Origin of the sequence: Alloalcanivorax marinus, from assembly GCF_016785095.1 — a bacterium.
In the GTDB taxonomy this organism is placed as follows: Bacteria; Pseudomonadota; Gammaproteobacteria; order Pseudomonadales; family Alcanivoracaceae; genus Alloalcanivorax; species Alloalcanivorax marinus_A.
Genome location: NZ_JAEKJB010000006.1, coordinates 56,201 through 277,262, shown reverse-complemented (window position 1 = coordinate 277,262; position 221,062 = coordinate 56,201). Strand labels below are relative to the sequence as shown.

The following is a 221,062-nucleotide window of genomic DNA, read 5'->3' as shown; positions in this document are numbered from 1 at the left end:
AACAGCCCGGTGGTCCGATCTACGGCACAGGTTCAAGGACCTCAGGAGCGACTCGGGTTGCCACCGGGCTGACAGGGGATGGTAGCTAATCATCTCCCTGCGGAGAGACACAAGGAGCGGCCGGGCGGGTAAAGAACGTATCGGCGGATTGCATCCCTTTCCCATATGCGGATAATAACGATTCTTATTTTCCTCGGACTTCGGGATTCCATGTCCAGACTTTCTTTACAGCAACTGGCCGCCTCGCCGCGTCTGGGCGTGGCGTCGCGCGCGCTGGCGGCGGTATTCGGTGGCTACGCCCTGGCGGCGGTGAGCACCGCCGCGCTCGCTCTGTGGCTGCCGGTGGCACGGATGGACGCGGTGCTTACCGGCACCCTGCTCTCCTTCCTGATTTACACCGTGGCCGTGCTGTTCGCCTTTTCCACCCGCAGCGCGCTGCGCGCCTGGGTGGGCATCCTCGTGCCAACCCTGGTGGGCGCCGCCCTGGTATGGCTGGGAGGCCCGGCATGAAAGCCAGCCTGCGACAATCCATGGCCTGGCTGCACACCTGGAGCGGCCTGCTGCTGGGCTGGCTGCTGGTGGCCATTTTCATCACCGGTACCAGCGCCTATTTCCGCGATGAAATTTCCTTCTGGATGGCACCGGAGCTGCACCAGTCGGTGGCCTCCGAAGCCGCGCCCCGGCTTGCCTGGGAGCAACTCAACACGACCGCCCCCAACGCCCGCAACTGGCTCATCGGCCTGCCCGACGAGCGCCATCCGGTGGTGGAACTGCGTTGGCAACCCGACACCCCGGAGGCCCAGGAAAACCGGCGCCGGCGCGGCGAACGAGCGGAAATGGACGCCTCCACCGGCGAGATTCTGGAGCCCCGCGCCAGCCGTGGCGGCGACTTCCTGTACCGCTTCCACTTCGAGCTGTACGGCGTGCCGCGTATCTGGTCGCGCTGGCTGGTGTGCGTCGCCACCATGTTCATGCTGGTGGCCATCGTCAGCGGCGTGATCACCCACAAAAAGATCTTCAAGGATTTCTTCACCTTCCGCCCGGGCAAGGGCCAGCGCTCCTGGCTGGACGCCCACAACGCCACCGCCGTGCTGGCCCTGCCCTTCCACTTCATGATCACCTATTCCGGCCTGCTGATTTTCATGATCATGCTGATGCCCTGGGGCATCAACGCCGCCTACGAGGACGGCTGGCGCGGCTTTTTCGCGGAGGTGTTTCCCCGCGAGGAGCAGACCACCGGCGCCGGGGCCCCGGCCGCCATGATCGACGACATCCAGCCCCTGGTGGCGCGCGCCGAAGCCACCTTCGGACAGCCGGTGCGCTACATCGAGGTGGAGTGGCCCAACCGGGACAACGCGCTGATCCGCGTCTCCACCGCCAAGGAAGCAACGATCACCGACCGTCGCCGGGGTGGCGCCCCGTCCCTCAGTTTCGACGGCGTCAGCGGTCGCTTGCTGAAAACGGACCCGGGCACCCACCCCAGCGACGGCGTCGCCGTGCGCATCTACAACCTGTTCGTGAACCTGCACCTGGCACGCTTCGCCGACCCGGCCACGCGCTGGCTGTTCTTCGTGTTCGGCGTGGTGGGCAGTGCCATGGCCTGCACCGGCATGTTGCTGTGGGTGGCCAAACGCACCCAGCAACTGCGCGGCAAGGCGCCAGGCTTCAACCTGCGCCTGGTGAACGGTTTGAACATGGCGTCGATCACCGGCCTGCTGGCCGCCATGGCGGTCTACTTCGCCGCCAACCGGCTGCTGCCGGCGGCCCTGGAAGGCCGCGAGAGCTGGGAAATCCGCGCCTTCCTGCTGGCCTGGCTGGCCACCCTGATCCACGCCCTGTGGCGTCCGCACCGGCGCGGCTGGCTGGAGCAACTGGCCGCCCTGGCGGCGCTCTGGCTGGCGGTGCCGGTGATCGATCTGGCCACCACCGACAGCCACCTGTTCAGCGCCATTGCCTGGCGCCACGGCGCCCTGGCCGCCTTCGACCTGGTCTGCCTGGGCATGGCGGCCGGGGCCGGCTACGCCTTCTGGCGGGTGGCCGGCCACACCCCGGCGCGCAAACCGGCCCGGGCCGCCCGGCCCCGCCGCGCCGCCACCGGAGACACGCCGTGACCCTGCTGCCGCTGACCTGGACCCTGGGCTACGCCGGGCTCACCGCCCTGGCTTTGGCCATGAAGCGCCACCACGAAGCCATGCTCGGCAGCAAGGCCTCCGAGGCCCGGCTACGCGGCTTTCGGGTGTTGGGCTGGGCGCTGCTGGCGACCATGACCGCTGGCTGCCTGATGGTCTGGCCCACCGGCCTGGCGCTGTGGATGGCCTTTGGCATGGTCGCCTTCGCCGGGCTGCCGCTGGTGTTCCTGCTGCCGTACCGGCCACGGCTGGCCGCGCGGCTGGCGCTAGGGTTGCCGGTGATCGCCGCGGTATTCGGATTAATGCCCGGCTAGCCACGCGCGGGTTATAACGTGCCCCCCGCAAACAACGCTTGCGCCGCCTCCGCCGAGCGTCTAGTGTGAATTTGGAACGTCGGAATAACTCATGCGTGAGCACGCCGGCAGCGAGCGTCTACGTATCAGTTATTCCGCAGTTCCTTGGTCGGCTTGCGCGGAGGCGCTTATGGCAAACCGGCGTGACCCTCGCGGCAATAATGTATTGCCGTTTACCCCCCGACGGCGGGCATCGCTTCCGCCGATCCTGCGACTCTCACCGGAGTACGACGGCATGGAGCTCCTCTATGCCAACGATCAACACCCGGACACCTTGTTTTCCATCAAAATCCTCGCCTGGGCACGGCGCGACGACGGCGACACCGTGGCCGTGGTGCCCTGGCTCAAGGAGCTGGTCACCGCCACCGATCTGGCGGACCCGCTCAACGGGCGCTGGGAGGGCTACCGGCTGCCCGACAGCGATTATCTGTTCCGCGACGCACCGCCGCACAAAGTCCGGGAACTGGACGCGGCGGTGGAATTCTTTGGCCGGCCCGGCGGCGGCGGGCCGATTCAGGAGATCCCGGATACCATCGGCACCCACGCCGTGTTCTCCGAGGATCAGTTCGAAACCCTCAGCCTCACCGAGGTGGTGAGCTGGCGGCTGTACGCCGACGGCACCACCAAAGCCATGGTGGCCGACGAGGAGGCGGTCACCCAGACACCGGTATTGCCCGGCGACCACTGCCTGTGCGCGGCACAGGACGAACCGGACTTCCGCTACTTCTTCCAACACGGCATCGCCAACCGGCTGAAGGACCACGACCCGGAAGCCCTGGCCGCCATCGCCATGCTGTCCACGCGCTCCTAGCGGCGCGAGGATCGCGGCTGAAGCCGCTCCTACAACCGGGAACCCTTGTAGGAGCGGCTTCAGCCGCGATAATCACCCGCCCCGCACCCGGGCCACCGTCACCTTCAATCGTGATCCGCCGCCCGGGTTTGCCGCCGCATGCTTCGCGCCAGGCCAATCAACAACAATTGGTCGCGCCGCGACACCGCGCCGAACTGCCGCACCATGCTGCTCAACCGGCGCGACACGCCATCGCCGGGCATCGGCCCCATCTCAATGCCTTCCCACTGCTCCACCTGGCGCAGAAAATCCACCACCCGCACCTCCAGCGCCGAACACAGCCGGCACAAACGCCGGAAACTGATGTCCTGGGCATTGCGCTCCACCCGTGACAAGTTGCCCGCGTCCGTGCCCGCCCGCTCCGCCACCTGCTGCAAGGTGGCGCCCTGCGCCAACCGTTGACGCTTTAACCCCGCACCGATATCCATGATCCGCTCTCCGTTGTCCCATTCCCGTTGTCGCATTCGCATTACGCGCTTTGCACTGGCGCAAAGGTTCGCTCTATCCGGAACGCGGATCAACAGGCGAATGCCAGATCAAGGGTCAGCGAAAATGCGCAAGGTCTCCGGGAAGCTCAAACCGATCAACAGCAGAGTACGGGCCGCGCCCCCCGGCACACCCATGCCCCGCTCCCAGCGGTCCAGGGTCATCGGGTCCACGCCCAGCAACCGCGCCATGCGAAACCGGTCCAGGCCGGTCAGACGCATCACCGCGGTCACATGGGTGCCATCCACGGGCGTCTCCAGCGGCAACCTGGCCAGTTCCGCGCGGCTATGCTCCAGCAAGCGGTCCACCCAGGTATCCATGGGCCTCCGCGGGCTTGGCCAATAAGGGGTAGTGTCCTCCGACATCGGCGTCCTCACTGCCGGGCCGGGCCGGCGTCGACTTGCGTATCACGCATCCATCGTGACCGGCATGCCAACGGCAAAAAATCAGTGATTCACCGCAATCCCTGTAGGAAATCCACCACAAGATATGTAGGCATGACCAGCTACAGCAGGACTTCAAGCCCTTTGCTATCCACCAGGTTGAGCAGCTTCAGCGAAATTCCGTTAGGGTTTTTGTCACCGCGCTCCCATTTCTGCACCGTGGAGAGCGACGTGTTGAGGTAGGCCGCGAACACCGCCTGGCTAACCTTATACCGTCGACGGATACGGCGAATATCAGCGGCGCGGAAAGGCCGGATCTCCGGAAGGCACATTGCATCGAATTCACGCAATGTGACGGCATCCATCACACCAGCTTTGGAAAGATCGTGAGCGGTGTCATGCACCGCACCCAAAATGCCCTTAGCCATCGTTTTCCACCTCGATAATAGCTCCATGTCTGAGCGCCATCCCAATACGCGCCGGGCTATAAGTCAGTAACTCGTGCGCCTCCCCGCTTGCCCCGGCCCGGCCCGGCAAACCGATCCGCTTTTTATAGAGGCCGGCACCAAGACGAGCATCAATCAGGCCCGCTTCCATCTCAGTAACCGCCTGAATCAAGGCGGCACTGGAAATACGCTCACGCGACGCCCAGCGAGCGAACGACCGGTTCATGAATATTCTCACATTTTACCCACCCATACCACTTAGTGCTATATACACGAATACATTCGTTCAACCGAAAGCATGGCCAGAGCGGGCCTGCGGGTCAGTGGGCAATATCGGAGGTCAACGTAGGAATTCCGCACCAAGATGTGTAGGCGGAACAAGGCGGGGATGTCAGGGATTCGTAAGCGGCGCGGAGTCCGGGGCCGGGGCGCCGTCGGCGAGGGCGGCTTGTACCGAGCCGTAGTCCGCCAGGCGCCGCAGTACCGCGGTGGTGGGGGTGGCGAAGCGGCGTCGACCGGAGCGGCGGTCGGCGAGGGCCTGGCGGGGAGTGAGCCAGCAATGGTCGATGGTTTCCTGGCCGTCGTGCAGGGGCACCTGGCCGGGCGGCGCCTCGGCCACGAAGAAGCGGGTGTCAAAGCGACGCGGCGGGCCCGGCGGCGTGACCCAGTGATCCAGATAGGCGATCCGGTCCAGGCACAAATCCAGCCCGTATTCCTGGCATAGCAGCGCCAGGCTCGCTTCTCCCCGGGCCACCACGTGGCGGGCGGCCAGCACCGGGTGGGCGGCATCCACCCAGGCGCCCTGCCCGTCCCGGGCCAGCAGCAGGCCGGCCTCCTCGAAGCACTCACGCACGGCCGCCACCAAATAACCCAGGCCGCCCGCTTCCACACCCAGCATGGCATTGGCGGCGATCTCCGCCAGCCCGGCGCCGTCGCCGGTGACACTCAGGTCATGGTGGTCCACCGCCCCACCGGGGAAAACGTAATATCCAGGCATGAACACGGCCTGGTGGGTGCGCTGCAGCAGCAGAACCTGCGGGCCATGGTCGGAATCGCGGAGCAGGGCCAGGGTGGAGGCGGGGCGTGGTTGCATGGCGTTATTATTCTCGAAACCGGACTTCGCCTTCGACCATAACCCGAGCCGGCGGAATCATCCACTCGAGAACACCGCCATCCTGATTTCGTAGGAGCGCTTTCAGCCGCTCCCACACCATCCGCAACCGGCGGAGCCGGGACCTCCGCCGCTATTGGAACAGATCGTCCAGGGAGGCGGCGTCCAGAACGCGGTCGGCCAGGTCTTCCAGTTCGGCCTGGGAGGCGCTTTGCAGGCGCAGACGATACGCGGCGGGGAGGTCGCCGAAGCGATGTTGCATCAGGCGCAGAACCAGCTTGCGCTCGCCTTCCAGGCGGCCCCGCTCAATGCCTTGCTCAATGCCTTGCGCGACGCCCTGCTCCACGCCGGCCAGGCGCTGGCGTTCTTTCCACTCCTCGAACCGGTTGGTGATCATTTCGTACGCCTCCTGCAGATCGTGCATCTCGGGGAAGGTTTCGCCGGGGAACCAGCGTGGCAGCCGGCGGCGCAGCCATTCCAGGTAAGATCGGCGCAAATCGGCCTGTTCCGGACCCGATAGCCACTTTACCAAAAGTTCAAGAAGACCGGCCACCTCGTCGGAGGAACGGTGGTGTTCCAGCCGGAACAGGGCGGCCACCAGGTTGTTGACCGGCTGTCGGGGGTTGGCGCTGTAGGCGCCTTCGTCAATCAGCAGAAACGCCTGTTCGGGCTGGTAGCGCGCCAGCCCGTCCGGCGGCGCCTGAATCAGGGCGCCGACCTCGGTGGGCGCCCGCCAGCGGCGCTCGCCGTTATAGAGCACCACCGGCAACACCGCCGGTAATTTGCGGTCGGGGCCGAGTTCGCCGCGCCGAACCAGATCCTGATGGAGCAGCCCGGTATAAACCATGATGCGCAGCGCCATGAAGCGATCCACCGAGGACTGAAACTCCAGCAGCAGGTACACGTAGAGCCAGTCCCCGCCCCAGCGCACCCGCCAGACCGCGTCGCCGTGCCGCCCGCGCAGGTTATCGGTGACGTAGCTGCCGTTCATTTTTTCCAGGGAGGCCAGATCCAGCGCGGCGACCCAGGGTTCGGGCAGGAAGCCGACCAACAGTTCCTCGATCATCCGCTGGTGAGAAAAAAGCAGCTTGTAGGTGGTGTCGTGCTCGTCCATGGGCACCTCGTCGATGGCGGCCCCCAGCCTGGCCGCGACGGATGGGGCTGTCTGTCCTCCGGCGCGGACAACGGCTGTAAGCCAAAGCGGAGATCGGCATAGACAGGAACCGACAATCCGTTTCCATTGGGGGCGGACCCTATCGCGGACGGTACCGGGCCGCGCCGGCAAGGCGCCGCCGAGGCATTGATAAACCCGCCCGGATTCAGTCACTAAGACCGGTACTTCCGTGCCACTTGAACGATAAAAGCTTTTCCCCCCACTTCACCCTCGCGAATGGCGGCCGGGCCGGGGACCATGGTAGCCAGGGGTTCACGCGGAGCGCGGGCAAGGAGGCGGCCATGAAAGCAAGGGAACGACTGGTACTGGCGGAGCACGCGCACCACCTTCTGCGCCTGGCGCGTGCTGGCGAGCGGGTATTCCGGGAACATACCGACTATGTGCATGGCGCCCGGCTGCTGCTCGAGCTAGCGGCCGAGCACGGCATCGCCATCCACGCCTGGTGCCTGCTGCCGGACCGGCTCCATGTGCTGGCCACGCCACCGGCGCGGGCACGGGATTTGTCGGTGTTCATGAAGGCGCTGTCGTGCCGCCTGGCGCTGCGCCACCGCGAGCGCTACCGGGCGCCGTCACCGTGGCGCCGCCGTTACCACGCCAGCCCGGTGGAACCGGGCCAGTGGGTGCTGGCGACCATGTGCTTCATCGAGCGCCTGCCCATTGATCACGGCCTGGCCGTGGCCGCCTACCATTACCCGCACTCCAGTTACCGCACCCGCCTTGGCAAGACCGACCACTACACCCTGCACGACCCGCCGGAATACGGGCGCCTGGGCGACACCATCGAGGAGCGCGCGGCGGCCTACCGTCGCTACCTCAAGGAAGGCCAGGACCACCGCGAGGCACGGGCCATCGCCACCGCCGTACGCCGCAACCGGCTAACCGGCTCGCCGCGCTTCGTGAAGGAGGTCTACCTGCGCTATGGCGTGCTGTACATCAACCGGGGCCCGGGCCGGCCCCGCAAGCGACGGCGCCTGACGCCGCGGCATGGGAATCCCGGCTAGGCGCGCACACCTCTTCAGTCGCGACGGAAAGTCGCTCCTACAGCCCGAGCCAGGGGCGCGGGCGGATTCACGGTCCCGGCAAGGACAACCGCCCGGGAATCTCCCACAAAAAAACCGCACAAGAACAAATTTAACGACGCACAAGATGAGCCCCATGGCCCTCCCGCTCCAACCCCCCAGCGAATTCCTGTACGACAGCCCCGGCGAGAACAACAAACCCGCACCGCCTTTTCATTGTGGTACGAACGCACCAGAAACTAGCGTGGGAGTCGCCGGCCCCCGCCGGCCCGTGAGGAAAGTACAAGAAATCACAAGGAGAACGACCATGCATACGCTCAAACGGAACAGCCTGATCACCGGTGCCCTCGGCGGCGCCCTGCTGATGCTCTCTCCCCTGACCCAGGCAAGCTGGGACAGTGGCGCCTGCCCGACCGGGCTCTCGGTGCCCTGCGTGGAGCATGAGTACAACGGCAACGTCTACCACTTCAACGGCGGCCACGCCGACGAGTGGCACGGCGACGCCAACGGCGACGACTTCGAGTTCGCCGGCAGCGGCACCCTCGAATGCCCCAGCCAGACGTTGAACTGCTCGATCTCCCTGGATGCCCAGGTGAAGAAGTTCCAGGATGACCAGGACGACTGGCGCATCGGCATCAAGGTGAACGAGGCCAACCTCTCCGGGGGTTTCCTGTGCATCCTGGCGGACTTGGAGGGCCTGCCCTGGTACCTGGCCGACAGCGGTACCCACGACAACTTCGGCAACGACGATGGCGTGCCGTGGCCGGGCCCCATCACCGGGAACATCGGCACCCTGGATGTGCCGCTGGCGGGCATTTCCGACATCCACGCCCACGGCGTGAGCTACGACAACTACGACACCTTCAACCTGACCGGAGATCTCTACGAGAACGGCACGGATGACCCGCAAGGCTGCAGCCTGAACGGCGCCCTGCAACTGCAAGGCGATGTGGACTACCTGACGGTGTACTGACACCAGGCACGCGTTCCCGGCCCGCCAACCAGGCCGGGAACGCGCCGCCCGCCGGCAATGTTTCAGATAATGTCCAGAGATGGAATTTTGTTTAATAAAACACGGGGCTGTAGTATAAAAAATAATCGCGAAGCAATACGCATCATTTTAAAGGGGACAGATATATATATTTTAACAAATAATGTTACCTTTCCCTCCATAGTCTCGACCCGCTCCCCCTCCAACACCCCCAAAACACAAAAAAGTGCCTGTTATTTTCTGTCCCCAATATACCGTTTATCAGATTTTTGATACCAGTCATCATCAGAATTCCGATTATATAATCTCTGTAAGTTGCTGATTTTATGGAAAAAACAGCCCCGTTCATGTTCAACCTTTCATTTTTTTCAAACTCACTTTTCAGAGAAAAAGTCTCCATACACAAATCGTTTCGGATTAGGGTTGGAGATACAAAAAAAGCAAATCGACTGCGTTGCCAACCCAAGTGGGGGGAAGAAGCAAAGCGGGCCCGGGCGCCGCTCAAAGAGCGGCGCCCGAGTGACCCGCCCCTCCAGCGAGACCTCTCCGGCCCGGCGGAACATCGGGTCAGCCGAGAACAACAAACAGTGATGAAAGGAGATTCATCATGTCTGGTAAGGATCGCTTTCTGCTTGCGGAACACCCGCACTACCTGATGCGCCAAAGCGCGGACAACCAACCGGTTTTTATCGACGAATCGGACTACACCCACTGCCTCGCCGACATGCGCGAGCTCAGCATCGAGCACGGCCTGGCCATCCACGGCTACTGCCTGCTGCCCCACTCCGTGCATGTGCTGGCCTCGCCCGAGGACGACGCGACGGCGGTGTCGCGGTTCATGAAGGCGCTGACGTGCCGTGCCTCGCTACGGCGCAAGAAGGTGCACCGGCGCGATTCCGCGTGGGAAACCCGCTATCGCTCCAGCGTCATCGAACCGGGCCAGCCAGTGATCACCACCATGTGCTACATCGAGCGGCTGCCCATCGTCCACGAGCTGGCGCCATCGGCCTATCACTACCGGTACAGCAGCTATCGAATGCGGCTGGGCAAGACCGAGCGCTACTCGCTCAGCGACCCGGAGATCTACCGGCGCCTGGGGCGCGACATCGAGGAACGCGCGGAAGCCTACCGCACTTACGTGAGCAATGGCCTGAGCGCGGAGGAAGAGAAAGCCATCGCCAACGCGGTGAAGCGCTGCCGGCTGATCGGCTCGGTCCGCTTCATCAAGGAGGTGTACCGCAAGTACGGCCTGTCAGGGGTGGAGAAGGAACTGACCCGGGAACATGACGATGCCTGAGCAACCGGATGCCGTGGCCGGCGAGGGCCGGCCACGGCGGTCAGCCACCCGGGCCGGCACCTTTCAGGTCATCCGGGTAGTGGAAGCTGAATTCCTCGCCCTGTTCATTACGAACCAGCACGCTAGCCTGATGAGAATCCCTGAACGAAAGCCATACCAGGTAATCGCTATGGTACTCGCCGACGGGATAACCATTGATGGCCACGATGGTATCCCCCGGCTTAACGCCGACTTCCTGGGTTCCACTTTTGGGGAAATCCTCTCCAACCCGATACCCTTCCGGCGCGACCTCACTAACCGGCGTCAAATCCAGCTTATTGAGCATATCGACCACCTGCTGGGGAAGTTCCGGACCATCACCCGAAGCGGGCTGATTTTCCTCGGCATCGGAGACCTCGGCTCTGCCCCTACCACCCAGGAGAGCCATGCGCAGCGTGATGCGACGACCGGCGTCCTCGATAACCACCTCGGTGGACCGAATGGCGGCCAGCACGCCGCCCTCCGGCAACTCCGCGCCGACGTGATAGCGGTGCGCCCCATGGCCCTCCACATGGATCACCGCGGACGCCAGCGGGCTGTGCGCCTGAAAGACAGCCAGCAGGGCCAGGGAGCCCACGTCCACCGGTTCCCCCGGCACCTGCTCCTTGGACAACAAGGCGGCGGGCGTTTCAACCGCCGGCGGGGGAGCCACCCTCGCCGCGCGCTCCGCACGGTCCGCCCGGGGGGTAAGAGCCGGCGAAGGGCGTTCCGTTTTTTGGCCGGCATCATCCGTGCCATTCCTTTCGTTCGCGAAAAAGAAAATAAGGGATAAAAAAAACAATGCCGCCAAAAACAGGCACTTAGTAATTATCTTCTGACCTTTCATACGCACCCGCTAATTTTTTATGGTTTACGACATTTTTTACAAGGAACTTAAATAATATATAGCTCTCTTTACTGAAGACAACAAAGAGCAATAAACCAGAAGAACTCACGGAAGCACTAAGTTGATGTCGGAAAGGCATCCATTACAACAATCAGGAGGTATCATGAGAATCCTTATCCTCGGCGCGCTGCCCCTGGCCATCCTCGCGGGGTGCAGCCACAACCCACCAACGACTACCGAGCTGGAAACCAACCAGCAAAAAGCATCTTATGCATCCGGCATGTTTCTGGCCGAGCAACTCGGCGACACCCTCGCCAGAAACGACCTCAATCCAGACCTTTTCCTACAGGCAGTGCGTGACCGGTTAAAAGGCAACGACTTGCGCCTCAGTGAAGAAGAGGCCAGGGCGGCATCCAGCGCCTATCAGGAAGAGGTCAAACAACGGGTAGAAGAAGAAAAACAGCAGGCCATGGCCCGCAACGCGGCGCAAGGCCAGGCGTTTATGGAGCAGAACAAGCAACGCCCCAGCGTGAAAACCCTATCAAATGGCCTGCAGTATGAAGTCCTTAAGGAATCCAGCGGCGGCGCCACACCGGACGCTAACGATGCGGTCCGCGTGCATTACGCTGGCACGCTGATCGACGGTACCTTCGTGGAAAGCAGCCTGGCCCACGGCGAAGCCGTGCGCGTGAACATGGGCGTCGCTCTCAAGGGGTGGCAACAGGCCTTGACGCACATGAAGGAAGGCGAGAAATGGCGCCTGTTCATCCCCCCGGAACTAGCCTATGGCGAAAAGGGCCTACGCGGCAAAGTGCCGCCGCAATCCACGTTGATCTATGAACTGCAGTTGGTCGAAGTGATCGACAGAAGCTGACAACCACCATTGGAAGGGGGTATACCCATGAAACCATATCGTTACACACTCAGCGCTCTGCTTATCGCACTGACACTCCCGAATCTGGCTACGGCGGATCTTCGCGATCGGGTGGAGAAGGCGCTGGCCACCACCAACCCGAACCTGAGCGTGGAGGCCATCAACGACAGTCCGATAGAAGGAATCAAGGAAATCAAGTTGAGCAATGGCGAGTTCCTCTATGCCGAACCGGGCAGCGACCATGTTTTCTCCGGCCGCCTGCTTACGTTCACCGGCGATTCCTGGCAAGACCACACTGAAGAGCGGGAGCGGCAAGATCGGGCACAAGTTCTTAAGAATTTGGACAAGGGCACCACCATTACCTTTGCCGCCAACGGCCAGGAAAAACACGAGATATTTGTGTTCACGGACATAACCTGCCCTTACTGCAAGAAGTTCCACGCCCATATGGACGAGATCAACGACCGGGGCATCACCGTGCACTATTTAGCCCTGCCACGGGCGGGCGTCGACAGCTCCGTGGCCAACAGCATGTCCAGGATATGGTGTTCCGAGAACCCGCAGGCCGCTATCACAGATTCATTCTCCGGGAGACCCTTCTCGCAGGAGGTTCTGCCTTGCCGCCCCCCGGTGGGCGATCAATACACCATGGCCCAGACGCTGGGGGTCAGCGGCACGCCTTCCGTTTTCGCCGACGATGGCAGGAACCTGGGCGGCTACATGACACCGGATGAGCTTACCACCGCCATCGCCAACATCACTGGTCTCAGAAACTGACAGCGCTCAGGCCGGCATGTCACTATGAAATGCCGGCCCTATTTCCACCCTATTAACCCCACACCCCATGGCGAAAAATCTCGGGTATAAAGCATTTCAACCCAAAAACCACCCCCATCAAGGGTCATAAGAAGCGGGTTAAGTGCCTGATTAAAAAGGCCATCCCGCAAACACCCTAATTAAACCCCGCCGAACTGCGGAACCGCCGCTAAAACCTTGCTACGTTGAAATGGCAGTACATTCTGCAGCATACGAACGACAAACAATTACGGAGACTTTGTCATGAAGACGAAACTGTTACTTTCAGCACTTCTCGGTATGGCCGCCTGGTCCTTCTCTGGCGTGGCAACCGCGGATTGGGATACCGGTGCCTGCCCTGGCGGTGGCTCCGCGCCCTGTATCGAAACCGAAATCAACGGCAACACCTACCACTTCAACGGCACCGGCGGCCACGCCGGCATCTGGCACGGTCGCCCCGCTGCCGAAGGTGGCGGTGACTTCGATTTCTCAGGCGACGATGTGGACCTGTCATGCAGTGCGGCAAGCCCTAACTGTAACCTAACGCTGAGCGGGCAAGTTAAGAAGTGCCAGGATTCCAACGGTGCATGGCGCATTGGTGTGAAAGTGACCGGAGCCGACGTGTCACCTGGCGATTTTCTGTGTAACTTCATCACGGTGAGTGGCTTCCCGTGGTACTCAAAAGACGACAGCATTACTCCTCACTGCCCGTTCGAGGACGACTGCGACAGCTTCATTCCGTATGACGCGAATGCGTCCACCTACACCGGTAACTTTGGTAACATCACCGTTGACGCCTCTCTTGTTGGCAACCTGGTCGACGCCGAGCATGTGCATGGTGTGGTGTTCACCCCGGGTGTTGGTGCCAACTTTGCTTTCGCTAGCGATTTCTACACCTGCAGTGAAACCGGGAACTGCTCTATCACCGGCGTCCTGACCGTGGACAACGCCACGTCCCTGGATGTCCAATAAGAGCGGTTAGCCGCATTACGTTCGACGCCGGCTGCCGCACCATCAGGCTGGCGCCGAACGCTTCTTACCCATCCAGCCCCGGCCCTGCCGGGGCTTTTTCATGGACGAGAATGGACAGTAAAGGAGTCAATAATCATGAGAAAGAAAATTCTTCTTCCATCGCTCTTAGGTGTGGCTGCCAGCTTTCTTTCCAGCCTCTCGGCAGCGAACTGGGATACAGGTGCCTGCCCTCAGCCCCATGTGGGCCCCGCCCCCTGTATCGAAACGGAGATTAACGGCAACATCTATCATTTCAACGGCAACGGTGGGCATGTCGATGGTTGGCATGGCCGTCCTGAGGCAGAGGGCGGTGGTGAGTTCGATTTCTTAGGCACCGACTTAGACTTGGAATGCGACGTTGTAACTTATGGCTGCAATCTGACCTTGAGCGGCGAAGTGAAGAAGTGCCAGGACTCCACCGGCGCATGGCGCATCGGCGTGAAAATGAGCAGAGCCGATCTCTCACCTGGCCAGTTTGTGTGTAACTTCATCACTATGAGCGGCTTCCCGTGGTATTCAAAAGATTCCACTATTACCGCGCACTGCCCGTTCGAGGATAACTGTGACAGCTTCATTCCGTATGATCCGAACGCATCCACCTACATCGGCAATTTGGGCGATATTAGCGTTGACGTCTCTCTTGTCGGTAATTTGGTCAACGCTGAGCACCTCCATGGTGTGGTGTTCACACCGGGTATCGGTGCCAACTTTTCTTTCAGCAGCCCGCTCTACAACTGTGATGAAGAGGAACAGGATTGCTCGATCGACGGCGTCCTGACCATCGATAACGCCACATCGTTGGAAATCTACTGACAAGAGCCATCAACATTGCGTTCAGGACTGCGGCCTACCTGGCCAAACGTTGGGCGTCCCCTTGCGCTTTGCCGGCGCTCTCCCCGTGTAAACTCCCCTGGATAGACATAACACCTTACAGTGCTGCTGGTTGGCGGAGAGCGAGTATTGTTGGAGCCGAGGTCGGTATCATGAGAAAAGTAACGAGGTAAGACTGCCTGTATGATGTCGTTGACCAGTCCAGAAAAATAAAATAGAGGACATACGAGAATCAACGAAACCGCCGGCGTTTAAAGCCCGAATTCCTCCACAAAAAAACGCCCGATGCAGTGAATCGGGCGTTCTTAAAAAATTGGAAAACGCTATTAAACGATTAAGTATATTTTGAATAAGGCCGCCAAACAGGCGGCCAAATTTTTTTGAAAATTACTCCATTTTTTTGATGGGTTCGGAAATCATTTGCAGGAAGACGCCATCCACCGGGATACGATAGGGAATGCGACCCGCAGGAGCCCCATTCACCTGTGAATTTCCATCTGGACGGACGAAATACACCTGCATATCAATATCGAGCGGGTTTTCGTTACGTTGCTGAACTATCATTCTGCCGTCATCAAGGAAGGAAACGGGTCCTGTCAGCGACATGGTAACTTCATAGCTATGCAGCGTATGACTCATATTAAATGTGCTGTTGCCGAGATTTGGGCCGAGGATAGGAGCATCAATGTATAAATCCACCTCTGCGGCAAGGATCGGCCCATCACTACCCTCTTTAATCCAAGCGGTGATCGGCTTAGTTCGGGCGCAGGGCGCAGACTGAGCATCATCTTCACAGAGCGGATCATCCTTGGCATACCGCATTCTCATGATTTGCTCTCCCGAAGACACAATTAGCGTTGGTATGCCGATGATTGCATTTCGCGCATAGGTTACAAACGAGGTAGATATCGATTGCGAAGGATATATCTCAACCTTGATCGCCTCCTTCTCCTCATCATATTGGCCCACGCTCGCGTTCAAGCCCATTTTTAGGTAAGTAAACTTTTTCTCAGGGCAGAGTGTGGGCTCGCTTTGTGGATATCGATTCGCCGAAATATTCGCGATTACCGTCATAGGGTCAACGAGGGCCACATCTTGATACCCAGTTTCACCAGTCTCGGGGTCATAAACTTCATTATAGCCACAACCCACGTTGGCACCATCGACAGACGTCAAAGCACTGTATCCATAGAAGCCGAACAGATCTACAGCGGGGTTTGCCCCCTCCGCATACCAGGGTATCTCCGGCGGCTCGGTTCCCCGAGTATTCAAGGAAAGGATTTTAGCGCTGTTAGGAAGACCCTGAACGCCTTCGGGGTCATAAACAGGGTCCGCATTGGGGTCAGGCACGTTCGGTACTGCTTCCTCGAAGGGGTACATTACGGTGGGGTATGTGCCGTCGGGTCTAGTCGTAACGTTGCTGGCGACGCGGCCTTCTGTGTCATAGAAATCAGCAGTACTGGGCACTACCGGACTAAGCTTACCAACCATGTTCTCCGCATCATGAATCAGATTCCCATTGGTGTCGACATCGGGACTCGTGCGTAGCGTCTGCAACACATCGTCACTGGCACTCGCCCCTTTGAAGAAGATGACCATATCCGGGCCACCAGCATTTGGCACATAGTAGCTGTTCATTATCTTAGAATCGGCAACCAGTCTAACCAAGCCGCCGCCGTCATCGACTTCAATCGGTTCTCGCCTGGTTATACCTAGCGGTTGAGTGCGTAGGGGGAGACCGTCCTTACCGCAGATCGATTCGCTACCGTCACAAACCGCCTCCTTGCTACCTATAAATTGATCAATCCGGTTTTGCCCGAAGCCGTCCGCAGGATTATCTGCTCTGTTATTTGAGCCAAGCGTATAGCTGTAGTATTGGCCATCCATCCAGGGTTCATCCGGCACGAAGGTAATACGTTGACCTTCGACTGTTAGAGACCCCGGAACCGTTTCTCCATCAATCGGCTGCCCAGTTTCATCAACACGGACTACGTTGAAGCTACCGCCCAGCGAGACGCTGGCGGGGTCGATCGCCTTCGTAAATTGCAGCACAATCGGCCGATTCGCCGGAAGAGTCATCAGCGGCAAATTGTCGTCCTGCTTTAAGGCATTCACCGGGTATTCCTCGTTCGGCCAGTCGCCGGGACCTCCGGCGCAGCGGCCGACAAACCCATTGGCCAGATCCCGATCCGCAGAGTCCAGGACACAGGGGTAACCCGGGTAAGCGCTGAGAACCATTGGCGAGTTGGTTTGCACGTCCTCCTGCTCGGGATATTCGCCCTGATTATTATGAACGCGTCTAGTTGTCACTTCGCCCGGCAGCTTAAAGGTCAAGGTTTCCGGCACGAAGTTGTTACCAGCCAGATCGGTAATCTGGCTACCGAGCTGAATCTGATATTCCGGATTGTCTTCTTTAGCTGTGTACCGCAGCTCTTCCTCCGGCTGAATCACCACGGCGGCACCATCCACCGTAAAGGTCATCTCCACGGGGGCGCCGTCCCGGGTCATGCTCAAAGCACCCGGCTCACGCAGGCTCTCGGCACTCAGCGGCTCATCAAAGTTCAGTACGATGGGCTCGCTCGGAGCCTGGAACCAGGAAAGCGCATCACCGCTTTCATCCACCGGCATCTCCGGCGAGGTCTGGTCCGCCATCCAGCTTTGCAGCGTCGGCGGCGTGGTGTCGTTCTGCTGCTGACGAACGTCTTCCACCAGTTGCTCGGTCTGGTCGCGGTAGGTCTGCAGCTGGAAGCTCAAGGTGCCGTAGCCGCGCTCCTGGCCCAGGATCATCGGTTCCACCACGCCCACGGCGTTGATGTCGATGACGCCGGCGTCGGTATCGGTGCTGACGGTGCCGACCAGTTCCAGGTGGGTGATGTTCTGGGTGACGCCGCCGTTGGCGATGGCGTCCTCGGTGCTCATGGCCACGTCCATGAACAGGCGCACCATGCGCGGGCCTTCCGGATCGTAGATGTTGGGGATCAGGTAGCCGTTGGCGTCGGAGAGGAAGTGCACGCGCACTTCGCCGCTGTCGAAGCCGGCGTCCACTTCACCGCCGATTTTCACGTCGATGCTGCTGCCGGTGAGCAGGGTGCCCCGGCGGATGCGCAGCGGGGAGACGGTGGGCCAGTCCGGCAGGAACGCCAGGTCGCCGAGCAGGTCGCCTTCCTGCTGGGTGGCGGCCATGTTGGTGGTCTCGGCATCGCCGAGGAGCACGGCGTTCACCGGGATCTTGTTGATTTCCTCGCCGGTGAGCGGCGACAGGCCGTTGCCGGCGCCCTGATCGCCCGGGGTGGTGATGCGCTGCACCAGCGGCAGCGGCCGCTGATCCGGGCTCGTGCCTTCGGCCAGGGAGCTGGCCGGGTTGAAGCGGAAGCGGTTGCCGTTGGGGAAGGCGAAGCTTTCGCCGTAGATGCTCTCGATGGCGCCGTCCTCGAACGCGAGGCGGTAGGACTGCCCGGCGGTGAGGTCTTCCTTGGGATCGATGGTGAGGTAAGGGCCGTCCACCACCATCCAGGCCGGCACCAGGTCGCCGTTGCGGTCAAGCAGGCGCACGGTGCTGTCACCGCCCTGGCCGTAGACCAGGGTCTTCTCTTCCAGCGGCTGGGTGAACTGCAGGCGGATGGTGGAGAAATCCATCATCGGGTCCTGCTCGCCGCCGCTGGGCATGGCGCGCGTCACGTCCATGGTGTCGGCGGTGATGACGTTGGCCTTGATGCCTTCTTCCGCGGCGCGGGTGCTGAAGCGGATGTCCTGCACACCGGTGATGTCGGTGTCGTCGGGGAACTCGACCACATAGTCGGCGTGGTAATCCAGCTTGCCGGTGGGGGTGAGGATGAGCGACCGGCCATCGGCGGTCAGGCGGCTGTCGGTGTCTACGGCCTGGCCACCCTGGCGCAGCACCACGTCGTTTTCAAGCCCCTGGCCCTCGATGCTCTGGGAGAAGCGCAGCACCACCGGCGTGGGGGTGGGCACTTCATGCTGGTCCTGAATCGGGTAGGAATAGGTCAATGCGTTTTGCGCGGCTTCGCCGGCGCTACCGGAAGGACTGCTGGATCCCCCCCCGCAGGCGGCCAGCATGACGGCCGTGGGCAAGGCCAGGGCCACTGGCATTATCTTTCTTATCATGGTCGCTCCTCGACGTTTCATACTTAACCTCATTGTTATCAACGTCTTTTTTATATCGGCTTTTCGGACTGGAAATAGCCATCACCCGCCCTGGTTGCTGGCGAGCGATTCCTTGATTGGCGTTGTTGTTGTTGTTCGATGCACCCCCATGGCGTTTCGCCCATAGTGGAAACACGTTCACATTCACTGTTCGAGAATAGCCAGCGGGCAGGAGGGGTGTATAGGCAGGAGAGACGTTAAATTGGGTTTTCAGGGACAACCTTTAAAAGGGGACGGAGATAATAAAAAGTCTTTCTTATTGAATGGGTTAGCACCCTTCATAACGGTCGTTTTGTGTATTCATCAAAAAACCGTCAAGGCAAATGAACAAAACAGTAAAAGGGGACGGAATAACCGCCAAGCGGCCTATATCTACATTTGTTACCGATAGAAACAAGAGCGCCGGAGCCGCCCTCCTCAGCCCTCGAACACTTGCTCCAACGACCCGGCATCGAGAATCCGGCCCGCCCAGGTATCGATTTCCTCGACCGTGGCCTGCTCCACCCGTTGGCGCACATCATCCGGCAGGGGGCCAAAGCGGTGAGTGAGCTGGAGCAGCAGCAGTTTACTCTGGCCTTGTTGCATGCCTTGCTGCATGCCTTGTTGCATGCCCTCTTCCTTGGCGAGACGCTCAAAGCTTGTCACGTATTGCATGTGCCCTTCTCCTTCGATGACGGTGAGGCGATGCCGCAGGCTTTGTTCCAGGTGTGGTGGCAACGCCATGAGCCAATCGATGATGCGTAATAGTTGAATAATACGGTGTTTTTCCCAACCGTGGCCATAGAGCAGCCGGATCAGGCGGTACTTGGCACGGTAGCGCCGCCCCCAACCAGCGCCACCTCCACCAGTTTGTCCACTACGCGCTGGCCCGTGTTGGACTCCGGCACGTCTTGCGCCACCTGTCACCTCCTTGTGTTGAAACTGCAGGGTGACACCAGGGAGGCCCCGATGACTGTGGGGAATCGAGGAAAAGGCTGTCAGCGATTGGACATTGAATTTGTAAGGGGTGCCGGAGGGAAGTCTTACTCCGGAGTGCAGCGGCCCCGTTCCGATGGCCGGATGTGGTCGCCCACGGCGATCTGGTGGTGGCGGAAGAACCCGGCGTTGACTTCGAGTGCCGCGGCGTAGTCGGTGCCCGGGCGATAAACCCGGCAACGGCGGGGGTCCCGGCTCTCGCAGGGCGTCATGGTGCGCAGCGCCAGAATACGCCCACTCTCGTCCAGGAAGGCGATGTCGAGCGGGATCAGGGTGCGGTACATATAAAAGCCCTGCTCCGCCCGGGCCGGAGGATCGAAGCGGAACAGCATGCCCCTGTCCGAGGCCAGGGACTCGCGCTGCATCAAGCCCCGTTGGCGAGCCTGCGGCGTCGCCGCCACTTCCACCCGCAGAGGTGGTTTAATATGCGCCACGCACAGGGTTTCCGTGGCCGCCGGGGCGGCGAACAGCGGTGCGCAACAAAATACCAGGCCCGCCGCGAGAGTCTTTGATACCGCCTTTTGGATTTCCATTGCTGTCATTTCCGGACGCCGATAAATGTTTTATTCGCAGAGAGCCGGTTAGTAAAGGCTAACCACGGCCTGGACGGCAGCACAACTGCACAGGATACAAGGTTTTGTCTCCGCCTCTACAGCGGGATGCCGTTTATCAGATATTTTATACCGTTCATCATCGGGCATCCCGGCAAAGGGGACGTGTAACTTATTGAATTTGCTAGGCATTCCAGTCCCAAAACCCCCTTGTTTTCTTTATTTGCAAACCAGCTTTTCAAAAAATTGGATTCCCGGTGCTCCGCTTTTCGACTAGGGTTTATCGGTCGCCAGAAAAAAGCGGCATGCGCCCACGGGCATGGAAGAAAAACCCGCCGGGCGTATACAAAAGGAATAAGGAAATCTCATGTCACTCGAAAAAAAGAGAAACGTTCCCGGTAACCGTGGCTAGGTAAAGCCCCGCGGCGGGGTCGCACGGAGCGCACCCCGCCTCCCCTTTTTACCCCCGGTTAAGCCAGACCCGGAACGTCAGGAGGTCTCATGGCCATCCCCAGATCGAATACCCTCTCCGCTTCCCGGCTTCCGGGCGGCACTCCCTTCAAAACGCCACAGCCACCTTGGCGCCGGGCTGCCCTGCTGTACCTCGCCGGCACCCCGCCACGGCGCGGCGGCCGGACGGACACGCCCGGCTAGCCGGTACCCGTACCGGGGCCGGCGGCGGCCCGCCACGATAGAACAATAAGAGGCGATCACGCGCAGTTGGCGATATCTCGCTTTCGTGACCTCACGGATAAAATTTCGTGATGAAGGAGAGTCATCATGTCCAGCACGGAGCGCTTGCTGCTCGAGGACTATCCCCACCATTTGATGCGCAAAAGCCGTCAAGGCGAGCGTGTCTTTCTCAACGAAGCCGACTACCGGCACTGTTACAGCCAGATCCGGCAACTGAAACAACGCTACGACCTGGATCTGATGGCCTGGACCATTCTACCGGACCGGATTCATCTACTGGTACGGCCCAGGCAGAAAGCCAGGCACATCTCCTCCTTTGTGAAGGCGCTTTCCTGCCGTGCCACCCTGCGCCAGCGAAGCCTGCGACGGATCAGTTCGCCCTGGGAGGAAGGTTTCCGTGCCAGCCCGGTGGAGCCCGGCCAGTGGTTGCTCGCCACCATGTGCTATATCGAGCGCCTGCCGGCCATGGAACAACTGGCCAGCTCCGCCTTCCATTACCGGCACAGCAGCTACCGTATGCGCCTGGGCAAGAGCGACCGTTACTGGCTCGACGACCCGCGGGAATACCTTCGCCTGGGCGACACCATCGAAGAGCGCGCCCGCGCCTACCGCGCCTACATCAAGGAAGCCCTGGACACGGACGATCTGGATGCCATTCATCAGGCGATACACCGTAACCTGCTGACCGGCTCGCCGCGCTTCGTACAGGACGCTTACCGGGAATTCAAAACGGCTCACTCATTGACCAATAGGTGAACATCCGTTTCTCTCTCTGACCTTATGATCCTTTGGTTTCCCGCGTTGCCCCTCCCCTCTCCTCCACACGATGACCGGCGTTACCAACGGTAACGCCCGGATCAACCAGACACTTTAAACGTCGATATTTTTCTCTTCCTTTACCGCTTTTATCACTGGTGAGCGATGCGGCAATGGTGCCCCGGTTCACAAAAACCCCTTTTTTAGCGAAACGAATCCCACTCAATTTGTTTACACCTGTACCGGGATGTTTGTTCACAAGTTCCTGATATTCATTGTTTTTTTATTTTCGGTGGAAACGAGCGTCCCCTTTTCGGCGTTTTCTATTTTCCTCTCACTCCACCTCCACTAACTTTGAAGTTGTCGGCTCGGGGGGCAATAACAACAACTCACGGGCCGACGTCACGGCGAGCATGGAAGAAGTAAAGAAACGCCGTGGCAACCATCCTTACAAACGGAAAAAAAGAGGACACTCTCATGTCTATCAAGATGATGAAAAAAGCAATGATTGGTGCCGCCGGTGTCGTGGCTCTGATGGGTGCCGTGAACGCTCACGCGATCGACGTGCAGTATCCGGGGACCTACACCTTCGAGGGTCAGACCACGCTGTCCGCGAGCTTCGTGACCGCCACCTGTAACCTGAGCCTGACCGGCGACGTGGATTCTTCTGGTAACGTCAGCGTCACCACCGGCAGTGTTTCCGGCGCTTCCGCCGTGTGTGGCAACATCGAGCTGCAGGGCTTCCCCTGGACCGGTACCGCGGACCCCAGCAACTACACCCTGCCTCTCAACGGTGTTGAAGTTGAAATCTACGGTGGCCTGGTTACCTGTAGCGGCAACATCACCGCCGGCTTCTCCAACGGTACGCCGACCGATGCCGATCCGTCCTTCTTCGCTCTGAACAACGCCAGCTTCGGCATCTGCTCCGTAACCGGCGACCTGGAAGTACAGGGCACCGACATCAACATCTACCCGTAATCATCGGGTAAACAGCTTCACCCGAACCAAGGCCGGGGCTATTCAGCCCCGGCCTTCTTTTATGGGTCCATTTTCCTACGTTGTCTTCAAAAAAAAGGGCGGGCCTTCATAGGAAGGCCCGCCCCTGGTTATTTGCCCGGATTACTTGATCGGGCTTGATACGTAGCTGATGAAGCTACCACGCTGAGGGATCAAGAGGTCCAGGAAACCAGCCTGGAACCCCACGTTGGCGAAGAACTTCACATCGACCGGTACATCCTCGGTGTTGAATTGCTCAACAACCATGCGGCCGTCGTCGAGGAACTTCACATCCCCGGACAGCGACATGGTAACCGGGTAGCTGTAGATATTGTGGTAAACCGTCAAACCGAACAGGTTGCGTTCGAGGAAGGGCGCATCCAGATAGAGATCCACATTCTCGGCACTCAGAACCGGACCGTCCGCGCCATCCTTGATCCAGGCTTCAATGGGTTGGTTGCGCTGGCCGTTACCATCTTCCTGATAACGCATCCTCATGATCTGCAGGCCAGAGGGTACGGGAACCATGGTGGTGTTGAGGTTCTGATACACCCGGAAGCTGGTGGTCAGGATACGACCCGGCCAGATCAGAACCTTGAGCCCCTGGCCCTCCACGAATTCATCCGTGACTTCCGCGTTCAGGGCGGCGGTCAGATAGGTGAATTTTTCCTTGGGGCACACCAATGGGTCGGCGACGCTGTCCGGGGTTTGATCCGCCGGGGCCGGATAATTGAAACCGCATCCGACCGTGCCACTATTCAGTGTGAAAAATGGCGGTTGAGCCTGGCCGTTGGGCAGACCTCCCGGGGTCCTCACCAGTATCTTCGCGCTGTTCGGCAGCGGGCGCACGCCGTCCGGGTCAATCGCGGGATCGGTGTAGGGGTCCGGTTCGTCACCGGGTACCGGCTCCTGCACGGCGTACTCAAAGGGCGTGAACCCCGTGGCATTGGGCCCGGTTTCCTCGACGGTGTGATTCATTTCATGCTCGAAGTTGGCATTCACGTCCGCGGTCGGCAAGTTCACCAGGGACTGAAGCACGTTGTGCGTCTCGCTGGCCCCCTGGAAGATCTGGGTGAGGTCTTCCCCGCCACCATCGGCCTCCGTCACGGTAGTCGCCGTTACATAGGTAGCACGCGTCATCGGAGAAAAGGCCCGCTCGATCTCTACCTGCGCCAATTGACGGGTTTGCAGCGGCAGCCCGTCCACGCCGCAGATCGCCTCATCCCCGCACTGAGCGTCACTGGAACTCCAGTCGCCGTTGGAGCCGAGGGTATATTGATAGTAGCCACCCTCCTGCCACGGTGACGCCGGCCAGAAGGTGATGTCACGCGCGCCCAGGGTAATATCCCCCTGAACTTCACCGACCACGTTGCCGCTGTCATCGAGTTCCTCCACCACGAAGCTGCTCCCATATACCACGCTGCTCGGGTCGATATCCTTGGAAAAACGCACGATCACCGGCCGGTTGGCGGGCAACTGGCTGATCGGCAGCACATCGTCGGCGGGCTGGATATCCGCGGGCATCAGGGTCAGGTCGGGGTACTGTTCGGCGGTGATACCGGTGAAGCCACCGAGGCACCGCCCCGCCAGGCCGTTGGCGATGTCCCGGGTGCTCTCGTCCAGCACACAGGGGTAACCCGGGTACAGGCTGGTGATCACCGGAGACCACTCGACCATTTCCACCGGCTCTCCAAAGTTGTCCGTCCCGCCGATAAGTTCCTCGACACGGGTGGCCAGCTCAAAGGTCTCGTCCAGCGGTACGGCCAGGGCATTACCCGCGAGGTCCGTCACCCCCGACGCTACCTGGATACGATATTGGATCGGGTTCAGTTCCTCACTCAGACGCAGTGGCTCACGGGGGCGCACCACCACGGAGGCGCCATCCACCATCACGTCAATGGGCTGTTCCGCGACACCGCTATTGTCCGTCTTGTACAACGTGACCTTGCCGGCCACGGAACGCGGCGCCAGCGGCTCGTCGAAATTGAGCACGATGGGATCACCCGGCTTCTGCAGATTCGTCTTGTCGCCTGGCATCCAGCTTTGCAGCGTGGGTCCGACGGTGTCCGCCTGGGCGGTGGGCGCGCTGCCCTGATCCTCATAGGACTGCAGTTGGAAGCTCAGCAGGCCGTAGCCGAATTCCTGGCCGAGAATATCCGGCTCGACCACGCTCACGGCGTCCACGTTCAGCACGCCGGCGTCGGTATCAATGTCGGCCAGGCCAACCAGTTCGATGTGCAGCAGATCCTGGGTGAAGGCACCGTTGGCCCGCGCTTCCTCCGTCGCGATGCCCACGTCCATCATCAGTTGGATCATTCGGGATGCGCTCTCATCGCCGACCGAATAGCGGTTTTCCATCATGTAGCCGGTGGCGTCGGAGAGCAGGGTCATGGTGACATCGCCGGACCCGAAGCCAGCGGCGACTTCGCCACCGATCATGATGGGGCTGATTTCATCGCCTCTGAGCACCGTGCCTTTCGGCAGACGGATGGGCGTGATTTCAGCGAACCGGGTGGCGTCCGCCAGCTCCGCCACCACCGACTCGGCGCGGGCCTGGGTGATGTTGGCGTCCTCGCCGAGCAGAGTGCCGTTCACCGGCACCTGGTTGACGTCACGGCCGGTAAGCCGGGATTGTCCGCCCACGGTCAGCCGTTGCACCAGTCGGGTGGGCTCGCCACGGGGCGAGGTGTCCTGGGGTTTGAAGCGCAAGCGCTGCTCGTCGAAGTTGACCCCATAGATACTCGCCAGATCGGCGCCCAGGGTCAGGGTGTAGGTCTGGGTCGGGTCCAGGTATTCCGGCTCCGGATCGATGGTCAGGTAGCGGCCGTCGACCAGCAGGGTGGCGGGCACTTGCTCATCGTCGGCGCCGTGGGTCAGGGTGACGCTCTCGCCATAGACGGCGGTGTCGCGATCCACGGGCTGCGACATCTGCAGACGGAAGCTGGAGAAATCCATGGCGGCGAAGCCCTGCTGGGCCGCCGGCACGCTCAGGTTGTCGAAGTTGGGGAAGGCGCGGATAACCTCGAAGTTATCCATATCGGTCACCACCAGCTCCTTGGGCCCCTGGTGCAGGGCCCGGGTGCTGAACCGCAGGGTGCGGTCCGCCACCGCGCCGCCGTTGGCGAGCGTGAGCCCGTCAATGACCAGGGTGTATTGCTGGTTGGGTTTGAACGGATCATCGTCCTCGGGGACGATCATCACGTTACCGCTCTCACCCTGCACTTCCTCGAAGTTGGGAGTCATTTCGCGACCGTCGGCATCACCTTCATACAGGCGGATGGCCGCGGCGGCGTCGGCGACACCGACACTCGCGGAAAAACGCAGGATCACCGGTGCCGCGGTGGACACTTCGCTCTGGCCGTCGCCGGGATAGGCGTACACCAGGCCCTGGGATTGCGTGGCAGGGTCGGCGGCACGGCCACCGGCGGAATCTCCGCTTCCTCCACACGCAGAAAGGAGTACCGCGGTGGATAAGGCCACCGCGGCCGAGTTGAGGATTCGAATTGTCATAATGCCCTCTGTTTACGATTTCGAGTGATGGAGCTGGTGAAATTCCGTCCTAGAATTTCAGTGTCACGGAGCCTGAAAAGACGTTGACCTCCCCTTCGGTTTTGACGGAATCCGGAATCGGATCGCCGCTTTGCGTGGTGTTGATGTCGAACCGGCGCTCATCCAGCTTCTGGTATTGGTAGGCGAGGTCCACGGTGAGCGGCCAGGCCAGCAGCGGCGGGTTCTTGAAGGTGGCGGAGAGGCCCATGCCCACCACCAGCTTGTCGGCGTCCAGGTAGTTCACGTCCTGGGAGGTCTGGTCCTCGAGGGGCGATTCCTCCCAAGCCACGCCGGTGGTGAACATGAAGCTGGGAGTGAAGTCGAACTCCAGGCCCACGCGCGGTACGAAGGTGTCCTGGAACTGCAGGTTGCCCTGGTCCTTGACGGTATCCCCGGCGAACTCCTCGGACAGATCCGACCAGGTCTGGTACTCACCGGTAAAGGCCAGACGGGTGCGCCCCATGTCGTAGCGAATGCCGACGCTGTAGATGTCCGGCTGATAGCCCTCGATCACGTCGACCACGCGGATCGGCAGCGCATTGATCAGCCCAGGCACCGTCGGCGTGGCGGCGATGGAGGTAGTGGTCTTGGAGTAGCCGCGGAACGCGAAGGCGGTATCCAGCTTGTCCATCCAGCAGCCGTCCGGGCAGAAGGTTTCACCCCAGTTCACGCTGATACCAACGATCGGCCGGTAGGAGGTCTCGGCGGACACATCCAGGTTTTCCTTGGAGGTCTCACCGCTGAGTTCCATGTAGGAATCCAGATCGGCGTTATTCTCCAGGGTGATGTTCACCGAGGCCCCGAAGTCGATGCCGCGCCAGATCGGCGTGGCGGCGCCCACGTTGAGGAACAGCGGGTTGCGGCCGTAGGTCAGGTACTGGCCGTCGCGGGAAGTCTGCGATTCAAAGGCGAGCATCTCGCGGCCGTATTTCTCGCTGCCGAGCATCAGCGCCAGATAGATCGGATGACCGGTGGTCAGCAGATCGCTGGCGTCGGCCTTGAGGCCGAGGATCAGTTGCTGGGAAGGCTCGTTGTTCAGGCGTTTGCTGCGCGGCCCCGGGCCGGTGGCGTCGGTGTAGCCGACGTCCGGTTCGCCATGCAGGATGGCGCCGGTGAGCTGGCCGCGGGTGTCCTGGGCCAGGGCGGCCGGGTTGTAGAACACCGCGTTGGCCTTGTCACTGAACATGGAGAAAGCCTGAGCCGATGCCACATCCGAGGGGAACATGCCATAGGTGGACGGCGCGTTGCTCATGCCGGCCGCGGCAGTGGAGCTCAGCGCGAGCATGATGCCCGCGGACAGGAGGTTGGTTGGTGTCGAATTGCGGCTCATAGAAGCGGACCTCTTAACCCTGTTCTGCTTATTGTCGTATTGGTAGTTTTTATTTCGCATTGTGGTACCCACCGTATTCGTTTAGCCGGTTAGAACTTCATGGTGATGGAGCCGGCGAATACGTTCACTTCGCCGTCCGTGGTCACCGTTCCGTAGGTCTGGTCCGGCTGGCCCAGCCGCTGCGAGCGGCTCAGTTGGAAATCACGCTCGTCGAGCTGCTGGTACTGATACCCGAAGCTCATGGTGACCGGGTGCGCGATCATGGGTACGTGTTTGAAGTTGGCGCTGATACCCACGCCCACCACCAGGCGGTCGGCGTCGACGTAGTTCACGTCCAGGGAAGAGTTGTTCTTGAGGGGGGATTTTTCCCAGGCGACACCGGAGGTGACCATGAAGACGTCGTTGAGGTCGATTTCCAGGCCCACGCGCGGCACGAAAATGTCCTCGAATTCCAGGCCGGCCTGGTCCTTGATGGTGTCGTCACGCAGCTTGCTGCCCAAGCGGGACCATTCCTGGTACTCCGCGGTGAAGCCCAGACGCCAGGCACCGAAGTCGTACTGGAAGCCCGCGGCGGTAACCGCCGGCTGGAACGAATCGATGACATTGTTGACCTCGATCGGAATACCCGGCGAGCCCACCGCGCCCGGAATAATGGCGTTGGAGGACACCGAGGTCTGCTGATCCGCGGAGGCGCGGTAGCTGATGGCGGTGTGCAGTTTGTCCAGCCAGCAATCCTCGACGTGGCAGAAGGTTTCGCCGACGTTCATGGTGAGGCCAAGCAGGGGCCGGAACTGCGGGCTGGATTGCACGCTCACCCGCTCGTAGGTGGTGGTGCCGCCCAGGTCGTTGGTGATGAACAGCTCCGCGTCGTTGTGCAGGGTCACCTGCACGCCGGCGCCGAACTTGATGCCGCGCCAGACGTTGGTGCCGATACTGGCGGCCAGGAACAGCGGCTGACGGTCGTATTGGAAGTATTGAGCGTTGTCCCCTTCCGCGGAAGAACTGAACGCCAGCATTTCCTTGCCGTAACGATCCACGCCGGCGACGAAGCCCAGGTAGATCGGGTGTTCGGATTTCATCAGGCCGCTGAGGTCCGCCTTGAGCCCCAGCATCAGTTGTTGCGACGGGGTGTCGAGAATGTTGCCGTCGTAGGCGGGGTTCGGGCTTTCGGTGTTCAGCTCGTGCTCGGCGTGGAAGATCGCGCCGGTTACCTCGCTACGACGATCCCGCACCAGGTTGGCGGGGTTGTAGTAAGTGGAGGACGTGTTCGTGCTGAACAGTGAGAGCGCCTGGGCTGAAGCAATATCCGACGGGAACAGACCGTAGGTGGTGCCCGTGTTGCCCATATTGGCGAGCGCGGGCGAGCCGAGAGCCAGCATTCCCGCGGGCAACAGGATTGTTTTGATTATCGATTTTTTCATAGTTAGACAACCTTTCTACCTGATGTTGTTCTTCTTGATGAACGCAGCCGGGTGACCGCAGCTCAACCATTAGCACAGCTTTTACATTTCCGGTAAGGATCATAGCGCCGCGTTAAACGGTCTCCACGGCTAGAGCCGCCGGGAGTAAGGCGTTTAAACGAAGCGGTGTGTTGATATTGGGGGAACGGATGCGCCGTCCTGGCTTGTCGATACAAAGAACATTCGTTCTCGACCTCCTTCTTTTTTGTTGTACTTCACCGCGTTTCAGACACGGCTGATTTCTTGTCCGTTTGTTGTTTTTTTGGCGCCCTGCCCGGACGCCGGAATGACAACGGGGAGACTGACAGAATCCTAGTGGGTCGACGATGAGACCGTAAACACAAAAACAATGAAAAGGAGCCTTTCAAAAAATGAAAAGGCCGCTTTTCCCTTAACCCCGCGAATTACGCCGTCGACGGCGAACCCTGGCCAGCACAAGCACAGATGTAAACACTTATGGCCCGGCAAGTCCAAGGCTGTTTGGGCGGAGAAACCGGCAAAAAAATATACACAAACAATTGTTTTGTATCTTTTTGGGCAAAATCCTTTCCTTAATCCTATAATGTAGGAAACATCGTCATGCTCGATGTTGACCTTGTTTACAGGTGTTACCTAAAGGAACATGACATCGGCCGCTGGCGGGAAAACCGGGCCTGCTGGCGGCAAAACGGAAAGGGGCGGCCTTCGCTCTGGTGCGGGGTCCGGTGTACTCAAAGGATAAAACCGGTGTTTCCTCCGGCTATGGTCGTAGCGGAACGAGTGTGCCATACTCAACAACGTTCATGGATGGACGTACATGCACCCCGCTTCACCGTGCCTCGGCGCGGTTATTAAAAAAACGAAATCAGGTGTAAACAACAAAAAGGGAATGCGCGATGAAACGGCTTGCGGATTTCGCCATTTTCGTGGCGGTTGTCAAAGCAGGGACCATCTCCCAAGCGTCCAAGACGCTGGACCTTTCCATTGCTTCGGTCAGCAAATACATCACCCGTATCGAGCAGCAAATGGGCGTGCGCCTGTTGGTGCGTAATTCTCGCGGGCTCAAGCTTACCGACGAGGGCCGCGATCTTTATGAACACGTCGACCGGCTGCTCGACGAACTGGACGCGGTGGTCACCAAGGTCAGCAAAAGCAGCCTGCAACCGCAGGGTGTGTTGCGCATTACGTCGAGCATCGGCCTGGCGCGGCGCCGGATCGCGCCGCTGGTGTCGGAATTCGCGGCCCAGTACCCGGATCTTTCCGTGCAGCTCAATTTCGGCGACCGCGACCCGGACACCGGCGCCGGCCAGGTGGACGTGGCCATCGTGATCGGCCAGCCGCAGGACTCCTCCCTGGTGGCCAAGCGCATTCTGCGCAACCCCTGCGTGCCGTGCGCCTCGCCGGCCTATCTGCAACGCCACCCGGCGCCGACCACGCCCCAGGAACTGAAGGAACACGCCTGCCTGATTCTGGATTGCCCGGGCTCTTTCAAGGACCTCTGGGTGCTGGAGGATGAATCCGGCAAACGCCATTCAGTGCGGGTAAAAGGCGGCCTGATCACCGACAACAGCGAAACATTGCGTGAGTGGGTGCTGGACGGTCAGGGCATCGCCATGAAGAGCCTGTGGGACATCGAGGACAAGCTGGAAAGCGGCGAACTGGTGCGGTTGCTGCCCGGTTACCGGGCGCCGGATCTGGATTTCTATCTGGTGTACGCCGGCCGTGAGCTGATCCCGGCCAAGACCCGCGCTTTCGTGGCGTTCCTGGAAGACCGCGCCGAACGGCTGCAGGCAAGCGCCGGCTGAACGCGATCTTCACGCCTCAGGCGTTAGTCTCCCCGGGTCACATGGGGAGGGGGCTTCATGAAAACCAGATTTCTGACTCGGGTGCTGCTGCTTCTGGCGGCGTTTTTCTATATGCCCGGGGCCGGTTTCGCCAGCGATCCCTCCGCCGCCGACGGGCCCACCATCGGCGGTGAAAGCTCTTCCTCCGACGCGGACCTGCCCCGCCGCCCCACCGCCGTGCGCGGCTAGGTCCACCTCAGGCCAGCGCCGGGTAATCCAGCGTGTGGTCCAGCCGGCGCACCCAGGCTTCCACCTGCCCACCCAGCTTGTAGTACAGATCCCCGGGATGAATCGACACCCGCAGTGAGCGCCCGCTCAGCAGCGCCGCCGCCAGGTTGGCGCGGTTGAACAGATTAAGGCTCCAGGCGCGCCAGGCGGTATCCGCCTCGAACCCGACCAGCGGCAAACGGATAAAGCGGCGTTCCCGGGCGTCGTATACACCGCCGAGGGTTTCGAAGTAGCGGAACGGCAGCGCCGCCAGGGCGCGTGGCTCGATGCGCCCCAGCGCCCAGGCCGGCGGCACGTACAGTGGCGACGGCGTCAGTCCATGCTCCACGAACCAGCGGTGGCAGTCCTGGATCAAGGCGGCGATGGCGGCGCCGTCCAGGGACAAATGCTCGGCCACGTCGCGGGAAATAAAGCGGCTGTGCAGGCGGTGGTGAAGGGTGCGCGGCGGGTCGCAGCGGTGCCGCCAGCCGTGGCCGGCCAGCGGGTAGCCCCGCGCGCTCAGGTCGCGGAGCCAGTCCAGATCGTCCGCGTGCCAGTCGCGACCGGGCACCACCAGCAGGGTGATCGCCCCGGCCGGGATGTCCACCAGCCGCTCCAGCAGCTCGGACACCCGCTCACGGGTTTCCGGCATTACATCATGGATGGAAACAAGCCCGGAAAGCGCCATGTCAGAGCCCGGGGCGGGCCTGGCTGGTGCTCAGCCGACGCAGCACCGCCAGGGTCGGTGAACGGCGCGGCTTGGGCATGGCGGCGCCCTGTCGCGCGCAGCCGCCGAGCACTTGCAGCCAGCCCTCCACGGCCTCGCGGTTCATGGCCAGGGCGGCCTGGCGGCCGGCGCGAGCCTGCTCGCGGCGCCGCTCCGGCGTCATTGCCCGCAGGCGGGTCAGGGTGTCGGCCAGGCGTTCGCCGGGCTCGGCCACGGTGAGAGCCCGGGCCAGGGCCGGCCACTGATTGATGCCGCAGACCGGCGTGGTGATCACCAGGCGTTCGCGGGCCAGGGCCTCCAGGGCCACGGTGCCGAACGCCTCCACGGCGGAGGGCAGCACCAGCACCTGGTGGGCATCCAGCTCCGCCACCACCCGTTCACGACTGCACCAGCCCAGGAAATTCAGGTTGGGCAGCTCCTTGCGACGCTGTTCCACCAGGCCACGCAGCGGACCATCGCCGGCCACGGTGAAACGGCAGTCCGGGTGCGCCTCGGCGAGGGCCAGGAAATGCTCGATGTTCTTTTCCGCCGCCAGCCGGCCCACATAGAGCACTGAGTCCACGGTGTCGGCCAGTGGCGTCACGGCACTGTTGACGAACTCCGCGCCCAGCGGCGTGCCCACCAGTTGCGGATGGCGGGCGCCGGCGGCGCGGGCATCGGCGATCATGCTTTCACAGATGGTGGCCACCGCGCTGCTGCCCCGGAACATGGTGCGGTTCAGCCAGTTGAGCAGGCCGCCGGCCAGCCGCGCCAGGCGCGGGCCCCAGTACAGCTGCACCAGGCGGTCATAGTCGGTCTGGAAGGTCACGCACACGGGAATGCCAAGCTTGCCGGCGATCCAGTAAGCGCCCAGCGAGAAAATCCCGGGGCCGGGGATGACGATCACATGGGGTTTCATCTCCCACACCAGGGCGCTCAGTTCCCGCATCTTGGGGAAGAACAACCGCTGGGTGGGGTCGCCGGGAATCGGCACGGACAGACCCTGGCACGGGTGGGGCTCTTCCAGGCTGGGACAGACCAGTTCGGCTCGTTCCACCTCCTGGCCCAGGTGCGTCACCAGATCCTGGAAGTAGGCACCGACGCCATTGCGGCCTTTCATGGCGTCCACGACAAAAAGTACTCGCAGGTCTTTTGTTTTCATAGCAGGCAGTATGAGTACCACTTATTTCCGATTTGTGACAAGAAAAATGTCACTCGTGTTCAACCCCGGGCAAGGGGTAACTGAATTTTTCGTACACCCAGCCGAAGGTGGCGCGCAGCCGCTCCGGGGCCACCCCCAGGCTTTCCAGGGAGTAGTGGTGGCCGCTGCGGTAGCGCCGGGCGCGTTCGTCCTCGGCGGCCAGCCGCGCCTGGTAGGCCGGTGACGGGGTCATCCCGAAGCGCCGGTAGAACCCCTCCACGGTGGCGCGCGGCTCGGCGGCCAGGGTTTCCATCACGGACAAGGCCTGGCGCTCCGGTGGCAGCCGCTCCAGTTGCTCCAGCAGATGGCGGTAGTAGTAGTCGAGCATGGCCAGGAAGCCCTCGCGCCAGTAGGCGGCGGTGTCACGGCCATCGAACACCCGGGCGCCGATGACGATGGAGTTGATCTGCGAGGGCACCGCCGCCGTGGGGTTGCGCAGGCAGCCGATGAAGCGGGCATCCGGAAAGGCCGCCGCCAGGGTCGCCATGAACGGCGTGAACGACGGGTTCTTGGACAGGAAGGTCAGGTGATCGCCGTGGAAATACAGGTGGCGCTGCACGAAGCGCCGGTAGGCGGCCATCAGGCGCTGTTTCTCCGCCGCCGGCAGGTCCCGGTCGGCGTAGGTGAGCCGCCACAGGCGCGGGTCCGGCACGGCCAGCACCAGCAGGAAGCAGCCGAGCACCGGCAGCAGCGCCAGGTAATCTTCCTCCGGATCGCGCAGGCCGGTCTCGTGGACGTCGTCCAGGCCGCCCAGCAGGCGTCGCTCCAGCCATTGGAAGGCCCGGCCCAGCGGACGCCCGAACAGGGCATCCAGGCGCCCTGCCCCGCGCCACAGGCAGCGCTGGGTGACCGAGGGGGCGAAGATCAGCTCCCATAGGGCGGTGGTGGTGAAGCGCTTGTCGTCGGCGGCCAGCAGCCGGTGCAGGAAGGTGGTGCCACTGCGCGGCACGCCCACCACGAACAGCGGCTCGCGCACCCGCACGCGGCGGAAATCCGGAAACAGCAGATGGTCGAGCAGCAGCCCCAGGCCGTTGACCGCCTGCACCAGGAGGAACAGGGGCCAGAAGCCGGCCATCACCAGCCAGCGTCGCGGCGAGACGCCGCTTACGGTGCCGTCGTAGTCCGGATTCCAGGAGCGCACGAACAGCACCGCGTATGCCTTGATCAGGGAACCCATCCCGGTCTCCGGCGGTTCGCGGTGGGCCAACCCTAGCAGGCCCAACATGACTCTTCCATGACAACGGGCCTCCGCTCAACGCCGGACGGTCCGCGCCGCGCCCCTAGGCGCGACTGTAGGAGCGACTGTAGGAGCGACTTCAGTCGCGATCAGCCAAGCCGTTATCGCGACTGAAGTCGCTCCTACAGGCTGTTCTACAGGCTGTTCTACGGGGGGTCTACGGGGGCTTCGACGGTTGCTTCCATGGAGACCGTGGCGGGGGCGGTTGCGACAATTGCGTGACAAATGGGCGGAGGCTATTGATGCGGTCGGGGCGCCAAAGCACAATGCCCGGCGAACCGGCGGGCGGTCCGCCCAACGCCTGATGCATAGATGCATAGCTGCATAAGAGACCCATGAACCAAGGCATTCCTACCATCGTCGGCCACCGCGGCGCCCGCGGCGAGGCCCCGGAAAACACCCTGGCCGGTTTCCAGGTCGCCCTGGAGGCCGGTGCCCGCGAAGTGGAGCTGGACGTACGCCTGTCCCGGGACGGGCATCTGATCGTGGTGCACGACCAGCACGTTACCCGTACCACCGGCGAACGGGGCAAGGCGCACCACTACACCCTGGCGCAACTGGGGGTGCTCGACGCGCGCCACGACACTCCCGGCTGGCACAGCCCGGTGTGCATCCCCTCCCTGCGCGAAGTGGTGGAGCTGTGCGGCCCGACGATGCGTTTTCAGTTCGAGGTGAAGGGCACGGAGTCCGCTCTGCTGCACCGGCTTGCCCACCGTCTGGTGGCACTGATCGACGAGCTGGGGCTCCATGAGCGGGTGGTGGTGACCTCGAAGCACACCGGTTTTCTACGCATGCTGGGCAACATGACTCCCCGGGTGGAGCGCGGCTACGTGGTGGAATACCGCTACCAGCAACCCACCCGGCGCGCCGCCGGCCTGGGCTGCGCCTGGCTGATGCCACGCCATTCCCTGGTGACCCCGGCGCTAATGCGCCGCGCTCGGCGCCGGGGGTTGAAAGTGTCCACCTGGACGGTGAACGATCTGGTGGAGGCGGAGCGCCTGGCCGGGCTCGGCGTGGACGGCATCATCACCGATTTCCCGACCAGCTTCATCGCGCATTTCAATAAACGCGGCGCCAACCGCGACTGAAGCGGAGCCCCGCCCGGCCGCTCCTACAGTGGCTATTGGCAAGGTTTTGTAGGAGAGACCGGGCGGCGCTCCGCTTCAGTCGCGATAACGCCCCCTCAATCCCGCAAAAAGGCGCGGATTTCCTCCTCGCGGGCCTTGGCGTCCTGATACCCCAAGGCCATCAAGCGCCCAGTGAAGCCCGGCTCGAACAGCAGATAACTGACCGCCGATGCCCCTGGTGACCGGGTCGCCCCGGAGCCGCGCAGGAAAAAGCGCAGGGTACGCGGCAGCTCCTTGGTGTGCTCGGCGGCGATTTCGTCCAGCGGCTGGGACGGGTAGATTTTCAGTACGTCCACCTTGCGGAGCTGGATCTCATGCTGGCTGCGGGCCCGGTTGCTGAGCGCCTGCACGGTGCGGTTGATCCGTTCCAGACGCTCCACGTCCCCTTCCAGAGTGTCCACGAACACACTGTCCAGTACGTGGCCGAGCACCTGGGCCAGGGACGGGTAACCGCTCAACTGCCGCTGGTGAGCGGCGGAGGAATGGCCGGATACGCCGATCACCAGCAGCCGGTCGGCGCCCAGATGCAGCGCCGGGCTCACCGGCGCCAGCTGGCGCACGGCGCCGTCACCATAGTAACGGCCATCCACCTGCTCGGCGGGGAACAGCAGCGGAATCGCCGCCGAGGCCAGCAGGTGCTGCACGCCGATGGTGGAACGCCGCCCCAGGCGCCGCGCCCGGTTCCACTCCGGCAGGTCCGGCGCGCCCTGGAAGAACGCCACGGATTCGCCGGAGGCGTAGCTGGACGCGGTGATCGACAGGGCCCGCAGATGGCCTTCGTCGATGCTCTGGCCGATGCGTTGAAAATTGATCACCAGCCGCAGGAGCCGTTTCAGAGGCGTGTTGTCGAGCAGCGCGCTGCGCGTGGTGCCACGGCCGGCGGCGGCGGAACTGAACACCCAGCGCAACAGGCTGCGCACGAAGGCGACGATGTCGGTGCGGTAGACCTGGTCGGCGGTCATGTTCGCCCACACCTGCTCCAGGCCGCGTACCGCCAGGCGGTAATCGTGGGCGCCGGCGGCCAGGCCGGCGGCATTGATGGCGCCGGCGGACGTGCCGCAGATGATCGGGAAGGGATTGGTGGCGCTGGGCGGTGACATGTCCGCGATGGCACTGAGCACGCCCACCTGGTAGGCGGCGCGGGCGCCACCGCCGGACAGAATCAGCCCCCGCGTGGGGGCGGACGAAACTGGCATGGTGCGATCTCCTTATGCACGCATTATGGGCGACCGGGCGGGCCCCGTCATCCGTCGGAAAGCGCTGGCGCCGGGCGGCGGCGCGGCGCTATGCTGGCCGCACTTCAATGGATATGCCCATGGCCCATCGTTTCACCTTCCGCCCCGCCCGTGCCGACGATCTCGATGCCCTTACCGCCCTGGAGCGCCGCTGCTTCCAGAGCGACCGGTTGTCACGCCGCAGCTTCCGCCACTGGATACGCCAGGCCCACTCCGGGCTGATTCTGGCGCTCGCCGAGGACGGCGCCCTGGCCGGCTATGCATTGGTGATTCTGCAGCGCGGCACGCGGCTGGCGCGGCTGTATTCCATCGCCACCGACCCGGACCGGCGCGGCCAGGGGCTTGGTGAACGGCTCCTGGACGCCGCCGAGGACTACGCCCACCAGGAAAAACGCCTCTACCTGCGCCTGGAAGTGCGCCGCGATAACGCCGCCGCCATTCGCCTCTACGAACGGCGCGGCTACAAACTGTTCGCGCGCACGCCGGATTACTACGAGGACCACGAGGACGCCCTGCGCTACCAGAAGCGGCTGCACTACACACCCCAGGGCGGCAACCGGCTGGCGCTGCCCTGGGTGCGCCAGGGCACCGAGTTCACCTGCGGGCCGGCGTGTCTGCAGATGGCCCTGGCCGCCCTGCTCCACCGCGTTCCGGACGCCCGCGAGGAGTTGCTGATCTGGCGCGAGGCCACCACCATCTTCATGACCGCCGGCCACGGCGGCTGCCATCCCCTGGGGCTGGCCCTGGCGGCGCGGCGGCGCGGCCTGAACGCCGAGGTGTACTGCAACCAGCGCGGGCCGCTGTTCCTGGATTCAGTGCGCGACGAAAACAAGAAGCGCGTGATCGAGACCGTGCACGACCATTTCGAGGAACAGGCCCGTGCTTCAGGGATTCCCGTGCATTACCAGGAACTCAGCGCGGCGCGGCTGGATCGGGCGCTGGAAAACGGCGACGTGGCCATCGTGCTGATCAGCACCTGGCGGCTGGACGGACGCAAGGCGCCCCATTGGGTGGTGGTCAGCGGCGCCGACGACGAATGCTTCTACATCCACGACCCGGACCCGGCGGAGGATCAGGTACCGCTGGATTGCCAGCATGTACCGATCACCCGGGACCGTTTCGAGCGCATGACCCGTTACGGCCAGGCGCGCCTGCGCACCGCCGTCATCGTCGGGCGCCCGGATCGCGACTGAAGCGGAGCCCCGCCCGGTTGCGCCTACCGTGTGGCTGGATGGTAGCCGGATTGGGCGTGGTTGCGGCGCATGGCCGTTATCGCGACTGAAGTCGCTCCTACAGTGGCTATTGGCAAGGTTTTGTAGGAGCGACTTCAGTCGCGATAGGCGTTCGCCGAATGCTTGTACGCCTCCGCTGACAAAAAAACCTTCCGATCACTCACCCCAACCATGGCACCTGACCGATCCCGCCACCGCCGGCGGGCCGCCATGATTGGGAAAATGAAAACACCACCACGACAACACGCGCTCAGGACCGGACGGATCTCCCTCGCCGACCAGGTTTATCTGATCACCACCGTGACCCGGCGCCGCGCGCCTGTGTTCAGCGATCTGTTCGCGGGGCGAACGCTGGTGCGACAGCTTCAGCACCACCATCGAAGCGGCGACGCGGAGACCCTCGCTTACGTAATCATGCCCGATCACCTTCACTGGATGTTCCGGCTGCGGGCCGCGTCACTGTCACGAACCGTGCAGACGCTGAAAGGCGCCAGCAGCCGGGCGGTACCAGCGTTGACCTGGCAGGCCGGCTTCCATGATCAGGCGCTTCGGGATGAGCGGCAATTGAAAGCCTACGCCCGTTACATTGTCGCCAACCCCCTGCGGGCCGGGTTGGTGGACCGGATTGGCGCTTACCCGTTGTGGGACACGGTTTGGCTGCAGGCGGATACGGAGGCGAATTGGGACTGGGGTGGGTAGGTATGGGGTATGGCGGATAGGAGTGGAATCGCGACTGAAGCGGAGCGCCGCCCGGTTGCGCCTATCGCGTGGCGTCGGCGCGATGGGGCCCGGGTCGGGCGTGGTGGTGGCGGATGGCGCTGATCGCGACTGAAGTCGCTCCTACAGTGGCTATTGGCAAGGTTTTGTAGGAGCGGCTTCAGTCGCGATCAACGCGGCGGACGGCACGAGCCGCCGGCCGCGGTGCCGGTTCAGGTTTTGAGGACGTCGCGGCCAAGTTCGGCGGCGCGTTGGGCGTTGACCTGGCGGGTGTTCTCCTCGCAGGCGTCCTTGTCGCCGCCGCAGATTTCGCAGCCGTCCTTCATGCCGAGGGCGGCGAGGCCGCCGCAGGAGCCTTTGACGGGCTTGTTGGAGAGAATCACGCCGATGGCCATGCCGGCGAACAGCAGGGCCACGATCACAAAGCTGGCGAGTACGGTGGCGAGCATTTCAGTTTCCTCCTTCCTCGGCTTCCAGGAGGGCCCGGAAGGCGGGGGTCATGATTTCCTCGGGGCCGTCCTTGGTTCGGACAATGAACAAGACCGGCAGTTCGCGGGCTTCGGCGAACGCCCGCCCTTTTTCGGGCCCCAGCACGGTGAGCGCGGTGGCCAAACCATCCGCCACCATGCAACTGGAGTGTAACACGGTGACCGAGCCCAGTTGATGGCCCACCGGGTAGCCGGTGCGCGGATCGATGGTGTGGGAATACAGGGTGCCGTCGTCCTCGAAGAAGTTGCGGTAATCACCGCTGGTGGCGATGGCCAGGTTTTCGAGGGCGATCACCTTCTCCATTTCCCGGACGCCGGCGATCGGTCGCTCCACGGCGACGCGCCAGGGCTGACCATAGGGCTTGTGACCGCCGGCGCGGAGTTCGCCGCCGATCTCCACCAGATAGTTCTTGATGCCGGCGCTTTCCAGCACTTCCGCCACTTTGTCCACGGCGAAGCCCTTGGCGATGGACGACAGATCCAGATAGACGCCGCCGGGTTGCGCCAGTTGGTCGCCGTTGAGCTTGAGCTTGTCCCAGCCAACCCGGGCCCGGGCCGCCTCGATGTCCGCCTCCGGCGGCGGCTCGAACCGTTCCGGGTCGGGGCCGAAGCCCCACAGGTTGACCAGCGGCCCGACGGTGACGTCGTAGGCGCCGTCGGTATCCCGGGAGATCGACAGGGCTTCCTTGAGCACCTTGGCGAAATCCTTGGAGACGGTCACCGCCCGACCGGCGTCGGCGCGGTTGAAACGGCTGATGGTGGCGTCTTCACGGTAGGTGCTCATGTCCGCGTTGACCTGCTCCAGGGCCGATTCGATGTCCTTGCGCAGGGCCGGAACGCCACCGCCGGGGGTGCCGGTGAATTTCACCGACCAGGTGGTGCCCATGGTGGGCCCGTTGAGCGCGGAAAGGCGGTCGCTGGTGTCGTCGCAGGCGGCGAGGAGCGCCAGGAGGGCGAGGAGCGGGAACAGGCGGAAGAGAGGGATTCGCATGGGGCTGCCGATTCGCGGGTTGGGGGATGCCGAGGAGCGGCGAGGCCATCGTCGGGGCGCGGGGCGACCCCGGATCGCGACTGAAGCGGTGCGCCGCCCGGTCGCTCCTACGGCACGAGATGGGCGTAGGAGCGACTTCAGTCGCGATACCCGAGGCTTAATCAGCCCCCGAAGTCGTCGAGCATGATGTTTTCCGGCTCGACGCCCAGATCCTCGAGCATCTTGATCACGGAGGCGTTCATCATCGGCGGGCCGCACATGTAGTACTCGCAGTCTTCCGGTGCCGGGTGGTCCTTGAGGTACATTTCGTAGACCACGTTGTGGATGAAGCCGGTGGGGCCTTCCCAGTTGTCCTCCGGTTGCGGATCGGACAGGGCCAGGTGCCACTCGAAGTTGTCGTTCTCTTCGGCGAGCTGATCGTACTCTTCGTTGTAGAAGGTCTCGCGCCAGCTCCGCGCGCCGTACCAGAAGCTGATCTTGCGCTTGGAATTGAGACGCTTGAGCTGGTCGAAGATGTGGCTGCGCATGGGGGCCATGCCGGCGCCACCGCCGATGAACACCATCTCGGCGTCGGTGTCCTTGGCGAAGAACTCACCGAAGGGACCGAACACGGTGATCTTGTCGCCCGGCTTCAGGTTGAACACGAAGGAGCTCATCAGGCCCGGCGGAATGTCCTTGGCGCCCGGGGGCGGCGTGGCGATCCGGATGTTGAACTTGAGGATGCCCTTCTCTTCCGGGTAGTTGGCCATGGAGTAGGCGCGCACCACGGTTTCGTTGTTCTTGGCCTTGAGGTCGAAGAACTTGAAGTGCTCCCAGTCACCGCGGAACTCTTCATCGATATCGAAGTTCGAGAAATCGATGTCGTAGGGCGGCGCTTCGAGCTGCACGTAACCGCCGGCGCGGAAGTCCACTTCCTCGCCTTCCGGCAGCTTCAGGGTCAGTTCTTTGATGAAGGTGGCCACGTTGGGGTTGGAAACGACTTCGCATTCCCATTTCTTCACGCCGAAGAATTCCTCGGGCACCTTGATCTTCATGTCCTGCTTGACGTTGACCTGACAGCTCAGACGCCAGCCGTCGCGGATTTCGCCCTTGGTGAAGTGGCCTTCCTCGGTGGGCAGAATGTCACCGCCACCGTCGAGCACCTGGCATTTGCACTGCGCGCAGGTACCGCCGCCGCCACAGGCGGAGGACAGGAAGATACCCTGATCGGCCAGGGTGCCGAGCAGCTTGCCGCCAGCGGGCGCGTCGATGCTCTTTTCCTGGTCGCCGTTGATGTCGATGTGGACGTCGCCGCTGATCACCAGCCGCGAGCGGGCGGCGAGAATCACCGCCACCAGCGCGAGCACGATGGCGGTGAACATGACCACGCCGAGAATGATTTCAAAACTCATGTTCTGGCTCTCCCCTTACCCTTAGAGTTGCACGCCGGAGAAGGACATGAACCCGAGTGACATCAGCCCCACCGTGATGAAGGTGATGCCCAGCCCCTTGAGGCCGTCGGGTACGTCGCTGTACTTCAGCTTCTCGCGGATACCGGCCAGCAGCGTGATCGCCAGGGCCCAACCGGTACCGGCGCCAATGCCATAAACCAGGGATTCGCCGAAGTTGTAGTCGCGTTCCACCATGAACAGGGACGCGCCAAGAATGGCGCAGTTCACGGTGATCAGCGGCAGGAAGATACCCAGGGCGTTGTACAGGCTGGGCACGTACTTATCCAGGGTCATTTCCAGGATCTGCACGATCGCCGCGATCACGCCGATGTAGCTGAGCAGCCCCAGGAAACGCAGGTCCAGGTTGGCCAGGGCATCGATGCCGGTCCAGGCCAGCGCGCCCTCGTCGAGCAGGTACTTAAGAATCAGGTTGTTCACCGGCACGGTGATGGTAAGCACCACGACCACGGCGATGCCCAGACCGATGGCGGTGGAGATCTTCTTGGAGATGGCGATGAAGGTACACATCCCCAGGAAGAACGCCAGCGCCATGTTCTCCACGAACACGGCGCGGACGAACAGGCTGATATAATGTTCAAACATTGGTTAACTCCCCTGTTCCACGCCGTTAAAACGCGTCGCTGACGCGGGTGTGCGGCTTCATCTTGAACTCGTCCTTCTCCACCTGCTCCGGCTTCCAGGTACGTACCGCCCAGATAAAGCAGCCGATCAGGAAGAAGGCGCTGGGCGGCAGCAGCAGCAGGCCGTTGGTCTGGTACCAGCCGCCGTCGGCGGTGCTCGGCAGCACCTGCATGCCGAACAGGCTGCCGGCGCCGAACAGCTCGCGCACGAAGCCCAGGGTAAGCAGCAGCACGGAGTAGCCCAGGCCGTTGCCGATGCCGTCCATGAAGGACGGAACCGGAGCGTTCTTCATGGCGAAGGCTTCGGCGCGACCCATCACGATGCAGTTGGTGATGATCAGGCCGACGAACACCGAAAGCTGCTTGGAGATGCTGTAGGCGTAGGCCTTCAGGAACTGATCCACCACGATCACCAGGGAGGCGATGATGGTCATCTGTACGATGATGCGGATGCTCGACGGGATCACGTTACGCACCGTGCTCACGAAAAAGTTCGAGAACGCGGTCACCATGGTCAGCGCGATGCACATGGTCACCGTGGTGCTCAGGTTACTGGTGACAGCCAGCGCGGAGCAGATACCCAGGATCTGCAGCGCGATGGGGTTGTTGTCGAAAATGGGACCGAACAACAGGTCCTTGGTCTTCTCCGCCATTACGCCTCTCCTCCAGTGTCGCCGGCGTTGGAGCCGTTATCGGCCTCGCCGTTGCGCATGCGTTCCAGATAGGGGCCAAAGCCTTTTTCACCGACCCAGAACCGCACCAAATGACTCACGCCCTTGCTGGTCAGGGTGGCGCCGGCCAGGCCGTCCACCTTGTTGTCCGCGTTGGGCGTGTTGCTGTCGACGGTGCCCTTGATCACCTGGATGGCCACGTCGCCGTCTTCGTCGTAAATCTTCTTGCCTTCCCAGAGTGCCTTCCACTTGGGATTGTCCACCTCGCCGCCCAGGCCCGGGGTTTCACCGTGCTGGTAGAAGCCCAGGCCGGCGATGGTCTTGGCGTCCGGTTCCAGTGCCATGAAACCGTACAGGGTGGACCACAGGCCGTAGCCGCGCACCGGCAGGATGATGCGGCTGAGATCACCGTTGTCGTCGCGGGCCAGGAATACCTCGGCCACGTCCGCCTGGCGCTTGATGCTGGCGATGTCCTCCTCGCCACTGAGCGCCTCGCTCTGCTGCGGGTCCTTGGAGGCCTTGAGCTGGTCGTAGGAGTCCGGCTTGTCGACGTACTCCCCAGTGTCCAGATCGACGAAGCGACGTTCAATGGTCTTGAAGGCCGCCTCCACGTCCATGCCGGGCTGGTAGAGGCCGGCGGCCTGGAGGATGTTGACGCGGCGGTCCAGGGTCTGGTTCTTCTGCTGCACGGGGCGCAGGGTCACGGCGGCGGTGGACACCACCACCGCGCACACCAGACACACCAGAAACGCGACCGTGAGGGTTTTTGCTACGCTCTCTTTGTTTCCAGCCATTACACCGCTCCACCGGTCCGACGCAGGCGACGACGGATGTTCGCCTGAGTCACGAAGTAGTCAATCAGGGGCGCGCACAGGTTACCGAACAGGATGGCCAGCATGATGCCTTCCGGGAAGGCCGGGTTGACCACCCGGATCAGTACCGTCATGACGCCGATCAGCGCGCCGAAAATCAGCTTGCCGGTATTGGTCATGGCCGCGGACACCGGGTCGGTGGCCATGAACACCAGGCCGAACGCCAGGCCGCCCACGGTCAGGTGCCAGTACCAGGGCATGGCGAACATCGGGTTGGAGTCGCTGCCGATGGCGTTGAACAGGCCGCTCATGGCCACCAGGCCGATCAGCACGCCGAGCATGATGCGCCAGGAGGCGATCTTGGTGAGCAGCAGGAAGGCCGCGCCCAGGCCGATGGCGATCACCGAGGTTTCGCCGATGCAGCCCTGGATGCCGCCCAGGAAGGTATCCATCCAGGCCAGGCTCTGGGTGGCGCCGTTGGCGCCGGCGGCCAGGGCGTTCTCGGACAGGCCGGCGGCGAAGTTCAGATCACCGTTGGCCGCCAGCCCCAGGGGGGTGGCGCCGGAGAAGTTGTCCACGGCGGTCCACACGGCGTCGCCGGACATTTGCGCCGGGTAGGCGAAGTACAGGAAGGCACGACCGACCAGTGCCGGGTTGAGGAAGTTCTTGCCGGTGCCGCCGAACACTTCCTTGCCGATCACGATGCCAAAGGAAACCCCCAGCACCACCTGCCAGAGCGGAATCGACGGCGGCAGGATCAGGGTGAACAGGATACCGGTGACGAAGAAGCCCTCGTTCACTTCATGGCCGCGCTTCCAGGCGAACAGCGCCTCCCAGAAGAAACCGGTCAGGTAGACGGCGATCAGGATCGGCACGTAGTAAACCAGGCCGTGCAACAGATTGGCCCAGAAACTCTGGTAGTCGAAGCCGGTGAGCGCCATCACCAGGTCCGCGCGCCAGCCGGGGATGGCGTCGTAACCGAACTCGGTGATCTGCAGGTTGGCCTGGTAGCCGGTGTTGTACAGACCGAACAGGATCGCCGGGAAAGTGGCGAACCAGACCGTCATCATGATGCGCTTGAGGTCAATGCCGTCGCGCACGTGGGCCGCGGACCGGGTCACCGAATCCGGGCTGTACAGCATGGTGTCGAACATCTCGAAGAAGACGTAGTACTTCTCGAGCTTGCCGCCCTCGTGGAAGTGAGGCGCGATTTTGTCGTCGATGTAGTTTCTCAGGCCCATCTCAGCTCTCCGCCTCGATCGTGGTCAGGTTGTCGCGCAGGATCGGCCCGTATTCGTACTTGCCGGGGCACACATAGGTGCACAGGGCCAGGTCCTCTTCCACCAGCTCCAGGGCGCCCAGCGCCACGGAACTGTCGGTGTCGCCGACGATCAGGGAACGCAGCAACTGGGTGGGCAGGATGTCCAGCGGCATGACCTGCTCGTAGGCACCGATCGGCACCATGGCGCGCTCGCTGCCATTGGTGGTGGTGGTGAGGTTGAAGCGCTTGCCGGGCATCAGCTTGGACAGGTAGATGTTCATCACCGAGAAGCGGTTCATGCCGGGGGAGATATAGCCCAGCAGTTCGCGGTCGCGGCCTTCACGCAGCACCGTCACCTGGTTGCTGACGCGGCTGAGGAACATCATCGGGCCACGGGCATGGTGGCCGTTGAACACGGAACCGCCAATCAAGCGGTTGTCGCCTTCCTTGAGTTCACCTCGGGTGAAGTCTTCCAGGCTGGCGCCGACGCGGGTGCGCAGCAGGCGCGGCGTCTTCACCTGCGGGCCGGTCAGGGCGACCACGCGGTCGGTGGCGAGGCGGCCTTCGGTGAACAGCTTGCCAATGGCGATCACGTCCTGGTAGCCGAGGCTCCAGACGGTTTTTTGCGGGCCTACCGGATCCAGATGATGGATATGGGTGCCGGCGTTGCCCGCCGGATGCTTACCACCGAAGGTTTCCTCACGGACCTGGCCTTCGGCGAAGGACGGCAGGTTGCCGCCGGCCGCCTTGCACACCCATACCGGACCGTCGGTGAGGCGGGTGAGAACGGTGAGACCGTGGCGGAAAGCGTCTTCGTTTTCCTTGATCACCACCGCCGGGTCCTGGGCCAGGGGGTTGGTGTCGATGGCGGTCACGAAGATGGAGTTGGGGGTGCTGCCCGGTGCCGGCACCTTGCCGTAGGGGCGAGTGCGCAGCAGGGTCCACTCGCCGGAGTCGACCAGTTGCGACTGCACGGCTTCCCGATCCAGGGACGCCAGGGACGCGGGGTCGTGGGCGGTGAAGGTGACTTCCTCTTCCTGATCGGCGATTTCGATCACCACGGACTGGAGGACGCGTTTGTGGCCGCGATTCACGGCCGTCACCTTGCCGCCGGCGGGCGCGGTGTATTTCACACCGTCGGTCTTTTTGTCCGTGAAGAGCAGCTGGCCCTTCTTGACCGTGTCGCCTTCGCGGACCTCCATGGTCGGTTTCATCCCCACGTAGTCGCCGCCGAGCACGGCGACAGAACGGACCTGATGACCCTCCTCGATCGTCTGACGCGGCGCGCCAGCGATGGGCAGGTCAAGCCCCTTCTTGATTTTGATCATAGTGTCTCGCCCACGTTGCGTGTTGCTGAAGTCGAGCGGCGCATTCCCCGGGGACCGCTGAGTCGCGGTGGAGGCGGGAAGGCGCGCGAAAACCGGTAGAAAGCGTCAGGAACACCCGTTCGGGAGGTACCGGGCACCCAGCTCCGGAGAAGCCGGCCTGGGCCGGCGCGCGACATTATAATGACCGTGCGGTCCGGATGCCAGGATTGACCTTGTGGGTATTCCCTGAAAATTGTCCACGGCGAGGCCCGGCAAGGGGAACGCCATGGGCGATACTCTCAAGAAAAAGCCCGCTTACGCGGGCTTTTCCGTGACCGGTCAGTCTTTCGGGTAGCGCGGATATTCCACGCCGGACAACAGTTGCAGGAGGCGCACCACCTGGCAGCTGTACCCGAATTCGTTGTCGTACCACACGTACAGCACACAGTGGCGGCCATTGTTGACAATGGTGGCCTCGGCGTCGATGACGGCGGCGTGACGGGAACCGACGAAGTCGGTGGAGACCGCGTCCGGGCTGCTGATGAAGTCAATCTGACGCTGCAACGGCGAGTGCAGGCTCACCCAGCGCAGGTATTCATTCAGCTCTTCGAGCGTGGTTTCCTTGCCCAGGGTCAGATTCAGGATCGCCATGGACACGTCCGGAGTCGGTACCCGGATGGAGTTGCCGGTGAGCTTGCCGGCCAGATCAGGCAGCGCCTTGGCGGCGGCGGTGGCGGCACCGGTCTCGGTCAGAACCATGTTCAACGGCGCGGCGCGGCCACGGCGCGGGCCCTTGTGGAAGTTATCCAGCAGGTTCTGGTCGTTGGTGTAGGAGTGCACGGTTTCCACGTGGCCCACTTCGATGCCGAACTTGTCGTTCAGCGCCTTCAGCGGCGGCACGATGGCGTTGGTGGTGCAGCTGGCCAGCGACAGAATGGTGTCGGAGTCTTCCACCATGTCGTGGTTGACGCCGGGCACGATGTTCTTCAGGTCGCCCTTGCCGGGAGCGGTCAGGATCACGCGCTCCACGCCGGCGCACTGAAGGTGCTGGGAGAGGCCTTCGCGGTCCCGCCATTTGCCGGTGTTGTCCACCAGGATGGCGTTGTCGATGCCGTACTGGGTGTAATCCACCTTGGACGGATCGTTGGCGTAGATCACCTTGATGTAGTTGCCGTTGGCGATGATGGCGTTTTCTTCCTCATCGACGGCGATGGTGCCGGCGAACGGGCCGTGCACGGAGTCGCGGCGCAGCAGGCTGGCGCGCTTCTGCAGGTCTTCCTTGCCGGATTCACGGACCACGATGGCCTTCAGCCGCAGGCCGTCGCCGGAGCCGGTTTTTTCGATCAGCAGGCGGGCCAGCAGGCGGCCGATACGACCGAAGCCGTACAGCACCACGTCTTGCTGACCGGGCAGGTCGACCTTCTGGTTGACCGCTTCAGCCAGCTCGCCGCGCACGAACTCTTCCAGGGACAGACCTTTGTCGTCCTTTTTGTAGGCCACCGCCAGCTTGCCGATGTCGATGCGGCTCGGGCCGATGTCCAGCTTGGACACTTCCTGAAGGATCGGGAAGGAATCGACCACGGACAGGCCGCTTTCGGAGAGGCTCGCCTCGATTTGCTTGACGAACCGGTGATCCTTGAGGATCTGGATCACGGATTTGTTGACCAGGGAGCGACTGTAGACCTGGGTGGTCACATTCTTCTCCCGATACAGCCGGCCAATCATGGGGATCATGGCTTCGGCGATCTCTTCGCGGTTTTTCCAGCGTCCGAAGTGGTCTTCCAGTTTGTTCACGGGGCGCCTCTCAGTCAGGGTCTGCAGGTCGGTTTACCGGTCCTCGGCGGACCGGACCCGGGGCGCGCGCATGATAGCGCCAATACCCGCGTATATCCAGCCGCTGTGGGGACGCCAGACGCCGGACGCTGGACGCCAAACCCGAGGCGGCGCGGCAAGGAGTGTTTGCCCCGGCGCCCTCTCTCCGACTGGCCGGAAACACACCAATCATTCAAGGCCCGGGTTAGCGTCCGGCGTCCGGCGTCCCGCGCCCTAAACCAGCTCCTCGCCGGGACGCAGGCGCATCAGGCCTTCCTGGGCCACGGACGCCACCAGCACGCCATCGCGGCGGTAGATGTTGCCGAAGGTCAGCCCCCGGGCGCCGGCGGCGCCGGGGCTGAGGCAGTCGTAGAGCAGCCAGTCGTCGACCCGGAAGTCCTCGTAGAACCACATGGTGTGGTCCAGGCTGGCGCACTGCACGTTGCTCTGCCAGAAGGTCATGCCGTGGGGCTGCATGGCGGTACCCATGAAGCCGTAGTCGGAGCAATAGGCCAGCAGGGCCCGCTGGGTCATGCGGTCCGCCTGGATTTCGTCGGCCACCTTGAACCAGAAGCGCTTGACCGGCTCCCGGGATTCGGACTCGAACGCATCCCTCGGGGTCACCGGGCGGAATGTCAGCGGGCGCTGGCGCAGGAAATCGTCGCGGAACTGCTTGGGAATGCGCTCGGCCATGCGCAGGCGCGCCTGCTCGTCGGTTTCCAGCTCATCCGGCGCCGGCACCTCGGGCATCGGTGCCTGGTGGCGGGCGCCCTCCTCTTCCACCTGGAAGGACGCCGCCAGGCTGAAAATGGGACGCCCGTGCTGAATGGCGTTCACCCGCCGGGTGGTGAAGCTCTTGCCGTCGCGGATGCGGTCCACGTCGTAGATCACCGGCCGGCGGATATCGCCGGGACGCAGGAAATAGGCGTGCAGGGAGTGCACCGGGCGATCCTCCGGCACGGTCATGGACGCCGCCAGCAGCGACTGGCCGGCCACCAGGCCGCCGAAGATGCTGCGTTGCCCGTTGGCTTCGCTCTGGCCCCGGAACAGATTGTCTTCCAGGGGTTCCAGGCTGAACCGCTGCATTAATTCGCGAACCGCTTCTTTCATTGTCTGCCTCTGCGTATACCGAGCGGCGCGATGCTACCACAATCATCGCGGCTAAAGCCGCTCCTACGGTGAAGCCTCATGAACCCGTCACGCGGCTGCGCTACAATGCGCGCCCTCGATGGAGGCACGATGACCCTGTTACCCGATACTCCCCTGTTTCCCGCCGGCGCCGAGCACTTCAAGGATTGGCGCGGGCTTTCCGACGGCAGCCTGGCGGCGGTGCTGGCGCAGGTGGCGCGCTCCCTGGACGGCCCGCTGCTGGTGGCCGCGCCGGGCAGTGGCCGCGCCCAGCAACTGGCCGACGCTCTCAGCTTCTATCTGGCGAGCAACCCGATGGCCGAGCGGCCCGACCTGCCGGTGATGCTGTTCCCGGACTGGGAGACCCTGCCCTACGACCTGTTCAGCCCGCACCAGGACATCGTCAGCGACCGCATTCGCGTGCTCAACTGGCTGGGCAGCGCCCGCGCCGGCGTGCTGGTGGTGCCGATCAACACCCTGATGCAGCGCCTGGCGCCGCCCTCCCACATCAGCGGCAACAGCTTCATGCTGCGCGTCGGCGAGGCGTTCGACATGGAACGCACCCGCGCGCAACTGGTGGACTGCGGCTACCGGCAGCGCGACAACGTTTACGAGCACGGCGAATTCGCGGTACGCGGCGCCATCATGGACGTGTTCCCGATGGGCTCCAGCCAGCCATTCCGGGTGGAGCTGTTCGACCAGGACATCGAGTCCCTGCGCCTGTTCGACCCGGAGAGTCAGCGCTCCACCGGCCAGGTCAACGAGATCAACCTGCTGCCCGCCGCCGAGTATCCGCTCAGCGCCGAGGGCATTCGCCGGTTCCGTACCGCCTTCCGCGATACCTTCGACGTGGACCCGCGCCATGTGCCGCTCTACCAGGACGTGTCCGAAGGCATCGCGGCGGCGGGGCTGGAGTATTATCTGCCGCTGTTCTTCGACGGCCTGGCCACCCTGTTCGATTACCTGCCCGACAACGCCCGGGCCCTGGAGATGGCCGGCTGCGAGGAAGCGGCCCGGCATTTCTGGGACGAAGTCAGCGCCCGCCATGAACAGCGCCGCCACGACATCCACCGACCGGTGCTGCCGCCGGCGCGGCTGTTCCTGCGCCCGGACGAGCTGGACGCGGCCTGGAAGGGCCTGCCCCGGGCGCGCCAGCGCGACGGCGAGCAGGCGGTATCGTTCCAAGTGCAGGCGGCGCCGCCGGTGGCCGCCGACCCGCGCGCCCGCAACCCGCTGGCGCCGCTGCACACCTTCGCCGACGAGCACCCGGACACGCGCATTCTGGTGGTGGCGGAAACCGCCGGCCGTCGCGAGGCGCTGCTGGAGTTGATGCAGAAGATCGGCATCCAGCCGGCGCTCAAGGAAGGCTGGGCGGATTTCATCGCCGACCCGCAACGCTGGAACCTGACCCGGGGCGAGCTGGACGCCGGCTTTTATGCCCCGGACCACGAGCTGCTGGTGGTCAGCGAGAGCGAACTGTACGGCGAGCGGGTGATGCAGCGCCGCCGCCGGCGCACCAGCGAGGACAGCGGCAACGAGCTGGGCATCCGGTCCCTGGGCGAGCTGAGCATCGGCGCCCCGGTGGTGCACCTGGATCACGGCGTGGGCCGCTACCAGGGGCTGGTGCACATGGAGGTGGACCGCCAGCAGCACGAATTCCTGCTGCTGGAATACGCCGGCGGCGACAAGCTCTACGTGCCGGTGTCCTCGCTGCACCTGATCAGCCGCTACGGTGGCGGCGACAGCCCGCCACTGAACCGCCTGGGTACCGAACAGTGGACCAAGGCGCGGCAGAAAGCCGCCGAGAAAATCAACGACGTGGCCGCCGAGCTGCTCAACACCTACGCTCGCCGCGAGGCCCGTCAGGGCCGCGCCTTCGCCGTGGAGGCGGAGGATTACGAACGCTTCGCCGCCGGCTTCCCGTTCGAGGAAACCCCGGACCAGGAAGCAGCCATCCGCGCGGTGATCAGCGACATGCAACTGGCCAAGCCCATGGACCGGCTGGTGTGCGGCGACGTCGGCTTCGGCAAGACCGAGGTGGCGATGCGCGCCGCCTTCGTGGCGGTGCAGAGTGGCAGCCAGGTGGCGGTGCTGGTGCCCACCACCCTGCTCGCCCAGCAACACTACGAATCGTTCGTCGACCGCTTCGCCGACTGGCCGGTGAACATCGAAGTGCTGTCCCGGTTCCGCAGTGCCAAGGAAAAGAGCGAGGTGCTGGCGCGCCTCAAAGCCGGCAAGGTGGACATCATCGTCGGCACTCACCAGTTGCTGCAGGAGTCGGTGTCGTTCTCCGACCTGGGGCTGATCATCGTCGATGAGGAACACCGCTTCGGCGTGCGCCACAAGGAGCGCCTCAAGGAACTGCGCGCCGAGTGCGATATTCTCACGCTCACCGCCACGCCGATCCCGCGTACCCTGAACATGGCGATGAGCGGCATGCGTGATATTTCCATCATCGCCACGCCGCCGCAGAAGCGCCTGTCGGTGAAAACCTTCGTGCAGCAAAAGAACGACACCGCCCTCAAGGAAGCGATCCTGCGTGAGCTGCTGCGCGGCGGCCAGGTGTACTACCTGCACAACGACATCGACACCATGGCGCGCACCGCCGAGGAGCTGCGCAAGATGGTGCCGGACGCCCGCATCGGCATCGCCCATGGGCAGATGCGCGAGCGCGAACTGGAAGCGGTGATGAGCGATTTCTACCACCGCCGCTTCAACGTGCTGGTGTGCACCACCATCATCGAAACCGGCATCGACGTGCCCAGCGCCAACACCATCATCATCGAACGGGCCGACAAGCTGGGGCTGGCGCAGCTGCACCAGCTGCGCGGCCGGGTCGGACGCAGCCACCACCAGGCCTACGCCTACCTGATCACCCCCAGCCCCCGGGCCATGACCAAGGACGCCCTCAAGCGCCTGGAGGCCATCGAGCAGGCCACCGACCTGGGCGCCGGCTTCGTGCTGGCCAGCCAGGACCTGGAAATCCGCGGCGCCGGCGAACTGCTCGGCGAGGAGCAGCACGGCAACATGGAAGCCATTGGCTTCTCGCTGTACATGGAAATGCTGGAACAGGCCGTGGAAGCGCTCAAGAACGGCGAGCAGCCGGACACCGCCAAGCCACTGTCCGGCGGGCCCGAGGTGAACCTGCGCATTCCGGCGCTGATCCCGGAGGACTACCTGCCCGACGTGTTCACCCGCCTGACGCTGTACAAGCGCATCGCCGGCTGCAAGACCGCCGAGCAGCTGGACGAGTTGCAGGTGGAGATGATCGACCGCTTCGGCCTGCTGCCGGACCCGCTCAAGAACCTGTTCCAGGTCACCGCCCTGCGCCAACGCGCCGAGCGCCTCGGCATCACCCGCCTGGACGCCCATGCGCGCGGCGGCAAGCTGGAATTCGCCGAGCGTACCCCGGTGGACCCGCTCACCATCGTCAAGCTGGTGCAGTCCGGCCCCAACATCTACAAGCTGGAGGGCGCCAGCACCCTGCGCTTCGAGCTGGAATCGGACAACGCCGCCGAGCGCATCGAAGTGGTGGCCGGAGTACTGGCGCGCTTGGCCGGCGGTGAAAGTGGCCGCTAACCAAGCAAGATGTCGGCATCCTCACGGGTAATACCCCGCAGAAAGTCCATGACGGCCCGTATGCGGGGCACCTTCTCAAGGTCCCGATGCACCACCATCCACCAGTCTCTGGTCAGATGAATCTCGTCCCGAAACAACCGGGTCAACCGTGGCTCATTCTCGGCCATGAAGGCGGGCAGCATGGCCATGCCAGCACCCGCGCAGGTAACTTGAAACTGGGCAACCAGACTACTGCAACTCAAGCTCACTCTGGGAGAGTCAATCACGTCGGGTAGCCACTGCACATAGGGCACCTCAATCAAATCCTCCACGTAGGTCACAAAGACGTGATCCTCCAGATCGTCCAAGCTTCGCGGGCTCCCGCTGCGCTCCAGGTAGGAGGGGGCCGCGTAAAGTCCGACTGAAAAGCCAGTCAGCTTCTCAACCAGAAAACGGCCACGCTGTGGCTCCATCATGTTCAGGGAAATATCCGCCTCCCGTTCCGCCAAATTTACGATATGTGGCGCCGTCACCAGTTGAATACTCAGGTTCGGATGAGCGGCAACAAGCATGCCCAGCTTCGGCGCCAGGTAAAAACTGCCAAAGCCCTCCATGGTGGATATGCGCACCACGCCCAATAGATCACGTGATGCGTCGGTAACGCTATTTGCGATCTCCTCGCTCAGCACTTCCATGCGGCTGGCGATTGAGTAAATGCGTTCGCCTTCCGTATTGAGGCTAAGCGACCTGCCTTTTTTTTCAAAAAGGCTCATGCCAATCGTCTCCTCGAGACCCGCCAGTCTCCTACGCACGGTGGTCACATCCACGCCAAGCCTTTCGCTAACCGCGGCCAGCGATGGTCCACGTGCCACTTCCAGAAAAATATTCAAATCAGACCAGGAAGGTTTGGCCATAAAAAACCTCCATAAAAACAAGGCAAAAATGCACGGACATCAGTGGTTTTTTTACCTGTTGTGTAAAAAAAAACTCAAAAATATACTGCGTTTTTTTGTGAATTCCAGCAAGACGGGCCTCTCAGAAACAGATAAAACCCTAGAGGAAAAACCATGAAACTCTGGATATCTGATCTTAACAAACAGGAGCGGCGCACCATGAGTGCCTGCTTCGGTGGCTGGGCGCTGGATGCGTTCGATGTTCAAATATACAGCTTTGTTATACCTACTCTTGTCGCTGTATGGGGGATGACCAGGGCCGAAGCTGGTTATCTAGGCACGGTGGCCTTGGTGTTCTCCGCGGTCGGCGGCGCCGTGGCTGGCAGGCTGAGTGATCGTATCGGTCGGGTCCAGGTCCTTAAACTGACCGTCGCCTGGTTTGCCCTTTTCACCTTCCTGAGCGGGTTTGCACAGAACTTCGAGCAGCTATTGGTTCTGCGCGCTCTTCAAGGCCTTGGTTTTGGCGGCGAGTGGGCCGCTGGCGCTGTTCTGATGTCGGAAATTATTCGCCCACAATATCGTGGTCGAGCGGCTGGTACGGTACACAGTGGCTTCGCGGTAGGTTGGGGTGGCGCGGCACTCGTATATGCTTTGGTGTTTTCACTCGTACCCCAGGAGTACGCATGGCGATGCCTCTTCTGGCTCGGCATCCTGCCCGCCTTTCTCATCGTCGTGATTCGCCGCTACGTCAAGGAATCGGACACCTTTGAGGAAAAAGCAAAACGGATTTCCGCGCACAAAGTTAGTGCGCTAGCAATTTTCAAACCCCCTCTTTTACGAAAAACCCTGGCATCTTCCTTATTTGCCATTGGCATGCAAGGGGGTTACTACGCCGTGGTCACCTGGCTTCCCACCTATTTGAAAACCGAGCGCAACCTTTCGGTGCTTGGGACCGGCTCCTATCTTGCGGTGGTCATTATTGGTGCATTTCTGGGTTTTCTGCTAGGTGCGCATTGCGCGGATGCACTCGGTCGCAAAAAGACACTAATGACTTTTGGCATCCTATCCGCGGCGATGGTTTGCCTGTATATGTTCGCGCCACTCTCGAATTCCGCCATGTTGATCCTGGGCTTCCCGCTGGGACTGTTCGCCAATGCCATGTTCGCTCCAACCGGTGCATTCTACGCTGAGCTGTTTCCCACCGAACTGCGCGGTACCGGCCAGGGCTTCGCGTACAACCTCGGCAGGGGCGTCGGGGCCTTCTTCCCCGCGTTGGTCGGCTTATTGAGCGCCACCATGCCGCTGGGCATGGCCATCGGTATCTACACCGTTGGGGCCTATGGCATTGCCATTATCGCGCTCCTGTTCCTGCCAGAGACACAGGGTGTTGCACTGGACTCCAATCAGAACGAGCCCCTGGTCGGCGATGAGCTGCCGGTCAACACCCCGACGCGCACCACCTCTTAACCAATATTCAGTAGGAGACTGACATGCAAAACCACGTACGCGCAGCGGTCGTACAGACCGGATCGGCGATGTTCGATATCGATGCCACGCTCGATAAAGTTGAGAAGAATGCCGTTTTGGCGGCGCAGCAGGGTGCACAACTGGTGGTGTTCCCCGAGGCCTTCGTATCGGCCTATCCAAAGGGCCTTGATTTCGGCTCAACTATCGGCGGACGCACTCCAGGGGGGCGGGAAGACTACCGGCGCTATTACGACAGCGCCATCGAGGTGCCCTCAGTGCATAGCGAGCGCCTTGCGCAGATCGCAGGCGACCTGAATCTATATATTGTCATCGGCGTCATCGAGCGAAGTGGTGGCACACTTTACTGCACGGCCTTGTTCCTTGGCCCGGAGGGCAGGCTGCTCGGCAAGCACAGGAAGCTGATGCCGACGGCTGGCGAACGATTGGTTTGGGGCTCCGGGGACGGCTCGACCCTACCCATCTTCGACACGCCTTTCGGACGCCTTGGCGCCGTGATTTGTTGGGAAAACTACATGCCACTGATGCGCATGGCCATGTACGCCAAAGGCGTGCAAATTTACTGTGCGCCGACTGCGGATAACCGGCCAACCTGGGTGCCCACCATGCAGCATGTCGCACTGGAAGGCCGCTGCTTCGTGCTCTCCGCTTGCCAGCATCTACGGCGTAAAGACGCACCCGAATGGTATCAGGCCATTCAGGGCAACGATCCGGAAACCGTGTTGATGAGAGGCGGGAGTTGCATCATCAGTCCTCTAGGCGAAATCCTCGCCGGCCCTGTTTTCGATGAGGATGACATTCTTGTTCATGATCTCGACCTCGCCGATCTGGCTCGGGCCAAATACGACTTTGACGTGGCGGGCCACTACGCCCGTTCCGACATCTTTCGCCTTCATGTCAACGAAGCTCCGATGCCCCCCGTTGTATTTGAATAACCCCGGCCCCGACCTTGAAAAGGAGACATATCCGCACATGCGAAGCTTGCCTGAAGAAAACGAAATTGATCTGAACCCCAGCCATCTTTCCACTAGGAAGAACATTGTTAGGGTTTTCTATAAGGACATATGGGACCAACAAAAGGTTGAATTGATCCCCAAGGTCTTCCACCAAAACTTCACTTTCAGAGGCTCTTTGGGCCCTGTACTGATTGGCCACGAACAATTTAAACAATACGTGCTATGGCTAACCGAAGCGTTGGAGGATTATACCTCCGACATCCTGGACCTCATTGAGGAAGGTGATCAGGTTTCGGGCAAACTGCGCTTCCATGGCATCCACCGGGACCTCTTCTTCGGACACCCACCCACCCAGGAGCGTGTCTGGTGGCACGGCGCCCCGATCTTCACCTTCGAGGGCGACAAAATCAGGGATCTTTGGGTATTGGGTGACATCTACGGTCTCGTCAAACGACTGGAAACCTCGGAAAGCGCGGTGGAATTTTCCGTGCGGTGACTCCCCGCCTGACCGTGCGGGCTTCAGCCCGCACGGTCAGGAAAAAAAGGAGAAAGAGCAGTATCATGCGGCTTCCCCCTACCGACAAATCGATCATGAACACCGAACAAATGACGGTGGCCGACGAGATCATCGCCGGCCCTCGAGGTCGTTTGACCGGTCCTTTCCACGCCTGGATACACAGCCCTGATTTCGCAACGCATGCCCAGCGTCTGGGCTCCGTATGCCGCTATCAAAGCGGGTTGCCAACAAGACTCGCCGAATTGGCGGTATTGGTCACGGCGGCACATTGGCGCTCCATGACCGAGTGGCGAATCCATCACCCGATTGCCGTGGAATCCGGATTGTCACCGGCGGCCTTGGAGGCAATCCGTACAGGTGTGGCACCCGATTTCGATGCCCCCGATGAGCAGTTCATATACCGTTTCACCAAGCAATTGCATCATTCCAGTCGAGTCTCCGACCACCTTTTCGAGGAGGCCATTGGTCGCTTTGGTTTGCGCGTAGTGGTCAACCTGGTGGGTTTAATCGGATATTACACCTGCGTGGCGATGACCCTGAATGTGTTCGAGATCCAAGTAGATGACTGACATCCACGCGGGACACCGGCCCCATCATCCCCCGCCGAACAGGCGGCGCCACCAGGGCCGGCGCGGGGCGTCGTCCGACCGCGTCCGAGCCGCCTGTTGTCGTTCATGGAACGGCGTGGTCTCGTCACGCAGGTAACCGGCCAGGCCGCCCTCCTGCGCGTCACTGCTGATCTCGATCAGGTCCACGGCGCGCCCTTGCGGCGCGGTGTCGGCGATCACCGAGCCGGCGGCGAGGCGGGCGCGCTCCAGGTTGCCGCCGCGCAGGCCCACCACCAGACTTTGCTGGGGCGATTCGCCACCCTGTTGCATCAGGCATAGATAGGCGGCTTCGACTTCCGGGTAGCCGGTCAGCAGGCGCTGGAGCGCTTCCACCATGGCGGTGGGGTATTCCGAGGGCTGGCCGAGCAGTACGTCGGTGTCGGCTTCCGTCCGACGGGTTTCCGGGGAATGATTGCTGCCGTTCTCCAGCAGCGAACGAACTTCCTCGGGATGGAATTCCTTGCCGTAATCGGAACGAGGGTTGAGCACCAGTCGGGTGCCAGCGGTCATTTCGAACAGGCTGCGCGCCGGCAGACCCAGGTAGCTCTTTTCCTCATCGATGGCCCGCTGCAATGCTTCCAAATCGGTGAAGAACGGGATCACCGCTTCGCCCTCGGCGTTTTGCCAGTGTTCGATGGAGAGGTGGGCGCCGGCCGGTACCGTGCCCCTCCCTTCGCTGGAACCGTCTCCGTGGCCGATCACGAAGATCTCGGCGGTCAGCAACCGGCGGTAGAATTCGGGGCGCGCGGCGGGGTCATCGGCGGCGCGTTTGAGCGATTCAAACAGAGGGTTGTCCGGCATGTTCACGTCCTACTGTGAGTGGTGGGCCATTTTAACCGGCGGCGACGCGGCGGTGCCCGGTAGTGGTGCGCAATTGGCGGTTGAAGGATGCAGCAGGAGCGACCGGGCGGAAGTCGCGCGCGATACGCCGCGAGTCAGAGCGCCGAGCCGGCGGCGTGAGCGCTGGCCCAGGCCCATTGGAAATTGAAACCGCCCAGTTCCCCGGTCACGTCCAGTACTTCGCCAATGAAATACAGGCCGGGCACCGCCTTGGCCTCGAAAGTCTTGGAGGACACGGCGCCGGTATCGACGCCACCCAGCGTCACCTCGGCGGTGCGGTAGCCCTCGGTACCGGCGGGCTTGAAGCGCCAACCCTTGAGCACGGCGGCGATCTCCGCCAGACGTTCGTTGCCATGATGCTGCAGCGGGCCCTCCCAGCCGAAACGCGCCACCAGAGTGGCGGCCAGGCGTTGTGAGAAGAAACCGCGTAGCCATTTTTCCACGCCGCTGGTGGGCTGCTCGGCGCGGGCCTGGCGCAGCGCCGCCGCCGGGTCCGCCAGCGCCGGCAGCCAGTCCACGCTGACCGCGTCGCCGGGGCGCCAGAAGCTGGAGACCTGCAGCATGGCCGGCCCGGACAATCCCCGGTGGGTGATCAGCAGCGGCTCCTCGAAGCGGCGTCCGCCGGCTTCGGCGGCGACCTCCGCGCTGACCCCGGCCAGCTCCGCCAGCCAGGCCTTGTCCGCCGGCTGCAGGGTGAAAGGCACCAGGCCGGCGCGGGTGGGCAGCACGGCAAGGTTAAAGCGCTCCGCCAGCCGGTAGCCAAAGGGCCCGGCGCCCAGGGTGGGAATGGACAGGCCGCCGGTGGCCACCACCAGGCGGCGGGCGTGGAGCTTGCCGCCCGCCGTGCGCAGCCGGAAGCCGTCCGCGACCCGCTCCGCCAGGTCCGGCTCGGCGCCCTCCCCGTCCACCGGTACGTCATTGAGGTGGGTGACCGACGTGTTCAACCGCACTTGCGCCCCGGCCCACTCACATTCGGTCAGCAGCACCTGGAGAATCTCCTTGCTGGAGCCGGCGCAGAACAACTGGCCGGGGGCTTTCTCCACGTGTTCGACACCGTGGCGTTCCACCAGCTCAAGGAAATGCCAGGGGGAATAGCGGTTCAGGGCGGACTTGCAGAAATGCGGATTGGCGGAGGTAAAGTGCGCCGGGGTGGTGTTCAGGTTGGTGAAATTGCAACGCCCGCCACCGGACATGAGGATCTTCTTGCCGGGCTTGTTGGCGTGGTCCAGCACCAGCACGGAGTGGCCCTGGTAGCCGGCGGTGGCGGCGCACATCAGCCCCGCCGCCCCGGCGCCGAGAACGATGACGTCGTAGTGCTCGGTCATGTTGACCGGTTGTTGGCGGCGAGGGTCGCCAGGGCCTGGCGTACGCCGGCCATGCCATCGTGCAGGACCTTCTCGATTTCGGCCATGGTGATTTCCCGCTCCGCCTTGCCGGCGGCCGGGTTGACCACCAGCGACAGCATGGCATAGGGGATTTGCAGTTCCCGGGCGAGCACCGCCTCCGGCATGCCGGTCATGCCAACGATGCTGTTGCCGTCCTGTTCCAGGCGCCGGATCTCGGCGGCGGTTTCCAGGCGCGGCCCCTGGGTGGCGGCGTAGCAGCCACCGTCCATCAACGGGACACCGGCCGCTTGCACGGCGGCGCTCAGCCGCTCACGCAGGGCGCGGTCGAAGGGCCAGCTGAAGTCCACGTGCACCAGCGGGTCGTCGGGACCGTCGAAGAAGGTGCTGTCGCGGCCCCAGGTGTAGTCGATGATCTGGTCGGGAATCACCAGGGAGCCGGTGGCGACGGTGATACCGCCCACCGCGTTGACGGCGATGATGGCACTGGCGCCGGCTTCCTTGAGCGCCAGCAGGTTGGCGCGGTAGTTGACCTGATGGGGCAGCCGCGTGTGCGGGTCGCCGTGGCGGGCCAGGAACAGCACCGGCGCGCCGTTGAGCTCGCCTTCCACCACCGGCGCCGAGGGTTCGCCGAAGCGGGTGCCGGTGGCGTGCCGCTCGCGGATGGTGAGGCCTTCGATGCGGGTCAGGCCGGTGCCGCCGATGAACGCCAGCATCTCAGGCGTCCTCTTCGTCGAGAGCGAAGATACCGGGGGCGTTGCGCCAGTAGCCCTTGTAATCCATGCCCATGCCGAACAGGTAATGGTCTTCCGCTTCCAGGGCGGTGTAATCGGCCTTGAGGCCGGGCCGGGCCTTGCGGTCGTGGACCTTGTCGATCAACACGCAGGTGGCGACGCTGGTGGCGCCCTGAGCCTTGCAGGCTTCGACGATGGCCAGCAGCGTGTTGCCTTGATCGAGGATGTCGTCAAGGATCACCACGTCGCGGCCGGCCAGGCTGGCGCTGGGGGTGACCAGCCATTGCACGTCGCCGCCGCTGGTCTCGCCCAGGTAGCGGCTGGCGTGCAGATAATCCACTTCGAGCGGAAAATCCAGCCGCGTGAGCAGTTGCCCGGCGAACACGATGCCGCCGTTCATGATGGTGACGAATACCGGGCAACGCTCGGAATAGTCCGTGGTCAGTTGCACCGCCACCCGGCCAATGGCCGCCATCACATCGTCGTGGGAATGCAGTTCGCGGGCCTGCTGGCGCACCCGCATCAGTTCGTCCTTAAGATCACTCGCCGTCGTCATTGCCTGTCTCCTGATCCTGTTCGCCTTTCCAGCCCTGGCGGTGGTCCCGCCGGTTGCGGGGCGCCCGGTGCGAAGCACGCTGGCCGCGCGCGGGCGGCGCTTGGCCGCCGCCCTGGTCGTCCGCCGGGGCCTGGTCGTCGTCGCCGGCGGGCTCGCTGGTGTGCATGTGCAGGGTGCGCGTGGGGAACGCGAATTCCGCGCCGTGCTCGTCCACGATGTGCATGATGCGCATGAGCACGTCCTGCTTGATTTCGTGGTAGCGCACCCAGTCGGTGGTCTTGGTGAAGGTGTAGATAAAGAACTCGATGTAGGAGTCACCGTAGTGATCGAAGTTGACGATCAGGGTGCGGTGATCGGTTTCCATGTCCTCATGGTCGATCAGCATCTGGCGCACGGCGGCGACGATGTCGGGCATCACCCGCCAATCGTCGTAGCGGATGCCGATCTTCTCGTTGATGCGGCGGTTGAGCATCCGTGACGGGTTCTCCAGCACCACCGTGGTGAACAGGGAGTTGGGCACATACAGCGGACGCTGATCAAAGGTGCGGATGCGCGTCAGCCGCCAGCCGATGTGCTCCACAGTGCCCTCGATGGAACGATCCGGGGAACGCACCCACTCCCCCACTTTGAAGGGTTTGTCCAGGTACACCATCATGCCGCCGAAGAAGTTGGCGAGCAGGTCCTTGGCGGCGTAGGCCACCGCGATGCCGCCCACGCCACCGAAGGCGAGCACGCCGGAGATGCTGTAGCCCAGCGCCTGGAGGATGATCAGCAGGGCGGTGATCATCACCGAGATGCGCAGCAGCTTGCCCACCGCGTTGGCGGTGGTCTTGTCCATGGGCTTCTTGACCCGGTTCGGGTTGACCAGGTTGGTCTCGATATTGGTGACCAGGCGGGTCAGGAAGTAGGCAATGATGGCGATGAAGGCCACCCGGCGCACTTCCGAGACGTATTCGAAGATGGCGCTCTCGGATACCGATTGCAGCATCTCCGCGGCCACCGACAGCCCCACCACCCACAGCAACAGGCGCACCGGCACGCGGGCCGCCTCCAGCAGGGCGTCGTCCCAAAGATTTTCGGTTTTGTCGCTGAGGTGATCGAGCAGGTCGATCACCCGCATCAGAATGAAATTGGTGGCCACGGTGCAGAACACCACGGCGAACACCTGGGCCAGCCAGACCACGGTCTGGGTTTCCGGGCCGGGCCAGATCAGCAGTTGGCGCCAGTCAGTGAGGGCTTGCCAGTCCATTACGCGTCCTTAAGCAGTAAATCGGCGACGTCGCCGGCCTGGCGCCGGCGGCTCAGGTCCATGGGCGCGCGGGCGCGACCGCGCAGGCCGGCGGCGGGCACGCGGGTGTCGAAGCAGCGACCTTCCAGCCATTCCAGCACCGCCACGGCGCCGGGCCGATCATTGCACACCAGCACCATGTCGCAGCCGGCGCCGAGGGCCGCCTCGGCGCGGCTCGGGTAATCGCCGGCCACGGCGGCACCGGCCATGGCCAGATCGTCGGAGAAGATCACGCCGCGATAGCCGCATTCGCCACGCAGCACCCGGCCCAGCCAGTGGGCGGAGAATCCCGCCGGCTCCGGCGCCACCGCCGGATAGCGCACATGGGCCGGCATGATGCCTTCCAGGCGCCCGGCCAGGGCTCGGAACGGCGCCAGATCCGCTTCCAGGGCGTCCCGGTCACGGGGGTCCTCGGGCAATTCCAGGTGGGAGTCCGCGGCCACGTGGCCGTGGCCGGGGAAGTGCTTGCCGGTGGCGGCCATGCCGGCGCGGGTCATGCCGTCGATGAAGGCGCCGGCCAACGCCACCACCTGGCGCGGATCGGCGTGGAAACTGCGGTCGCCAATCACGCTGGAGTTGCCGTGGTCCAGGTCCAGCACCGGCGCGAAGCTGATGTCCAGGTCGAAGGCGCGCAGCTCATCGGCCATCAATTCACCCAGCAGATCGGCGGCCTGAAGGGCGCCTTGCGGCTCGCGATCGTGGTAGCGACCCAGGGTGGCCATGGGCGGCAGGCGGGTGAACTCGGTGCGGAAACGCTGCACGCGGCCGCCCTCCTGGTCCACGGCGATGAGCAGTTCCGGGCGTTCGGCGCGCACCGCGCGCACCAGTTGATGAAGCTGTTCCGGCTCCTGGTAGTTGCGGCTGAACAGGATCAGGCCGCCCACCGCCGGGTGGCGCAGCAGCTCCCGTTCCTCCTGGTCCGGGGTAAGGCCGGCCAGGTCCAGCATCAGCAAGGGCTGGGTCTCGATGTCTGTTGGCATGGGCTGTGGTCTTAGTCGACGAGGGTCACCGGCGTGGCCACCGGCACCCGGGCAAAGAGTGCGATCACATCCGTGTTGCGCATGCGGATGCAACCGTGCGACGCCGGCGTGCCCATGGGCTCGCTGTCCGGCGTGCCGTGAATATAAATAAAGCGCCGGAAACTATCCACGTCGCCGCCCAGATTAAGGCCCGGTTCCAGGCCGCCGAGCCACAGAATGCGACTCAGGATCCAATCCCGGTCCGGGTGTTCGGCAGCCCGCGCCGGATCATGAATTTCGCCGTGGAAGCGGCGGCCCTGGAACACGGCGCCCTCCGGCAGGCCGGCGCCAAAGCGCGCGCGCACCAGGTGGCGACCCAGTGGCGTGGCGTTGCTGCCGCACCGGTTGCCGGCGCCGGCGGCGGCGGTGGAAACCGGGAACAGGTGTCTTTCGGCTCCGTCCTGGAGCGTCAGGGTCTGGTCGGAGAGGGATACGGTAATCAGCATGACGAAACGATACAGCAATCCCGGCCATCGCGGGAACGGCAAACCCCCGAACGTCGGGCAGGACCTTGTAGGAGCGGCCGGGCGGCGTACCGCTTCAGCCGCGAATGCCGCCCACTACGAACGGCAGCAATTGCTGGGTGATGCGGGCGGCGGTGATGTCGGTGTTGAAGTCCTTCTTGCTGATGGTCTGCAGCGACTCCATGCCCGACAGGGTGAAGATCACCGCGCCCAGGCAGAAATGCACGCGCAGGAACAACTCCAGGGACGGCACCTCTGGCACGGCGGCGTGCAGCAATGCCAGGAAGCGCCGGAACACGGCGCCGTAGTGCTCGCGCAGGTAGGCGCGCAGATGGTCCTGGGGCTGGCTGTAGGCCTGGCCGGCGAGGCGGAAGAAGATGATCGCCCGGCGTGTTTCATCGCCGTGGGAGCCCAGCGCCAGCCGGGAGGCCAGACCGAACAGCTTTTCCAGATCGACACCGCCGGCCTGCTCCAGCTCCTGCAGCTTGGCGTCCAGGGCGAGGCAGAACGGCGTCAGGTAGCGCTCGAACACCGCCTGGATCAGCGCTTCCTTGGACCCGAAGTGGTAATTGACCGCCGCCAGGTTGACCCGGGCCTTGCTGGTGATGGCGCGCAGGCTGGTCTCGGCGAAGCCTTTCTGGGCGAACAGGATTTCCGCCGCATCCAGGATGCGCTCAACGGTATCGGACTGGGACATGAGGCCTCGCGCTGGTGGACAAGCGTTTTAAACATACGTTTGGCCGATACGGGCGTCAAGCGGGGGTGATCACGGGCCTTGGCATCGCGACTGAAGCGGGCCCTGCTACCACTCTTCCATGTAGGCGGCGCATTGTTCGACCAGCTCCCCTACCCGGGCGGCGGCCCCGTCCAGGCGTTGCCGGTCGCCGCTGGCCAGGGGCGCGTACGGGTCCTCGGCGCGGATCGCCAGGGCGTCCCGTTCCTCCGGCGGCGTGGGACGCCGGGCCAGGCCGGCGGCGCCGACGGCGGCGCGCATTTCCTGATCCAGCCAACACACCGGGTCGGAACGGTTGGCGCGGGCCTGGGCGAGCAGGCTCATTTCCGGCGCCTGGATGCCAGCGTCACGGAACGCCTGCTCCAGGGCCGCCAGGCTGATCAGGTCCTCGTAGCCGGGCACCTGGTAGCTTTTTGCCGCCTGGCGGGCGATGCCCACCAGCACCGAATACAGGTGGAAGACGGCACCGCCGCGCAGCGCCAGGCGCGGGCCGGCGGCGCCGTCCGGGTCGGCATCCAGGGCCTTGAGCAGGCTGCGGGCAAAGAACAGCCGCTCGCGAAGGCCGCTGATTTCGCTTTCTCGGACCATTCGGGACATGGGGTCAGCTCTTCCTGGCGGCGGCTTTTTTCTTCGCCGGGGCCTTTTTCTTCTTGGCCGCGGCTTTTTTCTTGGGCGCGGTTTTCTTCTCTTCCTGTTCCCAGCGACCGTCGCGGTAGAAGGCGTACCAGCCGGTGGGCTTGCCGTCTTCCTCGGTCATCACATACTGCTCCTTGGCCTTGCGGCTGTAGCGCAGTACCGCCTTGCGGCCCTTGGAGTCCTCCGCCGGGGCGTCCGCCAGGTACTTGTGCTTGGGGTCCAGCTTGTCGGCGACGGTCTGGATCTCCTCGATCAGCGGCGCCCGGGTTTCCCGGTTCTTGGGAAACTGGCTGGCGGCCAGGAACAGGCCGGAGGCACCGTCGCGCAGCAGGTAGTGGTCGTCCACCTTCTCGCATTGCAGGTGCGGCATGGGGATCGGGTCGGCGCGGGGCGGCGCCGGCTCGCCGTTCTTGAGCAGCTTGCGGGTGTTGCCACAATCGTCGTTGGTGCACTTGAAGAACTTGCCGAAGCGGCCGGTGCGTAACTGCATCTCGCTGCCGCACTTCTCGCACTCCAGGGTCGGGCCGTCATAGCCCTTGATGCGGAATTCGCCCTGCTCCACCACATAGCCATCGCAGTCCGGGTTGTTGCCGCAGACGTGCAGCTTGCGCTTTTCGTCGATGAGGAAGGATTCCATCGCCGTGCCACACTTGGGGCAGCGCTTTTTGCGGCGCAGCTCGTTGGTTTCCGCCTCTTCGTCGTCGGCGTTGACCGCCTCGGCTTCCTCGCCGGGCAGCAGGTTGAGGGTCGCCGTGCAACGTTCCTTGGGCGGCAGGCTGTAACCGGAACACCCCAGGAAAACGCCGGTGGAACCGGTACGGATCTGCATCGGGCGGCCGCATTTGGGGCACTCGATGTCGGTATCGGTGGGCAGGTTGGCACGCATGCCACCCTTGGCCTGCTTGCCACTGCCCTCGCCCTGGGCGGCCTCCAGCTTGGCCAGGAAATCCCGGTAGAACTCGTCGAGCACGTCGCGCCAGTGGCGCTTGCCCTCGGCGACCTGGTCCAGGGTTTCTTCCATCTGGGCGGTGAAGTTGTAGTCCATCAGGTCCGGGAAGCTCTCCGCCAGCCGGTCGGTGACGATGTCGCCCATTTTCTCGGCATAGAAACGCCGGTTCTCCTGGCGCACGTAGCCCCGGTCCTGGATGGTGGAGATGATCGCCGCGTAGGTGGACGGGCGGCCAATGCCGCGTTTTTCCAGCTCCTTGACCAGGCTCGCCTCGGTGTAGCGGGCCGGCGGCTTGGTGAAGTGCTGGGTGGCGTCGATGTCGTCCACGGCGAGCACGTCGCCCTGCTTGAGATCGGGCAGCTCGGTGTCTTCCTGGCCCTTGCGCGAGGCCTGGGGCTGGATGCGGGTCCAGCCGTCGAATTTCATGATGCGACCGCGAGCCTTCAGCTCGTAGCCATCCGCCTCGGCGGTGATGGTGGTGCTCAGGTACTCCGCCGGCGGCATCTGGCAGGCGATGAACTGGCGACGGATCAGCTCGTAGAGACGCTGGGCATCGCGCTCCATGTCCTTGAGGGCGCTGGCTTCGCGTTTCACGTCCGAGGGGCGGATTGCCTCGTGGGCCTCCTGGGCGCCATCGCGGCTGGAGTAACGGTTCGGCTTCTCGGGCAGGTATTTACCGCCCAGCTTGTCGTCGATCCAGGCGCGGCAGTCGTTGACGGCGTCGGCGCTCAGGTTGGTGGAGTCGGTCCGCATGTAGGTGATGTGACCGGCCTCGTAGAGGCGCTGGGCCATCATCATGGTCTTCTTCACCCCGAAGCCCAGGCGAGTGCTGGCCGCCTGCTGCAGGGTGGAGGTGATGAACGGCGCCGGCGGTTTGGAACGGGTGGGCCGCTCCTCGCGCTGGGTGATGGTGAGCTGGCCGGCGGCCTTCAGGGCGGCGCGGTGCTTCTCGGCGTCGTCGCCGTTGTTGGGGCGGAAGTTCTCGCCGTTATGGCGGGTCACCTGCAGGCGGATCTCGTCGCTGGCTTTCGCCTGGCTGTGGGTGTCCGCGTGCAGCTCCCAGAATTCCTCGGGCACGAAGGCGCGGATTTCCCGCTCGCGCTCCACCACCAGCTCCACGGCCACGGACTGCACCCGGCCGGCGGACAGGCCCCGGGCGATCTTTTCCCACAGCAGCGGCGAGATCATGAAACCCACCACCCGGTCCAGGAAGCGGCGCGCCTGCTGGGCTTCCACCCGGCTCATGTCCAGCTTGCCGGGTTCCTCGAAGGCGGCCTGAATGGCCTTCTTGGTGATTTCGTTGAACACCACCCGGTCGAAGCGCTGGTCGTCGCCGCCGATCACTTCCCGCAGGTGCCAGGCAATGGCCTCCCCTTCGCGGTCCAAGTCAGTGGCGAGGTAGATGCGGTCGGCGTTGGCGGCCAGACGCTTGAGCTCGTCGATGACCTTTTCCTTGCCGGGCAGGATTTCATAGTGGGCGTCCCAGTCGTGGTCCGGGTCCACTCCCATGCGATTGATCAGCTGGGCCTGGGCCTTCTTCTTTTTATAGGCTTCCCGTTCTTCCTTGGGCAGTGACCGGGTATAGGCGGCCTCCTTGGCACGCTCCTTGGGCGTGGTCTTCTTGGCGCCGCCGCTCACCGGCAGGTCGCGCACATGGCCGACACTGGACTTGACCACGAAGTCGTCGCCCAGATAGCGGTTGATGGTCTTGGCCTTGGCCGGCGACTCCACGATTACAAGGGACTTACCCATTCGTTGCTCACCCGATCATGCTACGGATACTCAAAAGAAACCTCCGATGCCTGCCCGCCGCGCCGGGATCGCCGTGCGCCGGGGCGCCGTCGGAGGTTCGCCGGGGACGTTTGCGACCCCCGGCGGGCGCCTATTTAGACAGCGCCGGTATTGTCCGGTCAAGCGCCGACGCGGCGCGGCGCCGGCGGCGACACCCCACCACGGCCCGGGCCGGCGGTGGCCAAAGCCCCGTGCGACAAGGCTTTGCGCGCTTCGACGAGGTGGGCTGGCGGGGCGCCGCGAGGCGGTTATACTGAGGCCCTTACAACGAGCCGCTGGAGGAAATACCGTGACCGCACCCTACCGCAAGGTCCTGGTGGCCATAGATTGCAGCGATGAATCCGCCGAGGTGCTGGCCCGCGCCGCCGGCGTCATCGAGGGCACCGAGGGGGAACTGCATCTGATCCATGTGATCGAGCCGCTGGCCCTGGCCTACGGCGCCGATGTGCCCATGGACGTCACCGATCTGCAGAGCGGCCTGGTGAAACAGGCCCAGGAAACCGCCTGCAAGTACGCGCGCCAGTACCAGGTGCCCAAGGAACGGGTGCACGTGGAGCTGGGCTCCATCGAGAAGACCATCGTCGACAAGGCGGACACCCTGGGCGCCGACCTGATCGTGGTGGGCAGCCACACCCGCAGCGGCCTGGCACTGCTGCTGGGCTCCACCGCCCGGGGGCTGGTGCCCGGCGCCCATTGCGACGTGCTGGCGGTGAAGATGGATCGCAAGAAGAAGGAATAGACCGGCGGCCCGCTCCGCACGGCCCGGGGTGATCGCGGCTGAAGCCGCTCCTACGGGAGCCCCGCCCCACCGTAGGAGCGAATCGCGATCACCGTCAGGTGAGCTGGGCGTTGCCAGTGGTGCCCGGCGGGCAGTGATTCCACCGGTAGAGCAGATCGGCCAGCGCCCGGGCCTGCTCGCGCAACGACACCAGCTCCGCCTCGCTGTCCCGCTGGCCGCTGAACACCGGCACCTTGCGCAGGCCCGCCGCCAGGGCCTGGTCCGGGCTCTGCATGCGCCGCACCTCCACCGCCCAGCGGATCTGATGCACCAGCATGTGGAAAAACGCCAACCGCGTGGCCAGACTGTACGGCGTGTCGCGATCGTCGTCGAAATCCTTGAAATCAAGCCTGGCCAGCACCGCCTCACGGGCGGCGTCCGCCACCCGGATGGTGGCGCCCCGGGTCCGGCCCAGCAGCATGGACAGGGTCCCGAACACCTCCCCCGGGGACACGTAGTAGAGCACCGTCGGCGAGTCCTCGTCGCCCAGCACCACCAATTGACCGCGCAGCAGAAAATACAGGGAAGACGGCACCTCCCCGGCGCGGATCACGGTATCGCCAGGGCCCGCCTCGATGATCTCGGTGCGCGCCAGCAGCCGCGCGCGCTGGTCGGCATCGTCGCGGGCCACCTCGTTGAAAAACGGCACCCCGGCGAGCAGCGCCTCCACCCGGTGGTGATCCGAATCCTGCCAGGATGCATGCTTCATGGTTGCTTCCGATCCCCTTGAAAGACCCAATGCTAGGCGCGGCGACCGACAAAAGCGATGCCCGAACGCGTGAAGGGGCTTTTAAAAGTACTGGACATATAATACTGTTCATATTATCAGTATGGGTCATGACGGGCATGGCCCCAAGGAGGACGTTATGAGCAGCACCCTTACCGCACGCCAGCAGCAGGTACTGGACTGCATCCGTGAATCACGCCAGGAAACCGGCATGGCGCCGACCCGCGCCGAAATCGCCGAACGCATGGGGTTCCAGTCCAAGAACGCCGCCTCCGACCATCTGCGTGCCCTGGAGCGTAAAGGCTATATTCGCCTGCACGGCGACCGCTCGCGGGGCATCCAGCTGCTCGAGGCCGCCCTGGAGGCCGAGGACGAGCTGCCGGTGGTCGGCAAGGTGGCCGCCGGTACGCCCATCGAGGCCATCGAGAATGTGGAGCGCACCGTGCCGGTGCCCCAGGGCCTGTTCCGCCAGCGCCCCACCTACCTGCTCAAGGTACAGGGCGACAGCATGGTCGAGGCCGGCATTTTCGACGGCGACCTGATCGCCGTGCGCAAGAGCCAGACCGCCCGTTCCGGGGAGATCGTGGTGGCGCGCATTGACGACGAGGTCACGGTGAAGACGCTAAGACTGAACAAGTCCAGCGCCACCCTGCTGCCGGCCAACGATGCCTATGAGCCGATCCGGGTGCCCGCCGACGAGCTGATGATCGAAGGTATTTTCGTGGGGCTGATTCGTGACCCGAACCGCCATTAACCGTCTCGCCACGGCGTTCGCGCTGAGCCTCGCCCTGGTCGCCTCCGGCTGCCAGAGCGATCCGGCGCCCGCCTCCGGGACGGCCGATAAGAGCCACGCCATGACGGACACTCGTTTGCTTGCTCCCTGTCCATCGTCGCCCAATTGCGTATCCAGCCTGGCCGACGATGACCGCCACCGGGTGGCGCCGCTACCCGGCGCCGGCCACCGTGATGCCAGCCTGGCGCTGCTCAAGGACACCCTGAGCGAGCTGCCCCGCGTGCAGTTCGAAGCGGTGGGGCCGGCGCGAATCCAGGCTCGCTTCACCTCGCGCCTGATGCGTTTCGTGGACGACGTGACCTTCTACGTACACGAGGACGGGGTGATCGAGGTGCGCTCCGCCTCACGGCTGGGTTACTGGGACCTGGGCGCTAACCGGCGCCGGGTGGAGGACCTGCGCGAGCGGCTGAACCGCCGCCTGACACCGGGGGCCGCCCAGGAGCAGGCGTCATGACCGCGCCGCGATGGGCCGACATCGGCGTCAACCTGGGCGACAAACAATTCCGCGATGACACCGACGCGGTGCTTGAGCGCGCCCGCGAGGCCGGTGTCACGCGGTTGCTGCTCACCGGCACCAGCGTGGCGGAATCCCGCCAGGCCCTGAGCCTGTGCCGGGACTACCCGGATCGGGGGCTGCGCGCCACCGCCGGCATTCACCCCCATAACGCCCGCTTTTTCGACGACGATGCCCTGGCGGAGCTGGGTGCCCTGCTGGACGAACCGGAGGTCACCGCCGCCGGCGAAATGGGCCTGGACTTCAACCGCGATTTTTCGCCGCGCCCGGCCCAGGAGAAGGCCTTCGAGGCCCAGTTGGCCCAGGCCGCGGCCCGGGGGCTACCGGTGTTTCTGCATCAGCGGGACGCCCATGACCGTTTTCTGCCGATGCTCAAGGCCTGGCGCGACCGGCTGCCCGCCGCCGTGGTGCATTGCTTCACCGACAACCGCCGGGCGCTGTACGACTACCTGGACCTGGACTGCCACATCGGCATCACCGGCTGGGTGTGCGACGAACGCCGTGGCCGGGAGCTGGCCGGGCTGGTCCCCGACATCCCCGCCTCCCGGCTGCTGGTGGAAACCGACGCCCCCTACCTGCTGCCCCGGGACCTGCCGGAGCCGCCGCCGGTGAAACGCCGCAATGAACCCTGCCTGCTGCCCTGGATCGGCCGGCGGCTGGCCGCCCTGCGCGGCGAGACCCCGGAGGCCCTGGCCGCCCTCACCTTCGCCAACAGCCGGGTATTGTTCGGCGACCAGGGCGACTAAGCCGCCGAGGGGCCTTCCACGATAATGCCCTGGGCGGCGCAGAAGGCTCGCAGCGCCGGCTCGGTGGCATCCGCCACCGTGAGCCGGGCGGTGACCGCCTGCCCGTAGTCCACCGCCTCCAGGCGAGCGCCGTTCTGATCACACCAGTGGCGCAGGGGTTGCTCGTCGGCGAAGCCCAGGGTCAGGGTAAAGGCGCTTTCCGGCACCTGTTCCACCACCTCCATGGCGGACAACACCGCCTCGGCGGCGCCGGCGTAGGCACGCACCAGCCCGCCGGCGCCCAGCTTGACGCCGCCGAAGTAGCGGATCACCACCACCATGACATCGCCCACGCCCTTGTGCTGAATCACGTTGAAGATCGGTTTGCCGGCGGTGCCGGAGGGTTCGCCGTCGTCGTTCATGGCGCCGTGGCCGGAGTTGGGCGCGCCGATCAGCCAGGCGTGGCAGTGGTGGGTAGCGTCCGGGTAGCGGGCGCGGGCCTCGTCGAGCACGCCCTGCCCTTCCTCCCGGCTGCGCACCGGGCGCAACCAGGCGATAAAGCGGCTTTTATTGATCTCGATCTCGCGGTCCACCGGACCGCCTGGCACCGGATAGGTCACGATACCGTGAGCACCACGGCGCCGTGGGTTTTGCGCGCTTCCATGTCCTGGTGGGCGCGGCCCACGTCCTTGAGGTCGTAGAGCGCCGGGGCGGCGGGGGCCAGGGTGCCGTCCTGGAGGGCGGCGAAGAACTCGGCGGCGACCTGATCGCGGCGCGCCAGGTCACCAATGTAATGGCCAAGCATGGGGCGGGTGACAGTGAGGGAGGCGGCGGCCAGGCGCGGCATGGCCAGCGGCTCCACCGGCCCGGAGGACTGGCCGAAGTTGACCAGATGACCGCGCGGGGCCAGGCAATCCAGGGAGCCATAGAAGGTGTCCTTGCCCACCGAATCATAGGCCACGTCGACTCCCTTGCCGCCGGTGATTTCCTTCACCGCGCCAGCCACGTCCTGCTGGCGGTACAGGATCACATGGTCGCAGCCGCCGGCGCGGGCCTGCTCGGCCTTGGCGTCGCTGCCCACGGTGCCGATGACGGTGGCGCCGAGGCGGTGGGCCCACTGGCACAGCAACTGGCCGACGCCACCGGCGGCGGCCTGGATCAACAGGGTGTGTTCCGGGCGCAAGGCGAACACGTCGGTCATCAACACCCGGGCGGTGAGCCCGCGCACCATCATTCCCGCCACCAGGGTATCGTCCAGCCCGTCCGGCAGAGGCACCGCGTTGTCGGCCTTGATCAACCGTTCTTCCGCGTAGGCGCCGTAGCCGTGGGCAATGTAGGCGACCCGGTCACCGACCCGGAAGCGATCCACGCCCTCGCCCACCGCCAGCACCTCGCCGGCCCCTTCCAGGCCGGGCACGCCGGGTAGCGGCAGGGTCTGGTAAAGGCCGGAGCGCACATAGATGTCGTGGAAGTTGACGCCCACGGCGGTTTGTTTGAGATGCAGCTCGCCGGGGCCGGGCTCGCCTACCTGGATGGATTCGGGTTTCAGAACCTCGGGGCCGCCGGGTTCATGCATGACCATGGCGATCGGCATGGGAACTCCTTGAATCGATTTGATGGGGCGAATTGTAGCATCGGCGCGTGCGGGGTGTTCGACGGCCATCGCGGCTAAAGCCGCTCCTACGGCGACGGCGTGTCTGATTGCGGTAGGAGCGGCTTCAGCCGCGATACCCACCCCGCTAGCGCATGAAGCCTTCCTCGCGCAGCTTGTGAATCCTGTCGCGCACGGCGGCGGCCTGCTCGAACTCCAGGTTCTTGGCGTGCTCCATCATCTCCGCCTCCAGCTTTTCGATGTCCTTGGCCACCTCCGCCGGAGAACGCGCCACGTACTTTTCCTTGTCCTCGGCGACCTTGCGGGTGCGCTTGCGCTCCGGCTGGCCGGCGCCGGTGGTGTAGGCGTCGTCCATGATGTCTCGCACCTGCTTCTTGAGCGCCTGGGGGGTAATGCCCCGTTCCTTGTTATGGGCGATCTGCTTGTCGCGGCGGCGCTCGGTTTCGTCCATGGCGCGGCGCATGGAACCGGTGATCTGGTCGGCGTAAAGAATGGCGCGACCGTTGATGTTGCGCGCCGCCCGGCCAATGGTCTGGATCAACGAGCGCTCTGCGCGCAGGAAACCTTCCTTGTCGGCGTCGAGGATCGCCACCAGGGCCACCTCCGGCATGTCCAGCCCCTCGCGCAGCAGGTTAATGCCCACCAACACGTCGAACTTGCCCAGGCGCAGGTCGCGAATGATCTCCACTCGCTCCACGGTGTCGATGTCGGAGTGCAGGTAGCGCACCTTGACGCCGTGCTCGTTGAGGTACTCGGTGAGGTCCTCGGCCATGCGCTTGGTCAGCGTGGTAACCAGCACCCGCTCGCCTTTCTCCACGGATTCGCGCACCTCGCCGAGCAGGTCGTCCACCTGGCTGCCCGCCGGGCGCACCTCGATGGCCGGGTCCACCAGGCCGGTGGGGCGCACCACCTGTTCCACCACCTGGCCGGCGTACTTCTCTTCATAGGGGCCGGGCGTGGCGGAAACGAACACCATCTGCGGCGCCAGCCGCTCCCATTCCTCGAATTTGAGCGGCCGGTTGTCCAGGGCCGAGGGCAGCCGGAAGCCGAACTCCACCAGGGTTTCCTTGCGCGAACGGTCGCCTTTGTACATGCCGCCAAGCTGGGGAATGGTGACGTGGGATTCGTCGACGATCAGCAGGGCGTCGTCGGGCAGGTAGTCAAACAGGGTGGGCGGCGCCTCGCCGGGCTGGCGACCGGAGAACAGGCGTGAGTAGTTTTCCACGCCATTGCAGTAGCCCAGCTCCTGGAGCATTTCGATGTCGAAGCGGGTGCGCTGCTCCAGCCGCTGGGCTTCCACCAGCTTGTTGTTGTCCTTGAGGATCTTGAGCCGGTCGGCCAGTTCCTCCTTGATCATTTCCACCGCCTTGAGCACGGTTTCCCGGGGCGTGACGTAATGGCTCTTCGGATAGATGGTGATGCGCCCCACTCGCTTGATCACCTCGCCGGTGAGCGGATCGAAGATGCTGATGTCCTCGATCTCGTCGTCGAACAGTTCGATGCGCACCGCCTCTTTCTCTTCCTCCGCCGGGAAGATGTCGATGACATCGCCACGCACCCGGTAGGTGGCGCGGCGGAAATCCATCTCGTTGCGGGTGTACTGCAGCTCCGCCAGGCGGCGCAGCAGATCGCGCTGATCAATATGGTCGCCGCGCACCAGGTGCAGCACCATGGCATGGTAGCTGGCCGGGTCGCCCAGGCCGTAAATGGCGGACACGGTGGCGACGATGATGGTGTCGCGCCGTTCCAGGATCGCCTTGGTGGCGGACAGCCGCATCTGCTCGATGTGCTCGTTCACCGAAGCGTCCTTCTCGATAAAGGTGTCCGAGCTGGGGACGTAAGCCTCCGGCTGGTAGTAATCGTAGTAGGAGACGAAGTACTCCACCGCGTTCTCCGGGAAGAACGCCTTGAACTCCCCGTAGAGCTGGGCGGCCAGGGTCTTGTTGGGTGCCAGGATGATGGTGGGCCGCTGCACCTCCTGGATCACGTTGGCCATGGTGAAGGTCTTGCCGGAGCCGGTCACGCCGAGCAGGGTCTGATGGCCCAGACCGTCGTGAATGCCTTCCACCAGGCCGGCGATGGCGGTGGGCTGGTCGCCGGCGGGCTGGTACTCCGAATGCAGGTTGAACGCGGTGTCTGCCATCGTCGTCTCTGTAAAATTAGGAAAACTGTTGGCGCCGAATCCGGCGGCGGCGGGCGCGCCCCGGGGCCACGCCGAACCAGGGCTGGCGGTAGTCGTCTGACCACCTGATGGCGGTGATCGGGATCGCCCGTGGCCTAGGAGGTGGCGGCGGAATACGGTAATATCAATGACCCACTCCGCGCCACCAGCGCGGCCAGTACTCATTAGAGAAATGAGGAGTGCATGTCCGATATCAACCTTTCCGACCGCGTGCAACGCATCAAGCCTTCCCCGACACTGGCGATCACTTCCAAGGCAGCGGAACTGCGAGCCGAGGGCAAGGATATCATCGGCCTGGGCGCGGGCGAGCCGGATTTCGATACCCCGGATCATATCAAACAGGCCGCGATCGACGCGATTAACGCCGGCAAGACCAAGTACACCCCCGTGGACGGCACTCCCGGCCTGAAAAAGGCCATTATCAACAAGTTCAAGAACGAGAACGGCCTCGACTACGAGCCCGCTCAGATTCTGGTGTCCAGCGGCGGCAAGCAGAGCTTCTTCAACATGGCCCTGGCGCTGCTCAACGACGGCGACGAGGCGATCATCCCGGCGCCTTACTGGGTCAGCTACCCGGACATGGTGAAAGTGGCCGGCGGCGTGCCCGTGGTACTGGAAACCGACGTGGACAGCCGCTTCAAGATCACCCCGGAGCAGTTGGAAGCGGCGATCACGCCGAAAACCCGTCTGTTCGTGATCAACAGCCCGTCCAACCCGTCCGGTATGGCCTACTCCAAGGAAGAGCTGGCCGCCCTGGGCGCGGTGCTGGAGAAGCACCCGGACATCGTGGTCGCCACCGACGACATGTACGAGCACATCCTGTGGACCGGCAAGCCGTTCGTGAACATCGTCAACGCCTGCCCGGCGCTGTATGACCGCACCGTGGTGATGAACGGCGTCTCCAAGGCCTACTCCATGACCGGCTGGCGGATCGGCTACGCCGGCGGCCCGCAAAAACTGATCGCGGCCATGAAGAAGGTGCAGAGCCAGTCCACCTCCAACCCGGCCTCCATCAGCCAGGCCGCCGCCGAGGCCGCCCTGGCCGGTGACCAGCAGTGCGTGAAGGACATGGTCAAGGCCTTCAAGGAGCGCCACGACTATGTAGTGGACGCGCTCAACAAGCTGCCGGGCGTCACCTGCGCCGCCGGCGACGGCACCTTCTATGCCTTCCCGGACTTCTCCGGCGCCATCGCCACCATGGACGGGGTGGAAAGCTGCACCGACCTGGCCGCCAAGCTCCTGGAGACCGCGGAAGTGGCCCTGGTACCCGGCTCCGCCTTCGGTGCCCCGGGCTGCCTGCGGCTGTCCTTCGCCACCGGCATGGACACCCTGAAAGAGGCGATTCGTCGCATCGAGCAAGCGCTGTCTAAATAAGCAGCAAACGGTCCCCCGGGTGTTGACGCCCCCGGGGGCCGCCACTACTATACGCGCCTCAAGTTATTCCGCCTTAGCTCAGTTGGTAGAGCAGCTGACTGTTAATCAGCGGGTCGCTGGTTCGAGCCCAGCAGGCGGAGCCAAATAGAAGGGCCTACCCATCGGGTAGGCCCTTTTTTTATGCCCGCTGCCTGGGTGGGCCGGTTTGGCAGCGGGGCTACCATGACCGGGCGTTACGCCGTGAGGCCGATCCGTTGCCGACGGCCCGTTATGTGGTGGCCAACCCGGTTCGAGCCGTGCTGGTCACCGCCTCGTCATACTTCCTCCCTATGGTGCTTTTTTCCTAATCGGGCGCTCGCCCCTTTTTACCTGGAGAAGTACCCATGAACGTTCGCGCTGATTCCCCCTTTTCCCGTCGCGCGCGCTGGTCGCTGCTGGCCTGCGCCGTGGCCCTGAGTGCCTGCGGCGGCGACAGCGACAATGACCCGGTCGGCGACGCCGACCCCGAGCCGACCCCGCCGGTAGCCCGCGCCGGCGGCTGGACCCACGGCGACCTGCACGTTCACACCTACCAATCCGATGATGCCCAGGTATCGCTGCAAAGCGTGCTCGACGATGGCTTCGACCACTACGGCCTGGATTGGATGGCACTGTCCAACCACCTGCGACTGTCCGGCCGGGACCATACCGGCAGCGCCCTGCAGGGCGGCGCGATTCCCTTCTCCCGGGGGCTGGTGGAATATGAAAAGCCCTATGTGGAACAGGCCCAGGCCGAGGGCCGCTACGAGGGCAAGACCATCTTCTCCACGGTGGAATGGGACATGCCCACCCATGACCACGTGAACATCGGCATCGGCATGGAAGCGCCCTACGCCGAGGACAATCTGCGCGCCGTGGCGGAGTTTGAGTACCTGTTCACCAACCGCGACCCGGCCCTGTTCGACGCCGGACTGGTGGATTCCCTGAGCGACCAGACCCGCGCCTACTCCACCCATGAAGACTCACTCAAAGCCATCGAATGGTTGCGCGACCACCACCCCGACAGCTACATGCTGCTTAATCATCCGAACCGCTACATGAATAAGTACACGGTGGCCCAGCTCCGCGAAATGAACGACCTGGCACCGGAGATTTTCTTCAGTATCGAGGGCATGGTCGGCAACCAGATGGAGCCGGACCGGGGCGGCTATGTGGAAGCCTACACCGATGCCAACCTGGCCTCCCGCACCTATGGCGGCACCGACTACATCGTCGCCACGCTGGGCGGGCCCTGGGATGCGCTGCTTGGCGAGGGGCGCCGGATCTGGACCGTGGCCAACTCCGACTACCACTTCACCACCGCCCAGGGTCGCTACAGCAGTGGCTATGCGCCGGGGGAGTATGCCAAGACCTACGTCTGGCTGGACGACGACGCCCGCACCCCGGCGGACCTGCTGGAAGCCCTGCGCGGCGGCCGCCTGTTCGGTGTGTTCGGCGATCTGATCGATGCCCTCTCCTTCCAGGCGCAAGCCGGTGACGACGCCGCCATGATGGGAGACGCACTGGCGGTGGACCGGGGCGAGCAGGTCACGGTGACGATCCGCTTCCGTAGCCCGGAGCGCAACAACTACGAGTACCCGCTGGAGAGCGGCCACCTGGTGCAGGCCCGTCCTGTGGTCGATCACGTGGACCTGATCGTCGGTGATGTCAGCGCCCCGGCGACGCCGGGCAGCGCCGCCTACCAAAGCGCCGAAAACCCCAGCACCCGGGTACTGGCGCGCTTCAATGCCAACGACTGGAGCGTGGACGAGGACGGCTTCGCCACCATCACCCATACCCTCACGGTAACCGGCGATCAGTACCTGCGTCTGCGCGGCACCAACCTGGCGCCGGACGTGGACGGCGAGACCCAGGACGGCGAGCCCCTGCCTGATCGGAAGGTCGATCTGGCCAGTGACGCCGCCCGCTTCGACGCCATCAACGCGCGCAACTACAACGACCTCTGGTTCTACTCCAATCCGATCTTCCTGACCCTCGGGGATTGACCCGCCCGCCGCCGCCGGCTGACCCGGCGGCGGCCATTTACGCTTCGTGACGGGGTCTTCATTGAGCCTGATACGGGCCGTGTTAAACTTGCGCGATCCTCCGGCTGTTCCAGGGACCGCATGCAGCAGCAACATTCCGTCCATGCCGCGCCGTCGCGCCACGACCGCTGGTATGAAAAACTGTTTCTCAGCCCGGTTCTGGGGCACGCGGCCGGCCTGGGTATTCTGATCGCCGGGGCCCAGTTCCTGAGCTATCAGGGTGCCCCCCGCGACGAGAATCAGGCCACCACGCTGATGCTGCTGGCCAGCATTTACCTGATCAGCATTTACCTGAGCCAGCACATCGGTCGCTTCGCCGGCGGGCGCGCCCTGGCCTGGACGCTGGGCACCACCCTGCTTTCCGCCGGGCTGGTGATCACCGTGGTGCTGCTATGCCGCATCGGCTACGCGCGCACCTCCCTGGTGGTCGGCATGGGGCTGCTGCTGGGACTTCAGACCTTGTCGATTCTGATCAACCGCCGTTTCCGGCATCTGAAGCTGGCGGTGGTGCCCTCCGCCCTGGTCGGCGAGATGCCACGCACCCGCAATGTTCAATGGCGTTATCTGGCCCAACCGGAACTGGGTGACTGCCGCTATGACGGCCTGGTGGTGGACATGGGCGCCCGGCTGGATGACGACTGGATTCGCTTTATCAGCCATTGCAGCATCGCCGGGCTGCCGGTGCTGGACAGCGGCAAGGTGCTGGAGGCGATTCAGGGCAAGGTCGATCTGACCCGCCTGAAGAGCAAGGACCTGGGCACCCTGCAACCATCACCGGTGTACCTGTCCGCCAAGCGCGCCCTGGATCTGGTGCTGTCGTTGCTGATGCTGCCGTTGATCATCCCGGTGTGCCTGGTGGTGGCGCTGTTGATCCGGCTGGATTCGCCGGGGCCGGCGCTGTTCGTGCAGGAGCGCGTGGGCCGGGGCAACCGGGTGTTCCGCATGTACAAGTTCCGCTCCATGCGCCCGGATGATGGCCGCGAGCCCCAGTTCGCCGACGAGGACGCCCACCGCATCACCCGGCTGGGGGCGTTCATCCGCAAGTTTCGCATCGACGAGTTGCCGCAGATTTTCAACGTGCTGCGCGGCGACATGAGCCTGATCGGCCCGCGCCCGGAGCAGCCCGGCTTCGTCGAGCGCTTCGAGCAGGAAGTGCCCTTCTACAGCTACCGCCATATCATCCGCCCGGGCATTACCGGCTGGGCCCAGGTGGCCCATGGCTACGCCACGGATACCGAATCCACCCGCCAGAAAGTGGAGCACGACTTCTACTACATCAAGAACCTTTCCCTGGGCCTGGATCTGCTGATCCTGATGCGCACCGTGAGAACCGTGTTCACCGGCTTCGGAGCCCTCTGAGCGATGCCGGATACCCACGGCACCGGGATTCCGATCTCGGTCATCATCCCCATGTACCAGCACTGGGAGCTGGCACCCACTCTGATCGCGGCGCTGGACGCCCAGACCCTGCCCAAGGACCGCTGGGAATGCTTCATCGTCGACAACGGTTCCGACCAGGTGCCGGACCCGGCCACCCTGCCCGACTTCGTGACCCTGCTGGAGTGCCCCCGACCGGGTTCCTACGCAGCCCGCAACACCGCCCTGGAACGAGCCAGCGGTGAGCTATTGGTGTTCACCGACGCCGATTGCCGACCACGGCCGGATTGGCTCGAACGGCACTGGGCGCGGCACCGGGAGAACCCGGGGGGCCGACTGATCGCCGGCGGCGTACGGGTCTGCAAGTTCGACGCGGCGCCGCCCAACGCGGTGGAGACCTACGACACCGCCATGGGAATTCCCCAGGCGCGCTACGCGCGACGCGGCTACGCGGCCACCGCCAACCTGGCGGTGCCACGCACCGCCTTCGAGCGCCTGGGTCCATTCGACGCGGCACGCTTTTCCGGTGGTGACGCGGAATTCTGCCTGCGCGCCGGTGCCGCCGGCATCCCTCTGTTCTACGACGCGGAGGCGGCGGTGGATCACCCGGCGCGCCGGGACTGGCCGGAGCTGACCACCAAACTGAAACGGGTCAAGGGCGGCCAGATACGCTCCGGCCCATGGAAAAGGCGGCTGAAGTTTCTGATCAAGACCTTCGTGCCGCCGGTGTGGGCGTTCTGGTACGCGCTCCGTAGCGACAAGGTTACGCCCCGGCAAAAGCTCACCGTGCTGCGGGTACAAACCGCCCTGTGGTTCGTGGAGATGGCCGAAACCCTGCGCCTGCTGTGCAACGGACGCATGGAGCGTCGCTAATGAGCCCCAGCGTTTCCATCATCACCCCCTGCTATAACGCCGCCGACACCCTGCCGGAAACCGTGGGCTCGATCCTGGCTCAGGATTTTGGTGACTGGGAGTTGCTGCTGGTGGACGATTGCTCCACCGACGCTACCGAGGCGGTGGCCCGTGGCTTCGCCGAGCGGGACGCCCGGGTTCGCTACGTGCGCATGGTGGAAAACGGCGGCGCGGCGCGGGCCCGCAACCGCGGCATCGAGCTGGCGCGCGGACGCTATATCGCTTTTCTGGACGCCGACGACGCATGGGTGCCGGAGAAGCTGTCCGGCCAGTTGGCGCTAATGCGCGAACGGGGCTGGCCGCTCACCTTCACCGCCTATCACAAGGTGGATGGCGCGGAACGCCAGCTTGGCCGGGTGGGTGTGCCGGAACGGGTCGACTATCGGCAACTGCTGAAGACCAACTACATCGGCTGCTCCACCGCCATTTACGACAGCGAAACCCTGGGCAAGGTCGCCATGCCGGACATTCGCCGGCGCCAGGACTTCGGCCTGTGGCTGCGCCTGCTCAAGCGCACGCCCTATGCCTATGGCATCGACCGCGCCTGGACCCGCTACCGAATTCGCGAGCAGTCATTGTCCGCCAACAAGACCCGTAGCGCCGGCTACAACTGGCGGTTATATCGGGAAGTGGAGGGTCTTTCCGTGCCGGTAAGCCTCTATTATTTCAGCCACTATGCCCTGCGTGGCCTGCTGCGAAGCCGGCTGCCGCGCCTGGCGCGCCGGCTGGGCTGGTTGTCCTAGGCGGCATCCAGGGAGCGCCGGCCGCCCTGGCACATCCGCACCACGCTCTCATGGGGCCGGTCATAGCGGCGCAGCATGGCATCCCCCAATGCCATGCCCAGCACTTTCAGATACGTCCCCGGCGCCTGATAGAAACGAGCCTTGAGCACCCATTGCAGGATTTTCAGCGGCGCGATGCCCCAGAACAGCCAGCCGGCGGCCGCATGGTAGACGCGCAGGCCGTTACGATAGGTGTAGTAGGCTTTCCATAATGGCCGGTACACCGGTTCGTCGTTATCGAAGGTGCTGCAATCGTGGGTGAAGCGTACCCAGGGCAGGAAACGGATACGGCCACCGGCACGGCGAATGTTCAGCGAATAGAGCACGTCGTCGCCGTAGATGAACAACTCCCCCGCCGGCAACCCCACCTCCTGCAGTAATTCGCCACGCAGGAAGAAGCCCACGAAGGAGGTGGCGTCCACGGATACCGGTCGCGCGGCGCGGTAATCCCGGTCGTCGATATGAAAGCCGTCGCGCCCGCCCAGCAGCGTGCGACAGAACAGCCGCCAGTGCCAGAACGGGTTGCGGCTGGGCCGGTTCATCTCGCAGATGCGGCCATCCGGGTAATAGACCGCCGCCGCCGCCGCGTCGACACCTTCCAGATCGGACTCCAGAAACGCCCGGAAAGCGCCGGGCTGAGGGTGGGCATCGTCATCGAAGCAGACGATCCACTCCGGCCGATAGCGGGCCTGGGCATGCCAGAACCCCACTTCGAAGCCACCGGCACCGCCCAGATTGCGCGGCGTATGCAGCACATCCAGGCGTTCGTGGCGCTCGGCCTGCTCGCGCAGCCATTCGCGGGTGCCATCGGTGGAGCCGTTGTCCACCACCAGCACCGCGTCGCAGTCTTCCTGCAGCAGCGCAGCCACGCAAGTACGCAGATGGTCAAGGCGGTTGAAGGTGACCACCACGGCGGCCAGTCGGTTGTTCATGCGTGCACCTCTCGTTGTGCGGGGGACGAACCTCTCGGGTTCACAGTGGCCGGGTAAAGAAAGCCGGCTGAGGTTCCCCGCGCGCCTGGCGGTCCAGGAAGGCGCGCGCTGTGTCCAGGGCTTCGCGGATGGTCACATCCATGTCCAGGTAGCGGTAGGTACCCAGGCGACCGACGAAGGTCACGCCCTCGGCGTGTTCCGCCTTGTCCACGTAGCGCGACAGCATCGCCTTCTCGTTGACCAGCCGGATCGGATAATAGGGAATGTCGTCCGGCCCGCAGGCGCGACTGTATTCCCGGTAGCAGACACTGGCGCGGTGCTCTTCCCACGGGGAGAAATGCTTGTGCTCGGTGATGCGCGTGTACGGCACCGACTCGTCGCCGTAGTTCATCACCGCGCAGCCCTGATAATCGCCGTCATGGGTAAAGCGCTCGAAATCCAGGGTGCGATACCCCAGGCGTCCCTCGCTGTAACCGAAGTAACCGTCCAGGGGCCCGGAATAGAACACATGGTCGTAATCCCGCGCCATGGCCGGATCAAAGGCGGTGTTCAGATGCACTCGCAGGCGCGGATGATCCAGGATGCCCTCCACCAGTGGCGTATAGCCGTGCTCCGGCATGCCTTGGAAGCGATGGAAGAAATAGTTGTCGTTGTAGTTGAACCGCACCGGCAACCGTTTAAGGATGCTGGCCGGCAGCTCCGACGGATCGCAGCCCCACTGCTTCTTGGTGTAGCCGTGAAAAAACGCCTTGTACAGATCCGGGCCGACGAAACGCATACCCTGTTCCTCGAAGGTCGCCGGTCGCTCAATGTCGGTGGCCGCCTGGGACTCGATGAATTCCCGGGCTTCTTCCGGCCGCAGGCTGGTACCGAAGAACTGATTGATGGTGTGCAGGTTGATCGGCAGCAGATAGACCCGCCCGCCCACCGTGCTCTTGACCCGGTTTACATAGGGCATGAACGTGGAAAAGTGGCGCACGTAATCCCACACTTCCTGATCATCGGTGTGAAAAATATGCGGCCCGTAGACGTGCACCATGACCCCGGTTTCCGGGTCCCGTTCGGTGTGGCAGTTACCCGCGATATGATCGCGCTGCTCCACCAGGGTCACGGAATGGCCCGCCTTGGCCAGTTCCCGACCGATTACCGCGCAGGAAAAGCCCGCGCCCACCATCAAGATATTCATACTGCCTCCCTTTGTGCGGTCGACACCGTCTCACGCCCGGCGTACAGGGCTCGTAATTGATCCAGGTGCTCATCCATGGTCACCGGCGCTGATGCATGACCCCAGAAATCCACGAGACGGCCCGGATGCTCGACGAAACGAGTCACCCGGTTAATGAATGCATCGGCATCGCCGGCGCGAAAAACGAAATCGGGATTCTTGCCACCCAGCTCCTGGGCCCCACCCAGGTTGCTTGCCAACACCGGAACCTGATGGCAGAGCGCCTCGATCGCCACTTGTGGAAGGTTGTCTTCCCACAGCACCGGTACCACCGCCAGGTCGATCCTTTCGTACAAATCGTCAAGGGTGTCATGGTTGTAACCGTCGGCGTAGTCGATTGACTTGAACTTCTCGGCGAGCAAATTGAGCCTCTGCCAGGCAGCCGGGTCCGCGAACCGGGCGGCGATCACCAGTTTTACCCGGGCGGCCAGTTCCGCGGGAAACGCCTCAAGCGCTTCAAGCAGAAAATAGAAACCTTTGTCGCGACGCATATAGCCCAGGTAGCCCAGGCTGATGTGATCACGTCCCGCCAGCCGGCGGGCAAGCGCCTCCGTATCCGGTGCCTGATATTCCTCGGCCACGCGGGTGCCGATGTAGGACGTGGTGATCAACCTTTCGTCAATGCCGAAGCGGGCCGCTACTTCCTTTACCCGTTCCGATACCGCCAGTACCTGGTCACAGTACTCATTGATGTACTGGCAGAACCGCTCCCGTCGGTGAGCAAAATAGGCACTGCGTGGCGGCGATTCCGGTACCAGCCGGATCAGGCCACTACCGTTATCCGCGCTGGTGTCCGCGTCCCGCTCTCCCTTGATCCTGGCCAGAAGCCGCTTGCCGAGACGGTATACGCCTGGCGCGTAACGAAACGCCAGATTAAACAGGCGTGTCCCTGGCATGATACCCAAGCGTTTCAGCATCGAGGCCAGAGCATTGGCCTTACGAGCACCGCCACTGTTTGGTTCAAACATCAGGCAAGTGGCGCATTTACGTCCGCCATCGTAGTCGGTGCAGTTCTCGCGCTCCTGGAACCAAAGATTCACCTGTGGGCACACCGCGAAATAGTTATGCAGCGAATAAATAAAGCGAGTGTTCGGATAATGACGTTTTAGCGCCAGAACCTCGGCGGGCAACCCCTCCAGGTTATTGAAGTGAATCACGTCGAAGGGACCTTCCCGATCCAGGAAATCACGGAAAGCGGCGGTGGTGGCCGGCGCCTGCACCGACGCTTCGCTATGGAAGCTCAGGTGGCCTGGCGAAAGCACCTCGGAATTGACCAGCTCGAACCTACGCACCGGACCATCGGCCTTGATCTCGCGAACATGAGGCGCCTTGTGGCTAAGGTCATAGGCAATTCCGGAAGCGATAAAACTAACGTCCTGTCCATCGCCTCCGGCCAGGGAGTGAATCAGATTCTTCTGATACACACTGACGCCACCGCCGCGTTTTTCGGGGTCCAGGTAATCAACCCAGTTGTAGTAAAGAATTCGCATGGCTTTCCTTCAGGGACCGACCCGTTCGGAAACTTGGCTCTCCAAAGCTTCCAGACGGTTCATGGTGTCGTTGAGGGTGTTGACCAGGTAATAGAGGGCGTCCTCAGAAAAAGGGGCTCGCCCGTCGTCCTCACCGCGGTAATGCAGCGCGGGATAGAGATCCAGGTGGTAACGTGCCCGTAACCGGTTCATCTTTCGGTTGTGATCCTCCACTTCCGCCTGAGACAAAGCGGCCGCCCGGTACTTACTCCCGGGCATGGACATCAACAGCCCAACAAGATGTTCGTTGCGCCCCGTCTTTCCCACCGGCGCGATCCGATTAAGGCAATAGAAACATTCCACCGCCTCAGCAGAGATGGATTCGTTGAACCGCATTTCCTCCATACCGAGTGCGGCCAGTCCTGGTAGACCGGCTAGCGCCAACAGAGTATCGGTCAGGCCGGTTTGTAGAGCGTCTTCGAAACGCACCAGGCTGACGCGGCGCTTACCGAAAGCCTCCAGCCATGCCACGGGAAAATCGAACAGACGTTGAATCGCCACCGTATACGGTGTGGGTCGCGCACGAATGCCCACCTTTGCGCATTGCTGGGAATCGGAAGCGATCCAGGATTCAATCTGGCGTACGAAGTACACCACCTGGACTTCGCCAAGGGGCGCCAGCCAATCACGAAGCGCCTCGATAGCGTGGGACGGCAGCATTGAAAGATGCTCCGCCGAGATCATTACCCACGGGCATGGGGTGTTCTCGATCTCCGCGCGCACCACGTCCAGGGTGTGGCGATTGCGGGCATCCACCTGAGCTCGATCAAGGCCCCGGCGACGGTTCTCGAACCACTCCCATGGTTCATCCATGAACGCCGAATACAGATCCCAATGGTTGGCGCCAATGGACAGGTAATGCAGGCCCGCCTCCGTCAATCGGTGACGTTGCCGGAAGAGGGTTTCCTGAATCGTGGAACTGCCGGTCTTGTGGGTGCCGACGTGCAAAATAATACGTTTCATGAGGACCTCATAGTCGGTCGAAATCGAAGACGCGGTCACACAAACGCTGGACCTGTTGTTCGGAATGAGAAACGAACACGATGGTCTGGTCGGAATGCATCTTTTTGAGCATTTCCCGTTCCGCTTTCTTTCTGAAGTGCTTATCACCCACGGCGAGCACCTCATCGAGCAGCAGTACGTCCGGAGTCAAATGCATGGCCACGGAAAAACCGAGCCGGGCACGCATGCCAGAGGAATAGGTCTTGACCGGTTCATGCATGAACTCGCCAAGCTCGGCGAATTCCGCGATGCCGGGTAAGCGCTCGCGAGCCTGACGGCGGGTATAGCCAAGCAACATGGCACTGAGCACGGCATTGTCGGTACCCGGAAGCTCTCCATCGAACCCCGCTTGCAGAGCCAACAGGGACACCGTTACACCGTGATTGATGACGGTACCGCTATCCGGCTGAATGATTCCCGCCAGCGCCCGCAACAGCGTCGACTTGCCGGCCCCGTTATGACCGACTATTCCCAGGGTCTCACCACGGTAGAGTTCGAAGCTGATGCCCTCGAATACCTGATAGTAGCGAGCAGGCCGGAACAGACTACCCGAACGCTTATAGCGAACACCCAGGTCTCGTACCGAGATCACCGGCGAAGCATCCGCGATGCTGCTCATTCCACCACCACCCGGGGAAACACCCCTTCAAGGCGCCGATAGGCGAGCAGCACCAACGCCAGACCGAACAGCGAGGCCAGCGCCAGCCAGCCGAGCTGGCCCCAGTCCGGCCACTGGTGTTCGAGCAGAATGCGCCGGTACTGATGCAGCAGGTTGGCCATGGGGTTGGCGAGGAACAGGTCCCGCCAGCGTTCGGGAATGGTGTCCAGGGTGTAGAACACGCCACTGCAGAACAGCAGGAACTGCAGGCCGGTGGGCACCAGGTTGAGCAGGTCGCGCACGAAGGGAATCAGCATCGCCAGGGCGCAGCCCACCACCACCATGAGTAGAAGCTGTAGCGCCACCACCGGCGCCAGTGCCAACCAGTGGGGAGTGGGCGGCAGGCCGTAGAAAATCAGGAACACCGCCAGCATCAGAAACACCAGGCTTTGCTTGCCGGCGTTCTGCGCCACCGCCACCAGAGGGAAGAACAGTGGCGAGACCCGCACCTGGTTCATCAGGCCACGGCCTTCGACGATGGTGTTGGAGGCGTGCTGCACGGTCTTGGCGAACCACTGGAACGGCACCAGGCCGGTGAGCAGATAGGCGACGAAGCCTTCCCCGCCACGGTGCAGGAGCATGCCGAACACCACATAGAACACCGCCATGTAGAGCAGCGGGTCGAGTACCCACCATAGGTAGCGCAGGTGGTTGCGGTTGGCTTCCGACTTCAGATTCAGGCGCGCCTTGGTGAGCACCAGATCCAAGAAGTTACGGCCATTCCGGCGTTGGGGCGGAGCCACCGGTGACGGCGGGTCCTGGTCCGTCTCGGCCAGCCAGTCCGCACCATACTCCTCGGCCAGGCGCAGGCGTCGGGCTTCGCGGGGCCGGCCGAGCCGGTCCTGCGCGTCGGCGGCGCGGCGATAGCCGGCGGGCAGGTCCGGGAAGCGTTCGCGCACCAGGGCCCAGCGGGCCAGAGCTTCCTCCCAGTCGCCGGCTTCCATGGCCAGTTCCGCGTACTGAATCGGGCCGCCAGGATCGTCCGGAAAGGCTTCCCGGACGTGGCGGTTGTACACCAGGGCGGCATCCGGGTCGCCGTCGGCCAGGGCGAGCCCGGCGCTGCGCAGCCATACCGGCGGGTCGTCCGGGAAGCGACAGCGGGCCTCGGCGAGCAGGCGCGCGGCTTCGCCGTGGTCGCCCCGGGCGAGAGCGACGTTGGCGCCCTGCACCCAGCCACCCGGGTGCGACGGGAAACGGCGGCGGGCCTCGGCGAGGAAGCCGGCGGCGGCATCATGGCGGCCCAGTTGCTTATAGGCCACCGCCGCCTGGATCCATACCGGGGGCTGATCGGGGTAAACGGCGCGCAGAGTGGCCCAGCGGCGCGCGGCGGTTTCCCACTGCCGCGCCGCCATGGCATCCCGGGCCCACTGAAAAGCGTCCTGCGGGGCAAGCCGGTCATCCTGCGCGGGCAACGGCTCGAAGGGTTGAATCTGGCGTGGCGCCATACTGCATCCGGTCCAAAACGGGTCGGGCAGAAGGTGCCACACCGAGCGGTACCGGAACCGAGACACAGTCGGTAAAACACCCCCGGATCAGGGGGATTTTTGAATTTTTTACGACTTTTTCACGCCATGATGGCGTCCGTACGGGTAAAGGGCGTTAGCGGTACCCGTCCGGATTTCGCTCCTGCCAGCGCCAGTGATCGGCGCACATTTCGTCGATGCCACGGCGGGCCCGCCAGCCCAGAACCTTCTCCGCGTGGGTCGGGTCGGCGTAGCACACCGCCACGTCGCCGGGGCGGCGCTCGACGATGCGGTAAGGCACCTCACGCCCGCTGGCGCGGGCGAACGCCTGGACCATTTCCAGCACGCTGTAGCCCCGACCGGTGCCCAGGTTGGTGGTGATCAGCCCGCCCCGTTCGAACAGAGCATCCATGGCCGCCAGGTGGCCCTGGGCCAGGTCCATGACGTGGATGTAATCGCGCACGCCGGTGCCATCCGGGGTTGGATAATCGCCGCCGAAGACGCTCAGTTGCTCGCGCTTGCCCACCGCCACCTGGGCCACGTAGGGCATCAGGTTGTTGGGGATGTCGCTGGGGTCCTCGCCGATGCGGCCGCTTTCGTGGGCACCCACCGGGTTGAAGTAGCGCAGCAAGGCAATGCGCCAGGATGGGTCGGCGACGTGCAGGTCGCGCAGCATGTCCTCGATGTGCAGCTTGGTGGCGCCGTAGGGGTTGGTGGCGCTGAGCGGGAAGTCCTCGCGGATCGGCACCGTGGCCGGGTCACCGTAGACCGTGGCCGAGGAACTGAATACCAGGGTGCGCACGCCGGCGCGCTCCATCGCCTCGAACAACCGCAGGGAGCCGCCCACATTGCAGTCGTAGTAGCGCAGCGGCTGGGCCACCGATTCGCCCACCGCCTTGAGGCCCGCGAAGTGAATCACCGCGCCCACGTCGTGCTCGTCGAAGAGGCGGTCCAGCAGCGCCCCGTCGCGAATATCCCCTTCCACGAACACGGCCTGGCGGCCGGTGATCGCTTCCACCCGGCGCACCGCTTCACGGCTGCCGTTGGAAAGATTGTCGAGCACCACCACCGGGTGGCCATCCTCGAGCAGCCGCAGCACCGTGTGCGAGCCGATGTAACCGGCTCCGCCGGTGACCAGAATCGTTTTCATCACTCCTCCTTTGCGCCCCTGGCGAGGCGCGCTTCAGGATGCATCCTGCATCCCGAGTCCATCAGAACGGTCGGCGGCCGCGCAGGGCCTGGGCCAGGGTGGCGCCGTCGACGAATTCCAGGTCTCCGCCCATGGGCACGCCCTGGGCGATGCGCGACACATTGACGCCGGCCTCCCGGGCCAGATCGAGCACGTAGTGGGCGGTGGCCTCGCCTTCCACGGTGGTGCCGGTGGCCAGGATCAGTTCCTGAATCTGCCCTTCGTTGAGGCGCGCTTCAAGCACGTCCAGCCCCAGTTCGCGGGGGCCGATGCCGTCCAGCGGTGAAAGCTGGCCCATGAGCACGAAATAATGGCCCCGGTACTCGCCGGATTGTTCCACCGCCAGCACATCCGCCGGCGACGCGACGATGCACACCAGCCCGGCATCACGGCGCGGGTCCTGGCAGATCGGGCACAGCTCGTCCTCGGCGTAGTTGCGGCAGCGCTTGCACTGGCGCACGCCGTCCATGGCCCCGGAGAGCGCGGCGGCCAGGGCGCGGCCATCGTCGCGGCCCCTTTCCAGCAGGGTATAGGCCATGCGCTGAGCGGATCGGGGCCCCACCCCGGGCAGGCAGGTAAAGGCCTCGATCAGCGTTTCCACCAGGGGCGGATGCTTCACGGCTTGAAGCCCGGCGGGAACGGAAAGCCTTCAGCCATGCCCTTCATGGATTCCTGCTGCTGGCGCTCCACGCGACGCACGGCGTCATTGACCGCGGCGGCGAGCAGATCCTCGAGCATGTCCTTATCCTCGCTCATCAGGCTGTCATCGATGGCCACGCTCTTGACGTCGTGGCGACCGTTCATGACCACCTTGACCAGGCCGGCCCCGGCTTCGCCGGTGACCTCGGCATTGGCGGCGTCTTCCTGGGCCTTTTTCATCTTCTCCTGCATGGCCTGGGCCTGCTGCAGGAGGTTGTTCATGTCGAAATCCATGGCAACCTCGGTTGTCGGTTCAGTCTTCCCGGGGACGGATGCTGGCTTCATCCAGCCGGGCATTGAAGCGTTCCATCAGGGTCTTGACGGTGCCGTCGTCGAGCAGCGCCTGGCGGGCCTCCGCCAGACGTTGCCGCCGCCGCTCCTGGTCCAGGGCCTCCGGGGTGTCGCCGGCGTCCGCCTCGAATTCCAGGCTGAGCCGGATGCGGCGCTGGAAATAATCGCTCAAGGCGCCGGCCAGTTCCTGGGTGCGATCCTGGTTGACCAGCACCTGGTGGCCGGTGGCCAGCTTGAGGGTCCACTGGTCGTCCTGACGCTGGGCCAGCACCGCGTTGCGGGCCAGGTTGCGTACCGTGCCTTCCAGGGGCAGGCGCTCCACCAGGGCCGCCCACCAGGAGCCCACGTCCCGGTCGGATTCGGGCTCGGCCAGCGGCAGCGGCGGTTCCTGGGCCTTGGCCGGGGCCGGGGCCGGCGCCTGGGCCTCGATCCGGGCCGCGCTCCTGTCAGGCACTGGAGCTCTGTCCGGCGCCGGAGCCCTGTCAGGCGCTGGAGCCCTGTCAGGCGCCGGAGCCTGGGAACTCGCCGGAGCCCGGGGCGGCGTGTCCGCCGGGGGCGCCGGCGGCGCGCCATCCGTCATGGCCGGAGGTGCTTCGTCCCAGGGTGGCGGCTCCTCGTTCCAGGGCGGCGCGTCGTCACCGTTACCGTCACCGGAGGACGGGGCCGGCGCCGGGCTGGCCGGGGCGGGCCGCGCCGGAGGTTCGGCGGCGGCCTGGCGCCGGGGCGCCCGGTCGTCGCCGAGCAGCGCGCGCAGGTCACCGGGGGTGGCGGTGGGCGTGCTGGCCGCCACGTCCCCGGCCGGGGTGTTCATGGTGGAGGGGACGTCGCCGGTGGCACCGGCGGCGGGCGCCGGCTCAGGCTTTTTTGCCGGGGCCCGGGCCTCCCCGCCAGGCAGGACGCCGCGCGGAGAAAACAGCACCATGCGCAACAGGATCATCTCCAGGGCGGCGCGGGCATCCGGCGCCTCCTGGACATCCCGGCGCCCCCGCAGCGCCACGTCGTAATACAGCTGAATCTGTTCCGCCTGGAACACGGCGGCCAGCGCCACCATGTCCGCGTCGGCGCCTTCGCCGCCCAGCGCCTGGATCACCGCCAGTTCGTGCAGTGCCGCCACCACCTCGTCGAGCAGCGCCAGCTCATCCGGCGCGTGCTCGGCGATGCCGGCCAGGGCACGCAGCACGCCGGCCGCCTCGCCGCCGCCCAGGGCCTGCAGCAGGGTACGCACATGGCCACGGTCGACGGTGCCGAGCATGGCCGCCACCGCCTGCTCCGTGAGCTGCTCGCCGCCGAAGGCGATGGCCTGGTCGGTGAGGCTGAGGGCGTCGCGCATGGAACCCTGGGCGGCACGGCCCAGGGCCAACAGCGCCGGCTCCTCGAAACGGATCATCTCCCGTTCCAGCAGCGTCTTGAGATGCCCGGCGATCAGCTCCGCCGGCAGCGCCTTGAGGCTGAACTGCAGGCAGCGCGACAGGATCGTCACCGGCATCTTCTGCGGATCGGTGGTGGCGAGCAGGAATTTCACATGGGGCGGCGGCTCCTCCAGCGTCTTCAGCAAGGCGTTGAAGGAATGGGCCGAGAGCATGTGCACCTCGTCGATCAGGTACACCTTGTAGCGGCCCCGGGTGGGCGCGTACTGCACGTTCTCCAGCAGCTCGCGAGTGTCCTCCACCTTGGTGCGGCTGGCGGCGTCCACCTCGATCAGGTCCACGAAGCGGCCTTCGTTGATTTCCTGGCAGGTGGGGCACACGCCGCAGGGCTGGCTGCTGACGCCCTCCTCGCAATTGAGGCAGCGCGACAGAATCCTCGCGATGGTGGTCTTGCCCACGCCTCGGGTACCGGTGAACAGGTAGGCGTGGTGCAGGCGGTCCTGGTCCAGGGCATGGGTCAGCGCCCGGGAGACGTGCTCCTGGCCCACCAGTTCATCGAAGGTGCGCGGGCGGTACTTGCGGGCTAGAACCTGGTAACTCATCGCTCTCCAGCCGGACGGCATTCGGGGCTTCAGGAAAACCCGTATGCTAGCGAATCCGGAGCGTTTTAGACAGCGAATCGGGGAAAGCGGGGGGAAGGAATGGAGGCCTTCCCGCCAGCCGCACCCCGGCACACGAGTCCACTGCTACCGTTGCTCCCTTCCGGGCCTGGCGGGGTTCACAGTCTGTCGTTGCGGGGGGACCGGCGGGTCGGCCATCGCTCGCCTTTCAGCGAGCGCGCATTGTGGCCAAAGGCCCGGGGCTTTGCAAGCACCCGGGCCGGGCCGGCGCGCCGGGCGCCGATTTATTCGGCGGATTGCCCGTCCAGGGTGTCGCCACCGCCGTTGATCGGTACCTGGCGGGGCTTGGCGGACTCGGGCACGACCCGGGTCAGGGCCACCACCAGCAGGCCGTCCTCGAAGCGGGCGCCTTCCACCTGCACATGGTCGGCCAGGCGGAAGCTGCGCTCGAAAGCACGGCGGGCGATGCCGCGGTGCAACCAGGTCCGGTTCGGGTCCTCGCCATCGCGGGGCTTACCGGTGATGCGCAGCAGGTTCTCCTGGACGGTGATGTCCAGCTCATCGCGGGAGAAACCGGCCACCGCCATGATCACGCGGTAGGTGCCGTCTTCCTCGCGGATGATGTCGTAGGGCGGGTAGCCATTGGACTGATCGGAGCGCAGCACGCTTTCCAGCCAGTCGTCGAAGCGGTCAAACCCCACGGAATGTCGGAACAGGGGGGCCAAGGTGTTCATCACGTTACCTCCAATCCATCTCGAACGGTCCCCGAAGGCGACCGAAAGGACAAAGTCAGTGTCGTGACGGGTTAGCCGGCTAAAGCTGTCACGCTTTCTTATTTAGGGGTCGGGGAACGGATTTCAAGGGCTTTTTGACGCGGCCCGCGATCAGCGGGCCGGGTCGGCGGCCAGGGTGGTGCTGTTGTTGCAGCGGAACCAGCCGGCGATGCTGAGCCGCTGGCGGCTTGCTTCCATCACCTCGTGGGGAATGTGCTCGCTGAGAAAGCACACCAGGGTACCGGCCCGGGGCGTCACCTCCATGGCCGGCGTCACCGCATCCGGCCGCGCCCACAGGCGCAGGCGGCCACCGTCGTCGTCGCGCCACTGGTCATTCAGATACAGCACCGCCGAGAGCACACGGCCATTGTTGCCGTTGAAGGCGTCCAGGTGCCGGCGGTAGAAGGCGCCGGGGTCATAGACGGCGAAGTGGGCTTCCAGGTCGAACAGCCCCAGGAACAGGGCCCGGTTCACGGACAGCCGCAGCTGCTCCATTTCATCGAGCAGGTGACACTGGGCCAGGGTGGAGCCATCCAGCCAGCGGGTGCGGTCCCGGCGTACGCGGGTATTGCGGTGCTGCTCCTGGCCACGACCGATGCCGGCTTCCTGGAATTCGCCACGGCGGTGGCGCAGCAATGCCTCGCGGCGCAGGGCGCGCACCAGATGGGCGGGGAAATAGTCCGGCGCCACCGCGTAGTGGCGCGCCACCAGATCATCGATCAGCCGCTGGCAACGATCGCCGCCGGGGCCGCCGATCCAATCGGCAGGATTGTTCAGGGTCGTGTCCTCAGTGCAGGGCGCCGGGCTCCGCGGGGCCGTCTTCCTCGTCCGGGTCCGGCCAGATCAGCCAGTCCGCCTGCTGGCAATCTTCCAGCAACTGCACGGTGGCGTCCAGCGTCGCCTGCACGAAGTAGATGAACTGGTCGAAGGTGACGCCCTGGCGACCGAACAGCAGGTCGCAGGCCACCATGCGCGGCATGGCATCGTCGTTGACGTCCAGGAACACTTTCAGGGAGGGGTAATCCACGTTGAGCCGGGACAGATCAGCCTGCGCCACGAAGATCGCCGCGGGCCGCAGCTCCAGTTCCGTGGACAGCAACACGCCGTCTTCCTCCACGAACAGGCGGGCGTCCACCACCCCTTCCCGGCCTTGCAGCTCGGACAGGTGCAGACCATGGCACTGATCGCAGATGTAGTATTGAATGTTGGCCTGTTCCAGCCAGCGCGTGACTTGTTCCGCGTCCGGCGTGACCACCGTCAGCATCGGCTCACTCCTTTATCCGGGGGCGCATGATCCGGCATTCCCGCCACAAAGGAAAGGCCCGCATCGGAAAAAAGCGGCGCTTGCGCCCGCCGCCACGACGGTGGTTATCATTGCCCGCGATACAAGCTGTTTACCTTTCAGGGATTTTCCGTTCATGACAACAAAAACCTATATCGCCTTCCGCAGCAGCGCCCGCCTCCACCAACTCACCGACGGCTTCATCGAACGCATGCGCCATGGGGCTCGCGCGCCGGAACCGAAGGTGGTGGAAGACATCATGACCACCTTCATTCAGGAATCGTTGGACGCCTTCTTCCTGACCCCGGCGTCCTACTCCGGCCTGAGCACCACCCAGCAACGCCTGGTACGGCTGGCGGCGGACACCATCTCCAAGGCGACCCGCCTGGTGATCGGTCGCAGCGCGCGCAAAATGGATCTGAACCAGAATCGCGCCGCCGCGGACTACATGGACAGCATCCGTTTCCCCGGGCCACGGCACGCCTTCTGGTACGTGGCCTTCCCGGTCGAGCCGGGCCTGGCCGAGCGCGGGCGGCGGCTGGCGCAACGCACCGAGGAAGGCCATTTCGAGGGGGCCCGCGAGGACATGGTCCATTACCTGCGCGGCATTACCGACCAGGCTCTGCACTGGTATTTCAATAAACCCATCGACCTGCTCGGCTTCGGCCCGATCCTGCGCCGGGTGGCTTCGGTGGGCGTGGACACCACCCGCAAGGCCAGCTACGGCGTTATCAACAAGGTGATTCCCAATCTTAGTGACGAACAGTTGACCCAATCAGCGCTTTACTACCTGGGTATGCAGGTGCGTCACTGACGATCGCCGGCGGTGACCACCGCCTTTTCGGTCACTCAAGAAAACACCCTGATAACAAATACTTACGCTCGTACCGGGAACGGAACGAACGTCACTAAGTTTTTACAAAAGTGCTTATACAACGGATTGCGCAGCGCTTCGGCGGCTCTCTACTATCAAAACAGAATGACGATAACGAACGAACGAGGAGCCCGCCGTGTCATTGCGCCATGCCATTCTTGTCCTACTGCAAGACCAGGAAGCGAGCGGCTATGACCTCGCAAGGGAATTCGCCAACAGCATTGGCCTGGTCTGGAACGCCACCCATCAACAGATTTATCTGGAGTTGGGAAAACTCAATGAACAGAACATGGTCAGCTACCGCCATGTTCCCCAGGAAGGGAAACCGGACAAAAAGCTTTACCAACTCACCGACGAGGGCCGCGAGGAACTGATCCGATGGCTAAAGAAGCCGGCGGGCCCGGCACGCATCCGCGATGCCTTCATGGTGAAGGTGGCCGGCGGGCAACTGGCGGATACCCAGAGCCTGCTCTCTGAACTGGAGCAACTGGCCAAACAGAGACGGGAACGGCTCGCCACCTTCGAGGCACTGGCCAAGCGTCTCGACGACGAGGGCCTGGAGGACAACCTCTTCAACTATCTCACCGTGCGGCGCGGCATCCTCGACCAACGGGCCTGGTTGCAATGGGCGGAAGAAGTACGCCGCACCCTGGAAGACCTGTCCGTGAGCAGCGCCACCCCGTGACCCCGGCCCCGGCGTGCGCGCCGGGGCGTCCTTGTCCGACATGATCCTTGCCCCGCTTGCTCCTCCGGGGGGCCCTGGCTATGTTGGCGTTTGAACAATCACCGGGGATCGGGACCCACCGCATGCACTTCGATGATCAACCCTCTCAACTGATCGCTCCGGATGGCCAGGTCCGCCTGGGCCTGTTTCCGGATACCGTGGCCCGCGTCAACGGCCGCGATCACGATTACCGGCGCCCCATGGGATCGCCGGCGTCGCGACGGGCGCGTCGTTTCCATTACAAGCAGTTCCAGTATTTCGGGCTGGTCAGCGACGAGATGCTGATTGGCTGCGCCCTGGCGGACACCGCTTACCTGGGGCTGGCGTTTTTCTATGTGTTCGAGCCGGCCAGTGGCCGGTTGCGCGAGCATACCTGGCGCTCGCCGCTGGGGCGGGCACTGACCATGAGCGATTCGCCCCTGCAGGGCGAGAGCCGTTTCCAGCAAAGCGGCGTGTCGATCCGGCTGGGTTACGAACAGAATGACGACGGTGAACGGCGCAAGAGCCTGACGGTGTCCTTGAACGACCTGGAACTGAGCACGGCGCTAACCGAGCCGGTGGGTTACCGGCCCATGTCGCTGTGCACGCGCACTGGAGTGAACGGCTGGACCTACGCCAACAAAGTGGCCGGGGTGGACGTGACCGGCACCCTGCGCGACCAGGATGGCGAGCGGGACCTGGGCGCCCTGCCCGGCGCCGGTGGCCACCATGATTTTTCCGCGGGTTACATGCGCAGGGAAACGTTCTGGAACTGGGCCTGCCTGTCCGGCCGGCTGGAGGGCCACCGGGTGGGCCTGAATCTGTCCTGCGGGGTCAACGAGACCAGTGTCAGCGAAAACTGTTTGTGGCTGGACGGCGAATTGATCAAGGTGGAGGGCACCCGGTTCGATTACCGGCGCGATGATCTCCAGGCCCCGTGGCGGGTGGTGAGCCGCTGCGGTCGGGTGGATCTGACCTTCACGCCCCTGGGGCGTCATCGCGAACGGCTCAACCTGGGACTGTTCGCCAGCAACTTTCATCAACTGTTCGGGCGTTTCGATGGCGAGTTGCGGCCCGCCGACGGGGCGCCGCTGGCCGTGCGCGGCCTGCACGGTTTCGTCGAGGAGCAATACGCGAAATGGTAGACGAGCAAAAACAGCCGGACGGTGATCCGGATACGCCGCCGGCGTCGGAGCCGGTCAACGAGCGGCTGCGGCGCGGCCTGTTCTGGGCCCTGGAATACTGGCGCGAGCTGTTCAACTTCCGCTTCGATAAGTACATGATCATCCAGGTCATCCCGGGGGTGTACGGGGTGGCGCTCACCGCCATCGGCCTGGGCTTGCTGTACCTGTGTTTCGAAGCGTTCGTGGCCTCCACCTGGCGGGGTCTGTTCTTCCTGTTCATCGGCGGGCCGCTGCTGTTTCTGTTTTCCGCCACCCTGCTGCGTGCGCTGCTGGAGTTCTACATGGTGGTGTTCAAAATCTCCGAGCATGTGGACCAGTTGGTGGGGCTGCGCGACACCGTGGACCGGCTGTCCGGCATTGGTGATTCCGTGGATGAGATGGTGTCGGTGACCCGCCGCATTCCATTCTGGCGGGTGCTGGCCGGCACCCGCCGGCGTGGCGGGCGCGCGGCTCCAGAGGACGACTCGCACACATCCTGACCGCCTCCGGCGGGTGTATGCTGAAGGCCTCTCCCCGCATGGAGTCGCCATCATGGATGTGCTCAAACCCCATACCCGCGATATCGGTTTCCCGGTGCGCCGGCTTTTGCCCGCCGCCGGGCGGCAGCGCGTGGGCCCGTTTATTTTCTTCGATCACATGGGTCCCCATGTGTTTCCCGCCGCCAGCCGCGAGGGCGATGTACGACCGCACCCGCACATCGGCCTGGCCACGGTGACCTATCTGTTCTCCGGCTCGATGATGCACCGCGACAGCCTCGGTACGGAGCAGCGCATCGAGCCCGGCGCCATCAATCTGATGACGGCGGGCCGGGGCATCGCCCATTCGGAGCGGATTCCCGAGGACACCCGCGCCAATGGCGCGGCGGTGGAGGGCATCCAGACCTGGCTGGCGCTGCCGGTGGACCAGGAGGAGGACGCGCCCTGCTTCAGCCACCATCCGGCCAAGGCGCTGCCCGTATACCAGGACCGGGGCGTGACCGCCCGGGTGCTGCTGGGCCGGGCCTTCGGCCTGGAATCACCGGTGCCAGTGCCCTCGCCCACCCTGTACGTGGATATTCTGCTGGAGGAAGGCGCGTCCCTGCCGCTACCGGCCAGCGACCATGAACGGGCCCTGTACGTGGCGGAGGGCACGCCCCGGGCCGGCGATCTGCCGCTGCCCACCCACCACGTGGCCACCCTGGACAGCGACCGCAGCTGGCTTCTGGAAACCTTCGACGGCCCGGCCCGGCTGATGCTGTTCGGCGGCGCGCCGCTGCCCCACCCTCGCCATATTTACTGGAATTTCGTGTCGTCCAGAGCGGAGCGCATCGAGCAGGCCAAGGAGGATTGGCGGGCGCGCCGGTTCGACGATATCCCCGGCGAGACCGAGTGGATTCCGTTGCCAGGGGAGTGACCGCCGATCGCGGCTAAAACCCGGCCGCTCCTAGCGCATTCTAAAGCCGCCGCAGGAGCGGCTTCAGCCGCGATTGGCGTCCAGCGCGGTCAGCAGCAACCGCTGGTAAAGGCGTTCGCGCAAGCCATCCGGCTCGTGCAACCCCATGCGCTTGAGTTCGTCGGCGTGGGCGTCGGCGTCGTGCTCGTGCAGCAACGCTTCCCGGGCGAGCTTCAGATAGTCCTTCTGGCTCACCGTTTCCTTCAGCCAGGTGAGCCCCTTCAGCAGCCGCTGTTCGGTGGTGTCGAAATCCGTGCCGAGGGGAAAATCCGGAAAGGCATCGGCGCCGGCGTCGGCCTTGAGGCGGCGCAGAAATTCCGGGTTATTGTGTCGAAAGCGCTCCGGGATGCGGTAGTCGCGACGCAGCTTGCCGGCTTGCCAGGCCTGTTCCATGAGTTCCACCTGAAAGCGGCTGTCGGCCACGTTGAGCATGGCCATGACCACCTCTTCATCGGTCTTGCCGCGCAGGTCGGCGATGCCGTACTCGGTGATGACGATGTCGCGCAGGTGCCGGGGAATGGTGTTGTGGGCGTAGGAAAACAAGACGTTGGAGGCGGCCTCGCCGCCACGCTGACGCCAGGCCCGGGTCATCAGAATGGAGCGCGCGCCGGGCAGCTCGTGGGCCTGGCTGACGAAGTTGTACTGGCCACCCACGCCGCTGAGCACGCGCCCGTCGTCAAGTTGATCGGACACCGCCGCCCCCAGCAGGGTGACGGTGAAGGCGGTGTTGACGAAGCGGGCGTCGCGGCGCTGCAGGATGCGCAGTTCCTCGCCACCGTAGAGGTCGTTGATCTGGTTCACCCGGGTCATGTTGATCTTGCCCCGGGTGTCCGCGTCCAGCTCGCGCAGACGCTGGTAAAACGCCGCCGGCCCCAGGAAGAAACCGCCGTGCATGATGATCCCGCCGTTGAGGCTGTCGCCGCGCCAGGTTTCCAGGGCTTCGCGGGTGTCCGGATGATCCAGATCGTTGGGCACGCTGTCATCGTTGGGCAGTCGCAGGCGATTGCCTTCCACGGTGAGGCCGTAACGCAGCACGCCGAAATCGGTGAGCCGCTTGAGGTGTTCCGGCGGCAATGGGGAGAGAATGCCGCGCCGGCGGCGCAGGCCGTCGATGAGCTCCAGGCCGGGCACGCAGTTGGCGTGCTTGAGGCACTCCGCCTGCAGCGCTTTCCAGTCGTACACCGGGCGGCGGATGATGCCGTCGTCGATCAGCCGCAGCAGACCGTGGGTCATCATCTCGCTGCAGCCGTAGAGCCCCAGTTCGAAGGGCCGCTCGCCGCCTTCGCGGCCGATCAGCTCGCGGTGCGTCTCGGGCAGCGCCAGGGCATCCAGCAGCCGGCGGTAGTCCTGGTTGTAGCGCTCCCGGCGGCGGAGGTGATGCACCAGCGCATCACCCAGGGCGCCAATGCCGATCTGCAGCGTGCCACCATCGCGCACCAGGGCGCTGGCGTGCAGGCCGACAAAGTGATCCTGCAGGTTCACCGGCATGTTGGGGGTGCTGAACAGCCGGGTCTGGGCCTTGGCGTCGTCAATGACGATGTCCATTTCGTCGTACCAGGGACCCAGTTCGGCGTCGTTGCCCATGAACGGCAGGTCGTGGTGCACCTGGCCCACGGCGACAATGGTCTCGCCGGCGTCACGGCGGGCCTTGAGCATGGGCAGCAGCTCCAGGGTCACCTCCGGGTTGCAGGCGTAACTGTAGCGGCGCGTCTTGCCTTCCCCCTCCACCGCCAGCATCTGCGCCACCACATTGACGCCACGGGCGTTGATGTCACGGGCGGCGTGAGTGTAGTTGACACTGATATAGCGGCGCTGGGCGCTCTCGCTGTTCAGCAGGCTGCCGGGCTGGAAAAAAAATTCAAATACGCGCACGTTGTCCGGCAGGTCATCCTTGCGCAGCGCGTGCAGGTAATCCAGTTCCTCGTAGTCACCGAACACCCGGTCGGCGAAGGGCTCCAGGAAACGGCGCTCCAGATCGCTGCCGGCGGCGGGCCGGCCCAGGGACAGCGCGGTGTAGATATCCAGCCGGATCGAGGCGTCGGCCTGGGCGCGCTGGTAGAGGGCGTTGACCAGACGGTTGGGCTTGCCCAGCCCCAACGGCAAGCCGAGGCGGATATCGCCACCGGTGAGTTCGATCACGCGGTCAGCGGCCTTGAAAGCATCGTCCAGTTGCTCGGGCACGTCGGGCTCCTTGTTGTATTGGTCCTGGGCGTCAGTGCCCCCCGGTACCGGAGACGGCGCTGACCAGAATCACGCCGATCACGATGAGGAGCATACCCAACACCGCCGGCGCGTCGGGTATTTGTTTGAAAAATAAAACCCCCACCAGGGCGATCAGCACGATACCGCTGCCGGCCCACACGGCGTAGGCAATCCCCATGGGCACGGTACGCAAAGTCAGCGACAAAAAATAGAAGGCCAGGCAATAGCCGACCACGGTCACCGCCGAGGGCCAGAGACGAGTGAAGCCGTGGGAAGCATTGAGCGCGGAGGTGCCCACCACCTCGCTGAGGATGGCCACCGCCAGATACCAATACCCCATATCAGTCCTCCAAGACCGGAATGCGGGTGTCCGGTGCTTTCAGGGTCCAGGCCCGTTCACCGGACGGGGTCAGCAGCAGAATGTCCAGGGGCACGCCGTTGATGAACTCCAGCAGCGGCACGTCCAGAGCCAACAGCGCGTCCGGCTGCTGGCAGCGCCAGGCGTAACGGCCGGTGAACCGCGCCGGTGGCGTGGAAACCGGCGGCGACAGGCTGGAACCCGCGTTCTGGCGCGTCACCGAACAGAGCGCCTCCGGGGCCGGCTCAAGCACGTTGCGGGCTTCGCTAAGGCGACCCAGAGCGTCGCGCACCGCCATCCTTTCCTCATCGGTGCCGGGGGCATGCTCGAAGCCCACCACCTGCCCGGCGGGCAGAGACAGCCGCGCCACCAGGGCATGGCCCTTGAGCGCGATCTCCAGGCTGCCGGCGACCGGTTCGACGCCGGCCCCGTCAGCGGCGCCCGCGGCGCTCGCCAGTACCAGCAGAGCGGCCAGTAGGGATTTCACCATGCTCGTTACCCTCCATCCTCGTCCATAACAGGGGAATCCGTGGCGCTCTCCATATCCAAGCTGCCCATATCCAAGCTGCCCATATCCAGACGGCGGCCCCAGTCCGCCAGCAGCTTTCGCGGCACCGCCGGGTCGTCGCCGGCGGTGATCACCACCAGCCGGCTGTCCTCATCGCCACCGGGCCACGCCGGCAGCGGCGTCATTTCCAGAGGCTGCGCCCCGACCGCCTGGATCAGCAAGGGGCCATCCAGTTTTTCGATCGCCACCAGCCCCTTGAGCCGCACCAGATCATCGCCGGCGGCGGCGCGCAGGGCCGCCAGCGCCGCCTGCAATTGCTCATAGGCGATGCGCCCGCGCCAGCGCAGCCCGGCGGGCTGCAGGGCGTGCCCGCGACCGGCCGGGGTGGTGGAAGGCGCCATCGGCGAAATGGACGCCGACATCACCCCGGACAGCGGCGCCAGCACGCCGGTGATGCGACAGCGACGGGGAAAATCCCGGTCCAGCACGGTGGCGTCAACGGCGGCGGCATCGACCACATCGGCGTCCGGATTGAGGCGCGCCAGAGCCTCGGCCAGCGCCTGGCGGGCGGCGCCGTCCACCCGGTCGACCTTGGTGAGCAGCAAGCGGTCGGCGGCGGTGACCTGCTCCAGGGCTTCCGGATACCGTGCCAGGGCCGCCTCGCCGGCCACCGCGTCCACGGTAGTGAGGATGGAGCGCAGCGAGAAACGCTTGCGCAGCCAGGGGTCCTGCTCCAGCACCGACACCACGCCAAACGGATCGGCGGCCCCGGTGGTTTCCAGCAGCACCAGCGAGAAGGCCGGCAGATCACCGGCGGCCCGGGCCATGTAAAGGTTGCGCAGGGTGGTGCGCAGAGTGCCCTGCACCGCGCAGCACACGCAGCCACCGGCCAGCAGACTCACCGGCGCGCCCACCTTGCGGGCGAGATCCTGATCAATGCCGATGTCGCCCAGCTCGTTGATGATCACCGCCAGGTCACCGCGCTCGCCGAGCCAGCGATTGAGCAGCGTGGTTTTGCCACTGCCCAGGAAACCGGTCAGCACCACCAGGGGCGTGGGCGCACTCATTCCGCCTGCCGCCGTCATCAAGCCTCCCGCATGGCCCAGGGCAACGCCTGGCCGGCCATGAACGGCACCATCGCCTCGCCGCCGGCGGTGACCGTGTCCGGCACGGACCAGTCGCGGCGCTCCAGGGTCACGGTGTCGGTGTTGCGCGGCAGCCGATAGAAGTCGGCGCCAAAGTGGCTGGCGAATCCTTCCAGCTTGTCCAGAGCGCCGTAACGGTCCAGGAAACTGGCGTACAACGGCAGCGCCGCCCGCGCCGAGTAGCAGCCCGCGCAGCCGCAGGCGGCTTCCTTTTTGTCGCGGGCATGGGGCGCGGAATCGGTGCCCAGGAAAAAGCGTGGGTGGCCGTCCAACACGGCACGCTGGATACGCTCCTGATGGGTACGTCGTTTCAGCACCGGCAGGCAGTAGTTGTGCGGTCGCACCCCGCCGACCAGCAGATCGTTGCGGTTCATCAGCAAATGTTGCGGAGTGACGGTGGCGGCGCTGAACTCGCCGGACTCGCGCACGAAATCCACCGCCTCACCGGTGGTGACGTGCTCGAACACGATGCGCAGCGTTGGAAAGCGCTCGCGGATATCGGCCAGATACCGGTCGATGAACACCCGCTCGCGATCAAAGATATCGATTTCCGGCTCGGTCACCTCGCCGTGCACCAGCAAGGGCACGTCGTGCTTTTCCATGGCTTCGTAGAGGTGGCCGATGCGGCCCGGATCGGTGACGCCGCTGTCGGAGTTGGTGGTGGCGCCGGCGGGGTACAGTTTGAAGGCGTGCACGAAATCACTTTGCGCGGCGCGCGCCACCTCTTCCACCGGCGTGGCATCGGTAAGGTACAACACCATCAGCGGCTCGAAGCCGCTGCCGGCCGGAATACGCGCCAGGATACGCTCCCGGTAGGCCTCGGCCTGGGCCACGCTGGTTACCGGCGGCGTCAAATTCGGCATGACGATGGCACGGCGGAAAACCCGGGCGGTGGCGGGCACCGTTTCCGCCAGCATCTCGCCGTCCCGGAAATGCAGGTGCCAGTCGTCGGGTCGGGTGATGGTCAGGGTATCGGTCATGGCGGATGTCCTGTGGGCCGGAGGGGATGCTCATGATACGCAAAATTCCCGGCGCTCCACAGTTGCCGTGCGACCGGGCGCACCCTTTCGGCGGTTGCTTTTGAAGTCGGTGGCGGCGGCGCCTACGCTTTCCGCCGGCTTTTCCAGCCCCGGGTTCCGATCGAGGGAAACGCGATCAAACCGTGAGCCGGCGATGAGTAAGCCTCGGAAATTCCTATGATAATCTGAACCAGTCGATGGCATTACACGGCTTGGCATGTTTGAGGCCGTGTGCAAGGGGGAGCAATGGGGCGCACCGCGGAACAACCTTCCACGCCGGGACACCTGGTCTGGCAGCTGGATCACTTCGAGAATCACCGGCGCGCGATCCGCTTCGTGCGGCAGTTCCAGGATACCCTGTGCGTGTTCAGCGGTCCGGTGGGCCAGCTGTACACCAACTATGAGATCGCCGTGCCGGAAGGCCAGGACCGGTCATTGATCATTCTGCCCAATCCCTACGCCTACCACGACACCTTCAACGGGCTGCCGGAGGACGGCGCGCGCCCCACCGGTATCACCATCATCCCCGGCGAACTGGCCGGCGGCAGCGGCCTGCATATGCTGATTCCGCTGCGCGGCAAGACCGGTCGTACCATGCGGCGGGTGCCGCTGGCCACCGGCCTGCGCGCCCTGCTGCGTCAGGAAACCGGGGAACGGCCGTTCCTGCCGGTGATCACCAAGGGCGATCTGCGCGCCTTCGACAAGGACAACCCCAGCCTGCATCTGCACCGGCTGCTACCGGAGCGACTGAGCGACATCTCGGCCATGGAGATCAACGGCATCCGCCGGGCGATCCGCGACCGCCTGGCGGTTTACGTAAACGGCTAGCGTTCCACCGCCAAGGCCACGCCCTGACCGCCACCAATGCACAGGGTGGCCAGGCCCTTTTTCACATCCCGGCGCTGCATTTCGTGCAGCAGGGTCACCAGCACCCGACAGCCGGAGGCACCGATCGGGTGACCCAGGGCGATGGCACCGCCGTTGACGTTGACCTTGGCCGGGTCCCACTCCAGTTCCTTGCCCACCGCCAGGGATTGCGCGGCGAAGGCTTCGTTGGCTTCGATCAGATCCACCTGGTCCAGGCTCCAGCCAGCGCGCTCCAGGCAGCGGCGGGTGGCGGACACCGGGCCAATACCCATGATCGCCGGGTCGACACCGGCACTGGCCTGGCCAGCCAGCCGCGCCAGGATCGGCAGACCCAGTTGCTTGGCGCGGGCTTCGCTCATCAGCATCACCACGGCGGCGCCATCGTTGAGCGCGGAGGCGTTGCCGGCGGTCACCGAACCGTCCTTCTTGAAGGCCGGACGCAGGCCGCCCAGGGACTCGGCGGTGGTGTCGGCGCGGGGCTGTTCGTCGGTGTCGACGATTTTCGGCTCGCCCTTGCGCTGGGGCACTTCCACCGGGGTGATTTCATCCTTGAAGCGGCCGGACTCGATGGCCGCGGCGGCCTTGCGATGGGAGGCGGCGGAGAATTCGTCCTGCTGCTCCCGGGTGAGGCCATATTTCTCCACCAGGTTCTCGGCGGTGATGCCCATGTGGTAGTCGTTGAAGGCGTCCCACAGACCGTCCTGGATCATGGAATCCACCAGGCTGGCGTGGCCCATGCGCAGGCCGGTGCGCGCCTTGGGCAGCACATAGGGCGCCAGGCTCATGCTCTCCTGGCCGCCGGCGATCACCACCTCGGCTTCGCCGCAGCGGATCGCCTGGCTGCCCAGGTGCACCGCCTTGAGGCCGGAACCGCACACCTTGTTGATGGTCAGGGCCGGTACTTCCTGGGGCAGACCGGCCTGAATGCTGGTCTGGCGCGCGGGGTTCTGGCCGGCGCCGGCGGTGAGCACCTGGCCCAGGATCACCTCGCTGACCGCGGACGGCTCCAGGCCGGTGTCCGCCAGCAGCCGGCGCACCACGATTTCACCCAGCCGGGTGGCGGGCTGATCCGCCAGACCACCCTGAAAGCGGCCGATGGCGGTACGGGTAGCGGCGACAATGACCACGTCTTGCATGCGATTCTCCCTCGTTCAAACGACAACAGGATTCAGCGAAAGGCGGCCATTTTAGGCGCTAACCGCCGTTCAGGCGACCACCACGGCACGGATAGGTCCACGCCATGGCGTCGCGGGCCTTACAGCGCCCGGGCGCGGTCACGCAGCACGTACTTCTGAATCTTGCCGGTGGAGGTTTTCGGCAGCTCACCAAACACCACCGTCTTGGGCACCTTGAAGCCGGCCAGGTGATCCCGGCAGAAGCCGATCACGTCCTGTTCGGAGACGCCTTCGCGACCCGCCTTGAGGGTGACGAAGGCACAGGGAGTCTCGCCCCATTTTTCGTCCGGGCGCGCCACCACCGCCGCCTCCATGACGTCACCGTGACGGTAGAGCACGTTCTCCACCTCGATGGTGGAAATGTTCTCGCCACCGGAAATGATGATGTCCTTGAGACGATCCTTGATCTCCACGTAGCCATCCGGATGCCAGACCGCCAGATCACCGGTGTGGAACCAGCCGCCCTGGAATGATTCCCGGGTGGCGGCCTCGTTTTTGAGATAGCCCTTCATCACGGTGTTGCCGCGCATGAAGATCTCGCCGATGGTCTCGCCGTCCCGGGGCACCGGTTCCAGGGTCTCCGGGTCGGCCACCATCACCCCTTCCAGGGTCGGATAGCGCACCCCCTGGCGGGACTTGATGGCGGCGCGCTCCTCCAGCGGCAGCTCATCCCAATGGCCGTGCCAGGCGCACACCGTCACCGGGCCGTACACTTCGGTGAGGCCGTACACATGGGTGACGCGCAGCCCCATTTCCTCCACCGCGCCGATCACCTTTGCCGGCGGCGCGGCGCCGGCGGTCATGGCGTCCACGGGATGCTCGATGGCCGCCTTGGCCTCCTCGGGCATGTTGATCAGGGCGTTGAGCACCACCGGCGCGCCACACAGATGGGAAACCCGGTGCTGCCGGATCAGAGTCAGGATGCGCTGCGGGTCCACACGCCGCAGGCACACATGCACGCCGGCCTGGGCGGTGACGGTCCAGGGGTAGCACCAGCCGTTGCAGTGGAACATGGGCAGCGTCCACAGATACACCGGGTGCAGCCCCATGGACCAGGTGGCCTGGTTGCCCAGGGAATTCAGATAGGCGCCACGATGATGGTAGACCACGCCTTTGGGATCACCGGTGGTGCCGGAGGTGTAGTTGAGGGAGATGGCGTTCCACTCATTGTCCGGCCAGTGCCAGTGGTACTCCGGATCGCCCTCGGCAAGGAAGGCTTCATAGTCCAGGTCGCTGACCGGTTCGCCTTCGTCGTATTCCGGATCGTCCACGTCGATCACCAGGGGCGGCGTGTCCAACCGCGCCAGGGCGTCGGCGATCACGGCGTGGAATTCCCGGTCGACGATCAGCGCCTTGGCCTCGCCGTGCTCCAGCATGTAGGCGATGGCATCCGCGTCCAGGCGCACATTCAGGGTGTTCAGCACGGCGCCGATCATCGGCACGCCGAAGTGGGCTTCCAGCATCGCCGGGATGTTCGGCAGCATCACCGCCACGGTGTCACCCTTGCCGATGCCACGCCCGGCCAGGGCCGAAGCCAGACTCCGGCAGCGCTGATAAGTCTCGCGCCAGGTGCGACGGATGTCACCGTGAATCACCGCCGGATAATCCGGGTACACCGAGGCGGTGCGCTCGATGAAGCTGAGGGGGGTCAGGGGAACGTGGTTGACCTCGGTGGGCGCCAGGCCCTGCTCGTAAATGGACATAACGATGGTCCCGTGGTTGTTCGCGGTATTATTCGGGTAGAGTTACGGCATTGACCCGTAACGCCGGGGCAACTTTATAGACGAAAAAGAACAGATATGGAAATAAAACCAGAGTCTTATAGTATATCTACTAGATGCCGTTTTGGGTGACCCGGGATGGCCACGGACCCCGCCCCCGCCCTGCTCGACCAGGACCCGCAACCGGCGCTGGTACTGGACGCCGCCGGCCAGCCCCTGGACGCCAATCCGGCCCTGCACGCCCTGCTGCGCGATCAAGGCGCCGACACCGGCGCTGCCCTGCCCGCCAATTACCCGGCGCTGGCCGCCGCCTGCCTGTGCCAACGGCGGGCCATCGCCGAGGTGGAAGCACGGCTGGGCGAGCGGCTGCTGCTGTGGACCTTCATTCCCCTGCCCGGCAACCGGGTGCTGGCCCGGGGCCGCGACGCCACCGAACAGCTCGGCAACGAAAAGGCCGCCTACCGGGCCCGCCGTCTGTACCGGCTGATCACCGAGAACACCACCGACCTGATTTCCCGCCACCGGCCGGACGGCGTGTTCCTGGACGCTTCGCCGGCGTCCTGGGGGCTGCTGGGCTACTGGCCGGAACAGCTGCGCGGACACGCCGTCCTGGACCTGTTCCACGAACAGGACCGGGAGCGCCGCCGCCGGGAGGCCGCCGAGGCCCTGGAGGAAAAGGGCTACCACACCATGACCTACCGCATCCGCCACCGGGACGGCCACTACCTGTGGTTCGAGACCGCCAGCCACGCCATCCGCGAAACCTACACCGGCGCCGTGGTGGAGGTGGTCAGCGTGAGCCGGGACATCACCGCCCGGGTGCGCGCGGAGCAAAACCGGCGGCGCCTGGCCGAGGTAATGGAAGCGCAGCAGCGCCGCCACCAGGACGAACTGGCGCGCAGCAGCCGGTTGATCGCCATGGGCGAGCTGGCCTCGGGCATTGCCCACGAGATCAACCAGCCGCTGGCGGCGATCAGCAATTACGCCGCCGCCGGCCAGCGCCACCTGAGCGCGTTCCGCGCCGGGGACGGCGACCAGGCCGATCTGGACAAAGTGGCGCGGAGCCTGGAGCGGGTCGGTGAACATGCCCACCATGCCTCCGAGGTGATCCGCCGCCTGCGGGCCTTCCTGCGCAAGGGCCAACGCCGCCTGGAGCCGTTGGACATCAATACCGTGGCGCGCCAGGCGATCCGGCTGTGCACCTGGGAAGCCCGGGCTCAGCGTATTACCCTGCGCGAGCATTTGATGCCGGACCCGCCGCCGTTGCAGGCGGACCGCATTCTGCTGGAGCAGGTGCTGGTGAACCTGCTACGCAACGCCCTGGACGCCAACCGGGAGCGCCACAGCGACGCCGGCTCCGAGGTGACCGTGGAAACCGCCCACCAGGACCGGGCCCTGGTGATCCGGGTCATCGACCAGGGGCCCGGCGCCGACCCGGACACCCTGGAGCGCCTGTTCAGCCCGTTCTACACCAGCAAGCCCGACGGCCTTGGCCTGGGCCTGCCGATCAGCCGCTCGGTGGTGGAAAGCCTGGGCGGCGAACTGAACGCCCGCTGCCTTGAGCAGGGGCTGGAAATGTATTGCCGGCTGCCGCTGGCCCGCCACGAGGAGAATCAATGAGCGCCGCCGAACAGATCGTTTATGTGGTCGACGACGACGCCGGCATGCTGGAATCCACGGTCTGGCTGCTGGAATCCGTGGGGTTGACGGCACGGCCGTTCACCAATGGCGCCGACTTCCTGGCCGCCTGCACGCCGGACCAGCATGCCTGCGTGCTGCTGGATGTGCGCATGCCCGCCATGGGCGGCCTGCAGGTGCAAAAAACCATGAAGGAACAGGGCCTGGGCCACCCGGTCATCTTCGTCAGCGGTCACGCCGACGTGCCCATCGTGGTACGCGCCTTCAAGGCCGGCGCCGTGGATTTCATCGAGAAGCCCTACAACGAGCAACTGCTGCTGGACAGCGTGCAGCAAGCGCTGGACCGGGAACGCCGGGCCCAAGGCCGCGATGCCGGGCGCCGGAGCGTGGACGAACGGCTGGCCCGGCTCACCCCCCGGGAACGGGATGTGCTGCTGCCCCTGGTGAAGGGCTACACCAACCGGGAAATCGCCGCGCAACTGAATGTCAGCGTGAAAACCGTGGATCTGTACCGCTCCCGGGTAATGAAGCGCATGGGCGCCGAGCGCCTGCCGGATCTGGTGGGGATGGCGATCGCCGCCGGGCTGGTGCCGCCGTTGCGGCTGCGGGAAGGGGATCAGGCGCCGCAAGCCGGCGCCTGATCGGAGGGACGGGCCGGAGGGTCAGTCCTCCTGGCCTTGCTGTTTGGCCTGCTCGGCCTGCTCGGTCACTTCGTTCAGCTCAAACCACATGGCGTTGAGAATGGCGAAGGTACAGGCCAGACCGACACCCAGAATCCAGGCGAAATACCACATTGTCGGTTCTCCTCAGTACATGTCCTTGTTGACGTCGCTTTCGCGGACCTTGCCCCACAGCACCTTGTACACCCAGGCGGTGTAGAGCAGCACGATGGGCAGCAGGATCACGGTGGCGATCAGCATGATGCCCAGGGTGTAGTGGCTGGAGGATGCATCCCACACCATCAGGCTGTGGCCGGGATCGGAGCTGCTGGGCAGGATCACCGGGAACATGGACACGCCCACCGTGGTGATGATGCCCGCCACCGACAGCTTGGAGCCCAGGAAGCTGAGCGCCCCGATACGGGTGAACAAGCCGAGCATGGCCAGGGCGGCCCCGCCAAAACCCACCAGCGGCACCAGCCACAGCAGCGGCTGGGCACCGTAGTTGGCCAGCCACACACCGGCCTCGGTGACCACTTCCTTACGCAGCGGATTGCTGGGGCCCATCGGGTCCATGGCACCCACCACGCGGTAGCCTTCCATATTGCTGACCCAGAAACCGCCGATCGCGAACAGCACGATCACCACGGCGGCGGCGATCAGACCAATGCGCCGGGCCCGTTCCGCGGGCTCGCCATCCGCCTTGATCTGCAGCCAGGTGGCGCCGTGCAGTACCAGCATGGCCAGCGACACCAGCCCGCACAGCAGCGCGAACGGGTTCAGCAAGGCAAAGAAGGAACCGGTGTAGAACGGTCTCAGGTCGCTGTCGAAGTGGAACGGCACGCCCTGCAGCACATTGCCCACGGCGACGCCGAAGATCAGCGCCGGCACCACGCCACTGAAGCACAGCGCCGCGTCCCAGCGGGCGCGCCAGCCGGCATCGTCACGCTTGGAGCGGAACTTGAACGCCACCGGGCGGATGATCAGCGCCACCAGGATCAGGAACATGGCCAGGTAAAAGCCGGAAAAGCTGACCGCGTAAAGCGCCGGCCAGGCAGCGAAGATGGCGCCGCCGCCCAGCACGAACCATACCTGGTTGCCTTCCCAAACCGGGCCCACCGTATTGATCACCTGACGGCGCTGGCCATCACCGCGGGCCACCGCCGGCAGCAGCGCGGCCACGCCCATGTCGAACCCGTCGGTCACCGCGAACGCCACCAGCAACACGCCGAGCAGAGCCCACCAGATCAACCGCAACACTTCATAGTCGAACAGCATGGCGTTGTCTCCTTATTCCTGAGGCCGGTTGAAGGCCGGTGAAAAGCGCTCGTCGAGCCGGGCCAGGTTGTCCGCGCTCTCCTCTTCCTCGGGGCCCTTGCGGATGTACTTGAGCATCAGCTTGACCTCGATCACCGCCAGGGTGGTGTAAATCACCAGGAAGCCGGCCACCGTGATCAGCAGATCGGTGACGGTCAGGCTGCTGACGCCCAGGAAGGTGGGCAGCACCCCTTCGATTACCCACGGCTGACGACCGTACTCCGCCACCAGCCAGCCCAGCTCCGCGGCCACCCAGGGCAACGGCAGGGTGTAGAACGCCACGCGCAGGAACCAGCGCGGCACCCGGCGGCGCAGGGAGACCATATAAAACGCCAGGCCGAACAAGGCGATCATGTAGAAGCCGATCACCACCATGAAACGGAACGACCAGAACAGCGCGAACACATTGGGCAGCGCGTCGCGGGTCGCCATGGCGATCTGCTCATCGCTGGCGTCGCGGGGGTCCTCCACGTATTTCTTGAGCATCAAGGCGTAGCCCAGGTATTCCTGGTTCTCCAGGAAGGTCTGGCGGGCCTCCGCGTTGCTCTCATCCACCTTGAGGGTTTCCAGGGCGTCATAGGCGAGCAACCCGTCGCGGATGTGCAACTCCGAGAGCGCCATCAACTCGCGGATGCCGGGAATTTCCTGATCGATGCTACGGGTGGCGATCAGCCCCATGACCCAGGGAATTTTCAACTCATAGTGAGTCTCCTGGGCCTCGCGGTCGGGGATACCGAACAGGGCGAACGGCGCCGGCGCCTCCTCGGTGTGCCACATGCCCTCGATCATCGCCAGCTTCATTTTCTGGTTGTCGGTGATGGTGTAACCGGATTCGTCACCCAGCACCACCACGGACAGGGCCGCCGCCAGACCGAAGGACGCGGCCACCGTGAAGGAGCGCTTGGCCAGCGCTTCGTGACGGTGACGAAGCAGATAGTAGGCGCTGATCGCCAGCACGAACACGGCCCCGGTAACGTAACCGGCGGCCACGGTGTGCACGAACTTGGCCTGGGCCACCGGGTTGAAGATCACCGCGGCGAAATCCACCACTTCCATGCGCATGGTGTCCGGGTTGAACACCGACCCCACCGGGTTCTGCATCCAGCCGTTGGCCACCAGAATCCACAGCGCCGACAGGTTGGAGCCCAGCGCCACCAGCCAGGTCACCGCCAGATGCTGCACCTTGCCAAGCTTGTCCCAGCCGAAGAAGAACAACCCCACCAGGGTGGCTTCCAGGAAGAAGGCCATCAGGCCCTCGATGGCCAGGGGCGCGCCGAAGATGTCGCCCACGTAGTGACTGTAGAACGCCCAGTTGGTACCAAACTGGAACTCCATGACGATGCCGGTGGCGACGCCCATGGCGAAATTAATGCCGAACAACAGCCCCCAGAACTTGGTCATGTCCCGCCAGATGGTGCGTCCGGTCATTACATAGACGCTCTCCATGATGGCGAGCATGAAGGACAGGCCCAGTGTCAAAGGAACGAAGAGGAAGTGGTACATGGCCGTCATGGCGAACTGCAGCCGCGACAACTCGACCAGCGTGGCGTCGATCATTGATGTTCTCCCCTGACTACAAACCGGCGAGCCACCGACCGGCCCGCCTGTGCACGGAAGGTCCTCCATGGCCTTCCAGTTCGAGGTACAGCATGCGTGACATTACACGCAACCGAATGACGGTGCCTTGAGCGAGATCAGGATGACGCGGGTGAAAGCCCGCCGGATCACGTCTACCATTGAGCGCCGTCCCGGTTAGCGCTCCTGGCACCATGGTCAGGATAGCATCGCGCCCGAGCCGCTTCACGTCACATTGAGCAAAGTGGAACCAACCAACGCCATGCCCATTGATCCACATCAAGCCGACCCGGCCGCCTGGCTGGCGGACCAACGGCGCCACGCGCCACGGATGCTGAGACGGTTGTTGCTGACCGCCCTGGCGGACGCGCCCCTGGCGCTCCTGCAGGCGACCATGCTGGCCTGGCTGGCCGCCAACCTGGTGGCCGGCGCGGGCCGTCTCTGGACCCCGGCCCTGCTGTTGCTGCTGACCCTGGCGCTGCGCGCCCTGGCCGGCGCGGCCCGGGCGCGCTTCAGCGCCGGTGCCGCCGCCGACATCGGCCTGGCGATTCGCGAGCGGGTGGCCGACGCCCTGTTGCGTGGCGCCGGCGGTGCCATGCCCCCCGGCGAGGCCAGCACCGCCCTGCTGGAACAGACCGAGGCGGTGGGCCGCTACCACGCCGGTTTCGCCGTGCAAAGGCGGGTGGCGAGCCTGGCCACCATGCTGTTCCTGGTCGCGGCCTTCGCGGTGGACTGGGTGGTGGGGCTGATATTTCTGTGCACCGCACCGCTGATTCCGGTGTTCATGATGCTGGTGGGCACCGGCGCCCAACGGGCCGCCGACCGGCAGTTGGAGAGCCTGCGCTTTCTGGGGGGTTACTTCCTGGACCGGCTGCGCGGCGTGCTGACGCTGCGCGCCTTTGCCCGCGAGCAGGCGGAACGGGACGCGGTGGACATCGCCAACGGCGAATACCGGCGCCGCACCATGAAGGTCCTGCGCATCGCCTTCCTCACCTCCGCGGTGCTGGAGCTGTTCGCCGCCCTGTCGGTGGCGCTGGTGGCGCTCTATGTGGGCCTGCACCTGCTCGATCTAGTGGCTTTCGGCCCCGGCCCGGGGCTGGATTTCGGCACCGGCCTGTGGCTGTTACTGCTGGCGCCGGAGTTCTACCAGCCGCTGCGCCAGCTCGCCGCCGGCTACCATGACCGGGCCGCCGCCCAGGCCGCCGCCGACACCCTGGCGCCGTTGCTGGCCGACCCGGTTGTCGAGGATTCCTCTCATGCAGGAGCGGTCGGGAATCCCCAGGGTGCTCTGACCCTGGAGGGGCTGAGCTTCCGCTACGCGGACGACGACGGCGAACCGCTGTTCGAGAACCTGAATGCCAGCGTGGCCGCCGGCCAGTGCCTGGTGCTGCGTGGTGACAGCGGCACCGGCAAGAGCACCCTGCTCAAGGTAATCGCCGGTCTGCTGCCCGCCGATGGTGGCCGCGTGCTGCATGACGGCCAGCCGGCGCCGCGACTGGACCGGGCCAATGGCCGGCTGGCATGGGCCGGCCAGCACCCCTGGTTCGTGCACGGCACGGTGGCGGAAAACCTGCGCCTGGTGGCCCCGGACGCGGACGACGCCGACCTGCGGCAGGTGCTCGCCGACTGTGGTCTGGCGGATCTGCCCGCCGGCCTGGCCACGCCCCTGGACGAGAACGGCGGCGGCCTGTCCGGCGGCCAGGGCCGGCGGCTGGCGCTGGCCCGGGCCCTGCTCAGCCCGGCGCCGCTGTTGCTGCTGGATGAACCCAGCGCGGAACTGGACCAGGCGCTGGAGGCCCGCATCGTCGCCACCCTGGCCGCCCGTAAGGGCGACCGCACCCTGGTGATCGCCACCCATTCCCCGGCCCTGGCGGCCCTGGGCGACCAGAGTGTTTGGTTGGGGGCGTCGGGGGCCTCAACGGCCTCGACCATCGCCGCTGAAGCGGGGGACCGCCCAACCGCTCCTTCGGAGACGTGGCCGCGAACTGGAAGGAATGGCTCATGAATGACCGTCCCGTTTCTCCCCGCCACTGGCTGCGCCAGCAGTTCAAGGGCGAGGGCCGACGCCTGCGCAACGCCTGGCTGCTGGCACTGATCACCGCCCTGTCGGCGATGGCGCTGCTCGGCCTGTCCGGCTGGTTCATCAGCGCCGCCGCCCTGGCCGGCCTGGCCGCCGGCGGCATCGGCGCCATCTCCTTCAACCTGCTGGCACCCAGCGCCGGCATCCGCGCCCTGGCGGTGGGGCGCACCGTGTCCCGTTATTTCGAGCGGCTGGTGAGCCACGACGCCACCTTCCATGTGATGCAGCGCCTGCGCACCCGGCTGTTCGGCGCCATCCTGCCGCGCGTGCCCGGGCCGCTGTCGCACCTGAGCACCGGCCATCTGTTGGAACGGCTGCTGGGCGACGTGGAACGGCTGGAAAACGCCTGGCTGGGCCAGGGCCAGCCGACACTAGTGGCCGCCGCCACCGCCCTGGTACTGCTCGGGGCCGGCTATGCCCTGGCCGGTCCGGTGGCGGCCCTGGCGCTGCTGATCGGTTTCGTGCTGATGGCGGCGCTGCTGATCCGGCTGGCGCGGGTGTCGGACGCGCCACTGCGGCAACGGGCCACGGAGCGCGAACGGCTGCGCGGCGATCTGGTGCAGGCCCTGAACGGCCTGCCCGACGTGCTCGCCTACGGCCTGCGCCCCACCCTGCTGACGCAATGGCGCCAGCGGTTGTCCGGCCTGGCGGACCTGGAACACCGGCTGGCCTGGCGGCAGGCTCTTACCCAGACCCTGATTCAGAGCCTGATGCAGTGGCTGGCCGTGGCCATGCTGCTGGTGCTGATCGGCCCGGTGCGCAACGGCACCGTGGACGCCCCCATGGCCCTGGCGCTGATGCTGCTGGTGCTGGCCGCCGCCGAGGTCACCTTGCCGCTGGCGGCGGCCTGGCAGGGTTGGTCGGATACCCGCTCCACGGTGTCGCGGCTGGCCGGCCTCACCGAAGCGCCGCTGCCCCACGCCGCCGCCGAGGGCGACCAGACACCGACGCCCGACGGCCTGCTCACCACCCGGGGGCTGAGCTTCTCCTGGCCGGGCCAGCCCCCCCTGTTCGAACACCTGGACCTGGAAGTGCGCGCCGGCGCGCCGCTGGCCATCGTCGGCCCCAGCGGCGCCGGCAAGAGCACGTTATTACACTGCCTGATGGGCCTGCAGCGGCCCACCGGTGGCGAGATCCGCTTCGGCGGCGTGGCCCAGGCGGAGGCCGACGGCGAGGCCTGGCGCCGCTGCTTCAGCCTGCTGCTGCAGCGCCAGCAACTGTTCACCGGCACCCTGCGCGACAATCTGCGCCTGGCCCGGCCGGACGCCGACGACGACACCCTGTGGCGGGCCCTGGAACAGGCCCGGCTGGCGGACCTGGTGCACCAGCGCGGCGGTCTGGATCTGTGGATCGGCACCGAGGGCCTGCGCCTGTCCGGCGGCCAGGGCCGGCGCCTGTCCCTGGCCCGGGTGCTGCTGCGCGATAGCCCGGTGGTGCTGCTCGACGAGCCGTTCACCGGCCTGGAGCCGGCCACCGCCGACGCCCTGTTCGAGACCCTGCAAAGCGAACTGGCGGACCGGCTGCTGATCATGGTCACCCACGACCGCCGCCAGGCGGATCGCCTGCCGGAGAAGCTGACCCTGGCGCCTAACGCTTGACGCCTGACGCCTGACGCGCTGACGTCCTGACATCTATGTAGGAGCGGCTTTAGCCGCGATGAAGGCCTGGCGGGATAGCCGCCATTCGGGGTTATCGCGGCTGAAGCCGCTCCTACGGGGGGTTAGCTCAGCCAGGAGGCCGGGTGGTGGCGCACCGCCACACCTACCAAGTAGGCGAATACCGTCATCGCCAGCAGGGCGAAAACCCCGCGGGTGGTGGCGGTGCGGCCGCGTTTGATGGCCACCGTGCCCAGGCCGATGTAGACCAGCAGCGCCACCAGCTTGGCCGCCAGCCAGGGGGTCTGCTGGGGCCAGGCGCGCAGCATTACCATCAGGGTCACGCCGCAGGCCAGCAGCCCGGTGTCGATCACATGGGGCAGCACCCGCACCCAGCGCCGTTGCAAGCTCGGGGCATCGCGCACCGACCACCAGGCGCGAAGGGTGAACAGGGTGATGCTGGCGGCCGCCAGACTGACGTGCAGGTGTTTGATCAGGGTGTACACGGAGGCGTTTCCTTAGTAAGCTCGGCCATTATCAGGAGAATTCAATGCACGGTATCACGTCACAACGCCTGCTTCCCGGCACCCGGCCTTCGGCCCGGGGCATGTTGGCGTGCGCCGTCGTCTTCTTCTTCGGGTATTGGTTTAGCCGCTCGCGCGCCTGACCGTACCCGGACAGGCGCGCCCGTTGGGGCCGCCTGCCGAAGACCCAGAAACCCCCGGTTGGCGACCCACCGGGGGTTTTTCATTTTCAGAGGTTTTCAGAGGAAGGAAGGATCATATGAACGCCAGTCTTGCCGCCGTCCGCGAGGACGCGGACGTTTCGCCCGCCCCACGGCGAGCTCACCCCCTGCCAGGCCCCGCCGCCCTGCGCGAAGCCCTGCCGCTGACACCGGCGCAAGCCAGCCAGGTGCGCGCCCACCGCGATCAGGTACGCGCCATCCTGCGCGGCGAGGACCCGCGCCTGCTGGTGATCACCGGGCCCTGCTCGCTGCATGACCGGGACGCCGCCCTGGACTATGGCCGCCGCCTGAAGGCGCTCAACGACCGCCTCGGCGACCGCCTGCTGCTGGTGATGCGTGCCTACGTGGAGAAGCCGCGCACTACCGTGGGCTGGAAAGGCATGCTCTACGATCCGCACCTGGACGGCCGGGGCGACCTGGCGGAGGGCCTGCGCCGCTCCCGGGCGCTGCTGCTGGATCTGGTGGATTTGGGCCTGCCGGTGGCCACCGAGCTGCTCAGCCCGCTGGCGGCGGATTACCTGGCCGATACCCTGAGCTGGGCGGCGATTGGCGCGCGCACCACGGAATCCCAGATTCACCGGGAAATGGTCAGCGGCCTGGATCTGCCGGTGGGCTTCAAGAACGGTACCGACGGCGAACTGGGCGCGGCCCGGGACGCCATGGGTGCCGCCGCTCATCCCCATGCCCACCTGGGCATCGATGATCACGGCCACCCGGCGCTGATCCAGACCGCCGGCAACCCGGACACCCATCTGGTGCTGCGCGGTGGCCGCCGTGGTCCCAACTATGACGCCGCCAGCGTGGCGGCGGCCCGTGATGCCCTGGAGAGCGCCGGCCTCAATCCGCGCGTGGTGGTGGACTGCAGCCACGCCAACAGCGGCAAGGACCCGGCGCGCCAGCCGGCGGTGCTGGACGAGCTGCTCGCCCAACGCCGGGCCGGCGACCGCACCGTGGCCGGCGTGATGCTGGAAAGCCACCTGCACGGCGGCCAGCAGGCCCTGGGTCCGGACCTGCGCTATGGCGTGTCGATCACCGATGCCTGCCTGGGCTGGGACGACACCGAAGCGGCCCTCAACGACCTGGCCAAAAACCTCTAGCTAGGCGGGCACCGGGGCCGGCGCCCCTTCCTCCGCCGGCTCCGCCGCCTCGCCCTCGGCGGTGAGATTGAACACCGCCATTTCCCGACGCAGCGTGCGCGCCTGGGCCTCCAGCCGCCCGGCGGCTTTGGCGGCGTCCGCCACCAACGCCACGTTGTCCTGGGTAACCCGGTCCATCTCCACCACCGCGCGCCCCACCTGTTCAATGCCCTGGGTCTGCTCCCCGGAGGCGACCCGGATCGCCGCCATGATCTCGGTGACCCGGTCCACGGAGGCAAGCATTTCCGACATGGTTTCGCCGGCCTGGTTGACCCTCTCGGCGCCCTGCCCCACCCGTTCCACCGTGTCCTCGATCAGGCCGCGGATTTCCTTGGCCAGGCCGGCGGTGTTCTGCGCCAGTTGGCGCACCTCGGAAGCCACCACCGCGAAGCCCCGTCCATGGTCGCCCGCGCGCGCCGCCTCCACCGAAGCGTTAATCGCCAGGATGTTGGTCTGGAAAGCGATGCCCTCGATGCGCCCGGTGATCTCCTGAATGCGTTCGGAGCCATCGCGAATACCACTCATGGTGGCCGCCACCTCGCGCACCGCCTCACCACCCCGGTGAGCCACCCGGCTGGCGCCCTGGGTGAGATCATCCGCCTGGCGGGCGTGCTCGTCATTGTTCTGCACCGTGGCGGTGAGCTCCTCCATGCTCGCCGAGGTTTCTTCCAGGGAGGCGGCCAGTTGCTCGAACCGGGCGGACAGGTCGGTGTTGCCGGCGGCGATTTCCCGGGAGCCGGCGTGGATGGTGTCGCTGCTGGCACGCACCTGGCCGACGATGGCGGCCAGGTTATCGCGCATGCGGCCCAGGCCATTGTAGAGCTGGCCGATTTCGTTGTTGCCACGGCGCCCCACCGGCTCGGACAGATCCCCGGCGGCCATGCGCTCGCAGTGGGCGGCCACCCGGCGCAGCGGCTGGATCACGTTCACGGTGATGCCCCACAACACCACCGCCACCAGCCCCAGGGACAGCACCAGCACCCCGGCCAATACCGCGTCGAGCCGGCCAGCCATGGCGTGGAACTCGTCCACCCGGGCACGCACTTTGTCGCCGGAATCCGCCAGCAGGGCGTCGGCTTCCGCCGCCGCCGCTTCCGCGTTCAAACCGCGCTCCCCGCGCAGCAACTCGATGTAGGCGCCACGCAGGGTCTCGGTGCGTTTGGCGTGCAACTGGTTGAGCGCCTCGAAGGCCTCCCCGTTATGGTGGTTGGCGTATCCGCTCACCCCACCGATCAGCAGCACCATCAGGGTGAAAGCGGCCAGCACCAGGCTCCAGCTGCTTTTCACGGTCAGGTCGTCGAGCCACTTCATCTTTGTCTCCCACCAGCTTGGCAATGATCCGCAGCCTACTTCCGAAACACGGCGATTGCGCGATGAACCACCGTTTTCCTAACGCACATCAAGGAATCAGGCTTTTCCCGGAAACGCCCTCACGGCGCCCGGACTACAGCCATGTCATCGGCAAAAAACCCATTAACTTGAATAAAAAAAGCGGCCCGAAGGCCGCCCGAGGAGGAGGAGCAAGGAAAGCGCGAAATGCTTAATTGGTGCAGCCGCCGGCATTGGTGTAATCGCCATCCACCACGGTGTCGATCCACTGATTCATCAGCGCCGAAGCTTCGTCGTGGGCCACACTGCGGGCGATCGGCGGCATCATCCGCTGAGGATCATTCTCGGCGGCCAGCCGGCAGGCGACGATGGAATCCGCGCTGCTGCCTGGCACCAGCACGTGCTGCCGCCCGCAGGACCCGCCACCGGTGGCGGTGGGTTTCTTGCAGACGCCATAGCCGGCATCCACGTCCCGGTAATGATCCAGGTAATAGCCGGTGTTGGAGGCGGCGCCCTTGTCGTTATGGCAGTGCTGGCAGTTCACCTCCAGATAGGCGCGTACCCGCTGCTCCACATCCGCCGCCGAATGCGCCGCCGCGCCGCCGTCGCCGGGCACGTTCCAACGCGGCAGGCGTTCGATATTGGTGGCCACGCCCTGGCCATCCAGTTCCAGATCCGGGGTGCCGGCCAGCAGACCCTGGTCGATCCAGTACTGGAGCTGGTTGACGCGCGGGAAACCGGCCTGGCCGGAGGTGCCCATGAAGGTGCTTTCCGGCTGGTAGGCACGATTCAGGTTGCGGGGCTTGGGCCCGATCGGCGCGCTGCCCGCCGGCCGGTCGTCGTTGCCGTGACAGGTGATGCACTGGTTGGCATTGGGCACCGAATAGCCGGCGGTCTCGCCGCTCACCACCTGGCCGGTGTTGGCGTCCCGGTAATGCCAGTGCACCGCGCGGCTGCCGCCACCGGGGGCAAAGCGCGCCACCATCTCGCCGTCCTGCTGTTCCCAGATGTAGGGCAACCCGGCCCAGAACGCCTTGCCGCTCTGGCTGGTGCGTTTGATCAGAAGGCGGGTTTCCACCAGCTCCTCGCTGCCGTTGGCTTCATCGGTGAAGGCGAAGGTCTTGGCGATCACCGTGCCCACCGGGAAGTCGATGGCGCCGTTCAGGTTGTTGCCGTCCTGGCCGTCCCGGTACACCGCCTGCTCGCCCGGCGGGATGAACGCCACCCGGTACTTGGTGGCGTAATCGGAGAACAGCTTGGTATTGAGCACGAACGGCACGCCACCTTCATGGGGCAGGCTACGCGGGTCCTCGGCGTCGGCGAACAGGTTGTATTGCGACAGCAGCGGGCAGTCCACTTCCAGGGCGGCGCGGTTGACCTCACCCTCTTCCACCTCCTGCTCGCAGAGATGGGCAATGTATTCCTCGGTGGTGGCCGGGTCGTAGTCGCCGCTGGGCTCGAACGGCGGGATCTCCACCCGGGGCAGCGGCTCCAGCCCCCGGCCAAAGCGCGCCTGGCAATCATGGTCCTCGAGCCGGGTATCGGAGGGGAAGTTCAACAGGCCGCCGATGATGTCCACCAGGCCGCCCGGGGTAAGGATCGACAGATCCTGATCAAGCAGGCCCATGACCAGTTCCAGGCCATCGGTGCCATGGAAGTTCAGGTAGGGCGCGCTGTCGTCGGACAGCTCGTTATCGTGGATGCAGGAGCCCCAGGTAGGCTGCTTGCGTTCGCCCTGATCGTCGAACTTGTAGGCGTTGTAGTGGCAGGATGGGTTGGGGTGCTCGTTGGTGTGCAGCGGCTTGCCGTTCTCGTCCTGGGGCACCGGGTTGCCCTGGGCGTCCAGCGGATAGGGACAGTCCTCGTCCAGGTCATCGAGCAGGCCGTCCCAGATGATGTGCGCGCCCTTACCCAGGTTGGCCAGGTTTTGCAGGCTGGACAGCAACTCGGTCGGGTTATTGAGCGTGGGCAGGTTCTTCAGCCCGATCAGGGTGGGCAGCACGCTTTCGATGTCGCCGGCCAGGGTTTTCTGCAAATCCGGCGGAGGCAGGTCATAGCCGGAGTTCGTCATCACGTTATCGTGGATGTGCAGCCCCTCGGTGTAGGGGTCCAGTTTTTTGTCGGCGGTGTTGCCGGGGCCGTCGATCAGCTCATAGCTGATGTACAGCACCGCCGCGGTGCTGTGGTCCTCGAACACATTGTCGAACACCTCGATGTTGTCGTAGCCCAGGGTGATGAACCCCACGCCCCGGGGCACCACGGACACCAGGCCGCTGTGGGCGAAGTTGTAGGTGTTGTTGTTGCGCGCCAGGTTGTTGACCATCACCGAGGTGTCGCCGTACTGGGTGATGTTCTCCAGATCGTAGATCAGGAAGCCGCCGGTGTTGCACTCGGCCACGTTGTTGTCGTACTCGCCGCCCTGCACGTTCTCGATCTCGAAGCCCATGACGTTATAGGCGGCGCGGCTGTCGCGGATGATGGCGGTGTTGGTCTGGCCCACGTAGATGCCGGCGTCGGAGGCGCCGATGGATTCCGAGTTCTCCACCAGGATATTTTCCGACTCCACCGGATAGATGCCATAGCGGCCACTGTCGGAACTGGGCACGTAGTCCGGCGCCGGGTCGCCTTCGTTGAACGGCGGCGCGGTACAGGCCACGTTGATGCGCTGGGCATAGTTATCCTTGGTGATCACCCCGCCGCCGCCGGACCACAGGGCGCGCACGTCGCTCAGGGTGCCCCATTTCACGCCCTTGAGCTTGAAGGCATCGCCGGGGGAATCGAGGATGGTGATCCCTTCCACCACCAGGCCGCTCACGTTGAGCGCTTCCAGCCCGGTGACATTGACGCTGTCGCGGAACGACAACACCGTTTTGTCCTTGCCGCAGCCTTTCACCCGCACGTTCTCCGTGGCCTGGATCAGCAGGCCCTCGTCCAGGTCGAAATAGCCGCAGCCGAATTCCAGGGTGTCGCGGGGCTTGAGGCGGATCATGGCGTCCACCATGTCGGCGGTGGCGTCCGGGCCCGGTTCCACCCGGAAGGTACGGCCTTCGGTGAAACGGTCCGGCACCTCTTCCTCGGGCTGATTGGGCGTGGGATCGGCGCCACCGTCGTTACCTCCCCCGCCGGAGCCCCCGCCGCCGCCGCAGGCGGTCAACGTCAGAATGGCGGCCAGTACCCAGGCCACCGCTGAATATCTCTGAGTCTCGCTTGTCATCATCCTGCCCTCTTGCTTTTGTGTTGTCGGGTGCAGCGATTGGTACGTTTGTACGACGTTTCGGCGTGAAGTGGTGTATGGATATTGTGAAGGCTTGGTGAATGGCGGCGTGGGTGGGAGGATCGGAAGCGTGGGTATTGCTCCTAACGCTTCGGCTGGGCGCGATGTTTGTAGGAGCGGCCGGGCGGCGTTCCGGCTTCAGTCGCGATTCGGCGTGTGGGGTAGCTTCGGGCGCTTGGGCGCGCTGCGCGCGCCGAGAGGGAGGGATTGGCTCGCTTCGCTCGGGGCTGCGCCCCGTCGCCGCTGGGCGGCGACGCCCCTCACGGCGCTTTGCGCCGTTCGGTCGAACGGAGGGTTCGAATGAAGTGCTCCCTCTCCGCCAGATACTAAAAAGCCCGGCTCAGGCCGGGCTTTTTAGTATCTGGCGGAGAGGGAGGGATTCGAACCCTCGATACGAGTAATACGTATGGTTCCTTAGCAGGGAACTGGTTTCAGCCACTCACCCACCTCTCCGGAACTTTATTGGCGCGCATCATACCAGCTTAGCTGGAAAATACAGCCCAAAAATTACACATTCTCGCTGCCGTCGCCGGTTTTTTCGTGCTGAATGCGTTGGTAGATCTCTTCCCGGTGCACGGCGACTTCCTTGGGCGCGTTAACGCCAATGCGGACCTGATTGCCCTTGACGCCGAGCACGGTGACGGTGACGTCATCGCCAACCATCAGCGTCTCGCCAACGCGGCGCGTAAGTATCAGCATGGAAAATCCCTCCTGGGTCCATCAGATTATTCAGTGAGCGCGTTATCGCACCTCGGTCGTTATCATGCGAATCCCTCACTCGCACCGGGGTACGAAGGCCGCATTATGCAGCAACGAACCGGCAAAGTCTTCCCGCCTCCGGGAATCCGGCGCCGACCGCCCTGGCGGCCGGCGCGACGGGGCCATCAGGCCGCCGGCTGGTCCAGTTCGAAGGCCTGGTGCAGCGCGCGCACGGCCAGTTCCAGATACTTCTCGGCGACCACCACGGAGACTTTAATCTCGGACGTGGAAATCATGGTGATGTTGACGCCCTCGGCGGCCAGGGTCTCGAACATCTTGCTGGCCACGCCGGCGTGGGAGCGCATGCCCACACCCACCAGGGAAATCTTGGCGATCTTGTCGTCACCGATGATTTCCGGGTTACCCAGTTCCTCGGCGGCCTTCTTGAGGGCCTCCTTGGCCTTGGCGAAATCGTTGCGGTGCACGGTGAAGGTGAAGTCCGTGGCGCCGTCGGCACCCACGTTCTGCACAATCATGTCCACCTCGATGTTGGCGTCGCTCACCGGGCCGAGAATCTTGAAGGCGATGCCCGGGGTGTCCGGGGCACCGCGCACGGTGATCTTTGCTTCATCACGGGTAAAAGCAATGCCAGAGATAACCGGCTTTTCCATATCCACCTCGTCGTCGACGGTAATGAGGGTGCCCGGGCCCTCCTGAAAACTGGACAGTACGCGCAGCGGCACATTGTATTTGCCGGCGAATTCCACCGAACGGATCTGCAACACCTTGGAACCGAGGCTGGCCATTTCCAGCATTTCCTCGAAGGTGATCTTGTCCAGACGGCGGGCGTTGTCGACCACCCGGGGATCAGTGGTGTAGACGCCGTCCACGTCGGTGTAGATCTGGCATTCATCGGCCTTCAGCGCGGCGGCCAGGGCCACGGCGGTAGTGTCGGAGCCACCCCGTCCCAGGGTGGTGATGTTGCCGTCGTCGTCGATGCCCTGGAAACCGGCGACCACCACCACGCGACCGGCATTCAGGTCGCCGCGCATCTTGTTCTCGTCGATGTCCTCGATGCGGGCCTTGGAGTGGCTGTGATCGGTGCGGATCGGCACCTGCCAGCCAGTGTAGGAACGGGCGTCGACGCCGCGCTGGTGCAGCGCCATGGACAACAGAGCAATGGTGACCTGCTCGCCGGTGGACACCAGCACGTCCATTTCCCGGGTGCTGGGATTGTCGGAAACACCATTGGCCAGCTCGATCAGGCGGTTGGTTTCGCCGCTCATGGCGGAGACCACCACGACCACCTGATCCCCCCGTTCCTGGAAGCGCGCCACCCGTTCGGCGACGGCCTGGATGCGTTCGACGGTACCAACCGAGGTGCCGCCGTATTTCTGAACGATGAGTGCCATAAATGACTTTTTCTGCAAAAAGGGGCGCGAAAGAATAGCATTTTCGCGCCGGGGTTTCATGTGAAGGGGCGGAGGATCGCGGTGGAACCACCGCTCCTACCGGGTTAAAGGCACCGTAGGAGCGGTGGTCCGACCGCGATTCCGCGCGCCGCGATGGGTTTTCAGAGCCGCTCTTCCACCCAGCCGTACACACCTTCCAAAGCCGCGGGCAGAGCCGCCGCGTCGGTGCCGCCGCCCTGGGCCATGTCCGGGCGACCGCCGCCCTTGCCGCCCACCTGTTCGGCTACGTGCTTCATCAGGTCGCCGGCCTTGACCCGGTCGGTAAGGTCCTTGGTGACGCCGGCCACCAGGGCCACCTTATCGCCGTCGGCGGCGGCCAGCAGGATCACCGCCGATCCCAGCTTGTCCTTCACCTTGTCCATGGTCACGCGCAGGGTCTTGGCGTCGGCGCCATCCACCTTGATGGCGAGCACCTTGACGCCGTTCACCTCGCGGGCCTCGGCGGTGAGATCGCCACCGGCGCCGGAGGCCAGTTTCTGCTTCAGGCGGTCCACTTCCTTTTCCAGCTCGCGCAGGCGGCGGACCTGGGCGGCCACCCGCTCGGCGGCCAGCTCCGGGCTGCTCTTCACGGTGGCGGCGATTTCACCCAGGGCCCGCTCCTGGTCGCGCACGGCCGCCAGGGCGTACTCGCCGGTGACCGCCTCGATGCGGCGCACGCCGGCGGCGGCGGAGGTTTCCAGGGTGATCTTGAACAGGCCGATATCACCGGTGCGTTGTACGTGGGTACCGCCGCACAGTTCCTTGGAGAAGCCGTCGGTGCCCATGGTCAGCACCCGCACCTCGTCCGCGTACTTCTCGCCGAACAGGGCCATGGCGCCGGCTTTGCGGGCGGCGTCCATGTCCATCAGCTCGGTGGTAACGGCGGCGTTGGCCAGAATCTGTCGGTTCACCAGGGTCTCGATCTCGTCGCGCTGCTCGGCGCTGAGCGCCTCGCCGTGGGAGAAGTCGAAGCGCAGGTAGTCCGGCGCCACCAGGGAGCCTTTCTGCTGCACATGCTCGCCGAGCACCTGGCGCAGGGCGGCGTGCAACAGGTGGGTGGCGGAGTGATGGCGCATGATGGCGCGGCGCCGCTCCAGGTCCACGTAGGCGTCCACCTTGTCGCCCACCTTGAGGCTGCCCTCGCGCACCGTGCCGATGTGGATGTGCGCCTGGCCACGCTTGCGGGTATCTTCCACGTCGAAGCGACCGTCGGCGCCGGCCAGCACGCCACGGTCGCCCACCTGGCCGCCGGATTCGGCGTAGAACGGCGTGCGCTTGAGCACCACCATGCCGGTGTCGCCGGCTTCCAGGCGGTCCACGGCGGCACCGTCCCGATACAGGCCTTCCACTTCCGCCTGATCCTCATGCTTCTCGTAGCCGGAGAAATCAGTGACTGAATCGATGCTGAGGCGGTCGCCGTAGTCGTTGCCGAAGGCACCGGCGCCCCGGGCCCGTTCGCGCTGGGCTTCCATTTCCTTCTCGAAGCCGTCCATGTCCACGCCCAGGCCGCGCTCGCGGGCCACGTCGGCGGTCAGATCCGGCGGGAAGCCGTGGGTGTCGTAGAGTTGAAACACCACCTGCCCCGGCAGGGTGTCGCCGTCCAGTCCGGCCATGGCGCCTTCCAGCACCTTCATCCCGGCGGCCAGGGTGCGACCGAACTGCTCTTCCTCGGCGAGCAGCGCCTTCTCCACCCGGGCCTGCTCCCGGGCCAGTTCGGGATAGGCGTCGCCCATCTCGTCCACCAGGGCCCGGACCAGGGTGTGGAAGAATGGCTTGTCCTGGCCCAGCTTGTGGCCATGGCGCAGGGCGCGACGGATGATGCGGCGCAGTACATAGCCACGACCCTCGTTGGAGGGCACCACGCCGTCGGTGATCAGGAAACCGGCGGAACGGATGTGGTCGGCGATCACACGCAGGGATTTCTCTTCCAGATCGTCGCAACCGGTGGCCCCGGCCGCCGCCTTGAGCAGGTTCTGGAACAGATCGATCTCGTAGTTGGAGTGCACCCCCTGCTTCACCGCGGCGATGCGCTCCAGGCCCATGCCGGTATCCACGCTGGGCTTGGGCAGCGGCAGCAGCTCGCCGTCGTCCTGGCGGTCGTATTGCATGAACACCAGGTTCCAGATTTCGATGTAGCGATCCAGATCGCCATCCTCGGAGCCGGGCGGGCCGCCGGGCACGTCCGGGCCGTGGTCATAGAAGATCTCGGAGCTGGGGCCACAGGGGCCGGTGTCGCCCATCTGCCAGAAGTTGTCCTCGTCCAGGCGCGAGAAGCGCTCGGCGCTGACACCCATCTCCTTGAGCCAGATATCGGCGGCCTCGTCGTCGGACACATGCACGGTAACCCACAGACGCTCCGCCGGCAGACCCAGCTCCCCGGTGAGGAATTCCCAGGCGAAGCGGATCGCGTCGCGCTTGAAGTAATCGCCGAAGCTGAAGTTGCCCAGCATCTCGAAGAAGGTGTGGTGGCGGGCGGTGTAGCCCACGTTTTCCAGGTCGTTGTGCTTACCGCCGGCGCGCACGCAGCGCTGGGCGCTGGTGGCGCGGGTGTAGTCCCGCTTCTCACGGCCCAGGAACACATCCTTGAACTGGTTCATCCCCGCGTTGGTGAACAACAGGGTCGGGTCGTTCTCCGGCACCAGGGAGGACGACGGCACCTTGGCGTGGCCCTGGCGGGCGAAGTAATCGAGAAAGGCCTGGCGAATCTCAGCGCTCTTCATACGGAACAAACACTTACCGGAAATTGGGGAACGGCAGTATAGCGTTGTCCCGGGATCGTTGCGATGGGCGATGGGGCTGGCCACGGATAAGCCAAAGTCATGGCACGGCGACGGAATAATCGTTTGTCGGCGCTGGCCCGGACTGTCTGAATTCCAGCATGTCATTCACACCCGGAGGCCCCATGCCAGCATGCTCACCCCTGATTTCCGACACCGAGGTAGCGCGTTACCAGGAAGACGGAGCCGTGCACCTGCCCGGCCTGTTCAGCGACTGGGTGGAACCGCTGCGCGATGCGGTGCGGCGCAACCTGGAGCAGCCGGGCCCGCTCGGTACCCGCTATGGGAAAAGCAGCCATGCGGGAACCTTCCATGGGGACCGCTATATGTGGACCTTCGACGCTGGATTCCACGACTATGTCCTGAGCGGCCCGGGCGGCGCGATCGCGGCGCGGCTGATGGGGGCCACCCGAACGCGACTGTTCTATGATCATTTACTGGTCAAGGAGCCCGGTTCCGAGGCGCCCACGCCCTGGCATCAGGACCTGCCTTACTGGTGTGTACGCGGTGACCAGCTGTGCTCGCTGTGGGTGGCGCTGGACCCGGTGGACCTGGATGGCGGCATGCTGCGCTTCGTGCGCGGCTCACACCGCTGGCCGACGCATTTTCGGGCGCCGGATTTCCAGTTCAAGACCGATTACGCCTCCGAGCTTGCCCCGTTACCGGACATTGACGCCGACCCGGAGCGCTACCCGGTGCTGACCTGGGAGCATGTGGAGCCCGGCGACTGCATCGCCTTTCACGCCATGGCCGTGCATGGCGCCAGCGGCAACCGCCATGGCAAGCGCCGGCGCCGGGTAATTTCCACTCGCTGGATGGGGGATGACGTGACGTACCGGGAGCACCCGAACGTGACCCGGCCAATCCGCGATCCGGGTCTGCGCGATGGCGACCCGATGGACTCGGACCTGTTTCCCGTGGTGTGGCCGGCGGCGGACTGACGTCCGACCGCCGTGACGGAGCCGCTCAACGGGCGAAAAGCTGGTCAATATCCTTGAAGCACTTGAACTCCAGCGCGTTACCACAGGGATCGTAAAGGAACATGGTGCCCTGCTCGCCGACCTGCCCGGCAAAGCGGATACAGGGCTCGATCTCGAAACGTACGCCCTGTTCGCGCAACCGGGCCGCCAGTGTCTCCCAGCCCTCCCAGCTCAACACCACGCCGAAATGCGGCACCGGCACGTCATGATCGCCCACGCCGCTGGTGGCCGCCGGATGGGCGGGCGCCGGCGCCTGGTAATGGATCACCAGTTGGTGGCCGAAAAAATCGAAATCCACCCAATGATCGCTGCTGCGACCCTCCGAGCACCCGAAGACGGTGCCATAGAAATGGCGCGCGAGGGCCAGGTCGTGCACCGGGATCGCCAAATGAAAAGGTTGCAGTGCCATAACGTTTCCTTTTTTGGTGGTTCTTAAGGGTCGGCTCAGAAGGTGCTCACATAGGGGAAGCGGCGACGCTGCCACACGTCCGGGTCCACCAAGGCGGAAGGGCGGCGCCCACTCAGGGCATTGAGCACATGGTCGGCGCATTGCAACGCGGTTTTCAGCAGGGCCTCCTGACTGGACCCGGCCATGTGCGGGGTAAACACCACGTTATCCAGCCCCGCCAGCGGCGAATCCGGCGCCATCGGTTCCTGATCGAGCACATCCAGCCCCGCCGCGAACAGGCGTTTGTCGCGAAGTGCTTGTGCCAGGGCCTGCTCGTCGATCAGCCCGCCCCGGGAGGTGTTGATCACCACCGCCGAGGGCGGCAGCAGCGCCAGATTCTCGCGATTCAGGGTGTGCCGGGTGTCGTCGCGCAGGGGGCGGTGCAGGGTCACCACATCGACGCCGTCCAGTGCACTGGCCAGGGTCGAGTGGTATTCCACGCCATAGGCTCGGACTTCATCCGGGTCGGCGCTGGGCGAGAACACCCGCACCCGCATGCCAAACTCACGGGCCATGGCGATCACCAGCTTGCCGACATGACCGAAGCCGATCACCGCCAGGGTCTTCTCATACACCGAGTGGATCGGCTGGTCATAGCGGAAACGGGTGTCGGCGGCGCGCGTGGCCTCATCGGCGGGCACCACCCGACGCAGAGCGGCGAGCATCAGCATGATGGTGTGCTCGGCCACCGAGCGGACATTGCTGGTCGGCGTATAGGCCACCGGAATACCGAGCCGGTGGGCATGGGCCACATCCACCGCATTGGTGCCGGTACCATGGTTGGCGATGATCGCCAGGCGTGGCGCCAAATCCATGGCCGCGGCCGGCAGCGCGTCACGGACGATGATCGCATCCACGTCGGTCAGTTCGTTGGCGATGGTCTCCAGGCGAGGGCTGGAGGCGGCGCGCACGGTAACGCCGCCCTGCTCCAGTTTCTCGGTGGCCACCGGGTGGATCGGTTCAGCGATCAGGCAAACGGGCATCACCGGCTCCTAGGCGCTGAACGCGGCGGAAGTGCCGGTGGGCAGATGCCCGGCGGCACGCATATCAGTATCCGACCAGGACATGCCATGGGCCAGTTCCCGGGATGCGGCCAGCTCCGCCGCCCGGCCCTGGGTATGGTCGGTAAGCGGCCGTTCGCGCCGTTGCCACAAGGCCAGCCCCTCCTCCACGGTATCGCTTTCCTCCATCGCCACCGCCAGGCCCAGCGCGTTCATCATCGCGCAGCCGGCGCCCTGCGCCAGGGTCGGGGGCATGGCATGGGCGGAATCGCCCACCACGGCCACCTTGCCGATAGCCCATTCCTTCAAAACGGTTTTTTCGTAGAGATCGTAACGCCCCCGGTCACCCAGACTCTCGAGAGCCGGACGCAGGCCCGGGAAAGCCTCCACCCAGGGGGTGGGGTTAACCGGAATGGCCGCCGCTTCGTGGTCGTCAAGCCCCGCCATCATCGCCATGTACAAGGTGTCCTCGCTACACGGCGTATAGAGAATGCGCAGGGTTCGCCCATCCTCGCCCTTGTGCCAGAAATCGATCACGTTGTCCCAATCAACCCCCTTGAGCGGTCCGCGCGGCGCCAGCACCCGGGTCAGGCCGTCGTGATAGCGCTGCCGCTCCAAGGGGATATCCAGGGAGTCGCGCACCTTTGATTTGACGCCGTCGGCGCCGATCACCAGATCAGCTTCGAACCAGCGACCGCCGGCCACCTTCAAGCGCCCTTCCGGGTCCGCCGCCACCACCTCCGAACGGGTAACGATCTCGATGTCGTGGCGCCGGGCCGAGTCCAGCATGGCCTCATAAAGATGTTGCCGGGTCATGGTCAGCAAACGGCGATAGCCCGGCTGGTTGATACGCTGGTAGGAAAGCCGCTCTCCGTTGGTGCGCGTTTCGTACGCCGGTGCCGCGAAGGCACCATCGAGCACCTGTTGGTAGGCGCCCAGGGAATCGAGCACGTGCAGACCATTGTCCCAAATATAGATGCCGGCACCGAACGCACGCAGTTCCGGGCTGCTTTCGTGCACCCGTACCGACCAGCCGCGCTGTTTCAGGGCGATGGCGCTGGCCAGGCCGGCGAAGCCCGCGCCGGCGATTTCCGCGTGTCTTGTTTCACTCATGATCGTTTTCTCCTTGGGTCTTCGGGGGTGAGCGATGTTTTCAGGTGCCTACCCGCATCGGGGCGGTCATCTGTCGCAATACGGCAAGCACGCTCTGTGCCGTGATCCGCCCGGTCTTCGGATTACTGGTGGGGATGTTCTCGATGGTCATGGAGAACAAAGCGCTGTCTGAAACCACCGTAATGGTATGGGTGTTGCGTTGAATGGTCGGGTCCGCCCAGATCTCCAGTTGGGTCTGGTCAACGCCGATGCCCGCCAGCGACAGGGAAATCGCCACGTTCAGATTGGCGGGAAAGCCGGTGGCCGCCTCGCGGGCCTTGCCGGAAAACAGGCGTTTGGGAACGTCTATCCCTTCTATATCGATGCCATTGGCGACCAGGAATGGCGCCCCGCGAAATCCCTCCACGGGCTTGCGCGACACCATTTTCACCGACTCTATGCGGCCCTCGGCCGCGGCTTTGACCGCATCCAGCCCCAACAAGGCACCGGTGGGTACGATAATCCGCGCACCGTGCCGATCGGCCAGTTCGATCAGATCCATATTGTCGAGCATGGCCCCGGAACTGAGTACCACCAGCTTCTTACCGGCACGCAGTACCGGCTCGGCCAGGCGCCGCATCAACGCGGATGGCGCGCACTCGATGACCACGTCACAGTGGGGTTCCAACTGATCGATGCCCACCACCGGCACGTCCAGCCCCGCTTCCCGCAGCCAGTCTCGGGCCGCTTCCACGTTACGCGCCGACACCGCGCTCAGCGCCACGCCAGGGACCCTTCCATTCAGGGCGGTCGCCACGTCCCGTCCCACGGTTCCCAACCCGGCGATTCCCACTCTGATCACACCGGCGTGGTTGTTCAATGTCATATCGGCTCTCCGCCCTGAATGATTCATGGAGCGGATGGTGACGAAACAGGGCGGCTTCGAACAAACGACTTTTTTCCCCGCCATGCATTCATTCAAGTCATCCGTCATGCCTGATTAAGACTCATGCATCAGGGCCCGATTAATCATTTGCCGCCCATGATTCTGTGCCCATATCTTGCATAAAAATCATCCAGGCCCTGTGGCCGTTCCCTGCAACGGAGTGAACCAGCATGTCCAGTAAAGAAGGTCTTAAACTCGATCGTCGTACTTTTTTGAAAGGCGCGGCCGCGGCCGGCGCCGTGGCGATGGCACCCGCGGTGCTCGCCAAAAAAACACGAAACATCAAGTTTACTCTCCCCTGGCTACCGCAGGGCGCCACCGCCTATGCCTATGTGGCACAGGATCAGGGCATGTTCAAAAAACGGGGAATCGAAGCGGAAGTAACACGCGGGCATGGCTCGCTGGCGGCCGCGCAGTCGATCGCCAACAAGCAGTTCGACTTTGGTTTGGTTTCCGCTAGCTCAACCATCCTTTCCGCCGCCACCGGCCTGCCGTTGGTGGCCCTGGGCACCACCAACTATGAAGCCTATCTGGGCGCGCTGGTAAGAGCCGACTCACCCATCAAGACCGCCAAGGACCTGGTCGGCAAACGCATGGGCGGCGTGCCCTCATCCGTGGAGTTTCCGCTTTGGAAGGCCTTCGCGCTGAAGGCCGGGATTAAACCGGAGGATGTGGAAATCGTTCAGGCCGATCCGCGCATCCTTGAGCGGCTGCTGGTGGAGCGTAAAGTGGACGCTTCTTACTGTGTCACCAGCAGCTCCTACGCGGTGGCGAAGGGCCTCGGTGTGGAGACCCGCGCCATGCTGTTGAGCGATTACGGCATGTCGTTCTACTCCAACAACATCGTGACCCGCCCGGAAGTTCTGGAAAGCGACCCACAATTGTGCGAAGACGTTTGCGACGCCCTGCTGGAGGCCCTTGCCTTCACCGCCCGGGACCCGCAAAAAGCCGCCGACATTCTGCTCGAAAAACAACCTCAACTGGCGCTGAGCGAAGCGGGCAAGGAAAACGTACGCCTGAGCATGGGCTTCATGTTGGCATCACTGCCCTATCCTGAAGCCATGGACCACGCCCTGGGCTATAGCGATCTGGACCGCGTCGCCGAGATGACCGATCTGATCATGCAATACGCGGCACCGGAATCCGCCAAACGTCCTGATCCCGAGGTGCTGTTCACCAACCGTTTCATCGGCTCCACCACCCTCAGTGCCGGGGAGTGGAAGCAGGTCAAGGATTACAGTGCCGCCTTCCCGGCGATGCTGTCCGGAGGCGCGGCATGACAGCCAAAGCCAAGCACCTGGATCTCTGGCAGGTCAGCAAGACCTACCAAAGTGCCCAAGGGCCAGTGGAGGCGGTCAGTGACGTCACCTTGTCCATCGAGGAGGGAGATTTTGTCTCCATCCTCGGCCCTAGTGGCTGTGGAAAATCCACCTTGATGATGATGCTTGCCGGTCTGGAAAGTATCACCGACGGCGTCGTGGTCGAACGCGGCAGACAGGTGACCGGCCCACGGGAAGACGTGGGCCTGATCTTCCAGGACGCCACCCTGCTCCCCTGGCTGTCGGTATTGGACAATGTCCTGTTCCCGGTGAAAATACTGAAAAAACCAAGAAACGAATATCTACGACGCGCGCATGACCTGCTCGCCATGGTAGGCCTTTCGAAGTTCGAGAATCACCGCCCCTCGCAGCTATCCGGTGGTATGCGCCAGCGGGTGTCAATCTGCCGCGCCCTGATTCTTGATCCCCCGCTGTTGATGATGGATGAACCGTTCAGCGCCCTGGATGCCATCACCCGTGACGAAATGAATCTTGCCCTGCTCGATATCTGGCAGAAGAACCCGAAGACCGGCGTATTCATCACCCACAGCATTCGTGAGGCGGTTCTGCTCTCCGATCGGGTGTTGGTGATGGGCGGCCGCCCTTCCAAAGTGGTGTGTGATATCAAAATTCCGTTCGGTCGACCACGGCCTGACGATATCGCGGAAAGCCCGGAATTCAACAAGCTGTGTGGCGAACTCAAACAATACATTCAAAGCGGGCATAAGCGCACGGAGGATGTCTCCACATGAGAATCGGAAAAACCAACGGCTACCATTCCACCGTGCCCTGCACGCCCCGAGGCAGTGCGCGCGCGACTGTTCCGCCGGCGCATGCCCGAGCGCAACGACCATCAAGGCCCACATTGACCCCCGCGGAAGTACAACTTCTTCAACGCGTACTCATGCCGCTGATGGTGGTCACGGTGTTCCTGGGCGGCTGGGAGTTCACGGTCCATCATATGGACATTCCACGCAGTTTGCTGCCCGCGCCCAGTTATGTGTACGAACGCATGCGCACCACCTTCTCGCCTTTGATGACCAATGCCTGGCCAACCACCCTGGAAACCATGGTCAGCTTTCTCATCGCCACCGTCGGAGGCGTGGTACTGGCACTGGCATTGACATCATCGACGTTGATGAACGCCTCCTTTTACCCGATCGTCGTGTTCTTCCAACTGATCCCCAAAATCGCGCTGGCTCCTCTGTTCGTCGTCTGGATGGGGATCGGAAGCACTACTCGTATCGAGTTCGCCGCCTTCATGGCGTTTTTTCCCGTGGTGATTTCGACGATGGCCGGTTTACGCGCCACGCCAGGCGACGCCCTGCGCCTTTGTCAGGGACTGACCGCGACGCCATGGCAGGTTTTTTTCCTGGTACGCCTTCCCTATGCCGTGCCGTATATTTTCAGCGGCATGAAAATCGCTATTACCCTGGCCATGATTGGCGTCATCGTCGCTGAATTCATCAGCGCCGAACGAGGGCTGGGCTATCTGATCGTATTCGCGTCGTCACAAGCCGATACCGCGCTGATTCTGGCCGCGATTCTGATTCTCTGTGCTATTGGTCTGGTGTTGTACGGCCTGGTCGCGTTAGGCGAGTGGCTAGCCATGCGTCGTTACTGTTGAACGTCTTCCAGATCATCCGGGGCCACCGCCAGATCACGCGTTTTTTCGTTATCGGCCTCGGCCAGAAGCCAGTTGCAAAAAGTGCGCACCGCGTATTCGTTGCGATTTTCTTCCCGGGTCAGCAAATAGTAGGAACCCGCGCTTTCCACATCGCCCTTCAAAGGCTGCACAAGATCCATGCCTTCCAGGCAGTTGTTGAGGATCACGGAAGGGATCAGGGCCACGCCCTTGCAGTTCAGGGCGGCACGAATGGTCATGAAGAAATGGCCATAGGTAATGGCATCGGTTTTCTCGGTCAGGGTGACATCGTGCGCGGCCAGCCAGTCCGGCCAGGCAAATTCGCGGCTGGCATTATGAATCAGCCGATACTTAAGCAGGTCCCGCGCTTCATTGATGGCCGCGCCCTGGGACAACAGCTTGCTCGACAGTACCGGCACCAGAAGATCGGGAAACAGGTACTCAGCCGTCACGCCTTTCCAATTGGTGACCATGTCCATTTCCACGCGTGGCAAATGTTTGTCACGCAGCACGCCGGGAGGCGACCCCACGCGAATCGCCACATCGATTTCCCGAGCGTCGAAGTTAACCGGCTCAATGGAAGAAATCATGCGCACTTCGATGTCCGGGTAGGTTTCGCTGAAGCTGCCAAGGCGAGGCATCAGCCAATTGGCACCCAGCGTCGGCATGACGCTGAGGGTAAGCGAGGCTTTTCGGTCCGGCTGCATGACATCCCGCGTGGCCTTCTCGATCTCGGCCAAAGCATGATGCACGGCACGGAAATATTCCTCTCCCGCCGGTGTCAGCTCCACGCGGCGAGTCAGGCGGTCGAACATTCGCTGGCCCAGATAATCTTCCAGGGAGCGGACATGACGGCTCACCGCGCTCTGCGTCAAGCACAACTCGTCAGCCGCGTGGGTAAAGGAAAGGTGCCGTGCGGCCGCTTCAAAAGCGCGCAACGAAAGCAAAGGTGGGTAACGGACCGGCATGATCGACTCCTGGCTGATCGCCGTTCGAGACATACATGAACATAACTCATGGGTGTAGCCGCGACAAATCGTTTGTCCACCCCAACCACGTTTTCTATAACCGTAGTTGGCAAATTGACTCGGAGCCTTCTCTCTCCGGTATCGTGAGGAAAAAACTATGGCAAAGGTGATTCTCGGCGTGGGCTCTTCCCACAGCCCCACTCTCTTGATGGAACCGCCCGCCTGGTTGGCGCGCGCGGGGCAGGACGATGTACACATTCATGCCCTGCATGACTTCGAAGGTGCCCGGGTCAGCTATGAGGAGCTGCTCGCCAAGGCCAGCCCGGCGATTCTCAAGGAAATCGAGATGGATGTTCTTTGGAAGCGCCATGAAGCAAACCAGAAAGCCGTGGCGGAGATAAGGACCATCCTTGGCGAAGCTAAGCCGGATGTGATTCTGGTCATCGGAGATGATCATAAGGAAGTATTCCAGGACGACAATATGCCGGCGCTGTCCGTGTACTGGGGCGAAACATTGCCCTACAAGCCGCAGGGCATGATGAAATGGAAGTATGACCAGGATCTTCGTGCCACGGACTGGTATCCGCAGGAAGAGCGGGAATACCCGGTTGCCTCGAAGCTGGCCCGTTCGTTGATCGAATCGCTTATGCAACGCGATTTCGACGTGGCCCATTCACGCCACTATCAACCTGAACAGGGCATGAGTCACTCATTCGGGTATGTGTACTACAAGATGATCGAAGGCGATCCGATTCCCATCGTTCCGGTAAGCATCAACACCTATTATCCGCCCAACCAGATCACCCCGGCTCGCGCCTATAATCTGGGTGGCGCGATTCGCGAGATTATCGAGGGCTGGCCCGCGGATCTGCGCGTGGCGGTGATCGCGACAGGCGGCTTGAGCCATTTCGTGGTCGACGAGGATTTTGATCGCCGCTTCCTGGATATCATGGCCACCGGCACCCTGGAAGACCATGCCTCCTTACCGAGAGAGAAACTCCAATCAGGTAACTCCGAGTTCCGTTGCTGGTCGGCTCTGGCCGGCACCGTCCAGGGTATGAAGATGGATCTGATCGATTATGTGCCCTGCTATCGCAGCCCCGCCGGCACCGGCTGTGCCATGGCTTTCGCGGTGTGGCACTAATGTGGGTGGAGGCCGACCAGGCGCATCTCTACTACGAGTATCATGACGAGGCACCAAGCCGGGACACCCTGGTATTTCTGCACGGCGTGGGCGGCAATCACGCCAGCTGGTTCCACCAGGTCGCCCACTGGCGCTCGCGTTACCGGCTGCTAATCGCCGACGCGCGAGGCTTCGGCCGTTCCACCGACCCCGGCCGGTTGGGGCGGGACCGTTTCGTCGAGGACCTGGAGACGATTCTCGACCATGCCGGGGTGGAACGCGCCGTGCTGGTGGCGCAATCCATGGGGGGAGGGACCGCCGTGACCTTTACCTGCCGGTACCCGGAACGGGTCCGTGGTCTGGTACTGGTGGATACTCTGTTCGGCTTCGAACTGCCCGCGGCTCAGGCACAACGGATGCAAGCGCTCAGCGACCGCAACGCGCAACGGTCACAAATCGAGCGAGTACTGGGCCGTACCTTTATCGAAAAACATCCCGACCAGGTCGCGCTGTACAGCGCCATCGCATCCTTCAACATCACCAATGTGCGCACCCTGAGCGGTCACCAGCAACAGCATTCACCCGCCGCCCTCGCCGCCACCGGCGTTCCCATCCTGCTGGTAGCGGGCGATGAGGATGTGCTGTTCCCCGCCCGGGAAATCGCCTTACTTCATGAGCAAATAGCCGGTTCCGGTTTTCATTGTTTCTCCGGCGTCGGGCATTCACCCTATTTTGAAGCGCCGGACCGGTTCAACCGGCTACTGGATGACTGGTGGCGTAATGAAGGGGTCCTGTCATGACTGACCCGCTGCGCATTGCTCTGATTGGTGAGGGGGCCATGGGCGCCACCCATGCGGACACCCTGGCCCGTCTCGATGGCGCACGCATCACCCTGTTGGTGGCCAAGGAGCCGCGACGGGGTAGCGAGCTGGCCCGGCGGCACGGGATCGATGAGGTCACCACCCACTATGAGACCATCCTGACCCGCCGCGACCTGGACGCGGTAATTCTCGCCTCACCATCCACCCTTCATGCCAAGCAGGCATTGCAGGCAATAAATGCCGGCCTGCCCTGCCTGGTGGAAATTCCGGCGGCGCTCAATTTTGAAGACTGCAAGGCTCTGGCGGCCGCACAGCGTCGCGCCGGCGTGCCACTGATGGTCGCGCATAGCCGCCGTTTTTCGCCAGCACACAGGATATTGCGCGAACACCTGCAAAATGGCCGCTTTCATCTTCAGCACCTGGTGTCGGAGACCTATTTCTTCCGCCGCGAAAACCTCAACATGTTCGGTGAACCCCGGGACTGGACCGATAACCTCCTATGGCACCATGCCTGTCACAGCATCGATCTTTTCACATGGCTGCTGGAGGGCCATGAATTCGATGTGTGGGGACAATGCGGACCACCGCATTCGCAACTTGGGATTCCCATGGACATGACCGTGGGAATGCGCTCGCTCACGGGCGGGCAACTGGCATCCATGGCGCTGTCATTCAACAATCGCGGTCCCTTCGGTGGTTTCTACCGCTACATCGGAGAGGAACAAACCTACCGGGTATTTCGCAATACGTTGACCGATAGCGAAGACAGAACCCTGACCGGCAATGGCGATGCTTTCCTGGAGCAGGACCGGGCTTTCCTGAAGGCGGTTCGTGACGGTGACACTCCCGAAAGCAGCATTCACTCGGTGCTGCCGGCCATGAGCTTGCTACAACGTTTGCAGACCATCATGAGTGGCCAACGCTGATTCGATCAACGAATGAAAGCGGCGGCGCAAACCAGCACGACCATCACCAGAAGAATCCACTTGAGCACTTTCTGCGAGACCTGGTGGGCGAAGCCCACGCCCAGCCGCACGCCCAGCAGCATCCCCGCCCCCACCAGCAATCCCGGTAGCCAGGCCACCTGCCCGCGCCAGGCGAAAACACTCAGGGCGAGCACGGTAAAGCCACCGGTGATGGCCAGCTTGAGGCCGTTGGTGCGCACCAGATCATAGCGGAGCTGGCCCGCCAGCACGGCGATCAGCAGAAAACCCACCCCGGCCTGGGCGAAGCCGCCGTAGGCGCCGGTGAGGAACAGGCCCACCCAGGCCGCCGGCGTGGAGGCCAGCGCCCGGGGCGCTTCATCGGGGCCGGCCACCAGGGTGGCCGGTTTGAGCACCATGACCACCGCCATCAGCACCAGAGTGCCGAGCAGCACCGGTTCCAGAATATCGCTGGGCAGAAAGGAAGCGGCCAGACTACCCAGCAAGGCGCCGGCCAGGGTCGGCACCAGGATGCCAGGCAAGGTGCCGAATGGCATGGAGCCGTGGCGGTGAAACTGGCGCACGCCCTCCAGGCACTGGATCAGCACGCCCACGCGCATGGTGCCGTTGGCGAGAGCCGGGCCCATGCCGGTGAGCATCAGCAACGGTAGAATCAGCAAGCCACCACCGCCGGCCAGGGTGTTGATAAAGCCGGCGATCACGCCGGAGCCCAGCAGTGCGGCGACCAGCCAGGGGTCGGCGAGGTATTCCATTGGGAAGCGCCTTAATCCTCGAAAGCATCCAGAGCCGCGAAGCACTGCTCCGCGTCAAACCCCCGGGCCTGCAGAAAGCGTAACTGTTTGCCTTTTTCCTTACGATCCGCCGGCGGATGCCGGAAGCGGCGGCCGTGGACTTCGCGGGCCAGGGCAAACCAGTCGCAGTCCGCTTCATCCAGGGCAGCACCGATCAGTTCGTCGCCCAGCCCTTTCTCCCGCAGTTCGGCGCGGATACGCAGGGGCCCCTGGCCACGCTCGATGCGCGAGCGCACGAAAAAACCGGCGAAACGCCGGTCATTGAGAAAGTCGTGCTCCTGGCACCATTCCAGCACCGGGTCCAGCGCCGCCGCGTCACCGAACTTGCGCCGCATCTTGCCGCGCAGTTCGTGGTGGCCGTGGTCCCGCCGCGCCAGCAGCTTGATGGCGTACTGGCGCAGGGTGGCCTCATCCACGGGGCCGTCGCCGGCCCCGTCATGCCGTTCACTCATCCGTGGCTTCGGACTTCTCGTCGGCCTCGGCGGGTGCGTCGCCGGGCACCGCCAGCAGACGGGAGCGGATTTCCTTCTCGATGGCCTGGGCCACGTCCGGATGCTCGGCCAGATAATCACAGGCGTTCTGCTTGCCCTGGCCGATCTTGTCGCCCTGGTAGGCGTACCAGGCGCCGGACTTGTCCACCAGCCCCTGCTGCACGCCCAGGTCCAGCACTTCGCCGAGCTGATTGATGCCCTGGCCATAGAGAATCTGGAATTCGGCCTGCTTGAACGGCGGCGCCACCTTGTTCTTGACCACCTTGACGCGGGTCTCGTTGCCGATTACTTCATCACCCTGCTTGACCGCGCCGATGCGGCGGATGTCCAGGCGCACGGAGGAGTAGAACTTGAGGGCGTTACCACCGGTGGTGGTTTCCGGATTGCCGAACATGACGCCGATCTTCATGCGGATCTGGTTGATGAACACCACCAGACAGTTGGCGTTCTTCACGTTGCCGGTGATCTTGCGCAGCGCCTGGCTCATCAGGCGGGCCTGCAGGCCCACGTGGGCATCACCCATTTCGCCTTCGATCTCGGCCTTCGGTACCAGAGCGGCCACCGAGTCCACGATCACCACGTCCACGGCGCCGGAGCGCACCAGCATGTCGGTGATTTCCAGCGCCTGCTCGCCGGTGTCCGGCTGCGACACGATCAGGTCGTCCACGTTGACGCCCAGCTTCTCGGCGTAGTCCGGGTCCAGGGCGTGTTCGGCGTCGACGAAGGCGCAGGTGGCGCCTTTCTTCTGCGCCTGGGCGATCACGCTCAGGGTCAGGGTCGTCTTACCGGAGGATTCCGGACCGTAGATTTCCACGATGCGGCCCTTGGGCAGACCACCGATGCCCAGGGCGATATCCAGCCCCAGGGAACCGGTGGAGATGGCGGGAATACGCTCGCGTTTCTGGTCGCCCATGCGCATCACCGACCCTTTGCCGAATTGACGCTCGATCTGGGACAGCGCTGCGGACAGTGCCTTGCTCTTGTCGCTCATTGGTGAACCCCTCTTCGATTCCGTGTGCCGCCATCGTGATAACAGTCATCCAATCCTGACCCGATGACCAGCACTGTCTATTTGGACAGCATTATGAGCAGTGTTTGGCCGGGCTGCAACCCCCGGCGCTCAAAGCGCCGCCAGACGGGCCCGGAGCCCTTCCAGAGCGGCGACGATGGTGGCCCGGCGCACCGCGGAGCGGTCACCGGGAAAGTGGAACCGCTCGGCACGGGACCAGCCTGGCGTCTGCGCCCAGCCGATCCAGACCGTGCCCACCGGCTTGTCGTCAGTGCCGCCGCCGGGGCCGGCCACGCCGCTCACCGCCACGCTGAGATCCGCCCGCGAGCGGGCCAGGGCGCCGCGCGCCATTTCCAGCACCGTGGCCTCGCTGACCGCGCCGTGGCGCTCCAGGGTCGCGGCAGCCACGCCCAGCATCTCCATCTTGGCATCATTGGAATAGGTGACGAAGCCGCGCTCGAACCAGTCCGAGGAACCGGCCACCTCGGTGAGCGCCTGGGCAATGCCGCCGCCGGTGCAGGATTCCGCGGTGGCCACCTTCAGGCCCCGCTCAAGCAGGTCACGGGCCAAGGCCCGCACCGTCTGGTCGATGTCCGTCACGAAGGCTCCTCGCGTCGCCGGCCAATGAAGCCGCCATCATAACGCCGTGCTTGACCCAGGTCATGGGGCGCCGCGCCCGGCGCGTTACCCTGGGCGCCGCTTATCACTTTCCTGTCGAGGAGTTCATCGATGCGCGTTTCCCGCTCCGCCCTGGCCGTCCTGGTTTCCGGCCTGATCGCCACCGCTCCGGCGCTGGCCACCGATCACGAAGTCCATATGAAGAACCAGGGTGCCGACGGCACCATGGTGTTCGAACCCGGTTACCTGAAAGTGGCCCCCGGCGACACCGTCACCTTCGTGCCCGAGGACGCGGCCCATAACAGCCACGCCGTGTTCACCCCGGCCGGCGCCGACGCCTGGCAGGGCCAGCTCAATGAGAAAGTCACGGTGACCCTGTCCAAGGAAGGGGTATACCTGTATCAGTGCGACCCGCACATGCCGCTGGGCATGGTGGGCGTGATCCAGGTTGGCGCCGCCGGCAATCTGGACGCCGCCAAGGAGAAAGCCGGGACGCTCAGCGCCGGCATGGCCATGAACAAGGGGCGCTTCGCCGACTACCTCGGCAAGGTGAACTGATCCGGCGCCATGGCTTAACCACCGTACACCGGCATCGCCAGGGTTGCCTGCAGAATCCGGCCCACGGGACCGCGCTCGTCATGGAGCGTGGTCTCCACCAGGCCATTGCCATTGGTGTGCATGCGCGCCCGCGCGTCCAGACCCAGCCACTCCCCCTCCGGCGCGCGGTGCAGATAAAGACTGATGTCAGCGTTGATGCTGCCGGTGTTTTCGTTGACCTGGAGCTGGCCGACGCCGTTGCCGAAATCCGACAGGGTGGCGGCCTGCACCGACGGCGAGCACACCTGCCCCGCCACCACCGGCACCGGCAGACGCATCCAGACACGGCCGCGTCCGTGCCCTTCCACCCCGTCCACCAGCGTCACCGCCACGGTGTGGTGCAGGCCCGGCAACGGCAGGGCTTCCCGCTCGCCGCGCGCCGCCAGATCCGCCAGGCTGGCCTCCCCGCCCGGCTCCCGGGGCGGCAGATTTCCGGGTTCGAAGCGCGCCGCTTCCGGCACGTCCAGCGGCACCTGTTCCAGATACAGCGCCGTGGCCCGGCATACCAGCACCTCGCCGGCGAACAGATCACCCTGCAGCAGACGCAGGCGGCGACCATCACGCACGGTCTCCACGCGCACCGACAACGGCGCGGCGGGCACCGGCCGCAGCAGGTCCAGGGTGAAGCGGGCCAGCCGCAGGCCGCCTTCCGTGCCCACCGGCTCCAGCACCGAGGCCAGCAGCCCCGCCGGGGAACCGCCATGCAGGTAATCCGGGCTCCACGGGCCCTGGGCATTCTCGGAGGGGTGATACAGGTCGCCGTCGCGGCGGAACAGGGCCGTACTCATGATGCGCGATCCTCGTTATTATGCGGCGCTTGCAAAGAGCAACCGATCATAAGAACCGTTCCCGCCATGAGCAAGGGAGGCTTGAGGCTCAAGGCGGAAACCCTGGCTACGGGAAACCCATCATGAGCGAACACCCCCTTGCCCTGCAGGACCGGGGCCATCCGGACGGCGTCTGTTACGGCTGCGGCAGCGCCCACCCCAGCGGCCTGCGTCTGAAGAGCCATTGGGACGAAGAAGGCCGGCACGTGATCGCCACCCACACCCCGGCACCGGAGTTCACCGGCTGGCCCGGGCTGGTGTACGGCGGCCTGCTGGCGATGCTGATCGACTGCCACTCCAACTGGACCGCCATGGCCTGGCACTACCGGGCCGAAAACCGGGAACCCGGCAGCGAGCCGATCATCAATTGCGTCACTGGCCGGCTCGACATCCGCTACCTGAAACCCACGCCCATGGGCGTGCCGCTGCGCCTGAAAGCCTGGGTGGAAGGCGACGTGGGCCGCAAAAGCCGGGTGATCTGCGAAGTGTGGGCCGGCGACGTGCTCACCGCCACCGCCGACTCCGTGTTCGTGCGCGTGGACACGGACCAGTTGGCGAAGGCGGCAAGCGGTGGCTGATCGCCCCCCGTAGGAGCGGCTTTAGCCGCGATTCGGCGCCGGAGATCGCGACTGAAGTCGCTCCTACGAGGCTCTACGGGGCGCTACGGAGCGCGATCCGCCCCGGAGCGACGCACCCGGATCACCAGCTTGCGCCCCACGATCTCGAAGCCGTGGCGCTCGGCGATGGCCCGTTGCCGGGCCTCGATCAGCGGGTCCTGGAATTCCAGGATACGGCCGGTTTCCACGCACACCATGTGGTCATGCTCGGCGCCATCGGCCAGCTCGAACAGGCTGCGCCCCATGGCATGCCGGTCGAAGTGATGGCGATGCACCAGGCCGGCTTCCTCGAGATCGGTGAGCACCCGGTAGATGGAGGATATGCCCATGCGCTCCCCGGCCTGACGCAGCCGCGCGTAGATATCGTCGGCGCTCAGGTGGTGGCGCTCCGGCATGGCCGACTCCAGCAATTGAAAGATCCGTTCCCGGGCCGCCGTGGCCTTCAGCCCCGCCCGCGCCAGGACCTGACGTTCTCGACTCATTACCGCTACCTCCTTGTCTCTCTCTCCCTATAGACGAATGAAACGCCCCGGGTTCACATCTCCTACCGTGAACGGCGTCACATCGCCATGCATTATTGTAATGATACCCATTCTCAACCGTGATTGGGCAGAATCCAAGCCTCGGAGGTATGGGAAAAGAGGGAAGTATGGAAAAAGGAGTATCGCGGCTGAAGCGGAACGCCGCCCCAGCCGCGACGGGCGGACACGTCAGACCGTCAGGCCGGTGGTCTCGTCCAGGCCCAGATGCACATTCATGTTCTGCACGGCGGCGCCGGCGGCGCCCTTGCCCAGGTTGTCGAGCCGGGCGACCACGCACTGGCGCTCGCCGTTGCCGAACAGGAACAGCTCCACCCGATTGGTGTCGTTGCTGCCCTGCACGTCGAAGAAGCCACCGTCCAGCGCATCCGGGTCACCGGGGGCGTGCACGCGCACGAACGGCTCGCCGGCGTAACGTTCCTTGAAGGTCTGGTAGAGCGCGTCCGCGTCGGTGCCGGCCTTCAGGTGCGACAGGTGCAGCGGCACGGTCACCGCCAGGCCCTTCAGAAAGGGCCCCACCGTGGGCACGAATACCGGCGCCGACCCCAGGCCGGCGTAGCGCTGCATTTCCGGCAGGTGCTTGTGCTCCAGGCCCAGCGCGTAGGAGCGGGGCGCGCTCAAGCGGCCTTCGCTGTCGGCGTCGTAGTCGGCGATCATCTTCTTGCCGCCGCCGCTGTAGCCGGTGATGGAGGTGGCGGTGAGCGGGTAGTCCGCCGGCAGCAGGCCGGCGTCCACCAGCGGCCGCACCGCCAGGATGAAGGCGCTGGCGTGGCAGCCCACATTGGCGATCCGCTTGCTGCCGCGGATCGCCTCACGCTGGCCCGGGGCCAACTCCGGCAGGCCGTACACCCAATCGTCCGCTACCCGAAAGGCGGTGCTGGCGTCGATCAGGCAGGTGTCCGGGTTATCGACCATGGCGGCCGCCTCCCGGGAGGCGGCGTCGGGCAGGCACAGAAAGGCCACGTCGGCGGCGTTCAGCAGACGGGCGCGCTCGACCGGGTCCTTGCGCAGGGCGCTGTCGATGCGCAGCAGCTCGACGTCGTCGCGGGTTTCCAGATAGTCGAACAGGCGCAGCCCGGTGGTGCCTTCCTGACCGTCTACATAAACCTTGAATGCCATTGTCGCCATCTCTCTCGGTGTGCCGGACCGGAAAGCCTAGGCACAAGGCCGGTTGGATGCAACGATCAAAGCCGCTTCAGGGCCGGAACGAGGCCGGCACGGTGAGCTCGTAGGTGCGCCCCAGGGGCAGAATGCCGGTGACCCCGGACGGCGCCCGCTGGGAGCTGAAGTAAAGCCGCCCGCCATCCGGCGTGAACGCCGGACCGGTCAGTTCGCTGCCACCGCCGGGCACCTGCAGCAGAATTTTCGCCGGCTGGTTGGGCACCATTACCATCAGACGCATGGCGTCGCCGTCCTCGGCCACTACCACGTCCCCCATGGGACTCACCACCAGGTTGTCCACGTCGTCGAACTTGTCCTCACCAGCGGTGATCAACTGCTCGTTGTCGAACACCACCTCGATCAGATCGTTGTCCACGTCCAGGGCATGCACCCGGTTATCGCCCTTGCAGGCGAAGAACACCACCGCCCGCAGCGGATGCTCGAAACCGGACACTTGGGGCTGCTCACCCTCCGGCCAGTACTGAATCCAGATGCCCTCACCGCCTTTGAAGCGAGTGCCCGGCGCGCCCTGGCCGGTGCCATCCTCGATGCTGGAGCGCACCCTGCTTTGCGGCTGGTCCGGGGACTGAACGTCCACCCATTTGACCCGACGAATCTGGCGGGCGCTTTCCAACTCTTCCATGTAGGCGCCGTTCTCGAATTCTTCCACCTCCAGAACCTGCAGCACGCCATTGTCCAGATCCAGGCCCTGGTTACCGTTGATGGCGCTGACCCGGCCGGCGGAGCGGAAGCGGTACAGACGGCCATCGCCCTCGTCCTCGGTCATGAACACCGAGCCGGTGGCCATGTCCACGGCGGCGGCCTCGTGCTTGAAGCGCCCCATGGCCGGGTGGGACCGGGCTTGGCGAGGCGTGCCCCGGGGGTCGCATTCATGGACCAGACCATCCTCCACTTCCTCGCAGGACAACCAGGTTCCCCAGGGCGTGGCGCCACCGGCGCAGTTGATGCGGGTGTTCTTGAGAATCGGGTAAGCGTCCAGCAGTTCACCGTCGGCGCCGAAACGCAGCGCCCCCACCCCGCCAGGCAGGAATTCGCTGTTGGAGACGTACACCCAGCCACCATCGGCCATCGGAAAGACGGCGCCGCCGTCCGGCAATGGGTGCCACAGGAACAGCGGCACCCCGGGCACCGGCTGCCGGCCGGCGGTGGCCACCAAGCGCAGGGAGAACCCCTCGGGGATCAACACACCGTCGACGCCGGAATCCACCAGCGGGCCAATGCCGGACAACGGCCCGGCCCGCAGGGGCAGCTCCCGGGCCGGAGGCTGTGGCTCCGGGATCGGCTCCGACGTGCCGCCGCCATCGTCCGGGTCGCGGGGTGTTCCATTGTCGCCGTCGGACGACGAGCCGGAGGAAGAACCGCCACCACAGGCGGCCAGAGCGGCGCCACCGCCACCCAGGAACATCAGTTGCAGAATATCGCGTCGGGAAATCGTCATGGTCCAACCCTTCAGATCCAGATTGAACCCAGGCTAGGCCGGAAACATGACCACCACGCTGAAGCGTGAAACGCCACTGTTCCTTTCTTGTTGGAGAAAGGTAACGGGATCGTCAGGGCACCACCATGGCGACCACCACCATCACGCCGAGCACCAGGCCGACCACCATCAACGCGTAGATCAGCAGGTAGTCACCGCCCCGGCCACTCTTGAAATCCCGCTCACGGTTTTTCTGGCTCTGCACGCCGAACAGTCCCGCCAGCACGCCCTGGCACACATCCAGAAGGCTGGCTTTTTTCTGATCCGGCGACGGAGAACGGGGGTCGTCGTTACTGGAATTGCTACCCATGGTCGCTCCTGACTGAAGAATGGCGGCGGAAGCGGGGTTCGGGCTGCGCCACCGAGCGCGCGTAAACGCGCTCGAAATCCGCCAGCCCCTTGAGGGCGTCGGTCACGCTCTTGTCCTCGCGCACGGCGAACGACGAGAAGCCACAGTGGCGCATCAGCGCCAACTGGTCCCGCAGCACATCGCCCACCGCGCGCAGATCGCCCAGGAAGCCATATCGGATTCGCAGCAGGCTCGCCTGGCTGTAGGCGCGGCCATCGCGAAAGCTGGGAAAACGCAGAGCGATCAGAGGAAGGCGGGTGATCTCCGCTCGTAATACTTCCGGGTCCTGGTCCGGGTCCAGCAGCACGCCAAGGCGGGACGGATCGCCTCCTTCCCTCTCCACCCGCGTTTGCCAGCGGGGCCAGCCCAGCACCGCGTGGGGGGCGCCGGCCCCGGCCTCGTCCAGGTACCAGGGATCATCCTGGAGCGGCGTGGCCACGCCCTCGAGATAACCGATGGTATTGTTCATTGCACCGCTCCCCGGGCCGGGCCGTAAACACTTTCCTTGAACGGCTCCAGCCCCAGGCGTCGCACGGTCTCGGCGAACGGCTCGTCCACCTCGCGGCGGGCCAGATAGGTATCCAGCAACCGGCCGATGGCGTCCGGCACCTCCTCGACCCGGAAGGCACGGCCAATCACCTTGCCCAGGGCGCTGTCCCGCCCTTGCGCGCCGCCAATGGTGATCTGGAAGAATTCCTCGTCGTTCTTGTTCACACCGAGAATGCCGATGTTGCCAATGTGGTGGTGGCCGCAGGCGTTGACGCAGCCGGAAATATTCAGGCTCAGCTCGCCCAGGTCGTGGAGAAAATCCAGATCGTCGAAACGTTCCTGGATGGCCCGCGCCACGGGCAACGAGCGGGTGTTCGCCAGAGAGCAATAGTCCCCGCCCGGGCAGGCGATCACATCGGTAAGCAGACCGATGTTCGGCGTCGCCAGACCGTGCTCGCGAAGTACCGACCACAGCGCGTACAGATCCCGCTCACGCACGTCCGGCAACACCAGATTCTGCTCGTGGGTGACACGGATCTCGGCGAAGCCGTAGCACTCGGCCAGCTCCGCCACCGCGCGCATCTGCGCGGCGGTCACGTCCCCGGGCGGCGCCGCCGCGCCGGGCTTGGTGGACAGCACCACCGAGGCGTAGCCGGCCACCTTGTGCGCCCGGGTGTTGTTGTGCACCCAGGTGGCGAACGCCCGCTCCCCGGCAAGCCGGTCCAGGTGGCCCGGGTCCTGGCCGGCCACCGGCTCATAGCGTGGCGGGTTGAAATCGCCGGCCACCCGCTGGTACTCCGCCTCGGTCAGCTCGGCGGCGCCGTCGCGGATTTGCTCCCACTCCCGCTCCACCTCGGCGGCGAACGCCTCCACGCCCAACGCCTTGACCAGAATCTTGATTCTCGCCTTGTATTTGTTGTCGCGGCGCCCGTACCGGTTGTAGACGCGCAGCACCGCTTCCACGTAGGTCAGCAGGTGCCGCCAGGGCAGCCCCTCGCGAATGGTCTGGTTGAGAATCGGCGTGCGGCCCAGGCCGCCGCCCACCATCACCCGCAGACGCATTTCGCCGCCGTCATCGCGGTACAGGTACAGGCCGATATCATGGGCACGCACGGCGGCCCGGTCCTGGGCCGAGGAGGAAATGGCGATCTTGAACTTGCGCGGCAGGAACAGGAATTCCGGGTTGATGGTGGACCACTGGCGCATGATCTCGGCCAGCGGTCGAGGATCGATGATCTCATCCGCGGCGACGCCGGCGAAGGCCTCGGTGGTGATGTTGCGCACGCAGTTGCCGGAGGTCTGAATGGCGTGCATGTCGCGGTCCGCCAGCACCTGCAGAATGTCCGGCACCTGCTCCAGAGCCACCCAGTTGAACTGGATATTCTGGCGGGTGGTGAAATGCCCGTAGCCCCGGTCGTATTCCTCGGCGATCCGCGCCAGCACCCGCATCTGCTCCGCCGACAGGGTGCCGTAGGGAATCGCCACGCGCAGCATGTAGGCGTGGCGTTGAAGGTAGACACCGTTCTGCAGCCGCAGCGGCAGGAACTCCTCCTCGCTGAGTTCGCCGCCCAGCCGGCGATTGACCTGATCCCTGAACTGAGCCACCCGTGCCTGGACCAGATCACGGTCGAAGCTGTCGTAGTTGTACACTCGGCCTGCCCCTGATGACGGTTAATCCGGGCGCCACTGTAGCGCCCGACCGGCGATAGGTTCAGGCGCAATTTTTTTAAATCGGATAGGGACAGTTATAAAATGCCGGCCTCCTCAGGCAGCACGCAGCAGCCCGGGCAGCCGCTCCAGAGCAGCGAGCCGATCCGGGTGCCAGGGGTGCGCGAAGCCGATCCGCAGGCAATGGCGGAACTGGCCGGAACCGGAGAACAGCGGCCCCGGGGTGATCACCACGCCCTGCTCCAGAGCGCGGCCATAGGCGGCCAGGGTATCGATGCGGGCATCCAGCTCCACCCACACCGCCAGGCCGCCCTGGGGCCGGCTTACCCTCACCTCGCCGGGCCAGCTCCGCAGCCGGTCGATCAGCTGGTCCCGGTTGACGCGCAGGTCGTGCCGCTGGCGACGCAGATGGGCGGCGAACCCGCCATCAGCCATGAAATCGGCCACCCCTTGCTGCAGGAAGCGGCTGCCGGCCAGTTGCGTCACCAGCTTGAGGCGCACCACCCGCTGGTGCCAGCGGGCACCGGACACCCAGCCCAGCCGCAGGTCCCGGGCCAGGCACTTCGAGAAGGAGCCGCACAGGATCACCCGGTCGTGGCTATCCAGGGCCTTGAGCGGGTCCGGCACCGGGCCCAGGGCGGTCTCGGCGTAGATGTCGTCCTCGATCACCGCCAGATCGTGCTGCTCCGCCAGCGCCAGCAGCCGGCGCCGCGCCGCCTCCGGCATCAGCGCGCCGCCCGGGGTGGCGAACGCCGGCGACACCACGCAGGCCTTCACCTTCCAACGCCCCAGCACCGCTTCCAGCGCCTCCATATCCATGCCGGTTTCCGGCGACGCCGGGATTTCCACCACCTGCAACTGGAGCTGTTCGAGCAACTGCAACACGCCATAGAAACCCGGCGATTCCACCGCCACCACATCACCGCGCTCGCAGCAGGCCATCAACGCCAGAAACAGCGCGTGCTGGCAGCCGGAGGTCACGCACAATCGCTCCGGCTCCACCGGCCAGCCGCGCCGGGCGTGGTGCAACGCCAGTTGCTCGCGCAATTCCGGCTCACCGGCCGGCGCGTCATAGTACTGGTAAGCGCCGCCGCGCTGGCGCCGCAGGGCACGGCCGATGGCGCGATTCAGCCCCAGCACCCCCGGCGGCAGGCTGCCCGCCAGCGGGTCCGGCACCAGGTCGAAAGCGGCGCCACGGGCCATGATGTCCAGCAGCAGATCGCTGACGCTGGCGGGACGGGGCGCGGCGATGCGTGCCCGGCTGCGCGGCGCGCGCGGACTCTCGGGACGCAGGCTGAGGAAATAGCCAGCCTTGGGCCGCGCCTCCAGCAAACCGCGCGCCTCCAAACGGCGCAGGGCATGCTGCACCGTGGCCTTGGACAGCCCGTGCTCGCGGCACAGGGTCCGGATCGAAGGCAGTTTCTCGCCCAGCCGCCAACGGCCCTCCTCGATGCCCCGGGAAAGCCAGGCCTCCAACCTCTGATACCGATACGCCGTCAACGCCGTCCCCATCTGTCCCTATTGATGCCTGCTTTTTTACACCTGGCCTGATCGGCGATTCAAGCGCCGCGACGCCCACCCCGCACTTGGAGCCCCCCGGCAACCGGACTAAAATAGGCGGTTTGAGCCGACGGCAAGCCCCATGTTCTTCACGGACGAACGCGAGCAGTTCTTCAAACCGCTGACCGGCAAGTACCGCGAGCAGGTGGTGGAGTGCGTGCGCCTGCTCCACGAGCGGCTATACAGCAGCCAGGCGGACTACGGCGAATCGCTCAAGCGCGACCAGGTGCTGGACGTGTTCGGCGAGGCTCTGGAACGGGCGCCGCTGCTGGAAGGCGACGACGAAGCCGGGCGCTTTCGCAACAACCGGGAACAGGCCGGCTGGATTCTCAACCTGCTGGTGGAGCACGGCTGGCTCAAGCGCGACAAGGACGAAGCCTCGTTCCAGTCCACCTACCCGTTCAGCCGCAGCGGGCGGCTGTTCACCCAGACCCTGGTGGAGGTGGACGGGCGCAGCGTGCGCACCCGACACCGCAATACCCGCAACACCCTCAACGCGCTGAACGCCTTCGCGGAACGGGGCGAGGTGTATGACCTGCTCGACGCCCACGAGCATTCCGAGCGCATCATCGCCGACTTCACCGACATCATCGCCGAGCTGGAGGAGCGCAAACGGGAACTGGTGAAGGAGGTGGAAGCCCGGCAACTGGTGCAGCAGGCCAGTGACCAGTTCTTCGAATTCATGGAGCGGCGCTTCCAGCCGGACGTGGCGATCCGCATGTCCGCCGACAGCGTCGAGAAACACCGCGACCGCGTCCAAAGCGCCGTGGAACGGATCAAGAGAAAGCCGAAGAGCTGGAAAGCCCAGGCGGAACGGGACCTGCGCCACCGGGCCCCGGACCTGATCGTCAGCCAGGATGCCTCGGTGCTGTTCCAACTGCTGGACAGCATCGACATGCGCATGCGCAATGCCTCGGAGATCATGCTGCCGGCCCTGCGCCGCACCCTGCAGAGCTTCACCCGGCGCGCCGACATCATCATCCGCCAGCTCAGCTATCTGCACACCCAGAAGCACAACGACATCGTCGGGCTGTGTCAAAGCCTGTCGGAACTGGACGACGCCACCTACGGGGAGCGGTTGCGCCAGGCCGGCGACGCCATGGCCAGCCTGCACCTGGGGCTGATCGACCCGGCCCAGATACGCCTGCGCGAACAGCGCGCGCAACGGACCGTGCATCATCAAATGGTGGAACTGGACGAGCCGGACCGCGACACCCTGCGCGATCTGGCCACCGAACAACTGCTGGAAAAAGCCTTCAACATCAACGGCGGCGCCCTGCGGGACTACCTGCGCGAGGCCCTGGGCGCCAGCCGCCGCATCGACAACCGCGACCTGCCCGTCAACAACGCCCGTGACCTGCTGGCCCTGAGCCACGTTATCGAACTGGGCAGCGCCGACCACGCCGCCGCCGGCTTCCGGCTGCGCATCGAACCCACCGACGTCGTCCGCGACGAGCACTATTTCGTGCGTCGCGACGGCTTCCTGCTGGAACTGGAACAGGATGACTCCAAGGCAAGCCCTGAATGACGCCCTGGACGCCCGTGGCGTCACCCCGGCGCAGTTCTCGGAACTGATGATCCGCCTGCTCGACCACGGCGTGCTGTGCCGCGACGAAAGCAAGAAGGAGGCGGAGCTGTACGACCGTTACCTGCACATCCCCGAACTGGTGGAGGACTACCTGAGCGTGCTGCGGGTGCGCCTGCACCATGAGCGCCGTTTCGCCTCCCTGCGGCTGTTTCCGCCCGGCGCCGAGATCCCCGGCGAGGCGGACCAGGACGAGGGCTTCAACAGCGGCCTGCGCAACCGGCTCAGCCAGCAGGAAGTGGCGCTGATCCTGGTGCTGCGCGCGGAATACGACAAATCCCTGCGCGATGGCCAGATCGACGAACACGGCCAGGCCACCCTGCCCCTGGAAGCACTCAACCTGGCCAGCAAGAACCTGCTCGGCCGGCCGCTGCCGGACGGGCGCACCGAACGGGAGGCGCTGTTCCGGCGCATGCGCCAGCTGCGGCTGATCCGCGGCGCCGGCGACGGCGGGCTGGAAGACGGCGAAGCCTGGCTGACGATTCGCCCCGACATCACCAGCCTGGTCACCGACGCGGTGCTGGCCACCCTGATCGAGCGCGAGGACGACCAACCATGTACCTGAAACGCTCAATCACCGTGAACTGGGGCAACCTGCCCGCCGGCGAGTTCGAATACGGGCCGGTAAACCTGTTTTCCGGCGGCAACGGTTCCGGCAAGACCACCGCCGCCGACGCCCTGCAAACCCTGATGACCGCCGCCCACGACAACCTGTTCACCTACAACCCGGGCCAGGACGAAACCACCCAGCGCGGGCGCGGTGGCAAGCAGGTGCGCACCCTGGCCTCCTACGTCCTGGGCTGTGACGATGGCGCCTTCGCCCGCCCCTACGACAGCGACGGCTACATCGCCGGCGTGTTCCACCCCACCAAGGGCGAAACCGCCGAGCCGTTCACCGCCGTGATCGGCGTGCGCGCCCATCTGGACCGGGCCGGCAGCAGCGCCCAGGCCCGCCAGGACGAACTGCTACTGATGATCGTGGCCGGCGAAATGCTGAGCCTGTCGGACTTCGTGCACGAGCACGTGGACGGCAAACACACGGTGGCGATCACCGACATCGCCAACCAGCTACGCCGGCGGTTCGGCAAGAAAGCGGTGGAAACCTACGACAAAAAAGGCGCCTACCTGGCGCGGTTGTACGGCGCCCTGCGCGGCAAGCGCGACGCGGTATCGCGCAACGAAGCGCGCAACGCGGCGCGCACCTTCGCCCGCTTCATGGCCTACAAGCCGGTGGAATCGATCAACCAGTTCGTCGCCAGCGAGGTGCTCGAACCCCACGACATGGGCGACACCCTGCGCCGCATCCGCGACCTGATGCGCACCGTCCACGGCATGGCGGAAGAAGCGGAGCAACTGCAGCGCAACGTGGACCTGCTTGGCCAGGCCCGCGACCAGGCCGACGCCTACCTGGAAAACTGGCTGGAACGCACCACCCAGGCCTACGGCGCCGCCGCCCGGCAATTCCAGCGCAACCAAGCGGACTACCTGGAACGCAAGGAAGAGCAGAATCGCCTGCGCCAGCAACAGGAAAGCAACCAGGAAGAAGCGGAGCAGGTGCAACGGCGCCTGGATCAGGCCCACCAGGAGCTGGTGGAACTGCAGGCGCGCATCCTTGGCATCCCCGCCCTGCGCGACAAGCAGCAACTGGAGCAACGCCACCAGCAGCTCAGCCAGCAACTGCGCGACGGTGCCCGGCCGCTGCTCGAACAGGACCAGCAACGCACCACTAACCTGGAAGCCCTGCGCAACATGCTTGGCCTGCTGACCCGCCACAGCATTGAGCTGGAACTGCCGGCCTTCGCCAGCAAGCACTGGCGCCAAACCAGCAAGGCGCTAATCGCCGAGCAGCACAACCCGCTGCCGGACCTGAACCAGATGCTGGCCCGGGACTGGATCGACCTGTCGCCCCTGGAAGAGGGCCTCACCCGGGTACGCGGCGAGCAACAACTGCACAACCAGATCGCCGAACACCTGCATGGCGAGCGCCAGGAACAACCGGGCCAGGACGCCGCCTCCCTGGCCCAGCGCCTGGACCGGCTGGTGGGCAAACGGGGCCAGAACCTGGACGCCCTGGAGCAACGACAAAAAACCATTGAACAGCAGATCCGCAACCTGGAATCAAAGCGGGTGAACTACCCCCAGGACGTGGAGCTAGCCCTGCAGGCGATCCGCCAGGAATGCCCCCAGGCGCAACCCCGAGTGCTGTGTGATCATGTGGAAGTGGCCGACCCGCTCTGGCAGATGGCCATCGAGGGCTACATTGGCGGCGCCCGTTTCGGCATTCTGGTGGAAGCCGAATACGAAGCCGAGGCGATCCGCATCGTGCGCCGGCTGGCCGGCAAGCAACGCAACCGGGCCCGGGTGATTCAGGGCGAGCAGGCACGCCGCGACGCGGAAAAACTGTCCCTGCCCGAGCACTCCCTGTTCCACGCCCTGCGCTTCAGTCACCGCACCGCCGAGCATTACCTGAAAGCCTCCTACGGCAACGTGGTGCGGGTGGACGACGCCGACACCCTGCGCACCACCCGACGGGGCATCACCGCCGACGGCCTGGGCTCCGGCAACTATGCCCTGTTCCGCTGCGACCTGGACGACGGTCAACTGGTGTTCGGCGAAGGCGCCCGGGAACGCAACCTACAGGCCAAACGCAACGAACAGCTGGCCCTGGAGGAACAGTACCAACAGGCCGCCCAGGGCTATCAGGCGGTCAAACAGCTCCACGATCAGGTCAAGGCGTTCCAGCCCCTCAACTGGATCGGCGCCGCCAGCCACCTGCTGGACGCCCAGCACCAGCTCCAGGAAACCGAAAACGCCCTGGCCAACCTGGACCTGGGCGACCATGAAGAACTGGAGGAGAAGCAACGCCAGGCCCGCGCCCTGCACCAGGACCTGGAAGCCCGGCAAAAGACGCTCACCGAAGCCCACGGCAAACTCGACGCGGAACTGGCCGCCTGCGGCGTCACCCTGCGCAAGCTGGCGGACCAGAGCGACCGCTTCCAGCAGGAACAGGACGACGCCGAGGCCAACCTGCACGCCAGCACCCGCTACTGGCCGGAACTGGACGTGGAACCACGCATCGAGGCCATGGACCGGCGCCTGCGCGACGCCCAGGGCGACATCGACTTCGTCGCCGAGGAAAACGCCCTCACCGAACAGCTCACCAAGAACGCCGTGGCCCTGCAGAAAACCCTGGACCACTACAACCAGCAAGCACAGCCCGCCGATCAGGTACTCGCCGACAGCCAGGAGGCCCTGCACGGCGCCCCCTTCTTCGGCCACGTGCACACGCTCAACCAGCAACTGGACAACCTGCACAATCGGCTGCGCAACAATGTGCTACTGGAAAAACAGGAAAAACTGGCGGAGCTGCGCAACACCTTCAACACCACCTTCATCAGTGACCTGTGCAGCCAGATCCACCAGGCCATCAAGGACGGCGAACGGATTCTGAAAAGCCTCAACAGCGAGCTGGAACACCACCAGTTCGGCGCCGACCGGGAACGCTTCTCCTTCGAATGGGACTGGATTCCCGAGTACAAGGAATACTGGAACTTCTTCAAGGAAGTGATCGATATTCCCAACCTGGGCGACGGCGCCAGCCTGTTCGACACCCCGCTCTCGACCAAGGCCGAACAGGTACGCGACCGGCTGCTCGGCCTGCTGCTGGACGGCGACGAACAACAGGCCCTGCGCGAGCTGGAACGGATCAGCGACTACCGCCGCTACCGCCAGTACGACATCCTCAAACACCCGGAAAACAAGGCGCCGATCAGCCTCAGCCAGTACGGCACCGGCTCCGGCGGGCAACTGGAAACGCCGGCCTACATCATCCGCGCCGCCGCCATCACCAGCGCCTTCCGCTTCAACGAAGGCGACAGCCACCTGCGTATGGTGATCGTCGACGAAGCCTTCATGCACATGGACGAAAACCGCTCCAAAAGCGTGATCCGCTACCTCACCGAAACCCTGGGCCTGCAACTGATCTTCATCATGCCCACCAGCAAGGCCGGCCCCTTCCTGGACCTGATCAGCAACCAGTTCGTGTTCAGCAAGGTGCCCAGCCCGATCCCGGTGGGCGAGCTCAACACCCGGGTACTGGTGGACCGCCAGCAACTCAACCAGGAACGCATCCGCGACCTGTGGGAGCAACACCGCCGCGTGATCCGCCAGCAGGGCGCCCTGGATTTCATGGAAGAGGTGTGACGATCAGCCCACTGGCGCCGCCGCCCGGCGGCGCAGCGCCACCAGCAGCGCCAGGGCCGCCAGCGTCAGGGGCAGGAACGACACCCACAGCACCCGCTCCCAGCCGTAGGCGCTGAGCAGGCCGCCGGAGGAGAACGAGCCCAGCGCCATCAGGCCGAAGACGATAAAGTCGTTGAGGGATTGCACCCGGGTTTTCTCTTCCGGGCGGTGGCATTCCAGCACCATGGCGGAGGCGCCCAGGAAGCCGAAGTTCCAGCCCAGGCCCAGCAGCACCAGCATCCACCAGAAGTGCAGCACCTCGACGCCCATCAAACCGACGGCGGCGGACACACCGGTGAGCACCAGGCCCACGGCGGCCACCCGGCCGGCGCCGAAGCGGGTGATCAGATTGCCGGTGAAAAAGCTCGGCCCGTACATGGCGATCACGTGCCACTGCAGCCCCAGGTTGGCGGACGCCTGGGAGTGCCCGCAGAAATGCATGGCCAGCGGCGCCGAGGTCATCAGGAAGTTCATCACCAGGTAGGAAACGGCGCCGCAAATCGCCGCCGCCACGAACAGCGGCTGGCGGGCGATCACCGCCAATGGCCGGCCACCGGCCTGCTCCGCCGCCGAGGGCGGCGGCAGGCGCACGCCAAGCAACAGCAGCGCGGACAACGCCGCCACCACCGCCTGCACCACGAAAGTGGCGGAGAAGGTCACCGGCGGCCACAGATCCATGGTCCAGGTCACCAGTTGGGGCCCGATCACCCCGGCGGCCACGCCGCCGGCCATCACCAGGGACAGGGCCCGCGCCCGCCGCGCCGGCGCCACACCGTCCGCCGCGGCGAACCGGTAGGACACCACCACCGCCGCGTAGGCACCGCCAAAGAAAGTGGACAGGCAGAACAGCCAGAACGACGCCACCAACACCGCCACCGTGGCCACCAGGCCGGCCAGCACACCGGCCCCGGCGCCGAGCAAGAACGCCGTGCGCCGACCATGGCGCCGGGCCACCATCCCCACCGGCATGATCGAAGCCGCCATGCCCACCACGAAGATGGACACCGGCAAGGTGGCCAGCACCGGCGACGGCGCCAGCGCATCGCCGACGATGGCGCCGGTGGCGTACACCACCACCGCGTTGGCGCCGGCCAGCGCCTGGGACACCGACAGCCGCCAGATATTGCCCCGCTGTACGTGTTCGGGAAGCTCGAAACTCCGATCGTTCATCCTGGTTATCCCCGGCCAATGGCAAAGCCAGGCATTGTTCCCTGATTCATCACCACGGACAAACATTCTTGAACCGGCTAAAGAACCCGCCCGCACAACCCGGGCACGGGCCGAGGCCGGCGCTCGGATAATGTGGGCGTCAAACCGCGTTCGCGCGCACTTCCCGCCAGCGGCGCGCGGCGCTGGCCACCGCGCCGGCGCCAGCGAAGGTGGCGCCCACCGCCAGGCACAACGCCGGCCCGCGCTCGCCGCCCAGAGCGAACAACAGCGTCACCAGCGCCGAACCCAGGGTCCAGCCAGCGAACCGGGCCACCGCGTTCATGCCGGAGGCGGCGCCACTGCGCGACGCCGGGCCGGTGGTCATCATGGCGGTGTTGTTGGGGGTCTGGAACAGACCGAAGCCGACCCCGCACAGCGCCATGCGCCAACCGATCTGCCAATAGGCCGGCTCCGTCGGCAGAAACACCATCAGCACCAGGCCCGCCGCCATAATCCCCAAGCCGAGACTACTGAGCACCGCCGCCGGATAACGGACCACCAACCGCCCGGCCAACTGGGCAGCGACGGCGGTGGTCAACGGCCAGGGCGTGATCAGCAGCCCGCTCTGCACCGGCGTCATCTGCAGCACCCGCTCGAACAGAAACGGCAACGACACATAGGCCAGAATCTGCGCCGTATAGGAACAGGACGAGGTCAGCAGCGCCAGGGAAAACACCGGTAGCCGCAGCAGATCAAACGGCAGCATCGGCGACGGATGGCGGCGCTGCTGAACGAACAACAGCACGAAACACAGCAATCCGACCACGATCTCCGCCACCGCCCAGCGCGTATCACCACCACCCAGGGTACCCACGCCCACCACCAGCAAACCAAAAGCCAGTGCGTTCAGCAGCGTACCCAGGGCATCGAACCGATGGGGCGTCCGCGCGCTGCCCGGCATCGTCCGCCAGAACAACCACAGCGCCACCACGCCCAGCGGCACGTTGATCAGAAACACCCAGGGCCAGGACGCCACCGCCAGCACCATGGCCGCGAACGTCGGCCCCAGCGCCGCCGGCACCGCCACCGCCAGAGCCAGCCACGCCATGCCCTTGCCCACCAGATGGCGCGGGTATATCACCCGCACCAGCGCCACCCCGGCCACCGACAGAAAGGCGCCGCCGGCCCCCTGCAACACCCGGGCCGCCACCAGTGTGCCCAACGTCGGCGCCACCGCGCACACCAACGACGCCAGGGTGAACACCGTCAAACCGGTAATGAACAAGCGCCTCAGACCCAGCGCCTCCACCATCGCCGCCACCGGCAGCAAACACACCACCGCCGCCAGCTGATAGCCGTTGACCACCCACACCGTGGCCGCGTCGCTGGCGCCCAGGGACAAGGCCATGTCCGGCAAGGCGATGTTCACCACCGCCGTGCTCAGATTGCTCAGGGCAATACCCAGCAAAACGGCCAATGCCGCCCAACGCCGCTCGCCAGGCGGCAAACCGTCGCCAATCAAGGACGGGGAAGACGACGACGCAGAGGTGGTGTCACGCATTTGGATAAAGGGCTCCCGAGACCGGACCGCCGGCCCGGAGCACCCGGTCGACCATCACAATCGGGCCATGCTAGCATCAGCGCATTCACACTTTACGCCAACGATTATCGATGAAGCGCCAATCCACCTCCGCCCCGCTTTTCCGAACCCGCCAACGGGCACGACAACGTGGCGAAACCATCGGCGCCCACCATCACGACGAAGCCCAACTCATTCTCGCCCTCTCCGGCACCACCCAGATCTACACCGACACCGGCCGCTGGCTGGTGCCGCCGCAGTTGGCGGTATGGATTCCCGCCGGCATCACCCACCGCCTGGACGTGCTCTCCGGCGCGGAAATGCGGCTGCTCCACTGGCACCCCGAAGCGATCCACCGCTGGGCCCCCAACGCCAACCTGGACCGGGAATTCGCCCTGCGCGTCTCGCCGCTGCTGCGCGAACTGATCCACGCCGCCTTCGCCCCCAACACCGACGCCGACAAACAAACCCTCATCGCGCAACTGGTACTCCATGAACTCAGCACCGTGGTGGACGCCCCCACCTACCTGCCCCTGCCCACCAGCAACGTGGGCCGGCGCGTCGCCCACCTGGCGCTCTCCGACACCGGCCTCGCCCTCACCACCCCGGACCTGGCCGCCGGCGCCGCCACCTCCGTGCGCACCCTCAGCCGCCTGTTCCCCGCCGAAACCGGCCTCACCTTCCGCGCCTGGCGGCAACGGGCCCGCATCGTCATGGCCATCGACCATCTCGCGCGCGGCAAGACCATCGCCCAGGCGGCGGGGCTGGCGGGGTTTAGTAGTACCTCGGCGTTTTCCTATGCGTTCCGGCAGGTGACCGGGGAGACGCCTTCCGGGTTCGTGGGGTGAGCAACGCGAAGGCGGCGCCGGTATGTACCTTGGCTAAACAGCGGTGTATCCACCATCCGCCATGACCACGGTCCCGGTCATGTAACTGGCGCGATCACTGGCCGCGAAGGCAATTACCTCGGCGATCTCCGACGGCTCGGCGGCGCGGCCAATGGGAGATCCCTTGCCATGCTCGGCAAGAAAGTCACGCCCGTTCGGCATCACATCATCAAGGATCCCGGTGACGATATCACCGGGAGCGACCACGTTCGCCCGAATACCGTATTGCGCGCCTTCCAGTGACAGAACCCGCGTCAATTGCGCGATGGCGCCTTTTGACGCGGCATAGGCTCCAATCGTCGGGAAGGCGACCTGGCACGCATAAGACCCCACGTTCACGATGCTTCCCCGCCGCGCCGGCATCATGACTTTCATCGCTTCCCGGCAGTGCAGAAAGCTCCCTCTCAAATTAACGTTGAGCACCGAATCCCAGTCCTCGAGGGACATTTCGGCAACGGTCTTATTAATGATGCGCGCCGCGTTATTGATCAGGATGTCGAGACGACCAAAGCGCCGCAGCGCCAACTCCACCGCGCGAGTCGCCGTTGTCTCTTCGGACAGGTCACCGGTCAAGGTAACAATACGGTCCGAATAGTCTTCCAACTCAACCACCCCTGCTTTGACATCCTCCGCCACGACACAGGCGCCACGATCAGCGAATAGCCTGGCCGTCTCGCCACCCACGCCGCCAGCGGCGCCGGTCACTATGACCACCTTTCCTTCAAACTCCCGATTCAGATCACTCATGTCTCACTCCTCACAGTTCGAAATGCCCGCTCGCTGGCGGCACGAGCGGATACAATAACGACCGGGGAGCAAGGAATAATCCCGTTCAAAGTGAATGCATTATTAAGTACCACTAACCAATTCGCGGAGAGGGGCTTCTTTCCTTCATGAAGTCGATAAAGCACCTCAACACGGACGATTTTTGATTCTGCTTGGGAAAACACAAATAGAAGCCCTCGAACGGCGCCGACCAATCCTCGAGCAATGGCACCAGCTCTCCTCGTGCCACATAGGGCTTGATCTGATCCTCGGCCCAAAAGGCCACACCGGCGCCCCTTACAGCCGCCTCAAGCGCCAGACGCTGATCGTTGAAAGACAGAACGCCCTGCAACGTGACCCGCAACCAGCGATCGTTCCTGAAGAACTCCCACTGATAGCAACCCAGGTGGCCGGGCCAGCGCCAAGTGATACACCGATGATCGCGAAGATCGGCCGGACTGGCCGGATGACCGAACCGCTCAAGATAATCGGGCGCCGCCGCGGCGATTTGCCGGATAGGCGGACCAAGGGGCAACGCCACGAAATCCTGATCAAGCATCTCGCCAAGGCGAATCGACACATCGTAGCCATCCGCCACCGTATCGACGGCCGCATCGTCGACGCACACATCCACCTTGATTTCGGGGTATTCATCGAGGAACTCGGGCAAATGCGGCTCCAGATAAAGCCGCGACCCCAAACGCATGGCATGGATACGGATCTTCCCACGTGGCCGGTCCGCGAGCAGCGAGGCATCGGCCAGCGCCGCCGAGAGCTCACCAAGAGCGGGCTCCAGCCTCGCCGCCAGGCGCTCCCCCGCTTCCGTGAGCCGAACGCGACGTGTGGTGCGATGCAGTAGCTGCACGCCAAGGCGCGCCTCCAACGCCTTCATGCTCTGGCTCAGTGCCGATGGCGTTATGTTCAGTGACTCGGCCCCACGCACGAAGCTGCCATGAGTAACGATGGCCATGAACCCCTGTAGCTCAGCAAATTCCGTCCCGCGCACGCCGTACCTCCTTGCTTAAAGGCGGAAGGTGGCCTGGAGCGGCCCCGACCGGCGCAGGACCTCCACGCCGCCGTCCAGCGTGCCCAGCTTCACCAGGCCAGCGGCATGCTTGAAGTCCTTGTGGAACAGGGCCAGGTTGCCCCAGGGCGCGTAATAGGTGAGATCGCCGGCGCGGGGCGTGATGCCCGCCGGCGCTCCCTCCGTGGACAGCCGCCGGGGCAGATCGCTGATCTTCTCGGTGGCGGCGAAATCCTCCAGGGTCAGCTCCAGCGGCAGCAGGGACGCGAAGTCCCGGGCACTGTCGCTATCGTCCAGGGTGGCGGTAAGCGTGATGCCTTCGATGTCCAGATAAAGCCGCATGATCGACTCCCGAGTGTTAAGTCTCTTGAACAGCGGCGGTCGCGCGCCGGCGACGGGCAGCGGCCAGCAACACCACGATACAGCCGAACAGCGCCAGCACCCCGTAGCCGGAAGCCACCTGCAGCAAGCTCAGCCGCCCGGAAAGCTGACCGGCCACCAGGGTCGGCACCGCCGCCCCGGTGTAGGAGGTGGCGTAGATCACCGACAGAATACCGGCGCGCTCCTCCTGTTCGGTACCCGCCACCATCATCTGAATGCCGCCGCTCAGGGTGGTGCCCTGGGCGATACCCGCCAGCACGCTGGTGATCAGGAACGGCACCAGCAGCCCCAGCTTCAACGACAGCAGCACCCCCGCCAGCCCGGCGGTGAACGCCAGCATGCCCAGGCACTGGGCGCTGGAAGGCCGCAACCGGCCGGCGATGGAGGCGCCGATCACGCTCGGCGCCATCAGCGACGCGAACACCAGCGCGGCGGCCAGCGCATTGCTGGAATGCAGCTGCTCGCGGGCCATGATCGGCCCGAACGCCTGGTAAAAACCGCCCAGCGCCCAGGTGCACACAAAGGTGCAGGCGGCCACCGGATAGGCCTTGCGCGCCGACGGCGGCAACCCGAACCGGGGTCGCAACGACGCCCGCCAGCCCGGCTCACCGGCCACCGTCTCCCGACCGCGCAGCAGCAACAGCGCGCACACCACCAGCACGCCGAGAATCACCAGGTAAGGCAAGGTGCGCGGAGACGGCCCGTATTCCACCATCACGCCGGACGCCACCCCGCCCAGGGTCAAGCCGGTCATCGGCCCGCAACTGAGAATCGCCGGCGCCACCCAGGACGGCGACACCGGCGCCGTATCCACCAGCCACGCCGCCAGCGCCGTGGACGCCAACCCGCAGGACAACCCCTGGAACAACCGCCCGATAATCAGCGGCGCCGCCTCATGCACCGTCATCAACGTGACACTCGCCAGCCCGGCCAGTGCCACCGCCAGCAACGACACCGCGCGCCGCCCCAGATGGTTCGACAACCGCCCGAACACCAATAACGCCATCACCGCACCGGCGAAATACACCACCGCGCTCAACGACAGCGCCCCGTAGCTCACCCCGTCCACCGCCTGGTAAATGCCATACAGCGGAATCGGCGTCGCCGACGCCGCGTAGGCCATCACCAGGGACAGGCTGGCGGCGACGAACGTCAGCCCGTCGCCGGATTGTTTCGTGGTCTCCACCATGCCTGATCAGCGCCCCGGGCGGCGCATGCGAGCTGCCGCCTCGTCTTGGCCGTTCTGAGTCATTGCCTTGCCTTACGTTTTCGGATCGATGGGAGAGCGCCGGCGGAACCGTCGGTACTCCTTTTGGCGGGTTGTCCTGCGCCGTTAGCGAGAGGGCATGACCCTGGATGACCATTTAAGTATGGCGCCGGCCTATGAATAAACCGGGCTCAATCGAATGTAGTCATGAATGGGATTCATGAAAGGTGGGATATGGGCCATGGAGCATGAACAATGGCCCCAGGTCACGATACCTCTCTTCGTCTAGCTTTCGTTCACCTCGGGCATCAAACCATCCAATGCCTCGAAAAGATCCTCGACCACCGTATCTCTTCCGGCAAAAAGCGCCTCCGGGCCGCCGCTGTGCAGGGCACTGAACGGCGGCTCATAGAGCGCGGCGGGTGCCATCACGCCCCGTGAGGTGAGCTGCTCGATGATCATTTCCACGAAACGGATCTGAGGCGCGGTGAGGCTGGTGTCGTCCAGGAAACGGGCAAAGGCCTGCTTGGCGGTGGCTTCGTCCGTGCCCACCAGGCTACGGACGAAGTGCGCCAGGGAAGGCGCCTCGGTGCGTTCCAGCAGATTGGACAGCAGCGTTCTGCCGTCGTCCTCACCCAGGCCGGCGAGCATGTTTTCCAGGGCTTCCAGGTCACTGGCGGTGAGCGGCCGGTTGGTTCTCAGACGGTGGATCACGATGTTGTCCAGGTGATTGCGCAGGTACTCCCGGACTTTCTTCTCGTACTGCACGCTGGTCATCCTGGGCAGCGGCAGCACGGTGCCATCGCGCACCCCCATGACCTCGTCCTCGAAATCCGTGTACACCACCTCGCGCCGTTTCTTGTTCAGAAACGGCACCACGCCGCGCAGACGCAGCCGCATTTCTTCCAAGGTGCGCACGTCCATGCCGTCCCAGAAAGCCGGGTCCTGCACCGCCTGCAGGTATTCAAGCTGCCGGGCAACGGCGGGAATGCTGGTTTTCTCTTCCAGCATGGTGGCGATCTCCACCACCCGCTTGCGATAGCGTTCAAAGGCCGCCTGGTCGGCGGTGAGCACGGCAAGCTGCAGACGCAAGGCGGTGAGATCGAACATGCGGGAAGCGACGTCGTCGTACTCCAGCTCGGTGGGCAGGGTCGCCACCTCCGCGTTCAACAGCCGCTGGTCGTCCTCGCTTAGCCGGTCCCAACGCTTGCGATCCTTGAAGTGGTCCACGGCTTGGCGCTTCATGCGAACGATAAAGTTGTCCGGGTTCATGGCGGCCACTTCGCGATAAAGCGCTTCCGTGGTGTTACCGGCCACCTTGGCCTCCGGATCGGCCTCCGGGGACAGTTGCAACAAACCCAACAAATTCACCCGTGCACGAAAGACACGGGTACTGAGCGGCTCGCTACCGCCGGCCTCGATGCCTTCCGGGTTCTCGTTGAAGAAATCGAAGTTGCAGCAGAAATCGAAGATACGAAAGTCCGCCTTGTCTTCCCCCGGGCCAAAGAGGTCCGGGCACAGCCGTGTGCCCCGCCCGATCATCTGCCAGAACTTGATCTTGGAATACACCGGCTTGAAGAACACCAGGTTCACCACCTCCGGGACGTCGATGCCGGTGTCCAGCATGTCCACGGAAATGGCGATATGGGGTGCCTTGTCCTTCTGGGAGAAATCGTCGATCAACGTCTGGACGTATTTGACCTTGTAGGAAATCACCCGGGCAAAGTGCCCGGCGTGTTTCGGGTAATGGTGGTCGAAGCGCTTTGCGATAAAGTCCGCATGGGCCTGGTTGCGGGCGAAGATGATGGTCTTGCCCAGGCGGTCGCCGCCCTCCACCTTATGGCCGTGCTCCATAAGATGCTTGAGGCCCTTGTCCACGGTATCCTCGTTGAACAGCCAATTGTTCAGGGCGGTAGCGTCCACCTGCTCCGGAATCAGGGTGCCTTCGGGCACATTGTCACCCCACTCCAGGGATTCCCACTGGGCCTTTTCGTCCTCGGTCAGGTCGTCGTAACGGATGCCTTTCCGGGGGAAGCGCAGATCCACTTGCTGCACCCTGGGCGGCACCAGGTAGCCATCGCTGACCGCCTTGCCCAGCTCATAGGCGTCCGTGGGCACACCCTGTTCCAGATCGAACAGGTCATAGGTGTTCTTGTCCACCTGCTCCCGGGGCGTGGCGGTAAGGCCGAACAGCATGGCGTCGAAATAGCTGAAAATAGCTCGGTAGCGCTGGTACACCGAGCGGTGGGCTTCGTCGATGATGATCAGATCGAAGTGCCCCACCCCGAAACGGGCCTCGTCGGTATCCGAACCGTTGTTGGCATCGATCAGACCCATCATGGTCGGATAGGTACACACATACACCCGGCCCTCGCTGTCCTTCTCGGTGACCAGGTTCACCGGGCTGGATTCCGGCAAGTGGGCCTTGAAGGCATTCACCGCCTGATTCACCAGAGACACACGATCCGCCAGGAACAGGGCGCGCTTGACCCAGTTGGCCCGTTGCAGCACATCCACCAGGGCAATGGCGGTACGGGTCTTGCCGGTGCCGGTGGCCATCACCAGCAGCGCCTTGCGCTGGGCGTTCTTGAGCTGCTCGAAAATGCTGCCGATGGCGCGCTTCTGGTAATAGCGCTCAACAATGTCGGTATTGATGGCGGCCACATCCAGGGGCTTGCGGCTGTCCCGGCGACGAATCAGGCGGGTAAGTTCGTCCTTCTTGTAGAAGCCCGCCACTTCTCGGGGCGGATAGGCTTGGTCATCCCAAAGCCAAGTATCGTAGCCGTTGGTGAAGAAGATCAGCGGCCGCTGGCCGTGCATTTGCTCCAGGCAGTCCGCGTAGAGCTTGGCCTGCTGTTTGCCAACCGTGGCGTCCACCGTGGTCTTCTTGGCTTCCACCACCGCCAGTGGCTTGCCATCGTCATCCCAGAGCACATAGTCCACATAGCCAATGCCCTTGTTGTTGGGCATGCCGGTGACTTCATATTCCCGGTCCTGCTTTTTATCCAGCGGCCAGCCGGCCCGGTGCAGCTCCAGATCAATCAGGTAACGGCGGGTCTCCGCCTCGGTGTAATCGTGACTGTCCGGGACCTGCTCCCGGGCCTGACGCAGGGCCGCCAGCTCCTGGCGCAGCGCCTGAAGTTCCTGATCCAGGGCGTCGCGCTCTTTCTGCTGCTTGAGCGCCGCTTCATGCTGGGCACCGAGCTTCTCCTCCAGCGCCTCCAGTTCGGCACGCGGCACCACCTTACCGGTATCCAGCGGTTGCGGCACCCGGTCATCCCGCCAGGCGGCGCCTTCGCGGGAGGCACTGGGCGCGTAGGTGCGCACCAGCCAATAGCAGACATGGTGCAATTCCTTCACCACCTGCATGGCCTGCCGGGGCTCGATCGGCTTGGTCTGGTGGACCGCGATATTGCCCACCTTCTGGATCACCCGGGCCTTCTGAAACACCGCCTCCGGCAGCAGGTTCATAAAGGTGGGTTCGTGCAGCAGCGCGCCCAGCTTGTTGTCGTAGGGCATGCGCAGGCTGCCATCATGGCGATAAAGCCAGTGCACCGCCGCCTCCAACGCAAAGCGGGCGTGGAAGCAAGCGGCGCGGGGATCACCAAGAATATGGCCTTCCGCCAGCGTGGCAGCCTGACTCAGTGCCTTGAAGTCGTTGGGCAGGAAGGCGAAGTTGGTCATCTCATGTCCCTTCCACCGCTAGGGCAATTCGCCTACCGGGAATATATATGTCTTCACAAACAAGCTCATCTGCCAAGTAAGGCATATAGCCTGCAAGAATGACGCTCATAGAAACCAGATCGCGCATGTCCAAGTCACGCAGCTTGGATTCCGGAGAACCCGCATGTCGCATCCCTGGATAATTCGAGGCAAAACCATAGAGGCTGGAAAGTGAGTTTTTTACCGCAACGTGGGGCCAACTCTGTATCTGTTTGCAGGCATCTCCCAAGGTTTTCCCTTTCACCTCAGGACGACCACATGCAAGAGCTTCAGCCAAATTAAAAAACTTATGAACAAATACCTTTACATTCGCCTGCGAGCTGTCAGCCTTTATCGCATAGAGCGCCGAATGCATCTCCGTCGTTAGAGATGCAAGGTGCTCGTTTCCACTAGCCACCCTATCAATTCGCGACATCAGCTCTGAAAAAATGCCAGTAACACTCGGATATATTTTCCCCTGATCATCTATCACATAGCGCAAGCTATATTTTTGCGTAAAATATGACATTAGTGCCAAGTATCGGCCAGGCAACACATCATCAAATTCCGCGAGGGTATCTACAACGGCCTCCAGAAACTGAATAATTGCATTTTCAGAAGAAAAGCTTTCCCCCGTAAGTCCTATAAAGAATTCGACTGCAAGCTCAGGATCACCAATCACCTCAGACATGTCAAAGCCGGTTAACGTCTCCTCAGAAAGAGAGCTGTACGCAGCCCGGAAAATCTCAGAATACAAATCGTCGTGGGGATCAAACCCTTCCGGCAGAGGAATCTTCTCCTCAAGCCAACCAAACTCCTGGTCTTCGTCCGCCGAAGCTAACTGGAGCCGTGCCCAAACATCTGGCCACATATACCTCCATGTCGAAACAAATGTAGCCGCCATCAGAGTTCTCCAGAGAAAGCTTTTTCTTGTAGGGAGTGAAACAAAACATCAAGTTCTTCAAGGCAATCATTGACTTTCGACTTTTGCCGAAGAACAGAATCGACAATAGCCGAAAATCTATTCTGAAGATTCAGTGGGGGAACCGGAATGGGAATAGCCTGAAACTCCTTTGCATTAATGTTTGCCATCCCCACAATGCTCTTACACATTGAAACCAAACGGCTCTTTGTTTGTGGAGAATTCATGAAAGCAGCGATATATTCCGGATCGGCCTCTCCCGATGCTCTGGCCCGAACAAGATAACCTGCAAACGCCATTGGCTCATCAAACCTATAAACAGCCGTTTTCCCTACTAATTCCTTGCTGTTTGTGCGATTGAAAAGTATATCTCCCTTTTTTACCAAGTATTTCTCTTCTTCATTGCTTTCAAGATCTATGTACTTAATGGATGACATATCCCAGCCACCCTCATAGGTAATATTGCCCATCCTAAGAATTGGGTACCGCCCAGAGCTCTCATTAGCTTTCTTGCTTGTCCCATAATTAGCAGCTTCAAGCAGATCGCCAACTAAACCCATTTTCCAACCAAATGGGTTAGCTATAGGATCACCGAAGAAATCGAGAAAGGTGGATTGCAGGAGCGCATCGAGTTGGGCGAGGCACTCGCGGCGCTTGGCCCGCAGCGCGTCCGCCGCATCCAGAATTTTCGCAATGCGTTTTTGTTCTTCCAGGGGAGGCAGAGGAATCTTCAGGCCAGAAAAGAATTCAGCAGGAACACGTCTTTGTCCTGCAGCGCCCTTCATCTTCATCTCCCCTGCGCGCCGCACATACGGGTTCCTGAGAAGATTGAAAAGATAGCGTGTGTCGACTTTTTCACTCGCTCGAATAACATGGAATTCGGTTGATCCAAACCCCAGGTCTCTGGGTAGATTATCGGCAAGCGCCATTTTTCCATTCTCGAAGCAAGGAGTAATCTTCGCAATTAGAACATCTCCCCGCTTGAAAGCCGTGTACCCCTTTGCCACCTCTGCGTAAGGCCGATCATTAGCCTCTACGATGGAAACTGTTTTCTCGGAAACAGCCGCCATAGGTACGAAGCTGACAGGATCTCCCGGGGCTGGCCTATCAGCCTTCTCGAACCGGGGATTCACGACAGCTACTTCGCCAATAGAAACGGAAGGAGCATTCATCGAAGCAAGTTCTCCAAATCCTGGCGGCCTAGAGCGATTTGCTCCTCTAACTTAGCCAACCGCTCCAGGATCACCTGCGGCGACTCATATTCCACCGCCTCATACTCCACTTCCTTGTAGCGGTTAATGGACAGGTCATAGTCGTTGCCGGCGATTTCCTCACGGGGTACCAGGAAGCTCTGTTCGGTGCGCTTGCGTTCGCCTTCGTGCTCCCGGTTTTGCCAGCGGGCCAGCAGGTCCGGCAGGTCGCTTTTGTCCGGCTGCGGGGTGCGTTTATCGTCCAGAGAGAAGCCGTCCGCTTCCATCTTGTAGAACCAGACGTTGTCGGTGCCGCCGGAATTCGTTTTGGTGAACAGCAGGATGGCGGTGGAGACCCCAGCGTAGGGTTTGAAGACACCGGAGGGCATGGAGATCACCCCGTCCAGTTTCTGCTCCTCCACCAGCATTTTGCGCAGGCTTTTGTGGGCCTTGGACGAGCCGAACAGCACGCCGTCGGGCACGATCACCGCCGCCCGACCGCCGGTTTGCAGCAGGCGCAGGAACAGGGCCAGGAACAGAAGCTCGGTTTTCTTCGTTTTGACGGTTTGCAGCAGGTCCTTGGCGGTGGATTCATAGTCCAGGCTGCCGGCGAAGGGCGGATTGGCCAGGATCAGGGAGTATTTCTCTTCGTCCAGGTCGTCCGCCTGGGCCAGGGAGTCCTTGTAGCCGATGTCCGGGTTTTCCACGCCGTGGAGCAGCATGTTCATGCTGCCGATGCGCAGCATGGTGTTGTCGAAGTCGTAGCCGTGGAAAGTGCCCTCGTTAAAGCGGCGGCGGGCCTCCTCGTTCTTATAGATGGCCTTGCTGTGGTGCTGCTGGATGTATTCGGAGGCCGCCACCAGGAAACCGGCGGTGCCGCAGGCCGGGTCGCAGATCACATCCTTGGGGGTGGGCGCGGTCATCTCCACCATCAGCTTGATGATATGGCGCGGGGTGCGGAACTGGCCGTTCTGGCCGGCGCTGGCGATCTTGCCGAGCATGTATTCGTACAGGTCGCCCTTGGTGTCCGCATCGCTCATATCGATGCTGTCCAGCTGATCCACCACGTTGGCCAACACCCGCGGGGTGGGCATCATGAAGAGCGCATCCTTCATGTGGTGGGTGTAGGTGCTGCCGCCCTCCCCGTCTTCCTCGCCTTTGTTACCCAGGGTTTTGATAAACGGGAACACCAGGTCCCGCACGGTATTGAACATGTCCTCCGGGGCGAAGTCCTTGAAGCGGGACCAGCGCAGGTGGTCCTGGCCGGAGCCGAACACCGGGTTTTCGATGGGCTTTTTAAAACGCTGAGCCATGTTCTCTGCGCGGGTATGTATCTCATCCAGCCGCTTGATGAACAGCAGGTAGGTGAGCTGCTCGATCACGGACAGCGGGTTGGAGACGCCGCCGGACCACATGGTGTCCCAGATTTTATCGACCTTGGATTTGAGTTCGCCGGTGATCATGGGGTTGCTGTTATTCCTCGTTGAAGTAATCGCTGTCGATGTGTTTGACGTCGTAGGTTTCCTTGGTGGCCACGCCCAGGTTGTACTGGATCATCAGTTTCGCCAGTTCCTGGCCGTCGATCAGAACGATCTTTTTCTCGATCATGCCCACGTATTGGCGGGCGTCGCCGCTGAATTTGGAGGCGGTGATAAAGACGCCCTTGCGGGCCCGCTGCATGTCCAGAGCGCCGGCAAAGGCCTGCACATCCGGGCGGCCCACCACCTTGTCGGTATAGCGCTTGGCTTGCAGATAGATCACATCCAGGCCGAGCGGGTCTTCCTTGATGATGCCGTCGATGCCGCCGTCGCTGGTGTAGCGGGTGGCCTGGCCGGCGTCTTCCCGGGAGCCGCCATAGCCCATGGCCAACATCAGATCGACCACCAGCTTTTCGAAGAAGGCCGGCGTGGCCGCGATGATGGTGTCCAGCAGCTCGTCGGCCAGGGAGTCCATCAGCGAGGTGTGGGCCTGCTGAAGCTGCTCGTCCGGAGTGTCGCTGATGTCGCTGACGTCGCTGTCCGCCGGCTCCGCCTTGGGCTGGGTGGGGGTGTGGGTATGGAACGCCAGGAATTCCGGGTACTTCTTCAGGTAGCGCACGGTGACGCGCTCCGGGCATTCCTCCATGGCCTGGCGGCCCCGGTCGGTAATCCGGATCTGCCCCCGTTGCGGGATGGTCAGCAGGCCCGCCTTCTTCATATAGGTCCGCGCCCAACCCACCCGGTTCTTGATGTAGGTCTGTTTGCCGGAGGGCAGACGCTGCCCACGCTCCTCGTCGGTAAGCTGGAAGTGGTCGCAGACCTCCTCCAGCACCCGGGCCATGGCCTTGGGCTGGCCGTCCTGAATAGAGAGCAGCACGGGCCGCATGACGGATTGGAAGTCGGGTATGGCCATAACGTCCCCTTTTTAATTCTTTAGCAGCACCAGCGGAGATCTAATAACCCGCTTCCTTCTGATGGCGCACCGCCAACACATACACCGCATCTTCGCGAGGCAGGTAGCGGTAAAGCACCACATAACCGGCTTTGCCAAAGGGAATCATCAACTCCCGGAGTTCCGGCATCTCGTCATCGGGGCGGCCCATGTCCGGGGCTGTCTCCAACATACGCAGATGCCGTGCGATGGTCCGACCGGCACGGACGGCCGATTCTCCAGCTTCCACGGCTTCCAGGAAAGCCCGGCACCGTGCCAGCCCGCGCACGGCCCCTTCGGTGATGATTACTCGTGGCACTCGGGCGGCGCCTTATCGTCGCTTCCCCAGGATTCCAGCCACTCGTTGGTTTCCTGGACCGTGAGGTGGCGACCCGTCTCGCGGTAGGACCGCCAGGACTCCAGGGCTTCCTGTTTGAAGCTCTCCTGGGCCTCTTCGCGGGCCACATATTGCCTGATCGCTTCGAGCATGATCCAGTGGGGAGTCCGGCGGCGCTGGCTGGCCAGGGTCTGAACGCGGCTTTTCAGTTCGTCGTCAATCTTGATGGAGGTTGCCATGGCGGCCTCGTATCGAAAGGTAATACCTGGTGATACCCTAGGCGGTTGAGGGGGTTCTGTCCATCCTCCCGGCGCCCTCTAATAGAGCCATGCGCAAGGGTTTGCTATTCTTTCGCGCTTGGCTCCGTTTGGGTGGGATCGCGGCTGAAGCCGCTCCTACAGCCAGTGTTCCCGCGCCCTGCCCTTGAGCCGCTCCACTCTTTTCAGAAAACAGGCGATACCGCGCTTATGGCAATGGACGACCTTTCCGGCCACACCCCGATGATGAAGCAGTATCTCGGCCTGAAGGCCGACCATCCGGATCAGTTGCTGTTCTACCGGATGGGGGATTTCTACGAGCTGTTTTTCGGTGACGCGCAGAAGGCGGCGCGGTTGCTGGACATCACGCTGACCCAGCGCGGGCAGAGCAATGGCAAGCCGATTCCCATGGCCGGGATTCCGTATCACGCGGCGGAGGGCTATCTGGCGCGGTTGGTGAAGCTGGGCGAGTCGGTGGTGATTTGCGAGCAGGTCGGCGATCCGGCGCTGGCGAAGGGGCCGGTGGAGCGCAAGGTGGTGCGCATCGTGACGCCGGGGACGGTGAGCGATGAGGCGTTGCTGGAGGAGCGGCGGGATACGCTGCTGTGCGCGTTGTTCGAGGACGGGCCGGCGGTGGGCGCGGCGAGCCTGGATGTGGCGGCGGGCCGGTTCGTGGTGACCCGGGTGGAGGGCCACGAGCAGTTGCAGGCGTTGCTGGAGCGCTGGCAGCCGGCGGAGTTGCTGGTGTGCGAGGACCATGGTCTGCCGGCGTCGTTGGTGGAGCGGCCGGGGTGCCGCAAGCGTCCGCCGTGGGAGTTTGATGGCGAGGCGGCGGTGCGCCAGTTGTGCCAGCAGTTCGGGGTGCAGGATTTGTCCGGGTTCGGGCAGCCGCCGGCGGTGGCGGTGGCCGCCGCCGGGGCGTTACTGCAGTACGCCCGGGATACCCAGCGCAGTGCCCTGCCCCATGTGACGGGTCTGGCCATGGAGGCGTTCGACGACGGCGTGGCCATGGACGCGGCTACGCGCCGCAATCTGGAGCTGACCGAGACCCTGAACGGCGACGAGGTGCCGACCCTGGCCTGGGTGCTGGACAGCACCGAGACGGCCATGGGGGCGCGCCTTCTGAAGCGCTGGATTCATCGACCATTGCGCGACCGCACGGTGCTGGGCGAACGCCAGCGGCGGGTGGCGGCGTTGCGCGATGGCTGGCGGTTCGAGGCGGTGCGCGAGGTGCTGGACCGGATCGGCGATATGGAGCGGATTCTGGGTCGGGTGGCGTTACGCTCGGCGCGGCCCCGGGACCTGACCCGCCTGCGCGCCAGTCTGGAGGCGTTGCCGGCGTTGCACGCGGCGCTGCCGGACCACGAGGCGTTCCAGGGCCTGCATGAGCGGCTCAATGAATTTCCGGAGCAGGCCGGCTTGCTGGACCAGGCGGTGATCGAGAATCCACCGATGCTGATCCGCGATGGCGGCGTGATCGCCGAGGGCTACAGCGCGGAGCTGGACGAGCTGCGTTCGATCAGCGAAAACGCCGGCCAGGTGCTGGTGGATATCGAGACCCGGGAACGCGAGCGCACCGGCTTCTCTACCCTGCGGGTGAAGTACAATCGGGTGCACGGCTATTACATCGAGCTGTCCCGCCGCGAGGCGGACAACGCGCCGATGGATTACCAGCGTCGCCAGACGCTGAAGAACGCGGAGCGTTTCATCACGCCGGAGCTCAAGGAGTTCGAGGACAAGGCGTTGTCCGCGTCGAGCAAGGCGCTGACCCTGGAGAAGCGGCTCTACGAGCAGTTGATCGAGACCCTGGCGGCGGACCTGGGCCCGCTGCAGGCGAGCGCCGCGGCGGTGGCCGAGGTGGATGTGCTGGCCGCCTTCGCGGAGCGTGCCGAAGCGCTGGGCTGGGTGCGGCCGCAACTGGTGACCGAACCGGTGGTGGAGATCGTCGATGGCCGCCACCCGGTGGTGGAGCAGGTGCTGGACGATGCGTTCGTGCCCAACAGCCTGCATCTGGACGACCAGCGCCGCATGGTGATCATCACCGGCCCGAACATGGGCGGTAAGTCCACCTATATGCGCCAGACCGCGCTGATCGCCCTGCTCGCTCATATTGGCAGCGCGGTGCCGGCGGCCAGCGCCCGGGTGGGCAAGCTGGACCGCATCTTTACCCGCATCGGCTCCTCCGACGATCTGGCCGGCGGCCGCTCCACCTTCATGGTGGAGATGTCGGAGACCGCCAATATTCTCAACAACGCCACCCCGGAAAGTCTGGTGCTGATGGACGAGATCGGTCGGGGCACCAGCACCTTCGATGGCCTGAGCCTGGCGTGGGCGGCGGCGGAGCACCTGGCGCGTAATCTCAGGGCGTTCACTTTGTTCGCCACCCATTACTTCGAACTGACGCAACTGCCGGAGCAATTGCCCGGGGTGTACAACGCCCACCTCACCGCCAGCGAGCACAACAACCGCATCGTGTTTCTGCACCGGGTGCAGGAGGGGCCGGCGAGCCGCAGCTACGGCTTGCAGGTCGCGCAACTGGCCGGGGTGCCGGCGGGCGTGATCCACCGCGCCACGGAGAAGCTGAGCGAGCTGGAACAGGGCGAGCGACCCAAGTCGGCGGCGCCGGCCCCGGCCACCGCGCCGGCCCAGGCGGATCTGTTCGGCGCGCCCGGCGCGGTGGAGAAAGCCCTGGCGGATATCGACCCGGACGAGCTGACGCCTCGGCAGGCGCTGGAGCGGTTGTACGCGTTGAAGGCGTTGGGCAAAGGGTGACGCGTTATATCCATATGCGTACAGGGACGGGTTGCGGCGCTTGCCTGAGGCTGGCAGTCCGGTAGACTAGCGCCGCCCCCAAGTTCATCGGTGTCTGCTAATATGCGGCTCCGGCCCCGGAACGAGACGAGAATACACCTGGCGAGGACAGGCTAATGACGTTCGTAGTAGGTGAAAACTGCATCAACTGCAAACACACGGACTGCGTGGAAGTATGTCCGGTGGATTGCTTCTATGAAGGCCCCAACTTCCTGGTCATTCACCCGGACGAGTGCATTGACTGCGCGCTGTGCGAACCGGAGTGCCCGGTGAACGCCATCTTCTCGGAGGATGAGCTGCCGGACGATCAGCAGGATTTTCTGGAGATCAACGCCGAGCTGGCGGAGAAGTGGCCAAACATCACCGAGATGAAGGACTCCCCGGACGACGCCGACGAATGGGACGGCGTGGCCAACAAGCGCGAGAAACTCGTCAAGGAATGGTGAGTCAGGCGTGAGTGTTTCGGCGGGCGGCGCGCCGGCCGGAACACTGTCCGCGGCGCCAGTGGTCTGAAACCGGCGGCTTGAAACAAGCCCGGTGGGCCGGAAATGAGAAAGGGCGGCATCCTGCCGCCCTTTTTGCGTCGAGTCGTCCTTACCCGATTGCGCTCACCTGGACTTCCGTGTCCGCCATCCTTAGCCAATCCCTGTGCTCTTTATCCCTGAACACGGAAACCACTATAGCAACCCGTTTCGTTACCGAGGGTTAAAGATCTATAAAATTTCCTGCCCGGAAATCAGCCCCACCGGCTCTTTCTCTGATTTATCAATGACTTAGCGATTCGCCCCCTGGAAATTGAGGGCATACTAGGACAGAAGATTGGTAGAAATGCTTACAGTCTTGTAAGATATCTCTTACAAACGATGGCCATTGCCAGGGTCCGGAAAGTGATCCCAGCGCGAATCTTGCAACAGACTCCCGTTACAAGAACGTCAACTTTTTACAATCGCTCACTGCTTTTTACTGCACCCGCGGATTGTGACCTGTAGCATTCAAGGCATCGAAGGTATCCCCCCAAGGCGCTAGAAATAGCGCTCACAACCCCCCCTCTTCCACCCCCTTTGGAAGAGGGGTTTTTTTTGCGTGCCAAACGGCGACCGGCCGTCAACCCGCTACCGCGGTGAGAGCGCGCAGTGAGCGACAGGATTCATTGAAGGCGTCTTCCAGGGGATCGAGGCGCTCGTCCACCGCGGCCAGGTCGCCGGCCCGGGCCAGCTGTTCCAGCTCCAGGCACAGCGCCGCCACCCGCCGGGCGCCGAGATTACCGCTGCTGCCTTTGAAACTGTGTGCCTGCTGGCGCGCCAGATCGGCGTCGCCCTGGGCGACCGCCTGGCGCAGGGCGGCCAGACGCTGGCCGCCGTCGCGGCCATAGGACTCAACCAGGGTCTCGAAGTCGCTGCCCATCACCTCGCGTAGCTCCGCGAGCACGGTCTCATCCAGCACTGGAGGCTGTTGCATGTGTCACTCCCTTGAGTCGAAGATGGCGCCCTCTTCCAACCGCGCCGACACCCGGACGCTGGGCCTCGGGCTCTCCGACCGGAACCACGACCGGAGGCATATCCGCGATTTCGAGTATAGGGGGGGCAACCGTGTAGCTCACGGTTTCCGTCTCATAATATGAGACGATTTCAGGGAAGTACGCCCAGATTCCGGGCTCTGCGCACATCTTCGGGACGATCCACGTCCCACAGGGGCGGCAGGACCTCCACGCCGCTTTCGTCGTTGAGGGCCACCAGGGTGTCCGCCAGGGCGTAACCACCACCGAGTCGCACACCCTCGAAACGGTCCGCCCGCCAGACCTTGGCGTCGCCGCCGCCGATCAGCACGAAGCCGCCGTCTTCACTGGCGCCGAGCACCACCCGACCGTGCCGCAGGCGGTCCTCGGCCAGGGCCAGATAAGCCTGATCCAGCACCGGGCAGTCGCAGCCCACCAGCAACACCCGGGCATGGTCGGCCAGGCCGACGGCCAGGGCGCGGGCCATGCGCTCACCCAGGTCCGCGCCCTGCTGGTATCCCACGGAGAGATTGATCGCGGCGGCACGCCGCGCCAGGGTCTCGTCGGGCTGGTCCAGCATCAGCCGGGCCGGGCCGGCGAAGGCGGCGGCCTCGGTCAGGGTCCGATCCAGCAGCCGTTGGTGCACCGCCAGCGCGCCCTGCTCGCCCAAAGCCGGAATCAGGCGGGTTTTCACCTGGCCCAGGCGGGGAGCCCGGGCGAACACCATCAGCAGGGTCTCGCCGCCCATGCCGGCCTCAGCGTTGATAATAATGGTGGCGGTAGTAGTCCCGGTGCAACCGCGCCGGGTCCTCGCCGCGCCAGTAGCGCCAGCGCAACTGCCACATCAGCAGGGTGGTGCGCAGCACGCCGTTCTCCTCCCAGCGGCGGCTGTCCGCCTCCAGGCGCGGGCGCAGGCACACCGGCTTGGCGCGGCCGCGCAGGCGGGTGCTGAGCGCCACGTCCTCCATCAGCGGTTGCATCGGGAAGCCGCCCAGTTCCAGGAACAGATCCCGGCGCACGAAGATGCCCTGGTCGCCGGTGGCGATGCCGGTCCAGCGCGAGCGCAGGTTCATGGCATGGCCAATCATCGGGAACAGCCGGTGGTCACCGGAGAGGCGCACATCGAAGCGGCCCCAGAGAGCGTCCTCGGGCAGGGCCCGCAGGGCACGCAGATGACCGCGTTTGACCCGACCGCAATCGGCGTGCAGAAACCACAGCCAGTCCCCTTTGGCGCGCTCGGCGCCCAGGTTCATCTGGCGCGCCCGGCCACGATCACAGTGCAACACCACGTCGGCGTATTGGCGGGCGATCAGCGGGCTGCCGTCCTGGCTGCCGCCGTCCACCACAATGATTTCGTCGTTCTCCGTCAGGCGCTCACGCAAGCCGGCCAGGAAAGCCTCCAGGCATTTGGCTTCGTCCAGCACCGGGATCACCACGCTCAGGCTCATTCCAGCGCTCCTCCGCAACTGCTGCCGGCGCCGGCGGTGCAGCCAAAGCAATGATCGGCCACGTAAATGCCTTCGCCGTCCTTGTCCGCCGCCAGCAACTCCTCGAGATGGGGGTGGCGCTCGCCGCCACCCTGGGGCAGATCCAGCATCTGGTTGAAATCGCAATCATAGAGATAGCCACGATAGTCCACGCTCAGGGTATCGCGGCACATCACCGCGTCCAGGTTAGCGTCATTGTGGCTGTCGCGCAGCAGTCGCATGTAATCGTTGAAGCGGTCCTGGGCCAGCAGCACCGCGCCGAAACGGCTGATCGGCATGTTGGTGATGGTCAGCAGGTGGTTGAACCGGATGCCGAAGCGCTCGCCCAGCTCGCGTTTGTAATCCGCTTCCAGGGCCGCCTGGGGAGGGGGAAGATGGGCGCCCACCGGGTTGTAAACCAGGTCCAGCGGCAGCGCCTCGCTGTCACCGTAACCGGCGGCGTTAAGCCGGCGAATCGCCTCGATGCTGCCCTGGTAAACGCCCTTGCCGCGCTGCTGGTTGACGTTGTCTTCCAGATAGCACGGCAGCGACGCCACCACCTGCACGCCCTGCCCGGCCAGGAATTCGGGCAGATCCTGGTAGCCTTCCTCGAGCACGATGGTCAGGTTGCAGCGGTCGATCACGGTGACATCGCGGGCGCGGGCGGCGCGCACCAGATCCCGGAAGTGCGGGTTCATCTCCGGAGCGCCGCCGGTCAGATCCAACACCCGTACCTCGCCCTGATCGAGCACCGCGATCACCTGCTCCACCACCTTCCGGCTCATCAGCTCGGTGCGGGTGGGGCCGGCGTTCACATGGCAGTGCACGCAGCTCAGATTGCACAGGTAGCCCAGATTCACCTGCAGAATGCGGGTGCGCCGCCGGCGCAACGGCGGGAAATCCGTTCGGCTGCGCAGCAACAGGGGCCGGGTGTCCTTCATGGCGTGCTCCTCGGGGTAGGGACCGCGTTCATGCCCCCATGGATGCATGTTGGAAGGAAACGTTACGTCAAAACCCGGCCCGGCGCTAACGGCGCCGCGCGGTGAGCACCTCCCTCAATACCCGGTTCTCGATGCGAAACGGCAGCGACATATGATCCTCACCGTCGATCACCGTCATGCTGGCGCGCAGCCCGTGGCCGGAGAGCGGCTCAAGCCGCCGTTGCAGGGCGCCGGCATCCTGAATTTCCTGGGGCGAATCCCGTTCCGCCAGAATCAGCGCCAGGCTGGCGTGGGTGACGTCGATGTCGCCGGCTTTCACCCGTTCGCTGAAGTGGTGTTCCGGGGCCAGCAGATAGCGGTCGTGCCACCACAGGCTGGGGCTGGCGGCCACCACGTGGTCGAACAGCCCGGGCCGGGTGAAAAACGCGTAGACCGCGAACATGCCGCCGAAGGAATGGCCGTACAGGCTTTGTTGGCCGGGGTCCACCGGGTATTCGGCGGCCACTTTCGGCATCACCGTGTTGGCGAGAAAATCGAGCAGCTTGTCCTGGCCGCCTTGAGGCGGATCGTTGCGCTCCTCGGGCACCGGCGGCGAGAAATCATAGGAACGGCGCCGGAAATTCAGCGGTTCGTCTCCCGGGTAGCCGATGCCCACGATCAACGCCCGCCGCCACGCCTTTTGCGCCCGCTTGGCCTCATGCAGAGAAGCGAAATAGGCGTTGGCGTCGAGCACATAGAGCACCGGGTAGCCGCCGGTGTAGGGCAGCTCGCCCTGAGGCTCGCTGATCATGATGCGATAGGCATCGCCGTCGGCGTTGCGCAGTTGCCATTCGCGCGTACCGCTGAGCGCCACCGGCTCGGCGGCGGCACTGACCGCCAGCGCCACCAGAGCCAGGCTCATCACCGCCCGCCAGGAATCCGTGAGGATCATCATGGCCATTGCCCTCACCAGAAGTAGCTGACGCTGCCGATCACGCTGCGACCGGCACCCCGGTAGCAATAGCCCGCCTCGCAAACCACGTATTCCTTGTCCGTGACGTTCTTGGCGTTGACCCCCACCCGGAACCCGGCCAGCGCGCCGCGCAGGTCGTAGTGGGCGCCCAGGTCCACCAGGGTATAGCTTTCGTTCTTGCGGGTGTTGGCGGCATCGTCGTAACCGCTGCCCACATAGCGCGCGCCACCGGCCACGCCGAGACCGTCCAGCATCCCGCCGAACTGGCGGTATTCCATCCACAGGCTGGCCAGATGACGGGGCCGGTTGGTGGGTCGGTTGCCTTCGTCGCCATCGTTGCTTTCGGTAATTTCCGCGTCGTTGTACGCGTAGGCGGCGGTCAGGCTCAGGGCGTCGGAAAGATCGGAAACGGCTTCCAGTTCCACGCCCCGGGAACGCTCCTCGCCGGTCTCCACGCTGAACGCCACGTTGCGCGGGTCCTGGGTCAGCACGTGGCTGCGGGTCAGTTGGTAGAGCGAAGCGGTAAGCCGGGTGCCGCTGCCCGGCGGCTGGTATTTCAGCCCCAACTCGAACTGCTCCCCCTCGGAGGGATCGAACGCATCGCCTTCCAGGCTGGTGCCGCTTTGCGGCAGGAAGGATTGCGCGTAACTGGCGTAGGGCGCCAGGCCGTTGTCGAACAGGTAAAGCGCGCCAAGCTGACCGGTGGTCTTGTCGTCATGGGTCTTGGTGCGGGCCAGGTTCAAGTGATCTTCCTTGCGGGTTTGCAGCCAGTCCTGACGCAGGCCGGCGGACAACCGCCACTGGCCGATGGCCATCTGGTCCTGCAGATAGAGGCCGCCGCGATGGGAAATACCGGTCTGGTCGGCGAACACCTGATCCGGCCGCGCCACCGGTTGGTCGTAATCCGGGTTGGTGCGATCAATGGAGGGCGCGGCGCCGGAGGCGTATTCCACGTCGTAATTCAACCAGGCGTAATCCACGCCGGTGAGCAGGGTGTGGCGGACCGCTCCGGTATCCAGTTCGGTGACCAGGCGGGTGTCGGTGGTCACCGACTCCATGGTTTCGTAGATGCCGTAGCTGACCCGGTCCAGCAGATCCGCGTTGCCGGCGTTGACGCCGGTGACGCTGAGATACTGGTTGGTGGTGTCCACGTTGCCGTAGCGCAGGTTGTGCTGGACGCTGACCGTATCGCTGAAGGCGTGCTCGAACTCATAGCCCAGCAGCCACTGGCGCTGATCCAGTTTGTCGAAGTCCTCGTCACCGGACCAGAAGCGGGTGAGCGTGTCGCCGTCCTGGTAGGGGCGCGGCGAACCACTGGTCAGCCGGTCGCTGTACTGAGTCAGCAGGGTGAAGCGGGTGTCCTCATCCGGCCGCCAGCTCAAGGAGGGGGCCAGCAGGGTCAGGTCGTTGTCGACCTGCTCAATGTCGGTATTGGCATCCCGCGCCACGCCCACCAGCCGGTACAACACCTCGCCCTGATCGTCGGCGCGACCGCCTACGTCGAACTGGGCCTGGCGATGATCGTGGCTGCCCACCTGCACGCCGACTTCCTGGCGCGCCTGCGCGCTGGGGCGCTTGCTGACCCGGTTGACCAGGCCACCGGGGCTGATCTGGCCGTACAACACCGAGGACGGCCCCTTCAGCACCTCCACCCGTTCCAGGGCATAGGGCTCGCTGGTGAAGTAGGACAGCCAGCCGGTGTTGGGCTGGCGCAGGCCGTCCAGGAAGTCGGCGTCGGTGGTGACCGCGTAACCGCGCACCTTGATCTGGTCGAAGCGCGGGTCCAGGCCGGAATCGCCAATGCTGACGCCGGCGGTGTACGCCACCGCCTCCTCCACGCTGCCGGCTTTGCGGTCGGCAATCTGGTCGGCGGTAACCACGCTGATGCTGCGGGCTGTTTCCAGAATCGGCGTGCCGGTTTTGGTGGCGGTAAGGCTCTGGTCCGCGCGGTACCCGCTTACCGGACCATTGGCCTCCTCGCCCTGCCCGTCCACGGTGACCGCCTCCAACGCATGGGTCCGGCCTTCCAGGGGCACCACCACGTAACCGCCGTCGCCAGCCTCGGCCACCAGGCCGGTACCGGCGAGCAGTTGGTTGAGCCCGTCGCGCACCGAGGCGGGCTGGCGCACGCCGCCGGTGCGGCGGTCGCGGGTCAGATCCGGCGAGAACGACAGCGTGATGCCGGTGCGTTCGGCGAAGCGGCTCAGGGCCGGCGCCAGCGGCCCGGCGGGAATGTCGATGGCGTTCAGCACGGCCGGCGCCGGCTCACCGGGCGGCGTCGCGGCCAGGGCCGGGCCGCCCAGGGTCAGGGCCAAGGCGGCGGCGAGAGCGTGACGGCGCCAGTGCTGGCGGCCATCGAAAGGGCAAGCGGTCAAGAACATGATGGATTCCGTTGTCGATTAAGGACGTGTCCTTTCCTTAACCGAACCAACCGGCGAAACCCGACAGACTTTCCGAACTTTTTTCAGGCCGCCTCCACTTTCACCCACCAGGGCGTGCGCCATGCCACCGCCACCGGCAACAGCCGCGCCAGATCGTCGATCAAGGCATCCGGGTCCCGCAGCTGGAATACCCCGGACAAACGCAGGCCGGCCACCGCCGGGTCGCAGCCGGTGTACCCGTTGCGGTAACGGCCCAGTTCGGCGAGAAAATCCCCCAGGCGCATGTCGTCCACCATCAGGTGTCCCCGGGTCCAGTCGTCGGGATGTTCACGGAGCGCCGTCGGCGTCACCGCGTTGTCGGTGAGGCGCCACCCCGTCCCCTCGCCACAGTGTCGCGCAGCGCCGCCCCGGGGCGTCGCGATTACCTCGCCGCGAGCCACCCAGAGCGTGGCGTGATCGTCGCCCACGTCGCGCAGCAGAAAGTCCGCGTCGAGGGTTTCGCATACCCCGAATTCATGCGCCACCCGCAATGGCCGGGGAACCGGTCGGCCCCCATCGGCGCCACTGCGCACCCAGATCTCGCCATGGTGCAGGGCCAGGCGCCGCTCGCTGGCGTCATAACGCACGTCCAGCGAGGAGCGGGTATTCAGGAACAGGCGCGTGCCATCCTCCAGGGTCAACCGGCGCTGCTCCCCGGCGCCGGTGCGCAGGTCGGCGCTGAGCGGCGAGTGTCGATAGGCGGACCACCCCACCGGCGCCGCCACCATCAGCGCCAGCAGCCCCTTCAAGGCACGGCGCCGGCGCGGGTCGACGGCGGCGTCGCGCAACACGGGCACCGCCATGCCACGCTCCGGCAGGCTGTCGAGCATGGCGCGGAAATCGCCGCGCAGCTCGCACAGCCGCGCCCAGGCCAAAGCATGGGAAGGATGATCCGTGCACCACTCGCGAAGGCGCTCGCGCAGCGATGCCGGGTCCTCCGCTTCATCAAGGCGCAGTTGCCATTGGATCGCCGCCCGCACCACGGATTCCGGCAACGGCGTGTGCCGATCCAGCGCCATCACCCCTCCTCCAGTTGGTAACGCAGCCGGTAGCAGTGCATCAGCGCTTCTGCTACGTACCGCTCCGCGCTGCGGGTGGACACGCCCAGTGCCTCGGCCACCTGGCGGTGGGTCCGTCCGCCCAGTTGATGGAGCAGGAACGCCTGGCGCACACGGGGCTTGAGACCATCCAGCATGGCGGCGGTGCGCTCCAGCATCTGCAACGCCTCGTGACGGGCCTCGGCGGAGGGACAGGTTCGTGGTGGCAGTTGCGCCAGGGCTTCCAGGTAGGCTTTTTCCAGGGCGCTTCGACGCCAGAAATCGATCACCAGCCCCCGCGCGATGGTGCCCAGAAAAGCGCGCGGTGCCGTGCCGGTGACCGGCTCGCCCCGTGCCAGCACCCGCACGAAGGTGTCCTGGGCCAGATCCGCGGCCTGCTCGGTGCATCCCAGCCGGCGGCGCAGCCAGTGGTACAACCAGCCGTGATGATCACGGTACAGGGTGGTGAAACGGGAGGCTTCGGGGTCGGAGGCGGACATGATTCACGGCGGCTCTTGGACGGACCCTGCCAGGCGGCACGGTGTGACGAGCCACACATTAAACGCGAATCAGTCTCATTACAAGAAAGGCGGGCATCACCCGAAAGGAAGTGGCGCCCCGAGCAGGAGTCGAACCTGCGACCTAGCGCTTAGGAGGCGCTCGCTCTATCCAACTGAGCTACCGGGGCTTTCTAAAACGTTGTCCTGCATTCACCTGTCCGAGTGCTCGGAATGGAGCGAGCGCGCTTTTTATGGCGCCGCTCGCCCTCCGGGCTCCGGCCTCGCGGCGGTATCCGCGAGGCGTGAACGCGGCCGGCGCTATGCGCCGGAAGGCCCCGCGTTCACCCAACTGAGCTACCGGGGCTTTCTAAAAACGTTGTCGTGCATTCACCTGTCCGAGTGCTCGGAATGGAGCGAGCGCGCTTTTTATGGCGCCACTCGCCCTCCGGGCTCCGGCCTCGCGGCTGAAGCCGTTCCTGCGACGAAGCCCTGGCCCCTGTAGGAGCGGCTTCAGCCGCGATGCCCGGCGGCGGTACGGGGGCCTATTGTAGTGATCCGGGCCGGGGATGCCAGTGCCGGGCTTTACCGGCTTTTACCTCCACCGGCTTTACCGGAGCGACAAGCCGGGCTAGCGTCGGAAAGACCTTAACGACAATACCTAGGGAGAGGGAATCATGAGTAAGCTGATCGGTTTGGTCATTCTGGTGCTGGATATTCTGGCGATCATCAAAATCATCCAGTCCGGCGCCAGCACCGGCGAGAAGGTGCTGTGGGTGCTGTTGGTGGTGGTGCTACCGCTGCTGGGCCTGATTATCTGGGCGCTGTTGGGCCCGGGTTCACCGGTTAAGAAATAGCGGCCCGCCGGGTTTTCGCGGCTGAAGCCGCTCCTACCGGAACCCGGCGAAAGGGCGGCGGCCCGGTCGCGCGACGCGGTCGGGCCGTCGGTCAGCCGCCGGCGGCCTTGAGCAGGGCCTGATTGTCGCGGCTGATCAGCCAGAACAGCACGCTGGCCAGGGACACCATGAGAAACTGCATGTGCTGCTTGCGGCCACGCAGCCAGGCTTCCGGCCAGTAATCGCGCACCGCCGCCACCTTCTCCACGCCAAACAGCAGCATTACCGCCACCGCCATCAGCGGTGCCCCCAGCCAGGACGGCAGAAACGGCGTGGCGCAGGCCATCACCAGCAGCAGCGAGGCCAGCGGCGCCAGGCTGCTCCCTTCGCGCGCCAGTTCGGCGCCAAAGTAAAGCCCCACCTGAAGCAACACGTAGAGCGCCACCAGCAGGTGCACGATCGGCACCCAGGGCCGGGCGGTGACCGGGTCCGGCAGCCAGATGGCGGAGGCCATGGCCACCACCACGAAGCCGTGGACGAATTGCAGGCGAGACAGGGTCACCAGGGTATCGGGCAGTTCCGGGGCGCGAGGCAGGCGCATCGGGGCTCCTTATCGGGTTTCAGCGACGGTCAGAGATAGGGTTCGAGCAAATGGGCCAGGGCGTTGCGGATGTGGCGCCAGCGGGCCATGGCGCGGAAGTCCGCGTCGCCCATCGGTCGGGCGCACGCCAGGCGCTGGTCGATAAGGGCGTTGGCGGTGTCCGCGAGCGGGTCATCATAGCATTCCAGGTCGAACTCGAAATTAAGGCGCAGGCTGCGGGCATCCCAGTTACCGGAGCCGAACTGCACCCAGTGGCCGTCCACGGTGAGCAGCTTGGTGTGGTCGAACGGCGGCGCCGAGAAATAGACCTCGGCGCCTTCCTTGGCCAGCCATTTGATCACGTGCAGGCTGGCCCACTGCACCAGCCGCAGATTGTTCTTTTCCGGTACCAGGATCACCAGCCGCACGCCGCGCAGGATCGCCAGCTGCAGGGTCGCCAGCAGGGTCTGGTCGGGCACGAAATAGGGAGTGACGATGCGGATCTCCCGCTGGGCGGCGCCGATCGCCGCCATCAGGGTCAGGCGGCGCTTGTCGAAATCCGCATCCGGCCCGGCGTTGATGCCCCGTGCCTGGACGGTGCCGGCGTCCAGCTCGCCGACATAGTTGTCGTCCAGCACCTCGCCACAAGTGAACACCCAGTCGGCCACGAAACTGTGCAGCAAATGAGCCACCGCCGGCCCTTCCAGGCGGGCGTGCAGGTCCTGGATACGCGCCGGGATCTGGATGTAACCGGCGCGGATGTTGGCGCCGCCGGTAAAGCCCAGGGCCCGGTCCACCACCATCAGCTTGCGGTGGTTGCGCAGGTTCATATAGGGCATGCGCCAGGGCGCCACGGAGTGCAGGAAGCGTTGCACCGGCACGCCCCGTCGGCGCAGGTAACCGGTGATCGGCGGCAGTGAATAGAGGGCACCGACACCGTCCACCAGCACCCGCACCTGGACGCCGCGACGATGGGCGCGCACCAGGGCGTCCGCCAGGGGGCGGCCGGCGGCATCGTTACCGAAGATGTAGGTAGCCAGGAAAACGCTTTCACGGGCCTGCTCCACCGCCTCGATCATGGCCGCCAGGGCCGCCGGCGCCTCCATCAACTCCACCCGGTTGCCGCCGGTGAGCGGCAGCCGGGTGAGACGGCCCACCAGGCGCGCCAGCACCTGCAAGCGATCGGTCTGCAGCGGCGTGCCCTGCTCCGCCCCGGCGCGCAGGGCGGCATCGATGCCGCCGCCGGTAAGCTGGCGGGCGCGCCGCTGGATGCGGTTGACCCCCAGCATGAGGTAGAGCAACGCGCCCAGCACCGGTACCAGCCAGACCAGGCCGGTCCAGGCGGCGGCGGCGCGGGCGTCGCGCTTGTGCTGGGCGACATGCAGCGTCACCCACACCGCCAGCACCACGCCGACGGTGGCGGCGATCGCCGGCCAAAAGGTGTTCAGCCAGGCCAGGCCGCGTTCCACGGGCGCGGCGATCCCGGCGACCATGTCCTGCATTTCGATCTCCTGGAAACCGGGCAAACATAACACGGATGGCCGCGCCGGACCCGGCTGCGCGGCGCGCCGGGGGCGCTTTTGCGCTTTGCCGGGCCAGACCGTAGAATAGCGCGCCTTGAGGAGCCGCCGGGCGGCACCTCGACCCTCCGCGTCCCGCACGCGCCCTGCTCCGGTTCAAGCACCACCGGAGACACACGGAACCCCCGGGTTCCCCCGGCTCTTGGATAGAGCCCGAATCGCGCCGGTGTCACCGGCTGTCAGTAGAAATAATTCGATCACACTGGTGAAGGAGCCTTGCACCCTCCTTAAGCGGCCAGTCCACCGGCGCGCGCCCCTCGCACGCCGGCATGATGAGGAGCGAAAACCATGTCAGAAGCCAACACGGTCATCCCTCTGCGCGAGCACCAGGAGCCGGCCCATCAGGAACCGCGCCGTTTCAAAGTGTTCACCGCCCGCCAACTGGACAAGATCGAACCGTTGGCGCGGCTCGACGAGGAGACCCGTTTCGCCATGCGCGTGGTGGCCAATGTGCTACCGTTCCGGGTCAATGAATACGTCATCGAGGAGCTGATCAACTGGGACAAGGTGCCCGACGACCCCATCTACCAGCTCACCTTCCCGCAAAAGGACATGCTCGCGCCGGAGCACTTCGAAAAGGTGGCCGAAGCCATGCGCGGCGGCGACAAGAGCGAGATCGACGCCGCCGTGTCGGAAGTCCGGGAAGCGCTCAACCCGCACCCCGCCGGCCAGATCGAGCACAACATTCCCGAGGTGGACGGCGAAAAAATCGACGGCATCCAGCACAAGTACAACGAGACGGTGCTGTTCTTCCCCAGCCAGGGGCAGGTGTGCCACAGCTACTGCACTTTCTGCTTCCGCTGGGCCCAGTTCATCGGCGACAACGATCTCAAGATCGCCGCCAAGGAAGCCGGCCAGCTTAAGCGCTATGTGCAGGCCCATCCCGAGATCACCGATATCCTGATCACCGGCGGCGACCCGCTGGTGATGAAGACCAAGAACCTGCGCGCCCACATCGAGCCGCTGCTGGAACTGGAGCAGGTGCGCACCATCCGCATCGGTTCCAAGGCGCTCACCTTCTGGCCCCACCGCTTCGTCTCCGACAAGGACGCCGACGACCTGCTGGACCTGTTCCGTGAAGTGCGCGCCGCCGGCAAGCATCTGGCGCTGATGGCCCATTACAACCACTGGCGGGAAATGGAACCGGCCATCGCCCGGGAAGCGATCCGCCGGGTGCGCGAGACCGGTGCCCAGATCCGTGCCCAGGGTCCGCTGCTGGCGCACATCAACGACAATGCCGACGATTGGGCGCGCCTGTGGCAAACCCAGGTGGAGCTGGGCATCGTGCCCTATTACATGTTCGTGGAGCGCGACACCGGCGCGCGGCATTACTTCGAGGTGCCCCTGGCCCGCGCCTGGGAAATCTATCGTGATGCCATGCAGCGGGTATCCGGCCTGGCCCGCACCGCCCGCGGCCCGAGCATGTCCAGCCACCCGGGCAAGGTGGAGATCCAGGGCGTCACCGAGATCCATGGCGAGAAGGTGTTCGTGCTGCGCCTGATCCAGGGCCGCAACGCGGACTGGGTGCAGCGTCCGTTCTTCGCCAAGTACAACCCGGATGCCACCTGGCTCAACCATCTGGAACCGGCGTTCGGCGAGGAGCGGTTTTTCTTCGACGACGAATTGGCCGAGATGGAAGGCTGAGCGGGCCCCGTCACCCGCCGCGCTCACATCGCACACCTTGTAGGAGCGGCTTCAGCCGCGATCAAGGGTTCGGTTGTAATCCCAACCTCTGATCGCGACTAAAGTCGCTCCTACAGCGCTCCTTCCCGGCGCGGGCGGGAGCAGGCGCTACAGCAGCGCCGCCAGCCGCGCCAGGGCCCGCTCCACCCGGTTGTCCCAGCGCACCGCGCAGTTCAGTCGCAGGCAGTGATCGAACTTGCCGGAAGCGGAGAACAACGGCCCCGGCGCGAAACTGACGCCGGCGTCCAGGGCCCGTTCCGCCAGTTCCGTGGTGTTCACCGCGCCGGGCAATTCCAGCCACAGCACGAAGCCGCCGGCGGGCCGGCTGACCCTGGTTTCCGCCGGGAACAGCTCGGTGACCCGGTCCGTCATGCGCGCCACCGCCCGGACATGCTGATCCCGCACCCGCCGCAAATAACGGTCGTAATGACCGTGGTCCAGAAAGTGGGCCAGCGCCAATTGCGACGGCGTGGCCACCGACACGGTGTTGATGAATTGCAGGTACTGGGCCCGTTCGAAATCGTGGCCGGGCACCAGCCAGCCCACCCGCATACCCGCCGACAGCGTCTTCGAGCAGGACGCGCAGTAGAACACCCGGCCGTCCCGGTCCCAGGCCTTGATCGGCAGCGGGCGCGGACCGTTGAGCGGCAGATCGCCGTAGATATCGTCCTCCACCAGAGGCACGTCATGCTCCCCCAGCAGTCTCAGCAGGGCCTGTTTGCGGTCGTCCGGCATGCGGCTGCCCAGCGGGTTGGAGAAGTTGGGCACCACCACGCAGGCCGCCACCGGCCAGCGCTCCAGGGCCAGGGTAAGCGCTTCCAGGGACAGCCCACGAATCGGGTCGGTGGGGATTTCCAGGGCTTTCAGCCCCAGGGACTCGATCACCTGCAGCAGGCCGTAATAGGTAGGCGATTCAATCGCCACGGTGTCGCCGGGACGGGTCAGCATGCGCAGGGCGATGGCCACGGATTCCTGGCAGCTGTTGGTGATCAGCACCTGGTCCGGGGATACCGGGCAGCGCAGCGCCGCCAACCGCCGGGCCAGGCCGGCGCGCAGCTCCGGGGCCCCGGGCGGGAACGCGTAGCCCACGCAGCGGCGGCGCTGTTCGCGCAGCACGGTGCGGAAAGCCCGCTCCATCCGCGCCACCGGCAGGAAGTCCGGGTCGGCCACCGCCGCCCCCAGGTTCACCACGGCCGGGTCGTTGACCGCCTGCACCATGCGCAGCACTCGCTCCTGACCGGTTACCGGGCGCGGACGCCGCCCCGCGCTGGGCAGGCTGGGCGTCGCCCGCCGTGCCGGCGGCGGGCACACGAAAAACCCTGAGCGTGGCCGCGCTTCCAGCACGCCACGCTGCTCCAGCTCCCGGCAGGCGCTCACCGCCGTGGCCACGCTGACGCCGTGCTGCTCACTGAGCTTACGCACCCCGGGCAGACGGCTGCCCACCGGATAGACCTGATCACCGATCAGCGTTTGCAACTGATCCGCCAGTTGTTCATAGCGTTTGTCCGCGTAGGTCATGCCCTCTCCATGGCGGTGCATACAGTTGCCGCCCAAAGCAGCGGTACAGTTTTCCACAATGACAAACTGTACCGGTTCAATTTCGTATTTTTATATCTGTATTAACCCCCGCTGTCCACCTAGGCTGTGCCAATCAACAGACTTACGGAGACGCCCATGCCCGCCGAACAGTTCGTCGCTTTGATCGGCTTCGTCGCCGTGATGACCGGCACCCCGGGCCCCAACAATCTGATGCTGATGGCGAGCGGCGCCAACGCCGGTTTCCGGCGCTCGCTGCCGCACATTCTCGGCATCGCCTTCGGCTGTCAGGTAATGCTGTTGTGCGTGGCCCTGGGCCTTGGCTCGTTGCTGAGCCGCTTTCCAGAGGCGGTGACCGCGCTGCGTATCGGCGGCGCCCTGTATCTGCTCTATCTGGCCTGGCGACTGGCGCGTACCCGCCACCTGAAGCAGGACCATCGGGATGCGCGACCGCTGACTTTCGCCCAGGCGGCGCTGTTCCAGTGGGTCAATCCCAAGGCCTGGATGATGATCCTTACCGGCATGGCCACTTTCACCCAGCCGGCCCACTTCACCGCCAGCGTAACGCTGGTGGCCGGCGCCTTCCTGATCATCGGCCTGCCACTGATCAGCGCCTGGAACCTGTTCGGCGCGGCGTTGAAAAGCCGGCTGCACCAGGGGCACCGCCTGGCGGTGTTCAACCGGGCCATGGCGCTGTTGCTGGTGGCGTCGCTCTACCCCACCTTCGGCATTCAGCCGGGCCACGCCGACGAGCGTGAACAAACGAGCCCCGCGCCAGCGCCGGAGCCGGGACGTCCGCCCTGATGGATGAGCGTAATGTAGGCCGCGCCGGCTCCGTCCCGCTGAAATAATCGCCGGGCGCCGGCGCCGGACCTTCCTCCGCCCCGCCGTCTCCCTTAGGCTTACTCCCTTGAAAAGCCGTCCCAGGGAATATCATGCAAAACGGGCTGATGGTGCTGCACAGCAACCGTCTGGAAGCACTCACCGGCGTGGTCGCCGACTGGCTCAAGCGCCATCCGCTGCCGCCGCTGGCGGAAGAGACCGTGCTGGTGCAGTCCAACGGCATGGCCCAGTGGCTCAAGCTCAACCTGGCCGAGCCGGAGGCCCTGGGCATCGCCGCCGGTTTCAGCTTCCAAATGCCGGCCCGCTTTCTGTGGAGCGCCTACCGCACGGTGCTCGGCGAGGACCAGGTGCCACGCACCTCGCCGTTCGACAAGTCGCGCCTGCTGTGGCGTCTGTACCGGCTGCTGCCCACCCTGCTCCATGAAGATGCCTTCGAGCCCTTGCGTCATTTCCTCGACGACGACGGCGACGGTCGCAAGCGCCACCAGCTGGCGGAACGGCTGGCCGATCTGTTCGACGCCTACCAGGTGTACCGGGCGGACTGGCTGGCGGATTGGGAGGCCGGCGACGATCGCCTGCGCCGGGCACCGGACCGCCGCGACGCCGACGACTTGCCACCGGGCCAGCACTGGCAGCCGGCCCTGTGGCGGGCGCTGCTCGCCGATTTGCCCGAGGGCCAGCGACACCTGAGCCGGGCCGCCATCCACGACGCCTTCATCAAGCGCCTGGACACCGATACGCCGCCGCCGGGGCTGCCACCCCGGGTGCTGGTGTTCGGCATCAGCGCCCTGCCCCAGCAGGCCCTGGACGCGCTGGCGGCGATCAGCCGCCACGCCCAGGTGCTGATGCTGGTGCAGAATCCCTGCAAACATTATTGGGCGGACATCGTCGAGGACCGCCACCTGCTGCGCGCCCAGTTGGACACCCGGCGGCGCCACCTGAGCGTGCCGCCGGACAACCCGGTACACCCGCTGCTGGCCGCCTGGGGCAAACAGGGCCGCGATTTCATCGGCCTGCTGTACGGCCACGACGACCCGGACCACTACCAGGCCGCGTTCCAGAACCAGATCGACCTGTTCCTGGACCAGGACGGCCCGCTCACCCTGCTGCGACAACTCCAGCAGGACGTGCTGGAGCTGGCGCCCAACCCGCCGCCGGCGGAGCGCCCACCGGCGCACGCCGACGGCTCCCTGCGATTCAGCATCGCCCACGGCCCGCAGCGGGAAGTGGAGATCCTTCAGGACGCCCTGCTGGCGCGCTTCGCCGCCGACCCGGAGCTGCGCCCCCGGGACGTGATCGTGATGGTGCCGGACATCGAAACCTACGCGCCGCACATCGACGCCGTGTTCGGCCGCCTGGAACGGGATGACCCGCGCCACCTGCCGTACACGCTCAGCGACCGCAGCGCCGGCGCCGCCTCGCCCCTGGCCAACGCGGTGGAAGCACTGCTGCATCTGCCGCAATGGCGCTTCACCGCCGCCGACATCCTCGACCTGCTGGACGTGCCCGCCCTGCGCCAACGCTTCGGCATCCCGGAAAGCGCCCTGCCGCAACTGAGCCGCTGGATCGAGCAGGCCAACATTCGCTGGGGCCTGCACGAGCGTCAACGCGCCAGCCTGGACCTGCCCGGCTTCGAGCAAAACAGTTGGGCATTCGGTCTGCGCCGCATGCTGGCCGGTTACCTGATCGGCGATGGCCCGGCGTGGCGCGGCATCGAACCTCTGGACGAAGTGGCCGGCCTGGGCGCCGAGCTGGCCGGTCGCCTGGCGCGGCTGCTGGACACCCTGGACCACCATTGGCGGGCGTTCCGTGAACCGGCGCCGCCACCCGCCTGGCGACAGCGCTTCGGCGCCCTGCTGGACGATCTGTTCGAGCCGGAAGAGACCGACGATCAGGCCCTGGACGCCGGCCTGCGCGATGCCCTCAACGACTGGCTGGCGGCCTGCGAGCAGGCGGATTTCCATACCCCGCTGCCGATCACGGTGGCGCGCCGGCCACTGCTCGACGCGCTCAACGCGGAAAGCCTGGCGCAACGCTTCATGGCCGGGCGCATCAATTTCTGCACCCTGATGCCGATGCGCGCCATTCCATTCCGCCATGTCTGCCTGCTGGGCATGAAGGACGGCGACTACCCGCGTCAGCAACAGCCCATGGATTTCGACCTGATGCGCCACTGGGGCCCACCCGGCGACGATGGCCGGCGGCGCAGCCTGTACCGCCCCGGCGATCGTTCGCGCCGGGAAGACGACCGCTACCTGTTCCTGGAAGCCCTGCTGAGCGCCCGCGACAGCCTCTACATAAGCTGGAGCGGTCGCCACGCCCGCGACAATAGCGAGCGCCCGCCCTCGGTGCTGGTGGCGCAATTGCGCGACCACCTGGACCAGCGCTGGGCCAGCGCGGATGGCACGCCGCTCAGCGCACGGCTTACCGAGGAACACCCGTTGCAGCCGTTCAGCGCCCGCTATTTTCACGGGCCCGCCGACGGCGAGCCGGCGCCGCCGCCCACCTACGCCGGCGAATGGGAACCCCTGCACCGACCGGCGCCGGACGCCGCCGACGCCGGCTCGCTGCCGCCCCCCGCCGACAGCGAGCCGCTGGCCGCCGAGGCTCTGGGCCGCTTCCTCAAGCAGCCGGTGGCGCATTTCTTCCGCGAGCGGCTCAAGGCGGGCCTGGAACAGGACCACCAGACCCTGGAAGACACCGAGCCGTTCACCCTGGACGGCCTGGACCGCTGGCAGCTCCAGGACCGCCTGCTGGAAGCGGCGCGCCGTGCCGGCGGTGACGGCTTCGAGGCAGCGCTGGCCGACGCCCTGGACCATCTGGCCGGCGGCGGCGCCCTGCCCCTGGCGCCGTTCACCGAGGCCAGCCGGGAGTCCCTCAGCCTGCCGCTGAACCGGCCCCTGCGCGCCTATTTCCAGAGCCTGGCACAAACCCGGGGCTCCCTGCCGCAGCGGGAAGTGAGCCTGACCCTGGGCACCCTGACCGTGGAAGACTGGCTCACCGATCTGCTGGACGGCGACCAGGGCCCGCGCCGGCTGCTGCTGATCACCGGCGGCCTGCAGGGCCGCTGGCGCAAGCTGTGCACGCCCTGGGCGGTGCACCTGCTGGCCTGCGCCGAGGGCCTGGCGCTGACCACCGAACTGGTGGCCCAGGACGGCGGCGCGGTGCTGCCACCGCTGGGCGCGGATGCGGCCCGGGACCATCTGGCGACGCTGGCGCGGGGCTGGACCGAAGGCTTGTGCCGGCCCCTGCCAGTGGCCTGCGACACCGCCTTCGCCTGGCTGGGCGGCCTGGAAAAGGAACGCGAGGAACTGGACGCCCGCGCCGCCTTCGAGTCCGGCTTCAGCCATGTGGGCGAAGCGGACCGGGACGCCGCCCTGCGCCGGGCCTGGCCGGATTTCGACAGCCTGCTGGCCGCCGAGGAAGACGGCGGCCCGGCCCTGGCGGCCTGGGCGGAACGGCTCTACCGGCCCCTGTTCGACCAGGTGCAATGGCGCCGGCCCGGGGAGGACCAATGAGCGAACGCCCCCTGCCGCTGACCTTCCCGCTGCACGGCACCCGCCTGATCGAGGCCAGCGCCGGCACCGGCAAGACCTTCACCCTGGCCGCCCTGTATCTGCGGCTGGTACTCGGCCACGGCGGCGAGGCGGCGTTCCCGCGCCCGCTGTTGCCACCGGAAATCCTGGTGGTGACCTTTACCGAGGCGGCCACGGAGGAGCTGCGCGAACGCATCCGCGACCGGCTCGCCGAGGCCGCCCGCGCCTTCGCCGACGACCCGGTCGCCACCGACCCGATCCTCGACGAGCTGTTGGCCGACTACCCGGACCCGGAGCAGCGCGCCGCCGCCGCCCGGCGCCTGGACGCCGCCGCCCAATGGATGGACGAAGCCGCCATTTACACCATCCACGGCTTCTGCAACCGCATGCTCAAACAGCATGCCTTCGATTCCGGCAGCCTGTTCAATCTGGAACTCAACGAGGATGCCAGCGAGGAGCAGTTCCGCGCCGCCTGCGATTACTGGCGCACGGTGATCGCCCGCTTCCCGGCAGCCGCGGCGCCGGCGCTGCGCGGCGCCGGCCTGGACGGCCCGGAGGCGCTGCTGGCCGCCGCCCGGCCCCTGTTCGGGCATGCCCGTGGCGAAGCCGGCCTGCCGGACACGGTACGCCACTGGCTGGACACGGTGGCGCCGCAGCGCCGGCTTGAGGACCAGGCCCGCGCCACCCTGGCCGCCGAGTTGCCGGCTCTGCGCGCCTGGGTCGGCGAAGCCCTGGACAACAAGTGGCTCAACGGCAACAGCTACCGGGCCGGCTCCGTACCCGCCATGCTCGACGCCCTGGCCCGTTACGCGGAGGGTTTCCCCGGCACCCACCGGGACGATCTCAAGGCCCTGGAGCGCTTTTCCCTGGACGGCCTGAAAGTGACCAAGGCCGGCCAGGACCAGGTGCCGGAGCTGGCCTGCTTCGAGGCCCTGCAGCGGGTGCTGGAAAGCCGCCAGGACAATGCCCTGCCCCGGGCCGCGCTGCTGGAGCACGCCGCCGCCTGGATCGAGGACCGGGTGGCGACCATGCGCCGCCAGACCGCCACCATGGGCTTCGATGACATGCTCACCCGGCTGCGCGACGCTCTGGCGGACCCGGCCAACGGCCCACGCCTGGCGCGGGTGATCCGCGCCCAGTTTCCGGTGGCCCTGATCGACGAATTCCAGGACACCGACCCGGTGCAGTACGGCATCTTCTCGACCCTGTACGCCGGCCAGGCGGACATCGGCTGGTTCATGATCGGTGATCCCAAACAGGCCATCTACGCGTTCCGGGGCGCCGACGTGCACACCTATCTGGCGGCCCGGGCCGACACCGAGAGCCAGCACACACTGGATCGCAACTACCGCTCCACCAAGGCCATGGTCACGGCGGTGAACAACCTGTTCGAACACGGCGAGCGGCTGTCCGGGGATGTGTTCCTGATGGACGGCCGGATTCCGTTCCAGCCGGTCACCGCCAAGGGCCGCGAGGAGCATCTGGAAATCGATGGCGAGCCCCGGGCCGGCCTCACCCTGTGGGTGGAAGACGACGACAAGGCGGTCAGCAGCGGCGCCTACCGGCACCGCCAGGCGCAACGCGCCGCCGGCGAAATCGCGCGGCTGCTCAACGGCGCCGAGGCCGGCCGCACCGGCTTCCGCCGGGGCGATCGCGAACTCACCGCGCTGCGCTCCCGGGACATCGCCGTGCTGGTGCGCGACCGCAACGAGGCGGCGGCGATCCGCCAGGCTTTGGCCGCGCGCCGGGTGCGCAGCGTCTATATGTCCGATCAGGACTCGGTGTTCGCCACCCCGGAGGCCACCGACCTGCTGCGCCTGCTGAGTGCCTGCGCGGCGCCGGAGGCGGACGCCCGGGTGCGTGGCGCCCTGGCCTGCGCCACCCTGGACCAGCCTTACCCGGTTCTGGATCATCTCAACCGGGACGAACGGGCCTGGGAAGCCATGGTCGATCGTTTCCACGGCTACAAGCACCAGTGGCAACGCCAGGGCGTGCTGCCCATGCTGCGCGGCTTGCTGCTGGATTTTCAGGTGCCGGAGCGGCTCAGCCGGACCCTGGACGGCGAGCGGTCGCTCACCAACCTGCTCCATCTGGCGGAACTGCTGCAGCAGGCCGCCAGCCAGCTGGACGGCGAGCAGGCGCTGATCCGCCACCTGCGCGAGGCGGTGGAAGACGGTGGTCGCGGCGGCGACGACAGCATCCTGCGCCTGGAAAGCGACGACGACCGGGTGCGGGTGATCACCATTCATAAATCCAAGGGCCTGGAGTACCCGCTGGTGTTCCTGCCCTTCATCTGCGGCTTCCGCCCGGCGGAAACCAGCAAGCCGCCGCTGCGCTATCACCAGGACGGCAAGCTGGTGGTCAACCTGGAGCCGGACGAGGCCGCCGGCGCCCTGGCGGACCGGGAACGCCTGGCCGAGGACATGCGGCTGCTCTACGTGGCCCTGACCCGGGCGCGCCACGCCTGCTGGCTGGGGCTGTCGCCCTACGCGCGCGGCAACGGCAAGCGCAACCAACTGGAAGGCAGCGCCATCGGCCGGCTGCTGTTCGGCCCGGACGGCGTCGCCAACAATGGCCTGAGCGCCGCCCTGGCGCCGCTGGCCGACGAGGCCGTGCGCGTCACCGCCCCGCCGCGGGACAACGACACCGTGCACCGCCCCGCCGACCAGGAACGGCCCTGGCGCGGCGCCGCCCGCTTCCCTGGCCGGCGTGCGGAGACCTGGTGGATCGCCAGTTACAGCGCCCTCAAACAGGTGGAGGACGACACCCTGGCACCCTCGGACCCGCGCGGCGACCGGCTGGCGGAACACGATGGCGAGGCGGCGCCGGCGGCGGACGACATCGAGCCCCGGGGCATCCATGCCTTCCCGCGCGGGCCGCTGCCCGGCCTGCTGCTCCACGACCTGCTGGAACAGGCCGGCCGCGACGGCTTCGCCGCCACCCTGGCGGCGCCGGAGGAACTGGACCGGCGCGTGGAGGAAAGTCTGGCGGCGCGCCATTGGCAGGATCACCAGAACATGCTCCAGGACTGGTGGCGGGCGGCATTGCGCACGCCCTTCGAGCTGGGCGGTGACCGGGCGGCGCTCGCGGATCTGCCCACGGCGGTGCCGGAAATGGAGTTCCTGTTCCCGGCCCGCCGGGTCTCGGTGGAAGCCCTGGACCGGCTGATCCGCGAGCACATCGCCCCGGGTGTGCCGCGCCCGCGCCTGGAAGCGGACACCCTGAATGGCATGCTCAAGGGGTTCATCGACCTGGTGTTCGAGCACGATGGCCGCTATTACGTGCTGGATTACAAATCCAACTGGCTGGGCCCGGACGAACGCGCCTATACCCGCGCCACCATGACCACGGCGATCCTGGAGAGCCGCTACGAGGTGCAGTACGCCCTCTACCTGCTGGCCCTGCACCGTTTATTGCGTGGCCGGCTCGGCGACCACTACCATCCGGACCGGCACCTGGGCGGCGCCGTCTATGTGTTCCTGCGCGGTCTCCACGGCCCGGACGCCGGTGCCGTGTTCGAGCGCCCGGCCACCGGGCTGATCACCGCCCTGGACGAACTGTTCGTACCCGGAGGCCATGATGCAGGCTGATCTGTTTACCGCGCCCGCCTGGCGCGACGCCCTGGCGGCGCTCCGTGACCAGGGCCTGCTGCGCGACCTGGACCTGGCGGTGGCGGAATTCCTGCACCGCCAGGCACCGGAGGCGGAACCGGCGGCCCTGCTGCTGGCGGCGCTCACCAGCGGCCAGCTGGCCGCCGGCCATCTGTGCCTGGACCTGCATGAACCGGAACTGGAAGCGCGGCTGTGGCCCCAGGGCCGCCCCCCGGAACTGGCCGGGCTGCTCCCCGACGCGGTAACCGACTGGGCCCTCCCGCTCGACGCCAGCCCGCTGGTCAGCGGCGCCGAACAGGACACGGAGCGTGCCTGCGCGCCGCTGATGTTCGACGGTCGCCGCCTCTACCTGCGCCGCCACTGGGCCCAGGAAAACGCCGTGGCGGAGCGCATCCGCGCGCGCCTGGACGACAACGCGCCGCCGCCAGACCTGTTGGCACCGCGAGTGCGCGCGCTGTTCCCGGAGCCGCCCGCCGATGGCGAACCGGACTGGCAACAAGTGGCCTGCGCTCTGGCGGCCCGCGCCGGCCTGACCCTGATCACCGGCGGCCCCGGCACCGGCAAGACCACCACCGTGGTACGCCTGCTGGGCCTGCTCCAGGGGCTCGCCATGGATCAGGGCAAGCGCCTGCGCATCCGGCTGGCGGCCCCCACCGGCAAGGCCGCCGCCCGGCTCACCGAATCCATCGGGCGCCAGGTACTTGCCCTGGACGTGGACCCGGCGGTGCGCGACGCCATCCCCACCGAAGTCAGTACCCTGCACCGCCTGCTCGGCACCCGTCCGGACAGTCGCCACTTCCGCCATCACCGCCACAACCCGGTGCATGCCGACCTGGTGGTGGTGGATGAGGCCAGCATGATCGACATGGACATGATGGCCAGCTTGCTGGACGCCCTGCCACCGGCCTGCAAGTTGATCCTGCTCGGCGACAAGGATCAGCTCGCCAGCGTCGAGGCCGGCGCCGTGATGGGGGATCTGTGCCGCCACGCCGAACAGGGCCGCTACCGCCCCGAGACGCTGGAATACGCCCGCGCCACCAGCGGCGCCGACCTGTCGCCCTGGGCCGGCGACGGCGGCGCCCTGGCCCAGCAGACCGCCATGCTGCGCCGCAACTGGCGCTTCCAGGACGCCGCCGGCATCGGCGATCTGGCCACCGCCATCAACGCCGGCGACGCGCCGGCGGTAAAGCGGGTGTTCGACCACGGCCACGCCACCCTGGAGCGCCGCCATGGCGACGATCCCGGCGAACTCGCCACCCTTCTGCTGCATGGCGGTGCCCACGGCGAAGGCCTGAGGGCGCTGGTGACCGACGCCGCCGACCCGGTCGCCGACCCGGAAGCGGCCGACCAGCGGGCCCGGGATCTGCTCGCACGGCTCACCGGCCAGCAACTGCTCAGCGGCCTGCGCGGCGGCCCGTTCGGCGTCGACCGGCTCAACCGGCTGATCACCGACCATCTGCGCCGCGACGGCCTGGCCGGCGACCACGACTGGTACCCGGGCCGACCGGTGATGATGACCCGCAACGACTATCAACTGGGCCTGATGAACGGCGACGTGGGTCTGACCCTGCCCCACCCGGACGGTCTGCGGGTAGCCTTCCAACTGCCGGACGGTCGGGTACGCTGGGTGCTGCCCAGCCGTCTGGACGCGGTGGACACGGTCTACGCCATGACGGTGCACAAATCCCAGGGCTCTGAGTTCGACCATGTGCTGCTGGCGCTGCCGGACCGGCCCCACCCGCTGCTCACCCGGGAGCTCATCTACACCGCCGCCACCCGTGCCCGGCGTGCTTTCACCCTGGTGGAATACGGCCCGCCCACGGTGCTCGACCAGGCCGTGCGCCGGCGCACCTGGCGCGCTTCCGGCCTGGCCGGCAAGCTCGACTGAAGCGGCCAGCCGTTATCGCGACTGAAGTCGCTCCTACCGCGTCTTGTAGGAGCGACTTCAGTCGCGAAATGGCCGCCGATGGGGCCGCCACTCCTTCGGCTTTTATAAAAAGCCCTTCTTTTTTTACAAAAAAAAATAATTTTATAAAAAAAAGACAAACCAACATTTTCCCGTTGTTTACGTTTCTTCAACCCAATTGCTCCTGTTTTCCCTTTTAATATAGGGCTATTCCGCATTCGGTTTTTGCAAAGGAGCTTGCCATGAAGAAGTCCATAATGACCGCCGCCGTGCTTTCGCCGTTGTTCATCGCGGTGTCCGCCCAGGCGGGGGAAAACGTCCCCGACCGCTACGGTTACATCGGCGGCCACGTCAGCGAGTATTTCTTCTACGACAATCAGGTGACCGGCGACGTCGACGGCCTGGATGACTCCGCATTCCCTGGCGGCCAGATCGGCTGGCGCTTCAGCCCGAAATGGTCGGTTCAAGCCTGGTACGAAAAAAACGACGACGTTGACCACAAGTACACCGACCGGGAATCCGAGGTCATCGATTACTACGCCAGCCTGCGCCACCACTTCGACGGCACCAGCTTCCTGGGCTTCGAGCCCTACACCGGCATCAACGCCGGCGTGCAGGAAGTCAACGACAACGACGAAACCCTGGCCGGCGTGGAGCTGGGCATTCAACGTGCCCTGTTCAAGCATGTGCTGCTGGACCTGGGCACCCGCCATGCCTACAGCCTCGACCGGGAATTCTGGCAAGGCCAGGTGTACGCCGGCCTGAATCTGATGTTCGCGGTCAGCGGGCGCGAGGGCGAAAACGCACGACGCGAGGCGGATGACCAGCCCGAGGAAGTGATCTCCATGGCGGACAGCGATAACGACGGCGTGCCGGACGATCGCGACGACTGCCCTGGCACCGCGCCCAACGCCCGCGTCGATGCCAACGGCTGCCAGATCTACAAGATGGTGAACGAGCAGACCATCAAGACCATTTACTTCGAGTTCGACCAGTCCGACGTGCGTGGCCAGTTCAGCGATGAAGTCCGCGACGCGGCGCAGCAATCCCGCGAAGGCGCCAAGGGCCAGATTCGCATCGAGGGTCACACCGACAGCATCGGTAGCGAGCAGTACAACCAGGGGCTCTCCGAACGCCGCGCCGACTCGGTGAAGAAACAGTTGATCGAGGAGTACCGCATCGACCCGGATAAAGTGGAAACCCGGGGCTATGGCGAGAGCCGCCCGGTGGCGCCCAATGACACCGCCGAAGGCCGCGAGAAAAACCGTCGCGCCGACATTATCGTCGAGGGCGAAAACAAGGAACCGCAGTTCAAGGAGTGACCTTGCAGAGACGGTAGGAGCGGCTGAAGCCGCTCCTACCACCGCCCTACAACAGTTCGTTTCCAGGCAGGGTTACAGAGTACAGCCGCCGTCCACGGCGATTGCCTGCCCGGTGACGTGCTCCGCGCAAGCCAGATAGACCACCAGCTGCCCCATGTCCTCCGGGGTCTGCGCCACGCCCTGGGGCAACAGCGTCTTCTGATGGCGTTCCCAGGATGCTTCCTCGCTCTCCCCTTCTTCCCGCCAGCGACCGGCCAGGCCGTTGTCGCCGCGCCACATGCCGGTACCGACGATGCCCGGACACAGGGCGTTGACGGTGATGCCTTCCTGAGCCACTTCCTTGGCCACCGCGTTGGTGAAACCGATCACCGCGAACTTGGAGGCGGAATAATGGGACAAATCCGGGAAGCCGGTCTTGCCGGCGATCGAGGCCACATTGATGATGCGCCCCCAGCCATTGGGCCGCATGGCGCGTACCGCCGCCTGGGTGCACAAAAACACCCCCTTGGTGTTCACCGCCAGAATGGCGTCGAAGTCCTCCGCGCTTATCTCCTCGATGGACTGGATCTTGATGATGCCGGCGTTGTTCACCGCGATATCCAGGCGCCCCAGCTTATCCTGCACGCCGGCCACCATGGCGGCCACGGAATCCGGGTCGGTGACGTCCACCCGCAATGCCAGCGAGCGGCGGCCCAGGGCCTCCACCTCGGCGGCGGTTTGCGCGGCGATGTCGGCGTCCAGATCGGCCACCGCCACGTCGGCGCCGGCACGCGCCAGTGCCAGGGCTATGCCCTGCCCGATGCCCCGGCCACCGCCGGTGACCAGAGCGACTCGTCCTTTCAGTTCCATGATGCTCTCCTTTTTGCACATACCGAACCCAGTCTAGGCGGGCCGTCGCGGCCCGCCATTGCACCAGGTCAAGAAGTTGGCGTCGCGCCGTCAGGCCAGGTGGTGTACTTCCTGGCGCCCGTACACCGGCGTTTCCAGGCCTTCCATCCGCGCCTTGAGCTGCAGGGCCAGGAAGTGGGAATAGAACCGGGACTGATGCAGGTTGCCGCCGTGAAACCAGAGCCCCTGCTGGGCGGTGGGCTTCCACATGTTGCGCAGCTCGCCCTCCCAGGGCCCCGGGTCCTTGGTGGTGCCGGAACCCATGCCCCAGCACTTGCCCACCTTGTCGGCCACCTCCTGGGAGATGATGCGGGCCGCCCAGCCGTTCATGGAGCCGAAGCCGGTGGCGTAGACGATCAGGTCGGCGGGCAGCTCGACGCCGTCGGTGAGGGTCACCGAGCGCGGGTTGATTTGCTCGATGCCGACGCCGCTGCGCAGCTTGATATCGCCGCTGGCCACCAGGTCACAGGCGCCCACGTCGATGTAGTAACCGGAGCCCCGGCGCAGATACTTCATGAACAGGCCGGAGCCGTCCTCGCCGAAATCGAGCATGAAGCCGGCGTCGCGCAAGCGCTGGTAAAAATCCGCGTCCCGCTCGGCCACCTGGCGGTACACCGGGATGTGGAACTCGGGCATCACCCGGTAGGGCATGGACGCGAAGGTCAGATCAGCCCGTTCGGTGGTGACGCCACTGGCCACCGCTTCCTCGGAATACAGCGGGCCAAGCACCAGATCCATCAGGGTGGCGGACTTGATCACATGGGTGGAGGAGCGCTGGACCATGGTGACATCGGCGCCATGCTCCCAGAGCGCCGCGCAGATGTCGTGGGCGGAGTTGTTGGCGCCCAGCACCACGCAACGCTTGCCAGCGTAGCCTTCGCCGCCGGGGTGCTGGCTGGAGTGGTGCTGCTCGCCTTCAAAGCTGTCCATGCCCGGGATGTCCGGCACATTGGGCATGCCGGACATCCCGGTAGCCAGCACCAGCTGTTTGGGCCGCAGGGTCACGGTTTCACCGTCGCAGCGCACCTCCACCCGCCATTCGCCGGCCTGTTCGTCATAGTGGGCGCCGGTGCATTCGCTGCTGCCCCAGTAGTTGATCTCCATGATCCGGGTGTACATCTCCAGCCAGTCGCCGATCTTGTCCTTGGGCGAAAACACCGGCCAGTTATCGGGAAACGGCAGATAGGGCAGATGGTCGTACCAGACCGGGTCATGCAGGCACAGGGATTTGTAGCGATTGCGCCAGGAATCCCCCGGGCGCGGGTTCTTCTCCACCACGATGGTGGGCACGTTCAGTTGCCGCAGCCGCGCCGCCAGGCCGATGCCGCCCTGGCCGCCGCCGATGATCACGCAGTAGGGCTGGCGACGGTAGCCCAGCTCCGTCTGCTCCGCCTGGCGCTCCTCCAGCCAGCTGCGGCGTTCCTTGAACACGCCATGGCGGGCGCCCTTGGGCCGGTTGCTGCCCCGTGGTTCCGGGTAATCGCGCAGCTCCTTCAACGTGGTGAGCAGGGTCCAGGCCTTGCCATCGCGCAGGCGCAGATGGCCCTCGCCACGACCGAGCCGGGTTTCAAAGGTGATCCAGGCTTCGACCACGCCGTCAGCCTCGCTGGCCTCGCCGTCCACGGCCCAGTCGGAAGGCACCGTGGAGGCCACCGTGGCGTCGAGCATGGCGCGCAGTTGGTCGACGCCCTCGGCGGTTTTCAGGTTCCAGGTGAAGGCCACCAGGTCTCGCCAGAAGCCGTTGTCCTCGAACAGCCCGGCGGCGTCCGCGGGGTTATCGCCCCGCAGGGCATGGTTCCAGGCGTCGAGCCATTGCCGCGCTTGCGCGGTGGGGGTCGGGGTCATGATGTTCTCCTCGCTGCGTTGTTGTTTTCCGGCCCCATCACGGAACGGGGCTCGTCCGCTGTTGAGCAGAACCCGTGCCAAGGCGCCGCCGGCCGCTCGGCGGGCGCCACAACCGGCTGAAGTGCAAGGAAAAACCGGTTGAGCCACGGCCCGGAAAGACGCCCTGTCCCGGCGGTTTCGGGCGAACACCCGTAACGCCCTGTAACGGGCCGGCGTTACAGGTGTAACTGGTACTCAAGTCGCATGGTGGGCCCGCCCGGGGCGCGCTAGCCTGGATCGTGCCGGATACCAAAAAGAAAGGCGGAGGTGCCATGAGTGCCCTGGAGCAGCAGCAACGCCACCATATCGACCGGGTTCTGCGCTACGCGACCGGCGGCCCGCTGCCGGATAACCCGATCGGCCGTTCCTGGAAGCGCTGCATCGAGGAATACGGCCTCGACCCGGCCAGGCCCCGGCCGGCGCGCATCGTCACCCAGCGGATTCTGCGCGAGCATCAGGAAAGCGCCGATGAGTTCCTCAACGTGGCGCGCGCCGGGGTCGAGCAGCTCTACGGGCAGATCGCCCGGCTCGGCTATGTGCTGCTGCTCACCGACCAGCGCGGCATCACCGTGCAGTTCCTCGGCGACCGTCGGCACGACCAGCGCCTGCGCCAGGCCGGCCTGTACCTGGGCGCGGACTGGAACGAACACCATGCCGGCACCTGCGCGGTGGGCACCTGCATCCTGGAAGGGCGGGCGCTGACCTGCCACCGCCAGGACCACTTCGACGCGACCCACATCGGCCTGACCTGCACCTCGGCGCCGATCACCGACCCCCAGGGACGCCTGCTGGCGGTGCTGGATATTTCCGCGCTGGATTCGGCCCCGGGCCGGGACAGCCAGAACTTCGCGCTGCATTTGATCCGCCTCTACGCGCGCATGATCGAGGACGCCTATTTCCTGCGTCACTACCGCCATCACACCGTGTTCCGCTGCGATGCCTCCCGGGAGTTCGTGCAGGTCAACGGCCAGCATCTGTTCGCGGTGGACGGCGACGGCACGGTGCTGGCCGCCAATGGCGCCGGTCGGGCGCTGCTGCGCCGCACCCTGCCCGATCCGGAACGGGCGACCCTGCCGGAGCTGTTCGATTGCGACCCGGCGGATCTGTGGAGCATTCCCCAGCAGTGCGACGACCAGGTGCGCGCCTTCCGGGTCTCCGCCCTGGGCACCACCCTGTTCGGTACCCTCATCGAACCGCGCCGCCCGCCCCGGCCACCGGCCGCCGCGAACCAGGAGCGGGTGCCGGCCCTGGATCGCCTGGCCGCCGACGACCCGGCCATGCGCCGCACCCTGGGGCTGGCCAAGCGCCTGCGTCACCGCGACGTGAGCCTGCTGATCCTGGGCGACACCGGCACCGGCAAGGAAGTCCTGGCCCGCGCCATCCACGACAGTGGCCGCCGCCATCGGCGACCGTTCGTGGCGGTGAACTGCGCCGCGATCCCGGAATCCCTGATCGAAAGCGAGCTGTTCGGTTACCGGCCCGGCACCTTCACCGGGGCACGGGCCAAAGGCGCCCGGGGCCTGATTCAACTGGCCGATGGCGGCACCCTGTTTCTGGATGAAATCGGCGACATGCCGTTGCCCCTGCAAACCCGCCTGCTAAGAGTACTGGCGGAGGGCGAGGTACTGCCCCTGGGGGCGGAACAGCCGGTGAAGGTGAACTGCCGGGTGATCGCCGCCACCCACCGGGACCCGGCCCGGCTGATCGCCGAGGGCCGCTTCCGCGAGGATCTCTACTATCGCCTCAACGGCGCCACCCTGCGGCTGCCTCCATTGCGCGAACGGGCCGACAAGCAGCATGTGATCGGTGCCACCCTGGCCGAACTGGAAAAACAACTGGGCCGACCGGCGCCGCGTCTGCGCGCCGACGCCATGAGCGCCCTGCTCGCCTGCCCCTGGCCCGGTAATATCCGCCAGCTGGCCAACGCCCTCGGCTTCGCCGAGGCCACCTGCGACGGCCAGGAAATCACCGTCGCCGACCTGCCGGAGGAATGCCTGGAGCGGGTGATCGGGCCCAGCGCGCCGACGGCCAGTGCCGACCAGGACGCCGGCGATCCGCGCCGCGACGCCCTGGAGCGCCTGCTCAAACAACACCACTGGCGCATCAGCCCGGTAGCCCGTGCCCTGGGCATTTCCCGGCCCACCGTGTACCGGCGCATGCGCCGCTACCGGCTAACGCCACCCAACCAGCGGGACGGCTAGCAAACGGCTGTTTTTTGGTTCATCGCGCTTTGGCGGAAAATCGATGCGGGCGGTCTCTATCCGGGACGCGGATCTGCGTGGGTGCCGCCCAGTCGCTGCTACAGGGGCCGGGCGCGGTGAACCTATTTTTCCACCCACTGGCCGGTGGGAGTTTTGATGTACTCACCGCTCGGCGTTTTCTCGATGGCTTTCTGGCCGGCCAGATTGGCCACCTGATCCAGAGTGATGCCATTCTGCTTGGCGATGCGCTCGTAGGCGGCGCGCCGCTTTTCGTTGATGTCGGAGACCAACTCCACCGCCGCCGGCGTGGCCTTCACCACTCCCAGATAACCGTTCGGCTGCTCGCCCACCAAGCCCTCCGCCTTGGCCTGGTTGAGATCCAGAGCGGCGGCGGTCACCGACAGCAGCAGGGCCGCGGCCAGCACCAGGTATCGTATCAATGTCATGGGTCCTCTCCTCAATGCCCTGATCAGAACAGCTCGCTGTCTTCGTCGAAGAGCTGATCGATGTCCTTCTCCACCTTGAGGCGGATTTCATGGTCGATCTTCACGTTCAAATTGATGGTGATCGGCTCCTTGGGCGCCTCCAGCGCCACCCGTGGAGTACAGGCGGCAAGAGGCAGGAACGCAAGCACCAGCCAGAATGGTTTCATCGTTTCGACTCCGTCATGACCTGATCGGTGATGCGGTCACCGATGCGCAGACTGCGCAACAATTCCAGCACATTTTCCCGGTGAGTGTAATTAAAGACCACCGGCAGACCGTTTCGTTGCGGGTTGACGCCCTGGATGCGCACGGCGGCATCCAGCCAACCGTCCGCCGCCATGTCCACGCCGGCCTGGAATTGCTGGATGCGCAGCGGGTTGAGGGCCTCCAGGGCGATCGACACGGCGCGATTGGATTGCGCCATGGCCTGGGCGCCGCTGGACGGCAGGATCGACAGCGACAGCGGCGTCTCGTTGGCGAGCCGGCCCTGGCGCACGGCGATGCTGTCGCGCAGCAGCCGCAGGGGCACGTAACCGCCCACCCGGCCGGACAGGGCCACGGCCGGCTCACCCTGCAGGGCGGCCAGTCGCGACAGCTCGATTTGCGTGACCACCACCGGCTGCCAGGCCGGCGACGGCCAGCTAAGCCCGGGGGTACGGATCTCGCCGCCCAGTACCCGGGCGTGGGCGCGGCGGACCGTCCAGGTGTTCAGGTCGCTGTCCAGATCCAGGCGCAAATCGGTGATCGGCACGCCCACGTCCAGGGACGCCAGGGTCAGCGGCGTTACCGTGGCCAGGGCGGCGGCGCCGTCGTCCCAGCCGAGGGCCAGCTCCGCGTCCAGCCCCCGGGCCTGAACGCTGCCCCAGTCCAGATCCAGGCCGTGGCCGGTGAGCCGGCCATCCAGGTGCGCGCTGCCGGCCCAGCGCCAGTTTCCCTCCAGGTTCAGGTCTCCCCCCTGAAAGGTGAACGGCAACCCCCGGCTCATGGCCGGCGCCAGGGGCGTGACGCCGCTCAGGGTACCGGCGTACCCCCGTGTGCGGGCACGGCCACTCAGGTTGATTTGGGTTTGCCAGGCCGGCACCCGCAGTTCGGCGCCGAAGGTATCGCCATCCAGGTGCGCGTCTCCGGTCACCGGCGGCAGGGTCCAGCGCTCCGCCACCAGGCCTTCCCCGTCGAGTGACAGATGGCCATGGGGCCCATCATCGTCCAACACCAGCGGCGTGGTCAGACGGGCGTTGATCGGTCGGATCAGCAAGCGCTCGCGTACCGCCCGCGACAGCTTCACGGTGGCGCCGGCCAGCAGGCGTGGCCGGTCGGCGTAGTCCCAGCGACCGTCCAGGGTGAGCACCCCGCCGTCCAGCTCCGGGAGCGGCCCGCCCCGCCCGTTCAGCGCGCCGCTCCAGGTGTCGCCGTCCAGGCGGGCGTCGGCCCGGGCGCGGAAGGGAATCGATTGATAACGGCCTTCCAGGGTGGCGGCCAGCGGCCAATGGGGTGGCGTTACCCCGTCCAGCGGCAAGGTGGCTGTGACATCCAGGTCGGCGTCGCTCAGCCGCACCCGGGCGGGCTCACCGTGCACGCCGGTGGGGCCGGCGTCGCCCTGCCATTGGCCCGTGAGCCGATAGCCGCCCCACTGGCCGGTCAGGTTCAAACCGCCCCGCCACTGCACGTCGTTGGGCCGCCAGTAGACCCGGCTGTCGGAGGTGGTCAGCGTCAGGTCCTGATAAACCGCCTCCAGAGGCAGTATCGCCTCGCCCTCCAGGGCCAGGGGCAGCGTCGCCGGCTCACGCAGGCGCAGGGTGACGGCGGGCTCCGGCAGGCTCACCTGAAAGGGGGCCAGCCGCAGCTGGCCATCGCGCCAGTCAACGTCGAGCCGGCCCCGCCAGCCCTCGCTGAGCAGCAACCGACCCTGCCCCTCCCCGAACCGCTCGGCGTCGCTGCTCAACGCCAGAGCGGCCCGACCCCAAGGCCCGTTCACCACCAGCCGGCCATCCGCCTGGCTCAGTGCCAGGCCACGGCCTTCGGCGATCAGATCCCGCCCCGGGCTGACCACCCAGCCACCTCCCAGGGCCAGGGGCTCATCCAGGGCGGCGCGCACGCGCCAATAGTCATTGTGCCAACGCGCCCGCACGGTCAGGTCGCCGCGTGGGCCCTGCCCGGACACGCCCAGATCCCGGCCCAGGGCCACCAGCTTGCCCTGGAAGCGCTGCCCGGGAAGCCACTGGCCATCGCCCTGCAAGCGCACCCCGCCGGTGAGCGGGCCGCTGCCCAGCACGGCGGCGAACGGCGCCGCCTGCAGGTCTCCGGTGAACCGCCAGCGGCCCCGATCGCGGCGGTATTCCGCCTCCAGCTCACTGCCACGGAATTCCGTCCGCCCCCGCCAGCGGCCGCCGGCCTGGCTCAGGTGCGCCATCAGCGGCGGGTAATCCTGGTACTGCAGAGCCCAGACGGTGATATCCACGGGCGGCAGAGACGGCAGCCGGAACGGCGTGCCGTCATCGGGGCAATCGTGAACCCCCACCGTATCCAGGGTCAGGGTGAGCGGCCACAGGCCGCTCAGCCGCGCCCCGTGCACGTCCACCTGGCGGCAGCCATCGCTCTCGTACCAGAGCGCATCCAGGCTCGGCCCCTGGCGCCAGCCGAGGCCCTGCCAGTGCACGCCGAACAGCGGCGCCGCCAGCAGCGCCAGCACCGGCACCAACAGCACGAGCAGGGGGAGCAGCCAGAAAAAGTGTGTTTTGCGGAAGCGTTTCTGCGCCATCAAGCCTGGGACCTTATTCCCTGGTCGGGTGCCCCAAGCATGGCGCTTTCGGCGCCAAGAATACAGTCATGGCAAGGGCGACCGCTTCCGGCGGCGGGAGGCTCCACCCGGCTCCCGGGTCAGGGTCGCCGCCGAGGCCGAGCCATTATCGGTGGGGCAAAAAGTGGGGCAAAAATGCCAGAAACGAAAAAGGCCCGGCAGTTACGCCGGGCCTTTTTCTTTCGATTTGGTCGGGACGGAAGGGTTCGCCAGGTTCCCGGTGCAAGCACCGCTTGCGCCCTGGCGAACGCCCGAGGCATGCAGGCCGAGGGCCGGCAATCCGCCCCACGCCTCGCGGAAACAAAAAAAGGCCCGGCAGTCACGCCGGGCCTTTTTCTTTCGATTTGGTCGGGACGGAAGGATTTGAACCTTCGACCCCTTGCACCCCATGCAAGTGCGCTACCAGGCTGCGCTACGCCCCGAATCGTCTGGCTTCGTCACGGGCACCGTGGCGAAGCGGCGTGAATCATAACGGATCAGGGCGGGGGATGGAACCCGGATCTCGTTTGTTTGATCAGGTGTTGAGCACTTCAAGCACGTCTTCCAGCTCCACGATCATCTGTCGGATCATTTGATGGTAGCGAGTGGCGTGCTCGGCGTTGGCATCACCGGAGAGCTGCTGGCGGGCGCCGCCGATGGTGAAGCCCTGCTCGTAGAGCAGGCTGCGGATCTGGCGGATGGTGAGCACGTCCTGGCGCTGGTAGTAACGGCGGTTGCCGCGCCGCTTCACCGGTTTGAGCTGGGGAAACTCCTGCTCCCAGTAACGCAGCACGTGCGGCTTCACGTCGCACAGCTCACTGACCTCACCAATGGTGAAGTAACGCTTGCCGGGGATCGCCGGCAATTCGTCGTTATGACTGGGTTCGAGCATAGTCTTCCACCCGCTGCTTGAGTTTCTGACCGGGCCGGAAGGTCACCACGCGCCGCGCGGAGATCGGGATTTCCTCGCCGGTCTTGGGGTTGCGACCGGGGCGCTCGCTTTTGTCACGCAGATCGAAATTGCCGAAACCGGAGAGCTTCACCGGCCGGTTCTCGGCCAGTGAATCCCGGATTTCCTCGAAGAAGGCTTCCACCAGTTCCTTGGCTTCACGCTTATTGAGACCGAGCTCCTCATGCAGCCGGTCGGCCATGTCTGCCTTGGTCAGCGCCATGGAAAATGCCTCGAATCAGCCCCCGCAATCAGTCCCTGAGGGTTGCGTTAAACTGTTGTTTTAACTGGGTTACAACCTGATCAACCAGGTCGTTGACCTGGGTGTCTCTAAGAGTGCGCGAAGGATCCTGGAAGGTCAAGGTCAGGGCCAGGCTTTTGCGGCCGGCCTCAATGTGCTCGCCTTGATAGACATCGAAGATGCGCACATCCCGCAGACGCTCGTCGCAGGCGGCGCGCACCGCCGCCACCAGATCGCCGGCGGCCACCTGGTCATCCATGACGAAGGCCAGGTCACGCTGGACCCGGGGCTGATCGGAGACCGGCTCGAAACGGGGCAGCAGGCCGTCACGCAGGGGCGCCAGGGCCAGTTCGAACAGGTAAAGGTCCTTGGGCAGGTCCAGCGCCTTGGCCAGGCGCGGGTGCAGCTTGCCCAGATAGCCCACCACGGCACCGTCGCGAACCAGCTCGGCGCACTGGCCCGGGTGCAGGGCCGGATGCTGGCCGGGCCGGAAATCGAAGGCATCGGCGTCGGACAGGGCCAACAGGGCTTCCACGTCCCCCTTGAGGTCGTAGAAATCCACCTGGCGGGGTTTCGCCTGCCAGTGGGCCGGTTGGGCGCTGCCGTACAGCAGGCCGGCGATCATCGGTTCCTGATTCAGGCCGTCGGCGCCAGGCACGAAGCGCAAGCCGGTCTCGAACAAGCGCAACCGGTCGATCTGACGGTTCAGGTTGCGGCCGGCGGCGTTGAGCAGACCGGCGAACAGATTGGTGCGCATCACGCCCAGGTCGGCGGAGATCGGGTTGAGCAGCGGCAGGGGCGGATGCTCCGGATCGACCTTGGCAAGCAGGTCCGGGGCCACGAAGCTGTAGGTGATGGCTTCCAGATAACCCCGGTCGCGCAGGGTATCCGCCAGCCGGCGCACGGGCAGAACATGCTCGCCTTCGGGCTCACCGGCGGGGGTGCCCGCCGGTACCCGGCTGGGCAGGTTCTCGTAGCCGTGCACCCGGGCCAGTTCCTCGATCAGGTCTTCCTCGATGGCCATGTCGAAGCGCCAGCTCGGCGGGGTCACCGACCAGTGCCCTTCGCCCTCGGCGGCCATGTCCATGCCCAGGCGGGCGAGGATGTCCTCGATGTCGGCGTCCGCCAGGGCGGCGCCGAGCAGCGCGGTTACCCTGGCCGCGCGCAGCGGGATCGGTGCCGCCACCGGCAGCCGGGCCGGATCACCCTGCTCGGTGACCGGGCCGGCTTCACCGCCGGCGATGGCGACGATCAGGGCGCTGGCACGCTCGATGGCGCGCTGCTGCAGGGCCGGGTCCACGCCACGCTCGTAGCGGTGCGAGGAGTCCGTGTGCAGACCATAGCCGCGGGCCTTGCCGACGATGGTCAGCGGGTTGAAGAAAGCGCATTCCAGGAACAGATCCGTGGTGCCTTCGGACACGGCGCTGGGCCGCCCGCCCATGATGCCGGCCAGGGCCACCGGGCCACTGCCGTCGGCGATCACCAGGGTGTCGTCGCGCAGTTCCAGAGTCTGGTCGTCCAGGGTGTGCAGTTGCTCGCCGGCGCGGGCCTTGCGCACCACGATGCCACCGTCCAGTTTATTCAGATCGAAGGCGTGCAGGGGCTGGCCCAGCTCCAGCAGCACATAGTTGGTCACGTCGACGATCGGGTCGATGGAACGCAGCCCGGCGCGGCGCAACCGCTCCACCATCCACAGTGGCGTGGCGGCGGCCGGGTCGATGCCCCGGATCACCCGGCCCAGGTAGCGCGGGCAGCCTTCCACGTCTTCCACGGTGACCGGGAAGGTGGCGTCCACGGCGGCGGCCAGGGTCTCGGCGGCGGGCTCGCTCACCGCGGCCCGGTTGAGCACGCCCACTTCCCGGGCGATGCCGCGCAGGCTCAGGCAATCCGCCCGGTTGGGGGTCAGGTCCACCTCGATGACGGTGTCATCCAGGTTCAGCCAGGCGCGGATGTCGGCGCCCACCGGCGCGTCCGCCGGCAGCTCCAGCAGGCCGTCGATCAGGTCTTCCAGGCCCAGTTCCGAACCGCCGCAGAGCATGCCCTCGGAGGGCTGACCGCGCAGCTTGGCTTTCTTGATCTTGAGGTCGCCGGGCAGTTGCGCGCCGACCTTGGCGAACGGCGCCTTGAGGCCCTCGCGGGCATTGGGCGCGCCGCATACCACCGGAAAGGTGGTTTCGCCATCGCTGACTTGGCACAGACGCAGTTTGTCGGCGTCCGGGTGTGGCTGGCAGCTGACGATCTCGCCCACCACCACGCCGGTGAAGGGGGCGGCCGCCGGTTCCACGGCATCCACTTCCAGGCCGGCCATGGTCAGTTGGTGGACCAGGGTGTCGGTGTCGATGTCGGGATTGACCCATTCCCGCAACCAGGCTTCGTTGAAACGCATTCTTGGTTATCCTCGGATTCCGTGGCGTGGTGGACTCAGGCGAATTGCGACAGGAAACGGGCGTCGTTCTCGAAGAACAGACGCAGGTCGTTGACGCCGTAACGCAGCATGGCCAGCCGTTCGATGCCCATGCCGAAGGCGAAGCCGCTGTAGCGCGTCGGGTCCACGCCGCCATGCTCGAGCACCTTGGGGTGCACCATGCCGCAGCCCATGATCTCGATCCAGCCGCTGTGCGAGCACACCCGGCAGCCCTCGCCTGCACAGCTCACGCAGCCCACGTCCACTTCGGCGCTGGGCTCGGTGAACGGGAAATAGCTGGGCCGGAACCGCACTGGCAGATCATCCACTTCGAAGATGAACTTCAGGAACGCCGCCACCGTGCCCTTGAGATCGGCGAAGGTGATGTTCTCATCCACCAGCAGCCCTTCCACCTGGTGGAACATGGGCGTGTGGGTCAGGTCCGAGTCGCAGCGATAGACGCGGCCCGGGGCGATGATGCGGAACGGCGGCTCGCCTTTCTGCATCACCCGCACCTGCACCGGAGAGGTGTGGGTGCGCAGCAGCCGGCCGTCACCGAAGTAGAAGGTGTCGTGCATGGCCCGGGCCGGGTGGTGGGCCGGGATATTAAGGGCTTCGAAGTTGTGGAAGTCGTCTTCCACTTCCGGGCCCTCGGCGATGTCGAAGCCGAGGCGCTGGAAAAAGTCTTCCATGCGCCGGCGCATGCGGGTCACCGGGTGCAGGGCACCGGGGCGCTCGCCACGACCGGGCAGGGTCACGTCCAGGGATTCCGCGCCCAATTGCTCGTTGAGCGCCGCTTCCTCAAGGGCGGCCCGGCGTTCGTCGATAGCCGTCTGCACGCGCTGCTTGCCTTCGTTGATCAGCGCCCCGGCCTTGGGCCGCTCTTCCGCGCTCAGGCCCCCCAGGCCTTTCAGCAGCGCGCTGATTTCGCCTTTTTTGCCCAGATAACGGACCCGTGCCTCGTCCAGCGCACGGGCGTCCGCCGCCGCGGCCACCTCGGCCAGCGCCGCTTCCACCAGGCTTTCCAGGTTGTCCATCATACGATTTACCCGTTCCCGTGTTATCTGTATTGGGACTTCCCAACGAAAACGGGGGAAGAGCGCGAGCTCTTCCCCCGTTTCATGAGTACTGTCGTCTTGTTACGGACTGACCGACAGTCGGCTCAGGCGGCGAGACTCGCTTTGGCTTTTTCCGCCAAAGCGCCAAAAGCCACCTGATCACGAACCGCCAGGTCCGCCAGTACCTTACGGTCGATCTCGATGGACGCCTTTTTCAGGCCGTCGATCATACGGCTGTAGGACAGGCCGTTGAGACGCGCCGCCGCGTTGATCCGCACGATCCAGAGACGACGGAACTGACGCTTGCGTACCTTGCGGTCCCGGTAGGCGTACTGGCCGGCCTTGATGACCGCCTGAATCGCCACGCGGTAAACGCGACTGCGGGCACCGTAGTAACCCTTGGCTTGCTTGAGAACTTTCTTGTGCCGGCGACGCGCCTGCACACCACGCTTTACTCGAGCCATTATTCAGACCTCCAAAAACCGGTATATCAGGTGTAGGGCATCATGCGCTTGACCAGTGCCACGTCAGCTTCGTGGACCTGGGTGCGCGGACGCAGATGACGAATGGTCTTGGCCGACTTCTTCGTCAGGATGTGGTTTTTGAATGCCTGCTTACGCTTGAAACCGGAGGCGGTTTTCTTGAAACGCTTTGCGGCCCCGCGGTTTGTCTTGATCTTGGGCATGGTACCTATCTCAAGTTCGTGTGTGATTGAAACGGAAACAACCGGCGAGCCGGCTATTTCTTCTTCTTGCTGCCCGGGCTGAGCACCATGATCATCTGGCGCCCTTCCATGTTCGGGCGTTGCTCCACGGAGCCATGCTCCGCGAGATCGGCCTCCACCCGTTCCAGCAGTTCGCGACCCAGCTCCTGGTGAGCCATTTCACGACCGCGGAAACGCACGGTGACCTTGGTCTTGTCGCCGGCTTCCAGAAAGCGCTTGAGGTTACGCAGTTTCACCTCATAGTCGCCGGAATCGGTGCCGGGACGGAATTTGATTTCCTTAAGCTGAGTCTGACGCGTTTTCTTACGCGACTCCCTCGCCTTCTGCTTCTGTTCGAACAGATGCTTGCCGTAATCCATGATCCGGCACACCGGCGGTTCCGCGTCGGGAGAGATTTCCACCAGATCCAGCTGCTTGCCACTGGCCTGCTCGAGGGCTTCCTCGAGGGGCACGATGCCGACTTGTTCGCCGTCAGGGTCGATCAGACGAACCTGGGACGCCTGGATTTGCTGATTGATTCTGGCCCGCTGCTCGCGGCCCTTGCCTCCACGCTTAATGTCGTGAACCTCCGGTTAGTTATTCGAACATGGCCCTTCCGGGCCCGCGCCATCCTTATGGATAGCCGGATATTCTAGGTCACGCCCCGCCAGCCGTAAACCCACCGGGGCACGGAGCAGTGCAAACCTGGAGAATGGCGCGAAAAGAACTGGTAGGCACGAGTGGATTCGAACCACCGACCCCCACCATGTCAAGGTGGTGCTCTAACCAACTGAGCTACGTGCCTGCAGAGGGGCGCAATTCTAGGCAGACAGGGCGCCCCTGGCAAGCCCCGGCGGCGGCTTTATTGACCCCGGCCCGGCGGCGATGACGACCGGACGCCCATGATGGCCGCCCGGCGGTTATAGTGAGCCCTTGTCACCGCCGGCCATACGGGACCCCCATGGACCAATTCGTCAACGATCTGCCCGCCGAGACCACCCTGCTGATTCGGCTCGGGCTGGCGCTCATTCTCGGGCTGCTGGTGGGGATTCAACGCGGCTGGCGGGACCGGGAGCAGACCGCCGGCCAGCGGGTGGCCGGGGTGCGCACCCATGCCCTGGTGGGGCTGCTCGGCGGCGTTTGCGCGGTGCTGGTGCCGTATACCGGAAAGCCCCTGCTGCCGATCGCCTTCGCCACCCTGGCCGCCATCGCCACCCTGGCCTCCGGCCTGCGCGCCTACCGGGTCGATGATTACAGCATCACCGGCCTGATCGGCCTGCTGCTGACCTTCCTGGTGGGTGCCCTGGCGGTACTGGGGAGCCCGACGGTGGCGGCCGCGGTGGCGGTGGTCACCACCATCGTGCTGGACAACAAGAAAGAGGCGCACGATCTGCTGCGCAAGCTGGAAGAGCGGGAACTGGACGCGGCCCTCAAACTGCTGTTGATCTCGGTGGTGGTGCTGCCGCTACTGCCGAACCAGGGCTACGGCCCGGGCGGCATGGTCAACCCCTACGAGATCTGGTGGATGGTGGTGCTGATCGCCTCGATCTCCTTCCTGGGGTATTTCGCGGTGAAGGTGGGCGGCACCCGCCGGGGATTGCTGTTCACCAGCGTGTTCGCCGGGCTCAGTTCCTCCACCGCGCTGACCTTGCATTTCGCCCGCCTGGCGCGGCGCACCCCGGCGCTGTCACCACTGCTGGCCGCCGGCATCCTGCTGGCCTGCGGCACCATGTTCCCTCGCATCCTGGTTTACTGCCTGCTGCTCAACCGCGAGCTGCTGCCGGCGCTGGCCGCGCCGATCCTGGCCATGGCCGCGCTGCTGTATGGCTCGGCGCTGGTCATCACGCTGCGTCATCGCGACGACATCAGCGTTGGCCAGCCGGCGCTCAAACAGAACCCTCTGGAACTGAAATCGGCGTTGTTCTTCGGCCTGCTGCTGCTGGCGATCCTGTCGCTGGGCGCGCTGCTGCGGGATTGGCTGGGCGATGCCGGGGTCTATCTGCTTGCCGCCACCTCCGGGATCACCGACGTGGACGCCATCACCCTGTCGCTGACCCGGCTGTCCCGACAGGGGCTGAGTACCTCAACCGCCGTCACCGCCATCGTGCTGGCGGCGGTGGTCAATAACCTGGTCAAGACCGGCATGGCGCTGTTCATCGGCGGCGGGCGCCTGGGACGCTCGATCCTGCTGCCCATGGGCGCGGCCCTGGGCACCGGGCTGGCACTGGCGTGGCTGCTATAGGGCGGGCGCGGCTGTCGCGGGGAAGCGCCACTAGCGGTTGCGGCGACCGCGCCAGGCGGCCTCGATCTGGCGGGCCCGGGTGATGGATTCCTGCACCAGCTCGGACTGCCGTTCGGCGAATTCACGGATGATTTCCAGGGCCGAGCGCACGTCGCGCCGGAAGATGGTTTCCACCAACGCCTTGAAGAAGGACAGACATTCCTTCATTTCGTCGCCGTCCAGATGCAGGGCCATGAAGTAGGTGCGCTGCAGGGCCGGGTGCAGGTCGGTGAGCACCTCCTCCACGAAGGCATTGCGGGCGAACGGGTAGGCGTGCTCCAGGAACTGGAAGCTGAGGTCGAAGAAGCGCTCCACATCACGGTCGGAGGCGGCCACCTGAAGCTCGTGGATCAGCGCGATAATCGGGTCCAGATCCTCCTCGCGCACGTTCTTGATGGCCTTGCGGATGACCAGGCCGAGCAGCACCTGGATCAGTTCGTAGAGCCCGCGTACATGGGACTCGGACATGTCCTTCACCACCGCGCCCCGGCGCGGCAGGATATCGATCAGGTGGCGGCGTTGAAGAATCAGCAGCGCTTCGCGCACCGAGCCCCGGCTGACCTCCAGCTCACCGGCCACGCGCAGCTCCTGAATCCGGTCTCCGGCCAGCATCTCACCACGGATGATCTGCCCGGCCAGGTGGCCGGCGATCTGTTCGGAGAGGCTTTCCCTGGCTTTGAACGTCATGCTTTGTCCAACAATTTCCACGATTGTCCGACTATAAAACAATCCACCCAGCCCACCAAGGGACCGGCGGGGCACCGCCGGCGGGTACCATGGTGCGAAATTTGCCGACGCGCCCAATGACATCCAAAGCCGGGCGTGGTTAATTGCGGGTAATAAAGGAATGCAGTCGGGCGGCCGGGCCGCCAAGGACAACAATGAGAAGGTTGATCACCGAACTGCCGGAACTGGACGGCCTGTTCGATCAGTACGCGGAGCGTTTCGGTCGCGACCAGACGCCCTACCGCAACCACGTTTACCGGGTGATCAACCTGGTGGCCGCCCAGCGCCCGCTGAGCGGCGACGATCTGCGCAAGGTGGAGCTGGCCGGCTTTTTCCACGACGCCGGCATCTGGCTGGCGGGCACCTTCGACTACCTGGCGCCTTCCGCCCGGCTGGCCTGCCACTACCTCACCGAGCACGGTCTGGAGGCGTGGCGCGACGAAATCCACGCCATGGTGCTTGATCACCACAAGATCACCACCTCCGGCCAGGGCCGGGACAGCCTGGTGGAAGCCTTCCGCCGCGCCGACTGGATCGATGTTTCCCTGGGGCTGGTGCGGTTTGGCGTATCCCGGGAACGGCTGCGCGAGATCCACCGCCGCTTCCCCAACGCCGGCTTCCACGCCCTGCTCGCCTCCCTGACCGCCCGACAGTTGTTTACCCGGCCCTGGCGGCCCCTGCCGATGCTGCGCCTCTGACCCGCGCCCCGGGACATTTCGCCCAAGGACAAACCGCCCAAGGGCGATTTGCCTAATCGCGGCGGCACCGCCGCGCCGCCTAGCATGGTGTTCGCCACCAACCACGCCGGGAGGCAGCCATGCCGGACTCACTGGCCCTTGATCTGGCCCGCGTCCAGTTCGGGTTCACCATCTCCTTCCACATCATTTTTCCCGCCATCACCATTGGCCTGGCGAGCTATCTGGCGGTGCTCGAGGGGCTGTGGCTGTATACCCGCAAGCCCCTGTATCGGGATCTCTACCATTTCTGGGCCCGTATCTTCGCGGTGAATTTCGGCATGGGCGTGGTCTCCGGCCTGGTGATGGCCTACCAGTTCGGCACCAACTGGAGCTTTTTCTCGGAGTTCGCCGGCGGCATTACCGGCCCGTTACTGGCCTACGAGGTGCTCACCGCCTTTTTCCTGGAAGCCGGCTTTCTCGGCGTGATGCTGTTCGGTTGGAACCGGGTGGGCCCGGGGCTGCATTTCCTGTCCACCCTGGCGGTGGCGGTGGGCACCCTGATCTCCGCGTTCTGGATTCTGGCCTCCAACAGCTGGATGCAGACGCCCCAGGGCTTCGAGATCATCGACGGTCGGGTGGTGCCCACCGACTGGCTGGCGGTGATCTTCAATCCCTCCTTCCCCTACCGCCTGTTGCACATGTCGGTGGCGGCGTTCCTGGCCACGGCTCTGTTCGTGGGCGCGTCGGCGGCCTGGCATCTGCTGCGCGGCAATGACGCGCCGGCGGTCCGCAAGATGTTCTCCATGGCCCTGTGGATGGTGCTGGTGGTGGCACCGGTGCAGGCCCTGATCGGCGATCTGCACGGCCTCAACACCCTGAAGCACCAGCCCGCCAAGGTGGCGGCCATGGAGGGCCATTGGGGCGGTGAAAGCGAGCCCGGCGAGGGCTTTCCGCTGCTGCTGTTCGGCTGGCCGGACATGGCGGCGGAGACCACCCGCTTCGCGGTCGGCGTGCCGCGCCTGGGCAGCCTCATCCTGACCCACAGTTGGGATGGCACCATCCCCGGCCTGAAGGACTTTCCCGCCGAGGACCGGCCCAACGCCACCGTGGTGTTCTGGTCGTTCCGGGTGATGGTCGGGCTGGGGCTGCTGATGATCCTGCTCGGCGGGCTCGGTCTGCTGCTGCGCCGGCGGGGCCGGCTCTATCGGTCGCGGGCGTTCCTGCGCTTCGCCCTGGCCATGGGCCCGGCCGGGCTGGTGGCGATCCTGGCCGGCTGGTACACCACCGAGATCGGTCGCCAGCCCTGGGTGGTACAGGGGCTGCTGCGCACCGGTGACGCGGTTTCGCCGCACGCGCCGGCCACTCTGGCGTTGTCACTGGCTCTGTTCGTGGTGGTCTATCTGTTCGTGTTCGGCGCCGGCATCGCCTATGTGCTGCGGCTGGTGCGCAAGGGACCGGTGGCCGAGGAAGGCACCGGCACGACGCCCGGCGGGCCGGGCCAACAACGACATGCCATGCGGCCGCTGTCCGCGGTGGCGGAGGAGCAGTGAACATGGGTATCGATCTGCCGTTGCTTTGGGCCCTGATCATCGGTTTCGGGGTCATGATGTACGTGCTGATGGACGGCTTTGATCTCGGCATCGGCATCCTCTATCCCTGGTTGCCGGACAAACACCATCGTGATGTGGCCATGAACACGGTGGCGCCGGTGTGGGACGGCAACGAAACCTGGCTGGTACTGGGCGGCGCCGGTCTGCTGGCGGCCTTCCCGGTGGTCTACTCGG

The 221,062-nt window shown here is 64.8% G+C and carries 196 protein-coding genes, 5 tRNA genes and 1 other RNA gene (1 of these 202 only partly in view); 71 read left to right on the top strand and 131 right to left on the bottom strand.

Annotated features, from left to right (window positions below; all coding sequences use genetic code 11):
• Positions 1–210: 210 nt before the first annotated feature.
• The 4 genes from JF515_RS06940 (at position 211) to JF515_RS06925 (ending at position 3,293) form a co-directional block, all read left to right on the top strand.
• Entirely contained in the window at positions 211–510 is a 300-nt protein-coding gene (locus JF515_RS06940) for a DUF3649 domain-containing protein (RefSeq protein ID WP_203102418.1), read from the top strand.
• The gene (locus JF515_RS06935; RefSeq protein ID WP_203102417.1) at positions 507–2,111 is read left to right on the top strand and encodes a PepSY-associated TM helix domain-containing protein; all 1,605 of its coding nucleotides are present in this window, start codon (positions 507–509) and stop codon (positions 2,109–2,111) included. Before JF515_RS06940 ends, JF515_RS06935 begins: the two co-directional genes overlap by 4 nt.
• On the top strand, positions 2,108–2,443 hold the full coding sequence (locus tag JF515_RS06930; protein WP_203102416.1) for a DUF3325 family protein: 336 nt from the start codon (positions 2,108–2,110) through the stop codon (positions 2,441–2,443). The genes JF515_RS06935 and JF515_RS06930 overlap by 4 nt, the downstream gene beginning before the upstream one ends.
• 274 nt (positions 2,444–2,717) lie before the next feature.
• Complete coding sequence (locus JF515_RS06925) at positions 2,718–3,293, top strand: hypothetical protein (RefSeq protein ID WP_238400905.1); 576 nt, start codon at positions 2,718–2,720, stop codon at positions 3,291–3,293.
• Positions 3,294–3,397: 104 nt separating this feature from the next.
• Here JF515_RS06925 and JF515_RS06920 read toward each other — a convergent pair whose 3' ends face one another.
• The 6 genes from JF515_RS06920 to JF515_RS06895 all read right to left on the bottom strand — a co-directional run bounded on the left by JF515_RS06920 (position 3,398) and on the right by JF515_RS06895 (position 6,872).
• Positions 3,398–3,760, bottom strand: a complete 363-nt coding sequence (locus JF515_RS06920; protein ID WP_203102413.1) for a helix-turn-helix domain-containing protein — start codon at positions 3,758–3,760, stop codon at positions 3,398–3,400.
• Positions 3,761–3,868: 108 nt separating this feature from the next.
• The gene (locus JF515_RS06915; protein ID WP_203102411.1) at positions 3,869–4,138 is read right to left on the bottom strand and encodes a helix-turn-helix domain-containing protein; all 270 of its coding nucleotides are present in this window, start codon (positions 4,136–4,138) and stop codon (positions 3,869–3,871) included.
• 185 nt (positions 4,139–4,323) lie between these two features.
• Positions 4,324–4,629 carry a helix-turn-helix domain-containing protein gene (locus tag JF515_RS06910; RefSeq protein ID WP_203102409.1) on the bottom strand — a complete coding sequence of 102 codons (306 nt, stop codon included), beginning with the start codon at positions 4,627–4,629 and terminating at the stop codon, positions 4,324–4,326.
• On the bottom strand, positions 4,622–4,873 hold the full coding sequence (locus JF515_RS06905) for a type II toxin-antitoxin system RelE/ParE family toxin (protein WP_203102407.1): 252 nt from the start codon (positions 4,871–4,873) through the stop codon (positions 4,622–4,624). Before JF515_RS06905 ends, JF515_RS06910 begins: the two co-directional genes overlap by 8 nt.
• Before the next feature lie 165 nt (positions 4,874–5,038).
• Positions 5,039–5,740: an NUDIX hydrolase gene (locus JF515_RS06900; protein ID WP_203102405.1), complete on the bottom strand. Its 702-nt coding sequence runs from the start codon at positions 5,738–5,740 to the stop codon at positions 5,039–5,041.
• Between the two features lie 151 nt (positions 5,741–5,891).
• A complete protein-coding gene (locus tag JF515_RS06895) occupies positions 5,892–6,872 on the bottom strand; it encodes an Rpn family recombination-promoting nuclease/putative transposase (RefSeq protein ID WP_203102403.1) in 981 nt (326 codons plus the stop codon).
• A gap of 341 nt (positions 6,873–7,213) precedes the next feature.
• On the opposite strand from JF515_RS06895, the gene JF515_RS06890 reads away from it, so the two are divergent.
• The 3 genes from JF515_RS06890 to JF515_RS06880 all read left to right on the top strand — a co-directional run bounded on the left by JF515_RS06890 (position 7,214) and on the right by JF515_RS06880 (position 10,239).
• A complete protein-coding gene (locus JF515_RS06890) occupies positions 7,214–7,933 on the top strand; it encodes a transposase (protein ID WP_203102401.1) in 720 nt (239 codons plus the stop codon).
• 325 nt (positions 7,934–8,258) lie between these two features.
• Positions 8,259–8,924: a hypothetical protein gene (locus tag JF515_RS06885; protein WP_203102390.1), complete on the top strand. Its 666-nt coding sequence runs from the start codon at positions 8,259–8,261 to the stop codon at positions 8,922–8,924.
• A gap of 625 nt (positions 8,925–9,549) precedes the next feature.
• Complete coding sequence (locus JF515_RS06880; RefSeq protein WP_203102388.1) at positions 9,550–10,239, top strand: transposase; 690 nt, start codon at positions 9,550–9,552, stop codon at positions 10,237–10,239.
• A gap of 40 nt (positions 10,240–10,279) precedes the next feature.
• Here JF515_RS06880 and JF515_RS06875 read toward each other — a convergent pair whose 3' ends face one another.
• Positions 10,280–11,104, bottom strand: a complete 825-nt coding sequence (locus JF515_RS06875; protein ID WP_203102385.1) for a type II secretion system protein N — start codon at positions 11,102–11,104, stop codon at positions 10,280–10,282.
• A gap of 163 nt (positions 11,105–11,267) precedes the next feature.
• On the opposite strand from JF515_RS06875, the gene JF515_RS06870 reads away from it, so the two are divergent.
• The 4 genes from JF515_RS06870 to JF515_RS06855 all read left to right on the top strand — a co-directional run bounded on the left by JF515_RS06870 (position 11,268) and on the right by JF515_RS06855 (position 14,597).
• The gene (locus tag JF515_RS06870) at positions 11,268–11,978 is read left to right on the top strand and encodes an FKBP-type peptidyl-prolyl cis-trans isomerase (protein ID WP_203102383.1); all 711 of its coding nucleotides are present in this window, start codon (positions 11,268–11,270) and stop codon (positions 11,976–11,978) included.
• Between the two features lie 27 nt (positions 11,979–12,005).
• A complete protein-coding gene (locus JF515_RS06865; RefSeq protein ID WP_203102382.1) occupies positions 12,006–12,755 on the top strand; it encodes a DsbC family protein in 750 nt (249 codons plus the stop codon).
• A gap of 282 nt (positions 12,756–13,037) precedes the next feature.
• A complete protein-coding gene (locus tag JF515_RS06860; RefSeq protein ID WP_203102381.1) occupies positions 13,038–13,745 on the top strand; it encodes a hypothetical protein in 708 nt (235 codons plus the stop codon).
• Positions 13,746–13,880: 135 nt separating this feature from the next.
• Positions 13,881–14,597, top strand: a complete 717-nt coding sequence (locus JF515_RS06855; protein WP_203102380.1) for a hypothetical protein — start codon at positions 13,881–13,883, stop codon at positions 14,595–14,597.
• 405 nt (positions 14,598–15,002) lie between these two features.
• Here the strand turns inward: JF515_RS06855 and JF515_RS06850 are convergent, their stop codons facing one another.
• The 3 genes from JF515_RS06850 to JF515_RS06840 form a co-directional block, all read right to left on the bottom strand.
• Positions 15,003–18,740 (bottom strand): Ig-like domain-containing protein, encoded by a 3,738-nt coding sequence (locus JF515_RS06850; protein ID WP_203102379.1) that lies wholly within the window; start codon positions 18,738–18,740, stop codon positions 15,003–15,005.
• A 456-nt stretch (positions 18,741–19,196) separates the two neighbouring features.
• On the bottom strand, positions 19,197–19,433 hold the full coding sequence (locus JF515_RS06845; RefSeq protein ID WP_203102378.1) for a DUF4351 domain-containing protein: 237 nt from the start codon (positions 19,431–19,433) through the stop codon (positions 19,197–19,199).
• Between the two features lie 368 nt (positions 19,434–19,801).
• Complete coding sequence (locus JF515_RS06840) at positions 19,802–20,287, bottom strand: DUF192 domain-containing protein (protein ID WP_203102376.1); 486 nt, start codon at positions 20,285–20,287, stop codon at positions 19,802–19,804.
• A gap of 798 nt (positions 20,288–21,085) precedes the next feature.
• Between JF515_RS06840 and JF515_RS06835 the strand changes: the two genes are divergently transcribed.
• Complete coding sequence (locus JF515_RS06835) at positions 21,086–21,754, top strand: transposase (RefSeq protein ID WP_203102375.1); 669 nt, start codon at positions 21,086–21,088, stop codon at positions 21,752–21,754.
• Between the two features lie 22 nt (positions 21,755–21,776).
• On the opposite strand, the gene JF515_RS06830 is transcribed toward JF515_RS06835, so the two are convergent.
• Positions 21,777–22,013 (bottom strand): hypothetical protein, encoded by a 237-nt coding sequence (locus JF515_RS06830; protein ID WP_203102370.1) that lies wholly within the window; start codon positions 22,011–22,013, stop codon positions 21,777–21,779.
• 218 nt (positions 22,014–22,231) lie between these two features.
• Between JF515_RS06830 and JF515_RS06825 the strand changes: the two genes are divergently transcribed.
• Positions 22,232–22,732 (top strand): hypothetical protein, encoded by a 501-nt coding sequence (locus JF515_RS06825; protein WP_203102368.1) that lies wholly within the window; start codon positions 22,232–22,234, stop codon positions 22,730–22,732.
• Positions 22,733–22,873: 141 nt separating this feature from the next.
• On the opposite strand, the gene JF515_RS06820 is transcribed toward JF515_RS06825, so the two are convergent.
• The 3 genes from JF515_RS06820 to JF515_RS06810 all read right to left on the bottom strand — a co-directional run bounded on the left by JF515_RS06820 (position 22,874) and on the right by JF515_RS06810 (position 29,050).
• A complete protein-coding gene (locus tag JF515_RS06820) occupies positions 22,874–26,131 on the bottom strand; it encodes an Ig-like domain-containing protein (protein WP_203102367.1) in 3,258 nt (1,085 codons plus the stop codon).
• Positions 26,132–26,309: 178 nt separating this feature from the next.
• A complete protein-coding gene (locus JF515_RS06815) occupies positions 26,310–27,629 on the bottom strand; it encodes an OmpP1/FadL family transporter (protein ID WP_203102366.1) in 1,320 nt (439 codons plus the stop codon).
• An 89-nt stretch (positions 27,630–27,718) separates the two neighbouring features.
• Entirely contained in the window at positions 27,719–29,050 is a 1,332-nt protein-coding gene (locus JF515_RS06810; protein WP_238400904.1) for an OmpP1/FadL family transporter, read from the bottom strand.
• A 914-nt stretch (positions 29,051–29,964) separates the two neighbouring features.
• On the opposite strand from JF515_RS06810, the gene JF515_RS06805 reads away from it, so the two are divergent.
• Positions 29,965–30,873, top strand: coding sequence for a LysR family transcriptional regulator (locus JF515_RS06805; RefSeq protein ID WP_203102361.1), 909 nt, complete (start codon positions 29,965–29,967; stop codon positions 30,871–30,873).
• A gap of 57 nt (positions 30,874–30,930) precedes the next feature.
• Positions 30,931–31,101 carry a hypothetical protein gene (locus tag JF515_RS06800; protein WP_203102359.1) on the top strand — a complete coding sequence of 57 codons (171 nt, stop codon included), beginning with the start codon at positions 30,931–30,933 and terminating at the stop codon, positions 31,099–31,101.
• Positions 31,102–31,108: 7 nt separating this feature from the next.
• On the opposite strand, the gene JF515_RS06795 is transcribed toward JF515_RS06800, so the two are convergent.
• The 3 genes from JF515_RS06795 to JF515_RS06785 all read right to left on the bottom strand — a co-directional run bounded on the left by JF515_RS06795 (position 31,109) and on the right by JF515_RS06785 (position 34,203).
• Positions 31,109–31,807, bottom strand: coding sequence for a polysaccharide deacetylase family protein (locus JF515_RS06795; RefSeq protein WP_203102357.1), 699 nt, complete (start codon positions 31,805–31,807; stop codon positions 31,109–31,111).
• A gap of 1 nt (position 31,808) precedes the next feature.
• Entirely contained in the window at positions 31,809–32,945 is a 1,137-nt protein-coding gene (locus JF515_RS06790; protein ID WP_238400902.1) for a glycosyltransferase, read from the bottom strand.
• 91 nt (positions 32,946–33,036) lie between these two features.
• Positions 33,037–34,203 carry a sulfotransferase family protein gene (locus JF515_RS06785; RefSeq protein ID WP_203102353.1) on the bottom strand — a complete coding sequence of 389 codons (1,167 nt, stop codon included), beginning with the start codon at positions 34,201–34,203 and terminating at the stop codon, positions 33,037–33,039.
• Positions 34,204–34,598: 395 nt separating this feature from the next.
• Here JF515_RS06785 and JF515_RS06780 point away from each other — a divergent pair, with 395 nt between their 5' ends.
• On the top strand, positions 34,599–35,351 hold the full coding sequence (locus JF515_RS06780; RefSeq protein ID WP_203102351.1) for a glycerophosphodiester phosphodiesterase: 753 nt from the start codon (positions 34,599–34,601) through the stop codon (positions 35,349–35,351).
• 95 nt (positions 35,352–35,446) lie between these two features.
• On the opposite strand, the gene JF515_RS06775 is transcribed toward JF515_RS06780, so the two are convergent.
• Positions 35,447–36,586, bottom strand: coding sequence for a patatin-like phospholipase family protein (locus JF515_RS06775; RefSeq protein WP_203102349.1), 1,140 nt, complete (start codon positions 36,584–36,586; stop codon positions 35,447–35,449).
• Positions 36,587–36,705: 119 nt separating this feature from the next.
• On the opposite strand from JF515_RS06775, the gene JF515_RS06770 reads away from it, so the two are divergent.
• Positions 36,706–37,818 (top strand): GNAT family N-acetyltransferase/peptidase C39 family protein, encoded by a 1,113-nt coding sequence (locus JF515_RS06770; RefSeq protein WP_203102347.1) that lies wholly within the window; start codon positions 36,706–36,708, stop codon positions 37,816–37,818.
• Between the two features lie 249 nt (positions 37,819–38,067).
• On the top strand, positions 38,068–38,556 hold the full coding sequence (locus JF515_RS06765; protein ID WP_238400901.1) for an REP-associated tyrosine transposase: 489 nt from the start codon (positions 38,068–38,070) through the stop codon (positions 38,554–38,556).
• Positions 38,557–38,786: 230 nt separating this feature from the next.
• Here the strand turns inward: JF515_RS06765 and nqrM are convergent, their stop codons facing one another.
• The 10 genes from nqrM to tesB all read right to left on the bottom strand — a co-directional run bounded on the left by nqrM (position 38,787) and on the right by tesB (position 49,097).
• Positions 38,787–39,023, bottom strand: coding sequence for a (Na+)-NQR maturation NqrM (nqrM, locus tag JF515_RS06760; protein ID WP_203102345.1), 237 nt, complete (start codon positions 39,021–39,023; stop codon positions 38,787–38,789).
• Between the two features lies 1 nt (position 39,024).
• The gene (locus JF515_RS06755) at positions 39,025–40,053 is read right to left on the bottom strand and encodes an FAD:protein FMN transferase (protein ID WP_203102343.1); all 1,029 of its coding nucleotides are present in this window, start codon (positions 40,051–40,053) and stop codon (positions 39,025–39,027) included.
• A gap of 161 nt (positions 40,054–40,214) precedes the next feature.
• On the bottom strand, positions 40,215–41,444 hold the full coding sequence (gene nqrF, locus JF515_RS06750; protein ID WP_203102341.1) for an NADH:ubiquinone reductase (Na(+)-transporting) subunit F: 1,230 nt from the start codon (positions 41,442–41,444) through the stop codon (positions 40,215–40,217).
• Positions 41,445–41,465: 21 nt separating this feature from the next.
• Entirely contained in the window at positions 41,466–42,086 is a 621-nt protein-coding gene (gene nqrE, locus JF515_RS06745; RefSeq protein ID WP_194297618.1) for an NADH:ubiquinone reductase (Na(+)-transporting) subunit E, read from the bottom strand.
• Between the two features lie 25 nt (positions 42,087–42,111).
• Positions 42,112–42,777, bottom strand: a complete 666-nt coding sequence (locus JF515_RS06740) for an NADH:ubiquinone reductase (Na(+)-transporting) subunit D (RefSeq protein ID WP_203102339.1) — start codon at positions 42,775–42,777, stop codon at positions 42,112–42,114.
• On the bottom strand, positions 42,777–43,589 hold the full coding sequence (locus tag JF515_RS06735) for a Na(+)-translocating NADH-quinone reductase subunit C (RefSeq protein ID WP_203102337.1): 813 nt from the start codon (positions 43,587–43,589) through the stop codon (positions 42,777–42,779). The genes JF515_RS06740 and JF515_RS06735 overlap by 1 nt, the downstream gene beginning before the upstream one ends.
• Positions 43,589–44,848 carry an NADH:ubiquinone reductase (Na(+)-transporting) subunit B gene (locus JF515_RS06730; RefSeq protein WP_203102335.1) on the bottom strand — a complete coding sequence of 420 codons (1,260 nt, stop codon included), beginning with the start codon at positions 44,846–44,848 and terminating at the stop codon, positions 43,589–43,591. The genes JF515_RS06735 and JF515_RS06730 overlap by 1 nt, the downstream gene beginning before the upstream one ends.
• A gap of 1 nt (position 44,849) precedes the next feature.
• Positions 44,850–46,196 (bottom strand): Na(+)-translocating NADH-quinone reductase subunit A, encoded by a 1,347-nt coding sequence (locus JF515_RS06725; RefSeq protein ID WP_203102333.1) that lies wholly within the window; start codon positions 46,194–46,196, stop codon positions 44,850–44,852.
• 318 nt (positions 46,197–46,514) lie between these two features.
• On the bottom strand, positions 46,515–47,969 hold the full coding sequence (locus JF515_RS06720; RefSeq protein WP_203102331.1) for a glyceraldehyde-3-phosphate dehydrogenase: 1,455 nt from the start codon (positions 47,967–47,969) through the stop codon (positions 46,515–46,517).
• A gap of 252 nt (positions 47,970–48,221) precedes the next feature.
• The gene (tesB, locus tag JF515_RS06715; protein WP_203102329.1) at positions 48,222–49,097 is read right to left on the bottom strand and encodes an acyl-CoA thioesterase II; all 876 of its coding nucleotides are present in this window, start codon (positions 49,095–49,097) and stop codon (positions 48,222–48,224) included.
• 129 nt (positions 49,098–49,226) lie between these two features.
• Here tesB and mfd point away from each other — a divergent pair, with 129 nt between their 5' ends.
• Positions 49,227–52,694, top strand: coding sequence for a transcription-repair coupling factor (mfd, locus tag JF515_RS06710; RefSeq protein ID WP_203102327.1), 3,468 nt, complete (start codon positions 49,227–49,229; stop codon positions 52,692–52,694).
• Here the strand turns inward: mfd and JF515_RS06705 are convergent.
• Positions 52,691–53,587, bottom strand: coding sequence for a LysR family transcriptional regulator (locus JF515_RS06705; protein WP_203102325.1), 897 nt, complete (start codon positions 53,585–53,587; stop codon positions 52,691–52,693). The two genes, mfd and JF515_RS06705, sit on opposite strands and share 4 nt — an antisense overlap.
• 153 nt (positions 53,588–53,740) lie before the next feature.
• Here JF515_RS06705 and JF515_RS06700 point away from each other — a divergent pair, with 153 nt between their 5' ends.
• The 4 genes from JF515_RS06700 (at position 53,741) to JF515_RS06685 (ending at position 57,093) form a co-directional block, all read left to right on the top strand.
• Complete coding sequence (locus tag JF515_RS06700) at positions 53,741–55,033, top strand: MFS transporter (RefSeq protein ID WP_203102323.1); 1,293 nt, start codon at positions 53,741–53,743, stop codon at positions 55,031–55,033.
• Positions 55,034–55,056: 23 nt separating this feature from the next.
• The gene (locus JF515_RS06695; RefSeq protein WP_203102322.1) at positions 55,057–55,986 is read left to right on the top strand and encodes a nitrilase-related carbon-nitrogen hydrolase; all 930 of its coding nucleotides are present in this window, start codon (positions 55,057–55,059) and stop codon (positions 55,984–55,986) included.
• 37 nt (positions 55,987–56,023) lie between these two features.
• Entirely contained in the window at positions 56,024–56,503 is a 480-nt protein-coding gene (locus JF515_RS06690; protein ID WP_203102321.1) for an ester cyclase, read from the top strand.
• Positions 56,504–56,598: 95 nt separating this feature from the next.
• Positions 56,599–57,093, top strand: a complete 495-nt coding sequence (locus tag JF515_RS06685; protein ID WP_238400900.1) for a carboxymuconolactone decarboxylase family protein — start codon at positions 56,599–56,601, stop codon at positions 57,091–57,093.
• Between the two features lie 24 nt (positions 57,094–57,117).
• On the opposite strand, the gene JF515_RS06680 is transcribed toward JF515_RS06685, so the two are convergent.
• The 10 genes from JF515_RS06680 to topA all read right to left on the bottom strand — a co-directional run bounded on the left by JF515_RS06680 (position 57,118) and on the right by topA (position 67,446).
• Positions 57,118–57,933: an enhanced serine sensitivity protein SseB C-terminal domain-containing protein gene (locus tag JF515_RS06680; protein ID WP_203102315.1), complete on the bottom strand. Its 816-nt coding sequence runs from the start codon at positions 57,931–57,933 to the stop codon at positions 57,118–57,120.
• 134 nt (positions 57,934–58,067) lie between these two features.
• On the bottom strand, positions 58,068–59,297 hold the full coding sequence (locus tag JF515_RS06675) for an NAD(P)/FAD-dependent oxidoreductase (RefSeq protein ID WP_203102309.1): 1,230 nt from the start codon (positions 59,295–59,297) through the stop codon (positions 58,068–58,070).
• Positions 59,294–60,031, bottom strand: a complete 738-nt coding sequence (locus JF515_RS06670; RefSeq protein WP_203102308.1) for an S-methyl-5'-thioinosine phosphorylase — start codon at positions 60,029–60,031, stop codon at positions 59,294–59,296. Before JF515_RS06670 ends, JF515_RS06675 begins: the two co-directional genes overlap by 4 nt.
• 1 nt (position 60,032) lies before the next feature.
• A complete protein-coding gene (locus JF515_RS06665; protein ID WP_203102307.1) occupies positions 60,033–60,605 on the bottom strand; it encodes a hypoxanthine-guanine phosphoribosyltransferase in 573 nt (190 codons plus the stop codon).
• On the bottom strand, positions 60,589–61,854 hold the full coding sequence (locus JF515_RS06660) for a mechanosensitive ion channel family protein (RefSeq protein ID WP_203102306.1): 1,266 nt from the start codon (positions 61,852–61,854) through the stop codon (positions 60,589–60,591). The genes JF515_RS06665 and JF515_RS06660 overlap by 17 nt, the downstream gene beginning before the upstream one ends.
• Positions 61,854–62,873: a beta-N-acetylhexosaminidase gene (gene nagZ / locus JF515_RS06655; RefSeq protein ID WP_238400899.1), complete on the bottom strand. Its 1,020-nt coding sequence runs from the start codon at positions 62,871–62,873 to the stop codon at positions 61,854–61,856. The genes JF515_RS06660 and nagZ overlap by 1 nt, the downstream gene beginning before the upstream one ends.
• Before the next feature lie 11 nt (positions 62,874–62,884).
• Positions 62,885–63,358 (bottom strand): L,D-transpeptidase, encoded by a 474-nt coding sequence (locus JF515_RS06650; RefSeq protein ID WP_203102305.1) that lies wholly within the window; start codon positions 63,356–63,358, stop codon positions 62,885–62,887.
• A gap of 94 nt (positions 63,359–63,452) precedes the next feature.
• Positions 63,453–64,073 carry a TetR/AcrR family transcriptional regulator gene (locus JF515_RS06645; protein ID WP_203102304.1) on the bottom strand — a complete coding sequence of 207 codons (621 nt, stop codon included), beginning with the start codon at positions 64,071–64,073 and terminating at the stop codon, positions 63,453–63,455.
• A gap of 105 nt (positions 64,074–64,178) precedes the next feature.
• Positions 64,179–64,706 (bottom strand): hypothetical protein, encoded by a 528-nt coding sequence (locus JF515_RS06640; RefSeq protein WP_203102303.1) that lies wholly within the window; start codon positions 64,704–64,706, stop codon positions 64,179–64,181.
• Positions 64,707–64,710: 4 nt separating this feature from the next.
• Positions 64,711–67,446: a type I DNA topoisomerase gene (topA, locus tag JF515_RS06635; RefSeq protein ID WP_203102301.1), complete on the bottom strand. Its 2,736-nt coding sequence runs from the start codon at positions 67,444–67,446 to the stop codon at positions 64,711–64,713.
• Between the two features lie 328 nt (positions 67,447–67,774).
• On the opposite strand from topA, the gene JF515_RS06630 reads away from it, so the two are divergent.
• Positions 67,775–68,224, top strand: coding sequence for a universal stress protein (locus tag JF515_RS06630; RefSeq protein WP_203102299.1), 450 nt, complete (start codon positions 67,775–67,777; stop codon positions 68,222–68,224).
• A gap of 94 nt (positions 68,225–68,318) precedes the next feature.
• Here JF515_RS06630 and JF515_RS06625 read toward each other — a convergent pair whose 3' ends face one another.
• On the bottom strand, positions 68,319–68,972 hold the full coding sequence (locus JF515_RS06625; RefSeq protein ID WP_203102297.1) for a cyclic nucleotide-binding domain-containing protein: 654 nt from the start codon (positions 68,970–68,972) through the stop codon (positions 68,319–68,321).
• A gap of 157 nt (positions 68,973–69,129) precedes the next feature.
• On the opposite strand from JF515_RS06625, the gene lexA reads away from it, so the two are divergent.
• The 3 genes from lexA to JF515_RS06610 are packed head-to-tail and all read left to right on the top strand — an operon-like array spanning position 69,130 to position 71,043.
• Positions 69,130–69,744: a transcriptional repressor LexA gene (gene lexA, locus JF515_RS06620; protein ID WP_203102295.1), complete on the top strand. Its 615-nt coding sequence runs from the start codon at positions 69,130–69,132 to the stop codon at positions 69,742–69,744.
• Positions 69,725–70,237, top strand: coding sequence for a DUF1499 domain-containing protein (locus tag JF515_RS06615; protein ID WP_338015180.1), 513 nt, complete (start codon positions 69,725–69,727; stop codon positions 70,235–70,237). Before lexA ends, JF515_RS06615 begins: the two co-directional genes overlap by 20 nt.
• Positions 70,234–71,043, top strand: coding sequence for a TatD family hydrolase (locus JF515_RS06610; RefSeq protein WP_203102293.1), 810 nt, complete (start codon positions 70,234–70,236; stop codon positions 71,041–71,043). Before JF515_RS06615 ends, JF515_RS06610 begins: the two co-directional genes overlap by 4 nt.
• Here JF515_RS06610 and JF515_RS06605 read toward each other — a convergent pair.
• The 3 genes from JF515_RS06605 to uvrB form a co-directional block, all read right to left on the bottom strand.
• Positions 71,040–71,615: a YigZ family protein gene (locus tag JF515_RS06605; RefSeq protein ID WP_338015179.1), complete on the bottom strand. Its 576-nt coding sequence runs from the start codon at positions 71,613–71,615 to the stop codon at positions 71,040–71,042. The genes JF515_RS06610 and JF515_RS06605 overlap by 4 nt on opposite strands.
• A 23-nt stretch (positions 71,616–71,638) precedes the next feature.
• Positions 71,639–72,616, bottom strand: a complete 978-nt coding sequence (locus JF515_RS06600; RefSeq protein ID WP_203102291.1) for a quinone oxidoreductase family protein — start codon at positions 72,614–72,616, stop codon at positions 71,639–71,641.
• A 145-nt stretch (positions 72,617–72,761) separates the two neighbouring features.
• Positions 72,762–74,777, bottom strand: coding sequence for an excinuclease ABC subunit UvrB (uvrB, locus tag JF515_RS06595; RefSeq protein ID WP_203102289.1), 2,016 nt, complete (start codon positions 74,775–74,777; stop codon positions 72,762–72,764).
• 222 nt (positions 74,778–74,999) lie between these two features.
• On the opposite strand from uvrB, the gene JF515_RS06590 reads away from it, so the two are divergent.
• The 6 genes from JF515_RS06590 to JF515_RS06565 all read left to right on the top strand — a co-directional run bounded on the left by JF515_RS06590 (position 75,000) and on the right by JF515_RS06565 (position 81,285).
• Positions 75,000–76,190 carry a pyridoxal phosphate-dependent aminotransferase gene (locus tag JF515_RS06590; RefSeq protein ID WP_203102287.1) on the top strand — a complete coding sequence of 397 codons (1,191 nt, stop codon included), beginning with the start codon at positions 75,000–75,002 and terminating at the stop codon, positions 76,188–76,190.
• 67 nt (positions 76,191–76,257) lie between these two features.
• A tRNA-Asn gene (locus JF515_RS06585) sits at positions 76,258–76,333 on the top strand.
• Between the two features lie 240 nt (positions 76,334–76,573).
• Positions 76,574–78,214: an S-layer protein gene (locus JF515_RS06580; protein ID WP_203102285.1), complete on the top strand. Its 1,641-nt coding sequence runs from the start codon at positions 76,574–76,576 to the stop codon at positions 78,212–78,214.
• A 120-nt stretch (positions 78,215–78,334) separates the two neighbouring features.
• Positions 78,335–79,612 carry an exopolysaccharide biosynthesis polyprenyl glycosylphosphotransferase gene (locus JF515_RS06575; RefSeq protein ID WP_203102283.1) on the top strand — a complete coding sequence of 426 codons (1,278 nt, stop codon included), beginning with the start codon at positions 78,335–78,337 and terminating at the stop codon, positions 79,610–79,612.
• 3 nt (positions 79,613–79,615) lie between these two features.
• The gene (locus tag JF515_RS06570; protein ID WP_203102272.1) at positions 79,616–80,503 is read left to right on the top strand and encodes a glycosyltransferase family 2 protein; all 888 of its coding nucleotides are present in this window, start codon (positions 79,616–79,618) and stop codon (positions 80,501–80,503) included.
• Positions 80,503–81,285 carry a glycosyltransferase family 2 protein gene (locus JF515_RS06565; protein WP_203102270.1) on the top strand — a complete coding sequence of 261 codons (783 nt, stop codon included), beginning with the start codon at positions 80,503–80,505 and terminating at the stop codon, positions 81,283–81,285. The genes JF515_RS06570 and JF515_RS06565 overlap by 1 nt, the downstream gene beginning before the upstream one ends.
• Here the strand turns inward: JF515_RS06565 and JF515_RS06560 are convergent.
• The 14 genes from JF515_RS06560 to JF515_RS06495 all read right to left on the bottom strand — a co-directional run bounded on the left by JF515_RS06560 (position 81,282) and on the right by JF515_RS06495 (position 94,336).
• Positions 81,282–82,256, bottom strand: a complete 975-nt coding sequence (locus tag JF515_RS06560; protein ID WP_203102268.1) for a glycosyltransferase — start codon at positions 82,254–82,256, stop codon at positions 81,282–81,284. The two genes, JF515_RS06565 and JF515_RS06560, sit on opposite strands and share 4 nt — an antisense overlap.
• Before the next feature lie 40 nt (positions 82,257–82,296).
• Positions 82,297–83,442: a UDP-galactopyranose mutase gene (glf, locus tag JF515_RS06555; protein WP_203102266.1), complete on the bottom strand. Its 1,146-nt coding sequence runs from the start codon at positions 83,440–83,442 to the stop codon at positions 82,297–82,299.
• Positions 83,439–84,971: a glycosyltransferase gene (locus JF515_RS06550; RefSeq protein ID WP_203102256.1), complete on the bottom strand. Its 1,533-nt coding sequence runs from the start codon at positions 84,969–84,971 to the stop codon at positions 83,439–83,441. Before JF515_RS06550 ends, glf begins: the two co-directional genes overlap by 4 nt.
• Positions 84,972–84,980: 9 nt before the next feature.
• The gene (locus JF515_RS06545; protein ID WP_203102254.1) at positions 84,981–85,973 is read right to left on the bottom strand and encodes a hypothetical protein; all 993 of its coding nucleotides are present in this window, start codon (positions 85,971–85,973) and stop codon (positions 84,981–84,983) included.
• A gap of 7 nt (positions 85,974–85,980) precedes the next feature.
• Positions 85,981–86,631: an ABC transporter ATP-binding protein gene (locus JF515_RS06540; RefSeq protein ID WP_203102252.1), complete on the bottom strand. Its 651-nt coding sequence runs from the start codon at positions 86,629–86,631 to the stop codon at positions 85,981–85,983.
• Positions 86,628–88,115 (bottom strand): ABC transporter permease, encoded by a 1,488-nt coding sequence (locus JF515_RS06535; protein WP_203102250.1) that lies wholly within the window; start codon positions 88,113–88,115, stop codon positions 86,628–86,630. Before JF515_RS06535 ends, JF515_RS06540 begins: the two co-directional genes overlap by 4 nt.
• 154 nt (positions 88,116–88,269) lie before the next feature.
• Positions 88,270–89,283, bottom strand: a complete 1,014-nt coding sequence (gene galE / locus JF515_RS06530; RefSeq protein ID WP_203102248.1) for a UDP-glucose 4-epimerase GalE — start codon at positions 89,281–89,283, stop codon at positions 88,270–88,272.
• Between the two features lie 61 nt (positions 89,284–89,344).
• Positions 89,345–89,941 carry a recombination mediator RecR gene (gene recR, locus JF515_RS06525; protein WP_203102245.1) on the bottom strand — a complete coding sequence of 199 codons (597 nt, stop codon included), beginning with the start codon at positions 89,939–89,941 and terminating at the stop codon, positions 89,345–89,347.
• Entirely contained in the window at positions 89,938–90,255 is a 318-nt protein-coding gene (locus tag JF515_RS06520; protein WP_203102243.1) for a YbaB/EbfC family nucleoid-associated protein, read from the bottom strand. The genes recR and JF515_RS06520 overlap by 4 nt, the downstream gene beginning before the upstream one ends.
• A gap of 19 nt (positions 90,256–90,274) precedes the next feature.
• Complete coding sequence (gene dnaX / locus JF515_RS06515) at positions 90,275–92,281, bottom strand: DNA polymerase III subunit gamma/tau (protein ID WP_203102241.1); 2,007 nt, start codon at positions 92,279–92,281, stop codon at positions 90,275–90,277.
• 109 nt (positions 92,282–92,390) lie between these two features.
• Positions 92,391–92,487: signal recognition particle sRNA small type (gene ffs, locus JF515_RS06510), an RNA gene on the bottom strand.
• 96 nt (positions 92,488–92,583) lie between these two features.
• Positions 92,584–93,033 carry an Hsp20 family protein gene (locus JF515_RS06505; RefSeq protein WP_203102239.1) on the bottom strand — a complete coding sequence of 150 codons (450 nt, stop codon included), beginning with the start codon at positions 93,031–93,033 and terminating at the stop codon, positions 92,584–92,586.
• A 150-nt stretch (positions 93,034–93,183) separates the two neighbouring features.
• The gene (locus JF515_RS06500) at positions 93,184–93,780 is read right to left on the bottom strand and encodes a 2OG-Fe(II) oxygenase (protein WP_338015178.1); all 597 of its coding nucleotides are present in this window, start codon (positions 93,778–93,780) and stop codon (positions 93,184–93,186) included.
• A gap of 79 nt (positions 93,781–93,859) precedes the next feature.
• Entirely contained in the window at positions 93,860–94,336 is a 477-nt protein-coding gene (locus JF515_RS06495) for a YbjN domain-containing protein (RefSeq protein WP_203102237.1), read from the bottom strand.
• A gap of 154 nt (positions 94,337–94,490) precedes the next feature.
• Between JF515_RS06495 and JF515_RS06490 the strand changes: the two genes are divergently transcribed.
• The 5 genes from JF515_RS06490 (at position 94,491) to JF515_RS06470 (ending at position 98,507) form a co-directional block, all read left to right on the top strand.
• Entirely contained in the window at positions 94,491–95,168 is a 678-nt protein-coding gene (locus JF515_RS06490) for a hypothetical protein (protein ID WP_203102235.1), read from the top strand.
• A 196-nt stretch (positions 95,169–95,364) separates the two neighbouring features.
• Entirely contained in the window at positions 95,365–95,913 is a 549-nt protein-coding gene (locus JF515_RS06485; RefSeq protein ID WP_203102233.1) for a helix-turn-helix transcriptional regulator, read from the top strand.
• Between the two features lie 122 nt (positions 95,914–96,035).
• Positions 96,036–97,076, top strand: a complete 1,041-nt coding sequence (locus JF515_RS06480; RefSeq protein ID WP_203102231.1) for a DUF2804 domain-containing protein — start codon at positions 96,036–96,038, stop codon at positions 97,074–97,076.
• Positions 97,070–97,594, top strand: a complete 525-nt coding sequence (locus tag JF515_RS06475; RefSeq protein ID WP_203102229.1) for a DUF4282 domain-containing protein — start codon at positions 97,070–97,072, stop codon at positions 97,592–97,594. The genes JF515_RS06480 and JF515_RS06475 overlap by 7 nt, the downstream gene beginning before the upstream one ends.
• 52 nt (positions 97,595–97,646) lie before the next feature.
• Complete coding sequence (locus tag JF515_RS06470; RefSeq protein WP_238400898.1) at positions 97,647–98,507, top strand: pirin family protein; 861 nt, start codon at positions 97,647–97,649, stop codon at positions 98,505–98,507.
• Positions 98,508–98,570: 63 nt separating this feature from the next.
• Here the strand turns inward: JF515_RS06470 and JF515_RS06465 are convergent, their stop codons facing one another.
• Genes JF515_RS06465 through pyrC form a run of 5 tightly spaced genes read right to left on the bottom strand, consistent with a single transcriptional unit; the run spans position 98,571 to position 103,739 of the window.
• A complete protein-coding gene (locus JF515_RS06465) occupies positions 98,571–100,727 on the bottom strand; it encodes an acetyl-CoA hydrolase/transferase family protein (RefSeq protein WP_203102227.1) in 2,157 nt (718 codons plus the stop codon).
• A 31-nt stretch (positions 100,728–100,758) separates the two neighbouring features.
• A complete protein-coding gene (locus JF515_RS06460) occupies positions 100,759–101,088 on the bottom strand; it encodes a DMT family transporter (RefSeq protein WP_203102225.1) in 330 nt (109 codons plus the stop codon).
• 1 nt (position 101,089) lies between these two features.
• Positions 101,090–101,596: a ZrgA family zinc uptake protein gene (locus JF515_RS06455; RefSeq protein WP_203102223.1), complete on the bottom strand. Its 507-nt coding sequence runs from the start codon at positions 101,594–101,596 to the stop codon at positions 101,090–101,092.
• A gap of 5 nt (positions 101,597–101,601) precedes the next feature.
• Positions 101,602–102,681: a CobW family GTP-binding protein gene (locus JF515_RS06450; RefSeq protein ID WP_203102221.1), complete on the bottom strand. Its 1,080-nt coding sequence runs from the start codon at positions 102,679–102,681 to the stop codon at positions 101,602–101,604.
• A 17-nt stretch (positions 102,682–102,698) separates the two neighbouring features.
• A complete protein-coding gene (pyrC, locus tag JF515_RS06445; protein ID WP_203102219.1) occupies positions 102,699–103,739 on the bottom strand; it encodes a dihydroorotase in 1,041 nt (346 codons plus the stop codon).
• A 285-nt stretch (positions 103,740–104,024) separates the two neighbouring features.
• Between pyrC and JF515_RS06440 the strand changes: the two genes are divergently transcribed.
• The gene (locus JF515_RS06440; protein WP_203102217.1) at positions 104,025–104,606 is read left to right on the top strand and encodes a hypothetical protein; all 582 of its coding nucleotides are present in this window, start codon (positions 104,025–104,027) and stop codon (positions 104,604–104,606) included.
• Here the strand turns inward: JF515_RS06440 and JF515_RS06435 are convergent.
• Together JF515_RS06435 and JF515_RS06430 are read right to left on the bottom strand one after the other, a co-directional pair.
• A complete protein-coding gene (locus tag JF515_RS06435) occupies positions 104,603–105,781 on the bottom strand; it encodes an acetyl-CoA C-acetyltransferase (RefSeq protein ID WP_203102215.1) in 1,179 nt (392 codons plus the stop codon). The genes JF515_RS06440 and JF515_RS06435 overlap by 4 nt on opposite strands.
• Before the next feature lie 119 nt (positions 105,782–105,900).
• The gene (locus JF515_RS06430) at positions 105,901–107,523 is read right to left on the bottom strand and encodes an acyl-CoA synthetase (RefSeq protein WP_238400897.1); all 1,623 of its coding nucleotides are present in this window, start codon (positions 107,521–107,523) and stop codon (positions 105,901–105,903) included.
• Between the two features lie 156 nt (positions 107,524–107,679).
• On the opposite strand from JF515_RS06430, the gene JF515_RS06425 reads away from it, so the two are divergent.
• Positions 107,680–109,161 (top strand): PAS domain-containing sensor histidine kinase, encoded by a 1,482-nt coding sequence (locus JF515_RS06425; protein ID WP_203102212.1) that lies wholly within the window; start codon positions 107,680–107,682, stop codon positions 109,159–109,161.
• Positions 109,158–109,820 (top strand): response regulator transcription factor, encoded by a 663-nt coding sequence (locus tag JF515_RS06420; RefSeq protein ID WP_203102210.1) that lies wholly within the window; start codon positions 109,158–109,160, stop codon positions 109,818–109,820. The genes JF515_RS06425 and JF515_RS06420 overlap by 4 nt, the downstream gene beginning before the upstream one ends.
• 21 nt (positions 109,821–109,841) lie before the next feature.
• On the opposite strand, the gene cydX is transcribed toward JF515_RS06420, so the two are convergent.
• Genes cydX through JF515_RS06405 form a run of 3 tightly spaced genes read right to left on the bottom strand, consistent with a single transcriptional unit; the run spans position 109,842 to position 112,712 of the window.
• Complete coding sequence (gene cydX, locus JF515_RS06415; protein WP_138771721.1) at positions 109,842–109,973, bottom strand: cytochrome bd-I oxidase subunit CydX; 132 nt, start codon at positions 109,971–109,973, stop codon at positions 109,842–109,844.
• Between the two features lie 12 nt (positions 109,974–109,985).
• On the bottom strand, positions 109,986–111,116 hold the full coding sequence (gene cydB / locus JF515_RS06410) for a cytochrome d ubiquinol oxidase subunit II (RefSeq protein ID WP_338015177.1): 1,131 nt from the start codon (positions 111,114–111,116) through the stop codon (positions 109,986–109,988).
• A gap of 12 nt (positions 111,117–111,128) precedes the next feature.
• On the bottom strand, positions 111,129–112,712 hold the full coding sequence (locus JF515_RS06405) for a cytochrome ubiquinol oxidase subunit I (protein WP_203102208.1): 1,584 nt from the start codon (positions 112,710–112,712) through the stop codon (positions 111,129–111,131).
• Between the two features lie 280 nt (positions 112,713–112,992).
• Here JF515_RS06405 and cydD point away from each other — a divergent pair, with 280 nt between their 5' ends.
• A complete protein-coding gene (cydD, locus tag JF515_RS06400) occupies positions 112,993–114,735 on the top strand; it encodes a thiol reductant ABC exporter subunit CydD (RefSeq protein ID WP_203102200.1) in 1,743 nt (580 codons plus the stop codon).
• Positions 114,732–116,408, top strand: a complete 1,677-nt coding sequence (gene cydC, locus JF515_RS06395; RefSeq protein WP_203102192.1) for a thiol reductant ABC exporter subunit CydC — start codon at positions 114,732–114,734, stop codon at positions 116,406–116,408. Before cydD ends, cydC begins: the two co-directional genes overlap by 4 nt.
• Before the next feature lie 122 nt (positions 116,409–116,530).
• Here the strand turns inward: cydC and JF515_RS06390 are convergent, their stop codons facing one another.
• Positions 116,531–116,911: a SirB2 family protein gene (locus tag JF515_RS06390; protein ID WP_203102181.1), complete on the bottom strand. Its 381-nt coding sequence runs from the start codon at positions 116,909–116,911 to the stop codon at positions 116,531–116,533.
• Positions 116,912–117,188: 277 nt separating this feature from the next.
• On the opposite strand from JF515_RS06390, the gene JF515_RS06385 reads away from it, so the two are divergent.
• Positions 117,189–118,247, top strand: coding sequence for a 3-deoxy-7-phosphoheptulonate synthase (locus JF515_RS06385; RefSeq protein ID WP_203102179.1), 1,059 nt, complete (start codon positions 117,189–117,191; stop codon positions 118,245–118,247).
• Here JF515_RS06385 and JF515_RS06380 read toward each other — a convergent pair whose 3' ends face one another.
• The 6 genes from JF515_RS06380 to alaS form a co-directional block, all read right to left on the bottom strand.
• Positions 118,248–119,597 carry a methyl-accepting chemotaxis protein gene (locus tag JF515_RS06380; RefSeq protein ID WP_203102177.1) on the bottom strand — a complete coding sequence of 450 codons (1,350 nt, stop codon included), beginning with the start codon at positions 119,595–119,597 and terminating at the stop codon, positions 118,248–118,250.
• A 229-nt stretch (positions 119,598–119,826) separates the two neighbouring features.
• Complete coding sequence (locus tag JF515_RS06375) at positions 119,827–122,832, bottom strand: parallel beta-helix domain-containing protein (protein ID WP_238400896.1); 3,006 nt, start codon at positions 122,830–122,832, stop codon at positions 119,827–119,829.
• A 419-nt stretch (positions 122,833–123,251) separates the two neighbouring features.
• Positions 123,252–123,342, bottom strand: a tRNA-Ser gene (locus tag JF515_RS06370).
• A 54-nt stretch (positions 123,343–123,396) separates the two neighbouring features.
• Positions 123,397–123,588, bottom strand: coding sequence for a carbon storage regulator CsrA (gene csrA / locus JF515_RS06365; protein WP_161384976.1), 192 nt, complete (start codon positions 123,586–123,588; stop codon positions 123,397–123,399).
• Between the two features lie 185 nt (positions 123,589–123,773).
• Entirely contained in the window at positions 123,774–125,000 is a 1,227-nt protein-coding gene (locus tag JF515_RS06360; protein WP_203102175.1) for an aspartate kinase, read from the bottom strand.
• Positions 125,001–125,161: 161 nt separating this feature from the next.
• Positions 125,162–127,759, bottom strand: coding sequence for an alanine--tRNA ligase (alaS, locus tag JF515_RS06355; RefSeq protein WP_203102173.1), 2,598 nt, complete (start codon positions 127,757–127,759; stop codon positions 125,162–125,164).
• A 182-nt stretch (positions 127,760–127,941) separates the two neighbouring features.
• On the opposite strand from alaS, the gene JF515_RS06350 reads away from it, so the two are divergent.
• A complete protein-coding gene (locus JF515_RS06350) occupies positions 127,942–128,757 on the top strand; it encodes a phytanoyl-CoA dioxygenase family protein (protein ID WP_203102171.1) in 816 nt (271 codons plus the stop codon).
• Positions 128,758–128,782: 25 nt separating this feature from the next.
• Here the strand turns inward: JF515_RS06350 and JF515_RS06345 are convergent, their stop codons facing one another.
• Genes JF515_RS06345 through JF515_RS06330 form a run of 4 tightly spaced genes read right to left on the bottom strand, consistent with a single transcriptional unit; the run spans position 128,783 to position 132,223 of the window.
• Positions 128,783–129,205: a VOC family protein gene (locus JF515_RS06345; protein WP_203102169.1), complete on the bottom strand. Its 423-nt coding sequence runs from the start codon at positions 129,203–129,205 to the stop codon at positions 128,783–128,785.
• Positions 129,206–129,240: 35 nt separating this feature from the next.
• Positions 129,241–130,227, bottom strand: a complete 987-nt coding sequence (locus JF515_RS06340) for a hydroxyacid dehydrogenase (protein ID WP_203102158.1) — start codon at positions 130,225–130,227, stop codon at positions 129,241–129,243.
• A gap of 9 nt (positions 130,228–130,236) precedes the next feature.
• Complete coding sequence (locus JF515_RS06335; RefSeq protein WP_203102150.1) at positions 130,237–131,358, bottom strand: FAD-dependent oxidoreductase; 1,122 nt, start codon at positions 131,356–131,358, stop codon at positions 130,237–130,239.
• A gap of 40 nt (positions 131,359–131,398) precedes the next feature.
• Positions 131,399–132,223 (bottom strand): aspartate dehydrogenase, encoded by an 825-nt coding sequence (locus tag JF515_RS06330; RefSeq protein ID WP_203102148.1) that lies wholly within the window; start codon positions 132,221–132,223, stop codon positions 131,399–131,401.
• 230 nt (positions 132,224–132,453) lie between these two features.
• Between JF515_RS06330 and JF515_RS06325 the strand changes: the two genes are divergently transcribed.
• The 3 genes from JF515_RS06325 to JF515_RS06315 all read left to right on the top strand — a co-directional run bounded on the left by JF515_RS06325 (position 132,454) and on the right by JF515_RS06315 (position 135,229).
• A complete protein-coding gene (locus JF515_RS06325; RefSeq protein WP_203102434.1) occupies positions 132,454–133,563 on the top strand; it encodes an ABC transporter substrate-binding protein in 1,110 nt (369 codons plus the stop codon).
• Entirely contained in the window at positions 133,560–134,354 is a 795-nt protein-coding gene (locus JF515_RS06320; RefSeq protein WP_203102147.1) for an ABC transporter ATP-binding protein, read from the top strand. Before JF515_RS06325 ends, JF515_RS06320 begins: the two co-directional genes overlap by 4 nt.
• 152 nt (positions 134,355–134,506) lie before the next feature.
• A complete protein-coding gene (locus JF515_RS06315; protein ID WP_203102146.1) occupies positions 134,507–135,229 on the top strand; it encodes an ABC transporter permease in 723 nt (240 codons plus the stop codon).
• On the opposite strand, the gene JF515_RS06310 is transcribed toward JF515_RS06315, so the two are convergent.
• On the bottom strand, positions 135,220–136,215 hold the full coding sequence (locus JF515_RS06310) for a LysR substrate-binding domain-containing protein (RefSeq protein WP_203102145.1): 996 nt from the start codon (positions 136,213–136,215) through the stop codon (positions 135,220–135,222). The two genes, JF515_RS06315 and JF515_RS06310, sit on opposite strands and share 10 nt — an antisense overlap.
• A 157-nt stretch (positions 136,216–136,372) precedes the next feature.
• On the opposite strand from JF515_RS06310, the gene JF515_RS06305 reads away from it, so the two are divergent.
• The 3 genes from JF515_RS06305 to JF515_RS06295 are packed head-to-tail and all read left to right on the top strand — an operon-like array spanning position 136,373 to position 139,085.
• Positions 136,373–137,359 carry a hypothetical protein gene (locus JF515_RS06305; protein WP_203102143.1) on the top strand — a complete coding sequence of 329 codons (987 nt, stop codon included), beginning with the start codon at positions 136,373–136,375 and terminating at the stop codon, positions 137,357–137,359.
• On the top strand, positions 137,359–138,138 hold the full coding sequence (locus tag JF515_RS06300; RefSeq protein WP_203102142.1) for an alpha/beta fold hydrolase: 780 nt from the start codon (positions 137,359–137,361) through the stop codon (positions 138,136–138,138). Before JF515_RS06305 ends, JF515_RS06300 begins: the two co-directional genes overlap by 1 nt.
• Positions 138,135–139,085 carry a Gfo/Idh/MocA family oxidoreductase gene (locus JF515_RS06295; protein ID WP_203102140.1) on the top strand — a complete coding sequence of 317 codons (951 nt, stop codon included), beginning with the start codon at positions 138,135–138,137 and terminating at the stop codon, positions 139,083–139,085. The genes JF515_RS06300 and JF515_RS06295 overlap by 4 nt, the downstream gene beginning before the upstream one ends.
• A 5-nt stretch (positions 139,086–139,090) precedes the next feature.
• Here JF515_RS06295 and JF515_RS06290 read toward each other — a convergent pair whose 3' ends face one another.
• The 4 genes from JF515_RS06290 to JF515_RS06275 form a co-directional block, all read right to left on the bottom strand.
• On the bottom strand, positions 139,091–139,855 hold the full coding sequence (locus JF515_RS06290; RefSeq protein WP_203102138.1) for a sulfite exporter TauE/SafE family protein: 765 nt from the start codon (positions 139,853–139,855) through the stop codon (positions 139,091–139,093).
• 11 nt (positions 139,856–139,866) lie between these two features.
• On the bottom strand, positions 139,867–140,346 hold the full coding sequence (locus JF515_RS06285) for a regulatory protein RecX (RefSeq protein ID WP_203102137.1): 480 nt from the start codon (positions 140,344–140,346) through the stop codon (positions 139,867–139,869).
• Positions 140,339–141,376: a recombinase RecA gene (recA, locus tag JF515_RS06280; RefSeq protein ID WP_203102136.1), complete on the bottom strand. Its 1,038-nt coding sequence runs from the start codon at positions 141,374–141,376 to the stop codon at positions 140,339–140,341. The genes JF515_RS06285 and recA overlap by 8 nt, the downstream gene beginning before the upstream one ends.
• A gap of 129 nt (positions 141,377–141,505) precedes the next feature.
• On the bottom strand, positions 141,506–141,994 hold the full coding sequence (locus JF515_RS06275; RefSeq protein WP_338015176.1) for a CinA family protein: 489 nt from the start codon (positions 141,992–141,994) through the stop codon (positions 141,506–141,508).
• A gap of 129 nt (positions 141,995–142,123) precedes the next feature.
• Between JF515_RS06275 and JF515_RS06270 the strand changes: the two genes are divergently transcribed.
• A complete protein-coding gene (locus tag JF515_RS06270; protein WP_203102135.1) occupies positions 142,124–142,570 on the top strand; it encodes a pseudoazurin in 447 nt (148 codons plus the stop codon).
• Between the two features lie 14 nt (positions 142,571–142,584).
• Here JF515_RS06270 and JF515_RS06265 read toward each other — a convergent pair whose 3' ends face one another.
• A complete protein-coding gene (locus JF515_RS06265; protein ID WP_203102134.1) occupies positions 142,585–143,397 on the bottom strand; it encodes a thioesterase family protein in 813 nt (270 codons plus the stop codon).
• Positions 143,398–143,519: 122 nt separating this feature from the next.
• Here JF515_RS06265 and JF515_RS06260 point away from each other — a divergent pair, with 122 nt between their 5' ends.
• On the top strand, positions 143,520–144,014 hold the full coding sequence (locus tag JF515_RS06260; protein ID WP_203102133.1) for a PaaI family thioesterase: 495 nt from the start codon (positions 143,520–143,522) through the stop codon (positions 144,012–144,014).
• A gap of 83 nt (positions 144,015–144,097) precedes the next feature.
• Here JF515_RS06260 and JF515_RS06255 read toward each other — a convergent pair whose 3' ends face one another.
• The 7 genes from JF515_RS06255 to JF515_RS06225 all read right to left on the bottom strand — a co-directional run bounded on the left by JF515_RS06255 (position 144,098) and on the right by JF515_RS06225 (position 151,257).
• Positions 144,098–144,535: a Fur family transcriptional regulator gene (locus JF515_RS06255; protein ID WP_203102132.1), complete on the bottom strand. Its 438-nt coding sequence runs from the start codon at positions 144,533–144,535 to the stop codon at positions 144,098–144,100.
• 228 nt (positions 144,536–144,763) lie between these two features.
• Positions 144,764–145,711, bottom strand: a complete 948-nt coding sequence (gene argC / locus JF515_RS06250; protein ID WP_203102131.1) for an N-acetyl-gamma-glutamyl-phosphate reductase — start codon at positions 145,709–145,711, stop codon at positions 144,764–144,766.
• Positions 145,712–145,787: 76 nt separating this feature from the next.
• Positions 145,788–147,212, bottom strand: coding sequence for an alkaline phosphatase PhoX (locus JF515_RS06245; RefSeq protein ID WP_203102130.1), 1,425 nt, complete (start codon positions 147,210–147,212; stop codon positions 145,788–145,790).
• Between the two features lie 112 nt (positions 147,213–147,324).
• A complete protein-coding gene (locus JF515_RS06240) occupies positions 147,325–147,561 on the bottom strand; it encodes a DUF2970 domain-containing protein (RefSeq protein ID WP_203102128.1) in 237 nt (78 codons plus the stop codon).
• The gene (locus JF515_RS06235; RefSeq protein ID WP_203102126.1) at positions 147,554–148,069 is read right to left on the bottom strand and encodes a DUF934 domain-containing protein; all 516 of its coding nucleotides are present in this window, start codon (positions 148,067–148,069) and stop codon (positions 147,554–147,556) included. The genes JF515_RS06240 and JF515_RS06235 overlap by 8 nt, the downstream gene beginning before the upstream one ends.
• Positions 148,066–149,739, bottom strand: coding sequence for a nitrite/sulfite reductase (locus JF515_RS06230; RefSeq protein WP_203102124.1), 1,674 nt, complete (start codon positions 149,737–149,739; stop codon positions 148,066–148,068). The genes JF515_RS06235 and JF515_RS06230 overlap by 4 nt, the downstream gene beginning before the upstream one ends.
• A 114-nt stretch (positions 149,740–149,853) precedes the next feature.
• A complete protein-coding gene (locus tag JF515_RS06225; RefSeq protein WP_238400895.1) occupies positions 149,854–151,257 on the bottom strand; it encodes a PLP-dependent aminotransferase family protein in 1,404 nt (467 codons plus the stop codon).
• Between the two features lie 142 nt (positions 151,258–151,399).
• Between JF515_RS06225 and JF515_RS06220 the strand changes: the two genes are divergently transcribed.
• From JF515_RS06220 to JF515_RS06210, 3 genes are read left to right on the top strand one after another with little or no spacing between them, the layout of a single operon-like run.
• Entirely contained in the window at positions 151,400–152,845 is a 1,446-nt protein-coding gene (locus tag JF515_RS06220) for a Wadjet anti-phage system protein JetA family protein (RefSeq protein ID WP_203102121.1), read from the top strand.
• Complete coding sequence (locus JF515_RS06215) at positions 152,820–153,467, top strand: DUF4194 domain-containing protein (RefSeq protein ID WP_203102119.1); 648 nt, start codon at positions 152,820–152,822, stop codon at positions 153,465–153,467. Before JF515_RS06220 ends, JF515_RS06215 begins: the two co-directional genes overlap by 26 nt.
• Positions 153,458–157,105, top strand: coding sequence for an ATP-binding protein (locus JF515_RS06210; protein ID WP_203102117.1), 3,648 nt, complete (start codon positions 153,458–153,460; stop codon positions 157,103–157,105). The genes JF515_RS06215 and JF515_RS06210 overlap by 10 nt, the downstream gene beginning before the upstream one ends.
• A gap of 3 nt (positions 157,106–157,108) precedes the next feature.
• On the opposite strand, the gene JF515_RS06205 is transcribed toward JF515_RS06210, so the two are convergent.
• Together JF515_RS06205 and JF515_RS06200 are read right to left on the bottom strand one after the other, a co-directional pair.
• The gene (locus JF515_RS06205) at positions 157,109–158,314 is read right to left on the bottom strand and encodes an MFS transporter (RefSeq protein WP_203102115.1); all 1,206 of its coding nucleotides are present in this window, start codon (positions 158,312–158,314) and stop codon (positions 157,109–157,111) included.
• 139 nt (positions 158,315–158,453) lie between these two features.
• Positions 158,454–159,854 (bottom strand): MFS transporter, encoded by a 1,401-nt coding sequence (locus tag JF515_RS06200; RefSeq protein WP_203102113.1) that lies wholly within the window; start codon positions 159,852–159,854, stop codon positions 158,454–158,456.
• Positions 159,855–159,964: 110 nt separating this feature from the next.
• On the opposite strand from JF515_RS06200, the gene JF515_RS06195 reads away from it, so the two are divergent.
• The gene (locus JF515_RS06195; protein ID WP_203102111.1) at positions 159,965–160,720 is read left to right on the top strand and encodes an AraC family transcriptional regulator; all 756 of its coding nucleotides are present in this window, start codon (positions 159,965–159,967) and stop codon (positions 160,718–160,720) included.
• A 33-nt stretch (positions 160,721–160,753) separates the two neighbouring features.
• Here the strand turns inward: JF515_RS06195 and JF515_RS06190 are convergent, their stop codons facing one another.
• The 11 genes from JF515_RS06190 to JF515_RS06140 all read right to left on the bottom strand — a co-directional run bounded on the left by JF515_RS06190 (position 160,754) and on the right by JF515_RS06140 (position 172,935).
• The gene (locus JF515_RS06190) at positions 160,754–161,506 is read right to left on the bottom strand and encodes an SDR family NAD(P)-dependent oxidoreductase (protein ID WP_203102109.1); all 753 of its coding nucleotides are present in this window, start codon (positions 161,504–161,506) and stop codon (positions 160,754–160,756) included.
• A 112-nt stretch (positions 161,507–161,618) separates the two neighbouring features.
• Complete coding sequence (locus JF515_RS06185) at positions 161,619–162,530, bottom strand: LysR substrate-binding domain-containing protein (protein ID WP_203102107.1); 912 nt, start codon at positions 162,528–162,530, stop codon at positions 161,619–161,621.
• Between the two features lie 15 nt (positions 162,531–162,545).
• Positions 162,546–162,890 (bottom strand): cyclophilin-like fold protein, encoded by a 345-nt coding sequence (locus JF515_RS06180; protein WP_203102105.1) that lies wholly within the window; start codon positions 162,888–162,890, stop codon positions 162,546–162,548.
• Positions 162,891–162,906: 16 nt separating this feature from the next.
• Entirely contained in the window at positions 162,907–164,118 is a 1,212-nt protein-coding gene (locus JF515_RS06175; RefSeq protein WP_203102103.1) for an MFS transporter, read from the bottom strand.
• A gap of 303 nt (positions 164,119–164,421) precedes the next feature.
• A complete protein-coding gene (locus tag JF515_RS06170; protein ID WP_203102101.1) occupies positions 164,422–167,820 on the bottom strand; it encodes a DEAD/DEAH box helicase family protein in 3,399 nt (1,132 codons plus the stop codon).
• A gap of 1 nt (position 167,821) precedes the next feature.
• A complete protein-coding gene (locus tag JF515_RS06165; protein ID WP_203102099.1) occupies positions 167,822–168,742 on the bottom strand; it encodes a hypothetical protein in 921 nt (306 codons plus the stop codon).
• Positions 168,742–169,932 carry a restriction endonuclease subunit S gene (locus tag JF515_RS06160; protein WP_203102098.1) on the bottom strand — a complete coding sequence of 397 codons (1,191 nt, stop codon included), beginning with the start codon at positions 169,930–169,932 and terminating at the stop codon, positions 168,742–168,744. Before JF515_RS06160 ends, JF515_RS06165 begins: the two co-directional genes overlap by 1 nt.
• Positions 169,929–171,413, bottom strand: coding sequence for a type I restriction-modification system subunit M (locus JF515_RS06155; RefSeq protein ID WP_203102097.1), 1,485 nt, complete (start codon positions 171,411–171,413; stop codon positions 169,929–169,931). Before JF515_RS06155 ends, JF515_RS06160 begins: the two co-directional genes overlap by 4 nt.
• A gap of 10 nt (positions 171,414–171,423) precedes the next feature.
• Entirely contained in the window at positions 171,424–172,341 is a 918-nt protein-coding gene (locus JF515_RS06150) for a restriction endonuclease (protein ID WP_203102096.1), read from the bottom strand.
• 40 nt (positions 172,342–172,381) lie between these two features.
• Positions 172,382–172,609, bottom strand: coding sequence for a type II toxin-antitoxin system RelE/ParE family toxin (locus JF515_RS06145; RefSeq protein ID WP_338015182.1), 228 nt, complete (start codon positions 172,607–172,609; stop codon positions 172,382–172,384).
• Positions 172,610–172,665: 56 nt separating this feature from the next.
• A complete protein-coding gene (locus JF515_RS06140) occupies positions 172,666–172,935 on the bottom strand; it encodes a CopG family ribbon-helix-helix protein (protein WP_161384469.1) in 270 nt (89 codons plus the stop codon).
• Positions 172,936–173,163: 228 nt separating this feature from the next.
• Between JF515_RS06140 and mutS the strand changes: the two genes are divergently transcribed.
• Both mutS and fdxA read left to right on the top strand, forming a co-directional pair.
• Entirely contained in the window at positions 173,164–175,725 is a 2,562-nt protein-coding gene (gene mutS / locus JF515_RS06135) for a DNA mismatch repair protein MutS (protein WP_203102094.1), read from the top strand.
• A 155-nt stretch (positions 175,726–175,880) separates the two neighbouring features.
• Positions 175,881–176,210: a ferredoxin FdxA gene (gene fdxA, locus JF515_RS06130; protein ID WP_161384470.1), complete on the top strand. Its 330-nt coding sequence runs from the start codon at positions 175,881–175,883 to the stop codon at positions 176,208–176,210.
• Positions 176,211–176,868: 658 nt separating this feature from the next.
• Here the strand turns inward: fdxA and JF515_RS06125 are convergent.
• The 9 genes from JF515_RS06125 to JF515_RS06085 all read right to left on the bottom strand — a co-directional run bounded on the left by JF515_RS06125 (position 176,869) and on the right by JF515_RS06085 (position 184,763).
• Positions 176,869–177,222, bottom strand: coding sequence for an Hpt domain-containing protein (locus tag JF515_RS06125; RefSeq protein WP_238400894.1), 354 nt, complete (start codon positions 177,220–177,222; stop codon positions 176,869–176,871).
• A gap of 170 nt (positions 177,223–177,392) precedes the next feature.
• Positions 177,393–178,007 (bottom strand): TIGR04282 family arsenosugar biosynthesis glycosyltransferase, encoded by a 615-nt coding sequence (locus JF515_RS06120; RefSeq protein WP_203102088.1) that lies wholly within the window; start codon positions 178,005–178,007, stop codon positions 177,393–177,395.
• A gap of 7 nt (positions 178,008–178,014) precedes the next feature.
• Entirely contained in the window at positions 178,015–178,707 is a 693-nt protein-coding gene (locus JF515_RS06115) for a TIGR04283 family arsenosugar biosynthesis glycosyltransferase (protein ID WP_203102086.1), read from the bottom strand.
• On the bottom strand, positions 178,704–179,666 hold the full coding sequence (gene arsS / locus JF515_RS06110; RefSeq protein WP_203102080.1) for an arsenosugar biosynthesis radical SAM (seleno)protein ArsS: 963 nt from the start codon (positions 179,664–179,666) through the stop codon (positions 178,704–178,706). Before arsS ends, JF515_RS06115 begins: the two co-directional genes overlap by 4 nt.
• Positions 179,667–179,751: 85 nt before the next feature.
• Positions 179,752–180,606: an alpha/beta hydrolase gene (locus JF515_RS06105; RefSeq protein ID WP_203102072.1), complete on the bottom strand. Its 855-nt coding sequence runs from the start codon at positions 180,604–180,606 to the stop codon at positions 179,752–179,754.
• A 5-nt stretch (positions 180,607–180,611) separates the two neighbouring features.
• Positions 180,612–182,999 carry a TonB-dependent siderophore receptor gene (locus JF515_RS06100; RefSeq protein WP_203102070.1) on the bottom strand — a complete coding sequence of 796 codons (2,388 nt, stop codon included), beginning with the start codon at positions 182,997–182,999 and terminating at the stop codon, positions 180,612–180,614.
• 83 nt (positions 183,000–183,082) lie between these two features.
• Positions 183,083–184,057 (bottom strand): FecR domain-containing protein, encoded by a 975-nt coding sequence (locus JF515_RS06095; protein WP_203102068.1) that lies wholly within the window; start codon positions 184,055–184,057, stop codon positions 183,083–183,085.
• Positions 184,057–184,575 carry a sigma-70 family RNA polymerase sigma factor gene (locus JF515_RS06090; protein WP_203102059.1) on the bottom strand — a complete coding sequence of 173 codons (519 nt, stop codon included), beginning with the start codon at positions 184,573–184,575 and terminating at the stop codon, positions 184,057–184,059. Before JF515_RS06090 ends, JF515_RS06095 begins: the two co-directional genes overlap by 1 nt.
• A gap of 111 nt (positions 184,576–184,686) precedes the next feature.
• A tRNA-Arg gene (locus JF515_RS06085) sits at positions 184,687–184,763 on the bottom strand.
• Between the two features lie 486 nt (positions 184,764–185,249).
• On the opposite strand from JF515_RS06085, the gene JF515_RS06080 reads away from it, so the two are divergent.
• Positions 185,250–185,429 (top strand): PLDc N-terminal domain-containing protein, encoded by a 180-nt coding sequence (locus JF515_RS06080; RefSeq protein ID WP_203102057.1) that lies wholly within the window; start codon positions 185,250–185,252, stop codon positions 185,427–185,429.
• 91 nt (positions 185,430–185,520) lie between these two features.
• On the opposite strand, the gene JF515_RS06075 is transcribed toward JF515_RS06080, so the two are convergent.
• Together JF515_RS06075 and JF515_RS06070 are read right to left on the bottom strand one after the other, a co-directional pair.
• The gene (locus tag JF515_RS06075; RefSeq protein WP_203102053.1) at positions 185,521–186,009 is read right to left on the bottom strand and encodes a hypothetical protein; all 489 of its coding nucleotides are present in this window, start codon (positions 186,007–186,009) and stop codon (positions 185,521–185,523) included.
• A gap of 29 nt (positions 186,010–186,038) precedes the next feature.
• Positions 186,039–187,490 (bottom strand): phospholipase D-like domain-containing protein, encoded by a 1,452-nt coding sequence (locus JF515_RS06070; protein WP_203102051.1) that lies wholly within the window; start codon positions 187,488–187,490, stop codon positions 186,039–186,041.
• A 366-nt stretch (positions 187,491–187,856) separates the two neighbouring features.
• Here JF515_RS06070 and JF515_RS06065 point away from each other — a divergent pair, with 366 nt between their 5' ends.
• Entirely contained in the window at positions 187,857–189,212 is a 1,356-nt protein-coding gene (locus JF515_RS06065; RefSeq protein ID WP_203102049.1) for a KamA family radical SAM protein, read from the top strand.
• 147 nt (positions 189,213–189,359) lie between these two features.
• Here the strand turns inward: JF515_RS06065 and JF515_RS06060 are convergent, their stop codons facing one another.
• Positions 189,360–190,769 carry a PLP-dependent aminotransferase family protein gene (locus JF515_RS06060; RefSeq protein WP_203102047.1) on the bottom strand — a complete coding sequence of 470 codons (1,410 nt, stop codon included), beginning with the start codon at positions 190,767–190,769 and terminating at the stop codon, positions 189,360–189,362.
• A gap of 156 nt (positions 190,770–190,925) precedes the next feature.
• Here JF515_RS06060 and JF515_RS06055 point away from each other — a divergent pair, with 156 nt between their 5' ends.
• From JF515_RS06055 to JF515_RS06035, 5 genes are all read left to right on the top strand, one after another.
• Positions 190,926–191,591, top strand: a complete 666-nt coding sequence (locus JF515_RS06055; RefSeq protein ID WP_203102045.1) for a LysE family translocator — start codon at positions 190,926–190,928, stop codon at positions 191,589–191,591.
• A 131-nt stretch (positions 191,592–191,722) separates the two neighbouring features.
• The gene (gene recC / locus JF515_RS06050) at positions 191,723–195,148 is read left to right on the top strand and encodes an exodeoxyribonuclease V subunit gamma (protein ID WP_203102043.1); all 3,426 of its coding nucleotides are present in this window, start codon (positions 191,723–191,725) and stop codon (positions 195,146–195,148) included.
• The gene (recB, locus tag JF515_RS06045; RefSeq protein WP_203102041.1) at positions 195,145–198,756 is read left to right on the top strand and encodes an exodeoxyribonuclease V subunit beta; all 3,612 of its coding nucleotides are present in this window, start codon (positions 195,145–195,147) and stop codon (positions 198,754–198,756) included. Before recC ends, recB begins: the two co-directional genes overlap by 4 nt.
• Positions 198,743–200,665: an exodeoxyribonuclease V subunit alpha gene (gene recD / locus JF515_RS06040; protein ID WP_338015175.1), complete on the top strand. Its 1,923-nt coding sequence runs from the start codon at positions 198,743–198,745 to the stop codon at positions 200,663–200,665. Before recB ends, recD begins: the two co-directional genes overlap by 14 nt.
• A gap of 260 nt (positions 200,666–200,925) precedes the next feature.
• On the top strand, positions 200,926–202,005 hold the full coding sequence (locus tag JF515_RS06035) for an OmpA family protein (protein WP_203102031.1): 1,080 nt from the start codon (positions 200,926–200,928) through the stop codon (positions 202,003–202,005).
• A gap of 72 nt (positions 202,006–202,077) precedes the next feature.
• Here JF515_RS06035 and JF515_RS06030 read toward each other — a convergent pair whose 3' ends face one another.
• Complete coding sequence (locus JF515_RS06030; RefSeq protein ID WP_203102029.1) at positions 202,078–202,854, bottom strand: SDR family NAD(P)-dependent oxidoreductase; 777 nt, start codon at positions 202,852–202,854, stop codon at positions 202,078–202,080.
• Positions 202,855–202,944: 90 nt separating this feature from the next.
• A complete protein-coding gene (locus JF515_RS06025) occupies positions 202,945–204,738 on the bottom strand; it encodes a flavin-containing monooxygenase (protein ID WP_203102019.1) in 1,794 nt (597 codons plus the stop codon).
• 311 nt (positions 204,739–205,049) lie between these two features.
• On the opposite strand from JF515_RS06025, the gene JF515_RS06020 reads away from it, so the two are divergent.
• Positions 205,050–206,978: a sigma-54-dependent Fis family transcriptional regulator gene (locus JF515_RS06020; protein ID WP_203102017.1), complete on the top strand. Its 1,929-nt coding sequence runs from the start codon at positions 205,050–205,052 to the stop codon at positions 206,976–206,978.
• Between the two features lie 122 nt (positions 206,979–207,100).
• Here the strand turns inward: JF515_RS06020 and JF515_RS06015 are convergent, their stop codons facing one another.
• The 12 genes from JF515_RS06015 to JF515_RS05960 form a co-directional block, all read right to left on the bottom strand.
• On the bottom strand, positions 207,101–207,424 hold the full coding sequence (locus JF515_RS06015; RefSeq protein ID WP_203102015.1) for a YdbL family protein: 324 nt from the start codon (positions 207,422–207,424) through the stop codon (positions 207,101–207,103).
• A 23-nt stretch (positions 207,425–207,447) separates the two neighbouring features.
• Entirely contained in the window at positions 207,448–207,630 is a 183-nt protein-coding gene (locus JF515_RS06010; RefSeq protein ID WP_203102013.1) for a YnbE family lipoprotein, read from the bottom strand.
• On the bottom strand, positions 207,627–210,221 hold the full coding sequence (locus tag JF515_RS06005) for a YdbH domain-containing protein (protein WP_203102009.1): 2,595 nt from the start codon (positions 210,219–210,221) through the stop codon (positions 207,627–207,629). Before JF515_RS06005 ends, JF515_RS06010 begins: the two co-directional genes overlap by 4 nt.
• Positions 210,222–210,605: 384 nt before the next feature.
• Positions 210,606–210,682: transfer RNA gene (locus JF515_RS06000), tRNA-Pro, on the bottom strand.
• A 92-nt stretch (positions 210,683–210,774) separates the two neighbouring features.
• Entirely contained in the window at positions 210,775–211,131 is a 357-nt protein-coding gene (locus JF515_RS05995; protein ID WP_203102007.1) for a MerR family transcriptional regulator, read from the bottom strand.
• Entirely contained in the window at positions 211,112–211,411 is a 300-nt protein-coding gene (gene ihfA / locus JF515_RS05990; protein WP_203102005.1) for an integration host factor subunit alpha, read from the bottom strand. Before ihfA ends, JF515_RS05995 begins: the two co-directional genes overlap by 20 nt.
• Positions 211,412–211,439: 28 nt before the next feature.
• On the bottom strand, positions 211,440–213,815 hold the full coding sequence (pheT, locus tag JF515_RS05985; protein WP_203102003.1) for a phenylalanine--tRNA ligase subunit beta: 2,376 nt from the start codon (positions 213,813–213,815) through the stop codon (positions 211,440–211,442).
• Between the two features lie 35 nt (positions 213,816–213,850).
• Entirely contained in the window at positions 213,851–214,870 is a 1,020-nt protein-coding gene (pheS, locus tag JF515_RS05980) for a phenylalanine--tRNA ligase subunit alpha (protein WP_274380666.1), read from the bottom strand.
• 125 nt (positions 214,871–214,995) lie between these two features.
• Complete coding sequence (rplT, locus tag JF515_RS05975) at positions 214,996–215,355, bottom strand: 50S ribosomal protein L20 (protein WP_203101999.1); 360 nt, start codon at positions 215,353–215,355, stop codon at positions 214,996–214,998.
• 26 nt (positions 215,356–215,381) lie between these two features.
• Positions 215,382–215,576, bottom strand: a complete 195-nt coding sequence (gene rpmI, locus JF515_RS05970; RefSeq protein WP_161384493.1) for a 50S ribosomal protein L35 — start codon at positions 215,574–215,576, stop codon at positions 215,382–215,384.
• A 53-nt stretch (positions 215,577–215,629) separates the two neighbouring features.
• Positions 215,630–216,172, bottom strand: a complete 543-nt coding sequence (gene infC, locus JF515_RS05965) for a translation initiation factor IF-3 (RefSeq protein WP_338015181.1) — start codon at positions 216,170–216,172, stop codon at positions 215,630–215,632.
• Between the two features lie 150 nt (positions 216,173–216,322).
• Positions 216,323–216,399: transfer RNA gene (locus JF515_RS05960), tRNA-Val, on the bottom strand.
• A 156-nt stretch (positions 216,400–216,555) separates the two neighbouring features.
• Here JF515_RS05960 and JF515_RS05955 point away from each other — a divergent pair.
• Positions 216,556–217,836 (top strand): MgtC/SapB family protein, encoded by a 1,281-nt coding sequence (locus JF515_RS05955; protein ID WP_203101997.1) that lies wholly within the window; start codon positions 216,556–216,558, stop codon positions 217,834–217,836.
• Between the two features lie 30 nt (positions 217,837–217,866).
• Here the strand turns inward: JF515_RS05955 and JF515_RS05950 are convergent, their stop codons facing one another.
• Positions 217,867–218,562 carry a GntR family transcriptional regulator gene (locus JF515_RS05950; protein WP_203101995.1) on the bottom strand — a complete coding sequence of 232 codons (696 nt, stop codon included), beginning with the start codon at positions 218,560–218,562 and terminating at the stop codon, positions 217,867–217,869.
• 194 nt (positions 218,563–218,756) lie between these two features.
• Between JF515_RS05950 and JF515_RS05945 the strand changes: the two genes are divergently transcribed.
• From JF515_RS05945 to cydB (JF515_RS05935), 3 genes are all read left to right on the top strand, one after another.
• A complete protein-coding gene (locus tag JF515_RS05945) occupies positions 218,757–219,299 on the top strand; it encodes a hypothetical protein (protein WP_203101993.1) in 543 nt (180 codons plus the stop codon).
• A 119-nt stretch (positions 219,300–219,418) separates the two neighbouring features.
• Entirely contained in the window at positions 219,419–220,828 is a 1,410-nt protein-coding gene (locus JF515_RS05940) for a cytochrome ubiquinol oxidase subunit I (RefSeq protein ID WP_203101991.1), read from the top strand.
• A gap of 2 nt (positions 220,829–220,830) precedes the next feature.
• On the top strand, positions 220,831–221,062 hold the 5' portion of the coding sequence (gene cydB, locus JF515_RS05935; RefSeq protein WP_203101981.1) for a cytochrome d ubiquinol oxidase subunit II. It continues 779 nt past the right edge of the window; only the first 232 of its 1,011 coding nucleotides appear in the window; it begins with the start codon at positions 220,831–220,833; the stop codon falls past the right edge of the window.

Coding starts and splice junctions, on each gene's coding strand:
- JF515_RS06910 (WP_203102409.1), bottom strand. CDS start 4,629: ATGGCTAAGGGCATTTTGGGTGCGGTGCATGACACCGCTCACGATCTT.
- JF515_RS06075 (WP_203102053.1), bottom strand. CDS start 186,009: ATGCGCCTGCCTCGCGCCCCGGAACTGCCCGATACCCTGGTGACCCTG.
- JF515_RS06005 (WP_203102009.1), bottom strand. CDS start 210,221: ATGGCGCAGAAACGCTTCCGCAAAACACACTTTTTCTGGCTGCTCCCC.
- nqrE (WP_194297618.1), bottom strand. CDS start 42,086: ATGTTTGAACATTATATCAGCCTGTTCGTCCGCGCCGTGTTCGTGGAG.
- JF515_RS06380 (WP_203102177.1), bottom strand. CDS start 119,597: ATGAAGTGGCTCGACGACCTGACCGTGAAAAGCAGCTGGAGCCTGGTG.
- JF515_RS06125 (WP_238400894.1), bottom strand. CDS start 177,222: ATGCAACAGCCTCCAGTGCTGGATGAGACCGTGCTCGCGGAGCTACGC.
- JF515_RS06560 (WP_203102268.1), bottom strand. CDS start 82,256: ATGAACAACCGACTGGCCGCCGTGGTGGTCACCTTCAACCGCCTTGAC.
- JF515_RS06350 (WP_203102171.1), top strand. CDS start 127,942: ATGCCAGCATGCTCACCCCTGATTTCCGACACCGAGGTAGCGCGTTAC.
- JF515_RS06660 (WP_203102306.1), bottom strand. CDS start 61,854: ATGGACTGGCAAGCCCTCACTGACTGGCGCCAACTGCTGATCTGGCCC.
- JF515_RS06575 (WP_203102283.1), top strand. CDS start 78,335: ATGCAGCAGCAACATTCCGTCCATGCCGCGCCGTCGCGCCACGACCGC.
- JF515_RS06780 (WP_203102351.1), top strand. CDS start 34,599: ATGAACCAAGGCATTCCTACCATCGTCGGCCACCGCGGCGCCCGCGGC.
- JF515_RS06190 (WP_203102109.1), bottom strand. CDS start 161,506: ATGAGTGATCTGAATCGGGAGTTTGAAGGAAAGGTGGTCATAGTGACC.
- JF515_RS06100 (WP_203102070.1), bottom strand. CDS start 182,999: ATGTTCTTGACCGCTTGCCCTTTCGATGGCCGCCAGCACTGGCGCCGT.
- JF515_RS06265 (WP_203102134.1), bottom strand. CDS start 143,397: ATGAGTACGGCCCTGTTCCGCCGCGACGGCGACCTGTATCACCCCTCC.
- dnaX (WP_203102241.1), bottom strand. CDS start 92,281: ATGAGTTACCAGGTTCTAGCCCGCAAGTACCGCCCGCGCACCTTCGAT.
- alaS (WP_203102173.1), bottom strand. CDS start 127,759: ATGAAGAGCGCTGAGATTCGCCAGGCCTTTCTCGATTACTTCGCCCGC.
- JF515_RS06665 (WP_203102307.1), bottom strand. CDS start 60,605: ATGACGACGGCGAGTGATCTTAAGGACGAACTGATGCGGGTGCGCCAG.
- JF515_RS06060 (WP_203102047.1), bottom strand. CDS start 190,769: ATGACCTACGCGGACAAACGCTATGAACAACTGGCGGATCAGTTGCAA.
- JF515_RS06690 (WP_203102321.1), top strand. CDS start 56,024: ATGCGAAGCTTGCCTGAAGAAAACGAAATTGATCTGAACCCCAGCCAT.
- JF515_RS06245 (WP_203102130.1), bottom strand. CDS start 147,212: ATGACGATTTCCCGACGCGATATTCTGCAACTGATGTTCCTGGGTGGC.
- nqrF (WP_203102341.1), bottom strand. CDS start 41,444: ATGAGTTTTGAAATCATTCTCGGCGTGGTCATGTTCACCGCCATCGTG.
- cydD (WP_203102200.1), top strand. CDS start 112,993: ATGCCCATTGATCCACATCAAGCCGACCCGGCCGCCTGGCTGGCGGAC.
- JF515_RS06550 (WP_203102256.1), bottom strand. CDS start 84,971: ATGCGAATTCTTTACTACAACTGGGTTGATTACCTGGACCCCGAAAAA.
- JF515_RS06205 (WP_203102115.1), bottom strand. CDS start 158,314: ATGAACGATCGGAGTTTCGAGCTTCCCGAACACGTACAGCGGGGCAAT.
- JF515_RS06140 (WP_161384469.1), bottom strand. CDS start 172,935: ATGGCAACCTCCATCAAGATTGACGACGAACTGAAAAGCCGCGTTCAG.
- JF515_RS06505 (WP_203102239.1), bottom strand. CDS start 93,033: ATGAACACCTTGGCCCCCCTGTTCCGACATTCCGTGGGGTTTGACCGC.
- recD (WP_338015175.1), top strand. CDS start 198,743: ATGATGCAGGCTGATCTGTTTACCGCGCCCGCCTGGCGCGACGCCCTG.
- JF515_RS06105 (WP_203102072.1), bottom strand. CDS start 180,606: ATGGCCATGATGATCCTCACGGATTCCTGGCGGGCGGTGATGAGCCTG.
- JF515_RS06255 (WP_203102132.1), bottom strand. CDS start 144,535: ATGAGTCGAGAACGTCAGGTCCTGGCGCGGGCGGGGCTGAAGGCCACG.
- JF515_RS06835 (WP_203102375.1), top strand. CDS start 21,086: ATGTCCAGCACGGAGCGCTTGCTGCTCGAGGACTATCCCCACCATTTG.
- JF515_RS06645 (WP_203102304.1), bottom strand. CDS start 64,073: ATGTCCCAGTCCGATACCGTTGAGCGCATCCTGGATGCGGCGGAAATC.
- JF515_RS06170 (WP_203102101.1), bottom strand. CDS start 167,820: ATGACCAACTTCGCCTTCCTGCCCAACGACTTCAAGGCACTGAGTCAG.
- JF515_RS06810 (WP_238400904.1), bottom strand. CDS start 29,050: ATGAAAAAATCGATAATCAAAACAATCCTGTTGCCCGCGGGAATGCTG.
- JF515_RS06625 (WP_203102297.1), bottom strand. CDS start 68,972: ATGAAGCATGCATCCTGGCAGGATTCGGATCACCACCGGGTGGAGGCG.
- lexA (WP_203102295.1), top strand. CDS start 69,130: ATGAGCAGCACCCTTACCGCACGCCAGCAGCAGGTACTGGACTGCATC.
- JF515_RS06440 (WP_203102217.1), top strand. CDS start 104,025: ATGGGGCGCACCGCGGAACAACCTTCCACGCCGGGACACCTGGTCTGG.
- JF515_RS06885 (WP_203102390.1), top strand. CDS start 8,259: ATGCATACGCTCAAACGGAACAGCCTGATCACCGGTGCCCTCGGCGGC.
- fdxA (WP_161384470.1), top strand. CDS start 175,881: ATGACGTTCGTAGTAGGTGAAAACTGCATCAACTGCAAACACACGGAC.
- JF515_RS06670 (WP_203102308.1), bottom strand. CDS start 60,031: ATGCTGGCGTTCATCGGCGGCACCGGCCTGACCCGCATCGAAGGCCTC.
- JF515_RS06475 (WP_203102229.1), top strand. CDS start 97,070: ATGGTAGACGAGCAAAAACAGCCGGACGGTGATCCGGATACGCCGCCG.
- ihfA (WP_203102005.1), bottom strand. CDS start 211,411: ATGGCGCTGACCAAGGCAGACATGGCCGACCGGCTGCATGAGGAGCTC.
- JF515_RS06430 (WP_238400897.1), bottom strand. CDS start 107,523: ATGTCCATTTACGAGCAGGGCCTGGCGCCCACCGAGGTCAACCACGTT.
- JF515_RS06920 (WP_203102413.1), bottom strand. CDS start 3,760: ATGGATATCGGTGCGGGGTTAAAGCGTCAACGGTTGGCGCAGGGCGCC.
- JF515_RS06865 (WP_203102382.1), top strand. CDS start 12,006: ATGAAACCATATCGTTACACACTCAGCGCTCTGCTTATCGCACTGACA.
- JF515_RS06850 (WP_203102379.1), bottom strand. CDS start 18,740: ATGATAAGAAAGATAATGCCAGTGGCCCTGGCCTTGCCCACGGCCGTC.
- JF515_RS06030 (WP_203102029.1), bottom strand. CDS start 202,854: ATGGAACTGAAAGGACGAGTCGCTCTGGTCACCGGCGGTGGCCGGGGC.
- JF515_RS06880 (WP_203102388.1), top strand. CDS start 9,550: ATGTCTGGTAAGGATCGCTTTCTGCTTGCGGAACACCCGCACTACCTG.
- JF515_RS06070 (WP_203102051.1), bottom strand. CDS start 187,490: ATGCAGGACATGGTCGCCGGGATCGCCGCGCCCGTGGAACGCGGCCTG.
- JF515_RS06235 (WP_203102126.1), bottom strand. CDS start 148,069: ATGAACAATACCATCGGTTATCTCGAGGGCGTGGCCACGCCGCTCCAG.
- JF515_RS06305 (WP_203102143.1), top strand. CDS start 136,373: ATGGCAAAGGTGATTCTCGGCGTGGGCTCTTCCCACAGCCCCACTCTC.
- JF515_RS05945 (WP_203101993.1), top strand. CDS start 218,757: ATGAGAAGGTTGATCACCGAACTGCCGGAACTGGACGGCCTGTTCGAT.
- JF515_RS06570 (WP_203102272.1), top strand. CDS start 79,616: ATGCCGGATACCCACGGCACCGGGATTCCGATCTCGGTCATCATCCCC.
- JF515_RS06270 (WP_203102135.1), top strand. CDS start 142,124: ATGCGCGTTTCCCGCTCCGCCCTGGCCGTCCTGGTTTCCGGCCTGATC.
- JF515_RS06590 (WP_203102287.1), top strand. CDS start 75,000: ATGTCCGATATCAACCTTTCCGACCGCGTGCAACGCATCAAGCCTTCC.
- argC (WP_203102131.1), bottom strand. CDS start 145,711: ATGGCATTCAAGGTTTATGTAGACGGTCAGGAAGGCACCACCGGGCTG.
- JF515_RS06685 (WP_238400900.1), top strand. CDS start 56,599: ATGAACACCGAACAAATGACGGTGGCCGACGAGATCATCGCCGGCCCT.
- JF515_RS06520 (WP_203102243.1), bottom strand. CDS start 90,255: ATGGATTTCGACATGAACAACCTCCTGCAGCAGGCCCAGGCCATGCAG.
- JF515_RS06385 (WP_203102179.1), top strand. CDS start 117,189: ATGAACGCCAGTCTTGCCGCCGTCCGCGAGGACGCGGACGTTTCGCCC.
- nagZ (WP_238400899.1), bottom strand. CDS start 62,873: ATGCCAACAGACATCGAGACCCAGCCCTTGCTGATGCTGGACCTGGCC.
- JF515_RS06285 (WP_203102137.1), bottom strand. CDS start 140,346: ATGAGTGAACGGCATGACGGGGCCGGCGACGGCCCCGTGGATGAGGCC.
- JF515_RS06565 (WP_203102270.1), top strand. CDS start 80,503: ATGAGCCCCAGCGTTTCCATCATCACCCCCTGCTATAACGCCGCCGAC.
- JF515_RS06175 (WP_203102103.1), bottom strand. CDS start 164,118: ATGGTGGAGACCACGAAACAATCCGGCGACGGGCTGACGTTCGTCGCC.
- JF515_RS06940 (WP_203102418.1), top strand. CDS start 211: ATGTCCAGACTTTCTTTACAGCAACTGGCCGCCTCGCCGCGTCTGGGC.
- JF515_RS06730 (WP_203102335.1), bottom strand. CDS start 44,848: ATGGGCCTGAGAAACTACATCGACGACAAAATCGCGCCTCACTTCCAC.
- JF515_RS06795 (WP_203102357.1), bottom strand. CDS start 31,807: ATGGCGCTTTCCGGGCTTGTTTCCATCCATGATGTAATGCCGGAAACC.
- JF515_RS06340 (WP_203102158.1), bottom strand. CDS start 130,227: ATGCCCGTTTGCCTGATCGCTGAACCGATCCACCCGGTGGCCACCGAG.
- JF515_RS06065 (WP_203102049.1), top strand. CDS start 187,857: ATGTCAGAAGCCAACACGGTCATCCCTCTGCGCGAGCACCAGGAGCCG.
- JF515_RS06160 (WP_203102098.1), bottom strand. CDS start 169,932: ATGAATGCTCCTTCCGTTTCTATTGGCGAAGTAGCTGTCGTGAATCCC.
- JF515_RS06015 (WP_203102015.1), bottom strand. CDS start 207,424: ATGACATTGATACGATACCTGGTGCTGGCCGCGGCCCTGCTGCTGTCG.
- JF515_RS06490 (WP_203102235.1), top strand. CDS start 94,491: ATGACAACAAAAACCTATATCGCCTTCCGCAGCAGCGCCCGCCTCCAC.
- JF515_RS06545 (WP_203102254.1), bottom strand. CDS start 85,973: ATGAAACGTATTATTTTGCACGTCGGCACCCACAAGACCGGCAGTTCC.
- JF515_RS06165 (WP_203102099.1), bottom strand. CDS start 168,742: ATGGCGGCTACATTTGTTTCGACATGGAGGTATATGTGGCCAGATGTT.
- JF515_RS05995 (WP_203102007.1), bottom strand. CDS start 211,131: ATGCTCGAACCCAGTCATAACGACGAATTGCCGGCGATCCCCGGCAAG.
- cydB (WP_338015177.1), bottom strand. CDS start 111,116: ATGCTGTTCGACTATGAAGTGTTGCGGTTGATCTGGTGGGCTCTGCTC.
- JF515_RS06740 (WP_203102339.1), bottom strand. CDS start 42,777: ATGGCGGAGAAGACCAAGGACCTGTTGTTCGGTCCCATTTTCGACAAC.
- JF515_RS06325 (WP_203102434.1), top strand. CDS start 132,454: ATGTCCAGTAAAGAAGGTCTTAAACTCGATCGTCGTACTTTTTTGAAA.
- JF515_RS06875 (WP_203102385.1), bottom strand. CDS start 11,104: ATGAAAGGTCAGAAGATAATTACTAAGTGCCTGTTTTTGGCGGCATTG.
- nqrM (WP_203102345.1), bottom strand. CDS start 39,023: ATGCTCGCCACCGTACTCGCCAGCTTTGTGATCGTGGCCCTGCTGTTC.
- JF515_RS06200 (WP_203102113.1), bottom strand. CDS start 159,854: ATGCGTGACACCACCTCTGCGTCGTCGTCTTCCCCGTCCTTGATTGGC.
- pheS (WP_274380666.1), bottom strand. CDS start 214,870: ATGGACAACCTGGAAAGCCTGGTGGAAGCGGCGCTGGCCGAGGTGGCC.
- galE (WP_203102248.1), bottom strand. CDS start 89,283: ATGAAAACGATTCTGGTCACCGGCGGAGCCGGTTACATCGGCTCGCAC.
- JF515_RS06155 (WP_203102097.1), bottom strand. CDS start 171,413: ATGATCACCGGCGAACTCAAATCCAAGGTCGATAAAATCTGGGACACC.
- JF515_RS06915 (WP_203102411.1), bottom strand. CDS start 4,138: ATGGATACCTGGGTGGACCGCTTGCTGGAGCATAGCCGCGCGGAACTG.
- JF515_RS06220 (WP_203102121.1), top strand. CDS start 151,400: ATGTTCTTCACGGACGAACGCGAGCAGTTCTTCAAACCGCTGACCGGC.
- JF515_RS06725 (WP_203102333.1), bottom strand. CDS start 46,196: ATGATCAAAATCAAGAAGGGGCTTGACCTGCCCATCGCTGGCGCGCCG.
- JF515_RS06010 (WP_203102013.1), bottom strand. CDS start 207,630: ATGAAACCATTCTGGCTGGTGCTTGCGTTCCTGCCTCTTGCCGCCTGT.
- topA (WP_203102301.1), bottom strand. CDS start 67,446: ATGGGTAAGTCCCTTGTAATCGTGGAGTCGCCGGCCAAGGCCAAGACC.
- JF515_RS06080 (WP_203102057.1), top strand. CDS start 185,250: ATGAGTAAGCTGATCGGTTTGGTCATTCTGGTGCTGGATATTCTGGCG.
- JF515_RS06805 (WP_203102361.1), top strand. CDS start 29,965: ATGAAACGGCTTGCGGATTTCGCCATTTTCGTGGCGGTTGTCAAAGCA.
- uvrB (WP_203102289.1), bottom strand. CDS start 74,777: ATGGCAGACACCGCGTTCAACCTGCATTCGGAGTACCAGCCCGCCGGC.
- JF515_RS06210 (WP_203102117.1), top strand. CDS start 153,458: ATGTACCTGAAACGCTCAATCACCGTGAACTGGGGCAACCTGCCCGCC.
- JF515_RS06790 (WP_238400902.1), bottom strand. CDS start 32,945: ATGAAAGGCCGCAATGGCGTCGGTGCCTACTTCCAGGATCTGGTGACG.
- JF515_RS06180 (WP_203102105.1), bottom strand. CDS start 162,890: ATGCGGCTTTATCTGGACATCGAAGGCATCACGCTTACCGCCACCCTG.
- JF515_RS06240 (WP_203102128.1), bottom strand. CDS start 147,561: ATGGGTAGCAATTCCAGTAACGACGACCCCCGTTCTCCGTCGCCGGAT.
- JF515_RS06335 (WP_203102150.1), bottom strand. CDS start 131,358: ATGAGTGAAACAAGACACGCGGAAATCGCCGGCGCGGGCTTCGCCGGC.
- JF515_RS06870 (WP_203102383.1), top strand. CDS start 11,268: ATGAGAATCCTTATCCTCGGCGCGCTGCCCCTGGCCATCCTCGCGGGG.
- JF515_RS06535 (WP_203102250.1), bottom strand. CDS start 88,115: ATGGCGCCACGCCAGATTCAACCCTTCGAGCCGTTGCCCGCGCAGGAT.
- JF515_RS06020 (WP_203102017.1), top strand. CDS start 205,050: ATGAGTGCCCTGGAGCAGCAGCAACGCCACCATATCGACCGGGTTCTG.
- pheT (WP_203102003.1), bottom strand. CDS start 213,815: ATGCGTTTCAACGAAGCCTGGTTGCGGGAATGGGTCAATCCCGACATC.
- JF515_RS06330 (WP_203102148.1), bottom strand. CDS start 132,223: ATGACATTGAACAACCACGCCGGTGTGATCAGAGTGGGAATCGCCGGG.
- recC (WP_203102043.1), top strand. CDS start 191,723: ATGCAAAACGGGCTGATGGTGCTGCACAGCAACCGTCTGGAAGCACTC.
- JF515_RS06405 (WP_203102208.1), bottom strand. CDS start 112,712: ATGATCGACGCCACGCTGGTCGAGTTGTCGCGGCTGCAGTTCGCCATG.
- JF515_RS06470 (WP_238400898.1), top strand. CDS start 97,647: ATGGATGTGCTCAAACCCCATACCCGCGATATCGGTTTCCCGGTGCGC.
- JF515_RS06860 (WP_203102381.1), top strand. CDS start 13,038: ATGAAGACGAAACTGTTACTTTCAGCACTTCTCGGTATGGCCGCCTGG.
- JF515_RS06695 (WP_203102322.1), top strand. CDS start 55,057: ATGCAAAACCACGTACGCGCAGCGGTCGTACAGACCGGATCGGCGATG.
- JF515_RS06495 (WP_203102237.1), bottom strand. CDS start 94,336: ATGCTGACGGTGGTCACGCCGGACGCGGAACAAGTCACGCGCTGGCTG.
- JF515_RS06675 (WP_203102309.1), bottom strand. CDS start 59,297: ATGACCGAGCACTACGACGTCATCGTTCTCGGCGCCGGGGCGGCGGGG.
- JF515_RS06215 (WP_203102119.1), top strand. CDS start 152,820: ATGACTCCAAGGCAAGCCCTGAATGACGCCCTGGACGCCCGTGGCGTC.
- JF515_RS06610 (WP_203102293.1), top strand. CDS start 70,234: ATGACCGCGCCGCGATGGGCCGACATCGGCGTCAACCTGGGCGACAAA.
- JF515_RS06195 (WP_203102111.1), top strand. CDS start 159,965: ATGAAGCGCCAATCCACCTCCGCCCCGCTTTTCCGAACCCGCCAACGG.
- JF515_RS06375 (WP_238400896.1), bottom strand. CDS start 122,832: ATGATGACAAGCGAGACTCAGAGATATTCAGCGGTGGCCTGGGTACTG.
- JF515_RS06435 (WP_203102215.1), bottom strand. CDS start 105,781: ATGCAAGACGTGGTCATTGTCGCCGCTACCCGTACCGCCATCGGCCGC.
- JF515_RS06540 (WP_203102252.1), bottom strand. CDS start 86,631: ATGAGCAGCATCGCGGATGCTTCGCCGGTGATCTCGGTACGAGACCTG.
- JF515_RS06935 (WP_203102417.1), top strand. CDS start 507: ATGAAAGCCAGCCTGCGACAATCCATGGCCTGGCTGCACACCTGGAGC.
- mutS (WP_203102094.1), top strand. CDS start 173,164: ATGGCAATGGACGACCTTTCCGGCCACACCCCGATGATGAAGCAGTAT.
- JF515_RS06310 (WP_203102145.1), bottom strand. CDS start 136,215: ATGCCGGTCCGTTACCCACCTTTGCTTTCGTTGCGCGCTTTTGAAGCG.
- JF515_RS06150 (WP_203102096.1), bottom strand. CDS start 172,341: ATGGCCATACCCGACTTCCAATCCGTCATGCGGCCCGTGCTGCTCTCT.
- JF515_RS06055 (WP_203102045.1), top strand. CDS start 190,926: ATGCCCGCCGAACAGTTCGTCGCTTTGATCGGCTTCGTCGCCGTGATG.
- JF515_RS06800 (WP_203102359.1), top strand. CDS start 30,931: ATGAAAACCAGATTTCTGACTCGGGTGCTGCTGCTTCTGGCGGCGTTT.
- pyrC (WP_203102219.1), bottom strand. CDS start 103,739: ATGACCGATACCCTGACCATCACCCGACCCGACGACTGGCACCTGCAT.
- JF515_RS06035 (WP_203102031.1), top strand. CDS start 200,926: ATGAAGAAGTCCATAATGACCGCCGCCGTGCTTTCGCCGTTGTTCATC.
- cydX (WP_138771721.1), bottom strand. CDS start 109,973: ATGTGGTATTTCGCCTGGATTCTGGGTGTCGGTCTGGCCTGTACCTTC.
- JF515_RS06460 (WP_203102225.1), bottom strand. CDS start 101,088: ATGGGGTATTGGTATCTGGCGGTGGCCATCCTCAGCGAGGTGGTGGGC.
- JF515_RS06775 (WP_203102349.1), bottom strand. CDS start 36,586: ATGCCAGTTTCGTCCGCCCCCACGCGGGGGCTGATTCTGTCCGGCGGT.
- JF515_RS06095 (WP_203102068.1), bottom strand. CDS start 184,057: ATGGCGCTGGATCGGCACACGCCGTTGCCGGAATCCGTGGTGCGGGCG.
- JF515_RS06090 (WP_203102059.1), bottom strand. CDS start 184,575: ATGTCCGCCTCCGACCCCGAAGCCTCCCGTTTCACCACCCTGTACCGT.
- recB (WP_203102041.1), top strand. CDS start 195,145: ATGAGCGAACGCCCCCTGCCGCTGACCTTCCCGCTGCACGGCACCCGC.
- JF515_RS06120 (WP_203102088.1), bottom strand. CDS start 178,007: ATGGGCGGCGAGACCCTGCTGATGGTGTTCGCCCGGGCTCCCCGCCTG.
- JF515_RS06290 (WP_203102138.1), bottom strand. CDS start 139,855: ATGGAATACCTCGCCGACCCCTGGCTGGTCGCCGCACTGCTGGGCTCC.
- JF515_RS06420 (WP_203102210.1), top strand. CDS start 109,158: ATGAGCGCCGCCGAACAGATCGTTTATGTGGTCGACGACGACGCCGGC.
- JF515_RS06755 (WP_203102343.1), bottom strand. CDS start 40,053: ATGCGAATCCCTCTCTTCCGCCTGTTCCCGCTCCTCGCCCTCCTGGCG.
- JF515_RS06900 (WP_203102405.1), bottom strand. CDS start 5,740: ATGCAACCACGCCCCGCCTCCACCCTGGCCCTGCTCCGCGATTCCGAC.
- JF515_RS06650 (WP_203102305.1), bottom strand. CDS start 63,358: ATGCTGATTACCGTATCCCTCTCCGACCAGACCCTGACGCTCCAGGAC.
- JF515_RS06785 (WP_203102353.1), bottom strand. CDS start 34,203: ATGGGTTCCCTGATCAAGGCATACGCGGTGCTGTTCGTGCGCTCCTGG.
- JF515_RS06260 (WP_203102133.1), top strand. CDS start 143,520: ATGAGCGAACACCCCCTTGCCCTGCAGGACCGGGGCCATCCGGACGGC.
- JF515_RS06895 (WP_203102403.1), bottom strand. CDS start 6,872: ATGGACGAGCACGACACCACCTACAAGCTGCTTTTTTCTCACCAGCGG.
- JF515_RS06360 (WP_203102175.1), bottom strand. CDS start 125,000: ATGGCACTCATCGTTCAGAAATACGGCGGCACCTCGGTTGGTACCGTC.
- JF515_RS06580 (WP_203102285.1), top strand. CDS start 76,574: ATGAACGTTCGCGCTGATTCCCCCTTTTCCCGTCGCGCGCGCTGGTCG.
- rplT (WP_203101999.1), bottom strand. CDS start 215,355: ATGGCTCGAGTAAAGCGTGGTGTGCAGGCGCGTCGCCGGCACAAGAAA.
- cydC (WP_203102192.1), top strand. CDS start 114,732: ATGAATGACCGTCCCGTTTCTCCCCGCCACTGGCTGCGCCAGCAGTTC.
- JF515_RS06765 (WP_238400901.1), top strand. CDS start 38,068: ATGATTGGGAAAATGAAAACACCACCACGACAACACGCGCTCAGGACC.
- JF515_RS06315 (WP_203102146.1), top strand. CDS start 134,507: ATGCCGCTGATGGTGGTCACGGTGTTCCTGGGCGGCTGGGAGTTCACG.
- arsS (WP_203102080.1), bottom strand. CDS start 179,666: ATGAAGGACACCCGGCCCCTGTTGCTGCGCAGCCGAACGGATTTCCCG.
- JF515_RS06700 (WP_203102323.1), top strand. CDS start 53,741: ATGAAACTCTGGATATCTGATCTTAACAAACAGGAGCGGCGCACCATG.
- JF515_RS06600 (WP_203102291.1), bottom strand. CDS start 72,616: ATGCCGATCGCCATGGTCATGCATGAACCCGGCGGCCCCGAGGTTCTG.
- JF515_RS05950 (WP_203101995.1), bottom strand. CDS start 218,562: ATGACGTTCAAAGCCAGGGAAAGCCTCTCCGAACAGATCGCCGGCCAC.
- rpmI (WP_161384493.1), bottom strand. CDS start 215,576: ATGCCCAAGATCAAGACAAACCGCGGGGCCGCAAAGCGTTTCAAGAAA.
- JF515_RS06890 (WP_203102401.1), top strand. CDS start 7,214: ATGAAAGCAAGGGAACGACTGGTACTGGCGGAGCACGCGCACCACCTT.
- JF515_RS06705 (WP_203102325.1), bottom strand. CDS start 53,587: ATGGCCAAACCTTCCTGGTCTGATTTGAATATTTTTCTGGAAGTGGCA.
- JF515_RS06905 (WP_203102407.1), bottom strand. CDS start 4,873: ATGAACCGGTCGTTCGCTCGCTGGGCGTCGCGTGAGCGTATTTCCAGT.
- JF515_RS06425 (WP_203102212.1), top strand. CDS start 107,680: ATGGCCACGGACCCCGCCCCCGCCCTGCTCGACCAGGACCCGCAACCG.
- recA (WP_203102136.1), bottom strand. CDS start 141,376: ATGAGCGACAAGAGCAAGGCACTGTCCGCAGCGCTGTCCCAGATCGAG.
- JF515_RS06115 (WP_203102086.1), bottom strand. CDS start 178,707: ATGAGCCTGAGCGTGGTGATCCCGGTGCTGGACGAAGCCAAATGCCTG.
- JF515_RS06825 (WP_203102368.1), top strand. CDS start 22,232: ATGTCTATCAAGATGATGAAAAAAGCAATGATTGGTGCCGCCGGTGTC.
- JF515_RS06845 (WP_203102378.1), bottom strand. CDS start 19,433: ATGCAATACGTGACAAGCTTTGAGCGTCTCGCCAAGGAAGAGGGCATG.
- JF515_RS06295 (WP_203102140.1), top strand. CDS start 138,135: ATGACTGACCCGCTGCGCATTGCTCTGATTGGTGAGGGGGCCATGGGC.
- JF515_RS05955 (WP_203101997.1), top strand. CDS start 216,556: ATGGACCAATTCGTCAACGATCTGCCCGCCGAGACCACCCTGCTGATT.
- JF515_RS06480 (WP_203102231.1), top strand. CDS start 96,036: ATGCACTTCGATGATCAACCCTCTCAACTGATCGCTCCGGATGGCCAG.
- tesB (WP_203102329.1), bottom strand. CDS start 49,097: ATGAAAGAAGCGGTTCGCGAATTAATGCAGCGGTTCAGCCTGGAACCC.
- JF515_RS06025 (WP_203102019.1), bottom strand. CDS start 204,738: ATGACCCCGACCCCCACCGCGCAAGCGCGGCAATGGCTCGACGCCTGG.
- glf (WP_203102266.1), bottom strand. CDS start 83,442: ATGAATATCTTGATGGTGGGCGCGGGCTTTTCCTGCGCGGTAATCGGT.
- JF515_RS05940 (WP_203101991.1), top strand. CDS start 219,419: ATGCCGGACTCACTGGCCCTTGATCTGGCCCGCGTCCAGTTCGGGTTC.
- JF515_RS06320 (WP_203102147.1), top strand. CDS start 133,560: ATGACAGCCAAAGCCAAGCACCTGGATCTCTGGCAGGTCAGCAAGACC.
- csrA (WP_161384976.1), bottom strand. CDS start 123,588: ATGCTGATACTTACGCGCCGCGTTGGCGAGACGCTGATGGTTGGCGAT.
- JF515_RS06680 (WP_203102315.1), bottom strand. CDS start 57,933: ATGCCGGACAACCCTCTGTTTGAATCGCTCAAACGCGCCGCCGATGAC.
- JF515_RS06735 (WP_203102337.1), bottom strand. CDS start 43,589: ATGGCTGGAAACAAAGAGAGCGTAGCAAAAACCCTCACGGTCGCGTTT.
- JF515_RS06925 (WP_238400905.1), top strand. CDS start 2,718: ATGGAGCTCCTCTATGCCAACGATCAACACCCGGACACCTTGTTTTCC.
- JF515_RS06450 (WP_203102221.1), bottom strand. CDS start 102,681: ATGAGTGCGCCCACGCCCCTGGTGGTGCTGACCGGTTTCCTGGGCAGT.
- JF515_RS06855 (WP_203102380.1), top strand. CDS start 13,881: ATGAGAAAGAAAATTCTTCTTCCATCGCTCTTAGGTGTGGCTGCCAGC.
- mfd (WP_203102327.1), top strand. CDS start 49,227: ATGACCCTGTTACCCGATACTCCCCTGTTTCCCGCCGGCGCCGAGCAC.
- JF515_RS06815 (WP_203102366.1), bottom strand. CDS start 27,629: ATGAGCCGCAATTCGACACCAACCAACCTCCTGTCCGCGGGCATCATG.
- JF515_RS06300 (WP_203102142.1), top strand. CDS start 137,359: ATGTGGGTGGAGGCCGACCAGGCGCATCTCTACTACGAGTATCATGAC.
- JF515_RS06455 (WP_203102223.1), bottom strand. CDS start 101,596: ATGGTGAAATCCCTACTGGCCGCTCTGCTGGTACTGGCGAGCGCCGCG.
- JF515_RS06345 (WP_203102169.1), bottom strand. CDS start 129,205: ATGGCACTGCAACCTTTTCATTTGGCGATCCCGGTGCACGACCTGGCC.
- JF515_RS06840 (WP_203102376.1), bottom strand. CDS start 20,287: ATGGAAATCCAAAAGGCGGTATCAAAGACTCTCGCGGCGGGCCTGGTA.
- JF515_RS06770 (WP_203102347.1), top strand. CDS start 36,706: ATGGCCCATCGTTTCACCTTCCGCCCCGCCCGTGCCGACGATCTCGAT.
- JF515_RS06640 (WP_203102303.1), bottom strand. CDS start 64,706: ATGTCCCGAATGGTCCGAGAAAGCGAAATCAGCGGCCTTCGCGAGCGG.